At 62.1% G+C, this 228,451-nt stretch carries 214 protein-coding genes, 4 tRNA genes, 2 other RNA genes, 7 pseudogenes and 2 riboswitches (1 of these 229 cut by a window edge); of the genes and pseudogenes, 97 read left to right on the top strand and 130 right to left on the bottom strand.

The annotated features are described in order from the left end of the window. From FYB92_RS01135 to FYB92_RS01095, 9 genes are all read left to right on the top strand, one after another. Positions 1-414, top strand: the 3' portion of a protein-coding gene (locus tag FYB92_RS01135; RefSeq protein ID WP_003617049.1) for a MotA/TolQ/ExbB proton channel family protein. The gene continues 354 nt to the left of window position 1, outside the view; 414 of the gene's 768 nt are visible here — the last part of the coding sequence; the start codon falls outside the window, past its left edge; the stop codon is at positions 412-414. Positions 415-677: 263 nt separating this feature from the next. Continuing rightward, entirely contained in the window at positions 678-1,892 is a 1,215-nt protein-coding gene (locus tag FYB92_RS01130; protein ID WP_332828953.1) for a tetratricopeptide repeat protein, read from the top strand. A gap of 42 nt (positions 1,893-1,934) precedes the next feature. Next, on the top strand, positions 1,935-2,105 hold the full coding sequence (locus FYB92_RS01125; RefSeq protein WP_332828046.1) for a hypothetical protein: 171 nt from the start codon (positions 1,935-1,937) through the stop codon (positions 2,103-2,105). A gap of 301 nt (positions 2,106-2,406) precedes the next feature. Then, complete coding sequence (locus tag FYB92_RS01120) at positions 2,407-3,183, top strand: response regulator (RefSeq protein ID WP_003617054.1); 777 nt, start codon at positions 2,407-2,409, stop codon at positions 3,181-3,183. Positions 3,184-3,531: 348 nt separating this feature from the next. Next, positions 3,532-4,923, top strand: a complete 1,392-nt coding sequence (locus tag FYB92_RS01115) for an ATP-binding protein (RefSeq protein WP_003617056.1) — start codon at positions 3,532-3,534, stop codon at positions 4,921-4,923. A gap of 180 nt (positions 4,924-5,103) precedes the next feature. Then, a complete protein-coding gene (locus tag FYB92_RS01110; protein ID WP_003617061.1) occupies positions 5,104-5,667 on the top strand; it encodes a NifU family protein in 564 nt (187 codons plus the stop codon). 22 nt (positions 5,668-5,689) lie between these two features. Further along, entirely contained in the window at positions 5,690-6,274 is a 585-nt protein-coding gene (locus tag FYB92_RS01105) for a malonic semialdehyde reductase (RefSeq protein ID WP_332828045.1), read from the top strand. Between the two features lie 3 nt (positions 6,275-6,277). Beyond that, complete coding sequence (gene tsaB / locus FYB92_RS01100) at positions 6,278-7,009, top strand: tRNA (adenosine(37)-N6)-threonylcarbamoyltransferase complex dimerization subunit type 1 TsaB (protein ID WP_332828044.1); 732 nt, start codon at positions 6,278-6,280, stop codon at positions 7,007-7,009. Next, entirely contained in the window at positions 7,006-7,557 is a 552-nt protein-coding gene (locus FYB92_RS01095; protein WP_247066944.1) for a GNAT family N-acetyltransferase, read from the top strand. The genes tsaB and FYB92_RS01095 overlap by 4 nt, the downstream gene beginning before the upstream one ends. Before the next feature lie 3 nt (positions 7,558-7,560). Here FYB92_RS01095 and FYB92_RS01090 read toward each other — a convergent pair whose 3' ends face one another. Further along, the gene (locus FYB92_RS01090) at positions 7,561-7,806 is read right to left on the bottom strand and encodes a sulfurtransferase TusA family protein (protein ID WP_003617068.1); all 246 of its coding nucleotides are present in this window, start codon (positions 7,804-7,806) and stop codon (positions 7,561-7,563) included. A 90-nt stretch (positions 7,807-7,896) separates the two neighbouring features. Between FYB92_RS01090 and FYB92_RS01085 the strand changes: the two genes are divergently transcribed. From FYB92_RS01085 to FYB92_RS01065, 5 genes are all read left to right on the top strand, one after another. Beyond that, positions 7,897-8,301 carry a MucR family transcriptional regulator gene (locus tag FYB92_RS01085; protein ID WP_003617070.1) on the top strand — a complete coding sequence of 135 codons (405 nt, stop codon included), beginning with the start codon at positions 7,897-7,899 and terminating at the stop codon, positions 8,299-8,301. Positions 8,302-8,368: 67 nt separating this feature from the next. Next, a complete protein-coding gene (locus tag FYB92_RS01080) occupies positions 8,369-8,839 on the top strand; it encodes a Fur family transcriptional regulator (protein WP_003617071.1) in 471 nt (156 codons plus the stop codon). After that, positions 8,836-9,681 (top strand): GNAT family N-acetyltransferase, encoded by an 846-nt coding sequence (locus FYB92_RS01075; RefSeq protein WP_003617073.1) that lies wholly within the window; start codon positions 8,836-8,838, stop codon positions 9,679-9,681. The genes FYB92_RS01080 and FYB92_RS01075 overlap by 4 nt, the downstream gene beginning before the upstream one ends. A gap of 42 nt (positions 9,682-9,723) precedes the next feature. Further along, positions 9,724-11,304, top strand: a complete 1,581-nt coding sequence (gene lnt, locus FYB92_RS01070; RefSeq protein WP_332828043.1) for an apolipoprotein N-acyltransferase — start codon at positions 9,724-9,726, stop codon at positions 11,302-11,304. Positions 11,305-11,656: 352 nt separating this feature from the next. After that, complete coding sequence (locus FYB92_RS01065; protein ID WP_231105716.1) at positions 11,657-12,100, top strand: helix-turn-helix domain-containing protein; 444 nt, start codon at positions 11,657-11,659, stop codon at positions 12,098-12,100. Positions 12,101-12,106: 6 nt separating this feature from the next. Here FYB92_RS01065 and FYB92_RS01060 read toward each other — a convergent pair whose 3' ends face one another. The 6 genes from FYB92_RS01060 to FYB92_RS01035 all read right to left on the bottom strand — a co-directional run bounded on the left by FYB92_RS01060 (position 12,107) and on the right by FYB92_RS01035 (position 17,712). Continuing rightward, positions 12,107-12,769 carry a tyrosine-protein phosphatase gene (locus FYB92_RS01060; protein ID WP_003617078.1) on the bottom strand — a complete coding sequence of 221 codons (663 nt, stop codon included), beginning with the start codon at positions 12,767-12,769 and terminating at the stop codon, positions 12,107-12,109. Positions 12,770-12,885: 116 nt separating this feature from the next. Continuing rightward, on the bottom strand, positions 12,886-13,668 hold the full coding sequence (locus tag FYB92_RS01055; RefSeq protein WP_048858822.1) for a succinate dehydrogenase iron-sulfur subunit: 783 nt from the start codon (positions 13,666-13,668) through the stop codon (positions 12,886-12,888). Positions 13,669-13,694: 26 nt separating this feature from the next. Beyond that, the gene (gene sdhA, locus FYB92_RS01050) at positions 13,695-15,506 is read right to left on the bottom strand and encodes a succinate dehydrogenase flavoprotein subunit (protein WP_048858821.1); all 1,812 of its coding nucleotides are present in this window, start codon (positions 15,504-15,506) and stop codon (positions 13,695-13,697) included. 100 nt (positions 15,507-15,606) lie between these two features. After that, on the bottom strand, positions 15,607-16,035 hold the full coding sequence (gene sdhD / locus FYB92_RS01045) for a succinate dehydrogenase, hydrophobic membrane anchor protein (RefSeq protein WP_048858820.1): 429 nt from the start codon (positions 16,033-16,035) through the stop codon (positions 15,607-15,609). A 1-nt stretch (position 16,036) separates the two neighbouring features. Next, entirely contained in the window at positions 16,037-16,429 is a 393-nt protein-coding gene (sdhC, locus tag FYB92_RS01040; RefSeq protein WP_225578717.1) for a succinate dehydrogenase, cytochrome b556 subunit, read from the bottom strand. 251 nt (positions 16,430-16,680) lie between these two features. Further along, positions 16,681-17,712 carry an aspartate-semialdehyde dehydrogenase gene (locus tag FYB92_RS01035; protein ID WP_040511281.1) on the bottom strand — a complete coding sequence of 344 codons (1,032 nt, stop codon included), beginning with the start codon at positions 17,710-17,712 and terminating at the stop codon, positions 16,681-16,683. Positions 17,713-18,112: 400 nt separating this feature from the next. Between FYB92_RS01035 and zwf (FYB92_RS01030) the strand changes: the two genes are divergently transcribed. Then, on the top strand, positions 18,113-19,648 hold the full coding sequence (zwf, locus tag FYB92_RS01030; protein ID WP_075624869.1) for a glucose-6-phosphate dehydrogenase: 1,536 nt from the start codon (positions 18,113-18,115) through the stop codon (positions 19,646-19,648). Positions 19,649-19,860: 212 nt separating this feature from the next. Here the strand turns inward: zwf (FYB92_RS01030) and FYB92_RS01025 are convergent, their stop codons facing one another. From FYB92_RS01025 to FYB92_RS01015, 3 genes are all read right to left on the bottom strand, one after another. Next, entirely contained in the window at positions 19,861-20,397 is a 537-nt protein-coding gene (locus FYB92_RS01025) for a Spy/CpxP family protein refolding chaperone (protein ID WP_075624801.1), read from the bottom strand. Positions 20,398-20,457: 60 nt separating this feature from the next. Beyond that, a complete protein-coding gene (locus tag FYB92_RS01020) occupies positions 20,458-20,802 on the bottom strand; it encodes a hypothetical protein (RefSeq protein WP_003617089.1) in 345 nt (114 codons plus the stop codon). A gap of 109 nt (positions 20,803-20,911) precedes the next feature. Beyond that, a complete protein-coding gene (locus FYB92_RS01015) occupies positions 20,912-21,553 on the bottom strand; it encodes a 2OG-Fe(II) oxygenase (protein WP_332828952.1) in 642 nt (213 codons plus the stop codon). A 271-nt stretch (positions 21,554-21,824) separates the two neighbouring features. Between FYB92_RS01015 and zapE the strand changes: the two genes are divergently transcribed. From zapE to lpdA, 4 genes are all read left to right on the top strand, one after another. Continuing rightward, complete coding sequence (gene zapE / locus FYB92_RS01010) at positions 21,825-23,036, top strand: cell division protein ZapE (protein ID WP_075624799.1); 1,212 nt, start codon at positions 21,825-21,827, stop codon at positions 23,034-23,036. Between the two features lie 380 nt (positions 23,037-23,416). Continuing rightward, positions 23,417-26,281 carry a 2-oxoglutarate dehydrogenase E1 component gene (locus tag FYB92_RS01005; protein WP_075624797.1) on the top strand — a complete coding sequence of 955 codons (2,865 nt, stop codon included), beginning with the start codon at positions 23,417-23,419 and terminating at the stop codon, positions 26,279-26,281. A gap of 289 nt (positions 26,282-26,570) precedes the next feature. Continuing rightward, on the top strand, positions 26,571-27,821 hold the full coding sequence (gene odhB / locus FYB92_RS01000; RefSeq protein WP_003617100.1) for a 2-oxoglutarate dehydrogenase complex dihydrolipoyllysine-residue succinyltransferase: 1,251 nt from the start codon (positions 26,571-26,573) through the stop codon (positions 27,819-27,821). Between the two features lie 73 nt (positions 27,822-27,894). Continuing rightward, positions 27,895-29,652: a dihydrolipoyl dehydrogenase gene (gene lpdA / locus FYB92_RS00995; RefSeq protein ID WP_075624796.1), complete on the top strand. Its 1,758-nt coding sequence runs from the start codon at positions 27,895-27,897 to the stop codon at positions 29,650-29,652. A gap of 657 nt (positions 29,653-30,309) precedes the next feature. Here the strand turns inward: lpdA and FYB92_RS00990 are convergent. The 6 genes from FYB92_RS00990 to FYB92_RS00965 all read right to left on the bottom strand — a co-directional run bounded on the left by FYB92_RS00990 (position 30,310) and on the right by FYB92_RS00965 (position 39,126). Beyond that, positions 30,310-32,037 carry a bifunctional diguanylate cyclase/phosphodiesterase gene (locus tag FYB92_RS00990; RefSeq protein WP_048858875.1) on the bottom strand — a complete coding sequence of 576 codons (1,728 nt, stop codon included), beginning with the start codon at positions 32,035-32,037 and terminating at the stop codon, positions 30,310-30,312. 47 nt (positions 32,038-32,084) lie between these two features. Next, complete coding sequence (locus FYB92_RS00985; protein WP_003617106.1) at positions 32,085-34,307, bottom strand: EAL domain-containing protein; 2,223 nt, start codon at positions 34,305-34,307, stop codon at positions 32,085-32,087. Positions 34,308-34,859: 552 nt separating this feature from the next. Continuing rightward, complete coding sequence (locus FYB92_RS00980) at positions 34,860-35,123, bottom strand: DUF6587 family protein (RefSeq protein WP_332828042.1); 264 nt, start codon at positions 35,121-35,123, stop codon at positions 34,860-34,862. Between the two features lie 9 nt (positions 35,124-35,132). Further along, on the bottom strand, positions 35,133-36,977 hold the full coding sequence (locus FYB92_RS00975; protein WP_196758582.1) for a ferrous iron transporter B: 1,845 nt from the start codon (positions 36,975-36,977) through the stop codon (positions 35,133-35,135). Between the two features lie 2 nt (positions 36,978-36,979). Beyond that, positions 36,980-37,252 carry a FeoA family protein gene (locus FYB92_RS00970; protein ID WP_062809746.1) on the bottom strand — a complete coding sequence of 91 codons (273 nt, stop codon included), beginning with the start codon at positions 37,250-37,252 and terminating at the stop codon, positions 36,980-36,982. A gap of 572 nt (positions 37,253-37,824) precedes the next feature. Beyond that, complete coding sequence (locus FYB92_RS00965) at positions 37,825-39,126, bottom strand: cobyrinate a,c-diamide synthase (protein WP_081254551.1); 1,302 nt, start codon at positions 39,124-39,126, stop codon at positions 37,825-37,827. 104 nt (positions 39,127-39,230) lie between these two features. Here FYB92_RS00965 and FYB92_RS00960 point away from each other — a divergent pair, with 104 nt between their 5' ends. Beyond that, positions 39,231-40,337, top strand: coding sequence for a cobalt-precorrin-5B (C(1))-methyltransferase (locus FYB92_RS00960; protein ID WP_040511289.1), 1,107 nt, complete (start codon positions 39,231-39,233; stop codon positions 40,335-40,337). An 89-nt stretch (positions 40,338-40,426) separates the two neighbouring features. Here the strand turns inward: FYB92_RS00960 and cobM are convergent, their stop codons facing one another. The 3 genes from cobM to FYB92_RS00945 are packed head-to-tail and all read right to left on the bottom strand — an operon-like array spanning position 40,427 to position 42,849. Further along, a complete protein-coding gene (cobM, locus tag FYB92_RS00955; protein WP_003617118.1) occupies positions 40,427-41,179 on the bottom strand; it encodes a precorrin-4 C(11)-methyltransferase in 753 nt (250 codons plus the stop codon). Next, positions 41,176-41,565 carry a cobalamin biosynthesis protein gene (locus tag FYB92_RS00950; RefSeq protein WP_281650028.1) on the bottom strand — a complete coding sequence of 130 codons (390 nt, stop codon included), beginning with the start codon at positions 41,563-41,565 and terminating at the stop codon, positions 41,176-41,178. The genes cobM and FYB92_RS00950 overlap by 4 nt, the downstream gene beginning before the upstream one ends. A gap of 39 nt (positions 41,566-41,604) precedes the next feature. Next, on the bottom strand, positions 41,605-42,849 hold the full coding sequence (locus tag FYB92_RS00945; protein ID WP_075624792.1) for a bifunctional cobalt-precorrin-7 (C(5))-methyltransferase/cobalt-precorrin-6B (C(15))-methyltransferase: 1,245 nt from the start codon (positions 42,847-42,849) through the stop codon (positions 41,605-41,607). 26 nt (positions 42,850-42,875) lie between these two features. Here FYB92_RS00945 and FYB92_RS00940 point away from each other — a divergent pair, with 26 nt between their 5' ends. Next, positions 42,876-43,655, top strand: coding sequence for a cobalt-precorrin-6A reductase (locus FYB92_RS00940; RefSeq protein WP_332828951.1), 780 nt, complete (start codon positions 42,876-42,878; stop codon positions 43,653-43,655). On the opposite strand, the gene cobJ is transcribed toward FYB92_RS00940, so the two are convergent. The 8 genes and pseudogenes from cobJ to FYB92_RS00900 all read right to left on the bottom strand — a co-directional run bounded on the left by cobJ (position 43,625) and on the right by FYB92_RS00900 (position 53,228). Continuing rightward, positions 43,625-44,410 (bottom strand): precorrin-3B C(17)-methyltransferase, encoded by a 786-nt coding sequence (gene cobJ, locus FYB92_RS00935; protein ID WP_192265181.1) that lies wholly within the window; start codon positions 44,408-44,410, stop codon positions 43,625-43,627. The two genes, FYB92_RS00940 and cobJ, sit on opposite strands and share 31 nt — an antisense overlap. Then, positions 44,407-45,147: a precorrin-2 C(20)-methyltransferase gene (locus tag FYB92_RS00930; protein WP_332828041.1), complete on the bottom strand. Its 741-nt coding sequence runs from the start codon at positions 45,145-45,147 to the stop codon at positions 44,407-44,409. Before FYB92_RS00930 ends, cobJ begins: the two co-directional genes overlap by 4 nt. Then, entirely contained in the window at positions 45,144-45,785 is a 642-nt protein-coding gene (locus FYB92_RS00925; protein ID WP_332828040.1) for a precorrin-8X methylmutase, read from the bottom strand. Before FYB92_RS00925 ends, FYB92_RS00930 begins: the two co-directional genes overlap by 4 nt. Then, a complete protein-coding gene (gene cobG, locus FYB92_RS00920; protein ID WP_332828039.1) occupies positions 45,782-47,014 on the bottom strand; it encodes a precorrin-3B synthase in 1,233 nt (410 codons plus the stop codon). Before cobG ends, FYB92_RS00925 begins: the two co-directional genes overlap by 4 nt. Beyond that, positions 47,011-50,530: pseudogene (gene cobN, locus FYB92_RS00915) on the bottom strand (cobaltochelatase subunit CobN). The gene cobG and the pseudogene cobN overlap by 4 nt, the downstream one beginning before the upstream one ends. A gap of 209 nt (positions 50,531-50,739) precedes the next feature. Next, positions 50,740-51,813 carry a cobalamin biosynthesis protein CobW gene (gene cobW, locus FYB92_RS00910; RefSeq protein WP_062808474.1) on the bottom strand — a complete coding sequence of 358 codons (1,074 nt, stop codon included), beginning with the start codon at positions 51,811-51,813 and terminating at the stop codon, positions 50,740-50,742. After that, positions 51,810-52,382, bottom strand: a complete 573-nt coding sequence (locus FYB92_RS00905; protein WP_003617137.1) for a DUF1636 domain-containing protein — start codon at positions 52,380-52,382, stop codon at positions 51,810-51,812. Before FYB92_RS00905 ends, cobW begins: the two co-directional genes overlap by 4 nt. 30 nt (positions 52,383-52,412) lie before the next feature. Further along, a riboswitch (cobalamin riboswitch) is annotated at positions 52,413-52,670 on the bottom strand. Positions 52,671-52,688: 18 nt separating this feature from the next. Beyond that, complete coding sequence (locus tag FYB92_RS00900) at positions 52,689-53,228, bottom strand: histidine phosphatase family protein (RefSeq protein ID WP_332828038.1); 540 nt, start codon at positions 53,226-53,228, stop codon at positions 52,689-52,691. 1,060 nt (positions 53,229-54,288) lie between these two features. On the opposite strand from FYB92_RS00900, the gene FYB92_RS00895 reads away from it, so the two are divergent. After that, positions 54,289-54,513, top strand: a complete 225-nt coding sequence (locus FYB92_RS00895; protein ID WP_003617145.1) for a CbtB domain-containing protein — start codon at positions 54,289-54,291, stop codon at positions 54,511-54,513. Between the two features lie 144 nt (positions 54,514-54,657). Here the strand turns inward: FYB92_RS00895 and FYB92_RS00890 are convergent, their stop codons facing one another. Further along, on the bottom strand, positions 54,658-55,644 hold the full coding sequence (locus FYB92_RS00890) for an MDR family oxidoreductase (protein ID WP_075624787.1): 987 nt from the start codon (positions 55,642-55,644) through the stop codon (positions 54,658-54,660). Between the two features lie 290 nt (positions 55,645-55,934). Here FYB92_RS00890 and FYB92_RS00885 point away from each other — a divergent pair, with 290 nt between their 5' ends. The 4 genes from FYB92_RS00885 to FYB92_RS00870 all read left to right on the top strand — a co-directional run bounded on the left by FYB92_RS00885 (position 55,935) and on the right by FYB92_RS00870 (position 60,326). Further along, positions 55,935-57,419: an NAD-dependent succinate-semialdehyde dehydrogenase gene (locus FYB92_RS00885; RefSeq protein ID WP_239015811.1), complete on the top strand. Its 1,485-nt coding sequence runs from the start codon at positions 55,935-55,937 to the stop codon at positions 57,417-57,419. A 130-nt stretch (positions 57,420-57,549) separates the two neighbouring features. After that, entirely contained in the window at positions 57,550-58,383 is an 834-nt protein-coding gene (locus tag FYB92_RS00880; RefSeq protein WP_075595728.1) for a nitroreductase family protein, read from the top strand. A gap of 297 nt (positions 58,384-58,680) precedes the next feature. After that, complete coding sequence (locus tag FYB92_RS00875; protein WP_003617155.1) at positions 58,681-59,772, top strand: branched-chain amino acid aminotransferase; 1,092 nt, start codon at positions 58,681-58,683, stop codon at positions 59,770-59,772. A gap of 203 nt (positions 59,773-59,975) precedes the next feature. Continuing rightward, a complete protein-coding gene (locus FYB92_RS00870; RefSeq protein ID WP_332828037.1) occupies positions 59,976-60,326 on the top strand; it encodes a hypothetical protein in 351 nt (116 codons plus the stop codon). Between the two features lie 440 nt (positions 60,327-60,766). Here the strand turns inward: FYB92_RS00870 and thiC are convergent. Further along, positions 60,767-62,143: pseudogene (thiC, locus tag FYB92_RS00865) on the bottom strand (phosphomethylpyrimidine synthase ThiC); the annotation flags it as partial. A gap of 89 nt (positions 62,144-62,232) precedes the next feature. Further along, a riboswitch (TPP riboswitch) is annotated at positions 62,233-62,381 on the bottom strand. Positions 62,382-62,518: 137 nt separating this feature from the next. On the opposite strand from thiC, the gene ade reads away from it, so the two are divergent. The 10 genes from ade (at position 62,519) to FYB92_RS00815 (ending at position 75,771) form a co-directional block, all read left to right on the top strand. Beyond that, on the top strand, positions 62,519-64,234 hold the full coding sequence (gene ade, locus FYB92_RS00860; protein WP_332828036.1) for an adenine deaminase: 1,716 nt from the start codon (positions 62,519-62,521) through the stop codon (positions 64,232-64,234). Positions 64,235-64,250: 16 nt separating this feature from the next. Further along, a complete protein-coding gene (locus FYB92_RS00855) occupies positions 64,251-65,174 on the top strand; it encodes a site-specific integrase (RefSeq protein ID WP_143456071.1) in 924 nt (307 codons plus the stop codon). Continuing rightward, a complete protein-coding gene (locus tag FYB92_RS00850) occupies positions 65,171-65,884 on the top strand; it encodes a hypothetical protein (RefSeq protein WP_332828035.1) in 714 nt (237 codons plus the stop codon). The genes FYB92_RS00855 and FYB92_RS00850 overlap by 4 nt, the downstream gene beginning before the upstream one ends. Next, positions 65,884-66,687, top strand: a complete 804-nt coding sequence (locus tag FYB92_RS00845; protein ID WP_332828034.1) for a hypothetical protein — start codon at positions 65,884-65,886, stop codon at positions 66,685-66,687. The genes FYB92_RS00850 and FYB92_RS00845 overlap by 1 nt, the downstream gene beginning before the upstream one ends. Before the next feature lie 889 nt (positions 66,688-67,576). Beyond that, on the top strand, positions 67,577-68,254 hold the full coding sequence (locus tag FYB92_RS00840) for an energy transducer TonB (protein WP_040510363.1): 678 nt from the start codon (positions 67,577-67,579) through the stop codon (positions 68,252-68,254). Between the two features lie 93 nt (positions 68,255-68,347). After that, positions 68,348-69,445 carry a MotA/TolQ/ExbB proton channel family protein gene (locus tag FYB92_RS00835; protein ID WP_332828033.1) on the top strand — a complete coding sequence of 366 codons (1,098 nt, stop codon included), beginning with the start codon at positions 68,348-68,350 and terminating at the stop codon, positions 69,443-69,445. 2 nt (positions 69,446-69,447) lie between these two features. After that, positions 69,448-69,870: a biopolymer transporter ExbD gene (locus FYB92_RS00830; RefSeq protein ID WP_040510365.1), complete on the top strand. Its 423-nt coding sequence runs from the start codon at positions 69,448-69,450 to the stop codon at positions 69,868-69,870. A 60-nt stretch (positions 69,871-69,930) separates the two neighbouring features. Beyond that, positions 69,931-70,368 carry a biopolymer transporter ExbD gene (locus FYB92_RS00825; protein WP_003617173.1) on the top strand — a complete coding sequence of 146 codons (438 nt, stop codon included), beginning with the start codon at positions 69,931-69,933 and terminating at the stop codon, positions 70,366-70,368. 1,326 nt (positions 70,369-71,694) lie between these two features. Next, positions 71,695-74,139, top strand: coding sequence for a TonB-dependent receptor (locus tag FYB92_RS00820; protein ID WP_408902385.1), 2,445 nt, complete (start codon positions 71,695-71,697; stop codon positions 74,137-74,139). Positions 74,140-74,427: 288 nt separating this feature from the next. Beyond that, positions 74,428-75,771: a nucleobase:cation symporter-2 family protein gene (locus FYB92_RS00815; RefSeq protein WP_040511304.1), complete on the top strand. Its 1,344-nt coding sequence runs from the start codon at positions 74,428-74,430 to the stop codon at positions 75,769-75,771. A gap of 413 nt (positions 75,772-76,184) precedes the next feature. Here the strand turns inward: FYB92_RS00815 and FYB92_RS00810 are convergent, their stop codons facing one another. Beyond that, complete coding sequence (locus FYB92_RS00810) at positions 76,185-77,570, bottom strand: MFS transporter (protein WP_003617190.1); 1,386 nt, start codon at positions 77,568-77,570, stop codon at positions 76,185-76,187. 106 nt (positions 77,571-77,676) lie between these two features. Next, a complete protein-coding gene (purD, locus tag FYB92_RS00805; RefSeq protein WP_003617193.1) occupies positions 77,677-78,963 on the bottom strand; it encodes a phosphoribosylamine--glycine ligase in 1,287 nt (428 codons plus the stop codon). Between the two features lie 64 nt (positions 78,964-79,027). On the opposite strand from purD, the pseudogene xseA reads away from it, so the two are divergent. Both xseA and FYB92_RS00795 read left to right on the top strand, forming a co-directional pair. Next, a pseudogene (xseA, locus tag FYB92_RS00800) lies at positions 79,028-80,489 on the top strand (exodeoxyribonuclease VII large subunit). 2 nt (positions 80,490-80,491) lie between these two features. Next, the gene (locus tag FYB92_RS00795) at positions 80,492-80,872 is read left to right on the top strand and encodes a BA14K family protein (RefSeq protein WP_332828032.1); all 381 of its coding nucleotides are present in this window, start codon (positions 80,492-80,494) and stop codon (positions 80,870-80,872) included. Between the two features lie 328 nt (positions 80,873-81,200). On the opposite strand, the gene ettA is transcribed toward FYB92_RS00795, so the two are convergent. Both ettA and FYB92_RS00785 read right to left on the bottom strand, forming a co-directional pair. Then, positions 81,201-82,880 (bottom strand): energy-dependent translational throttle protein EttA, encoded by a 1,680-nt coding sequence (gene ettA, locus FYB92_RS00790; RefSeq protein ID WP_003617198.1) that lies wholly within the window; start codon positions 82,878-82,880, stop codon positions 81,201-81,203. A 97-nt stretch (positions 82,881-82,977) separates the two neighbouring features. Continuing rightward, positions 82,978-83,051: transfer RNA gene (locus FYB92_RS00785), tRNA-Ile, on the bottom strand. A 270-nt stretch (positions 83,052-83,321) separates the two neighbouring features. Here FYB92_RS00785 and ppa point away from each other — a divergent pair. Beyond that, positions 83,322-83,849, top strand: coding sequence for an inorganic diphosphatase (gene ppa, locus FYB92_RS00780; protein WP_003617200.1), 528 nt, complete (start codon positions 83,322-83,324; stop codon positions 83,847-83,849). Between the two features lie 72 nt (positions 83,850-83,921). On the opposite strand, the gene FYB92_RS00775 is transcribed toward ppa, so the two are convergent. From FYB92_RS00775 to FYB92_RS00750, 6 genes are all read right to left on the bottom strand, one after another. Beyond that, positions 83,922-85,238 (bottom strand): glycosyltransferase family 4 protein, encoded by a 1,317-nt coding sequence (locus tag FYB92_RS00775; RefSeq protein WP_332828031.1) that lies wholly within the window; start codon positions 85,236-85,238, stop codon positions 83,922-83,924. 77 nt (positions 85,239-85,315) lie between these two features. After that, a complete protein-coding gene (locus FYB92_RS00770) occupies positions 85,316-86,635 on the bottom strand; it encodes a hypothetical protein (RefSeq protein ID WP_332828030.1) in 1,320 nt (439 codons plus the stop codon). Positions 86,636-86,777: 142 nt separating this feature from the next. After that, a complete protein-coding gene (locus FYB92_RS00765; protein WP_332828029.1) occupies positions 86,778-91,796 on the bottom strand; it encodes a glycosyltransferase in 5,019 nt (1,672 codons plus the stop codon). Between the two features lie 12 nt (positions 91,797-91,808). Beyond that, complete coding sequence (locus FYB92_RS00760) at positions 91,809-93,299, bottom strand: HlyD family type I secretion periplasmic adaptor subunit (protein ID WP_062808486.1); 1,491 nt, start codon at positions 93,297-93,299, stop codon at positions 91,809-91,811. After that, a complete protein-coding gene (locus tag FYB92_RS00755) occupies positions 93,296-95,551 on the bottom strand; it encodes a peptidase domain-containing ABC transporter (protein WP_247066862.1) in 2,256 nt (751 codons plus the stop codon). The genes FYB92_RS00760 and FYB92_RS00755 overlap by 4 nt, the downstream gene beginning before the upstream one ends. 77 nt (positions 95,552-95,628) lie before the next feature. Next, the gene (locus tag FYB92_RS00750; protein WP_332828028.1) at positions 95,629-96,144 is read right to left on the bottom strand and encodes a hypothetical protein; all 516 of its coding nucleotides are present in this window, start codon (positions 96,142-96,144) and stop codon (positions 95,629-95,631) included. Between the two features lie 261 nt (positions 96,145-96,405). On the opposite strand from FYB92_RS00750, the gene metH reads away from it, so the two are divergent. From metH to ybaK, 6 genes are all read left to right on the top strand, one after another. Continuing rightward, positions 96,406-99,915 (top strand): methionine synthase, encoded by a 3,510-nt coding sequence (gene metH / locus FYB92_RS00745; protein WP_003617214.1) that lies wholly within the window; start codon positions 96,406-96,408, stop codon positions 99,913-99,915. A gap of 76 nt (positions 99,916-99,991) precedes the next feature. Further along, the gene (locus FYB92_RS00740) at positions 99,992-100,432 is read left to right on the top strand and encodes a hypothetical protein (RefSeq protein ID WP_075595685.1); all 441 of its coding nucleotides are present in this window, start codon (positions 99,992-99,994) and stop codon (positions 100,430-100,432) included. A gap of 232 nt (positions 100,433-100,664) precedes the next feature. After that, a complete protein-coding gene (locus FYB92_RS00735; RefSeq protein ID WP_231106309.1) occupies positions 100,665-101,330 on the top strand; it encodes a CvpA family protein in 666 nt (221 codons plus the stop codon). Between the two features lie 91 nt (positions 101,331-101,421). After that, positions 101,422-102,897 carry an amidophosphoribosyltransferase gene (purF, locus tag FYB92_RS00730; RefSeq protein ID WP_062809753.1) on the top strand — a complete coding sequence of 492 codons (1,476 nt, stop codon included), beginning with the start codon at positions 101,422-101,424 and terminating at the stop codon, positions 102,895-102,897. Further along, positions 102,897-103,661 carry an SDR family oxidoreductase gene (locus FYB92_RS00725; RefSeq protein WP_332828027.1) on the top strand — a complete coding sequence of 255 codons (765 nt, stop codon included), beginning with the start codon at positions 102,897-102,899 and terminating at the stop codon, positions 103,659-103,661. Before purF ends, FYB92_RS00725 begins: the two co-directional genes overlap by 1 nt. A gap of 378 nt (positions 103,662-104,039) precedes the next feature. Next, the gene (ybaK, locus tag FYB92_RS00720) at positions 104,040-104,513 is read left to right on the top strand and encodes a Cys-tRNA(Pro) deacylase (RefSeq protein ID WP_040510370.1); all 474 of its coding nucleotides are present in this window, start codon (positions 104,040-104,042) and stop codon (positions 104,511-104,513) included. Between the two features lie 300 nt (positions 104,514-104,813). Here the strand turns inward: ybaK and FYB92_RS00715 are convergent, their stop codons facing one another. The 3 genes from FYB92_RS00715 to FYB92_RS00705 are packed head-to-tail and all read right to left on the bottom strand — an operon-like array spanning position 104,814 to position 106,186. Continuing rightward, positions 104,814-105,569: an OmpH family outer membrane protein gene (locus FYB92_RS00715; RefSeq protein ID WP_048859121.1), complete on the bottom strand. Its 756-nt coding sequence runs from the start codon at positions 105,567-105,569 to the stop codon at positions 104,814-104,816. Next, entirely contained in the window at positions 105,559-105,729 is a 171-nt protein-coding gene (locus tag FYB92_RS00710) for a hypothetical protein (protein WP_159107960.1), read from the bottom strand. Before FYB92_RS00710 ends, FYB92_RS00715 begins: the two co-directional genes overlap by 11 nt. 4 nt (positions 105,730-105,733) lie before the next feature. Further along, positions 105,734-106,186, bottom strand: coding sequence for a hypothetical protein (locus tag FYB92_RS00705; protein WP_003617230.1), 453 nt, complete (start codon positions 106,184-106,186; stop codon positions 105,734-105,736). 372 nt (positions 106,187-106,558) lie between these two features. On the opposite strand from FYB92_RS00705, the gene FYB92_RS00700 reads away from it, so the two are divergent. Continuing rightward, a complete protein-coding gene (locus FYB92_RS00700) occupies positions 106,559-107,086 on the top strand; it encodes a GNAT family N-acetyltransferase (protein WP_062808491.1) in 528 nt (175 codons plus the stop codon). Between the two features lie 249 nt (positions 107,087-107,335). Here the strand turns inward: FYB92_RS00700 and FYB92_RS00695 are convergent, their stop codons facing one another. The 3 genes from FYB92_RS00695 to thyX all read right to left on the bottom strand — a co-directional run bounded on the left by FYB92_RS00695 (position 107,336) and on the right by thyX (position 110,137). Next, entirely contained in the window at positions 107,336-107,953 is a 618-nt protein-coding gene (locus FYB92_RS00695; RefSeq protein ID WP_192265140.1) for a phospholipid-binding protein MlaC, read from the bottom strand. 24 nt (positions 107,954-107,977) lie between these two features. Beyond that, entirely contained in the window at positions 107,978-108,796 is an 819-nt protein-coding gene (locus FYB92_RS00690) for a VacJ family lipoprotein (RefSeq protein WP_003617235.1), read from the bottom strand. Between the two features lie 387 nt (positions 108,797-109,183). Further along, the gene (gene thyX, locus FYB92_RS00685; protein ID WP_003617238.1) at positions 109,184-110,137 is read right to left on the bottom strand and encodes an FAD-dependent thymidylate synthase; all 954 of its coding nucleotides are present in this window, start codon (positions 110,135-110,137) and stop codon (positions 109,184-109,186) included. Between the two features lie 79 nt (positions 110,138-110,216). Here thyX and ssrA point away from each other — a divergent pair. The 4 genes from ssrA to FYB92_RS00665 all read left to right on the top strand — a co-directional run bounded on the left by ssrA (position 110,217) and on the right by FYB92_RS00665 (position 113,687). Then, positions 110,217-110,564, top strand: a transfer-messenger RNA (tmRNA) gene (gene ssrA / locus FYB92_RS00680). A gap of 287 nt (positions 110,565-110,851) precedes the next feature. After that, positions 110,852-111,469 carry an SspB family protein gene (locus FYB92_RS00675; RefSeq protein WP_003617242.1) on the top strand — a complete coding sequence of 206 codons (618 nt, stop codon included), beginning with the start codon at positions 110,852-110,854 and terminating at the stop codon, positions 111,467-111,469. A gap of 103 nt (positions 111,470-111,572) precedes the next feature. After that, positions 111,573-113,243, top strand: a complete 1,671-nt coding sequence (locus FYB92_RS00670; protein WP_003617245.1) for a fumarate hydratase — start codon at positions 111,573-111,575, stop codon at positions 113,241-113,243. 51 nt (positions 113,244-113,294) lie between these two features. Continuing rightward, on the top strand, positions 113,295-113,687 hold the full coding sequence (locus FYB92_RS00665; RefSeq protein ID WP_332828026.1) for a VOC family protein: 393 nt from the start codon (positions 113,295-113,297) through the stop codon (positions 113,685-113,687). Positions 113,688-114,213: 526 nt separating this feature from the next. Here the strand turns inward: FYB92_RS00665 and FYB92_RS00660 are convergent. Together FYB92_RS00660 and FYB92_RS00655 are read right to left on the bottom strand one after the other, a co-directional pair. Continuing rightward, a complete protein-coding gene (locus tag FYB92_RS00660) occupies positions 114,214-114,702 on the bottom strand; it encodes a kinase inhibitor (RefSeq protein WP_192265133.1) in 489 nt (162 codons plus the stop codon). Between the two features lie 122 nt (positions 114,703-114,824). Further along, the gene (locus FYB92_RS00655; RefSeq protein WP_003617252.1) at positions 114,825-115,046 is read right to left on the bottom strand and encodes a hypothetical protein; all 222 of its coding nucleotides are present in this window, start codon (positions 115,044-115,046) and stop codon (positions 114,825-114,827) included. Between the two features lie 242 nt (positions 115,047-115,288). On the opposite strand from FYB92_RS00655, the gene queA reads away from it, so the two are divergent. Genes queA through FYB92_RS00630 form a run of 5 tightly spaced genes read left to right on the top strand, consistent with a single transcriptional unit; the run spans position 115,289 to position 119,742 of the window. Further along, entirely contained in the window at positions 115,289-116,347 is a 1,059-nt protein-coding gene (gene queA / locus FYB92_RS00650) for a tRNA preQ1(34) S-adenosylmethionine ribosyltransferase-isomerase QueA (protein WP_332828025.1), read from the top strand. Next, complete coding sequence (tgt, locus tag FYB92_RS00645; RefSeq protein ID WP_332828024.1) at positions 116,344-117,504, top strand: tRNA guanosine(34) transglycosylase Tgt; 1,161 nt, start codon at positions 116,344-116,346, stop codon at positions 117,502-117,504. Before queA ends, tgt begins: the two co-directional genes overlap by 4 nt. Position 117,505: 1 nt before the next feature. Continuing rightward, entirely contained in the window at positions 117,506-118,606 is a 1,101-nt protein-coding gene (queG, locus tag FYB92_RS00640; protein ID WP_332828023.1) for a tRNA epoxyqueuosine(34) reductase QueG, read from the top strand. 5 nt (positions 118,607-118,611) lie between these two features. After that, positions 118,612-118,887, top strand: a complete 276-nt coding sequence (locus FYB92_RS00635) for a ribbon-helix-helix domain-containing protein (protein ID WP_003617259.1) — start codon at positions 118,612-118,614, stop codon at positions 118,885-118,887. 27 nt (positions 118,888-118,914) lie between these two features. Beyond that, entirely contained in the window at positions 118,915-119,742 is an 828-nt protein-coding gene (locus tag FYB92_RS00630) for a TerB family tellurite resistance protein (protein ID WP_062808496.1), read from the top strand. 13 nt (positions 119,743-119,755) lie between these two features. Here FYB92_RS00630 and FYB92_RS00625 read toward each other — a convergent pair whose 3' ends face one another. Both FYB92_RS00625 and FYB92_RS00620 read right to left on the bottom strand, forming a co-directional pair. Continuing rightward, the gene (locus FYB92_RS00625; RefSeq protein WP_332828022.1) at positions 119,756-120,076 is read right to left on the bottom strand and encodes a hypothetical protein; all 321 of its coding nucleotides are present in this window, start codon (positions 120,074-120,076) and stop codon (positions 119,756-119,758) included. After that, positions 120,073-121,200 (bottom strand): Mrp/NBP35 family ATP-binding protein, encoded by a 1,128-nt coding sequence (locus FYB92_RS00620; RefSeq protein ID WP_332828021.1) that lies wholly within the window; start codon positions 121,198-121,200, stop codon positions 120,073-120,075. The genes FYB92_RS00625 and FYB92_RS00620 overlap by 4 nt, the downstream gene beginning before the upstream one ends. 289 nt (positions 121,201-121,489) lie before the next feature. Between FYB92_RS00620 and FYB92_RS00615 the strand changes: the two genes are divergently transcribed. The 5 genes from FYB92_RS00615 to FYB92_RS00595 all read left to right on the top strand — a co-directional run bounded on the left by FYB92_RS00615 (position 121,490) and on the right by FYB92_RS00595 (position 128,508). Then, the gene (locus FYB92_RS00615) at positions 121,490-122,689 is read left to right on the top strand and encodes an OpgC family protein (RefSeq protein WP_408902384.1); all 1,200 of its coding nucleotides are present in this window, start codon (positions 121,490-121,492) and stop codon (positions 122,687-122,689) included. A 42-nt stretch (positions 122,690-122,731) separates the two neighbouring features. Then, entirely contained in the window at positions 122,732-123,409 is a 678-nt protein-coding gene (locus FYB92_RS00610; protein ID WP_003617267.1) for an SGNH/GDSL hydrolase family protein, read from the top strand. A gap of 110 nt (positions 123,410-123,519) precedes the next feature. Continuing rightward, positions 123,520-125,070 carry a DegQ family serine endoprotease gene (locus FYB92_RS00605; protein ID WP_408902383.1) on the top strand — a complete coding sequence of 517 codons (1,551 nt, stop codon included), beginning with the start codon at positions 123,520-123,522 and terminating at the stop codon, positions 125,068-125,070. Then, positions 125,070-126,158, top strand: a complete 1,089-nt coding sequence (locus tag FYB92_RS00600; protein WP_281650002.1) for an FUSC family protein — start codon at positions 125,070-125,072, stop codon at positions 126,156-126,158. The genes FYB92_RS00605 and FYB92_RS00600 overlap by 1 nt, the downstream gene beginning before the upstream one ends. An 886-nt stretch (positions 126,159-127,044) precedes the next feature. Then, positions 127,045-128,508 carry a mannitol dehydrogenase family protein gene (locus FYB92_RS00595; RefSeq protein WP_332828018.1) on the top strand — a complete coding sequence of 488 codons (1,464 nt, stop codon included), beginning with the start codon at positions 127,045-127,047 and terminating at the stop codon, positions 128,506-128,508. 137 nt (positions 128,509-128,645) lie between these two features. On the opposite strand, the gene FYB92_RS00590 is transcribed toward FYB92_RS00595, so the two are convergent. Continuing rightward, entirely contained in the window at positions 128,646-129,140 is a 495-nt protein-coding gene (locus tag FYB92_RS00590; protein ID WP_332828017.1) for a GNAT family N-acetyltransferase, read from the bottom strand. A 131-nt stretch (positions 129,141-129,271) separates the two neighbouring features. On the opposite strand from FYB92_RS00590, the gene FYB92_RS00585 reads away from it, so the two are divergent. From FYB92_RS00585 to mdoH, 3 genes and pseudogenes are all read left to right on the top strand, one after another. Further along, entirely contained in the window at positions 129,272-129,613 is a 342-nt protein-coding gene (locus tag FYB92_RS00585) for a winged helix-turn-helix domain-containing protein (RefSeq protein ID WP_003617275.1), read from the top strand. Between the two features lie 140 nt (positions 129,614-129,753). After that, positions 129,754-131,289: a glucan biosynthesis protein G gene (locus FYB92_RS00580; RefSeq protein ID WP_332828016.1), complete on the top strand. Its 1,536-nt coding sequence runs from the start codon at positions 129,754-129,756 to the stop codon at positions 131,287-131,289. Further along, positions 131,277-133,431 (top strand): annotated as a pseudogene (gene mdoH / locus FYB92_RS00575) (glucans biosynthesis glucosyltransferase MdoH). Before FYB92_RS00580 ends, mdoH begins: the two are co-directional and overlap by 13 nt. Positions 133,432-133,834: 403 nt before the next feature. Here mdoH and FYB92_RS00570 read toward each other — a convergent pair. Next, a complete protein-coding gene (locus FYB92_RS00570; protein WP_040511319.1) occupies positions 133,835-134,314 on the bottom strand; it encodes a hypothetical protein in 480 nt (159 codons plus the stop codon). 742 nt (positions 134,315-135,056) lie between these two features. Between FYB92_RS00570 and FYB92_RS00565 the strand changes: the two genes are divergently transcribed. After that, positions 135,057-136,376: an MFS transporter gene (locus FYB92_RS00565; protein WP_062808499.1), complete on the top strand. Its 1,320-nt coding sequence runs from the start codon at positions 135,057-135,059 to the stop codon at positions 136,374-136,376. Positions 136,377-136,605: 229 nt separating this feature from the next. Here the strand turns inward: FYB92_RS00565 and FYB92_RS00560 are convergent, their stop codons facing one another. The 3 genes from FYB92_RS00560 to FYB92_RS00550 all read right to left on the bottom strand — a co-directional run bounded on the left by FYB92_RS00560 (position 136,606) and on the right by FYB92_RS00550 (position 138,797). Then, positions 136,606-136,884 (bottom strand): hypothetical protein, encoded by a 279-nt coding sequence (locus FYB92_RS00560; protein ID WP_040511321.1) that lies wholly within the window; start codon positions 136,882-136,884, stop codon positions 136,606-136,608. 165 nt (positions 136,885-137,049) lie between these two features. Beyond that, on the bottom strand, positions 137,050-138,111 hold the full coding sequence (hisC, locus tag FYB92_RS00555; protein WP_075625240.1) for a histidinol-phosphate transaminase: 1,062 nt from the start codon (positions 138,109-138,111) through the stop codon (positions 137,050-137,052). A gap of 137 nt (positions 138,112-138,248) precedes the next feature. Beyond that, positions 138,249-138,797 carry an ankyrin repeat domain-containing protein gene (locus FYB92_RS00550; RefSeq protein WP_003617293.1) on the bottom strand — a complete coding sequence of 183 codons (549 nt, stop codon included), beginning with the start codon at positions 138,795-138,797 and terminating at the stop codon, positions 138,249-138,251. Between FYB92_RS00550 and FYB92_RS00545 the strand changes: the two genes are divergently transcribed. Then, positions 138,798-138,920 (top strand): hypothetical protein, encoded by a 123-nt coding sequence (locus tag FYB92_RS00545; protein WP_275399272.1) that lies wholly within the window; start codon positions 138,798-138,800, stop codon positions 138,918-138,920. It begins immediately after the preceding gene. 3 nt (positions 138,921-138,923) lie between these two features. Here the strand turns inward: FYB92_RS00545 and FYB92_RS00540 are convergent, their stop codons facing one another. Next, on the bottom strand, positions 138,924-139,133 hold the full coding sequence (locus FYB92_RS00540; RefSeq protein WP_139313018.1) for a hypothetical protein: 210 nt from the start codon (positions 139,131-139,133) through the stop codon (positions 138,924-138,926). A 294-nt stretch (positions 139,134-139,427) separates the two neighbouring features. Between FYB92_RS00540 and tkt the strand changes: the two genes are divergently transcribed. From tkt to FYB92_RS00490, 10 genes are all read left to right on the top strand, one after another. After that, positions 139,428-141,545, top strand: coding sequence for a transketolase (gene tkt / locus FYB92_RS00535; RefSeq protein WP_040510373.1), 2,118 nt, complete (start codon positions 139,428-139,430; stop codon positions 141,543-141,545). A 123-nt stretch (positions 141,546-141,668) separates the two neighbouring features. Continuing rightward, positions 141,669-144,536: a bifunctional transaldolase/phosoglucose isomerase gene (locus tag FYB92_RS00530; protein WP_003617298.1), complete on the top strand. Its 2,868-nt coding sequence runs from the start codon at positions 141,669-141,671 to the stop codon at positions 144,534-144,536. Between the two features lie 128 nt (positions 144,537-144,664). Further along, positions 144,665-145,666 carry a phosphogluconate dehydrogenase (NAD(+)-dependent, decarboxylating) gene (gene gnd / locus FYB92_RS00525; RefSeq protein WP_003617300.1) on the top strand — a complete coding sequence of 334 codons (1,002 nt, stop codon included), beginning with the start codon at positions 144,665-144,667 and terminating at the stop codon, positions 145,664-145,666. A gap of 110 nt (positions 145,667-145,776) precedes the next feature. Continuing rightward, positions 145,777-147,309: a glucose-6-phosphate dehydrogenase gene (zwf, locus tag FYB92_RS00520; RefSeq protein ID WP_003617301.1), complete on the top strand. Its 1,533-nt coding sequence runs from the start codon at positions 145,777-145,779 to the stop codon at positions 147,307-147,309. 19 nt (positions 147,310-147,328) lie between these two features. Next, positions 147,329-148,156 (top strand): Cof-type HAD-IIB family hydrolase, encoded by an 828-nt coding sequence (locus FYB92_RS00515; protein WP_062808501.1) that lies wholly within the window; start codon positions 147,329-147,331, stop codon positions 148,154-148,156. 27 nt (positions 148,157-148,183) lie between these two features. Next, on the top strand, positions 148,184-149,041 hold the full coding sequence (locus FYB92_RS00510; RefSeq protein WP_003617304.1) for a Cof-type HAD-IIB family hydrolase: 858 nt from the start codon (positions 148,184-148,186) through the stop codon (positions 149,039-149,041). Then, entirely contained in the window at positions 149,041-149,778 is a 738-nt protein-coding gene (pgl, locus tag FYB92_RS00505; RefSeq protein ID WP_332828015.1) for a 6-phosphogluconolactonase, read from the top strand. The genes FYB92_RS00510 and pgl overlap by 1 nt, the downstream gene beginning before the upstream one ends. A 111-nt stretch (positions 149,779-149,889) precedes the next feature. Further along, positions 149,890-150,594, top strand: a complete 705-nt coding sequence (gene rpiA / locus FYB92_RS00500; RefSeq protein WP_003617308.1) for a ribose-5-phosphate isomerase RpiA — start codon at positions 149,890-149,892, stop codon at positions 150,592-150,594. Then, complete coding sequence (locus FYB92_RS00495; RefSeq protein ID WP_003617310.1) at positions 150,591-151,157, top strand: gluconokinase; 567 nt, start codon at positions 150,591-150,593, stop codon at positions 151,155-151,157. The genes rpiA and FYB92_RS00495 overlap by 4 nt, the downstream gene beginning before the upstream one ends. Before the next feature lie 135 nt (positions 151,158-151,292). Beyond that, positions 151,293-151,769: a low molecular weight protein-tyrosine-phosphatase gene (locus FYB92_RS00490; RefSeq protein ID WP_247066879.1), complete on the top strand. Its 477-nt coding sequence runs from the start codon at positions 151,293-151,295 to the stop codon at positions 151,767-151,769. Positions 151,770-152,066: 297 nt separating this feature from the next. Here FYB92_RS00490 and FYB92_RS00485 read toward each other — a convergent pair whose 3' ends face one another. The 4 genes from FYB92_RS00485 to FYB92_RS00470 form a co-directional block, all read right to left on the bottom strand. Beyond that, a complete protein-coding gene (locus tag FYB92_RS00485) occupies positions 152,067-153,164 on the bottom strand; it encodes an NADH:flavin oxidoreductase/NADH oxidase (protein ID WP_332828949.1) in 1,098 nt (365 codons plus the stop codon). Between the two features lie 143 nt (positions 153,165-153,307). After that, positions 153,308-153,384, bottom strand: a tRNA-Asp gene (locus FYB92_RS00480). Between the two features lie 132 nt (positions 153,385-153,516). After that, on the bottom strand, positions 153,517-154,050 hold the full coding sequence (locus tag FYB92_RS00475) for a carboxymuconolactone decarboxylase family protein (RefSeq protein WP_040511325.1): 534 nt from the start codon (positions 154,048-154,050) through the stop codon (positions 153,517-153,519). Between the two features lie 411 nt (positions 154,051-154,461). Beyond that, positions 154,462-155,004 carry a peroxiredoxin gene (locus FYB92_RS00470; RefSeq protein WP_003617318.1) on the bottom strand — a complete coding sequence of 181 codons (543 nt, stop codon included), beginning with the start codon at positions 155,002-155,004 and terminating at the stop codon, positions 154,462-154,464. A gap of 134 nt (positions 155,005-155,138) precedes the next feature. Between FYB92_RS00470 and FYB92_RS00465 the strand changes: the two genes are divergently transcribed. From FYB92_RS00465 to FYB92_RS00455, 3 genes are all read left to right on the top strand, one after another. Further along, positions 155,139-156,107 (top strand): hydrogen peroxide-inducible genes activator, encoded by a 969-nt coding sequence (locus FYB92_RS00465; RefSeq protein ID WP_062808507.1) that lies wholly within the window; start codon positions 155,139-155,141, stop codon positions 156,105-156,107. Between the two features lie 91 nt (positions 156,108-156,198). After that, positions 156,199-156,324 (top strand): type B 50S ribosomal protein L36, encoded by a 126-nt coding sequence (ykgO, locus tag FYB92_RS00460; RefSeq protein WP_003617324.1) that lies wholly within the window; start codon positions 156,199-156,201, stop codon positions 156,322-156,324. A 13-nt stretch (positions 156,325-156,337) separates the two neighbouring features. Next, positions 156,338-157,036, top strand: coding sequence for a M48 family metallopeptidase (locus tag FYB92_RS00455; RefSeq protein WP_062808508.1), 699 nt, complete (start codon positions 156,338-156,340; stop codon positions 157,034-157,036). A 232-nt stretch (positions 157,037-157,268) separates the two neighbouring features. Here FYB92_RS00455 and FYB92_RS00450 read toward each other — a convergent pair whose 3' ends face one another. The 6 genes from FYB92_RS00450 to FYB92_RS00425 all read right to left on the bottom strand — a co-directional run bounded on the left by FYB92_RS00450 (position 157,269) and on the right by FYB92_RS00425 (position 162,912). Further along, the gene (locus FYB92_RS00450; RefSeq protein ID WP_003617327.1) at positions 157,269-158,234 is read right to left on the bottom strand and encodes a peptidoglycan -binding protein; all 966 of its coding nucleotides are present in this window, start codon (positions 158,232-158,234) and stop codon (positions 157,269-157,271) included. Between the two features lie 19 nt (positions 158,235-158,253). Beyond that, a complete protein-coding gene (locus tag FYB92_RS00445; RefSeq protein ID WP_003617329.1) occupies positions 158,254-159,300 on the bottom strand; it encodes a hypothetical protein in 1,047 nt (348 codons plus the stop codon). 14 nt (positions 159,301-159,314) lie between these two features. Next, entirely contained in the window at positions 159,315-160,055 is a 741-nt protein-coding gene (locus tag FYB92_RS00440) for an OmpA family protein (protein WP_141312665.1), read from the bottom strand. A 209-nt stretch (positions 160,056-160,264) separates the two neighbouring features. Next, a complete protein-coding gene (locus FYB92_RS00435; RefSeq protein ID WP_003617334.1) occupies positions 160,265-161,095 on the bottom strand; it encodes an inositol monophosphatase family protein in 831 nt (276 codons plus the stop codon). A 111-nt stretch (positions 161,096-161,206) separates the two neighbouring features. Next, on the bottom strand, positions 161,207-161,773 hold the full coding sequence (efp, locus tag FYB92_RS00430) for an elongation factor P (RefSeq protein WP_003617336.1): 567 nt from the start codon (positions 161,771-161,773) through the stop codon (positions 161,207-161,209). Positions 161,774-161,856: 83 nt separating this feature from the next. Then, on the bottom strand, positions 161,857-162,912 hold the full coding sequence (locus tag FYB92_RS00425) for a lysine-2,3-aminomutase-like protein (protein WP_075625243.1): 1,056 nt from the start codon (positions 162,910-162,912) through the stop codon (positions 161,857-161,859). A gap of 211 nt (positions 162,913-163,123) precedes the next feature. On the opposite strand from FYB92_RS00425, the gene epmA reads away from it, so the two are divergent. Both epmA and FYB92_RS00415 read left to right on the top strand, forming a co-directional pair. After that, positions 163,124-164,143, top strand: coding sequence for an EF-P lysine aminoacylase EpmA (epmA, locus tag FYB92_RS00420; protein WP_003617340.1), 1,020 nt, complete (start codon positions 163,124-163,126; stop codon positions 164,141-164,143). Beyond that, positions 164,140-164,331: a hypothetical protein gene (locus tag FYB92_RS00415; RefSeq protein WP_175575197.1), complete on the top strand. Its 192-nt coding sequence runs from the start codon at positions 164,140-164,142 to the stop codon at positions 164,329-164,331. Before epmA ends, FYB92_RS00415 begins: the two co-directional genes overlap by 4 nt. 261 nt (positions 164,332-164,592) lie before the next feature. Here the strand turns inward: FYB92_RS00415 and thiE are convergent, their stop codons facing one another. Both thiE and FYB92_RS00405 read right to left on the bottom strand, forming a co-directional pair. Continuing rightward, the gene (gene thiE / locus FYB92_RS00410; protein WP_075625244.1) at positions 164,593-165,234 is read right to left on the bottom strand and encodes a thiamine phosphate synthase; all 642 of its coding nucleotides are present in this window, start codon (positions 165,232-165,234) and stop codon (positions 164,593-164,595) included. Between the two features lie 183 nt (positions 165,235-165,417). After that, positions 165,418-165,870 (bottom strand): hypothetical protein, encoded by a 453-nt coding sequence (locus FYB92_RS00405; protein ID WP_062808509.1) that lies wholly within the window; start codon positions 165,868-165,870, stop codon positions 165,418-165,420. Positions 165,871-165,933: 63 nt separating this feature from the next. Between FYB92_RS00405 and FYB92_RS00400 the strand changes: the two genes are divergently transcribed. The 5 genes from FYB92_RS00400 (at position 165,934) to FYB92_RS00380 (ending at position 168,212) form a co-directional block, all read left to right on the top strand. Continuing rightward, positions 165,934-166,242 (top strand): hypothetical protein, encoded by a 309-nt coding sequence (locus FYB92_RS00400; protein WP_003617351.1) that lies wholly within the window; start codon positions 165,934-165,936, stop codon positions 166,240-166,242. A gap of 2 nt (positions 166,243-166,244) precedes the next feature. Beyond that, positions 166,245-166,586: a cell division protein ZapA gene (locus FYB92_RS00395; RefSeq protein ID WP_040511332.1), complete on the top strand. Its 342-nt coding sequence runs from the start codon at positions 166,245-166,247 to the stop codon at positions 166,584-166,586. A 9-nt stretch (positions 166,587-166,595) separates the two neighbouring features. Further along, positions 166,596-166,755, top strand: a non-coding RNA gene (ssrS, locus tag FYB92_RS00390) — 6S RNA. 6 nt (positions 166,756-166,761) lie between these two features. Further along, positions 166,762-167,376, top strand: coding sequence for a 5-formyltetrahydrofolate cyclo-ligase (locus tag FYB92_RS00385; protein ID WP_003617354.1), 615 nt, complete (start codon positions 166,762-166,764; stop codon positions 167,374-167,376). 20 nt (positions 167,377-167,396) lie between these two features. Beyond that, complete coding sequence (locus FYB92_RS00380; RefSeq protein ID WP_003617356.1) at positions 167,397-168,212, top strand: TIGR00282 family metallophosphoesterase; 816 nt, start codon at positions 167,397-167,399, stop codon at positions 168,210-168,212. A 389-nt stretch (positions 168,213-168,601) separates the two neighbouring features. Here FYB92_RS00380 and FYB92_RS00375 read toward each other — a convergent pair. From FYB92_RS00375 to FYB92_RS00350, 6 genes and pseudogenes are all read right to left on the bottom strand, one after another. Beyond that, a pseudogene (locus FYB92_RS00375) lies at positions 168,602-170,084 on the bottom strand (AMP nucleosidase). A gap of 499 nt (positions 170,085-170,583) precedes the next feature. Beyond that, positions 170,584-171,738, bottom strand: a complete 1,155-nt coding sequence (locus FYB92_RS00370; protein WP_003617360.1) for an energy transducer TonB — start codon at positions 171,736-171,738, stop codon at positions 170,584-170,586. Between the two features lie 160 nt (positions 171,739-171,898). Further along, complete coding sequence (locus FYB92_RS00365; protein ID WP_040511335.1) at positions 171,899-172,690, bottom strand: alpha/beta fold hydrolase; 792 nt, start codon at positions 172,688-172,690, stop codon at positions 171,899-171,901. A 20-nt stretch (positions 172,691-172,710) separates the two neighbouring features. Further along, positions 172,711-173,734, bottom strand: a pseudogene (locus FYB92_RS00360) (NAD(P)H-quinone oxidoreductase). Between the two features lie 812 nt (positions 173,735-174,546). Beyond that, positions 174,547-176,007 (bottom strand): type I glutamate--ammonia ligase, encoded by a 1,461-nt coding sequence (glnA, locus tag FYB92_RS00355; protein WP_003617364.1) that lies wholly within the window; start codon positions 176,005-176,007, stop codon positions 174,547-174,549. A 127-nt stretch (positions 176,008-176,134) separates the two neighbouring features. Beyond that, positions 176,135-176,473 carry a P-II family nitrogen regulator gene (locus FYB92_RS00350; RefSeq protein ID WP_003617366.1) on the bottom strand — a complete coding sequence of 113 codons (339 nt, stop codon included), beginning with the start codon at positions 176,471-176,473 and terminating at the stop codon, positions 176,135-176,137. 201 nt (positions 176,474-176,674) lie between these two features. Here FYB92_RS00350 and FYB92_RS00345 point away from each other — a divergent pair, with 201 nt between their 5' ends. Together FYB92_RS00345 and FYB92_RS00340 are read left to right on the top strand one after the other, a co-directional pair. After that, positions 176,675-177,850, top strand: coding sequence for an aminotransferase (locus FYB92_RS00345; RefSeq protein ID WP_075632558.1), 1,176 nt, complete (start codon positions 176,675-176,677; stop codon positions 177,848-177,850). A gap of 98 nt (positions 177,851-177,948) precedes the next feature. Continuing rightward, positions 177,949-178,024 (top strand) — tRNA-His (locus tag FYB92_RS00340). Between the two features lie 190 nt (positions 178,025-178,214). On the opposite strand, the gene FYB92_RS00335 is transcribed toward FYB92_RS00340, so the two are convergent. Both FYB92_RS00335 and FYB92_RS00330 read right to left on the bottom strand, forming a co-directional pair. Beyond that, positions 178,215-179,090 (bottom strand): NADH-ubiquinone oxidoreductase, encoded by an 876-nt coding sequence (locus FYB92_RS00335; RefSeq protein ID WP_332828013.1) that lies wholly within the window; start codon positions 179,088-179,090, stop codon positions 178,215-178,217. Between the two features lie 13 nt (positions 179,091-179,103). Next, positions 179,104-180,480: a hypothetical protein gene (locus FYB92_RS00330; RefSeq protein WP_003617372.1), complete on the bottom strand. Its 1,377-nt coding sequence runs from the start codon at positions 180,478-180,480 to the stop codon at positions 179,104-179,106. A 186-nt stretch (positions 180,481-180,666) separates the two neighbouring features. Here FYB92_RS00330 and rplM point away from each other — a divergent pair, with 186 nt between their 5' ends. Then, positions 180,667-181,149 carry a 50S ribosomal protein L13 gene (gene rplM, locus FYB92_RS00325; protein WP_003617376.1) on the top strand — a complete coding sequence of 161 codons (483 nt, stop codon included), beginning with the start codon at positions 180,667-180,669 and terminating at the stop codon, positions 181,147-181,149. A 5-nt stretch (positions 181,150-181,154) separates the two neighbouring features. Continuing rightward, positions 181,155-181,658 carry a 30S ribosomal protein S9 gene (gene rpsI, locus FYB92_RS00320; RefSeq protein WP_003617378.1) on the top strand — a complete coding sequence of 168 codons (504 nt, stop codon included), beginning with the start codon at positions 181,155-181,157 and terminating at the stop codon, positions 181,656-181,658. A gap of 336 nt (positions 181,659-181,994) precedes the next feature. Here the strand turns inward: rpsI and FYB92_RS00315 are convergent, their stop codons facing one another. Together FYB92_RS00315 and FYB92_RS00310 are read right to left on the bottom strand one after the other, a co-directional pair. After that, positions 181,995-182,267 carry a hypothetical protein gene (locus tag FYB92_RS00315; protein WP_003617379.1) on the bottom strand — a complete coding sequence of 91 codons (273 nt, stop codon included), beginning with the start codon at positions 182,265-182,267 and terminating at the stop codon, positions 181,995-181,997. Positions 182,268-182,300: 33 nt separating this feature from the next. Then, positions 182,301-183,158 carry a DNA/RNA non-specific endonuclease gene (locus FYB92_RS00310; protein WP_332828012.1) on the bottom strand — a complete coding sequence of 286 codons (858 nt, stop codon included), beginning with the start codon at positions 183,156-183,158 and terminating at the stop codon, positions 182,301-182,303. A gap of 64 nt (positions 183,159-183,222) precedes the next feature. On the opposite strand from FYB92_RS00310, the gene FYB92_RS00305 reads away from it, so the two are divergent. Further along, the gene (locus tag FYB92_RS00305) at positions 183,223-183,411 is read left to right on the top strand and encodes a hypothetical protein (protein ID WP_003617382.1); all 189 of its coding nucleotides are present in this window, start codon (positions 183,223-183,225) and stop codon (positions 183,409-183,411) included. Positions 183,412-183,881: 470 nt separating this feature from the next. Here the strand turns inward: FYB92_RS00305 and FYB92_RS00300 are convergent, their stop codons facing one another. Continuing rightward, positions 183,882-184,496 carry a hypothetical protein gene (locus tag FYB92_RS00300; protein WP_332828011.1) on the bottom strand — a complete coding sequence of 205 codons (615 nt, stop codon included), beginning with the start codon at positions 184,494-184,496 and terminating at the stop codon, positions 183,882-183,884. Positions 184,497-184,756: 260 nt separating this feature from the next. On the opposite strand from FYB92_RS00300, the gene FYB92_RS00295 reads away from it, so the two are divergent. Then, a complete protein-coding gene (locus FYB92_RS00295; RefSeq protein WP_281649291.1) occupies positions 184,757-186,145 on the top strand; it encodes an NAD-dependent succinate-semialdehyde dehydrogenase in 1,389 nt (462 codons plus the stop codon). 442 nt (positions 186,146-186,587) lie between these two features. Next, positions 186,588-186,821 (top strand): hypothetical protein, encoded by a 234-nt coding sequence (locus tag FYB92_RS00290; RefSeq protein WP_003617387.1) that lies wholly within the window; start codon positions 186,588-186,590, stop codon positions 186,819-186,821. A gap of 697 nt (positions 186,822-187,518) precedes the next feature. On the opposite strand, the gene FYB92_RS00285 is transcribed toward FYB92_RS00290, so the two are convergent. The 3 genes and pseudogenes from FYB92_RS00285 to ilvD form a co-directional block, all read right to left on the bottom strand. Continuing rightward, positions 187,519-188,664: an FkbM family methyltransferase gene (locus tag FYB92_RS00285; protein ID WP_332828010.1), complete on the bottom strand. Its 1,146-nt coding sequence runs from the start codon at positions 188,662-188,664 to the stop codon at positions 187,519-187,521. A gap of 144 nt (positions 188,665-188,808) precedes the next feature. Continuing rightward, positions 188,809-189,580: pseudogene (locus FYB92_RS00280) on the bottom strand (IS5 family transposase). 70 nt (positions 189,581-189,650) lie between these two features. After that, positions 189,651-191,513 carry a dihydroxy-acid dehydratase gene (gene ilvD, locus FYB92_RS00275; RefSeq protein ID WP_075594850.1) on the bottom strand — a complete coding sequence of 621 codons (1,863 nt, stop codon included), beginning with the start codon at positions 191,511-191,513 and terminating at the stop codon, positions 189,651-189,653. 211 nt (positions 191,514-191,724) lie between these two features. Here ilvD and FYB92_RS00270 point away from each other — a divergent pair, with 211 nt between their 5' ends. Together FYB92_RS00270 and FYB92_RS00265 are read left to right on the top strand one after the other, a co-directional pair. Continuing rightward, positions 191,725-194,070, top strand: a complete 2,346-nt coding sequence (locus FYB92_RS00270) for an AsmA family protein (RefSeq protein ID WP_332828009.1) — start codon at positions 191,725-191,727, stop codon at positions 194,068-194,070. A gap of 139 nt (positions 194,071-194,209) precedes the next feature. Next, positions 194,210-194,284: transfer RNA gene (locus FYB92_RS00265), tRNA-Thr, on the top strand. 131 nt (positions 194,285-194,415) lie between these two features. Here FYB92_RS00265 and FYB92_RS00260 read toward each other — a convergent pair. Next, positions 194,416-195,036, bottom strand: coding sequence for a hypothetical protein (locus FYB92_RS00260; RefSeq protein ID WP_332828008.1), 621 nt, complete (start codon positions 195,034-195,036; stop codon positions 194,416-194,418). Continuing rightward, positions 195,033-195,842, bottom strand: coding sequence for a hypothetical protein (locus tag FYB92_RS00255; protein ID WP_332828007.1), 810 nt, complete (start codon positions 195,840-195,842; stop codon positions 195,033-195,035). The genes FYB92_RS00260 and FYB92_RS00255 overlap by 4 nt, the downstream gene beginning before the upstream one ends. Positions 195,843-195,893: 51 nt before the next feature. Here FYB92_RS00255 and FYB92_RS00250 point away from each other — a divergent pair, with 51 nt between their 5' ends. Further along, positions 195,894-196,106 carry a type II toxin-antitoxin system HicA family toxin gene (locus FYB92_RS00250; protein ID WP_332828006.1) on the top strand — a complete coding sequence of 71 codons (213 nt, stop codon included), beginning with the start codon at positions 195,894-195,896 and terminating at the stop codon, positions 196,104-196,106. 2 nt (positions 196,107-196,108) lie between these two features. Next, complete coding sequence (locus tag FYB92_RS00245; RefSeq protein ID WP_332828005.1) at positions 196,109-196,534, top strand: type II toxin-antitoxin system HicB family antitoxin; 426 nt, start codon at positions 196,109-196,111, stop codon at positions 196,532-196,534. Between the two features lie 12 nt (positions 196,535-196,546). Here FYB92_RS00245 and FYB92_RS00240 read toward each other — a convergent pair whose 3' ends face one another. The 11 genes from FYB92_RS00240 to FYB92_RS00190 all read right to left on the bottom strand — a co-directional run bounded on the left by FYB92_RS00240 (position 196,547) and on the right by FYB92_RS00190 (position 202,889). After that, complete coding sequence (locus FYB92_RS00240; RefSeq protein ID WP_332828004.1) at positions 196,547-196,681, bottom strand: hypothetical protein; 135 nt, start codon at positions 196,679-196,681, stop codon at positions 196,547-196,549. A 7-nt stretch (positions 196,682-196,688) separates the two neighbouring features. Next, positions 196,689-197,297, bottom strand: a complete 609-nt coding sequence (locus FYB92_RS00235) for a hypothetical protein (protein WP_332828003.1) — start codon at positions 197,295-197,297, stop codon at positions 196,689-196,691. A 159-nt stretch (positions 197,298-197,456) separates the two neighbouring features. Then, a complete protein-coding gene (locus FYB92_RS00230) occupies positions 197,457-197,780 on the bottom strand; it encodes a hypothetical protein (RefSeq protein ID WP_332828002.1) in 324 nt (107 codons plus the stop codon). A gap of 75 nt (positions 197,781-197,855) precedes the next feature. Continuing rightward, positions 197,856-198,200: a hypothetical protein gene (locus FYB92_RS00225; protein ID WP_332828001.1), complete on the bottom strand. Its 345-nt coding sequence runs from the start codon at positions 198,198-198,200 to the stop codon at positions 197,856-197,858. Further along, positions 198,197-198,688, bottom strand: a complete 492-nt coding sequence (locus tag FYB92_RS00220) for a hypothetical protein (RefSeq protein ID WP_332828000.1) — start codon at positions 198,686-198,688, stop codon at positions 198,197-198,199. The genes FYB92_RS00225 and FYB92_RS00220 overlap by 4 nt, the downstream gene beginning before the upstream one ends. After that, positions 198,685-199,128 (bottom strand): hypothetical protein, encoded by a 444-nt coding sequence (locus FYB92_RS00215; protein WP_332827999.1) that lies wholly within the window; start codon positions 199,126-199,128, stop codon positions 198,685-198,687. The genes FYB92_RS00220 and FYB92_RS00215 overlap by 4 nt, the downstream gene beginning before the upstream one ends. A 96-nt stretch (positions 199,129-199,224) precedes the next feature. Next, positions 199,225-199,575 carry a hypothetical protein gene (locus tag FYB92_RS00210; protein ID WP_332827998.1) on the bottom strand — a complete coding sequence of 117 codons (351 nt, stop codon included), beginning with the start codon at positions 199,573-199,575 and terminating at the stop codon, positions 199,225-199,227. A 186-nt stretch (positions 199,576-199,761) separates the two neighbouring features. Next, positions 199,762-200,664 (bottom strand): hypothetical protein, encoded by a 903-nt coding sequence (locus FYB92_RS00205; RefSeq protein WP_332827997.1) that lies wholly within the window; start codon positions 200,662-200,664, stop codon positions 199,762-199,764. After that, a complete protein-coding gene (locus FYB92_RS00200) occupies positions 200,664-201,269 on the bottom strand; it encodes a putative phage tail protein (protein WP_332827996.1) in 606 nt (201 codons plus the stop codon). The genes FYB92_RS00205 and FYB92_RS00200 overlap by 1 nt, the downstream gene beginning before the upstream one ends. 3 nt (positions 201,270-201,272) lie before the next feature. Then, the gene (locus tag FYB92_RS00195) at positions 201,273-202,388 is read right to left on the bottom strand and encodes a baseplate J/gp47 family protein (RefSeq protein WP_332827995.1); all 1,116 of its coding nucleotides are present in this window, start codon (positions 202,386-202,388) and stop codon (positions 201,273-201,275) included. Then, on the bottom strand, positions 202,389-202,889 hold the full coding sequence (locus FYB92_RS00190) for a phage GP46 family protein (RefSeq protein WP_332827994.1): 501 nt from the start codon (positions 202,887-202,889) through the stop codon (positions 202,389-202,391). Between the two features lie 32 nt (positions 202,890-202,921). Between FYB92_RS00190 and FYB92_RS00185 the strand changes: the two genes are divergently transcribed. After that, complete coding sequence (locus FYB92_RS00185; RefSeq protein ID WP_332827993.1) at positions 202,922-203,161, top strand: hypothetical protein; 240 nt, start codon at positions 202,922-202,924, stop codon at positions 203,159-203,161. A 10-nt stretch (positions 203,162-203,171) separates the two neighbouring features. Here the strand turns inward: FYB92_RS00185 and FYB92_RS00180 are convergent, their stop codons facing one another. The 36 genes from FYB92_RS00180 to FYB92_RS00005 all read right to left on the bottom strand — a co-directional run. Next, entirely contained in the window at positions 203,172-203,675 is a 504-nt protein-coding gene (locus FYB92_RS00180; protein WP_332827992.1) for a phage baseplate assembly protein, read from the bottom strand. Next, complete coding sequence (locus FYB92_RS00175; protein WP_332827991.1) at positions 203,672-204,892, bottom strand: phage baseplate assembly protein; 1,221 nt, start codon at positions 204,890-204,892, stop codon at positions 203,672-203,674. The genes FYB92_RS00180 and FYB92_RS00175 overlap by 4 nt, the downstream gene beginning before the upstream one ends. Beyond that, a complete protein-coding gene (locus FYB92_RS00170; protein ID WP_332827990.1) occupies positions 204,889-206,187 on the bottom strand; it encodes a DNA circularization N-terminal domain-containing protein in 1,299 nt (432 codons plus the stop codon). Before FYB92_RS00170 ends, FYB92_RS00175 begins: the two co-directional genes overlap by 4 nt. 1 nt (position 206,188) lies before the next feature. Further along, entirely contained in the window at positions 206,189-208,414 is a 2,226-nt protein-coding gene (locus FYB92_RS00165; RefSeq protein ID WP_332827989.1) for a transglycosylase SLT domain-containing protein, read from the bottom strand. Positions 208,415-208,543: 129 nt separating this feature from the next. Next, positions 208,544-209,218 (bottom strand): phage tail assembly protein, encoded by a 675-nt coding sequence (locus tag FYB92_RS00160; protein ID WP_332827988.1) that lies wholly within the window; start codon positions 209,216-209,218, stop codon positions 208,544-208,546. Continuing rightward, the gene (locus tag FYB92_RS00155) at positions 209,215-209,598 is read right to left on the bottom strand and encodes a phage tail tube protein (protein WP_332827987.1); all 384 of its coding nucleotides are present in this window, start codon (positions 209,596-209,598) and stop codon (positions 209,215-209,217) included. Before FYB92_RS00155 ends, FYB92_RS00160 begins: the two co-directional genes overlap by 4 nt. 10 nt (positions 209,599-209,608) lie before the next feature. Next, on the bottom strand, positions 209,609-211,096 hold the full coding sequence (locus FYB92_RS00150; RefSeq protein WP_332827986.1) for a phage tail sheath subtilisin-like domain-containing protein: 1,488 nt from the start codon (positions 211,094-211,096) through the stop codon (positions 209,609-209,611). Next, positions 211,093-211,332, bottom strand: coding sequence for a DUF2635 domain-containing protein (locus FYB92_RS00145; RefSeq protein WP_332827985.1), 240 nt, complete (start codon positions 211,330-211,332; stop codon positions 211,093-211,095). Before FYB92_RS00145 ends, FYB92_RS00150 begins: the two co-directional genes overlap by 4 nt. Positions 211,333-211,342: 10 nt before the next feature. Further along, entirely contained in the window at positions 211,343-211,867 is a 525-nt protein-coding gene (locus FYB92_RS00140; protein WP_332827984.1) for a hypothetical protein, read from the bottom strand. After that, positions 211,864-212,211, bottom strand: coding sequence for a hypothetical protein (locus tag FYB92_RS00135; protein WP_110912871.1), 348 nt, complete (start codon positions 212,209-212,211; stop codon positions 211,864-211,866). Before FYB92_RS00135 ends, FYB92_RS00140 begins: the two co-directional genes overlap by 4 nt. Beyond that, positions 212,208-212,501, bottom strand: a complete 294-nt coding sequence (locus FYB92_RS00130; RefSeq protein WP_048852363.1) for a hypothetical protein — start codon at positions 212,499-212,501, stop codon at positions 212,208-212,210. The genes FYB92_RS00135 and FYB92_RS00130 overlap by 4 nt, the downstream gene beginning before the upstream one ends. 9 nt (positions 212,502-212,510) lie before the next feature. Continuing rightward, on the bottom strand, positions 212,511-213,623 hold the full coding sequence (locus tag FYB92_RS00125; protein ID WP_332827983.1) for a major capsid protein: 1,113 nt from the start codon (positions 213,621-213,623) through the stop codon (positions 212,511-212,513). 35 nt (positions 213,624-213,658) lie between these two features. After that, on the bottom strand, positions 213,659-214,066 hold the full coding sequence (locus tag FYB92_RS00120) for a head decoration protein (RefSeq protein ID WP_332827982.1): 408 nt from the start codon (positions 214,064-214,066) through the stop codon (positions 213,659-213,661). Positions 214,067-214,078: 12 nt separating this feature from the next. Then, a complete protein-coding gene (locus FYB92_RS00115) occupies positions 214,079-214,666 on the bottom strand; it encodes a hypothetical protein (RefSeq protein WP_332827981.1) in 588 nt (195 codons plus the stop codon). A 23-nt stretch (positions 214,667-214,689) separates the two neighbouring features. Further along, positions 214,690-215,517 carry a S49 family peptidase gene (locus FYB92_RS00110; protein ID WP_332827980.1) on the bottom strand — a complete coding sequence of 276 codons (828 nt, stop codon included), beginning with the start codon at positions 215,515-215,517 and terminating at the stop codon, positions 214,690-214,692. Then, complete coding sequence (locus tag FYB92_RS00105; protein ID WP_332827979.1) at positions 215,514-217,163, bottom strand: phage portal protein; 1,650 nt, start codon at positions 217,161-217,163, stop codon at positions 215,514-215,516. Before FYB92_RS00105 ends, FYB92_RS00110 begins: the two co-directional genes overlap by 4 nt. Continuing rightward, entirely contained in the window at positions 217,163-217,459 is a 297-nt protein-coding gene (gene gpW, locus FYB92_RS00100) for a gpW family head-tail joining protein (RefSeq protein ID WP_332827978.1), read from the bottom strand. Before gpW ends, FYB92_RS00105 begins: the two co-directional genes overlap by 1 nt. A gap of 26 nt (positions 217,460-217,485) precedes the next feature. Further along, entirely contained in the window at positions 217,486-219,504 is a 2,019-nt protein-coding gene (locus tag FYB92_RS00095) for a phage terminase large subunit family protein (protein WP_332827977.1), read from the bottom strand. Next, positions 219,482-220,042: a hypothetical protein gene (locus FYB92_RS00090; RefSeq protein WP_332827976.1), complete on the bottom strand. Its 561-nt coding sequence runs from the start codon at positions 220,040-220,042 to the stop codon at positions 219,482-219,484. Before FYB92_RS00090 ends, FYB92_RS00095 begins: the two co-directional genes overlap by 23 nt. A 154-nt stretch (positions 220,043-220,196) precedes the next feature. Continuing rightward, entirely contained in the window at positions 220,197-220,826 is a 630-nt protein-coding gene (locus FYB92_RS00085) for a hypothetical protein (protein ID WP_332827975.1), read from the bottom strand. 2 nt (positions 220,827-220,828) lie between these two features. Continuing rightward, positions 220,829-221,416 carry a hypothetical protein gene (locus FYB92_RS00080; RefSeq protein ID WP_332827974.1) on the bottom strand — a complete coding sequence of 196 codons (588 nt, stop codon included), beginning with the start codon at positions 221,414-221,416 and terminating at the stop codon, positions 220,829-220,831. Between the two features lie 67 nt (positions 221,417-221,483). Continuing rightward, on the bottom strand, positions 221,484-221,696 hold the full coding sequence (locus FYB92_RS00075; protein ID WP_332827973.1) for a hypothetical protein: 213 nt from the start codon (positions 221,694-221,696) through the stop codon (positions 221,484-221,486). Positions 221,697-221,853: 157 nt separating this feature from the next. Next, positions 221,854-222,459 carry a DUF3164 family protein gene (locus FYB92_RS00070; RefSeq protein ID WP_332828948.1) on the bottom strand — a complete coding sequence of 202 codons (606 nt, stop codon included), beginning with the start codon at positions 222,457-222,459 and terminating at the stop codon, positions 221,854-221,856. Further along, entirely contained in the window at positions 222,459-222,638 is a 180-nt protein-coding gene (locus FYB92_RS00065) for a hypothetical protein (RefSeq protein ID WP_110095746.1), read from the bottom strand. The genes FYB92_RS00070 and FYB92_RS00065 overlap by 1 nt, the downstream gene beginning before the upstream one ends. 44 nt (positions 222,639-222,682) lie before the next feature. Then, entirely contained in the window at positions 222,683-223,558 is an 876-nt protein-coding gene (locus tag FYB92_RS00060) for a tyrosine-type recombinase/integrase (protein WP_332827972.1), read from the bottom strand. 157 nt (positions 223,559-223,715) lie between these two features. Then, positions 223,716-224,120 (bottom strand): hypothetical protein, encoded by a 405-nt coding sequence (locus FYB92_RS00055; protein ID WP_332827971.1) that lies wholly within the window; start codon positions 224,118-224,120, stop codon positions 223,716-223,718. A 113-nt stretch (positions 224,121-224,233) separates the two neighbouring features. Further along, complete coding sequence (locus tag FYB92_RS00050; protein ID WP_332827970.1) at positions 224,234-224,668, bottom strand: hypothetical protein; 435 nt, start codon at positions 224,666-224,668, stop codon at positions 224,234-224,236. A gap of 295 nt (positions 224,669-224,963) precedes the next feature. Then, the gene (locus tag FYB92_RS00045; RefSeq protein WP_332827969.1) at positions 224,964-225,188 is read right to left on the bottom strand and encodes a hypothetical protein; all 225 of its coding nucleotides are present in this window, start codon (positions 225,186-225,188) and stop codon (positions 224,964-224,966) included. Continuing rightward, positions 225,188-225,826, bottom strand: coding sequence for a hypothetical protein (locus FYB92_RS00040; protein WP_332827968.1), 639 nt, complete (start codon positions 225,824-225,826; stop codon positions 225,188-225,190). Before FYB92_RS00040 ends, FYB92_RS00045 begins: the two co-directional genes overlap by 1 nt. Then, positions 225,823-226,026: a hypothetical protein gene (locus FYB92_RS00035; RefSeq protein WP_332827967.1), complete on the bottom strand. Its 204-nt coding sequence runs from the start codon at positions 226,024-226,026 to the stop codon at positions 225,823-225,825. The genes FYB92_RS00040 and FYB92_RS00035 overlap by 4 nt, the downstream gene beginning before the upstream one ends. After that, positions 226,023-227,234 carry a hypothetical protein gene (locus FYB92_RS00030; RefSeq protein WP_332827966.1) on the bottom strand — a complete coding sequence of 404 codons (1,212 nt, stop codon included), beginning with the start codon at positions 227,232-227,234 and terminating at the stop codon, positions 226,023-226,025. Before FYB92_RS00030 ends, FYB92_RS00035 begins: the two co-directional genes overlap by 4 nt. Next, positions 227,231-227,500, bottom strand: coding sequence for a hypothetical protein (locus FYB92_RS00025; RefSeq protein WP_332827965.1), 270 nt, complete (start codon positions 227,498-227,500; stop codon positions 227,231-227,233). The genes FYB92_RS00030 and FYB92_RS00025 overlap by 4 nt, the downstream gene beginning before the upstream one ends. Beyond that, positions 227,485-227,772 carry a hypothetical protein gene (locus FYB92_RS00020; RefSeq protein ID WP_265145689.1) on the bottom strand — a complete coding sequence of 96 codons (288 nt, stop codon included), beginning with the start codon at positions 227,770-227,772 and terminating at the stop codon, positions 227,485-227,487. Before FYB92_RS00020 ends, FYB92_RS00025 begins: the two co-directional genes overlap by 16 nt. Positions 227,773-227,914: 142 nt before the next feature. Continuing rightward, complete coding sequence (locus FYB92_RS00015) at positions 227,915-228,121, bottom strand: hypothetical protein (RefSeq protein ID WP_332827964.1); 207 nt, start codon at positions 228,119-228,121, stop codon at positions 227,915-227,917. Next, positions 228,121-228,270 (bottom strand): hypothetical protein, encoded by a 150-nt coding sequence (locus tag FYB92_RS00010; RefSeq protein WP_332827963.1) that lies wholly within the window; start codon positions 228,268-228,270, stop codon positions 228,121-228,123. Before FYB92_RS00010 ends, FYB92_RS00015 begins: the two co-directional genes overlap by 1 nt. Continuing rightward, positions 228,254-228,451, bottom strand: a 198-nt coding sequence (locus tag FYB92_RS00005; protein WP_332827962.1) for a hypothetical protein, incomplete at its 5' end; no start/stop codon positions are given. The genes FYB92_RS00010 and FYB92_RS00005, both read right to left, overlap by 17 nt.

The following is a 228,451-nucleotide window of genomic DNA, read 5'->3' as shown; positions in this document are numbered from 1 at the left end:
GAACACCACGAAGGCACGATGCAGGAGGCGATCGACCTGCATTCATGGACGACGATGTCGATCCTGCGTTCGGTCGAACTGGTGCAGACGCGCCTTCAGGGCGGGCTTGCGTTCCTTGGGACCGTGGGTTCGACCTCTCCGTTCGTTGGCCTGTTCGGCACGGTCTGGGGCATCTATCACGCGCTGACGGCCATCGGTATCGCGGGCAATGCCTCGATCGACAAGGTTGCAGGCCCGGTTGGTGAATCGCTCATCATGACGGCCATCGGCCTTGGCACCGCGGTTCCGGCGGTTCTTGGCTACAACCTGCTGGTGCGCCGTAACAAGGGCGCGATGGACGAGGTCCGCAATTTCGCGGCCGATGTGCAGTCCGTGCTGCTTGGCGGTTATCGCCACATTGATCCCAACGGCTGAGTACTGACGTGCGCGGCGGGGATCGGTCGCGTGTCGTGCATCCGTACTGGCAAGGCCGGCGTTGGTCATGACGCCGGCCCGTGCCATTTTACGGGCATGGCGCACGCAGATACCCGCGCGCCCCTCCTTGCGGGGTGGTGAAGATTGCGCTGTCATTCATGCAATGCGCGGCACGGTCCGCGATTACGGGTCATGACCGAATTCATGGAAAGGACAATAAGTTGAAAAGCAGTAAGTTGAAATCGTCGTTCCGGGTGCGTGGCATGCTGTTGGCCGGTGCGGTGACGGCGTTGCCGCTGTCCGTGTTCCTGATGGTGCAGCCCGCGCAGGCCGCAGACGAACTGGGCGAGAAGGTGGGCAAGAACCTCCAGACCGCGCAGACGGCGCTTGCCGCCCACAAATACCCGCAGGCGATGGCAGCCGTGGACGCGGCCGAGGCCGTGTCTGGCAAGACCGAATATGAATCCTATACCATTGACCAGATGCGTGCAGCCGTCGCGGCGCAGTCGGGTGATGTCAACGCGGCGATCTCAGCCTATGACAAGCTGATCGCATCAGGCCGTACACCCGCGGCCACCAAGGAACAGATGGCGCTGGCCGAAGCCTCCATGGCCTATACCGCCAAGGATTATCCCCGCGCTGCGCAGGTCGCGGAGAAATATATCAAGGCGGGTGGCGCAAATCCGCAGATGTACACCATCCTGATCCAGGCCTATTACCTGCAGAAGGATTACACCAACGCCGCACGCGCGCAGCAGGCGCAGATCAACGTGCAGGCGAAGGCGGGCACGAAGCCCACCGAAAACCAGCTTCAGCTTCTGGCGGCCTGTCAGGCGCAGACGCATGACCAGGCGGCGCTGATGCAGACCTATGTCGCGCTGGCAACCTATTATCCCAAGCCTGATTACTGGGCGCAGGTTGTGCATTCGGTGCTGAGCAACCAGCATATGGCGCCTGCGCTGCGTCTGGACATTGACCGCGTGCGTCTGGCGGCAGGTCTGGTGAAGACGCCGGCGGAATATATCGACATCGCCGAACTCGCGATGCAGGCGGGCCTGCCCCAGGTCGCGCTTGACGTGATGAACGAAGGGTATGGCGCGAACGTGCTGGGTCATGATGCGGGCGCCGCGCGTGAAGACCGCCTGAAGCAGATGATCACCCAGACGGTGGCGGACCGCAAGGCGAACATCGCCACGGCGGAAACGCAGGCCCAGCAGTCCCCCAATGGCAACGCGCTGGTGACGACGGGTTATAACTATGTGACGTTTGGTCAGGCGGACAAAGGCCTGCAGGTGATGAATGCGGGCATTGCGAAAGGCCCGACCGACATCAACATCGCAAAGCTGCACCTTGGCCTGGCGCAGGCTGCCGCAGGGCAGAAGGCTGCCGCGATCGCCACGCTGAAGGGCGTCGGCGGCGACAATGGCGCGCGTGATATCGCACAGTTCTGGGTGCTCAAGCTGGGTGCGCCGTCCTGAAGGGACTTTTGTAGAGTCCCCGTTTGATAAGACAGAAAAATCATGGATGCCGACTTCTCACGGGAAGGCGGCATCCCCCTGAAATTTTCTGAGAGAGTGTTTGAAAACAAACCTTTGATAAAAACAGGAAAAGTTTTTGGGTGCCGCCTTTTGATCGAAAAGGCGGTGTCTTCTGAAGCTTTTTGGAAAAAGCTTCACCAAAAACCTTTGTAATTTCAGTATGTTATCGAGGCTGACTTTTCAAACAATCTCTGGGTTTTCTGCAATAAGCCCTGCTGGGCATTTATGATTATTTTCATGATGCCGGCTGCATGATGTCTGTCAGGCAGGGCTTCTTGCATGACGCGACAGGCGTGCCCATGCCCCTCCCGCCGTGGTAATTTGCGGGCGCGTTGCGCCACCCCCTGACATTTTATGACATATGACGCACCCTTTTGCCCGTTCCACACGTTGGATAAGGTGAAAGCTGCACGTTCAGCGATCAGTCTTGAATTTCAGGGAAATACTGCCAGGCATGACCACACATCCATCTGTTGAACCTGATCTTCCCGCCCGTATCGTTGTTGTCGAGGACGATGCAGGCGTCCGTACCCTGATCGTACGGGCGTTGCAGGGTGATGGCTATCGCGTGCGTGGGGTGCAGGACGCATCGGAAATGTGGGATGCGCTGGCGGCGCAGCCTGCTGACCTGATCATCCTTGACGTCATGCTGCCGGGGACGAATGGCCTTGATTTGTGCCGTGCCCTGCGTTCGGGCGAGGGCGCGCTTCCCGCAGGTGGCACGGATGTCAGCGAGGTGCCGATCATCATGGTGTCCGCACGGGGGGAAGAACTCGATCGTGTGCTGGGGCTGGAACTTGGCGCCGATGATTATGTGCCCAAGCCATTCGGGCAGAAGGAACTGCTGGCGCGTGTGCGTGCGGTCCTGCGACGGCGTGGTGGTGGCATCACCACACCAAGTGCCGGGCGCCCCCGCAAGGAGACGTTGCGTTTTTCCGGCTGGACGCTGGACCTGCGCCGACGCGAACTGACGGACCCGTCAGGTGCCGCGGTGGAGATTTCCGGTGCGGAACATGACCTGCTGACCAGTTTCCTTGACAATCCGCAGCGCGTGATCGGGCGGGACCGGCTTTTGGAACTGTCACGCACGCGTCTGGGTGATGTGTCTGACCGCAGCGTGGATGTGCTGGTCAGCCGCCTGCGCCGCAAGCTGGGCGCGGATGCGGACAACCTGATCCGCACCGTGCGCGGCATGGGATATATTTTCACATCCGAGGTGGAGCGCGTCTGAGAAGACGGTGTCCAATCGTCAGTTGATAAGAGACTATTTGAAAATAAATCATTGATAAAAACAAGAAAAATTTTTGGGTGCTGCCTTTTGATCGAAAAAGGCGGCGTCTTCTGAAGCTTTTTAGAAAAAGCTTCATCAAAAACCTTTATAATTTCAGAGTTCTATCGATCCTGACTTTTCAAACAGTCTCTAAAATCCATGGAAGTTTCTGGCGGTTGCCTTTTTTCAGAAGGGCCGCCCTCTTTCAGGGTGGTTTGAAAAAGGCTTCACCAGAAACTTCCGGAAATTCGCGCGGTGTTCCTTGGGTGTGTTTGTAAAACGGTCTTCAGGCAATAACGGCAGGCAGGCATGAAGGACGTCCTGTCTGACGCGCCCGCATCACGTCGCATCACGCTGTGGCCACGTGGGCTGGTGGGGCGGGTGATGTTCGTCCTGCTGGCGGCGGTTGCCCTCGTATTCGTGGGCAGCTCGGTTTTTTATGAAGAGGCCGAGACCTATACCATTGATGATGCGCAGCTTGATCAGGTCAGTGAACGGCTGGTGATTGACGCGCGCGTGCTTGCGGCGACGCCCACATCCCAACGCATGGTGCTGGCGGCGATGCTGTCCACCCCCGACCTGGCCATCGACTGGCGCACCAGTGCGCAGGAAGGCATGCTCCGCCCCGAACCCGGTGCGTTACGGGGCCTGCATGACCGGGTGGCGGGCAGCGTTGCGGCGTTGCAGGGGGATGTGCTGAACCTGTCTGGCACGGTAACGGCCACGTCCGACATTCGTGGTGTCCTGCGCCTGCCCGATGGCAGCTTCATGGGATTCAGTGCGCCGGACCTGCTGCAACCGCACCATATGCGCCGGGGTATCGTCTCTGCCGCCGTGCTGGCGGGTGCGGTACTGCTGGCGGCCGGCATGCTGGTGCGTGCGCTCAGCATGCCGCTGCGGGCGCTGGCGCAGGTGGCCGACACGGTGGGGTCCACGCGCTGGGTGCCGCTGGAGGATAAGGGACCGAGGGAAGTCCGCTACCTTGCACGGGCCATCAATGCGATGCAGGAACGCATCGGCCGCCTGATTGCCGACCGGACTGAGGCGCTGGCCGCCGTGTCGCATGACCTGCGCACGCCGCTGGCGCGGCTGCGGCTGCGGGCCGGGTTCTTGGAGGACGCGGCGGCACAGGCGGAAATTGAGGCCGACGTGACCGAGATGGAAGCCATGATCGCGGGGGTCCTTGCCTATCTGGCGGGGGAGAATGATCCCGAACCTGCGCGTTCGGTCAACCTTGCCTCCATCATCGCCACGCGGGTGGATGACGATGCGGACCAGGGGAAACCCGTCACGTATGAGGGACCGCATCAGGTGCTGGCGGTGGTGCGGCCGCTGGCGATGAAGCGTGTGATTGGCAACCTGATCGACAATGCCCTGAATTACGGGGGCAATGCGCATGTCGTGTTGCAGGTCGGGGCGCACAGCATCCGCATCAGGGTGGAAGATGACGGGCCGGGCCTGCCAGAGGCGGAATTGTCGCGGGTCGCCACCCCGTTTTATCGGGTGGAAGGATCACGTTCGCGCGCGACCGGTGGCATGGGGCTGGGCCTTGCGATCGTCACGCGTGAAATCATGCGCGAGGGGGCAAGCCTTCGGCTGTATAATCGCGACAGTGGTGGCCTGTGCGCGGAAATTGTTCTGCCGCGCACGGCGCCCGGTGTGTCCCCCGTGACGGAGCGCAGGGGGGTGGTGTCTTCCTGATGGTGGCGATGCGCATGCCCGCAGATGCCGCCGCTGGGGATGCCACACGGGATGCTACAGGGGATATGGAGGGCCTTTATCCCGTGACGGGGGCTTGTGCGGGCGTGGACCACGGCACATGTGGATGCTAACAGGACCGGAGATATCCGCCTTCCTCTATCTGTCGGGAAAGACCGCAGCATGTTCATAGAAACCGAAGATACCCCCAACCCCGCCACCCTGAAGTTCCTGCCCGGGCGTGAACTGATGCCCAATGGTGCGACGGCGGACTTCATCGACGCGGATTCCGTGGCGGGCCGTTCACGCCTGGCAGAGGTCCTGTTCGACCTTGAAGGCGTGTCCAGGGTGTTCTTCGGCGGCGATTTCGTGGCCGTGACCAAGGCGGATACCGTGGCGTGGGACGAACTGAAACCACAGGTTCTGTCGGTCGTGGCCGATTACCTTGCCACCGGACAGGCTCCGGTCGAGCACGAGGCCGTGGTGATCGAGGATGCGATCGCGCCGGGGGATGAGGAGATCGTCAAGCAGATCAAGGAACTGCTTGATACGCGTGTTCGTCCCGCCGTGGCGGGTGATGGCGGGGATATCGTCTTTCGCGGCTATCGCGACGGGATCGTGCGCCTGACGATGCAGGGCGCGTGTTCAGGCTGCCCCTCTTCGCGCGCGACGCTGAAGCATGGGGTGGAAAACATGCTGCGCCATTATGTCCCCGAAGTGGTATCGGTCGAACAGGTCGAAGCCTGATACGACGGGGTGGGAAAGTTTCATGGTTCTTGATGATGCCGGGCTGGACATCCTGTTCCGTGCCGCGCGGACGCCCGCGGCATGGAACGAAAGTCCCGTCACAGAAGACACGCTGCATCGCCTGTATGACCTGGTGCGGCTGGGTCCGACATCGGGTAACTGCTGTCCTGCGCGTTTCGTTTTCCTGCGTACGCACGACAGCCGCGAACGCCTGCGCCCCGCCTTGTCGGATGGGAATGTCGCACGGGTGATGAGCGCACCGGTGACGGTGATCGTGGCGTGGGACCCGCTGTTTTTTGAACGCATAGATGCCCTGAATCCCGAACCGGGTGTGCGGTCGTGGTTCGCCGCCGACGTGGGCCTGGCGGAGGAGACGGCCATGCGCAACAGCACGTTGCAGGGGGCATACCTGATTATGGCCGCCCGTGCGCTGGGGCTTGATGCGTTGCCGATGTCGGGGTTCGACGCCATGATGGTCGAGGATACGTTCCTGCATGCCCATGGCTGGCGGGCCAATTTCCTCGTCAGTCTTGGTTATGCCGACCACGCGTTCGATACGCCGCGTGCGCCCCGCCTGGACTTTGACGATGCCTGTGTGATGGCCTGACGCATGCGGGTTCTGGTTCTCGATGGGGCGCAGGCCGGTGCGCAGGCCCGCGCGCTGGTGGCATGCGTCAGTGTCACGCCAGAAGGCTGTGTCGTCGCACGTGCGCACGAGGTCGAAGGGCGTGGCGGTTCGGAGGGGTTTCCGCTTCTGGCGCGTGATCTGCTGGCGTCGTGTGGGTGGTCCATGCCGATGCTGGACATGGTGGCTGTTGTCGTCGGGCCGGGATCGTTTACCGGCCTGCGTGCCTCTGTCGCTTTTGCGCAGGGGCTTGCGCTGGGGCTGGGATGTGATGTCATAGGGGTCACAACGGGCGAGGCGCTGGCCGATGCCCTGCGCGCGCACGTCGTATCGGCGGACATGCGGGTCCTGTGTTGTTCGGTCGCGCGGCGCGGGCGTGTCTTTGTCGAATCCATCCCTGCGCGCAACGGGGCTGAGATCGGGGAGGTCCGTGCGGTAATGCTCGATGATCCCACCGCCCTGCCGTCTGGGCCGCTGCTGCTGGCCGGGAATGCCGCGGCCGATCTGGCGGCTGCCTGCGCGCAGGGGCGCGATGACGTGCATGTCCTTGCGCTGTCGCGGCCCGATGCCTGTGCCATCGCACGGGTTGCCATGCTGCGTCGTGAGGGTGTGCTGGCGCTGCGTGCGGTCCTGCCGCTGTATGTTGACCCACCCGAAGCGAAGCTGCCTGCGGCGGGGTTGCGCCCGCCGCCGCGAAAGGCCGATGGCGGGACATGAACGCCAGCATGGGGACGGGTGCTGATCCAGGGCCGGTTTGCGGGCCGGTCATCGCCGTGCCTGCCACGATGGCGGATGTGCCAGCGCTGGCGCGGGTCCATGCGGCGTGTTTTGCCCCGGACCAGCAATGGGATGTCCCGGCGTTCGATACGCTGCTTATGATGCCCGGCGTGGCGCTTGGCGTGGTGATGGCGCAGATGCAGGCCGCAGGGCCGCCTGTGGTGGCGGGTTTTATCATGGTCCGCCATGTCGTTGATGAGGCGGAGATCCTGACGCTTGCAGTGGACCCCGCATTCCGGCGGCGCGGGCTGGCGCGGGCGCTGCTGTCATGGATGGGGGACATGGCCGCGCGGCAGGGAATATCACGCCTGTTCCTGGAGGTCGGGGTGGGCAATAGCGCAGCCCAGGCCGCGTATCATAACGCGGGCTTTGGCGAGGTGGGGCGCCGCCGGGGATATTATCCCGACGGGTCCGATGCGCGGGTCATGGCACGTGATGTGATGCCTGCCATGGAGACGGGGGCCGCAGATACGGAGTTGGCGTCATAGAGATCATGACATTTTTTTGATGATCAGCAGGACATGGACCTGCCCATCCGCCTGCGTATCCTGCCGGGCGATTTCATGACCCAGAAGTCTTACGCTGCGGCTGACATTGTCGAGCGGTTCATCCCCCCGCAGGCGTACCTGTAATTGTCCCCCCGGTGGCAAGCGGTCGAGTGCAAGTCGGGTGCGCACAAATGTCATGGGACAGACTTCATGGGTGATATCTATTTCCTTAACATCAATACCGGGCATGTTACCTGACATTCTTTCATGGATATGGTTGCGGTCTTGTCTGGATTATTTATATAAGACACATGTATTTCTACTGACAGGATCAAGTTGATGGCTGACGAAACAGCGGATATCGAATTGCGGGAACTGACCGCAGAGATCGTATCCGCGTATGTTGCACGTAATACGCTGGATGCTGAGACCTTGCCGGATCTGATTCATCAGGTATATGAAACGATCTCCTCGCTTGGTAAGGTCGAGGCCGCGCCTGAGAAGCCGGTACCGGCGGTTCCGCTGAAAAAATCGGTGTTCCCCGATTACATTGTCTGTCTTGAAGACGGCAAGAAGCTCAAGATGCTCAAGCGTCACCTCAAGACAGCGTATAACATGACGCCGGAAGAATACCGCGAACGCTGGGGCCTGCCGCATGACTATCCGATGGTTGCGCCCAGCTATGCCAGCCACCGTTCCTCGCTTGCGCGCAAGATCGGGCTGGGGACCAAGCGTGAAGAATGACGGTGTCGTTGGACAACCGATCTGATGATGGGCTACGCCTGTAACCATGGCAGCAGGTAGTGATGTAATGGAATCGCGCATCGGGCGCATGTGTATCGAACGGGGCCTGAAGATGACGGGGCAACGGCGCGTCATCGCCCGTGTCCTGTCCGAGGCGCAGGACCACCCCGACGTGGAGGAGCTGTACCGTCGTGCGGCGACCCTTGATTCCCGTATTTCGGTGGCCACGGTCTATCGCACCGTGCGCCTCCTTGAGGAAAAGGGCATCCTTGAACGTCGCGACTTTGGTGGCGGGCGTGCCCGTTATGAGGCCACCGAAGAAGGCGACCATTATCACCTGATCGATGTTGAGACGGGGAAGGTGATCGAGTTCGAGGATGAGGAACATGCCGAACTGATCCGCCGTATTGCGCGTGACCTTGGTTTCGACCTCGTGTCGCATCGCCTGGAACTGTTTGCACGCAAACGCCCTGCCGAGACGAAGGAAGCCCCCCCCGCGACCCCGACCGCACGGACGGGAAGCAGGTCAAAGCGATGAGTGTCGAGAAAATCATGCAGTCCCTGTCCACGCTGGACCTGGAACGCAACGGCTTTCCCGAACTGCGTGGCGGCAATCTCGGGGTGCGGATTGCCTGCACGGACGAAGAACGCGATGCCGCACAGGCCCTGCGCTATCGTGTTTTTTACGAGGAAATGGGCGCGAAGCCGGACGAACGTACCCGGCGGCTGCGTCGTGATATCGATGATTTTGATGAATATGCCGATCATCTGCTGGTGATCGACCATGCGATTTCCTCTGGTGCAAAAGGGGTCGTGGGCACCTATCGCCTGATGCAGGGCGATGCGGCGGAAAAGCTGGGGCGTTTCTATTCCTCCAGCGAGTATGACATTTCGCTGCTGACGGAATTCCCCGGGCGGTTGCTGGAGGTCGGGCGCTCCTGTGTGGATCAGGCCTATCGCGGGCGTGCGGCGATGCAATTGCTGTGGCGCGGTATCGCGTCCTATATCTTCCTGCACCGCATTGACGTGCTGTTCGGTTGCGCCAGCCTGCCGGGCACGGATCCCGAACCGTTAAGTAACGAACTGACCTATTTGTATCATAACCACCTCGCGCCGCCTGCACTGCGTGTGCGGGCGTTGCCCGAACGGCGGGTGGAGATGCTGCGCCGTGATCCGCAACTGCTGGACCATCGCCGCTGCCTTGCGGGGCTGCCGCCGCTGATCAAGGGATATCTGCGCTTGGGTGGATATGTGGGCGATGGTGCGGTGATTGATACACAGTTCAACACCACCGATGTCGCGGTACTGGTCAAGAGCGAGCTGCTGGCGGACAAATATTATCGCCATTATGAACGCCGCCTGCGTGACGCCCTTGACTGAGGCGTGGGGCTGGGGTGATTTCACACGCTTCCCTGCGCTGCAATGACTTTTCTCGCGGCTTTACGTTCACGGCGTGATGCGGTGCTGGCCCTGACGGGCTGGCGTGCGGATATTGCGATGTTGCTGGTCGGTGCCGTGGCGGCGCTGGCGTTGCCGCCGGTCCACCTTGTTGTGGTGCTGGTGGTGTGTTTCCCAATCCTGATGGGCATGATTGACGCTGCGCCCGACTGGCGCGGGGCCGCGCGACGTGGGGTCATGTTCGGGCTGGGCCTGCATACGGCGGGTCTGTACTGGCTGACTGATGCGATCATGTTGCGTGCCGATGCGTTCTGGTGGCTGGTGCCGCTGGCTTCGCCGGGATGCGCGCTGATCCTGACCCCGACAACCGCCATACCTGCCGCCCTGTCGCGGGGTGTCCCCGCTGGCGTGGCGCGCGGCCTTGTGCTGGCGGGGGCGTGGACGCTTGCAGACATGATGCGCGTCTTCATCTTCAGCGGTTTTCCATGGAACCCGCCGGGCAGTGTCTGGGAATTTCCCGGCCTGTTCGGTGATGTGATGATCCAGCCCGCCGCATGGGTCGGGGTGGATGGACTGACCTTGCTGACGATGGTGGTGGCGCTGGCCCCTGCATGTGGACGGCGGGGATGGGCCTGTGTCGCTACGATCCTTGTATTGTGGGTGGGGGCAGGTGGTGCGCGCCTTTTCCTTGGCCCGCAGGTGCACGATGCGCAACGCAATCCGGTGGTTGTACTGGTGCAGGGGAATGTCCCCGAATCGGAAAAGATGGCGGGGAATGATGATATCGCGATTTTCCGCCGCTACCTTGCCCTGACGCATGATGGGGTGGGGCAGGCCCTGTCGCGCGATATTCAGGGGCGCCCCGTTGTCTTCGCATGGCCGGAATCCGCATTTCCCGGCCTGTTGCTGGAGGATGCGATTGCACGGCGCATGATCATGCAGGCCGGGCAGGGCGCGCGGGCCGGGATAATCGGCACCCTGCGCCAGGATGAGCAGGACCACTGGCGCAACAGCATGGCCGTGCTGTTACCCCCGGATGGGCAGGTTGGTGGGCTGTATGATAAATCCCACCTGGTACCGTTCGGGGAGTACCAGCCTGCATTACTTCCATTTCATGTGGTGCCGGGCGATGGCATGGCGGCGGGGGACGGGGTGCGGACATGGCATGTGCCGGGAATCGCCCCTGTTGGTCCTCTGATCTGTTATGAAGTTATTTTTTCAGGCCAGACGGTGGATGCGCATGATCGGCCCACATGGCTGATCAACAGTACGAATGATGGCTGGTACGGAAACAGCGCCGGCCCACGCCAGCATCTGGCAGCGGTCAGGATGCGCGCGGTGGAAGAGGGGCTGCCCATCGCACGGGCGGCGAATACTGGTATTTCCGCCATATTTGATGGTTATGGGCATGAGGTGGCGCGGTTGGGGTGGGATCGTACGGGCGTGATTGTCCGGCAGATGCCCGATGCCCTGCCGCCGCCATTGTTCGCGCGGTGGGGACGCTTGGTGCCGGTGGTGCTGGCGGCTGTACTGTTGGTGTCGGGGTTTGTCGTGGCCGTCATGGCCGCCGGACGTCGCAACGCGGTGATATCCGCGCGTTCCTGACATACCTGTTTGCATATGCGCCCAGGAACGATTCGTGAAGCACATCGTTAGGATCGCCACGCCGGACAATCTGTAAAAATCCGATCTATTGCGTCACAGGGAACCTGTTGTAATAAAAAGGTACAAAAAATGTACTTTTTGAGGACTGTCCCATAATGCGTTGAATAATAATGGATTTATCCCATTGCTTTCAATGACAGTAGAATTTTACTCTTTACAAAAGGTTAATAATGAATCCTATAACTGTTTTGTTTAATATATAACTAAGTGATGATTTATCAGAAAATAGTATTTCTGGCATAGGGCGTCTGTAGTGAATAACAAGCTGTCTAGTACTCCCAGTCCTGTTGACGTGTATGTGGGTAGTCGGATTCGGCTACGCCGCACGTTGCTTGGCATGTCGCAAGAGCGTCTGGGAACGGCGCTGGGGCTGACATTTCAGCAGGTGCAGAAATATGAACGTGGCGCCAATCGTGTTGGTGCGTCGCGCCTGTATGACCTGGCGCGGGTTCTGGATGTGCCGATTGCGTTTTTCTTTGACGGTATGCCTGACGAAGCGGCCATCGCGCCGGTGGCGTCGATGCCCGCCGAATCGTTTGCCGAGGCACGCGGCGCCTTTGGTGGTGTTCCCGCGCCCGGACAGGTCGAAGGGGGGGACGACCGCTTCGCCAGCAGCGAACTGGCATTACTGTCCCGGCGGGAAACCATCGACCTTGTGCGGTCCTATTACCGTATCAGCGATCCCGCCGTGCGCAGACGCGTGCTGGACCTTGTGCGTTCTATGGCAACGGTCTGAGGCCCATCATTCACGGCGCAGCACTCGATCATTGAGGAAGGCTGCGATCTTGCCCGCACGGAAATCGTGGCGCAGCCTGTCCTCGTCATATTCGGTACGCACCCATTGCATGAACGGGATGCGGCCTTCGGCCTCGGCCTGATAACGCAGGAAGAAGGCGTCGAGCACACCGGTGCGCGACCTGTTGAAATGCCCGTTCTTCCATGAAAGCTGCCGCAGCGCATCATCCGCCGTCCCCCCTTCGAACAGGAGTACAAGACCTGCGGCAAGGCCGGTGCGGTCCGCCCCCGACTTGCAATGCATCAGCATGGGGAACGTCAGTGTGCGGTAGATCTTTTCGAACCGTTCGATCCGGTCGCGGTGTGGGGCGTTGCGGCTTTCGAACGCCATGTCGATATGCTTCAGGCCAAGACGATGCGCGGCCTCACGCGACAGGGCATCCGAACCGCATTGCCGATGACCACGCAGGTTAACCAGTGTTTTCAGGTGCAGCCGCCGCGTCGCCATGGCCAGACGCCATGGTGTCGGGTGGTTGCAGCGATAGACCCGGCCGGGAATGACAGTGCGAAAGTTCGTCCATGTCATGCGCAGGACCGCATGATCGACGAACAGACTGTCGATCCAGGCGCGTCCACGTCCTGACGTGCTGGACAGGGTTCCATCGAACACGGGCGCATCCTTTCATGGGTGCAGATACGAAAAAAGCGCCGGATATGTCCCATCCGGCGCTTCGTTCGTCAATCCGTCACGGTATGATGCACCGTGCGATCACCCTTTTGGGGGGATCAGCCCTTGCGTTCCATCTGAAGTTCCTTCAGACGCCCGATGGCCTTGGCCGGGTTCAGACCCTTGGGGCAGGTCTGGGTGCAGTTCATGATCGTGCGGCAGGCAAACAGCTTCATCGGATCTTCCAGCGCATCGAGGCGTTCCCCCGCATGTTCATCGCGGCTGTCTGCGATCCAGCGATAGGCGGCAAGCAGCGTTGCCGGGCCGAGATAGCGATCCCCGTTCCACCAGTAAGACGGGCACGAGGTGGAGCAGCAGAAGCACAGGATGCATTCCCACATGCCATCAAGTTCGGCACGTTCCTCGATGCTTTGCAGCCGTTCGCCATCGGGCGGCGGCAGCGTATCGGATTTCAGCCATGGATCAATGGAGCGCAACTGCGCATAAGCCCCATCAAGGTTGGGCACCAGATCCTTGACAACCGGCATGTGCGGCAGCGGGTAGATCGGCACATCGCCCTGCAGGTCGCGGATCGGCTTGAGACAGGCAAGCGTGTTTTCGCCTGCGATGTTCATCGCGCATGACCCGCAGATCCCCTCGCGGCAGGACCGCCGGAAGGTCAGGGTCGGGTCGATGTCGTTCTTGATGTGAATCAGCGCATCAAGGACCATCGGACCGATCCGGTCCAGATCGATCTCGTATGTATCGATCACGGGATTGTCGTTGTTATCCGGGCTCCAGCGATAGATCCGGAATGACTTGACGTTTGTGGCGCCGGGGGGGGCGGTGAATGTCCGCCCTTTGCCCACCGTGCTGTTTCTTGGCAGTTTGAATTCGACCATCGTCTCGTTCCCTTTCCGCCGCGCGCTCAGTAGACGCGTTTCTTGGGGGGGAAGACCTGAACGTCATCGGTCAGTGTCTTCATATGCACGGGGCGGTAGGTCAGCGTGACCTCACCCTTGTCGTCCATGTGGGCGACGGTGTGCTTCATCCAGTTCTTGTCGTCACGATCGGGATAGTCGTCATGCGCCTGCGCGCCGCGGCTTTCGTGGCGTGCTTCCGCCCCGGCCATCGTGACGGTGGCATTGGCGAGCAGGTTTTCGAACTCCAGCGCTTCCATCAGGTCGCTGTTCCAGATCAGCGAACGGTCGGAGATGGAGATATCGCCCACTTCCTTCCAGATTTCCGCGATCTTTTCCACGCCTTCGGCCAGGCTCTTGGTGTTGCGGAACACGGCGGCGTGCTTTTGCATCGTGCGCTGCAGGTTCGAACGCATTGCGGCGACGTGGGTCTTGCCCTTGGCATTGCGCAGGCGGTCAAAACGCTCGATCGCCTTGTCACCCGCACCTGCGGGCAGCGGCGGGATGGTTTCCGCGCTTTTGACGATCTGTGCCGCGCGCTGTGCCGCGGCGCGACCGAACACCACCAGATCCAGAAGCGAGTTCGTGCCCAGCCGGTTCGCGCCATGCACGGACACGCATGCGGCCTCGCCCACGGCCATCAGGCCAGGCACCACGGCATCGACATCATCGGCGGTGGGGCGGATGACCTCTCCATGGTAATTGGTGGGGATACCGCCCATATTGTAATGCACTGTCGGCAGAACCGGCACCGGTTCCTTCGTCACGTCCACACCGGCAAAGATGCGCGCCGTTTCCGAAATGCCCGGCAGGCGTTCATGCAGCAGGTCCGCGCCGAGATGTTCAAGGTGCAGCAGCATGTAGTCCTTGTTCGGACCACAGCCACGGCCTTCGTTGATCTCGATCGTCATGGCGCGCGACACCACATCGCGCGAGGCGAGGTCCTTCGCTGTCGGCGCATAGCGTTCCATGAAGCGCTCGCCTTCGGAATTGGTCAGGTATCCACCCTCGCCACGGCACCCTTCGGTCAGCAGGCAGCCGGCGGGGAAGATGCCGGTGGGATGGAACTGCACGAATTCCATGTCCTGCAGCGGGATGCCCGCGCGCACCGCCATGCCACCGCCGTCACCGGTGCAGGTATGGGCGGAGGTGCAGGAATGATAGGCACGGCCATAGCCACCGGTCGCAAGCACGACCATCTGCGCACGGAAACGGTGCAGCGTGCCATCGTCCAGGCACCAGGCGACGACGCCCTTGCACGCGCCGTTGTCGTCCATGATCAGGTCGATGGCGAAATATTCGACGAAGAATTCGACGTTATGCTTCAGGCACTGCTGGTACAGCGTGTGCAGGATGGCATGGCCCGTGCGGTCGGCGGCGGCGCAGGCGCGGGGCACCGGGGCCTCGCCATAATTGCGCATGTGCCCGCCAAAGGGGCGCTGGTAGATCTTGCCCTCTTCGGTGCGCGAGAACGGAACACCCATGTGTTCGAGTTCCTGCACGGCGGGCACCGCCTCGCGGCACATATATTCGATGGCGTCCTGATCACCCAGCCAGTCCGACCCCTTGACGGTGTCGTACATGTGCCAGCGCCAGTTGTCCTCGGCCATGTTGCCAAGCGATGCGCCGATGCCGCCCTGTGCGGCGACGGTATGGCTGCGTGTGGGGAAAACCTTGGTGATGCAGGCGGTCTTCAGGCCGGCCGCACCCATGCCAAGCGTGGCCCGCAGGCCGGAACCACCGGCACCGACCACGACCACGTCATAGGCGTGATCGACGATCTTGTAATTGCCGGGGATTGGGGATGTGATCGCATTCATTGTTTGGACGTGTCCCGATGCTCGTTCGGACTGTCGGGCGGGTTTGTCCGGGCCGCCAGTCCGCGAATGTCTCTGTCTTGCCGGTGGCGTGGCGCGCGCGTCAGTTCGCGGCGATTCGCCCGCGCGTCGCGACAAGCGCCAGCTTCAGAACCGAAATCGCGCCGAACACGCCCAGCAGGAAAATCACGCTTTTCATCAGCAGGCTTGCCGGGACATGCGCCTTGCCATGCACATAATCATCAATGATGACCTGTAGGCCCAGTTGCGTGTGGTAGAAGGTCAGGATCACCAGCGCCATCATCATGGTGGCGTTGACGGGCCGACCGCCCCACTGCGCGACTTCGGGTTGTGACGCACCCGCAAGGCGGAAGACCTGGATGACGAACCATCCCGACAGCGGCACCAGTGCGACGGCCGACATGCGTTCGGCCCACCAGTGGGCGACGCCGCTCTTGCCCGAACCCAGGCCACGTGCCCGCGAAAGCTGCGAACGCATGACGGTGATATGCGGTTTGTGCGAAGTACTCATGTCAGGAGGCCCTCTTCTTGGAACGACAGGCTGCGACGCCAAGGATGCTGAGCACGAGTGCCAGCGTGACGCCGACGGTCACGCCTGCGGCGATGGGGCCGTCCTCGTTGATTTTCTTCTTGTCGAAGCGGGCGCCGCTGTCCCATATCAGGTGGCGAATCCCCGCCACAAAGTGATAGACCAGAGCCAGCGCCCAGCCTGCGAGGGCGATCTTGCCCAGCGGATGGCCAGTCACTTTCTGGACCTTGGCAAATGATTTCGGTCCCTTTGCGGCAGCGCTGATCCAGCAGATGCCAAGCGCGGAACCGACGGTGGCGGCAACGCCGGCCGCACGGTTCGCGATCGAAAGGAACATGGAAAGACGGAAGCGGTAGACCTGGAGGTGCGGGGACATTGGCCGCCTGGTCAGAGTTCCGTCGCTTCGGTGCCCTACATAGAGCGCATCACGGACATCCTGCATGGTCGTCTCGTCAATTTCCCTGTTATGGCTTCGGTTTGTTCCGTCGCCTTGTATCATTCGGTCCTACGCCCCCCGATGGGTGTGGTCAACGCAGGCCCGGAACACGAGGTTGAGAGACGCCCCGAATGTATTGATCCAAGCATTGGCGCGGACGCATGGCTGCTCCGCGCCAAAAACGCATGTATTCAGCCGCGTCGGTCCGGTCCCAGCAGGTCAAGTGCGATCATTGTTTCCGCGATCTGAACCGCGTTCAGCGCCGCCCCCTTGCGCAGGTTGTCCGATACGCACCAGAAGCCGAGTCCGTTGGGCACGGTCGGGTCAATACGCAGGCGCGAGACATAGGTCGCGTCCTCGCCCACGGCTTCGATGGGGGTGACGTAACCGCCATCCTCGCGCTTGTCATGCAGTACGACTCCGGGGGCTTCACGCAGGGCGGCGCGGGCACGTTCGAGGTCTACCGGTTCCTCGAACTCCACACTGACGGCTTCGGCATGGCCGATGAAGACCGGCACGCGCACGCATGTGGCAAAGACGGAGATGTCGGGATCAAGGATCTTGCGGGTTTCCACCGCCATCTTCCACTCTTCCTTGGTCGCGCCATCATCCATGAAACGGTCGATATGGGGGATGCAGTTAAAGGCAATCTGCTTGGTGAACTGCTGCGCTTCCGCCGGGTCCCCCACAAAGCTGCCGCGCGTCTGGGTGAACAGTTCGTCCATCCCGTTCTTGCCCGCGCCCGCGACGGCCTGGTACGTCGCCACGACCACACGCCGGATCGTAAACAGGTCATGCAGGGGCTTGAGCGCCACGACCATCTGGATGGTGGAGCAGTTGGGGTTGGCGATGATGTTGCGCCTGGCCTTTTTCACATCATTGGGATTGACCTCAGGCACCACAAGCGGAACGTCGGGTTCCATCCGAAAGTGCGAGGTATTGTCGATCACCACGCACCCGGCCTTTGCCGCGCGTGGGGCATATAGTGCGGACACGGACCCACCGGGCGAGAACAGCGCGACGTCCCAGCCGGTGAAATCGAAATGTTCGAGGTTGCGGACCTTCAGCACCCGCTTGTCCCCGAACGACACTTCCTGTCCCGCCGACCGGGCGGAGGCCAGCGCCACGATGTCATCCACCGGGAACTGGCGTTCGGCCAGTGTCTTGAGTATTTCACGCCCGACGGCACCGGTGGCACCCACCACCGCAACGCGGTAACCCATTGGATAATCCCCTGATGTGATGCGCCGGGCCCGGATCAGGGACATACCGGCGCGGATTGGCAGACAGTCTGCATAAGCGTCCCGACACGTAGAGCCTGTGTGCGGGTGGTGCAAGCAACACGATATTTTTCCCCGATGTTTTTATCTGTTGCCCGCAAGGCCCCATCTGCTTTGCATATATGGCGGCATGACAGCAGGGGCTGACGATTTCGGCCGCGTGGATATGCCCGCCGTGCTGTACACCATTTGAGCAGGCGCAAAGCATCATGCCCATATATGGTGCTATGGCATACAGCATGCCCGGCGGCGTGCGCGCAGGCCGGGGCGGATTTTTGCGCGCATGGGCGCTCTGGCGTTTGTGTTCGCGCGCAAAAGCACAGCCAAAGGACTGTCACGGATCATGTCATTACCTGATGCCAACCCTGTCCCACCGACGTCGCGTGCGCCCGCGGGTGCGCGCCCGGCGCCTGCCTGCACGCTGGTGATTTTCGGCGCGCATGGCGACCTTACGAAACGTCTGCTGATGCCCGCGCTGTACAACCTTGCCGGCAGCGGCCTGCTGGACCCCGGCTTTCGCATCATCGGCATTGACCGGGTCGCCAGCACCACCGCGCAGTGGCGCGATGGCCTGACGGAGATGATGCAGTCCTTCACCCATGACCCCAATGCCGAATTCCATGCGCCCAGCATCGATTCGGCCCAGTGGGGATGGGTGTGCGAACGGCTGGAATATGTACAGGCCGATTTCGGTGACATCGCGCAGGTCCGTGCGCTGGGCGCAAAAATACCGGGCAATGCTATCTTCTACCTTGCCGTGTCGTCGCGTTTCTTTGCCCCCGTGGTGGAAATGCTGGGCCAGGCGGGACTGGTGACGCAGGAGGACGGGCGTTTCCGGCGCGTGGTCGTTGAAAAGCCGTTTGGCGCGGACCTTGCCAGTGCGCGTGAACTTAACCGCCGCATCCTTGCCGTGCTGGATGAAAGCCAAGTTTATCGCATCGACCATTTCCTTGGAAAGGAAACGGTGCAGAACATCCTGGCCATGCGTTTTGGCAACCTGTTGTTCGAACCGCTGTGGCGTAACGAGTTCATCGACCATGTGCAGATTACCGCGGCCGAGACGATCGGCGTGGAACAGCGTGGTGCGTTTTACGAACCCACTGGCGCGTTGCGTGACATGATCCCCAACCACCTGTTCCAGTTGTTTGGCATGGTGGCGATGGAGCCGCCGAATTCGTTTTCCGCCGATACCGTGCGCACCAGCAAGGAACAGTTGTTCGAGGCGGTGCGCCCCATCCCCCCCACCGACGCAGTGCGCGGACAGTATGGCGCGGGCACGGTGGATGGCGCCGCCGTCACGGCCTATCGTGAAAGTCCGGGCGTCGCCCCCGACAGCCATACCGAAACCTATGTCGCGCTGAAACTGCATGTCGATAACTGGCGCTGGGCCGGGGTGCCGTTTTACCTGCGCACCGGAAAGTCACTGGGTGGCCGCCGGACGGAGGTGGTGGTGCAGTTCAAGAAGCCGCCGATGATGATGTTCCGCGATACCGAAACGCAGGACCTGCCACCTAACCGCATCATCCTCAACATCCAGCCCGCGCAGGGGCTGACGGTGGAAATGGGGGCCAAGAAGCCGGGTCCGAAGATGGACCTTGCGGAGGTTCAGGTGCGGTTCCGTTATGAGGACGTTTTCGCGCAGACACCCAATGTGGGGTACGAAACACTGCTGTATGACTGCCTGACGGGGGATGCGACACTGTTCCAGCGTGCCGATAATATCGAGGCGGCATGGCGTGCGGTCGATCCGGTGTTGCAGGCATGGGCGGATAACGCGGACGGGCTGGAACTATATCCCGCCGGTGCGACCGGGCCAAAGGGGGCGGATGACCTGCTCGCCCGTGACGGGCGGGCCTGGTACCCGCTTGATGGCGTCTGATGAAGGCGGGACGACGGTGGGGGGCCTTTTTTCAGGAAGGCGGTGCCCCGTGATGTTTGCTGGCAAGGCCCACCAGAAACCTGTGTGCTGAATCTCAGGGTCGTGGATGAAAAAAGGGGCGCGGTCCTGCATGGATCGCGCCCCCGCCGGGTCATGTGCCTCGGGCCATGGTTCCTGCCGCCCCGGACGGGCACGGCAGGAAGGTCATCGGCTTATTTCGTGGCCGTGCTGTCGGATGCGGCGGCCTGACCCGCATCGGCCTGACGTTCGGCATGTTCCTCGTCACCCTGACGGAACAGGGCATCGGCATTCTTCTTCTGCTTCTTGGAGAATGTGGCATATAGCGGCACGAAGGCCTGATTCAGCGTCTGCATGTCCTGCGCGCGCTGTGCGACCAGCGTGGCATAGGACTGCATATTGTCGGTCGCGTTCATGGTGGGCAGATCGGCGCGACGCTTTTCGATCGCATCATGCAGGCGGCTGGCATTGTCGCGCATGTCCTGCGCAAACGGCGCCCACAGCTTTTCCTGCCCCTTGGTGATGTGCAGCTGCGTGTGCAGGGCGGTGATGTGTTCTTCCAGCTGTTCGGGAGAGGGATCATGCGGCGTATGCGCAAGTGGCGCTGTCGCAGCCGGAGTTGTCGCAGGGGACGCGGCAGGGGACGCAGCCTGTGTCGGGGGAACGGCGGCCATGGCCATGCCCGGCAGCATGAGGAGGGCGGCGGCAGGAAGGATGCGGCGAAGATTCATGACGGGATACCTTCAGATCTGTTCGGGCGGGGTGCAAACGCGGTCCTTGATGACCGGGTTTCAGTACCCGTAACCATAAGGGGAATAATAGGATGGCGGCGGCGGCGGGGGCACCGGCTGCGGCGGGTAATAGGCAGGGGGCGGGGCCACGGCACGGTCTGACATCGCACTGCCCAGCATGGTGCCGATCGCAAGGCCCGCGATGCCGCTGCCGACCGCAAGGCCCACGCCGCCGCCGCCACGTCTGCCGCGATTGTCATGCCACCCGCCATGCGGCGGTGGTGGACCGCCCCGCCCGTGCCACGGCTGCGCCAGCGCGGAGGCGGCGGGCAGGGTGGCGGCCGCCAGTGTCAGTGCCGCGCCCGCGACGGCAAGAAACTTGGGGAATCGTAAAAACCGCTTCAATGCGAGGGCCCTTGTCCAATGGTGTGTGAAAAGGAAATGGCGGGTAATGTCTTAACCATCTGTGATCATACCCTGCGTCATGTCGAAATGATGGCTGAGATGGCCTCCGTTATGCCGCGATCCGCAGGCGCTTGGTCAGGGCCGAAAGCCGGTGGCGACGCAGCTCGCCCCGTGCGCGCGAATCATTGGTCATATAGTTGAGCTGTATGGTGTTGCGCACGCCGACATACCGGCGATGTCCATGCCATGTGTTCATGCCATTGGGGAAAACCAGCAGCGTTCCGTTCACCGGGGCGACTTCGGTGGTATAGTCCTCAATGTCATGTTCCCCGCGCAACAGGCGCAGGCAACCTTCGTGCCGGGTCCATGCGGTATCGTCCACATTAAGATAAAGCAGCACCGTCACCCGCTTGCATGCCGAGTCGCGGTGAATGCGCCCGTCCTGCGCCCGCGTGCGTCCGCGCAGGGTCAGCATCGTCGGTGCGTCGTGCAGGTCCAGCCCGAACTTCGCCGCGATGATGTCACGCAGCCGTGGCCCCTGCAGTTCCGCCACAAGGTCGCGGATCAGCGGTGAAAGTTTCAGCGCGCTTGGCGGGTAGGATCCCCCCGCGCCAAAGACCGGCAGGGACGCGACCGCCGCGCGCAGATCCTGCGTCCCGATGAAATGGGGCACGATGGTGTGGGGAAACGGGTCGGTGGCGACGACGGCGTTTTCCAGCGCGGCATAATCGGGGATGATGGGTATGGTCATGCGATCCTGTGGGGCCACGACAAGGGGGACGCGCCCAAGATTAAGGGGCCATGCCGTACGTCGCAAGGCCATCGTCAGGCGCATGCCGCTGGGGGTGGGGCGGAGGTGATGCATGGTGTCTGATGAACGTTGCGCGGCCGGGATGGGTCCATCACAAATGCTCCATTTCCCCGCCTTTGTGTTCACCAGATGGAGAGAACGCCCCTAACGGCCATATATGGCGGTTTCGTGCCCTTGCCCATGCGGCGGGGAGGGATTATCGGCGTTGGGTATGGACACCGAAATTCGCACCGCCTCCGCCCCCCCACAGCCGGTTCCGCAAGACGGTGCCGGCCCCTTTGCGACCTATGAGGCCCGCGTGGCTTCGGGGAAGCTTGACCGCGACCCGGAGCAGGAAAAGGCGGCCCGTCGCCTTGACCGGCTCTGGCGCGAACTGCGTGATTACCACCCGATGGTCATGCAGCGTCAGGCCACCGCGCGGCATGGCCTGTTCGGGGGGCTGCGCGCGCGCCTCGGGCTTGGTGGGCGTGGCGCACAGGCCGCTCCCTCCCGCCCGCGTGGCGTTTACATGGTCGGGCAGGTCGGGCGCGGCAAGACGATGCTGATGGACCTGTTCTTTGACCTCGCCCCGGTGGAGCACAAGCGCAGGGTGCATTTCCACCGTTTCATGCAGGACGTGCACCAGCGCATCCATGACATGAAGGTGGCGGACCCCGCCCTGTCCGACCCGATCCCGCCGCTGGCCCGCCAGATCGCGCAGGAAGCGTGGTTGCTGTGCTTTGACGAATTCCAGGTCAACGACATTGCCGATGCGATGATCCTTGGCCGTCTGTTCGATTTCCTGTTCGCTGACGGGGTGGTGGTGGTCGCGACGTCGAACACCAAGCCCGAGGACCTGTTTCAGGACCGCCCCGGCGCGGATGCGTTCAAACCCTTCATCGACATCATCATGCGTGAGGTTGATACCGTCATCCTCGATTCCCCGCGTGATTACCGCCGGGGCTGCGTGCGCGGCATGCGTACATGGATCGTGCCCGCCGATGCGGCGGCGAAGGCGGAACTCGACACCATCTTCACCCACCTGGCCGCCGGCGCGCCGGTACAGGCGGTTGACCTTGACATCATGGGCCGCACCCTGCGGGTCGAACGCGCGGCGGGGCCGGTCGCGCGCTTTACATTTTCCGAACTGTGCGGGCGGTTCCTCGGGGCGGGGGATTACCTTGCGCTTGCGACGCGCTTTGCCAGCCTCGTCATCGACGATGTGCCGCGCATGGGACCGGATAATTTTGACGAGGCCCGACGCTTCATCGTCCTGATCGACGCGTTGTACGAACAGAACGTCAAGCTGTTCGCCTCCGCCGGGGACCAGCCCGATTCCCTGTATGAACGCGGGCAGGGGGCGACGGCGTTCGAACGTACTGCATCGCGCCTTGAGGAGATGCAAAGCGCATCCTACGCCCAGTTGCCCCACCTGTCGGCATAGCTGTTGTGACAACGCCGCGCCCCCTGTGCGCAGGGTCACGCCATCGTGACGCCCATGGCGTGGCTGTGACTGGTGCGGCGGTAGGCAAAGGGGCCGGTCTTTGCTTGGGTAGTCGAGGAAGTTCCCAGGGCCGGAATTGTGCCACGCAGGGCGGTATTTTCATCGCGTTTTCCCCGTTTGCGGGGGGTGCATACGAAAATGTCAGCATGCGTCCACAGCAATCCTGACCTTGATGAATGATGGCGGTACCCATGGCCGGGTGCCGTTAGGGTAAGGGCCATAAGCCGGCCTGCGGGCAGGGGCCATCACATGGCGCCATGGATGCGGGACCGGACAAATAACGCGGCCGACAAGGTCGTCAGTGAGGAGATGTCTTCAAGATGGCGGGCGTAGATATTCTTTCGACCGCATTCAGCGGCGCCAATACGGCCTATCTGGCCGAGTTGTATGCACGCTGGGCGGTGGACCCCAAAAGTGTCGATCCCTCTTTCGCGTCCCTGTTCGCCGAAATGGATGAACAGAGCACGGAAATCGAGCACGATGCCGAAGGCGCGTCGTGGGCGCCACGCGCACCCATGATCACCGGCGAGGAAAGCGTGGCCGCCCCGGCGGGCGGCACGGTTTCCGCCGAAAGCCTGCATGCGGCGGCGGATGACAGTCTGCGTGCGACGCAACTGATCCGGGCGTATCGTGTGCGCGGCCATCTCGAGGCGCGGCTGGACCCGCTGGGGCTGCAGGTGCCCAAGCCCCATGCCGACCTTGATCCCGCGACCTATGGCTTTGGCCCTAATGACCGTGACCGTCCGATCTATCTTGGCCGCATCGTCGCCAGCCTGATCGGGTCGGAAACCGCGACCATCAATCAGGTGCTCGATGCATTGCGCGCGGTCTATTGTGGTCCGATCGGCATGGAATACATGCATATCCAGGATCCCGAACAGCGGATGTGGGTGCAGGCCCGCCTTGAGGGCGACAACTGGCGGCAGGGCGCCAGCGCGCAGGAAAAGAAGGTCATCCTTGAACACCTGACACAGGCCGAAGGTTTCGAATCTTTCTGCCAGAAACGCTATGTCGGCACCAAGCGCTTCGGGCTTGAGGGCGAGGACGTCACCATCCCCGCGCTGCATGCCCTGATTGATCAGGCCGCAAGCGGTGGCGTGCGTTCGGTTGCGATCGGCATGCCGCATCGCGGGCGCCTCAACACGCTCGTCAACATCGTGCGCAAGCCCTATACCGCGATCTTCAGCGAATTCGCCGGTGCATCGTTCAAGCCGGACGACGTGCAGGGGTCGGGCGATGTGAAATACCATCTCGGCACTTCCACCGATGTGGAGATCGCGGGCACGCCGGTCCATATCTCGCTCCAGCCCAACCCCTCGCACCTTGAAGCGGTCGATCCCGTGGTGATCGGCAAGGTGCGGGCGACGCAGGACGATGACGACCCGCACCAGCGTGGCCGCCATATGGGCATCCTGCTGCATGGCGATGCGGCATTCGCGGGGCAGGGGATCGTTTACGAAACTCTGGCGATGTCGCAGTTGATCGGATACCGCACCGGCGGCACCGTGCATGTTGTGGTCAACAACCAGATCGGCTTTACCACCGTTTCGATCCACGCGTTTTCCGGGCTTTACTGCACGGATATCGCCAAGGCGGTGCAGGCCCCGATCTTCCACGTCAACGGGGACGAGCCCGAGGCCGTTGTCTACTGCGCGCGCCTTGCCGCAGAATTCCGCCAGAAATTCGCCTCTGACGTTGTTATCGACATCGTGGGCTATCGCCGCCACGGCCATAATGAATCGGACGAGCCGTCCTTTACGCAGCCGATCATGTACAAGGCCATTGCGGCGCGCCCGACCATCCGCACCCTGTATTCCGAACGCCTGGTGCGCGAAGGCGTGCTGAGCGAGGCGGAGGTCGAGGGCGAATGGAATGCGTTCCATGAAAAGCTCGAAGCGGCGTACCAGGCGGCGCAGGGCTATAAGCCGAACAAGGCCGACTGGCTGGAAGGCGCGTGGCAGGGGCTGAAGCCGCCGCCGATCGATGCGGTCGTGACCATGCCCAAGACGGGTATCGCCATTGACCGGTTGCGCGAAATCGGCGCGGCCCTGTCCAAGGTGCCTGACGATTTCACCGCCAATCCCAAGATCATCCGCCAGCTTAAGGCCAAGGCGAAGATGTTCGAGACGGGCGAGGGAATCGACTGGGCCACGGGCGAGGCGCTGGGCTTTGGCGCGCTGCTTCAGGACAAGCATCATGTCCGCCTGTCGGGCGAGGACTGTCAGCGCGGCACCTTCAGCCAGCGTCACGCCGTCCTGATCGACCAGGTGAACCAGAACACCTATGTGCCGCTGAACAACATCAACACCCAGCAGGCGCATATCGAGATCTATAACTCGCTGCTGTCGGAATTCGGGGTGCTGGGCTTCGAATACGGCTATTCGCTGGCCGATCCGAATGCGCTGGTCCTGTGGGAAGCACAGTTTGGTGACTTCGCCAACGGCGCACAGGTCATCATCGACCAGTTCATTGCCTCGGGCGAGACGAAGTGGCTGCGTATGTCCGGCCTCGTGATGCTGCTGCCGCATGGGTATGAGGGACAGGGGCCGGAACATTCCTCCGCCCGTCTGGAACGTTATCTGCAGCTCTGCGCCGAAGATAACCTGCGTGTGTGTAACCTGACCACGCCCGCCAACTACTATCACGCGCTGCGTCGGCAGTTGTTCCTTGATTACCGCAAGCCGCTGATCATCATGACGCCAAAGTCGCTGTTGCGGAACAAGCTGGCGGTCTCTGACCTGAAGGATTTCGGGCCGGAGACGACCTTCCTGCCGGTGATCGGGGAAATAGATCCCATCGCCGATCCCAAGAAGGTGGAGCGTGTCGTGATCTGTTCTGGCAAGGTCTATTACGACCTGTTGACCGAACGGCGGGAACGCAAGCTCGATACCGTTGCGATCGTGCGTCTGGAACAGTTCTATCCGTTCCCGGCGAAGCTGCTGGGCGACGAACTGTCACGCTATCCCGGCGCGAAGGTCATCTGGTGCCAGGAAGAACCTGCCAACATGGGTGGCTGGGACTTTGTGGATCGCCGGATCGAGGGCGTCCTGGGCAGCATCAAGCACAAGAGCCCGCGTCCCGAGTATGTGGGTCGTATCGCCGCCGCCAGCCCGGCAACGGGTCTTGCGAAGGTGCATCTTGCGGAGCAGGCCGCGCTGGTCAACAAGGCGCTCGGCGTTGCGTAACAGGGCAGGCGGCGGGATGCATGCCCGTCGCCGCCCGGTCATTTCGCCATGCGCCGTTGCATGGATATCGCCCATGAGGCTGCCCATGGACGCAGCCCATGGACATTGCGGCATGTGGCATTGAACAGGGTCCGGTCCGTCATCGGCGGCCGGGCAGGGTTAACAGGCCGGATGGTGGTCGTGCCGCCATATGAACAAGGCCTGAGGTCAGGAACTGTCACGCTGTCCCGTCACGCGCGCGGATAACCGCGATACGGGATTGGGACGGCAAAGGGATTGGAAAATAGGAATGTCTGCCGAGATCAAGGTGCCGACGCTGGGTGAAAGCGTAACTACCGCAACCGTTGCAAAGTGGCTGAAGCAGCCCGGTGATACCGTGTCCGCCGATGACCCGGTGGCCGAACTGGAAACCGACAAGGTCAGCGTGGAAGTCCCCGCGCCGCAGGCCGGTGTGCTGGGTCCGCTGCTGGTGGCCGAAGGGGCGGAGGTCGAGGTCGGCACCGTCCTGTCCACGGTCGAGGCCGGCACGGGCAAGCCCGCCGCCCCCGTGGCGAAGCCCGCCCCGGCACCTGCCGCCGGCGTGCAGGCCCAGCCGCTGAGCACCGGTCCCGTCGCGCGTCCCGCGACGCCTGCGTCCGATGTCGCCGCGCAGGGCGCAGCCCATGCGCCGTTCCCCGCCGCGCAGAAAGCCATGACCGAACAGGGCGTGTCCGCAGCACAGGTCGGCACCGGTTCCGGCAAGGATGGACGTATCACGAAGGGTGACGTGCAGGCATTCCTTGCACAGCCCCGCGCGGCAACCCCGGCCGCCGCCCCGCGTCCGCCGCGCCAGGACGACCCGCGTGAGGAACGCGTGAAGATGACGCGCCTGCGCCGCACCATTGCGCGCCGCCTCAAGGATGCGCAGAACACGGCCGCCCTGCTGACCACCTTCAACGAGGTGGACATGTCGGCAGTCAAGGCGATGCGCGCCGAATACAAGGATGCGTTCGCCAAGAAGCATAACGGCGCAAAGCTGGGCTTCATGTCGATCTTCAGCCGTGCAGTCATTGCCGCATTGCAGGAATTCCCCGCGATCAACGCCGAAATTGACGGCGATGACGTGATCTATCGTGAATTCGTCAATCTTGGCATCGCGGTGGGCGGTCCCAACGGGCTGGTGGTGCCGGTGATCCGTGACGCCGACCAGAAGAACTTTGCCGAAATCGAAAATGCGATCGCAGGCTTTGGCAAGAAAGCACGCGAAGGCACGCTGAAGATTGATGAACTGTCGGGTGGCACGTTCTCCATCACCAATGGCGGCATCTATGGCTCCCTGATGTCCACCCCCATCATCAATGCGCCGCAGTCGGCCATTCTGGGCATGCATTCCATCCAGGATCGTCCCGTGGCCGTGGACGGGCAGGTCGTGATCCGTCCGATGATGTATATCGCGCTGACCTATGACCACCGCATCGTCGATGGTAAGGAAGCCGTCAGCTTCCTCGTCCGGGTCAAGCAGAACGTGGAAGATCCGCGTCGTCTGCTGCTGCAGGTCTGATGCGGCGGGCGGGGGGCCGATCCATGGCCTTCCCGCCTGATCCTCCACGATACCGCAAGCAGGACAGAATAGAATGACCATTGAAATCAAGGTTCCGACGCTGGGTGAAAGCGTCACCACCGCCACGATCGGCAAATGGCTGAAGCAGCCGGGCGAGACGGTTTCCGCCGATGACCCGATTGTGGAGCTGGAAACGGACAAGGTCAGTGTCGAAGTCCCGGCCCCGCAGGCTGGTGTGCTTGGCGCGCACAAGGTGGCCGAAGGTGATGAAGTCGAGGTCGGTGCGATCCTGACTACGCTGGAGGCCGGTGGCGCCGGTGCCGCGGCAAAGCCTGCCGCCCCCGCCAAGGCCGCTGCACCCGCGGCTGCCCCTGTTTCGGCCCCTGCTGCCTCCGCCCCTGTTGCCTCTACCCCGGCGGCCCCCGTTGCGGCCCCGCCGGCAGAGACGGATTACGATGTCATCGTGATCGGTGCTGGTCCCGGCGGTTATGTCTGCGCCATCCGCGCGGCACAGCTTGGCTTCAAGGTGGCCTGCGTCGAAAAGCGTGCGACCCTTGGGGGCACCTGCCTCAATGTCGGGTGTATCCCGTCCAAGGCGCTGTTGCAGCAGTCCGAGAATTTCCATGCTGCCAAGGATGAATATGCCGACATGGGCATCATCATCGACAGTGTGAAGCTTGACCTCAACCGCATGATGGCGCGCAAGCAGTCGGTGGTGGACGCCAACGTCAAGGGTGTCGAGTTCCTGTTCAAGAAGAACAAGGTCACCTGGCTGAAGGGTGAAGGCCGCGTCGAGGGCACCGGTCGCATCACCGTCAATGGCAAGCCCGTGACGGCGAAGCACATCATCATCGCCAGCGGCAGCGACAGCGCAGTACTGCCGGGTGTCGATGTCGATGAAAAGCAGATCGTGACTTCGACCGGCGCACTCGAACTGTCCGCCGTGCCGAAGAAGATGGTGGTGATCGGTGGTGGTGTGATCGGCCTCGAACTCGGCAGTGTATGGCATCGCCTGGGGGCCGAGGTGACGGTGATTGAATATCTCGACCGTCTGGTGCCGGGCACGGATAATGAAATCGCCAAGCAGTTCCAGCGTATCCTGACCAAGCAGGGGCTGGAAATGAAGCTGGGTCACAAGGTGACCAAGGCCGTCAAGGGACCAAAGGGCGTGACCCTGACGGTGGAACCGTCGGCGGGTGGCACGGCGGAAACGATCGACGCGGACATCGTGCTGGTGGCGATCGGGCGTTCTGCAGCCAGCAAGAACATGGGTCTGGAAGAAGCGGGGATTGCGCTGGACAAGCGTGGCCGCATCGTGACCGATGCCCATTATGCGACGAACGTGCCGGGGATCTATGCCATTGGTGACGTGATTGCAGGCCCGATGCTGGCGCACAAGGCCGAAGAGGAAGGTGTCGCCATTGCGGAACTGCTGGCCGGTCAGGCCGGGCACGTCAATTACGGCGCCATTCCCGCCGTTGTCTATACATGGCCGGAAGTCGCGACCGTGGGCAAGACCGAGGAAGTGTTGAAGGAAGAAGGCGTCGCCTACAAGGTTGGCAAATTCCCCTTCACCGCCAATGGTCGTGCGCGTGCGATCGGGATGACCGATGGGTTCGTCAAGGTTCTGGCTGACGCCAAGACGGATGCGGTGCTTGGTGTGCATATCATTGGCCCGATGGCGGGCGAACTGATTGCCGAATGCACCATGGCGATCGAATTCGGGGCATCGTCCGAAGATATCGCCCGCACCTGCCATGCGCATCCCACACTGAGCGAAGCCGTCAAGGAAGCCGCTCTGGACGTGGACAAGCGCGCCATTCACATCTGAACCGCCGTTCGGGGTGGGGTGTTATGTCCCACCCCATCAGAATGTGGGGTCACGTAAAAAGCCTTTCGCACGGTCTGGGGCATCCCGTCCGTGTGGAAGGTTTTTTTCGATAAGACGTTGTGTGAAAATTCGTAATAATACTGCACTGAAATCATGAAGCTTCCTGATAGAGATTTTCCGAAAAATCTTTAAGAGGCATCGCATTTTCAGAAGATTACAGTAGCGTCTGCAATTTCCCATTCCTTATGGATTGCCTGAAAACAAATCATTGATAAAAAAAGAAAAGTTTTTGGGTGCCGCCTTTTTTCAAAAAGGCGTCGTCTTCTGAAGCTTTTTAGAAAAAGCTTCACCAAAAACTTTATCATTTCAGGATATTATTGAGCCTGATTTTTCAAATAGTGCCTAACAGGGCTGTCGGATGGGAATTTTTACGTAACAATATTGCTGGAATTATGGAAATCATAGAATTTCGAGACAGAAAACAGAAATATGTTTTCATGAGTGACGAATGATGTCCATTGTAACGCACAGCCCGACAACCTGCCCCAAACGCTTTTGGTAAAGCTGCTTTTGCAAATTTCGACAGATGGCGTCGCATATGTGCAAAAGCTGATAGCCAGAAAACAGCTTACTTTATCGGTCAGTTGTCTGGGGGGATCAGCCCAGATCATGCTCCCACGCATGTTCGCGGGTGATTTTTACCAGGTCAGTGGCAGAAACCGCGCGCGAGATGAAAAAGCCCTGAATGTAATCCACGCCAAGCTCTGCCGCGATATCGAACTGCTTGCGCGTTTCCACCCCCTCGACCGTGACGGACAGGCCAAATCCGTGGCCCAGCTTGATGAGGGAGGCAAGGATATCGCGGTCCTGTTCGCGTGTGTCGATATAGCGCACGAGGCTGCGGTCGATTTTCAGTGACTTCAGCGGCAGGTTCTTCAGTGTGGACAGCCGCACGCTGCCATGGCCAAAATTGTCGAGCGCCAGACCAAACCCGTCTTCGGCCAGGGATTTAAGGCGCATCTGGCTTTTTTCGGCGCGTCGCCCCTGCAACATATGTTCCGTCACCTCCAGCATGAAGGTGTTGGGGTCCATCTTCAGGTGCTTGATCTCACTCAGCAGGTCGACCTGCTGGTCAAGGCTGAGTAGGTCAAGGTGTGACAGGTTCACCGCCAGACGCAGGTTCGGCAGGCCCGCCTTTTTCCACATGGCGATGTCATCATGAAATGACTGCACCAGATGGGTTTCCATTTCCTGCGCCAGCCCGGAATCGGCAAAAACATCGGTAAATGCCCCGGCCGACAGTAACCCGCGTTGCGGATGGTGCCAGCGCATCAGGGCCTCGGCCTGTTCAATCTGTCCGGTGTGGCAGTTCAGAATGGGCTGGTAATAAACCTCGAACTGGTTCTGTTTTACACCCGCGCGGGCTTCCTTCAGGATCTTGGCACGCTCCAGCGCGGTCTTGTGCAGGCTGGCGCTGAACATGCGCGCCTGCTTGCCCCCGGCCTGCTTGGCGGCATAAAGCGCCACGTCGGCATTTTTCTGCACATCTTCCAGCGTATCGGTTGCCGTCAGCGGCGTCGCCCCGATACTGCCGGAGACGCGCACGATGGCCGATTCCAGGTCGATCGGTTCCTCAAGCAGCGCCTGAAGCCGCGTCAGAAGGGTTTCGAGGGAATGTTCACGCAGGCTTTTGTGCAGGATGATCGCGAATTCGTCGCCACCCAATCGGCTTGTCGCTTCCTCTGACCCGACCAGTTCGACAATGCGGCGCCCGATCGTGCGCAACACGGTGTCACCCGCATGATGGCCGTGGATGTCGTTGATCTGCTTGAACCCATCCAGGTCGAACATCACCAGCACGCGTTCGTCCGTATCGCACTGCTTGCATTGCTCCAGTGTCGCGATCAGGCTGGCATTGAACCCGCCACGGTTCAGCAGCCCGGTCATCGTATCTGTTGCGGCCTGTATCTTCAGCCGTTCCTTGGTGTTCATCAGTTCGGTGATTTCGAACCGCGCGGCAACGAAACCGATGATGTTCCCATCCGAACCATGATGCGGGATGATCGTGGTCGCCACCCAGTAATGGCTGCCATCCTTGGTGCGGTTGCAGATGTTCCCGTGCCATGTCTGCCCCGAATAGATGGTGCGGTACATGTCGCGGAAAAAAGCGGGCGTATGCGTGCCGGAATTCAGGATTCGATGCGTCTGCCCCAGAAGTTCCGCAGCCGAGTACTGGCTGACGTCGCAGAACTTCTGGTTGACATAGGTTATGATGCCATTTCTGTCGGTAACGGCGACGATCAGGACATTATCGACGACATCAGCCCAGAAATCTGCATCTTCGTGTGTAAGGGCCCTGAGTCGGTCGTCGTGTCTGGCGGACATATAAAACCTCGGAACAAAGCGATACGCTGGAATGTTGCCTTAGACTTTTAATTCGGTTTGTTTTTTTCCGATACCGTCTTTGGTTTCTTTGTCGGGTCCGCCAGGTCCTTGATGGTGCGGCGCTGGCGCACCCACTGTTCCAGATCCTTTGGCGCCAGGGGCTTGGCGAACAGGTAGCCCTGCATCACGTCGCATTTCAGTTCTTCCAGAAGGCGGCGCTGCTGCTCGGTCTCCACCCCTTCGGTCACGACGGTCATGCCCAGGCGCGACCCGATGCCGATCACTGCCATGGTCACGGCCTGCGCATTGGTATCATGCTCGAAATCATTGATGAAGCTGCGGTCGATCTTGATTTCCGTCAGCGGCAGGCGCGTCAGGCGCGACAGCGAGGAATAGCCCGTGCCGAAATCGTCCATCGACAGACCTGCCCCAAGGGTGCGGATGGCCTGCAGCACCTCTTCGGTGTCGCTGCTGCTGTCCATCATCACGCTTTCGGTGATTTCCACCGTCAGGCGGTCAGGCGTCAGGTTGAAATGGTCCAGCAGGTTGGAAATATATTCCGGCAGGGCGCGATTGCGGAAATGCACCGCCGACAGGTTCACCGCAACGGTGGGCACATGGATGCCATCCTTGTCCCACTGCACCATCTGGCGACAGGATTCCTGCAACGACCACCGGCCGATGGCCTCGATCTGTCCCGTTTCTTCCGCCACCGCGATAAAGCGCGAGGGGAAGATGTTGCCAAGGTGGGGATGATGCCACCGCGACAGGGCCTCCACCCCGCACAGTTCCAGTGTGTGGGTGCGCACCTGCGGCTGATAATGCAGGTTCAGCGCCCCGCGCGCCAGAGAGTCCCGCAGAGCGGAACCAAGCACCAGCCGGTCCTGCGCCACCTGATTCTTTTCAGAATTGGCAAAGCGGTAGGTCCCGCGCCCGTCGAGCTTGGATTGCCGCATCGCCACGTCGGCATTGCTGAGCAGGGATTCGCTGTCAGGACCGTTATCGGGGAAGGTGCTGATGCCGACACTGCACGAGATGGTCAGCGTGTTCTGCCCGATCTGCATCGGCTTTGCGATTGTGGAGATCAGCATTTCCGCGAACTTGATCGCATCGTCATTGCGGCAGTTGGGCACCGCCACCACGAATTCATCCCCGCCGGAGCGGCTGACGATATAATCGTCCTTTGCGATGGAGCGGATGCGATGCGCGATCTCGACCAGGAACTGATCGGCATAGACATGGCCCAGCGCATCGTTGATGTCGCGGAAGCGGTCGATGTCGAGCATGAAAATCGCGAAATGATGGTTGCCTTCCTGCTTGGCGATCATGCCTTCGAGCACCTTGTGCACGGAAGAACGGTTGAGCAGGCCGGTCAGGGAGTCGAAGTTCGACAGGTGGGAGATGTGCTGCTTGGTCGCATTCTGTTCAAAGGCGAGGGCACAGAACGGGATGCACGAATCCACGATGCGCTGCGGCCATGAATTGCGGCGTGCGTCGTCGCGTGAATACAGCGCGAAAATGCCAGAGACCTCGCCCGTCTGGGTCTTGACCGGGGTGGAAAAGCACTGTTGCAGCCCAAGCGAAATCCCCAGCGAACGATAGCTGTCCCACACCAGACGGTTGGCCTGTGACGGGTCCACACGCAGCTTTTCCATGGCGGATGGGGAAAGCTGCACCGTTTCAAGGGCGGCACGGTATCGTTTGGGCAGGGTGGGGGACGACAGTACGCGCAACTGCCCGTCGGGCATGATCAGCATCAGGACCGCCACAGCCCCCGGCACGAACCCTTCGACACGGCGGCACAGCAGGTCGGCCACGTCCTGGATCAGCATGTCGCTGGCCAGTGCCTGAAGCACGTCGTTCTGCAGGATCAGGATCTTGCGCTGCTGGCTTTCGTTGGTGACGTTTTTCATCACCCCCATGTAGTAAATGCGGTCTTCGCCGGTCAGGACCTTGGAAAGCGACAGTTCCCCGCAGATATATTCCCCATCCGTCCGGGCGAACTCCACCTCGCGCGAGGTGCCGACGATCTTGCTGATGCCTGTGCGGCGGTTGGTGTCGATGAAGCTGTCATGGTCCGCGCGATGTTGCAGCGGGACAAGCGCACTGACATTCTTGCCGATCACGTTCTGCCGCGGAATCCCCCACAGGTTCTCGGCGGCCTTGTTGAAAAAGATGACGTTGTTTTTGTCATCAATAATTACTGTCGCATCAATGGCCTGCTCAAGTGCCGATAAAAGGACTTCAGCGCTTAGATGGGACTTGCTCATCATCAACCTCAGGGGGAGAAAGGAAAAAGGATCATAGGGCCTGCAGGTCCGAAAGTCATGCCTGATGGCCACGAAGGGGGGGGGCGCGTGGTGTCGGGCGGGCTGTTATCGGTAATGCAGGGTGCCTGTCTGTTTCATCTTTGAAATAAATAAGAGGAACGACCGAGTAATTTTTCTGAAATAAAGATGCATTTACAGTCTATGTTTATGAAATAAGATAATAAAATTTCAACCGTTTCTATCAATTCGTACCATGATGTGCATAGGGATGTTTCCTGTAAAAAGACAAATAAATCTTATGCCACCCAACGATATTGGGTACAGGGCCGTGTCTTCTATGCGTCATGTCAGGGCCGATTGCGGTCCGAGCGTATCCAGCAAAGCCTAACGAAAGGTTAGAGGCCACCTGAAAAGGTAGTCTGTGAAATTTTGTATTAAATGCCGTGTGACATTGCCGGGGCGTTGCTGGTGCGGCGTCTGCTCCCGCAACCGTTGCAAGGCACCGGCATCCGGGGGATGGCGGCCCCCTTGGGGGGTATTGTCACAAATGGCTTATTTCTGTCCGGGTGTCTGTTTTGTGTCCGGTGGGCATGCGCGGCGTGTTTCGGCGCAGGCGCTGCATCCCCCACATCCCCCGCCGGTCCGTGGGATTGCGCGTTGCATCGCCAGATCACGCAGGTGCCGGGGCGCGCCCAGATGGCGCAGCGCGGTCGCGGTCATGCGCCATCCCGCCAGACGCACGCGTGGAAACAGGCGGCCCGTCCAGTACAGCGCGCATGCCATGACGACACCGGTGACAAGGAGTGATTGGATCACGTCCCGCCCTCAGAACAGCAGCGCAAGGCGGTAGGTCAGCAGTGCCGTCACATAGGCAAGGGCAAACAGATACCCCGCCGTTATGGCGACGACACGCCACGACGCAGTTTCACGCCGGATGACCGCAAGGGTCGCGACGCATTGCGGGGCATAGACATACCATGCCAGCAGCGACAGCGCGGTCGCGACACTCCAGTGCGCGGGCAGCAGGTGCCCCAGCATCGCGGCCTGGTCCGTATCGGCCCCTGCATCACCGATGGCATAGACGGTCGCAAGGGCCCCGACCGCGACCTCCCGTGCCGCAAGGCCGGGGATCAGGGCAACGCAGATCTGCCAGTTGAAACCAAGCGGCGCAAAGATGGGCAGCATGAGATGCCCGATCCGTCCAGCAAGGCTCCAGTCGATGGCGGGGCCGGTGGCGCCCGCCGGCGGTGCGGGAAAGCTGGAAAGCGCCCATAGCAGCACCGTCAGCGAGACGATGGTCGTGCCCACGCGTCGCAGGAAGATCCGCGCCCGTTCGGTCAGCCCCAGCAGCAGGTCACGCGGGTTGGGCAGGCGATAGGCCGGAAGTTCCATCAGCAACGCCGCCTCCTGCCCGCGGCCGCCGCGCCGCGCGATGCGCGCGACAAGCAGGGCGGAGAGGATGCCCGCCGCATATAGCCCGAACAGAACCAGCCCCTGCATGTTGAGGACGCCCCACACTGCGCGCTGGGGCACGAATGCCCCGATCAGCAGCGTATAGACCGGCAGCCGCGCCGAACATGTCATCAGCGGTGCGATCAGGATGGTGACCAACCGGTCGCGCGGGTTCTGGATGGTGCGTGTCGCCATGATGCCCGGCACCGCGCAGGCGAAGCTTGACAGCAAGGGAATGAAGGACCGCCCGCTCAGCCCCGCCAGCGACATGACCGGGTCCAGCAGGAAGGCCGCGCGCGGCAGGTATCCCGATTCCTCCAGCACCAGTATCCACAGGAACAGGATCAGGATCTGCGGCAGGAAGGTGACGACGCTGCCTGCGCCGGCAATGATGCCATTGACCAGCAGGCTGCGCAGTGCGCCATCGGGCAGCAGGTGGCCCACCTGTTCGCCGATCCAGCCCATGCCGGCGTCGATCCCGTCCATCAGCGGTTGCGCCCAGGCAAAGACCGCCTGAAACATCACGAACAGCAGCACCGTCAGGATGACCGGTCCCCACACCGGGTGCAGCACCCAGCGGTCCAGACGGTCCTCAATCGCGCCGGACACCGGATGGGTGCGGGTGACACACTCCCCAAGGATACGCCGTACGATGGCATGCAGGTCCGTATCCGGGGGCAGGGGTGTCGGCGCGGGCGGCGGCGGCGCGTCAAGCTGCGCCAGCAGGTCGCGCGCGCCATTGCGCCGGATGCCCACGGTTGCGACCACCGGTGCGCCAAGTTCGGCCGCAAGGCGGGGCAGGTCGATGTCCATTCCCTTGCGCCGCGCGGCGTCGATCATGTTGAGCGCCAGCACCATGGGCCGGCCAAGCTGGCGCATTTCCAGGACGAAACGCAGGTGCAGCCGCAGGTTTGTCGCGTCCGCCACACAGACCAGCAGGTCGGGTGCGGCCTCCCCGCGGTAGGTTCCGGCACAGATGTCGCGTGTTACCGCCTCGTCCGGGCTGGTGGCGACAAGGCTGTAGGCACCGGGCAGGTCCAGCACCTGTATGGCGTGCCCCTGTGGTGTGGTAAAGCGGCCTTCCTTGCGTTCCACAGTGGCGCCGGCATAATTGGCAACCTTCTGCCGACTGCCGGTCAGCAGGTTGAACAGGGCCGTCTTGCCACAGTTCGGGTTGCCCACCAGTGCGATGCGCAGGGCGCGTGTCGGGGGGATCATGTTCATGGATGTGGCCGGGCCTGCGGGTCGGGGCGGGACAGGTCGGTCCGCACGATGACGCGCGCGGCTTCCTCGCGGCGCAGGGCGAAGCGGGTAAAGCCGATGCGTACCGCGATCGGGTCGCCGCCCATGGGGGCTGTGGCCACGATGCGCACCGCCTCGTCCGGGACGAAGCCGAGTTCGCGCAGCCGCCTGGCCACCGGGTCAGGATGGCGGGCGTCTTCCACCCGTTCGATGATGGCCTCCACCCCGCGTGGAAGTTCACTCAGTCGCATCTGTATCTCGCACACACGCCCATACGGCATGGCGCGCCCAAAATGAAACAGGTCAGGGCATGTGGCCCGGAACCTGACAGGTTGAAGGGGCTGTTTCAGAAAACCCCGCCCGGACGGACGCCCTGACCGGAAACGGTTTCCTGAATGACGCCCTGAATGACGCCCAGAATGGCCCCGTGGATATGCCGGGGGGCTGTGGCCCCATCCGGTATCCCTGCGGGCCAGGTCCCCGCCATGCGGGGCGCTGGCGCAGCGTTATGCGCCGGGTGCGGGGTTTTTGAAACAGCCTCTAAGAATTAATCCTAATTTCCGGCATGATCCTTGTCCATCGCGTCCCGCAACGTGGCGCATCAGGGTATATTGGGGATTTTTCACTTCCACGACAGGACGGAAAAATAACTTATTGATAATAAATGGTAAAATTATAAAAACTACTTTTCTCCGGCACTGCAACCCCTTATGGGGATGTGGGAAATCCATACAGGAATATTTTATATTTCAGTTGGTTATGATGTTTCCTCGTATATGGGGATATTCAATGGTCGCCGGGCATGCTGATACGGTTTCGCACCTCAGCCATGTCGTGCCAGCACATGAAAGAACGTGCCGCTGACATTGCCCCGCATCCCCCCCGCCATGCCGCGATCTTCCCCATTTCCATCGCGCAGGTCGGCAAGTGGCAGGTCGGTGCCGGGGTTGGTGATGGTGGCGTAGTGGAATTCATGCCCGCGCAGATGCGTCCCCACGGTTCCCAGCGCACAGCCATGGCGCAGCCGTGCCGCGCGATAGCCAAGGTTCATGCGCCGACGTGCGAACGAGGTTTCGTGGTCCAGCAATCCCACCATGGCGTGGGTATGTCCGTCACGGTCGGTCAGGCTGGCGCCCAGTGTCATGAAGCCACCGCATTCCCCATGCACCGGCCGTGTCTGGGCGAAATGGCGCAATCTGGCGTGAAATCGCGTGGCGGCGGACAGGCGGGCGGCATGCAGTTCGGGATACCCACCCGGTAGCCAGCAGGCGTCGCATGTATCGTCCGGGCCCTCGTCCGCAAGGGGGGAGAAGAACGAAATCTCCGCTCCCATATCACGCCATCCCATCAGCATATGGGCATAGACGAAGGAAAATGCAGCATCATTGGCCACCGCGATCCGCTGCCCCGGTGGTGGCAGGGCGATGGCGCGGCTGGCCGGTGGTGTGTGCCGCCCCCCGTCCGCCAGCGCCAGCAGGGCGTCAAGGTCGAGGTCGCGTTCCGCCTGTGCCGCCAGTTGCGCCAGCAGCCCCGCCAGCCCGTCATGTTCGCGCGCCTGCACCAGCCCGAGGTGTCGTTCGGGCATGCACAGGTCGGGATTGCGCATGAACGCGCCCAGTACCGGCAGGCCGATGGCCGTGATTGCACGGGTCGCCATGGTGCGGTGCCGTTCGGAACCGACACGGTTGAGGATCACCCCCGCGACGCGCACCGTGGGGTCCAGCCGGGCAAAGCCCAGTGCGGTCGCCGCGGCTGATTGTCCCTGTCCCGACACGTCAAGGACAAGGATAACCGGCAGGTCGAACCGTGCCGCGATGTCCGATGGCGCGCCACGTGCGCCATCGGGTGTGTCCAGCCCGTCGAACAGGCCCATCGACGCCTCCACCACCACCATCCCGGCCGCCTGTCGCGCCTGCGTCATGATCGTGTCCAACAGGGCCGGCGCCATGGTCCAGCTATCGAGGTTGAGGCCGGGGCGGCCTGTCGCGGCCTCGTGGAACGCCGGGTCGATATAATCCGGGCCGGTCTTGGCGCCGCCGACCTCCACCCCGCGTGCGCGCAGGGCCGCCATGATCGCCAGTGTCAGTGTCGTCTTTCCCCCGCCCGAACGGGGGGCTGCGATCATCAGCCCGCGTGCCATCATATGTCCCTACCTGCTACATGCTGTTCCATCATGTTTTCTTCCCCGCCGCCAATGGCGGGGATGCCTGCCCACACTGGAATGCCGCGATGACACATACCCGCAACACCCCCGATCAGGCCAGCCTGCGCCGGGGCTGGACCACCGGAAGCTGTGCCACGGCGGCGGCAAGGGCCGCGTGGGTTGCGATGCGGTATGGCGATTTTCCCGATCCCGTCACCATTACATTGCCCGCCGGGCAGGAGGTGGCCTTCAGCCTTGCCGCGCATGGCCATGACGGGGCAGGGGGCGCATGGGCGTGCGTTATCAAGGATGCAGGCGATGATCCTGACGTCACGCATGGTGCGCTGATCCGTGTCGACCTGCATCCCGGCATGGCGGGGGCGGGGATTACCTTTCATGCCGGGCGCGGTGTGGGGACCGTGACATTGCCGGGCCTGCCGGTTGCGGTCGGGGAACCTGCGATCAACCCCGTCCCGCGTCGCATGATCCGCGCCGCCCTCGCGACGGGGGACGATCATGACCCCGATGTGCGGGTCACGGTGTCCGTGGCGGACGGCGAAACCCTGGCGCGACGGACGCTTAATGCGCGGCTTGGGATTATCGGTGGCCTGTCGATTCTGGGGACGACCGGCATCGTCGTGCCATTTTCATGCGCGGCGTGGATCGACAGCATCCATCGTGGCGTGGACGTGGCGCGCGCCATGGGGCTTGCGCATGTGGTGGGGTCCACCGGCGATGTGTCCGAACGTGCCGCGCGTGCGCTTTATGCCCTGCCGGAGGAGGCGATGGTCGAAATGGGCGATTTTGCGGGCGGCCTGCTGAAATATCTGCGTCGCCATCCCGTGCGTCGCGTCACCGTGGCCGGGGGCGTTGCAAAGATCAGCAAGTTGGCACAGGGGTTTTTGGACCTGCATTCGCGGCGTGGGCAGGCGGATATGGCCGAACTGGCCCGCGATGCCGCGCGTGCGGGCGCGGGGGCGGACCTTGTCGCACAAATTGCGTCCACCCATACGGTCGCGGCGGCCTTTGCGCTTGCTACGGCGGCAGGGATCGACCTTGGCGCTGTCATCACATGCCGGGCGTGGGGTGTTGGGCGTACCGTGCTGGCGGGCAGTGGATGTGCGCTGGATATCCTGATGTTTGACCGCGCCGGCGCGCTGGTGGCGCGCCATGGCCCACATGATGTGGATTAGGGGGCGGCGCATCCGGCCGGGGCGTTCGGATGCCCCCGGCCGAGGATTTTTTGGAAAACTGTTTCCCGGATAAAGATGCTTTATATTTTTTACGTGCGGAAGCGGCGATGGTAGTCGGGGTTATAAAGCGCGCTTTCACGGAAATCATGCTGCCCCAGTGCGCGTCCCACCAGTACAAGTGCCGTGCGTTCGATGGGATGTTCCGCAAGTTGCGTGGTAATGTTGCCCAATGTCCCGCGCAGTACCACCTGATCGGGCCATGTGGCGCGCGCGACGATCGCCACGGGACAGTCCGCACCATAAAGCGGCGTCAGGTCCGCCACAATCCGGTCCAGCGCATGGATCGCAAGGTGGATCGCAAGTGTCGCGCCCGTTGCGCCAAAGGCCTTCAGCGTTTCGGTGTCCGGCATGGCGGATGCGCGTCCGCTGACACGGGTCAGCACGACGCTCTGCGCGACTTCGGGCATCGTCAGTTCACGGCCCAGCACCGATGCCGCGGCGGCAAAGGCGGGTACGCCCGGCGTCATGGTCCATGGGATGGCATGCCGCTCCAGCCTGCGGATCTGTTCCGCCACGGCGCTATAGACCGACAGGTCCCCCGAATGCAGGCGTGCGACATCGTGTCCCGCCGCATGTGCGGTGACATATTCCGCCTCGATCATGTCAAGTGTCATGGGCGCGGTATCCACCAGTCGCGCATCGGGCGGGCAGTGCGACAGCATGTCGCGCGGGACGATGGACCCGGCATAAAGGCAGACCGGGCACCGCGCCAGCAGGTCGCGTCCGCGCAGGGTCAGCAGGTCGGCGGCCCCGGGGCCTGCGCCGATGAAATGTACGGTCATGTGTACTCCGTTCGTGCAATGGCGCATGTCATACGCCGGTAGGCAATGCGCGGCAGGATCAGGCGTGCGCCGTCGCCCGTCATGGCGATGGCGCAGCCCTCCGCCACTGACGCGACGCCACATGCCGCCAGCGCCCGCGCCGACCGGGTGACGCAACGTGGCTGTGCCGCCAGCAGGTCGCGATATGGCACGACATGTAACGGCAGGCCCGCTTGTTGTGCCGCTGCATGCAGGGCCGTGCAATCCGCACGGAAATCGGGGATGGCGATCAGGCCGGGCCGACACCGCGCGCGGGTGGCCGCATCGTGCAGAAGGGCAAGGAGATCGTGCATGTCGCATCTGCTGCCGCACCCGATGCCCGCCACATACAGGCCCGTTATGTTCACGTTCCCCCCCCCCTTTCGTGTCCGTCGGTGCCGTAGCACTCATGCAAAGGGGCGGGTGGCTGCGTACTGGGTCACTGTCATCGCCGGTCGGAACGCCGATTGCGTACCGACCGGTTCCACACGCTCTATGCGCATGCGCAGCAGGTTACCGCCCCATTGTGCATGTTTGGCAAGCAGCACGGCCTCACCTTGCAGCGTGACGGCATTGGCCACCAGCCGTCCGCCGGGGCGCAGGGCGTTCCATGCGCCTTCCACCAGTCCCGGATTGCTGACCCCGCCGCCCACGAACACCGCATCGGGGCGTGGCGTGTTCGCGTCATGCAGTGCGCCAAGGGTTTCCAATGCACCGCCTTCCACGATGCGCAGGGCGGGCGTGCCCAGCGCCAGCGCATTGGCCGCGATGCGTGCGGCGCGGTCATGGTTGCGTTCGATGGTGATGGCGCGGTTGGCGGGATGGCGCAGCATCCATTCGATGGCCACCGACCCCGCACCCCCGCCGATATCCCACAGCATCTCGCCCTGGCGCGGGGCAAGGGCGGACAGGGTGGCGGCGCGGATCTCGCGCTTGGTGATCTGCCCGTCATGGGCGAACATGTCATCGGGTAATCCCGCCGACAGCGGTAAAACCATCGCGTCCGGTTCTGCCACGACCTCTATGCCCATCAGGTTCAGCGGGTTGATGGCATCCCCCATGCCCGCCGCCAGCATGTCCGCACGCATATGCCGATGGTGTTCGTAAGGGCCGCCCAGCGCCTCAAGCACATGAATGACGGAGGGGCCAAAGCCGCGCGACGTCATCCATTTGGCCAGCGTCATGGGCGAACATGCGTCCGCCGACAGTACGATCAGGTGCGCGCCGGGCTGCAATGCGGGGGCCACCACTTCCATCGGGCGGCCACAGATCGACAGCACCGCCGTGTCCTGCCGCGCCCATCCCATCCGCGCACAGGCCAGTGCGATCGACGAGGGGGCGGGGATGCAGGTCATTTCCGCCACCGGCATGTGACGGCACAATGTGACGCCGATGCCAAAGCTGAACGGGTCGCCCGACGCCAGAACCACCACGCGCCGGCCGCGCCAGCGTAACATGCGTTCGATCCCTTCGGACATGCTGGCGGGCCACATCAGGCGTTCGCCACGCATCAGCCCTTCCACCAGCAGCAGGTGCCGACGTCCCCCCGCCACCAGCTCGGCCGAGGCAATCAGCGCCTGCGCCACTTCCGACAGACCCTCGACACCGTCTTCGCCAATGCCGATAACATGCAGCCAGGCTGGATGGGTCATTTCAGTCTCCTCGGGGGTGGGCAATGATGCGGGTACTGGTTCTGGGTGGCACGACGGAGGCGCGGTTGCTGTGCCACGCGCTGGAGGCGCGGGCATCCGGTTTTACGGCCATCCTTTCCCTTGCCGGGGTGACACGCGCACCTGTCCTGCCCCGGCTGGAGGTGCGTATCGGTGGCTTTGGCGGGGCGCAGGGGATGGCGCAATGGCTGTCGCACAACCGGATCGCGGCCGTCGTGGATGCAACGCATCCCTTTGCCGCGCGCATCAGCGCCAACGCGGTCGCGGCCTGCGCACAGGCGGGCGTGGCCCTTGTGCGGGTGGAACGCCCCGCATGGGCGCCCGGGCCGGACGATCGCTGGGACATGGTGCCTGACATGGCGGCGGCCGCGCGCGCCATCGGGCCTGCGCCACGGCGTGTCCTGCTGACGATCGGGCGCAAGGACCTGCTGGCGTTCCGTGACCTCGCCCCCTGTGGGCATGTGTGGCTGGTGCGCAGTGTCGATGCCCCGGACCCGGCGCTGTTGCCCGTGGGCGCGCGCACCGTGCTGGCGCGTGGCCCGTTCGATGTGACGGCGGAGGAGGCCTTGCTGCGGCACGAGGGGACCGACCTGATCGTGACGAAGAATTCCGGTGGTGCGGCCACCGTGGCCAAGCTTGCCGCCGCGCGTGCGCTGGGGATTGCGGTCATCATGGTGGAAAGGCCCGTCCTGCCCCACGCGACGGTGGTGGGGGATGCGGACCATGCCATGGCATGGCTGCATTCGCGGGCCATCATTCAAGAGGGGTCAACCCTGCGGGAGGTATAGAGCCATGGTTGGCCGTGCGGACGGTCAATCAGGTGGGTGCGTTCGCAGCCGATCAGGACCAGTGTGCTCATGTCCACCTGTTCGGGGTCAGCATGGGCCAGGTCGTGCAGGATCACGCGTTCATCGGGGCGGCCGATGGCCCGGGCGAAGGCAACCGGGACCGTTCCGGGAAGCACGGCGCGCAGGACGTCGAATGCCTCGGCCAGTTGGCCGGGGCGCGCCTTGGAACGCGGGTTGTAAAGGGCGATGACGAATCCCGCCCCTGCGGCGGCACGCAGGCGGTCATGCACCACGGCGCGTGGCTTGAGGTTATCCGACAGCGACATGACACAGAAATCCCCGCCCAGCGGCGCACCAAGGCGGGCTGCGGCGGCCAGAACGGCGGAAACGCCGGGGATGACGCGCACGTCGATGTCGCGCCAGGCGACGGGACCATGGTCGATGGCCTCGAACACGGCGCTTGCCATGGCGAACACGCCCGCATCCCCGCCGGAGACAACAGCCACCCGCCGTCCTGCCTGCGCCAGTTCCAGCGCATGGCGCGCGCGCTCAAGCTCGACACGGTTGTCGGTGGCATGGCGTACCACATCCGGCCCCGCCACCGCACGTGCGACATACGGGCCATAACCGATCAGGTCGGTCGCCTGCGCCAGGGCGGCGGTGGCCTGTGGCGTTATCTGGTCCGCCGCGCCGGGACCAAGCCCGACGATATACAGGCAGGGCAGGGGAGATGGGGTTGGGGGTGTATCTGTCATCTTACGCCTGTGCGTCCGGGCACGAGGATGATCGAAAAATAGGGTGCGCGTTCCCCCGCATCCGCCAGTTTCATGCAACGCTGCTGCGCCTGGGTCGCGCGTTCGACATACATCGCACGGCCATCATCGCGCCCCGCGCGGCGCAGGGCGTTGCGCACCTTGGCCATGTTGCGGCCCAGCTTCATGATGACGGCGGCGTTCGCGCGTTCCAGCCACGCGCACAGGCTGTCTTCATCCAGCGTCGCGGGAATGACGCACAGTACGTCATCGCCATGGACCATCGGCATCTGGGCCTGTGACCAGCACCCGGCCATGCCGGTGATCCCGGGCACGACCTCGCATCGAAAGCGCTGGTGCAGCCGGTCGAATACATACATCGCCGAGCCGAACAGGAACGGGTCCCCCTCGCACAGAAGCGCCACGTCACGCCCTGCGTCGAGGTGGGCTGCGATGTCTTCGGCGCATCTGTCGTAAAATTCGGCCATTCGTGCGGGATAGCGCGGGTCGCTGACGGGGATTTCCACGGTGAAGGGATAGGCGAAGCGCAGCGCGATGACATCCGTCGACAGCAGGTCGCCCGCGATTTCGCGCGCATGCCCTGTCCGGTCGTGGCGGGCGAACCAGGCGGCGACCGGGCTTTCACGCAGGATCCGCGCGGCCTTGAGCGTCAGCAGTTCCGGGTCCCCCGGTCCCATGCCGACAATGGACAGGCAGCCGCGTGGGGGGGATGTGTTCATTCCGCCTCGCATGCCAGGGCGTTGACGCTTGCCGCCGCCATTGCACTGCCACCCAGTCGCCCGCGTACGATGATGAAGGGCAGGTCCCCGAATTCAGCCAGCGCCTCTTTCGATTCGGCGGCGCCGACGAAACCGACCGGCATGCCGATGACCGCTGCCGGACGTGGTGCGCCCGCTGCGATCAGTTCCAGCAGGTGGAACAGCGCGGTCGGCGCGTTGCCGATGGCCACCACAGCGCCTGCCATGTCCTCCCCCCACAGGTCGAGTGCCGCGGCGGAGCGCGTATTGCCGATGCGACGCGCGATTTCGGGCGTGCGCGGGTCACGCAGCGTGCAGATGACGGCGTTGTCCGCGGGCAGGCGGGTGCGTGTCACGCCACGGGCCACCATTTCCGCATCGCACAGGATGGGTCGCCCCGCCCGCAGCGCAGCTTGTGCGGCTGTGGTGAAATCGGGTGACATGCGGATTTCGTGCGCGACGTCCACCATGCCGCAGGCATGGATGATACGCACCGCCACGCGGGCCTCGTCCGGTGTGAAACCGCTCAGGTCGGCTTCAGCGCGGATGGTGGCAAAGGAACGGGCATAGATCGCCGCCCCGTCATGGATATAGTCGTAAGACCGCGTGGTGCCGGTCATGCCGGTGTCTTCTCCCCGTTCTGATGTTGTGGTGTATCGGCCGAGGCGTGCCCTTCATGCAAGAGGGTGCGTACCCCCACCATGTCCAGGCCCCGCAATGTCGGCGTATCGGCTGCGCGCGCGTTGCGACACAGGTCATACCCCGTTGCAGCGGCAACAAGCGTGAGGTCGCAACGCCCGGGATTGGCGCATCCCTTGGGGCATCCCGACACATGCAACCGCACGCCCACAGGCACGTCCGGGGCCAGCGCCAGCGCGTCCGCGCCGACGTCAGCCCCCGTACAGGCGCAACCCTGCCGCCCGATGCACGCGACAACACGCAGGCGTGGATCATGCGGGTCCGTCACGAATCCCGTCACATCCGGTGCGCGCACCTGCCCGGGCAGTATGATGGTGCGCCCCGGTGTCATCCGCAGCAGGCCCGCGCCATGGATGGCGCACCAGCGCGCCAGCCGCGACAGGTCCGCCGCCGCCATCCGGCCCAGTGGCGGGACCACGGCGTAACATCGCCCCGGCAAGGTGCCGACCAGTGTGGGACAGGCAGGTGCGGGGCCATCATCGTCACGTGAACGCGCGACAATGCCAAGATGCGCGAACATGGCCATGCCGATGCCACGGTGATGCAGGGGGCGCGAATTTCCCCCGACCTGCATGAAGGCTTCGGCAAGGCGAAGCATCAGGGCGGGGACCGCATCGGGCGCGCAGTCCGACCGTGCATCGCCGCAGGCCACCTGCCATTTCCCGTCATGGGCGCGCGCGGTGATGTCGGCGCGGATCGTGCCTGTGGGCACATATCCGCCACCATCAACCCCCATGACGAATTTCGCAGGCAGCGCGGACAGGTGGTCCGCCGTGGCCAGATGCGCATCAAGCGCGCGGGCGATCGGCAGCGTATGGGAATCGCAGGCCGGGTCCAGTCCCGCCAGCGGTGACAGCAATATCGCGCGACGGCGTTCCGATGCGTCCTCTCCCCCCAGGCCGCAGGCGTGCAGGGCCTGTGCGAAATGTGGCGCCGTTTCGGGCGACAGGCCGCGCAGTTGCAGGTTGCCACGACTGGTCAGCTCGATGCGCCCGTTGCCAAAATGTGTCGCGGCGCGGGCGATCATGTCGGCCTGTGTCGCCGTCAGTTGCCCCAGCGGGGGACGGACACGCACCAGCCAGCCGTCGGCGGCCTCCATCGGGGTATGAAGTCCGGGGCACCAGCCGCGCACGGTGGGGGGGGTAGTCATGTGTCGGGGTCCAGCAGCATCGCCGCACTATTGGCGCGCGGCCGCCACAGTCCCTGCCGCTGTGCCTGCGCCAGGCGGTGATGGATGGCGGCACGGGCGTCGGGGTTTGCCGTTGCAAGGAAGCGGTCCATGTCCGCATCATTGACAATGGCGGCGAAGGCAAGGTCGAACTGCCGGTCGAAGCGGGCGGGTACTGTCGCGGCGAATGCATGCAGTGCTGCGACCCCGCGCGCGATTTCCGCCGCCCCGCGATAACCATGGCGGCGCATCCCCGCAAGCCATGCCGGATTGGTCAGGCGCCCGCGCACGATGCGCGCCACCTCCTGCGCCGTGGCGCGCAGGCGTGGCGTTTCGGGGTGCGACGTGTCGCCATGCAGCACGCGCGGTGTCCGGCCAAGGGCGGCGGCGGCGGCGGCCATCCCGCCCGCATGCGCCGCGATATCCGCGCTTTCGAGGATGTCGGTCTCCGCATGGTCCTGCACATGCAGCATGACGTCCGCCGCCGCGATGCGCCGTTGCAGGGCCGCGTCATCGCGCATGCCCTCACGCCGCCCGCCATAGGTCCATGCCGAACCCGCCAGCCATGCATGGCCAAGGTCATCGCGCCCGTCCCATCCGTCACGTGCCAGCATGTCCTCGATCCCGGTGCCATAGCATCCGGGGGCGGCGCCAAAGATACGTGCCGTCGCCCGCAGCCGTGCCGCACCCGACAGGTCGCGCACGCCGTGGGCCAGCGGGTTGAGGTCCGGGGCCTCCTCACGCTCCGCGATGGCCTGCACCGCCTGTTCGAACAGGGCGATCTGCCCTGCGAACGCATCGCGGAACAGCCCCGAAATCCGCAGTGTCACGTCCACGCGCGGCCGGTCCAGCACCGCCATGGGAATGACCTCGATCCCGCGCACACGGCCCGATCCGCTGTCCCAGACCGGGCGCACGCCCATCAGCAGCAGGGCCAGGGCCAGGTCCTCGCCCCCCGTGCGCAGGCTTGATGAGCCCCACAGGTCGATGACGATGCACGACAGGTGCTCGCCTTCATCCTGAAGGTGCCCCTCCAGCAGCAGGTCGGCGCTGCGCTGCGCCAGCACCACAGCAGACCGGGTGGGGATGGCGCGCGGGTCCATTGAAAACAGGTTGCGCCCGGTGGGCAGCACGTCGGCGCGTCCCCGCGTGGGCGCGCCCGACGGGCCGGGGGGCAGCATGTGTCCGTCCAGCGCGCGCAGCAGGCCCCCGGCCTCTGCCGCGCCGCACCCATGCAGGAGCCCTTCGAGGTCGGGTGGCGTATCCGCCCCGCAGGCCCGTGCGATGGTGGCGGCGAGTGCGCGCGCATGCGGCGGTGGGCGGCCAAAGACATGCAGCCCGTCACGGATCTGCAGATCTTTTACATCGCACAGATAGGCATCCAGACGTGCCAGCGCCTCATCCTCATCCCCGGTTTCCTCCGCGCCCGGACGCTGGCTGCTTTCCTCCAGCAGGCCGAGGTCGCCCGCGCGTTGCAGGATCTCCCCGCGCAGGATCGCGCCACGCCTGCGGTCCAGCCCGTCGGCGGCGGCATATTCATCAATCAGCCGTTCCAGTTCGGTGGTGCGGCCATCGCCGTGGCCTGCCGCCATGACAGGGGGGGGTCATGTGGCCGATGGTCACGGCCCCAAGCCGCCGCCGCGCGGTCGCGGCCTCGCCGGGGTTGTTGACGATGAAGGGATATATGACCGGCATGCCACCGGCCAGCAATGTGGGCCAGCAGTGCGCAGACGGGGCCGCAGCCTTGCCCGGCAGCCATTCCAGAGTGCCATGCGTGCCAAGGTGAACCATGGCATCGGCCCGTACCTCATGTCGCAGCCACAGGTAGAACGCGACATAGGCATGGCGCGGCGGCGTATCGGGGTCGTGATATCCCCCCTTGCGGTCCAGCCGTGACCCGCGATCGGGTTGCAGCGCCATCGTGACATGGCCCAGCGTCAGGTGACGCAGGCACAATGCCCCATCCATAACCGCCGGGTCATCGGCGGGCGCGCCCCAGCACTCGTAAAGGGCATCGCGCGCGTCCTGTGGCAGGGTGGCAAGCAGGGTTTCATACCGTGCCAGCGTCATGAACGCGGTGGCCGGCGCACGTGCCAGCAGGTGCGCCAGTGCCGCGCTGTCGGGCAGGGGGGCGTGGAGGGGGGGCTGGCCCGTGTCATATCCTTCGGCGTGCAGCAGTGTCAGCAGGACCGAAAGGCTGGCGAAACTGTCCAGTCCCACGGCATGTCCCGCCTGTCCGTCGCCATTGCCGCCGTCACGTTGTGCGCCGGGATAATCCGACAGAAGGATCGCCACCCGTCGCGCGGTGGGGGACAGGTGGGACAGCCGCGCCCAACCCCGGGCACGGGCGGCGACGATCTCCAGCCCCGGGGGGTAGGGGACATGGCGCGCGGGCAGCCCGGGGTCCGTTTCCTCCTTGAAGGAAATCGGCGCACCGGGCAGACGCCCGTCAAGTTCGGGCAGCACCACCTGCATCGCAAGGTCCGCCTGTGACAGGCCGCGCGTGCTGTCCCGCCATGCCGCCTGTGTCACGCCGGGTTGCAATGCCTGGATTACCGGCACGTTGGCGATATCAAGGGCGGATATGTCCGTCTCCTCCCCCCGGGCAGAGAAAAAGGTGACGTTGACGATGACATCGGGGGGCGCATCCGCCAGCCAGTCACGCACCATCGTCGCACATGCCGGGTCCTTGAGTGAGGTGACATAAAACAGGTCCGCCCCGATCCCGTGTCGTGCCAGCACGTCCGACAGGGCAAGAATGGGGGCGATGTCGCCTGCCAGCAGGTGACTGCGATAGAACACGACACCCGCGCGCAGCGGCAGCGCCGGGTCCGCCGTGCGCAGCAGGCCGGCGGGGGCCAGAGGCTCGACATGCAGAGGCTCGGCATGCAGGGGGGCGATGCCCGCTGTTGCGGCAGGCAGGGTGTCAGCAGGTGTGCTCCGGGATGAGGGCACTTCGGCGCGGTCGGTTGCGATGGGGTGCGCGCCCCTGTCCTGTCCCATGTCCTGCCCCCGCGCAAGGTCCGCCATCAGGCGTAAGGCGGCGGCCATGTTGCGTGGGCCGCCCGCGCGCAGCAGTGCGTCAAGATGGTCGAGCGTGGGGGCCGCGATGTTCGACAGTGCGGCCAGACGCGGGTCGGGGCGTGCGTCGCCCGCCACCAGCGCCAGGGGGATGCCGGCGTCGCGACATGCGCGCGAGACTTCTTCCCCCCCATAACGCCAGTATTCCATCCCGCCAAGCAGGCGCACCACGACGCAGCGTGACCGCAGGAGGGTGTCGCTTACATACAGGTCGATCGACATGGGATGCAGCAGGCGTGACAGGCTGGCGATCCGCACGCTGGCCCCTCCTGCCGCCCCGGCATCGACCGCCGCGCGCAGGGCGAGCAGGTCGCTGTCGGAAAATGACAGGAACACGATATCGGCGGGTGCGTGACCGAGGTCTTCGGCCACCGCGTCCTCGTCGAGGCTGCGGACTTCACGCGCCAGAAGATGCATGTGCGTTGCCTCTGTGTTTCGTGCCCGGTTTCGTGTTCATGGACATCGCCGCCAAGGACACCGCCGGGCGGCGGGGGTGCGGCATCAGGGGATATTCATAAAGGCATAAAGGCCTGTGGATGCCGCCTTTTTACAAATGAAGCGACATCCGTTCGAAGCTTTTATAACCCCGCGACTGTTTTTCGATGGTCCTGTTTTCGACCGTCCTGTCAGGTCCGTTGCAGGTCCGCCTCGATCGCCGCGCGCGGCAGGCCCTTTTGACCGATGATGACAAGGTTGCCCGTGCGTGGCGCATCCTGTGACAGGGGGCGGTCGAACTGGTGGCGGAACCGGCTGCCCACGCCCTGCACCGCCAGGCGCATCGGTTTGCCGCGTACGGCGGCGAATCCCTTCATGCGCAGGATGTCATATTTTTCCGCCACGTGGGCCAGATGCGTGACAAAGGCGTCCGCGCTGTCCTGTTCGGGAATGGGGGCGACGAAGCTTTCGAAATCGTCATGTTCATGCTCGCCCCCTTCCGCATCATGGTGGGAGGGGCGGGCCGCAAGGTCATCTTCGGCCGCCGCATCCATGCCCAGCAGGACAACGGGGTCCACCTGCCCGTCCACGGCATGGATGACCTTGACCGCGCGGGGGATTTCGGCGCGGATCTCACGCTCCACCATGGTGATCTGATCTGGTGTCATCAGGTCGGTCTTGTTGATGATCACCATGTCCGCCGAAAGGAGCTGGTCTTCGTAAACTTCCGCAAGCGGGTTGTCGTGGTCCAGTGACGGGTCGGCCTGGCGCTGGCGTGCGATTTCATCCGGGTCGTCGGCGAAACGCCCGGCCGCGACGGCGGGGCCATCAACCACGGTGACAACGCCATCGACGGTCATGCGCGTGCGCACCGTGGGCCAGCCGAATGCCTTGAGCAGTGGCTTGGGCAGGGCAAGGCCGGACGTCTCGATCACGATATGCTCCGGCGGGTCAGCCCGGTCGAGCAGCGCCTCCATCGTCGGCAGGAAATCATCCGCCACGGTGCAGCACAGGCAGCCATTGGTCAGTTCGACAATATCGTCATCCCGGCATCCTTCCACCCCGCAGGCACGCAGCGTTTCGCCATCAATGCCCAGCGTGCCGAATTCGTTGACGACAATCGCGATGCGCCGTCCGCGCGCCTGTGCCAGCACATGGCGCAGCAGCGTCGTCTTGCCCGCGCCAAGAAAGCCGGTGATGACGGTGACAGGTACCTTCGCGCGGGCGGCGCGGGTGGCGGGACGGGAGGAGGGGGATGCGGTCATGAAGAGTGCTCCGTCAGGAGGGCGGCGGGAAAACGGCCCAGCACCATGTCCGACAGAGAGGCCGGACGGCGCGAAGGCATGACACTGCCACTGTGCGAGGTGGCATAGGCGGCAAGGTAGATCATCAGGTCGTCGGCCTTTTCAGGACCAAGATGGCCAAGCAGCCATCCCCATTTCCCCGGCATGGCGACGACGGCGGTGCAGCCACGATCGCACGCGGCAAGGCATTTGACCTCATGCACCACGACATTGGTGTCGTGCGTGCGCGTCAGCATCTGTTCATACAGGGCGCGCCCGGGTGGTGCGGCGCCAACCGGCAGCCCGCGCAGGCACGTGACGCAGACATGGAGATGGATGGCGCGAAGGTCGGGGCGGGTGGTGGTATGGGGGGCGTCGGAAGGGGGGGCACCTGTGGTCATTGCACGTGTCGTCCTGCGCTGTCGCCGCGTCATCCCGATGGGATGGCGGCCATGGCCGGGGTGCATCGACCGTGCGGCATCGGGGCCGATGCATGGCACGGACATCAGGATACCGCCGCATTTCCAGGCACCCCGCCGGACCTGCGACATTCAGTGGTCGTGCCATGTCCCGGAACTGGTGTGGGACATGGCGATGATGGCAGGTCTCCTGACTTGTGGCCGGGGCATGGACAGTGTCCCTGCCGCCGCATCCGGCGCCTTCCCGGCCAGACTGGCCAGTGACGTGCCGCACCCTTTTGTAAAGGGACGGCCTGCTGGATGTTTGAGACCACCTACAGTTGCGGGGGCAGTGACGGCATTGCGGGCGGCAACCTGCCGCGCCACGCACCGTGCTTCCCTGTTTCTTCCCTTACGGGAACCATCATGCGGGCTTTTACACGCGCCCGCGATGTGGTGTCAAAACGTGATGGCCGCCCCTGCCTCACGCACACGCCACCTGTTATGGAATGTCACGAGGGTGCGGGTGCATGGTCCGATATCAAGGGCCGCGAACGCTTCTGCCCCTGTGCCAAGCGTCGCCAGTACAAGGGCGCGTATGACCATGGTGTCCGCGATGATCATCATGTTTGCATGTCCGGTAGGGCAGCGTAACAGCCAGTCCGCCACGCGCACCAGCACCGAGCGCAGGCTTTCACCGTCTGGCGGTGCGAAATCCGGGTCCGCGATCCAGCGTGCGACGTCGGGCGCCGGCAGGTCATGCAGGGCGCGGCCATGCCACGCGCCGTGGTCGCGCGCGCGCAGGGCGGCGTGCGCAATGGGCGTGCGCCCCGCCCATTGCGCAACAGGGATGGCGGTATCATCGCCACAGGCAACGGGTGCCGTGGCGCACAGATGCGCCGCCTGTCCGGGGGGCAGGGGGGGCAGGTCATCACGTGTGGGGATGATGGCGCGACGCAGGCAGTCAGGCGCGGGCAGGGACAGGCAGGTCAGGTGCATGGGGGCGGTGTGTCAAAGTTCCGGGGGAAATGGGGGATGTTGGAAATGGCTGGCGCAGTGTCTTTCAGGTCGTTTCATGCGAAAGTCTGTTCGAAACCAACGGATTGATGAAAATATGCGTTGTCGCCTTGGGCGGTGTGACAAGACAGGGCGCATCACCAACTGGAATAATAAATGTTTTGGGACAATTCCTTTCCAAAAGCCTTGAAGGATGTGGCCCTCATGAAAAAACGCAGTCATCATACCATGTCATTATTTTTTATCGGCGACCTATTTTCCGGGAATCTCATAATTTTTAGAGATTGTTTAAAAACAACGCGTTGATAAAAAAAGAAAAGTTTTTGGGTGCCGCCTTTTTTCAAAAAGGCGGCGTCTTCTGAAGCTTTTTAGAAAAAGCTTCACCAAAAACCTTTATAACTTTAGTATGTTATTCAGCCTGACTTTTCAAACAGTCTCTTAAAAATGTAATTTTTCACATGTTTTTTGAGAATATTTATCAAAAATTTTTATGATCTTTGCATGATACGGTCTCTTTAATAGAGACTGCATTTAAAATGCCCCATCAAGAGAAAACGGGAACATTTCAGGCGTTGCCCTATTTTTTGAAAAGTCAGATTCCATAATATCCTGAAATTATAAAAGTTTTTGGTGAAGCTTTTTCCAAAAAGCTTCAGAAGACACCGCCTTTTCAAAAAACGGCAACACTAAAAAACTGTTCCTGTTTTTATAAATGATTTGTTTTCAAACAGGCTTTCGGCGTCGTCATTGCGATCTTGGTGCCAGGATCTCTTGAGGTCGGGGATTTCTGTCGAAGCGTTGTGTTGGGACATCTTGTCGGGGCAGGATCACAAAGGCGACGGACGCCCCTGTGTCGTGACCCTGTGTCCCCGGCCGTTCGTAAACGGAGCGTTCATAAAAAACGGCGTCACTGTTTTTCATCGTCGGCGTTTTCCTCGCGTGCGCATGCCCGATGCCCACCGGCAAGGGGGCGGAAGCGTTTGCCGAGGGGTCCGAAATCGGTTAGTCGGGGATCACGACTGATCAGGGAGTGCATTTTGCCATGAACCACACATCTTCTGTCCTGCCTGCGGGTGGCCTGTCTTCCGCGCCTGTCGCGATTCCGGTTCGTGACCTGCTGCCGTGGGCGGTCTTCGGCCTCGTGATTGCTTCGCTGCTGCTGTATTTCGTGGGCGCGGAACAGGGTGCGACCTCGCTGGTGTCGGGGCATTATGTCCATGAATTCGTCCATGATGGACGTCACCTGCTCGGCTTCCCCTGCCACTGACGTTTCCTGTCGGCTGCTGTCCGGGCGGGTTCTCCGGGCGGCAGGTTGGCCATTGCGGTTGCTTTTGTGGCGGAGTGTTCGCGCGCCCAGTGGCGTGATGGCCCCACCTGTTGCGTGCCAGCATTATGGTTCGGGCATTGCGGCCTAGGCATCGTGGGTGTTGACGACGATGCGCCCACGCACATTGCCCGCCAGAAGCCGCGGTGACGTCGCGATCGCCTGTTTCAAGGGGATGTCTGCGCATATCGAATCGACCAGCGCGGGATCAAGGTCACGCTCCAGCCTGGCCCATGCCGCCATGCGCTGGTCACGTGGGCACGTGACGCTGTCGATTCCCTGCAGGGTAACGCCGCGCAGGATAAAGGGCGCAACCGTCAGCGGCAGGTCCATTCCCGCCGTCAGACCGCATGCGGCGATGACGCCCCCCGGTCGCATGCTGGCGCATAACGCCGCCAGCATTTTTCCCCCCGCCACATCTATGGCCCCGCGCCATCGGGCTGCCTGCAACGGGCGGGCGGTATGGGACAGGGCCGAACGCCCCACCACTTCTGCCGCGCCCAGCATGTGAAGGTAGCCCGTCAGGTCGTCGCGCCCGGTCACGGCCACCACCCGGTATCCCAGCCGCGCCAGCAGGGCGATGGCAATACCACCGACGCCGCCGCCTGCCCCGGTCACGGCGATTTCGCCATCACCGGGGGTGACGCCCCCTTTTTCCAGCGCCATGACGCACAGCATCGCGGTATAGCCCGCCGTGCCGATACCCATGCATTGACGTGCGGAAAAGTTGCGGGGGCGCGGCAGCAGCCATTTCCCATGTACGCGCGCTATCTGTGACAGGCCACCCCAGTGTTCCTCCCCCAATCCCCACCCGTTGGCGATCACCTGGTCGCCGGGGCGGTAGATGGGGTCATCCGATGCGATGATTTCCCCCGCAAGGTCGATGCCGGGGATCATCGGGAAACGCCGCACCACCGGGCCGCGCCCCGTGATGGCCAGTGCGTCCTTGTAATTGAGCGAGGAATAATCGACGCGTATCGTGATCTCGCCTTCGGGTAACGCTGCGCGCTCAAGGCTGCGTATGCTGGCCCGTGATCCCGTGCGGGTCTTGTCGATCATGATGGCGTTGAACATCGGCGCGCTCTCCGGGATATCATGGCAGGCAGGGGTACTCCCCTGTCCAGATTGCGGTCCGTAACCTGTGATGAATCAGGATAAGATGACCGGGTCTCGAAAACTTGTGCAATTTCCTGAACGGATTGCCCGCGTGCTCGACCCGCACGGGGATGTGCGCGGGCGCCGGGCATGCGGACGCGCGATAGGCGCAGGTTTTCGTGTGCCTGTGCAGCGACATCCGCGTGAACTGTCTGTTTTGTGATCTGGATATGTGCTGGGCTGGTGCGCTCATGCAAATATGGCGCGACATGTTCGCACATGATGGATCGGATAACGAAAGCAGGACGCCGATGACAGCCTATCGCAACACACAGCTTTATATCGACGGGACATGGACCGATGGCACGGGGGGGCGCACGATTGACGTGCTCAACCCCGCCACGGCGCAGGTCATCGGCCATGTCGCCCATGCCGCACCGCCCGACCTGCGTCGTGCGCTTGATGCGGCGGCACGCGGCTTTGTCACGTGGGGACGCATGTCCCCGCTGGAACGTTCCGGCATCCTGCGCCGCGCGGCGGCCCTTTTGCGTGAACGCAGTGGTGACATCGCGGCGCTGATGACGATGGAACAGGGCAAGCCCGTGGGCGAGGCACGGACCGAACTGCTCGCGGCTGCCGATGTCGTGGACTGGATGGCCGAAGAGGGGCGCCGCACCTATGGCCGTATCGTTCCCGCCCGTGCGCCGGGCATCATGCAGGAGGTAATCCGCAGCCCGGTCGGTCCCGTGGCCGCGTTCTGCCCATGGAATTTCCCTGTAAACCAGGTCGCGCGCAAGGTGGGGGCCGCATTGGCGGCGGGATGTTCGATCATCGTCAAGGCGGCGGAGGAAACCCCGGCATCACCTGCGGAGTTCATTCGCACGCTGGCGGATGCGGGTGTTCCGGCGGGTGTGCTGGGCCTTGTCTATGGCACCCCGGCGGAGATTTCGCAGACCCTGATCGCCGATCCCATCATCCGCAAGGTAACGTTCACAGGCTCCACGCCGGTGGGCAAGCACCTTGCCGCGCTTGCGGGCGCGCACATGAAGCGCGCGACGATGGAACTGGGCGGGCATGCGCCCGTGATCATCAGTGCCGATGCGGATATGGACCGCGCGGTATCGCTGCTGGCGGGGGCGAAGTTCCGCAATGCGGGGCAGGTGTGCATTGCCCCCACGCGGTTCCTGGTGGAACGCCCCGCCTATGACACGTTTGTCACGCGCTTCGCCGCCGCGGCGTCCGCGCTGCGGGTGGGCGATGGCCTTGTGGAGGGGACGCAGATGGGGCCGCTGGCCAATGTGCGGCGCGTGGACATGATGGAAACGCTGGTGGCCGATGCGGTGGGACAGGGCGCGCGCATTGCCGCAGGGGGCAAGCGCGTGGGCAATACGGGCTATTTCTTTGAACCCACGGTGCTGGCGGATGTCACGACCGGCATGCGCATCATGAATGACGAACCCTTTGGCCCGGTTGCGCTGATGACGCCGTACGACACGCTTGATGCCGCCGTGGCAGAGGCCAACCGGCTGAATTACGGGCTGGCGTCCTATGCCTTTACCGGGTCGGGTCGTACGGCGGCCATCCTGCGTGATCAGGTGCGTGCGGGCATGCTGACGATCAATCATATCGGCCTGGGCCTGCCGGAAATCCCGTTCGGGGGAATTGGCGATTCGGGCTATGGCTCCGAAGGTGGGACGGAGGCGTTGGAGGCCTATCTCGACACGCGGCTGGTGACGGTGCGCGCGTACGGCTGACGGAACGTTCCGGACAAGGCGTGCGCGTAAATGGGGGCAGGTGTGACATCGCGTGGCTACCGCCACGCGATGCGATCGTGATCTGGTAGCCTTATTCCTTTGTCCTTGGTACAAGTTAAGGGGTATCGCCATGACGGATGCACCGACCTCCTCTTCATCGCTGTCCGACCTGTGGAAGGCGCGTTACCGCCAGCCTCCGCCGGATGTGGGATTGCCGGAAAACACCGTTGTGCGTGGCCTGATGGCCCATCGTTCCGTACGTGCCTTTTCCGCGGCCGCAGTGCCGCACGGCGCGCTGGAGGTCGCGGTCGCGGCGGCGCAGTCTGCATCCAGTTCATGCAATTTCCAGGCGTGGAGCGTCATTGCCGTGACCGATGCGCAACGCCGCGCGCGCCTGGCAAAGCTGGCGGGCGATCAGGCCTTCATCGCGCAGGCGCCGCTGTTCCTGATATGGGTGGCCGACCTGTCGCGGCTGGAACATGCCGCCGATGCGCGCGCGCAACCGCATGTGGCGCTGGATTATCTTGAAAGCTTCACGATGGCGGTGGCCGATACCTCCTTTGCGGCACAGAACGCGGCGGCGGCATTCGAATCCTTCGGTCTTGGCATCGTCTATGTCGGTGGGGTGCGCAACCAGCCCGCCGAAATCGCATCGGAACTGGGCCTGCCGCCACGCACGGTTGCGATTTTCGGTATGTGCGTGGGGCATCCCGACCGTCAGCAGCCCACCACAATCAGGCCACGCCTGCCGCAGGCGGCGGTGCTGCATCATGAAAAATATGCGCAAGGTGCGGACCAGATCCCGGCCTATGACGCCACCATGCAGCGTTTTCGCGCCGAACAGGGCCTGTCCCGGCAGGACTGGTCCGCCACGGTGATCGCGCGTGTGCGCGATGCCGGGGCCATGCACGGTCGCGATCACCTGCGCGAGGAACTGGTGCGCCGGGGCTTCGAACTGCGCTAGGGCCGTGGGGCAGGGTTTGACGGTCGCGCTGTCTGGCGGGCCTGTTGTCATGCACATCTTCGGCAAGGTGGCATTTCGCAGGCTTTGCCCGGTTCTGGAGGATTCTGCGGTGCGTCGCCTTATGGCCTGCTGTCCGATCGGGCCGTTCCATCGGGCGGGGCGGGATGCGTCAATGGGGCCATGGGCTTGACCTGCGGGATATTCTGGGGAAGTTGTGTCTGTTTCCCGTCCGGATGCGCAAAAAACAGCCCGGCACGTCGCCGTGGCGGCCGCGCATGATGAAAGAGAACAATGGTCATGGACAGCGTCAGTACACACCGTTTCACGCTTTCACCGAATCCTTCTCCGGTTTCGCCGGAGCGTCGGGCGGAGGTATTGGCCAATCCCGGATTTGGCCGGATCTTTACCGACCACATGGCCGTCATCCGTTATACCGAGGGGCAGGGCTGGCACGATCCCGTGGTGCGCGCCTATGCGCCGATCACGCTCGACCCGGCGGCGGCCGTGCTGCACTATGCGCAGGAAATCTTTGAGGGGATGAAGGCCTATCGCACGGCGCAGGGGGGGATTTCCCTGTTCCGTCCCGACGCCAACGCCCGGCGTTTCCGCACGTCGGCCGAGCGTATGGCCATGGCCCAACTGCCCGAAGACCTGTTTGTCGAGGCGGTGTGCCAGCTTGTGACGGTGGATCGCGACTGGGTGCCCACCCGCCCCGATGAAAGCCTGTATATCCGTCCCTTCATGATCGCGAGCGAGGCTTTCCTTGGCGTCAAGCCGGCGTCCGAATATCTGTTCATGGTCATTGCCTCCCCCGTGGGGGCGTATTTCGGCGAACAGGCCGTCAGCGTCTGGGTGTCCGATTATTGCCGCGCGGCCCCCGGCGGCACGGGCGAGGCGAAATGCGGTGGCAATTACGCCGCAAGCCTGATGGCGCAGAAGGAAGCCAAGGGCCATGGCTGTGCGCAGGTGCTGTTCCTTGATGCGGTGGAACGCCGCTGGATCGAGGAAATGGGCGGGATGAATGTGTTTTTCGTCTTTGATGACGGATCTGTCGCCACACCGCCGCTGACGGGCACAATCCTGCGTGGCATCACGCGCGACTCCATTTTGCGCATCGCGCGCGACAGTGGCCTGACGGTGCGTGAAGAGCCTTATGCCATTGACCAGATGTATGCCGATGCCGCGAGTGGTCGCCTGCGGGAGGTGTTCGCCTGTGGTACGGCGGCGGTGATCTCCCCCATCGGGCGGTTCCGTGGGAAGCAGGGCGAGGTTGTGATCGGCGATGGCATCACTATCGGCCCGGTGACGGAAAAGCTGCGTACCAACCTGATCGCGATCCAGCGCGGCAATGCGCCCGACCCGTATGGCTGGGTGCATAAGGTCGTCTGAGAGAGTGTTTGAAAACAAACCCTTGATAAAAAATAAGAAAAGTTTTCGGGTGCCGCCTTTTTTCCAAAAAGGCGGCGTCTTCTGAAGCTTTTTAGAAAAATCTTCACCAAAAATCTTTATAATTTCAGGGTGTTATCGCGCCTGACTTTTTAAACAGTCTCTGAACCGTCTCCCCATGATGGGGTGACGCAAGATATGGTTTCATGAAAATGCGCGCCCATAAAAAGGGGCGCGCATTTTTGTTGGCACACCGGGCGGTCAGGGACACCGGGCAATCAGGGATGTCGGCAGGAGTGCAAGGGTCTGGTGAAGCCCTTTTGGAAAAGCAGCGCGGAACGCCGCCTTTATTGAAAAAGGCGGCACCCTGGAACTTCTGTTTCCCAATCCCCTCTTTATTCCGCCGCCGTTTCGGCCTCGGCTATGGGGACATACAGCCGGTTGCCACCTTCGCGGAATTCTTCCTTCTTCTGTGCCATTCCCGCTTCCCTCTGCCTTCTTCACTCTTATATTATAATCTCTTTACCCCATCATTTCTTTCCTCACCTCTAACATAAAATTCTTTTTAATATCAAACTCTCTCATTACATAAATTACTTCTCTTTAAACTTTTATCTATCCCTAATCCAATTACTAACTTTCCCATCCTATTTTCATCATTACCATTACTATATCCTCTTTCTTACAATTCCTTACTTTTCATTTATCCCACTTACTTATTCATCCTTACACCCACTAATCTTACTTCTCTCATAAATTTTCATCTACCCCCCTCAATCTTACTCCTCACATTTACATCTCATATCATAAAAAAAAAAAAAAAAAAAAAACACAAAACAAAACAAAAAAAAAAAAACAAAAAAAACACAAAAAAAAAAAAAAAAAAAAAAAAAAAAAAAACCCCAAAAACCCTAATTATATATATTATTATTTTCCCCCCCCCCCCCTAACCTATATATCCCCCCCCATCAGCTTACCCCTATTTCTATTATTTTTCCCCCTCATTTTTCTGGTCATATCCCGGTGCGATGTCCGTCGTCAGCGGCCCCAGCGTATAGAACGGGGCCTCACCACATTCGCGCAACTGCTTTTCCACATTGACCTTGATCTTGTGCATGGGCACATGGCCCGGCCCCTCGATCATCACCTGGCACCCCTTGGCCCATGCGATTTTTGTCAGTTCGCCCAGTGTCTCAAGTTCTGCGAACTGTGCCGCGTCATTGGCATCCGCGATGGAACCGGGGCGCAACCCGTCACCAAGCGAAAATGATACGTCATAACGACGCATGATGTCGCAGATTTCGGGGAAATGTTCGTACAGGAAGCTTTCGCGATGGTGGTGCAGGCACCACCCCGCCATGATCGACCCCCCGCGTGAGACGATGCCCGTGACGCGGTTGGCCGTCAGCGGCACATGGCGCAGGCGTACGCCCGCATGGATGGTGAAATAATCCACGCCCTGTTCGGCCTGTTCGATCAGGGTATCGCGGAAGATTTCCCATGTCAGGGCCTCTGGCACGCCGCCAACCTTTTCCAGCGCCTGGTACAGCGGCACCGTACCGATGGGCACCGGGGCATTGCGGATGATCCAGTCGCGGATATTGTGGATATTGCGCCCGGTGGACAGGTCCATCACCGTATCGGCGCCCCAGCGGATGGACCAGACCATCTTTTCCACTTCCTCCGCCACGGAGGAGGTGACGGCGGAATTGCCGATGTTCGCGTTGACCTTGACGAGGAAATTGCGCCCGATCAGCATCGGTTCAAGTTCGGGGTGGTTGATGTTGGCCGGCAGGATCGCCCGCCCCGCCGCGATTTCGGACCGCACGAATTCCGGGGTGATGAAGGCGGGGATGTCTGCCCCGAAATCCTCCCCGTCCGCGCGGCGGGCCTCTGCCCCGGGTACCATTTCCGTACGGCCAAGGTTTTCGCGATGCGCGGCATAGATCATCTCGTCCGTGATGATGCCTGCGCGGGCATATTCGAACTGCGTGACCCTGGCCCCACGTTTCCCCTCGCGCACGGTATGCGGCGCGGGACAGGGGGGGACAAGCTGTGCGCCGGCGGCAAAGCCGTTATCTTCGGGCCGGACGGCGCGGGGGGTGACGGTGATTGTGTCGCGTGCGGCGATCCATGCCTCGCGGATGCGCGGCAGCCCATGGCGCACGTCACTGTGGGCGGGGGATGCGGTATAGGGGCCTGACGTGTCATAGACGCGTACAGGGGGTTCATTGGCCGAGGGTTCGAGCGCGATTTCACGAAATGGCACGCGAATGTCCGGGCGGGAGGTGGGGGAAGACCATGCCTTGACCGACCCCTGGATCGGGCCGGTTGTGACATGGTCGGGAGAGGAAGGCGGGACACTCTTGGTCATGACAGGACACCTTATGTTTCTCTCCGACAGGGGAAGGGGAGAAACCGGAAGGTGGTCCCGCGGGCAGGGAATGCGGCGGGGGCCTGTTGTTTCCGATGTCACACCAGTCCCTCCGCCGGTATGAACCGGATCAGGTTCCCCGGATGCATCATGCACCCGGCAGGGTCCCCGCATCCACGCCAGGGCGGCGTGCCAGCGGTATCTCAGCCCCTTTGACGGGACTCCCCTTGGTATATGCAGGATCGGTAAACTGGCGATTGCTGTCAATCACCAAAGCCATGGGACAACAGGATGTGAAAAATATGTCCCCCCGGTATCAGCATTGGTGCGGAGTAGGGTAAAAGGACAAGGGAAATCAGAACGGAAGACAGGCCGATGAGCATCCGACCGATCCCCACCCGCCCGATTGCCACCCGTATCGCGCAGGGACGTGGCGGCGAACCCGCCGATATCGTCATCCGTGGCGCACGCCTGCTGGATCTTGTGACGGGGGAACTGCTTGATGGGGATATCGCCATCTGTGGCGACACCATTGTCGGCACGCTGGACCATTATGAGGGACGCCACATCATCGACGCGCAGGGCCGCATCGCGGTGCCGGGATTCATTGATACGCACCTGCATGTTGAATCCTCGCTGATTACGCCGTTCGAATTTGATCGCTGCGTCCTGCCGCACGGGGTGACGACCGCCATCTGTGACCCGCATGAAATGGCCAATGTGCTGGGCCGTGCGGCATTGGAATATTTCGTCGATGCCGCATCGCGCGTGGTGATGGACCTGCGTGTCAACCTGTCAAGCTGCGTGCCGTCGACCACGCTGGAAACATCGGGCGCGTGCCTGTCGGCTGACGATCTGATGGAATGGCGTGACCATCCCTGTGTCATCGGGCTTGCAGAATTCATGAACGTGCCCGGCGTGCTCAACGGTGATCCCGGTTGCATGGCAAAGCTTGCGGCATTTGCGGGGCGGCATATCGACGGCCATGCGCCATTGCTGCGTGGGCGGGCGCTGAACGGGTATCTGGCGGCGGGGATTTCCACCGATCATGAGGCCACGGCCGCAGCCGAGGCATTGGAAAAAGTGCGCAAAGGTATGACGGTCCTGATCCGTGAAGGGTCCGTGTGCAAGGACCTGCGCGCGCTTGTTCCGCTGCTGACGCCCGCGACCTCGCCATTTTTCGCGTTCTGTACCGATGACCGCAACCCGTTGGAAATCGCGCATGAAGGGCATCTGGATTACCTGATCCGTCTTGCGATCGCCGAAGGTGTCGAACCTCTCGCCGCGTATCGCAGCGCTTCGCTCAGCGCGGCGCAGGCTTTCGGGTTGCGGGATCGGGGAATGGTTGCGCCGGGATGGCGGGCCGATATCGTGCTGCTTGATGACCTGCGTGAATGCCGTGTCGCCGATGTGATCGCAGCAGGGCGGCTGGTGGATGACGCGCTGTTCGCCACGCGGGAGGTGATCGCGCCAGTGGGGCTGCACAGCGTCAGCCTGCCCGCCCCGGTCAGTGCCGCCGACATGGCGCAGGCCGGCAATGGCGTGCAGGCCCCGGTGATCGGCCTGATCCCCGGACAGATCATTACTGAATTCCTGCGTGCCGACATGATGGTGTGCGATGGCGTGATACAGGCCGATCCCGCCCGTGACATCGCGCGTGTCTGCGTGGTGGCGCGCCATGGGCACAACGACAATATCGGTCGCGGTCTGGTGAAGGGATTCGGGCTGAAGGCCGGAGCACTGGCGTCATCGGTCGGGCATGACAGCCACAATATATGTGTTGTCGGGCTTGAGGGTGCGGACATGGCCGTGGCCGTCAATCATCTGGAAACAACGGGGGGAGGATTCGTCGTCGTGCGTGATGGGCGCGTGCTTGCCGACCTGCCGCTGCCGATCGCGGGCCTGATGAGCGATGCGCCATTTGAACAGGTTGCCGCCCGGCTGGAGGTTCTGCGCGCCGCCGCGCGGGGGTTGGGCTGTGTGCTGGATGAACCGTTCCTGCAACTGGCGTTCCTGCCGTTGCCCGTGATACCGCACCTCAAGATCACGGATTTCGGGATGGTGGATGTCGATCGCATGGCCCTGTTGTAGGATACGCGGATAACTGATGGCACAGGACATGACGGCGCAGGCGGGGGGCGCGCCCACCATCCGGCCCCAGGCCACGGCGACGCTGCGTGCCTATCGCGCTGACTGGACGCATTTCGCCGCGTGGTGCGCCGATCACGGGATCAGGCCCATCCCCGCCACGGCAGGGGATGTCGCGGCGTATCTGGAGTCGCTGCATACCTATGCCCCGGCCACCATCCGTCGCCGCCTTGCCGCGATCGGCAAGATGCACCGTTTCAACAACCTGCCATGGAAGGTGGGGGAACCCGTCATCCGCGCCGCCCTGCATGCCGCGCTGGAGGCCGCCGCGCCACAGGTTACGTCCCCGCCCGAAATCCTGACGGTGGCGCAGTTGCGTGCCATGGTCGAACGTTGTGATGACAGTGCGCGCGGGCGCAGGGACCGGTGTCTGCTGATTTTCGGGTTTGCTGGTGCATTGCGGCGTTCGGAACTGGTGGGGCTGATGGTGGAGGATGTGCGCCTGACGCCTGGCGGTGTGGTCATGCGCATCCGCGACGGCGCCGCCCCCGATCCCGCAGCCGTGGCGGCCGCCCCGGTGGGGGAGGAGGTCACGATGCCACAACGGCCCGATGACCTGACGCTGTGTCCCGCCCATGCCTTCGCCGCGTGGCAGAAGGTGGCGCACCGCCAGACCGGGCCGCTGTTCCGTCCCATTTCCAAGGGCGGGCGGGCCGGGGGGCGGGCGCTGACGCCGTTTGCCGTGACACGTATCCTGCAACGCCGGGCGGCTCTGGCTGATCTCGACGCCGGATATGCCGCACGGCTCAGTGCGCATGCCCTGCGGGCGGGATATATCGCCGATGCCCTGTCGCGCGGGATTGATGTGGAAGAGGTGCGTCATCACACCCGCCACCGTGACCCGCGCGCGATGCTCGCCTATGTCCGGGCAAGCCTGCCATGACCGGAAACCTGCGTTTCCCATGGGCCGACCTGCCCCCTGTCAAGGGGGAGGAAACAGCACCCGACTCCGCACTGCCCGCCGCGCCTGCGCCACGGGGACGGCGGGGGCGCAGGCCGCTTGCGGCATGGCGTGATGCGACGGGGAATGGATACTGGCAATGGTGGCACCTGCTGGTGCATGGCCCGGTGGCCGTGGTGGAGGGATTCGCCGGTGCGGCGCGTGGACGCGGCCTGATCCCGTGGCCCTTTGACGGGGAACGGGTGGAAGAGGACATGTTCGCGCTGGCGATTGGCGATGGCGCGTCCGCGCATACCCGTCGTGGCCTGTCGGTGGAGGGATGCCGCATCCTTGCGCGGCAGTTCCGCAATGCGGCAGAGGTGCGCCATTCGCAGAACCTGATGCGTATGGACCATGCGTGCGTGCTGGATTTCCATGCACTGGTGCCCATCCCGCCCGACATCCTGCGGCTGGGTGCGACGCATCCTGACGCACTGTCATGGCTGCGGCGGCACTGGGGCACGGCGGAGGCCCCGCGCAATGTGCAGCGCCTGGTGGGACGCAAGGCGGGGCGGCGGTTGCCCAATGGGCACAAGCCGGTGGTCTATGGTTTCTTTACCCCGCGTGCGGAGGCCCCGGAACCGCTGGTGGTGGCGTTGCGCGCACGCTGGCCGGACCTGTCCTTCGCCCTGTCGCCACGGGACATGACGTAATGGCGCAGTATGACCTGTTCGAGGAAGATGGCCGCCCGGAACCCGTCATCCGCATGGAGGCGTATCAGGGGGGGCTGACACACCTGCTGGCGTTGGCGCAGGCGCGCAGGATTGATATCCGCGCCCTTGACCTTGTGGCCCTGGTGGACCAGTTGACGGTGGCCATCCGCGCGTCATCCTCCCTGCCACTGGGGCGTAAGGCGGAATGGGCGGTCATGGTGTCGGGGCTGCTGTTGCTGCGTTCACGCCTGATGCTGCCTGCGGATGACCCGCGGCAGCGCGAAGCCACCGACGAGGTGTCGCGCCTGCGCGCGCAGCTTCTGGCGGCGGAGGAAGCAGGCCGCCTGGCCGCCTGGCTGTCTGCCCGTCCGCAACTGGGGCAGGAGATCCATGTTTATGGCGGTGGGCCCGCCTGCGACCTTCTGGAGCAGCCGCCGGAATGGGAAACCGACCGGATCGAATTCCTGTGGGGATGCCTTGCGGTCTTTGACGGTAACTGGGGGGTGCCACCGCCTGAACCTGCTTATGCACCGGTGCAGCTCGACCTGTTCGATGTGGAGGATGCGCGCGTGCGTGTGCGCCATGCCCTGATGTTGGCCGACGGCCCGGTGACATTGGACCGGATGCTGCCAGACAGGATGCCATCCAGCGGGGGAGCGTCCGAAGCGCCCGCGGGGCCGCCCGTGCGTGCGCGGTCCGCATGGACCAGCACCTTCACCGCCTGCCTTGAGCTGGTGAAGCAGGGCGAGGCCCGCGCCACGCAGGCGGACCCGGACCCTCTGCCCGCATTTTGCCGCACGTAAGGGGATCGGCCCCGGATATGGCGGAATTATGGCCTTTGATGGCGTGGGCAGTAATATTTTGTTGGCCGTAAATATAACAGGTGGTGTATGATACCTTTCATTAGGATGCATCAATCGGGTCCACGGTTTGCATGAACAATGCGCCGGAATTGCGTGAATAAATCGTGTAATAACGAAAAGTGATGCGATGGGTGCAAACGTACTACCCGATATTGTTTCGATGTGTTAACTTAATGTCGCGTGCCTGTCATTCTGCGTAAGAAACATAATGCCATGTCCGCGTGCGCCGTGCCGCCGTGCCGCAGTGTCAGGTGAAAGGGGGGCGCAATCGTGCCGCCGGGATATGCGGGTAACGGACACAGGGATATCAACGATGTGCGAAAGTGAGTTCCGGGAAGCGTCTCTTGTGTGTTTTTTCCATTAATTGTTGTCCCTTAGCTTGACTGCGCCGGGTTTTTGCTCAAGCTGGCAAAATCAGTTTTTCATCGGTGGGGATGGCGTTTCTGGTTTGTTATTTTCGGTAATCGATTCACGAAGCATGACGCGTGTCCTCCCATGCCGTTTCGGCCACAAGAGGGTTGATTTCGGAGAGTTAATAATGTTTATGGACGTTTATGGATAAAGCATGATGGACAAGCGACTTTCCTTGCAGGGGAGGAACCGGTTACCGGCTTCGCGACTGTTTGCCAGTCCTTCTGACGCACTGTCGGTAGCAATGCGTGGTAATTGCGAAGGCGGCGTTATCCAGATGGGGGAATGTCAGGCTGGTACAGTCGGGTTCAACCAGGCGTTTCGTAGATATCTGGTCATACTCTCGTAGTATTCGGTCAAATCAGAACACCAGAAAACTTTCTATAAACTCCATTAACTATGCCGTTCTGAATGAGGTATGGGTATGACGTATGCGGAACAAAGTGACAATCGATTACAGAAAGCCATAATATTTGGCGTCGTTTTGCTTTTCGAGGGCGCTCTTGTCACGGCGCTGATGTATGGTCTTGGCGCGCCCAAGTCCTCGCCGCCGCCGCCGCCGCGTCCGCCGGTGCAGGCACGCGTCATCAAGGAGCCGCCGCCTCCTCCGCCACCGCCGCCGCCACCGCCGCCACCGCCGGTGATCACGCAGCCGCCGCCGCCGTACATCCCGCCGCCGAAGATCCAGGTGCAGGCGCCGCCGCCGCCGATCAAGCACGTGACGCACACGAAGCCGCCCAAGCCCATGCCGCCGGCAAAGGTTACGCCGCCGTCGTCGTCGGATGCGCCGGTGTCCAATGCGCCGCCCGTGCCCGATCATATGGCTGGTTCGTCGCCGCTGAACCATGTGGTGCCCGAATATCCCGAAGAAATGTCGGATGCGGGTCGCGAAGGCGTCGTGACGGTTGCCTGTGACGTCGAAACGACGGGCGCGACCAGCAACTGCCAGGTCATGAGCGTGAAGGGTGGGCAGCCGTTTGCCGATGCCGCGCTGCGTGCCGTGCGTCAGTCGCGTTATGCTCCGGCCGTAAAAAATGGTGTTCCGATCAAGGAATTTCATCACCTTTATACCATCACATTCAGCCTGAACGACTGAGTGTGGCGGTGTCAGCCCATGTTGCGATGCGGGGGCTCGCAGTCCCCCGCAGCTTCTAAAAACAACACGTCCTGTCTAGAGGATCCTGAGTAAATGATCAGACTGCATCGCAAACACGCTCTCATCACCTCGGCAGCTTTCGCCGCCATGCTGTGCGTTTCGTCTCCGCTTGCGGCGCTGGCGCAGGACGCGGCCCCGGCGGCCGATGGGGCCGCCCCGGCGGTTTCCGCGCCGCCGACCGATGGTGCGGGTGCCCCTGCGGCCGCCGCCCCGGCTGACGTGCCGGCGGCTTCCGCCCCTGCCACGGCTCCTGCCGATGCGGCCCCGGCGCCTGCCGCCGATGCCGGCGCGGCTGCCCCTGCTGCTGATGCCGGTGCGCCAGCGCCTGCCCCGGCCCCCGCTGCTGATGCCGCCCCCGCGCCCGATGCACCGCCGCCGCCGCCGCCTGCACCCGAAGGCAACCCGTACGGCCTGGGTGCCCTGTGGGCAAACGGTGACTTCATCGCCCGTGGCGTCCTGCTGATCATGGTGTTCATGTCGGTCGGCACCTGGGTCATCATGATCAAGAAGTTCTTTGAACAGGCAAGCCTGTTCAGCGCGGGCAAGGACGTGACGTCCAAGTTCTGGACCAAGCCGACGATCAAGCAGGGCGCGGACGCGCTGCCGGCGAACTCCCCGTTCCGCTATATCGCGGAAACCGGTGTGAAGGCTGCTGAACATCACGAAGGCACGATGCAGGAATCCATCGACCTGCATTCGTGGACGACGATGTCGATCCAGCGTTCGGTCGATCTGATCCAGACGCGCCTTCAGGGTGGGCTTGCGTTCCTTGGGACCGTGGGTTCGACCTCTCCGTTCGTTGGCCTGTTCGGCACGGTCTGGGGCATCTATCACGCGCTGACGGCCATCGGTATCGCGGGTAATGCCTCGATCGACAAGGTTGCCGGCCCGGTTGGTGAATCGCTCATCATGACGGCTATCGGCCTTGGCACCGCGGTTCCGGCGGTTCTTGGCTACAACCTGCTGGTGCGCCGTAACAAGGGCGCGATGGATCTGGTGCGTAACTTCGCCGCTGACTTGCAGTCCATCCTGATGGGCGGCTATCGTCATGGTTCCGATCCGCAGAACACGATTGCGGTTCGTCCGGACAATTCTCCTACAACCACGACTATTGACAATCGGGTGGCCTGATCATGGGAATGCAAGTTGGAGGTGGCGGCGATGAAGACGAGGTGGTGTCGGCCATCAACACCACACCGCTTGTCGACGTCATGCTGGTGCTGCTGATCATCTTTCTGATCACTATTCCAGTTGCGACGCACACCATCACGGTAAAGCTGCCGATGGATGCAAACCAGCCGACCCGCACCGCGATTGATAACGTCGTGATCGCGGTGACGTCCAAGGGGCAGGCATATTGGGGAGAAACCCCGCTGAATGGCTATGCCGACCTCGAATCGCATCTGGAACATGCGGCGGCACAGAAGCCGCAGCCGCAGATCCAGATCCGGGGCGACATGGCCGCCAAGTATGAGGCAGTCGGCAAGGTTGTTGCGGCCTGTCAGCAGGCGGGCATCATTCACATTGACTTTATTACCGAACAGCCCCACGGCTGATCCTCGGTATCCATTCCCGGCCGGGAGGCAATCCCGGCCACTTTTGGGAGAATACGCGCCATGGGCATGAATGTCGGGTCCAGCAGCACGACAGAGGACGAAGGTATTGTAGATATCAATACCACGCCCCTGATTGACGTCATGCTTGTGCTGCTGATCATGCTGATCATTACCATCCCGATGCAGACGCATTCGGTTTCAATGGACCTGCCGCAGGGGAATCCTCCCCCCTCGACAGAGCCGGACCCACAGATTGATACGGTGTCGATTGATTTCGACAATACGATCACCTGGAACGGTGACCCGGTACCTGATGAAGCCGCACTTCAGGCGCATTTTACAGAGGCGGCGTCGATGCCGGTGCAGCCTGAAATGCACATCCATCCGGATCGTCTTGCCAATTACAAGACCGTGGCCCACGTCCTTGCCGATGCGCAGCGTCTTGGTATCACGAAGCTGGGCATTATCGGTAATGACCAGTTCATGGATGCGCAGTAAGGCGGCATAGCCTGCTATTACTGTTGCCACCGGGTTTGGGAAACGGCCTTTCGCATATTGCGAAGGGCCGTTTTTTCGTACGGTTACTGTTCCATATGCTCTTTCTGCCTGCCTTGCTTATATGGGATGCGGGTGGTGTCGGTGCTGGTGTTCAATGTCGCGGAAGGGGCTTTGGTGACGCTGCTTCCCGGAATGCGTCGCAAGGCATCATCTTTTTGAAGCGGCGCAGGCCCTTAAATCTTTGAGATCTTGCTTGGAAAAGCATGACCAGTATTGCGCTGGAATTATAAAATATTTTGATGAAGTTTTAAAAAACCTAGAAATAACCAATATTTTTAGAAAAAGTAATGTTTAATAATATCCTGAAATTATAAAGGTTTTTGGTGAAGCTTTTTCCAAAAAGCTTCAGAAAACGCCGCCTTTTTGGAAAAAAGGCGGCACCCAAAAACTTTTCTTTTTTATCAATGAGTTGCTTTCAAACAATCTCTTGAAAAAACGATAGTGTCTGTAACTGCCGTTCTTTTTTTCAAACAGTTTTTTATAGAGATGTTTTTTCCCTCTGGTTCCATCTTCTGGCGTCCAGAAGGGCCTTTGCCGCCTTTGCCGCCTTTGCCGCCTTTGGGGACGGGGGCGACGACATGCCGTGTCACTGGATGGATCTGTGCGGTGCCTCGATTCAGGATGGCAAAACAGGGGTGGGGGTGTTCGCACCGTGGGGCCTGGGGTGTAACGGAAAAAGAAACGGCCTGTTGCCGGTTCTGCATCCGGTGTTCCGGGTCTGTCGGTCCCAGATGGGGAATGATCCCTGTATTTGTTGCGGGATCGTTTTGTAATTCTACAAACACAGTAAAAACAGTCCCGTAAAACCGTCATTTCCTGATCGGTTCGTTGCGTTGCCAACCGGCTTTGCCCCTTTGGTGGGGATGCGCGCACACGATGTGGCGTGCATGCAGGTACATAAACAGCCTGTTGCTTTTTTTGGCCTTTCCCCCGTCATCTTATTTCCTTTAGGTCAACAAGACGCCTGCTGGCATCTGACCCTTTTCCATGATCGCGTATGGCGCGATGGCCATGCGGCGCGGTCGCATGGAGAAGGGGAATGCCTGTGGGATGGGGATCTGGGTGGATGCCCTCGGGGGAGGTGCAGTCCTGTTATGCCGGATCGGAAGAGTAACAATGTTCGGGGGGACGGATGAACATCACGCTGAAATGCACTGCCCTGCCATCTGCGACCATGCTGTCAGCCGTTGACCTGCGCGTGCCATGCAACCGGGGATATGCGTCCCGGTACGGGAATGCATCGTGATGACTGGCGGATCGTCACGCATGCGCACGACAGGGGATGGGGGTATCATGGGAAAATATGCAATGGGCCTGCGCGCACGGCTATGTGCGGTTTCATGTCTTGCGGGGGCGGGGCTGGCGCTTGCGGGGACCATGGATCGGGCGCTTGCGGCAACGTCCGCACCCGCGGCGGCACATCGTGTCACGCATCGGGGGGCAGCAGCACGGCCGGCCGCCGCGCAGGGAACATCGGCGCATCCCGCGACGGTCATTCCCGCGACGGCCATCCCTGAGACGCCAGAGGTCATCCATGTTTCGCGCGCCCGGGACGCCCGTGATGGTGGTGGCGGGATGATGCGTCTGGAAACCGCGCCCCATGCGGTCCAGACGGTGGGCAAGCAGTATATCGAGATGCGCAGTCCCACCAGTACGGGACTGGATCTGGTGAAAAACCTGCCCAGCCTGAATGTCACGACCCCGGATTCATCGGGTATGGAAGGGGGGCAGATTCAGGTGCGTGGCCTGACGGACCTCGATATGGGGCTGATGCTTGATGGCGCACCGGCGGCGGCTGCGAAATATCTGGCGGAAAACATTGATTCCGAAAACCTTGAAAGTGTCGAGGTCACGCCAGGCAGCGCGGGCACCGATCTGCCGGTCATGTCGGCGGCGGGCGGTGTCATGAACGAACGTTCCCACACGGCATCGCACAAATTCGGGGGCATGACGGATTTTTCGTATGGCACGAACAACCTGTCACGCGAATTCATCCGCCTTGAATCCGGGGATATCGGCAATACGGGCGTACGCAGCTTCTTTTCATTCTCCAACTCGCACGCGCGATCATGGATGGGATCGGGTATCAACCAGCGCAGGCATATTGATTTCGGGTTGCAAAAGGATTGGAAAAACGGATCGACGGCGCGGCTGTTCCTGTCATGGAATGCCGAGGATTTCACAATCGATTCCTATCCTGATGCCACGGCATTCTATAACTACAAACATACTGGCGTCGGATATGGCCGTAATTCCGATCCTTCCAGCGATAATTACTGGAAGAACAATAACGATCACTGGAACCAGATCTTCCTGACCGCACCTGTGCATGTGGTGCTGCCGTCACGCTTCTCCCTTGACCTGCAACCTTATTTCAGCTTTGGGCAGGGATGGGATGGTTCCCCTGGCGGGACGACGGCGTCCGACGGGTCGTACAATACGCTGTTCGGGTCGTCGGTGGCCTATTATAACAACGGGCAGCTTGCGACAAACCAGAACCTGACCAATTACTTCCTTCAAAACGAAGTGCGTCAGGTCGGTGCGGTGGCAAAGCTGAATTACCAGATCGACACGCATAACCATTTCTCGGTCGGGTACTGGTATGAAAATGCCCAGACCATCCAGTCCTATCCGCTCAGCGCCACGATGGCCAATGGCGCGAACCCCAGCCCCAACTGGGCACAGTACCAGATCAACAGCAACGCGGTATTTGGGCAGACCGCAGGATATGAACTGCATTCGCTGTTCGTGCAGGACACGGCAAAATATTTCAATGACCGGCTGACGATCCATGCGGGCTTCAAATTCGTGATGTCCAATGCGTGGAACAAGCAGTGGATGAATCACAGTTCCAACTATACCGGCGCGCGTAGCGGGACCAACACGACTGAACCCCTGCCGCAGCTTTCGATCGGATATCAGTTCAATGATCATCACCAGATCTATGTGAACGCCGAAGGTGATTACCGTGAGCCAAGCGCTGTTGACCTTGGCTGGACCACGCCGGGAACGAAAATGCTCAAGAACCAGTATTCCATCAAGGAAGAGCTGGGCTATCGCTATCACGACAAATACGTGATGGTTGATCTTGCGCTGTTCAACTACAACGTGACGAACCGCATTCTCGACACCTATATCGGTGCGAACCAGTATGCCCCGATCGAGGGCGGGAACCAGACCATGCGTGGCTTTGACGTTATGGTGGCGGGCCGGTCATATTACGGGTTCAGCCCGTATGCCTCGTTCGAATATCTGCATGCGACGCAGGATTCCAACGTGACGGATGGCAATGGAAACCTGATCCGTGCCAAGGGCCAGCAGGCCATCATGGCGCCGCATGTCATGGCCAATTTCGGCCTGACCTATAAATACAAGGGCTTCTTCGCCAATGCGAGCGTCCATTACACCGGCCCGCAGTCGGTGGCGCTTGATAACAGTGAACGCATTCCCGGCTATGTCACCGATACGCTATCGCTTGGGTATCGTTTCAAGCCGTTCCTGTATGCCAAATCGCCAACCTTCCGCCTGAACTTCACCAACCTGACGGGATCGGTCGTGCGCACCGGGGCGATGGGGGCGATTTATTCCGCGGGCAATCAGGGGGGATATAACGTCTATTACGGCGCAAGTGGTGGACGCAGCGCGAATGGCAACTCCTTCATGGTGGAACCGCGCTTCACCATGACCGGCACGATCTCCACCGCGTTCTGAGGGCGATGGCCCGTCGCGTTGACGCAAGGATGCGGCAGGCTGTTCGTATTGTCCTGTCCGTTGCGGGGTGGAACATGCGTGATGAACGGGTCATCACGCATCGGGCCGCGCACGGGCATGGCCCATGAAACATACCGTTCATCATGAAAGGTTCATGGAAGGTATTATTTCCAAAAGAGTCTTAATATTTAAGTATTTTTTGGAATTTATGCCCCCGAACCTTTTCTTTGCATCCGCTGGCTGTTTTGGAACGGCCTTTTAATCGTGATGCCGAAGGCAACGACCACCATGCAGCACAGCAGACCCCACCCGATTGATGAAGTCCCCCCGCTTGGCATGCTGTTTACGTTCGGGCTGCAGCATGCGCTTGTGATGTATTCGGGCACCGTGGCCGTGCCCCTCATCCTTGCCGCGACACTGGGTCTGGACATGGGGCAGACGATTACCCTGATCAATTCCGGTTTGATGACAGCAGGGATCGCCACGATCATCCAGGCCGTGGGGATCGGGAAGATTGGCTCCCGCCTGCCGATCGTGCAGGGGGCGTCGTTCGTGACGCTGGCGCCCATGGTGATGATTGGCAAGATGTATGGAAACAGCGCCATCTTTGGCGCGATCATCGGGGCGGGGGGCTGCACGTTGGTGCTGGCCCCGGCGCTGGGGCGGCTGATGCGGTTTATCCCACCCGTTGCGACGGGTTGTTTGTTGACGGTCATCGGCCTGACACTGATTCCGGTGGCAGGCGTATGGCTGGGGGGGGGGACGCCATCGGATGCGGCGTTCGGTACGTCCCCGAACCTTGTTCTGGGGGGCGTGACAATGGCGGTCACGCTGGCGGTCTATGCCGCGGGATCGGGTTTTATCTCCAATATCAGCGTGCTGCTTGGCCTGATTATCGGCAGCATCATTGCGCTGGCTTGTGGCATGGGTCATTTTCAGGCCGTGCATGATGCACCGTGGTTCGCGCTCAGCATGCCCATGGCCTTTGGCGTGCCGACCTTTCATGTGGTGCCGGTGCTGATCATGACGCTGACGATGCTGGTGATCCTTGCGGAAACGACGGGCAACTGTATTGCTGTGGGGCGCATTACCGAACGCCCCATGGACGAGGAAACGCTGATCGCGGCGTTCCGTGCGGATGGCCTGTCCACCATGCTGGGGGGCCTGTTCAACAGCTTTCCCTATAACGCGTTTACGCAGAATACCGGCCTGATCGCGATGACCAACATCCGCAGCCGCTTTGTCGTCGCGGCGGCGGGGGTGGTGCTGATCGTGCTGGGCCTGTTCCCGAAACTTGGCGCGGTGATCGCGGCCATGCCCGCGCCGGTACTGGGGGGATGTGCGCTGGTGATGTTCGGGATGACGGCGGTGGGGGGTATCCGCGAACTGTTGCATGTCCGTTTCGAGGGCACGCGCAATGGCATGATTGCGGCGGTTTCCATGGGGTTGGGCATGTTGCCGATGTCATGTCCCATCCTGTTGGCGCATGTCAGCGGGATGGCACGGCTGTTTCTTGGTAACGGGGTGTTTTTGTGCGTGTGTTCGGCCGTGGTGCTTAACCTGCTGATCGGAGAGAAGATCCCCACGCTGGAGGAGGAACTCCATCCCGACACCGCGCGGCAGGTGCCCTGACCCCAAAGGATTGTAAAAGCGCGGCTTTGTCCCTTTGGCTGAGGGAGTGTTTGAAAACAAATCATTGATAAAAATAAGAAAAGTTTTTGGGTGCTGCCTTTTTTTAAAAAGGCGGCGTCTTCTGAAGCTTTTTGGAAAAAGCTTCACCAAAAACCTTTATGATTTCAGGATGTTATTAAGCCTGACTATTTCAAGCAGCCCCTTAAATAATTGGCTGTTTGAAAAGCGGGGGGCCGTGACCCGCCGGGGTGGTCAAAGCTTTTGGTGAATATTCAAAAGACACGCTAACGGCAGGAATTTTTAATTTCTTATCGACGTCCTGTTTTCAAACGATCTTCACCAGAAAATTTTAAGGGGCCGACAGGGTTTATGCCCAGGCAGCCTTGCAGGAGGGCCGGTTCCCCGCCGGTTGGTCAGGCCTGTTCCCGACCGCCCGAAAACAGCCGTGATGCGCTGAGCAGCATGCCAAGAAAGGCGATGACGGATGCGAATTCCAGGCAGCGTATCGACGGCCGCATGGCGATCAGCCCGAACGTCATCGCCACAAGCATCGCGCCCGTCGCCTGTCCGCACTGGCGCGAAACCTGGACCATTCCACTTGCACTGCCGGATCGTCCGGCGGGGGCTGTGACCATCATGATACGGTTGTTGGGGGGTTGGAATATGCCAAACCCCATTCCCGCCAGCCCGACGCGCCATACGATGTCATACCAGTGTGGCTCCGCAGGGAGCAGATAAAGGGCAAGGAATCCCATCGACGTAGTGAACAGCCCCACCGACGACAGGATCGTGGCCGGGACCCGGTCGCTCAGTCGGCTGATGACCGGCGCGACAAGCATGATTCCCACCGGCCACGGCGTCATCAGCAGCCCGACCACCGATGGCGGTGCATGGAACAGGTTCTGCAATGTGAAGGGAAAGGACACCATGAACAGGTTGGACGACACGAAAGCGAGGAACCCGATGCAGGCCCCGGTGCGGAATGCCGCGACCTGCAACATGTCGATCGGGAACATCGGGTGGGCGCGTCCCTTCTGCCGCCGCACCAGAAGCCAGCCCGATACGATGCCGGTTATCGCGAAGGCATAGACCTGCAGGCTGCTGGCATGGTGTGCGATGGAATCGCCTGCCATGATGAGCGCGCCAAACGCGAACGCATTGAGCAGCGCACTGAGCCCGTCGAATGCGCCATGTTGCAGCGGCGTGCGTGGCAGGGACATCAGCGCCAGCACCAGGGCCGCAAGGCCCAGCGGGATGTTGATGAAAAACAGCCACGGCCATGTGGCGACCGACAGGATGATGGATGCCACCGTTGGCCCCGCCCCCACGCCAAGTGCGACCATCACGCCATTGAGCGCGATGCCGCGCCCGATGATCGCATGGGGATAGATGAAGCGGATCAGCGCGATGCTGACGCTCATGATACATGCCCCGCCCACACCCTGCACCGCGCGCGCCAGCGACAGCGCCAGCAGCGAATGCGACAGCCCGCAGAACAGGGAGGAGACGATGAACAACACCAGCCCGATCTGGCACAGGCGTCCGAACCCGATCCGCGCGCCCAGTGCCGCCGTGGGCAGAAGGGCGATGACACTGGCGAGCTGGTAGGAATTGATGATCCATACCGCCGACGCGGCGGAAACATGCAGGTCCCCCCCGATGGTCGGCAGCGCGACGTTGGCGATCGCGTAATCCAGCAGCGCCAGCAGGACCGACAGTGCGACCGCACACATCGCCTGTATCCGGGCCGCACCGTGCAGGCCCTCTCCTTCGGTCAGTATCTTGGTGTCGCGGGGCATGGCATGTCGCTGTCTTGCGCGGTGTCCGGCGGGCCGGAACGTGCGTGGGGGGCGGGGGGACATCCCCGTCGCAGGCCCGTGTGGAATGCGGGCCGGGGGGCAATGTTCAGTCGCGTGCGGTGTGCTCCAGCGCGCGCATGCCGATATCGTGACGCCAGATGGCATCGTCCCAACGGATCGCACCCACCCCGGCATAGGCCCGGGTGCGGGCCTGTGCCAGCGTGTCGCCTGTGGCGCAGACTGCAAGCACGCGGCCACCCGCCGCGACCAGGTGATGATCGGCATCAAGCTTTGTGCCCGCCTGGAACACCTGCACACCGGGCAGGTCTTGTGCATCGTCGATGCCCGCGATCACGCCGCCGGTCACTGGCCTGCCGGGATAGCCGCGTGCGGCCATCACCACGCTGATGGAGGCCTGTCCCGAAAAGCGGATATCCGTGCCTGCAAGATCGCCCTTCGCCACGGCGGCAAGCGCGGCGAGCAGATCGCTTTGCAGCCGGATCAGAAGGGCCTGCGCCTCCGGGTCGCCAAGGCGGACATTATATTCGATCAGTTTCTCACCCTGCGGTGTCAGCATAAGCCCGGCGAAGATGATGCCGTGGAACGGTGTGCCACGTCGCGCCATCTCGCGCAGCATGGGACGCACCATCGTATCGAGTGCCGCTTCCTGTCGCGCGCGGTCGAATCCTGCGGGGGGGGAAACCGCGCCCATGCCGCCGGTGTTGGGGCCGGTATCGCCATCGCCAATGCGCTTGTGGTCCTGTGCCGCGCCGATCAGTACCGCCTGTTCCCCCGCGCAGAAGGCAAAGAGCGAGACCTCGTCGCCCACCAGGCATTCTTCGATCACCACCGTGCGCCCGGCGTCCCCCATTGTGGCGTCGGTCATCAGGTCTTTGATGGCGGTTTCGGCTTCTTCCACGTTCTGGGCCACGATCACGCCCTTGCCCGCCGCCAGGCCATCGGCCTTGACCACGATCGGTGCACCGGTGGCACGCACATGCGCCAGTGCGTCGGCCGCGGTATCAAACCGTGCCCAGCGCGCGGTGGGGATGGCCGCCGCGTCACAGATTTCCTTGGTAAAGGTCTTGCTGCCCTCAAGCTCCGCCGCCGCGCGCGATGGCCCGGCGCAGGCAATCCCGGCCTGTGCGCAGGCATCGGCCAATCCCGCCACCAGCGGGGCCTCCGGTCCGGGCACCACAAGGTCGATGCGTTCATCGCGCGCAAGTTTGATCAGGCCCGCCACATCATCGGCGCGGATGGCGCAATTGGTCCCCAGCGCGGCCGTGCCGGGGTTGCCCGGTGCAATGAACAGCGCCTCCAGCAGGGGCGAACGCGCGATCGCCGCCGCCATGGCATGTTCACGCCCCCCCGATCCGACCAGCAGCACCCGCATGAATCAATTCTCCTGTTTGCAATCCGCCCTTTCGGGACGCGCGTCTCTATCATAACTTCGGGTCATGCATGAACCCAGCTTCCCATCCGGCGCGCCGGGCGCCACGAATATCGCGGAATATTCCGTATCCGAAATTTCGGGCGCGATCCGCAGCACGCTTGAAGGTACGTTTGGACGTATCCGTGTGCGCGGCGAAATTACGGAATTCAAGCGATATTCATCCGGTCACCTTTATTTTTCCCTCAAGGATGAGAAAGGGAAGCTGTCTTCCGTCGTCTGGCGCGGCAGTGTTTCCCGCCTTGGGCTGAAGCCTGAAAATGGCGTGGAGGTCATCGCCACGGGCAAGATTTCCTCTTATGGCGAGCGTTCTTCCTACCAGATGGTGATTGACCGTCTGGAATATGCGGGGGAGGGCGCATTGCTGGCCCGGATCGAGAAGCTGCGCCTGCGCCTTGCGCAGGAAGGCGTGTTCGATGCGGAGCGCAAGCAGCGGATTCCGTTCCTGCCACGTGTCATAGGGGTCGTGACTTCGGCACAGGGGGCGGTGCTGCATGACATCCGCACCACGGTGGCCCGGCGTTTTCCGCGTGACCTGCTGGTCTGGCCTGTCCCGGTGCAGGGCGAGGGCGCGGCCGAACGCATTGCCGAAGCGGTGGCGGGGTTTGACCGGATCGACGGGCGCACGGGGATTGCGCGGCCCGATGTGCTGATCGTGGCGCGTGGTGGTGGTTCGCTGGAGGATCTGATGGCCTTCAATGACGAATCCGTGCTGCGTGCGGTGGCGGCCTGCACGATCCCGGTCATTTCCGCCGTGGGGCACGAGACGGATACGACCCTGATTGATTTTGTGTCAGATCGCCGCGCACCCACCCCCACGGCGGCGGCGGAAATGGCGGTGCCCGTGCGTGCGGAGCTGGAGGCGGACCTTGCCCACCGCATGGCGCGGCTGTCGAACGGGCTGGGGCGTGTGCTGCAGCTTGGGCGGGCGCGACTGGGGCGGGCGGCGGCGGGGCTGCCTGACCTGCCATCATTGCTGGAAACCGCGCGCATACGGCTTGACGACCGTGGGTATCGCCTCGACATGGCGTTGCCCGCACTGCTGGAACGTCGTCGCGCGCGCTTGCAGGCGGCATGTGACCGCTTGCCCACGCCCGGCACCATCATTGCGCTGAAACGTTCCGGCCTGACGCTGGCGTCGGCGGCACTGGCGCGTGGGGGGGCCGCAATATCTGCGCGACCGCCGGGGCCGGGTGACGGCGCTGCGTCCTTCGGCCCCCGCCCTGCTGGCGTTGCTGCGTGAACGGCGCGCACGTGTGCAGGGGGAGGGCGGGCGTCTGGAATCGCTGTCGCCGCGTGCGGTGCTGGAACGTGGCTATGTGCTGGTGCAGGACCGCGCGGGCCATCCGCTGACACTTGCCGCGGAGGTGAAAGCGGGCGCGCAGGTCATCATGACCTTTGCCGATGGGGACGTGGCGGCGCGGGTCGAACGTGCGGCCCACAGCGAACAGGGGCGGCTGGACCTGTAACAATGAAGGAAAAAACAGTGGCAAGGCATGGTGTGAATATGGAACGGCGCGTGATGTCGCGTGTGACAGTGGCAGTGGCAGTGCTGGTGGGGATGGCATCGGGTCTGTCGGCCTGTGCGCCACACCAGCGTGCGACACCTGTGGCCCTGCCACCGCCTGCGGTTGCCGCGACGGGGGCTGCGGAACCTGTGCTGGTGAACGACCCTTCCGCCCCTGCAGATACGCCGCTGTGCGGTCATGCCGCGCGGGAGGCCAACGCCATCGGGGCGACAATCCACCCTGACATCACCCCCGCACGCAGCAGTTGCGCCGCGAATGCGTGTTTTGATCCCCAGACGGGCACCTATATCGGGGCGGATGGTAACCGCCATGTGTGCCGATAGGGCGTAGCCCCACCCGTCATTGCCACGCGTATGGGGCCGCCATGGCAGGCAGGCCATGGCAGGAAGCGCGCTTCCTGCCCCTGATCTGCTGGGAGAGTGTTTGAAAACAAATCATTGATAAAAAACAGGAAAAGTTTTTGGGTGCCGCCTTTTTTTAAAAAGGCGGCGTCTTCTGAAGCTTTTTGGAAAAAGCTTCACCAAAAACCTTTATAATTTCAGTATGTTATCGAGCCTGAATTTTTAAACAGTCTCTTATGGGGCAAAACCCCATGAAAACCGCCCCACGCGCCCCATCCCGTAACATGGGGACAGCGCGCGTGCTCCGTAATCAGCGTTCGATCGGACGGTACTTGATGCGGCCCGGTTCGGTTGCATCCGGCCCGAGGCGACGGCGTTTGTCTTCTTCATAGGCCTGGAAGTTGCCTTCGAACCATTCGACGTGGCTGTCGCCCTCGAACGCAAGGATATGCGTTGCAAGACGGTCAAGGAACCAGCGGTCATGGCTGATGATCACCGCACAGCCCGCGAACTCCGCCAGTGCGTCTTCGAGGGCGCGCAGCGTATCGACGTCAAGGTCATTGGTCGGTTCGTCAAGCAGGATGACGTTGCTTTCCTGACGCAGCATCTTGGCAAGGTGGACGCGGTTGCGTTCACCACCCGACAGGACGCCAACCTTTTTCTGCTGGTCCGGTCCCTTGAAGTTGAAGGCCCCGACATAGGCGCGTGACGGCACCGCGCGCTTGCCAAGATAGATGACATCCGTCCCGCCGGAGATTTCTTCCCACACGGTCTTGTTGTCATCAAGGCTGAAGCGTGACTGGTCCACATAGCCCAGTTTGACGGTATCACCGATCTTCAGTTCGCCACTGTCGGGCTTTTCAAGGCCCATGATCATCTTGAACAGCGTGGACTTGCCCGCGCCGTTCGGCCCGATCACGCCAACGATGCCACCGGGCGGCAGCTTGAAGTTAAGGTCGTCGATCAGCAGGCGGTTGCCAAAGCCCTTGCGCAGGTCTTCGGCCTCGATCACCGTGCTGCCAAGGCGCGGGCCGGGCGGGATGACGATGTCGGCAACACCGGTCGCCTTTTCCCCGCTCTGGGCCAACATTTCCTCGTAACGTGCGATACGCGACTTGCTCTTGGCCTGACGCGCCTTGGGGGAGGAGCCGATCCATTCCTGCTCTGCCGCAAGGGCGCGCTGGCGTGCGCTTTCCTCTTTTTCTTCCTGTGCAAGGCGCTTGCGCTTTTGCGTCAGCCACGAGGAGTAGTTGCCCTCGAACGGGAAACCACGGCCACGTTCAAGTTCAAGGATCCAGTTCGTCACGTTATCAAGGAAGTACCGGTCATGGGTGATGACCATGACGGTGCCTTCGTAATCGCGCAGGGTCTTTTCCAGCCAGGAGACGCTTTCGGCATCAAGATGGTTGGTCGGTTCGTCAAGCAGCAGCAGGTCAGGCTTTTCAAGCAGCAGGCGGCACAGCGCCACGCGGCGGCGTTCACCACCGGACAGCTTCTCCACCGGGCTGTCAGCCGGGGGGCAGCGCAGCGCGTCGAGCGCGATCTCCAGCTTGCGGTCGAGTTCCCATCCGTCGCCCGCATCGATGACTTCCTGTAGTTCCGCCTGTTCGGCAAGCAGGGTGTTCATCTCTTCGTCGGACATGGGTTCGGCGAACTTCATCGAAATTTCGTTGAAGCGGTCCACAGCCTTTTTCAGCTTCCCGAAGCCAAGGGCGACGTTCTCGCCCACGGTCAGGCTCTCGTCGAGCTTGGGCTCCTGTTCGAGGTAGCCGATGGTCGCACCTTCGGCGGCCCAGGCCTCGCCACCGAATTCCTTTTCGATGCCGGCCATGATTTTCAGCAAGGTGGACTTGCCCGCGCCGTTGACACCAAGGACACCGATCTTGACGCCGGGCAGGAACGACAGGGTGATCCCCTTGAAGACCTCGCGCCCACCCGGATACGCCTTGGTCAGGTCCTTCATCACATAGACATATTGCGTGGCGGCCATGACGGTCAGGCTCCCGAAAGCTGAAGGATATAGGAATGTGCAAGGAACATGGTTGAAGGCCCCTACGGCGAAGGGCCGCGTTCGTGCAACATGGGCCTGCGCCCGGCAGGACTTGAACCCGCAACCAAGCCGTTATGAGCGGCCCGCTCTAACCAATTGAGCTACGGGCGCGCAGGCAGGCCTTGATTCGCGCATGTGCGCGCTTTTTGCAAGATGCGATAGGGCCCGGGAATGCCGAATTTAGATCTTTTTTCACCGACACCCCCCTCACGGCAAAGATGACATACGTGTAACGTCCATGATCTGGCTCATGTCCGTGGGGCGCGATTGACTGTATCGGGCATGGACAGGACACGCGTGATGGCGGGGTGTTGCCCCGCAGGATCAGGCGTGTGAATTCGAAAGCGACAGAATAACCCTTTGCATGGCAGGAGCCATAAAGTGGACGTATCCAAGATTTCCCCGGGCAAGGACGTGCCCAACGACATCAACGTGGTCATCGAGATCCCGCAGGGATCGGGCGTGAAGTACGAAATCGACAAGGACAGCGGCGCGGTCGTCGTTGACCGTATCCTGTTCACGCCCATGGTCTATCCCGCGGCGTATGGGTTCATCCCCAACACGCTGGCGGCTGATGGCGACCCGACCGATGCGCTGGTGCTGCTGCCGGCTGCCGTGGTGCCGGGTTGTGTGGTGCGTGCGCGTCCCATCGGCATGCTGAAGATGGAAGATGAAAGCGGCCAGGACGAAAAGATCATCTGCGTCCCCCACGACAAGGTGCATCCGTACTATTCCAAGGTCGAGAAGCTTGAAGACCTGCCCGAGATCACCCTGAAGGAGATCGAGCATTTCTTCACGCGCTACAAGGACCTTGAAAAGGGCAAGTGGGTGAAGGTGTCCGGCTGGGCCGACAAGGAAGAAGCCGGCAAGGCGATCCTGGATTCCATCAAGGCTGTCACCAAGAAATAATGCCATTACGGGGTGGCGGGCCGGTCGGTCCCACCGCCCCCGTGGTTGCGTCAGGTTGCGTGTGCGTGGGGGTCAGGCCACCACGGCGCGTGCCTTGCGTGTCGGGGTCCTGCGTGTCTGGGCCTTGTGTGCCGCAGTTTTTTGTGCCTCAGCCTTGTGTGCCGGGGCCTTGTGCCCCGTCAGGCGCTCAATCAACGCCATGTAACGGGCCATGTAATCGCCCATGTCCAGCGTGCGGACAGCTTCCGCACGGACCCTGCCCCGCAGTCGCCGTGACAGCGTCTGATCCTCCAGAAGTTCAAGGACACCATCCGCGATGCGCCCTGGCTCCAGGAATGGTACCAGACGCGCGGTCCTGGCGTCCTGTAGGAATTCCCGCACGGGTGGGGTGTCGCTGCCGACGATGGCGCATCCGCAGGCCATCGCCTCCCGCAGGGACCATGACACCACGAACGGATATGTCAGATAGACATGCGCGTCGGAGCGTTGCAGCAGGCCAATGAAACGGTCATAGGGCAGCCTGCCGACGAAATGTACCCGCGCAGGGTCGATCCATGCGCCCAGTTCCGACAGCATCCGCTCACGCCAGCACCCCTGGGGCGGCGGGGTGCCGTAACTGACGCCATCACCCCCCACCACGATCACCCGCACATCCGTCCGTGCGCGCAGGATGCGCGGCAGCGCACGCATGAAGACATGGAAACCGCGATAGGGTTCAAGGTCGCGCGCGACATAGGTCACAAGTTTTTCGCGGGGGGAGATGCGGACATCCTCCAGTGCGAAGGGACGGGTCGCGGCGCGTGGGTCGGGACGGCACTGCGTCAGGTCCACCCCTTCATGCAGCAGCGTAATGCGTGGGCGTGCCCAGTCGGGATAGGTGTCGCGTTGGAAGCGTGTGGGGCAATGGCCCCATCCCGGCTGTGCCAGTGCCTGCAGGTTGAGGGTGTTGCGCGCACGCACCATGGGCGCCGACGCCGCGGGGAAGGGGAATTCGGGGTCAAAGCCGACATCCAGCCCCGATGGATGATAGAAGAATTCATAATATCCCAGCATCGGCACACCGGGATATACATCGCCAAGGTCCAGCAGTTCGCCCCAGCCATGATGGCCAATGATGATATCGGGGACGAAGCCAAGGTCACGCAGCGTGCGCGCCGCCTGCGCCACCTGTGCGGCGCGTTGCATGGCATGGGCGATTTCACCCACGGGGGGTGGCCCGCCCACCTTTGCCGGTGGGGGCATGCGGTATCCCACCCGCCTGACCCCGGGAATCATGCCCTGCCCGGTCTCGCTTATGAAAACAAGTTCATTGCCCCCCTGCGCATGGAGATGGCGCAGGAGGTGCAGGAACTGTCCGGGGAAGTTCTGGTGGACGAACAGGTATTTCACCTGTCACGCCCCCCTGTGCCCGCCCATGGCGCGCGGCCGGGCCGGGGCAGGTGTGGGCATGGTGATGGCATGATGCGTCAGGTCCGGCGCCGGGTTGCGGCCTTCTTGCGTGCCTTGAGCAGCGCCACCCGCGAACCCGGCGCCTTGCGACCGCGACCGGGATGGATATCCCTGGGCAGTATGTCCGTGGCATCGACCTGCGTGTCCCTGACCTGTGTGTCCTTGGCCTGTGTATTCACGGCCTGTGCATCCATGGCCTGCGTGCGCGCCCTGGATGCGGTTTTCGCCTTTACTTTCGCCGGGCTTTTCTTGGTGCCACGCGTTGTGCCTGCGCGTGGGGCGGTGGCCGCAGCAATGGCGGAGGGAGCCTGTTCCCCCGCCATATCCCTGCGCGCGGGGCGGCGGCCGCGTCGTGTGCGTGTTGCCGCAGGTGCTGCTTGTGCCGCTGATACCTCATCAAGCAGGTCGAGTACCTGCGTATCATGCGCCATATCGGCCGCCATGTCGGCATTTTCCGGCATGATGCCCCCCGTCATGTCGTCCTGTGCCGTGCGCGGGGTGATTTCGATCCTGAACGCTTCGAGTGGCGACAGATCGTCGGACATGACGGCGATATCCTCCACCGGTCCGATATGGCTGCCATCGATAAAGGTGGCGCTGACGCGGCATATGAACTGTTCCGCGGCCTTGCCTGTCAGGCGCACGCGCAGTCCCAGCAGGGGCAGCGCCATGCCACGGCTGCCGCAATAGGTGCCCCCTTCCACCCAGGGGGAGAACCATCCCTGTCCGAGTACGGCCTGGTATTCGATCTGACCCGGTGTGACGGGATCGTCGGGCAGGATGGAGAAACCCTCGATCCACGCATGGCCACCGACCGTTCCCATCCATTCGTCACATGTGACATGCACATCCCCGCGCCGCTGGATATGGGCGACGATGCCGCTGCCACCGGTTTGGGGTGCGGCGATGGGGGGGGCGGTCGCGGGCCGGGGGGCAGCCTGTTGCATCGCGGTCGCCGGAGCGGCGAATGGCGCCGCCGCGGCGGCTGGTGTCGTGGGGGTATAAAGCCGGGCAACCTGCAGATTGGGCCGCACGTCGTCATGGGCGGGATCGTGATAGGTCGTGACCAGTATCCATGTGGGCCGGTTGTCCACCCGCACCAGCGCCGCACCACGATCGAGGCCAAGCCACCCGTCATCATCAAGGCCACGGATCGTGATCGCACCATCCGGGTCCGTGGGTGAAGGGGTCACGCGCACCCCCGGCAGGCCGCCAAGCCCCCCCATCCCGGGCGGGCGGGCGACGGGGGCGTGAAAGATGCAGAACGTCCCGGGTTCCAGCAGCATCAGTTGCGCGGAGACCCCGACATTGAGGATTCGGTCAGGCCGCCCGGTCATGCGGGGGCGTCCGGCTGGCGGGAATGTGCGCGGGTGGGCTGCACAGGACATGTCAAAGGCCGGGCATGGGCCGGATTACGGATCAAGGCCGGATTTCCCCCGTTGGCTGTATCGCGTGTCATGGTCGGGCATGCCCTGCCGGTCAGGGCGGCAGGGTGCGCGGCCCATAAGACATGAAAAACATGTTCAATTGGTGAACGCCCATCGACAGCGGCACGGTGGTCCCGCGCCGGGTTGCGCGGATGCGTTCAGCCACCGCCCCGATATCGAACGATACGCAGGGCAGCCCCGCCCGCCACAGCAGCCCCAGCGTAAAGCACCATGTTTCAGGACAGACGGAGGGGACGAACCCGATATCCGCCTGTTGCGCGCGGACAAGGGACAGGGCCTCGGCATCGCCATAACGTCCGGTGATGAAGACATGGCCCGTCGCCAGCAGTTGCGCGTCGTCGGCGGTGTATCCAGCAACGACATATTCCACCGGCAGGCCATGCGCGTGTGCATCGCGCGCCGCGTCACGCAGGATGTCATATCCTTTTTCCATCCCGATCGCGCCCGCCACAAGGACACGTACCCGGCCCGTGCGTGGGTGTGCGGCGATGGTGTGCATATCCTGCGGCACGGGGGTGGCCGCCACCAGTTCGGGGAGTGAAAGCGTGGGGCGGTCGTCTTCAGGCGGGCGGACATGTACGGCCTGCGCCGGGAAATGCCGCGCCAGTCGGCGCGCGACATCATGCGATGGCACGATGACCTGCCGTGCATGCGCCATGTCGTGCCCGAAACGGGTGCGCAGGGCCACGATGCCGCCGTCCCCTTCGTGTTCCCCTCCATCGGGGTCAAGCAGGCTGCCCAGTGCCGTCACGCAGCGGGTGCAGCCGTCGATGTCGGGTTCCCCGCAGTAACGGCCCGACGGCCCGACCATGGCGATGCGCGGGCACAGTCGCGCATAATCATGCACATACATTTCATAGGGGACGCCAAGCGCCATGCACAGTTCACGCAGGCGCGGCCCATGGCCCAGCGCATGGTGCCATTCCACGGCGCGCACGCCCTCTGTCCGCAGGAAGGCCAGCAGGGCATCGCGTTCCATTGGCCAGCGGAATGTCAGCACCGGCATTTTCAGCCCCTGCGTCCCGTCGCAATCTTCCTCAATGCAGAAGCCTGGGGTGTCATGGGGGGAGCTTTCATTGGCGGGACGCAGGATCAGCGGACGTATGCCCCGTGCCCGCCACATGCGTGCGCGTTCGGTGATGACACGGTCCACCCCGCCGCGCATGGAATGGGTGGCCAGCACCACGGCACGCGAAAACCCCTGCGCGCGTGACATGCGCCGCCATAGCACCACCCCCATGCGCCGTCGCGCGGGGGCCAGCGGGTCGCGCGTCACATGATCGCGGATCAGGGCGTCATATCCGGGGTAAAGGCGGTTGATTACCCACAGGTTGCGTTGCATCAGCGTATGGCGCGCCATTCCGAACGATGCGCCGCCCACATGCCCGACAAACGCGCCGGGGGCCGCGACATGACGCCAGCCCAGCCGTGTGGCCCGCATGCAGAAATCGTTTTCTTCTCCATATCCCTGCGCGAACAGCTCGGTCCGTAACGGGCCGGTCGCGTCCAGACAGTCATGGCGGATAAACATGCAAAAACCATGTGCGGTGGGGATATCCACCGCCCGTCCCGCATTGGCGGTGCGTGCGGCATCCATCAGCATATGCACCTGTCGTGCATCGGGGGGCGGGATATCGCCGGTATCGGCGTGCGGGTCGGGCCATGTCAGGATGCTGGCATCGTTGGAAAAGGGGGTGACGGTGCCGGTGTCGGGCCGCCCATATGCCACGATCGCCAGTTCCTCCAGCCAGCCCGGCGCAACCAGGGCATCGCTGTTGAGGAGGACGACATCATCCCCCCCCGCATGCGCCAGCCCCGTATTGACGGCATGGGGAAATCCCCTGTTGGTTGCATGGCGCAGCAGCGTGATCGCACCGGTTGTCCCAAGACGGTCAAGGTCTGCGGCCAGCGTGGGGTCCGGTGTGGCATCATCCACAACGATGACAGACATCACAAGGCCACTGGCGGATTGCGGGCGGGCGTGCAGGACACTGTCGATACAGGCCAGTGTCAGGTCGCGGTTGCCATGCGCGGGAATGATGACATGCACCCGCCCATTGCGTGATGGCATGTCGCGACGCCGTGCGCCTGCCTGCGTCGTTCCCGCGCGCCGTGGGGTGGGCAGGGGGCCAAGCAGGATCGGGCTGCCGGGCAGGTCGCATCCGCCGGGGGTCTGCACATGCACGCAGCCGGTGGCGGGCAGGGCGTTGCGTGTAATGTGGAACGCGCGTGGCCGTGCCAGTGGCGGCAGGCCGGGGCAGGGGGGCGTGGCCTGTGTGGCGTCGTGTGGGGGGACAAGTGTCGCGCCATGGGCGTCGCGTATCAGGATGCGCGGCGTATGCGCCGGGTCTGCCGGGTGCCATGCCCATCCCCGGATTCCACCCCGGTCAAGCCTGACCGCCCCGACGATACGGCGGATGGCGGCGGGGTGTAGCGGGCTGCCCAGCAGGTCGCGCCCATGGGGGGCCGTGGCCGTCATCGTCGCAGCCCGCGCGGCCCGGTCGGGCAGGGCGTACGATGTGGCCGATCCATGGCCATCACGCGGAACCCGCATGTCGGCCCTGACCTCGATATCCCCGGTCTTCATGTGTGGGGCCACGCCTGCGGGCAGGCCGCCCCAATGCACGGTCCCGTCGCCGGTCATGCCGATCCATCCCGGCAGGTCCAGCGCGGTGCAGACCCGTGTGGCGCAGCCCCCGATGGCATCATCGAACCCATGGCGTGACAGAACATGGGCGACGATCGTGCGGGCATCCGCCCATTGTGCAAGGGCGATATGCGCCAGCGCCAGCAGGGTCCACCCCTCGCGGAAGTCATGTCGGCGCATCAGGGGGTGCAACAGGCGTACGACACCCGCATGATCGCCCATGCCCATCCGGCCCACCGCCAGTGCGAATGCAATATCCGCATCCTGCGGCGCCAGACGCCACGCCCGTTCCAGCCATGGCCCGGCCATGGCGTCCTCCCCCCGTGCGATCAGTGATTGCGCATGGCGCATGGCGGCGTGGGCATCCCCACCGGTGAAAGAGTCGTGGGGGGGACTTTCCCCCGAACTTTTCCCCCTGGGGGCGTCCCCCGGTGGCAGGGGCGCAGCATTATCGCGTGGCACGTGCATCCCCCGATGCCTGCTTGCGTGCGGCTTCCCCCGGCATGGCCGTGGGGGGGGGGTGCGTATGGTATCAGGCGTTATGGCGTCATTTGCGGCGTTATTTGCGGCGTCAATGGTGGGGGCATGTGCGGCGCCATGCGAAATGTCGGGGGCAATGTCGGGCACGCAGGCAACGGACAGGCGCGCCAGTTCCCGTGTCGCCTGCGTCACGCCCTGTGCCTGCGCGCGGCGCAGCCATATGCGCGCGCGCGCCAGGTCGGTCGTGCCCGCCAGCCCCCGGGCGAAGTAGCGCCCCAGCATCAGTTGCGCCAGCGGGTTGCCCCTTTTTGCGGCTTCGGCGAACCAGTGCTGTGCCTGCGCGCGGTCGGGGGGGACGTCATGCCCGCCACCATACATCGCCCCCAGCGAAAACATGGCATCGGCCAGCCCCTGTCGCGCAGCTTCGTAATACAGCGCCAGCGCACCGGCATGGTCACGGGGGCCACCCTGTCCCGTCACGCGCATCTGTGCCGCCACGGCCTGTGCTTCCGCCATGCCGCTGCGTGCGGCCTGTTCGATCCAGTGGCGGCCCGCCACCGTGTCTGCCGTTACGCCCTGCCCACCCAGCAGCATGCGTCCGTACCAGTACTGCGCATTGACCACCCCTGCCTGTGCCGCCTGGCGCATCCATTGCGCCGCGTGGATGGGATCGGGGGCGTGGCCGAACCCTTCAAGAAGGCATTTGGCGTAATTGAAGGCCGCGACCGGATCACCCCGCGCCGCCGCCCGTGCGAACCCGTCCGTCAGCGTGCGGTGTTCATCCCCGTCGGCCTCGCCGTCCCTGCCGGATGGTGTGTGGCGCGCGGGCTGGTCCGCCATGTTGTCGAGTATGGCGGCAAGGTCCGCCGTCGCCGCGTCGTCCCCACATGCGACCGCACGGCGCAGCCAGTGGGCCGCCGCGCGTGGGTCGGGCATGGGCAGGCCCCGGCCGGACATGCACATCATCGCCATCATGCGGCACCCGTCGGCGCGTCCCCCCTCCGCCGCGCGCCGGTACCATGCAACCGCCTCATGGTCGCTGGCCATTTCGGCGATGCCGCGCGCATGCAGGTCCCCCACGACGATTGCCGCCTCCCGGTCGCCATGCAGGGCCGCGCGGCGCAACCATGTTTCCGCGTGCAGGACATCACGCGCCACCCCCCGCCCGCGCAGCAGCGCCATGCCATAACGCGCGCAGGCGGGACGGATATCCTGTTCGGCGGCCTGCTGGTACAGTTCCGCCGCCGCCCCAAGGTCCACCTTTCCCCCGCGCCCGGTTTCATGCAGCAGGCCCAGCACGTAACACGCACTGCCCAGCCCTCCTGCCGCCGCCCTTTGCAGGGCGTCCATCGCCGTTGCTGCATCCGCCTGCAACCGCGCAAGGCCCAGCCCCAGATATCCCTGCACGCATCCGGCTTCGGCCGCGAGGGTGCTCCAGCGTTCCGCCGCCGCGATGTCGCGTACTTCCTGTGGCCCGTTCGCCAGCAGGTGACCATACAGCGCCTGCGCATCAGGCAGCCCCATTTCCGCCGCGCGGCCGATCCATCGCGTGGCTTCCACCGGGTCGTGCTCAGGGACAGGCATTGCCTCCCCACCAGGCAGCAGCGTCTGCGCCTGATCCGTGCGCGGGATGTCCAGCAGCAGCAGCATGCCGAACGTAAAACATGACTCCGCATGTCCCGCCTGCGCCCCGCGCAGCAGCCACCGCGCGCCCTCGGGAACACTCAGCGGCGTGCCGGTCCCGTCGAGATAGGCTTGCGCCACGCGATACTGCGCCTGTGGCATCCCCTCGCGCGCCATCTGGCCCAGCAGGGCGAACCCGCGTGCCGCTTCCCCCCCTTCAAGCAGGCGGCAGGCGTGCTCATAGGCGGCCTTTGGTGCGATACCTGCAAAGAAACGGTCGAAAACGCGCGTGATTTTCATGGTGCCGGCAAATCAGGGTTCGCGCATGCCGTCAGTCATCGCAGGCACCAGCTTGTTCAGCAGGTACTGCATGATGGTGCGTCGCCCGACATGGATATCTGCCTCCACCGGCATGCCGGGCTGTGGGCGGAAGAAGGGTGGAACGCCATGCAGGGTATAACGGTCGATCGCCAGCCGCACGCGGTAATAGGCCGATTGTGGGTCGCCCGTCACATCCGGGGCGCCACCCTCCTGCGCCGTCATGCCGCCCGCACTGTTGCCCCCCCCGACAAAGGAGTCCGCGCTGATGACGCGCACCGTCGCGTCCGCCCCACCATATTGCGTATACGGGAAGGCAGAGAATTTCAGCAACGCCCTGTCGCCGGGCCGGACATAGCCGACATCCAGCCCCCGCATCACCGATTCCACCTCCAGCCGTCCGTCGACCGGCACAAGCGTCATCAGCGGTGATGCCGCCTGCAGCACCGATCCGGTGGACAGGCGCGCGATGCTGAGTACCACGGCATCTTTTTCCGCGCGCATCTGCACCAGCGTATGGTGCAGCATCGCCTTGCGATAGCTGCTGTCCGCATCGGCAAGGTGATGCTGCGCGACGCTGAGATCCTGATAGATCGTGGCCTGCCAGTTGCCGATATAGCCATCGCGCTGCGCCTTCATCGCGTCCAGGCGCGCGCGTGTGGCATCCGCGTCGTGGCGGGCGGTGATCTGTGAACGCACGACCTCCATCAGGCTGTCCTGCGAGGCAAGGGTGGACAGGCGGCTGCCGACCTGTTCGTGTTGCAGGCGTACGCGCATGTCGCGCACATCGCTTGCCACCTTCGCGCGCGCGGCATACATCGCCGTGCTGGCCTCATATCCCTGAAGGTCGCTTTGCAGCCCGACGATCTGGCGGTCGTAATTGGCCACCTTGGCCGAATATTCGGACCTGCGGCGCATGAAATCCGCCGCTTCCTGTATCGAGGCCGGGTCGGACATGTCCGGGGCGTAATCGTGGCCCGCCGCCTCCGCCGTCAGGCGCGCCACTTCCGCGCGATAGGACGCGGCCTGCTTGCGCATGTTTTCCACGTCGGCATCGCTGATGGTGGGATCAAGCTGCGCCAGTACGTCGCCCTTGTGGACAATATCCCCCTCATGCACGTCGATCGAACGGATGATCGACGTTTCCAGTGGCTGCACCACAAGGGTGCCATCCGCCGCGACCAGCCGCCCGTTGGTCATGACCACGCGATCCAGCGGCAGGAACGTCATCACCAGCAGGCCCGCAATGGCAAGCCCCCCGATCACCCAGATGATATACAGCGCCGCATCCTGTGGCGGCATGTCGATCAGCGCCGCGCTGGGGGAATAGAACTCCAGCAGGCCTGGCGGCATCGCCGGTGTCGTGTCGTTGTCGGCACGGGGGAGCAGGCGGGCGAGCCTGCGGCCGGTATCGGCACCTGTCGCGCCGTGTGTGCCGCCATCCGGGGCGCTGGCATCATGGGGGGTCATGTCGCGCTCGCTCATTCTTCGGGCTCATGAAGGTCGGGCAGCATGTCTTCGCCCGATGCAGCCGGGGGGGACGACTGGTGCCGGTTCTGCTGCTGCCACAGGGTGCGATAGATCTCGCATCGCCGGAGCAGGACCGAATGCGGGGCGATATCGACCACCTTGCCCTGATCCATCACGCAGATCTGGTCACATTCCATCAGCGATGACAGCCGGTGGGAGACGATGACCATCGTGCGCCCATGCGCCAGGCGTTGCAGGTTCGCGTTGACCAGGGCCTCGCTTTCGGGGTCAAGGGCGGATGTCGCCTCATCCAGGATCATCAGGCGCGGGTCTGAAATCACCGCCCGCGCGATGGCAAGGCGCTGGCGCTGCCCGCCGGAGATGTTGGTGGACCCTTCCTCGATCCATGTCTCATACCCTGCGGGCATGCGTTCGATGAACTCTTCCGCCCCTGCAAGGCGGGCCGCGCGGACCACGGCCTCCATCGTCAGGCCGGGCCGGCCGGCGACGATATTGTCGCGGATGGTGCCACGGAACAGGAAGTTGTCCTGCAACACCACCCCACACGACCGACGCAGGTAGGTCAGGTTGATTTCACGCAGGTCGATCCCGTCAAGCCGGAGATAGCCGGTATAGGACCGGCTGACGCCCTGCAGCAGGCGCGTGATCGTGGATTTGCCCGACCCGCTGCGTCCCACCAGTCCCAGCATGGTCCCCGCCGGGACATTGAATGTCACATCCGACAGCGCGGGTGTGGATGCGCCGGGATAGGTGAAGCAGACATCGGAAAAAGACAGCGCCCCGTGGATGGGCGGGCGCATGCCGGTGGTCAGGGCCTGCGTCTCGGTGGGGCGGTTCAGCACCGATCCCGCCTCGCCCAGGGAGGCGCGGACATCGTTGAGATCGTCGATCAGGCGCGCCAGCCCCACCAGGGGGGCCGCGACCCGGCCGCCAAGCATGCTGAAGGCCATCAGCGCCCCGGCTTCCAGCCCGGTGGAGGTGGAGCTGATGGCCAGATAAGCCCCGATCAGGATGATGCCGCGATTGATGAACAGGTCGAGCGGCATGACCATCATGTTGATCCAGTTGCCCATCCGCCCCGACGCCAGCGAGGTGCGCACGACATCGGCGGTGCGTTCGTCCCACAGGTGGCGACGGCTTGGTTCCAGCGCCAGCGTCTTGATGGTGCGGATGCCCGAGACGGTTTCATACATGACGGCGTTGCGCGCCATTTCCGCGTTGACCTGCCGTCCCACCAACCGGCCCATCGGGGCCATGCCGATGACGACCACCAGCCCGATTGCGCCGGCGGCGGCGATCGTCATCCATGCCAGCGTCGCGCTGAGCCAGAACAGCAGCGGCAGGATCACCACCAGTGTGAAAAGGTCAAGGAAGGTGGACAGCAGCCGCCCCGTCATGAACTGACGCACCTTGTAGATGGCGGACACGCGCCCGATGATGTTGCCCGCCTGCGCACGTTCGAAAAATTCCAGAGGCAGCGCCAGCAGCCTGTCGAAGACCGTGAGCGAGATTTTGGTATCAAGGCGCGTACTGATCACCAGCGTCAGTTCCCGCCGCCCGTAGGTCAGCAGGGTTTCATAGAAGCTCATGACGATCACAAGCCCGCTGATGGAAATCAGCGTCGCCATGGAGTGGTAGTTCACAACCCGGTCGATCACCTGCATGACGATCAGCGGCGGGAAGATCGCAAGGATGCTGATGACCATGGAGGCCAGGATGATATTGCGCAGCAGGGAACGTTCGCCCATCACCATGCGCGCCAGCCATGCGGCGTCGATCGGGGGTTCGGACTGGCGCGTCTCGCTGCGCGCACGCACCAGCAGGACGTCGCCTGTCCATGCCTGGTGCATGCGCAGTTCGTCCACCGCCACAGGTGCGCTGCCGTCCGGGGCGAACGGGTCCACCAGCCAGACGACGCCGTCACCGGCATCCGCGCCAACCATCAGCCCCGCCGAACCGTCGGTGAACATCAGCACGATGGGCGGGATGTCGCGCATCTGGACCAATGTGGCCCACGGCATGTGCATCCCGCGTGCGCTCAGGCCGTTTTCTTCCAGCCAGCGGGCAAGGGACGCGACGGAGGGAACCTCCTCGCCCGGTTCCGCCCGGTAATCGCGGACCTCCAGGTCGATACCATGAAATTTCGCCGCCCGAACCACCGCCTGCAACCGTACCGTGACGGGTGCGTGGGGGTCATCTTCCGGTGGGGGAAGGGCGGGATCTGTCTTCGGGTCCAGATAGCCCACGGCGATCCCCTGCTTGCAAGACTTTGGCCAGATGAAGCCTGCAAACTAGGTCCAGAAAGCAAAATGTTTCTTAACGCCTAGGCATTTTCGATATCCGTGGCGTCAACCACGCGATAACGCGCGCGGACAACGACGTCGGTCGTGACGTCGCGACGCAGCGCGGGCACGAAGGCGGCGTCGGCGATGACCACCACGCGCGTGAACCATGTGATCCCACCTGTCGCGCGCCTGCGGAACAATGCGCCCAGCAGCGTGCCGATTCCGCCGCGCCCGAGACAGCACCCACATCCCGCCCCATGCCCGAACGCGGTGGGCGAGGGCGTGGGCAGGATTTCCACCGCCGCCCACCCGTCCGCCATCTGTCGGTCCGGCGCCTGTCCGTCCGCCGCCTGTCCATCCGTCGTCAACGTCGCCAGGGGCATCGCGTGGGGCGGCACCGCGTGGGGCACAGGCCCGACGCGCACGAGTACGGTATGGGCATCAGGTGGGGGAAGGGCGGCGGTGGTGGCATGCAGTTCAAGGCGGATGCGTCCGTCATGTGCTCCATGCGCATCATGTACGTCCATATCGGGGCGTGGCGCGATGGTGTGCATGACGGGTATCCTTATGTGATATCGTATGGCCCGGCGCCCACCCTGTGTGCCGCCCGGCATCTGGCCGGAACGTCGCAGGCGGGCGGGGGTGCGGCGCGAAGTGCGTCACTCCCGCATGCCCGAACTGGACAGGCATGCGGGAGTGAGGGAATAAGTGGGCGTGGACCGGTATGTTTGCGATACCGTTTGCAATTCATCCTCCATGCGGCCCCGTTCGCGGCGCGGTAACATCTTTTGCGCATATGACAGATCAGGATACCCATGACCACTCGTCCCCATCTCCTTGACGCCCTTCGTGATCAGGTCCTGCTGTGTGATGGCGGGATGGGGTCGCGCGTCCAGCTTCTCGACCTGGAGGTGGAGCGTGATTACTGGGGGCAGGAAAACTGCACCGAAATCCTGAACCTGTCGCGGCCCGAACTGGTGCGTGAAATCCACCGTGGCTATTTCGAGGCCGGGGCCGACATGGTGGAAACCAACAGCTTTGGCGGCTCTCCCATCACGCTGGGGGAATTCGGGCTTTCCGATCGGGCGCGTGAGATCAACCGCACCGCCGCCCATCTTGCCCGTGAGGCGGCGGAGCAGTTTTCGGATGGCCGCCACCGCTATGTCGTGGGGTCGGTCGGGCCAGGGACAAAGCTGCCGTCGCTAGGCAATATTGATTATGATACGCTTGAATCCGGGCTTGCGGAACAGTGCCGTGGCCTGATCGAAGGTGGCGTGGACTGCCTGCTGATCGAGACGTGTCAGGATACGTTACAGATCAAGGCGGCGGTCAACGCGGGCAAGATCGCGCGCGCCGAACTGGGCACCGATACCCCCATTTTCGTGCAGGTCACGGTGGAAACCACCGGCACCTTGCTGGTCGGTCCCGATATCGGGGCGGCGGCAACGGTGGTCAATGCGCTCGATGTGCCGGTGATGGGCCTGAACTGCGCCACGGGGCCGCAGGAAATGGCCGAACATGTGCGCTGGCTGTCGGAAAACTGGCCGGGCATGATTTCGGTCCAGCCCAATGCCGGCCTGCCCGAACTGGTCAATGGCAAGACGCATTATCCCCTGACGCCACAGGATATGGCAACATGGGTCGAACGCTTCATTGTCGAGGACGGGCTGAACCTGATCGGGGGATGCTGCGGCACGTCCACGCCGCATACGCAGGCGCTTGACGCGATGCTGCGTCGCCGTGCGCAGGAGGCGGGCGGCAGCCTGCGTCCTGCCCCCGTGCCGCGCAGGCCGGTCTGGATCCCCTCTGTCGCCAGCCTGTATTCGCAGGTGCCGCTGCGCCAGGAAAACAGCTATTTCTCCATCGGGGAACGGTGCAACGCCAATGGGTCGAAGAAATGGCGGCAGTTGCAGGAAGCGGGCGACTGGGACGGCTGTGTCGCCGTCGGGCGCGAACAGGCGGCCGAAGGGTCCAACGCGCTTGATATCTGCACCGCGTTCGTCGGGCGCGATGAAATGCGCGAGATGAATGAGGTCATCACCCGCTTCACCTCCTCGGTCAATGCGCCGCTGGTGATCGATTCGACCGAAACCCCGGTCATCGAGGCCGCGTTGAAGCTGCATGGCGGCAAGCCGATCATCAATTCGATCAATTTCGAGGATGGCGAAGCTGCCGCCAATGACCGCCTGAAGCTGGCGCGTAAATTCGGTGCATCGGTCATCGCGCTGACCATTGACGAAGTGGGCATGGCCAAGACGGCCGAGGACAAGTTGCGCATCGCCACGCGCCTGGTTGATTATGCCTGCAACCAGCATGGCCTGCCGCAGGCCGACCTGATGATCGACCCGCTGACGTTCACCATCGGCACGGGGGTGGAGGACGACCGCAAGCTGGGCCTGTGGACGCTGGAGGGTATCCGCCTGATCCATGAGCGTTTCCCCGACATCCAGATCGTGCTGGGCCTGTCGAACATTTCCTTCGGGCTGAACCCGGCGGCGCGCGCGGTGCTCAATTCCGTCTTTCTTGACCATGCGGTGCGCGCAGGCATGACGGCGGCGATCGTGCATGTTTCGAAAATACGTCCGCTGCACCTGATCGCGGAGGAAGAGGTGAAGGTGGCCGAGGACCTGATCTTCGACCGCCGTGCGCCGGGATATGACCCGTTGCAGCGCATGCTTGAACTGTTCGCGGACCGCAAGGCCGCTGATGCGGTGAAAAAGGTGCGTGCCGAAACGGCGGCGGAACGCCTGAAGGACCGTATCGTCGATGGCGACCGCAAGGGGCTGGAGGATGACCTGGCAGAGGCGATGCGTGACATGGCCCCGCTGGATATCATCAATACCGTCCTGCTCGACGGGATGAAGGTGGTGGGCGAACTGTTCGGGTCGGGCAAGATGCAGCTTCCCTTCGTCCTGCAGTCCGCCGAGACGATGAAGGCCGCCGTCGCGTGGCTTGAACCGCACATGGAGCGCAAGGAAGGACAGGCGCGCGGCACGATGGTGCTGGCGACGGTCAAGGGCGATGTCCATGACATCGGCAAGAACCTGGTGGACATCATCCTGACCAACAACGGCTATCGCGTGATCAACCTTGGCATCAAGGTGCCGGTGGCGGACATGATCGCCGCCGTGCGCGAACATGGTGCCGATGCGATCGGGATGTCCGGGCTGTTGGTGAAATCGACCGTCATCATGCGCGAGAACCTGGAGGAAATGAACCGTCAGGGGATCGAAACGCCGATCCTGCTTGGGGGGGCCGCACTGACCCGCAATTATGTGGAAGAGGACTGCGTCGCCGCCTATGGCGAGGACGGGCGCGTGGCCTATGCCCGCGACGCGTTCGACGGGCTGTCGCTGATGGACAAGGTGGTGAAGGGCGAATTCGATGCCTATATCGCCGCCATCCAGTCGCGCCGCGCAACCAAGGCCGCACGCAGCACGCCACGTGATCTGGAACAGGCGGAAAATCGTGGCTTTGCCCCCGCCGACATTCCCGCCGCGCGTGCGCGGCGCGAACGCCTGACGCGTGATGAACCGGTGATTGCCCCCCCGTTCTGGGGCGCGCGCGTGCTGGAAGCGACGCCCGAAGCGGTGCTGCCGTTCCTCAATGAACGTTCGCTGTACCAGTTCCAGTGGGGGTTTCGTAAACAGGGGCGTTCCCTGGATGAATTCATGGTCTGGGCACGGCAGGAACTGCGCCCGGTCATGCGCCGCATGCTGGCGATGTGCGCGCAGGATGACATCCTGCGCCCGCAGGCGTCCTATGGTTACTGGAAGGCGGCGGGCGAGGGGAATGACCTGATCCTGTTCGATGCCGATGGCACGACGCCGGTGGCCCGTTTCACCCTGCCGCGCCAGCCGCGCGCGGATGGGGAATGTATCGCCGATTTCGTGCGTGACATCGACGATGCGCAGCGCGACGTCATCGGTCTGCAGGTCGTGACCGTGGGGCAGAAGGCGTCCGACATCGCACGCCAGTGGTTCGAGGCCGACCGGTATCAGGATTACCTTTACCTGCATGGCCTGTCGGTGGAGATGGCCGAGGCGATGGCCGAATATACCCATAAACGCATCCGTGCCGAACTCGGCTTCGCGGCAGAGGACGCGCGCGACATGAACAAACTGCTGCAGCAGGGCTATCGCGGGTCGCGTTATTCCTTCGGCTATCCCGCCTGTCCGCGTCTGGAGGAGCAGGAACCGATCCTGAAACTTCTGGATGCTGAAAAAATTGGCGTGACGCTGACGGATGGCTTTCAGCTTCACCCCGAACAGTCGACTTCCGCGCTGGTGATCCTCAACCCCCACGCCAAATATTTCTCCATCTGATGGGGCGCATCGCGCGCGCAGGTGATGCCGCGTGCGCGTTGTTGACCGCGGACCCGTTGGCCCCCATCATCGGTCCATGTCCCATCCCGTCCCCCCTGACCGTGCCGATCCGGATTCTGGCCTGCGGGCCGGGAAGGTGATGGCGCGGCTTTATGAACGCCTGCGCGCGCGGGCGGGCAATGACGGCGCGGCCCCTGCGGGGATCGCGCCCGATGCACGGGAACTGGCGCATATCCGCGCGGCGGCGCGGCAGTTCACCATCCATGCCGAACAGTGCCTGCTGGCGCTGATGACCGAGGAACATGGCGAACTGGTGCGCCACAGTGCCGATGCCCTGTCCGAACTGGTGCGGACATGGGTGGCGTGTGGCGTCAACCCCGAGGATGTCTGGATCGAACTGGACCGTCGTACGCGCATGGGCAACCTGTTGCTGGCGTTGAACACGGCCGAACGGCAGAACACGGCCCCCGTCCTGCGCCGTCGCCCGTGGAAGATCCGCACGACCAAACTGCCGTAAGGTCCATCCTGCGCCGCGCATGGAAAACAAAAGAATTTTCTGGCGAGTTTTGTGCCCCTCCCCAAAAGAAGTGCCGCATTTTAAAAGAGGCGACACCAGAGATTTCTATCTTTCCGCCAGCGGTTCTGCCTCTCATCCGCAATGTTGGTCATGCGGGGGATGAATTGATGGTTTTCCCCCTATGAACCGTAACAGGCAGATGGCATAAGCACCCCGGCGGCGGGGCATCGCCATGGGTGCGGACGCCCTGTATTCCCGCCGGAACAGAAGGAACAGCGCGATCCATGGATCGGGTCCATGCCCGCAGCGTGCCTGCCATTGGGGCACGCAGGATTTTTGCCCGGTTGATCCCTCCTCGCCTGTTTTGCGGCGGATGAACTGGATCGACATTGCCTGCCTGTCCATTGTCGGGCTGTCGGCGGTGGTTGGCGCCGTGCGTGGCTTTTCACGCGAAGTGCTGGGCATTGCCGCATGGGCCATGGCGGGCGTCCTGTCTTTAAGCTGGCACGGTTTCCTCATTCCCTATGCCGCGCAATGGATACATACGCCGCTGCTGGCGCGTGCGGCCGCGCTGGGGATAATGTTCATCGCGCTCCTTGTGGTTTTCACCACGACAGCCCATCTGTCGGGTCAGGCCGTGCGTGGTTCCGTCCTGGGTGGAATCGACAGGGCGCTGGGGCTGCTGTTCGGGGTGCTGCGCGGGTATGCGTGCCTGCTTGCACTGTATATGGCGGTGTCTTTTCTCATGCCGCAGGACGCATGGCCCGACGCCATGAATGACAGCCGGATTGTCCCCCTTATCGGCGACAGTACGACGTACCTGTCGCATTTTACGTCCGATTCCATCACACCACATCTTGCGCAACCGGCGCGAACGCGTCATGACGCGCCAATCTGAACCTTCCGCCGGTCCCCGCCGCCGCTGTCCGCCAAGGAAAGATCGCTGATCCATGTCCCGCATCCGCTTCTCCGCCTCGTCCGGTTCTCCCATGCAGGCATGCGCGCCGAACGATGACGTTCCGGCCCAATGGCATGATGATGACAAGCCGCATGAGGAATGTGGCGTCTTTGGTGTATGGAACACCAAGGGGGCGTCGGCGCTGACGGCGCTGGGCCTGCATGCGCTGCAACATCGTGGGCAGGAAGCCACCGGCATCGTGTCCTATGACGGTGAACGTTTCCACACGCACAAGGGCCTGGGCCTGGTGGGTGATGTCTTTGGCGATGCGCAGGTAATGGCAACCCTGCCGGGGCACAGCGCGGTCGGCCACAACCGTTACGCCACCACGGGTGCGACCCTGATCCGTAATGTGCAGCCCCTGTTCGCCGATTTTGAATTCGGTGGCCTGGCCGTGGCGCATAATGGCAACCTCACCAATGCCGAAACCCTGCGCAAGGCGCTGGTGCGCCGTGGCTGCATCTTTCAGTCCACCACCGACAGCGAGGTGTTCATCCACCTGATCGCCATTTCGCTGTATGCCAGCGTGGAAGATCGCCTGATCGACGCGCTCAAGCAGGTGCTGGGCGCGTATTCGCTGGTGGCGCTGTCGCGTGACGCGCTGATGGGTGTGCGCGACCCGCTGGGTGTGCGTCCGCTGATCCTTGGGCAAATCCCTGGTGAGGAGGGCGAAGGCCCGACCTGGGTGCTGGCGAGCGAGACCTGCGCACTTGATATCGTCGGTGCGGAGTTCGTGCGTGATGTGGAACCGGGCGAGATTGTCGTCATCAATGATGAGGGCATTCGCTCCATCCGGCCCTTCAACACCAAGCAATCGCGTTTCTGCGTCTTCGAATATATCTATTTCGCGCGTCCTGATTCCGTCATGGATGGCAAGGCGGTGTATGACACGCGCAAGCAGATCGGCGTCGAGCTGGCCCGCGAAAGCGCGGTGGAAGCGGATGTGATCGTGCCGGTGCCCGATTCCGGCGTGCCGTCGGCCATGGGCTATTCCGTCGCCAGCGGCATTCCCTTTGAACTGGGCATCATTCGTAACCATTATGTGGGCCGTACGTTCATCGAACCCACCGACCAGATCCGCAACCTTGGCGTAAAGCTGAAACATTCCACCAATCGCCCGGTACTGGATGGCAAGCGGGTGATCCTGGTGGATGATTCGATCGTGCGTGGCACCACCTCGCGCAAGATCGTGGACATGGTGCGCGCGGCAGGTGCAAAGGAAGTGCATATGCGCATCTCCTCGCCGCCGACAATGCATTCGTGCTTTTATGGCATCGACACGCCCGAACGTAGCAAGCTGCTGGCCGCACAGCACAACCTTCAGGAAATGGCTGAACTGATCGGCGTCGATTCGCTGGCGTTCATTTCCTTTGACGGGCTGTATCGTGCGCTGGGTTACAAGGACCGTGATGCGGCGTGCAACCGGTATTGCGATGCCTGTTTCACCGGCGATTATCCCATCGAACTGGTGGACTACAACGCTGAACATCCCAACGTCCCGGCGTGATGCCGCCCCTCGTGCGCCGATTGCCTGAAGGGTCGGTCGCACTTGTAACCGGCGCCAGCCGGGGGATCGGGCGCGCGATGGCCTGCGCCCTGGCCGAAGCCGGTGCGCACTGCATCCTTGTGGCGCGGACGGTGGGCGGGCTGGAACGCACGGATGACCTGATCGCTGCGCGCCATGGTGGCGCGGGGGACAGGACGGCGCGGCGGGCCACGCTGCTGCCGATGGACCTTACCGATGGCGCGGCGCTTGATCTGCTTGGCCCATCGGTCATGGCCCGGTTCGGGCGACTTGATATCCTTGTTCATTGTGCTGCGACGCTGGGTGTGCTGACACCTGTGACCCATATGGATGTGGCGGCATGGCAGGACTGCCTTGCCCTGAACACCACGGCGGCATGGCGGCTGATCCGCACGACGGCCCCCCTGCTTGAAGGGGCGGCACATGGGCGTGCCGTGTTCCTGATGGATGCGCATGCCTGTGTCCCCGCGCCCTTCTGGGGTATGGTGGCGGCGTCACGCGCGGCGCAGGATGCGCTGGTGCGGACATGGGCGTGTGAAATTCCGGCAACGTCCGGCCTGCGGGTCAATCTGTTCGATCCCGGAATTGTTGCGACACGGATGCGCAGGCAGGCCATGCCCGGTGGTGATCCCGCCCCCCTGCCGCGCCCGGAACAGGTGGCACGGCAGATCGTGCCCCTGTGCCTGCCCGGTGAAATGCGACACGGACAGCGTATTGTCGCCATGCCTGTTGTGCAGCAGGGCTGATTCCTGGGTTTTTGGGACAGGCCCTGCCATAAATTTCTTTAGAGATTATTTGAAAACAAACCATTGGTAAAAAACAGGAAAAGTTTTTGGGTGTCGCCTTTTTTCAAAAAGGCGACGTCTTCTGAAGCTTTTTGGAAAAAGCTTCACCAAAAACCTTTATAATTTCAGGATGTTATCGCGCCTGATTTTTTAAATTCAAGGCGGCTGTCCGGGGGGACAGGCATTGCAGGATGTGGCCTTGTGGCCTTGTGGTTTTGTGAGGTCATGCGCCCCAAAGGGGGATATTCCTTGGCGGGTTACAGGACAGCGTCCTGAGGAGTGTCACGGGCAAGCATTACGGTTGTGCATTTGGCCGTATCTGGCCCTATACTGCGCCACATGAGCAAGAGCACACCCGCGACGGCTGCCCTCGATGAGGCCGGTGTCGCCTATACGGTTATTCCGTATGAATATGATTCCAGTGCCGATCAGGTCGGCAATCATGCAGCCCAGGCAATCGGGGAACCGCCGGAACGGGTGTTCAAGACCTTGATGGTGGAGGTCGATGGCCGTGGTGCCTGCGTGGTCGTGCCGGTTGCACGCAGTATCAGCATGAAGAAGGTTGCCGCAGCATTCGGTGGCAAGTCCGCCCAGATGATGAAGCCACCCACGGCCGAACGCGCCACCGGGTTCAAGGTGGGCGGCATCAGTCCATTCGGGCAGAAGAAGCAGGCCCCGACCGCCATTGCGCAAGAAGCGCAGGACGAACCCTATATGGTCATCAATGGGGGAAAGCGTGGTCTTCTGGTGCGCCTGTCACCAGAAGACGCAATGCAGGCCAGTGGGGCATTCCCTGCCGACCTGCTGTCGTAACTGCCGCATGCCCGGACAGCAAGTGTGGGGTCATTTATGAAGGGGGCTGGTGACGCTTTTAAACACGCTGTAAAAAGATGTCGCCATTTTGGAAAAGGGCGACATCTGGCCGTTCTTGTGATCCGGTAGTGGATGCTTGGAGAGACTGTTTAAAACGTCAGGCTTGATACCATCCTGAAATCATAAAAGTTTTTGGTGAAGCTTTTTCCAAAAAGCTTCAGAAGACGCCGCCTTTTTCGATCGAAAGGCGGCACCCAAAAACTTTTCTTTTTTATCAATGGTTTGTTTTGAAGCAATCTCTTACTGCTGTTCGCCGCCCTGGTCGTTCATCTGGAACGGTGCGACGGGGTATTTGCCGGACTTTGCGATTTCCTCAGGGTCTTCGTTGGGGCCGGGGATATAGACCGATGGCAGCGTGGTGTTGAGGTGGGTCACGACCTCATTGCTGATATCGAGCGTATTGTCATGCAGCGCCGCAGTACCCGCCTGAAGCACCATCGTCATGCCGCGTGCGCGCGCAATGGCGGAGACGATCTGCTGGATTTCGCGCTGTACCTGGTTCAGGCCGACCTGCGCATCTTCTTCCAGGATACGGTTGCGATTACCGAACTTGGTCCGGTCATCCATGACACGCTTTTGCAGTTCCTGCTGCTGTGCGGGGGTGGGGGCTTTCCCGCTCTTGAGGATACCCTGACGGATGCCCTGCAACTGGGTTTCCTCGGCCCGGACGTCACTGACGAGGGATTCGCGACGGGTGCCAAGTTCCTTTTCGATCTTCTGCACCGCAACCGACTGTCCCATGATCATCTGGGTGTTGAACACACCGATCACGGGCGCCGTGGGACGCACGCCAGCGGGCAGCGGTTTGAATTCCGGCACCGCAGGCATCGGCAGGACCGGCGGCTGCTGGGGCTGGGCCTGTTCCGCGCCGGGGGCCACACCCTGCGCCATCGCCGCGACGGGCGTCACGCTCAGCGCAAGCGCCAGCGTGGCCCAGCGTCCGAACCCTGCCCGCTGACGGGTCGGGGCAAGCCCGGCATTGCGCTTAGCTGTCATAATCCATATCCATGATTGTTCCGCCATCGAATATCTTTGGGTAGCGGATCATATGGCGAATTAACAGCCCCGGCCCCATAAAAAAGCCCCTATAAAAAACATGTCGTTGCGCCATGCGCGGGGCCGACGCGACGGTGGCGGGGCACAGCATGCCCGCCATGGTGTCACAGGCGCCACAACAATGGTGTATGTGACAGGAAGATCACGAACAGCCCGCCGATGAAGGCGATGCGGAACCCACGGTTTGCCCCGGCCTCCAGCAACTGGTCGCGGGTCAGGACCTGCATGAAGGGGTCATACATCCGCCCACGCTGTGTTTCGGGCATGCCGGACAGACGACCGCGCCACTCGTTCCTGTGACGCAACTGCTCGGTGGTGGAAATGTTGACACGTTCATAGAGCGAGGAGACATAAGCATCCAGATCCTCGATTCGGAACATGATTTCACGGGCGTTTTTTACGGCGGCATGGGGACCGGTCCGCACCAGACGCAGGCAGCGCAGGCGAAACGGGGTGATTCCGATATGTTCGGCCGCCTCAGGCATTGAAAGCATGCGCTTGAGGGGAAACATATGAACCGTAGCCTGCGGATCGTCAGAAATGATGGGGCCGGTCATGATATGTGATAAAATCGACCATCATTCCTTGCGGTGTCAAACGGAATATGGCCGTGGCGTAAGGGCTGCGCACATACGACCCATGCAGTGCCCCCCATGGTCCTGCCCGCCTGACCGGACCTTCTGCGGCAGGCTTTGCGGGGCCACGGCGTCGTTCCCCGATGTGGCCCACGGGGCCTAGAACATGTCGGGGGCGATATAAAAACGCAGCCGATATAAAAAACAGGACAAATGCCTTGTATCGCAGATAACATGACATGGGGCTGATGCGGGTCGGCTGATACGGTATGGGGCGATCCTTCTCCGGCCCCTGATATCCAGGTCGTCCCCGATGCGTGCATCGGGGTACGTCATGCAAAGGTGAGGTTACACATGGAACGTCGCATTCGCACCGGACGACTGGAACTCAAACCTGTTTCATGGCGGGACATTGATGACGTGGCACGCCTGAAGGCGAATGCCGGTGCCGTGGGGGTACGCTGCTGCGGTATTCGTTCCCGTGGGCAGAGCGAGGCCGATGTGGCCGCAAGCATCTTCAGCTGGGGCCGCAATGGCGTGGGTATTTTCGCCGTGCGGGAAATGGGCCGTTTTGTCGGAATGGCGGGGGTGCGTCCCGGCGGGGAGGAAGGGGCCTATGAATTCGAATTCGCCCTGTGCCCCACGCGCGCGGGCCGGGGCCTGACGCGGGAGGCCGCGGGCGCCGCGCTGGCTTTTGCGCACGATGCGGGGGTGGAGCGCGTGATCGCCCACGTGCCTGATGGGGACATCATGGGACGTCAGATCATCGGGGGCAGCGGTATGGCCCTGTGCCAGCATTATGCCACGCCCGACGGGCGGCAGATGTTGCTGTATCACAGTGTCCGCCGCCCTGCCGTTATGCCGGGCGTGGCGATTCACTGACGCGACATGGGGGCCATCAACGGGGCTGTGCCGCATTGTTTCAGGAAGGGGCCGTGTCCGCCTGATGCCGCCTTGTGAACACGGCCTATGCCAAAGCTTTCTGGAATTCAGGGATATGTTTCGGGAACGGGGGCGGGTTTCAGGTCGTGGCCTGCCGATTCCATAAGATCCTGAGATGTCAGCCCTGAAACAGGAACGGGGCGGGACATGGTCCCACCCCGCACCAGCGCAGCGCACGATTGCGCGTATTCAGTGATGGTTGGCAAGCTGCTTGGTCAGGGCATGCAGCAGGGCATCGACATTGCCGCCATTGCGCGCGATGTAGGAACTGTAATCCTGCCGTTGCGTCAGGCGCAGGCTGGCGCCTTCGCCCACGACATCCACGACCTTTGGCGCACCGCTGCTTGAACTGATGACCCATTCCGTATTGGCGGCCGGTTGCCCGGGGCGGTTGATGACGGTGGACACCGCAATATCTTCGCCTGAAGGCGTGGCCGGTCCTACGGTAAAGGAAACGCCACGATAATCGCCGATCTTGTCCGTGATGGCGTTGACAAGAACCTGGTGGAACAGTTGCAGGTAATGGGTCTGCTGTTCCGGTGTGGCAATGCGCCAGTAACGCCCGATGCAGTAACGCCCGATTGCATCGACATCGACATTCTGTTCCAGCAGGGGTTCGATCTGCTGTTTCTTCTGCGGCAGGGAAATGTCGTTATTGACGATGGCCACCAGCTTGTTGCCAAAATCATGGACAAACGTGCGGGCCTGCGCACCGCTGTCAACGGCATGGACGGGGGCTGTTACCGACAGGGTGCCGGCTATTGTAAGAAGACCCAGTGCATGGCGACGGGTGAAAGATGTCTGCATCGCTGTGTCCCTGTATGGTTTTTTTTATCTGTTGCTGTACCAATCCGGCACCGTGGCCCGGTGGTCGGCCTTGATGGCCGCGGCCTGCGCCTTGCGCTGCTGCTGATAGGCGCTGCGGATCGTGGCGTAGGGATCAAGCGAATCCTTCAGGACCTGATCGAGCGCATCGACATTGGTGGCCATGCCGTTGATGGTGCCCATGATGCTGTAGGCCCAGTTGAATGTCACCAGCCCATAGCCACGTGGCACGTAGTTCCATGGCGCAAGCCCGACATCAATGCCATACCCGATGCCGTCACGGAAGGAAGATGGCCCCAGCGCGGGCAGGAACAGGTAGGGTCCCGACGGAACCCCCCATGTCGCCATCGTCAGGCCCGCATCATTGTCATGGTGCTTGTAACCGGCATAGGCGGCAACGTCGATCAGCCCGCCAAGGCCTGCCGTCATGTTGATGCACCAGCGCACGAAGGCATCGCCCGCGCGACGGGATTTGCCCGCGCCCACGTCGTTAAAGAACACGACCGGTTCATTCATGGTCTGGTACAGGTTGCCGAACGAATTGCGCAGCGGACGCGGCACGGCCCAGATATATGCCTTGGCAACAGGGCGAAGCGTGTATTTGTTCGCCCACATGGTAATGGCGAAAGCCTTGCGGTTCAGCTTTTCATACCGGTCGTTGGCTTCGTTATATTCCGCCAATGCGTCCGGGTCCTTGGGGGGGGGCGTCGCGCATCCGGCAAGGGCCAGCAGGCCCAGGAACGCACCAGCCACACGCAATGCCGGACGACAGGAAAGCGGGGACGGGCGGGGCGACGAAGAATTCGATCCTGTCTCTGCGCGCATGCTCGTTTCCGCTTCCCTCTGTCTTCTAGGTCCCGGCGGAAGAACGCCGGAGGCTATGTATTTATAAAACCTTGTATGGGCCATGCCCGCTTGCGTCCCTCTCTAGCATGGGATGGCCGTTGTGCAATCCGCAAGCGGGGGATCGAACGGATATTGTGCCTGCATTGCAATGACGACATGGGAGTAAACCGGGTTTTCGTGCCGCCATGCAATGACATCCTATCATGCGATTGTCGCCACGGGTGTGGCCGGGAATCCACATTCGCGCCCGCACCGCGTGATCGGCTCCCCCGCATCTTGGGCCATATTGCCATGCGAGGGGCGCGCGGGCATGGTCACGCGGTATTGAGGCGCCGGCGGCAATCCGCCCGCCCGTTCGGTTCCCGTTCAGCCCCCGTTCAGGCGCGGGGCGATTTCGGGGAACAGGGTGGCAAGTTCCGTGATCTCGCGCCGTGACAGGCCCTCTGCCTTCGGGTCAACCGGCGTCCCCGCCATGACCGCGCGCAACACCCGCAATGCCGGGCCGGACAGCAGGGTTGCATCGCGCATATAGTCGCGAAAGGCCCCGAAGGTCAGGGGCACCCATTTTTCCACCAGGCCAAGGATGGCATCGGCATAGGCGCGGATTTCGTACTGTGCGTGGCTGTCGGCGCGCAGGCGCAGGAAATGCAGCAGGTTCCACAGGTTAATCTGCCAATAGAACTGCGTCATGATATTGACCGGCAGGTTCATCCGCGCCAGTTCGCGCGCGATCGACGGCCGGGTGGGATCGACGGTGCCGCCCGCCGCATCTTCGTTAAGCAGGTCGAGATAATGGTCGTAACACCGCGCCGCGTCGTCACGCAGCAGGTCAAGCACCTGCTGCGCCTGTTCGGGGGGCAGGGTGGTGCCGCGTCCCTGCTTGTTGCTTGCGGACTGCACGGCGATATCCTCGGGGCGGGGGAAGTAGAATTCCTTCTCCAGCACGGAATAGCGCGCGGAATATTCGTTGATGCTTGCGGTGCGGTGGCGGAACCACTGCCGTGTGACGAAAATCGGCGCGCGGACATGCAGCTTGATGACCGCAAGTTCGAACGGGCTGGTATGGCGGTTGCGCATCAGGTAGCGGATCAGCCCCCGGTCGTCGGATGTGCTTTTCGTGCCCTTGCCATATGACACGCGCGCGCCCTGCACGATGCCGTCATCGCCGCCCATGTAATCAACCAGGCGGACGAATCCCGTGTCCAGCACGCTGACGGGTTCGTACATCGCCTCCTCAAGCGCCGGGACGACAAGGCGCCGGGTCGGGGTCCATGCGGCGCGTGCCGCCTCGATTGCCGATTTCTGGTCGTTGGAAAACATGGGCCACCATTCGTGTTCGGGATTTGAGCGTTGCCGCGCATACCATGCCCGGCGTTGTTTTTTCCACCCATCTCCGCATCATCTTGCGCCCGGGTCCCATCCTCCCTATATCTGTTGGTGCCGGAGGGGTTCGCCCCTTGGCTATGGCGATAAACGGCGCGTGGAATAAGTGTTGTGGACCCGGGGGCGGTACCCGGCGTTTCCACCAGTTTTTTCGTGATCGGCGGCCCATCGGGCCTTCGCATCCGAAAGATGGGAACGAAACAGGCTCGACACGCATGGTAAAGACCCGCCTTTTGCCCGGCATTGTACCGCCGTTATCGGGCTAAACATACAAGTGCCAATGATAACACTGAGGTGCTCGCTGTCGCTGCATAAGCGATAAGCGCGGTTCGGGGGGGCACCGGGCAACAGAAGCCCCCTCACTTTGCCGCTGTTCATTATACCCCTGCTTAACTTTACCCCTGTCCACACAGGTCGGCGCCGCCCTGGTGTCCCTGCCCATGGCCCTGTCAGGCCACGTGGTCGCCCTGACCCGCCTTGCAGCCCCGTTCGTGCGCCTATCTGCTTCGTGAAGGTGATCGCGCCGCATGCTCCCTTGTCTTGAGGCAGGGTTTGACGCACAGCTTGGTGCTGTGGCACGGCGTGGTCTGAACCCGCATGTCTGATAAGGTCGGCCCGCGAATCCGGGGCCGCCGTTACGGAGAAGCCCGAATGTCCGATGATCACGACGAGGAAAATGGTTTCGAGACCAGCATTCCCGACAGCCTCCTGCCCTATGACGACTGGATCGAGGACGCGTATCGCGATGTGATGCTGCGCGCCTTTGAATATGTCGTAACGGAAGGGGGCCTGCCTGGTGATCATCATTTCTATCTGACATTCCGCACCGACTGGCCCGGCGTGGAAATGCCCGAACGCGTGCGCGCGCAGTATCCGCACGAAATCACCATCGTCCTGCAGCACCAGTTCCATGGGCTGAAGGTCGATCGTGCGGCGGGCACGATTTCCGTCAGCCTTGCCTTTGGCGGAGTGCCTGCGACGCTGGTGATTCCGGTGGCGGCGATTTCTGCCTTTGCCGATCCGTCGGTCAAGCTGCCCCTGTCCTTCCGCGTGCCTGAACACCCGCCACAGCCCGCCCCTTCGGCCGAGATCCATAATGTTTTCGGACAGGGACAGGGACAGGGGCCGCGCGCGCCGCAACCCGAACAGGAGGCGCACGCCCCCGGTGCGCAGGACGCGACCCCCACATCGGCAGAGGAAACGCAGCCGTCCTCGCCACAGGTCGTAAGCCTTGCCGCATTCCGCAAGCGGGGTACCGAACCGGGCTGAGCCACATTTTCATCCGGGCGCCCGGATGGGGCCGGGCGCCCTTGCCATAAAACCGTCACCTGGAAGCAATCCGGGGGCATCCATAAAGGCAGGAGACCGTCCGTTGAACACCACTACACCCACCAGGGCCGCAAAACCGGCCGCCAAGCCCTTTGTCTATGGGCCGCTATTCCCGCTTCATGACGACGATACACCGTGGAAGAAGCTGGAGATCGAGGGGGTCACGACCTCCGTGCTTGGCGGGCGCACGGTCGTGCATGTCCGGCCCGAGGCGTTGCGCGAACTGGCCGCGCGCGCCTTCAATGACGTTGCCCACCTGCTGCGCCCGGCGCATCTGGCGCAGCTTGCCAAGATCCTGAAGGACCCTGAGGCGTCGGATAACGACCGTTTCGTCGCTCTCGACCTGCTCAAGAACGCCTGCATCGCCGCTGGTGGCGTGCTGCCGATGTGTCAGGATACCGGCACGGCCATCATCTATGGCAAGAAGGGGCAGCGCGTCTGGGTCGATGGTAACGAGGAGGAGGCGTTCTCCCACGGGGTGTACGACACCTATACCCGCACCAGCCTGCGCTATTCGCAGATGGCGCCGCTGTCGATGTTCCAGGAAGTCAATACCGGCACCAACCTGCCGGTGCAGTTCCATATCTCTGCCACGCCGGGTGATTACCATGCGGAACAGATGGACCTGATGTTCGTCGCAAAGGGGGGCGGGTCGGCCAACAAGTCATTCCTGTTCCAGGAAACCCGCGCCCTGCTGGCAAGCGAGGAACATTTGCTCACATGGCTTGATGGCAAGATCCGCGCGCTTGGCACCTCCGCCTGCCCGCCCTATCACCTTGCGGTGGTGATCGGTGGCATGTCCGCCGAACAGACGCTGGAGACGGTGAAGCTGGCGTCCACCAAGTGGCTTGATACACTCCCGACCGAAGGCAGCGCGCTTGGTCATGCGTTCCGTGATGTCGATATGGAGCAGAAGATCCATAAGCTGAGCCAGCGGCTGGGCATTGGTGCGCAGTTCGGGGGCAAGTATTTCTGCCATGACGTACGTGTCGTGCGCCTGCCGCGCCATGGGGCGTCGCTTCCGGTGGGAATCGGGGTTTCATGTTCTGCCGACCGGCAGGTCAAGGCCCGCATCACCGCCGATGGCGTGTTTCTGGAACAGCTTGAGACAGACCCCGCACGCTTCTTGCCTGAAACAACGGACGCGCATCTGGGCGGGGAGGAAGTCGCCATCGACCTGAACCAGCCGATGGACGAAATCCGCAAGAAGCTGTCGCAGTATCCGGTGCGCACGCGCCTGTCGCTGACGGGGACGATGGTGGTGGCGCGTGACATCGCGCATGCCAAGTTCCGCGAACGCCTGGAAAAGGGCGAGGGCCTGCCGCAGTACCTCAAGGACCATCCCGTTTATTACGCCGGTCCCGCCAAAACGCCGGAGGGCATGCCCACCGGGTCGTTCGGGCCGACCACGGCGGGGCGCATGGACAGTTATGTCGCCATGTTGCAAAAGGCGGGCGGGTCATATGTGATGCTGGCAAAGGGTAACCGGTCCAAGGCCGTGCGCGATGCGTGCAAGGAATATGGCGGGTTCTATCTCGGGTCTGTTGGTGGGCCTGCGGCGCGTCTGGCGCAGGACTGCATCCGCAAGGTCGAGGTGCTGGAATATCCCGAACTGGGCATGGAAGCGGTCTGGAAGATCGAGGTCGAGAATTTTCCGGCCTTTATCGTTATCGATGACAAGGGTAATGATTTCTACGATGGGCTGACGGGCTGAGGAATCGGTTCGTCATGACCTGTCGGGTTTGATAACCGGAGGCTGCGCGCCATGCGTTTTACCGTCGATCGACTGGACCATCTCGTTATCACTGTCCGGGATCTGGAAATCTCGTCCTCGTGGTATCAGCGTGTCCTGGGCATGGAACGGGAAGAGTATGGCCGCAACAACCGCACGGCCCTGAAATTCGGTGGGCAAAAGGTCAACCTGCGTCCCCATGGGACGCAGGGATGGACCACGGCGCAGGACGCGCTGCCGGGGACAAACGACCTGTGCTTCATCACTGCCGTCAGCAGTACTGATGTGGTGGAACACCTGGAACAGTGCGGTGTACGCGTGACGGAGGGACCGGTCGCGCGCCTTGGCGCCTTGGGGCCTGTGACCTCGGTTTATTGCGAAGACCCCGATGGGAACCTGATAGAGATCGCCTCCTATCAGGGCTGAGGCGTTTTGCGGCAGACGGTCTGCGCGCTGCGAAGTGTCTTGGGAACAGAGGTTTCTGGCGCGTGCATTATCCGGAACTGCCGTGCCTGTTGGGGTTTTTGATAAGAGATTGTCTGAAAACAAATCATTGATAAAAAACAGGAAAAGTTTTTTGGGTGCCGCCTTTCGATCGAAAAAGGCGGTGTCTTCTGAAGCTTTTTAGAAAAAGCTTCACCAAAAATCTTTATGATTTCAGGATGTTATTGATCCTGACATTTCAAACAGTCTCTATAATTGCGACCAGAACATCTGCACGGGGCTGTCTGGAATGCCAGGGCGAATGCTCTGCTGGAACATGACGGGCCGTTGGCAAGGATTGGTCAAAAAGCCTTGTCACGGATGCAGCCCTACAGACGCTGCCCTTTTGAAAAAGGCCAACATGCGCGAACCTGTGGCCATTCCCTGTCAGTGGGGTGTTTTCAAAGCAGTCGCTGGCGTTGCTGAAGCTGCCTTTGGCATCCCCGTGCCCGAAGGCACGGGAAGAGGCTCATTTCTTGCTATATACCGCTGTCAGCGTGGCGGACCCCAGGCTGTGCTGGCCCACGACAAAACCGACCATCGCGCCACTGGCGTCGGTGGGCAGGTCGAGGCGTTGCAGGTTCAGCGCATGGATCGTGAAGACATAATGATGTTCACGCCCTGCCGGGGGGGCGGCGCCGCCATAGACATTCCCGCCAAAGTCGGTGCGCGTCATCACGGCATGTTCCGGCAGGTTGGCATCCCCCGAACCCGCACCCGCCGGAAGTGACGAGATGTCGGCGGGAATGTTGATGACAACCCAGTGCCACCATCCCGACCCGGTCGGTGCATCGGGATCGAACATTGTGATGGCAAAGCTCTTGGTGCCTTCCGGCGGGTCGGTCCATGCCAGCGGGGGGGAAATGTTCCCGCCGCAATAGCCCATGCCATCGAACACCTGCGCCTCTGGCAGGCGGTCGCCCTCGTGGAAGGCGCGACTGGTCAGTGTAAAGGTCATGATACCGGTTTCCTGCATGCGTCCCCGATCGGGGGCTATGGCATGCGAATGGGGTGATGGGGCAGGCTGCCGCGGTGCGGCGGCGGTGTCATGCCCATGACCGCCGCACCCGTCGGGGCAGGTTACCAGTTCTGGCTGATCAGCCAGAATTCTTCCGACGTCAGGGTGATGACCGGCGTGCCGTGCTTGCATTCCGCGGCCGCCATCGCCAGCGCGCCCATGCGCTGGATCATCAGGGTCTTGCGCTGGTGGGCCTCGGACTTCTCATCAGAGGCTTCAAGCGTGATCAGTGCGTTCTTGCAGGCCTTGGCAAGGCGGGCGGCATCAAGTGCGGCATAGGACATGGGTGGGGTTCCTTGTGTTCAGGCATCGCATGCGGGACCTGTCCCACATACGAATCACGGGCCATGTGTGTTTCTGGCCATAGTGTTTACTGCGTTGCCGGTATGTGTCCAACCATTGCCCCACCCGTGAGCGGTGCAAGGGGCCGCATGCCTGCCTTTCGTCCATGGCGCGGCATGCCGATCCATGCCGGCCTGCGTGTTCGTGCTGGCAAGGGGGCTGCTGATTCCCTAAAGGAAGGGTCATGACGGATCTCGTTTCTGATTTCGACTTCGACCTGCCCGTGGCGCTGATCGCCGATCACCCGGCCCGGCCCCGTGACAGCGCGCGCATGCTGGAGGTCCCGCCACAGGGGGCCTTTTGCGACCGCCATGTGCGTGACCTGCCCGGATGCCTGCGCGCGGGCGACATCCTTGTGGCCAATGACACCGCCGTCATCCCGGCGCAGCTTGCGGCCATGCGTGGGGCGGCACGTATCGGGATTACGCTTGACCGTATCCTGCCTGATGGCACGTGGCACGCGCTTGCGCGCAATTCGCGTCGCTTGAAACCCGGCGATATCCTGACATTCGCGCCCAGCGCGGTCACGGCCGAGGTCGTGGTGTGCGAGGACGCGGGCGGTGTCGTCATGCGTTTCGATGTGGAGGGCGAGGCGTTTGACCAGTTCCTCCACGATACAGGCCATCTTGCCCTACCGCCCTATATCGCGCGTCCCGATGGCCCGACGGAAGAAGACCGCAAGGATTACAGCACCATCTTCGCACAGCATCGTGGCGCGGTTGCGGCCCCCACGGCGGGGCTGCATTTCACGCCTGCCCTGCTGTCGGGGCTGGAGGCGGCGGGTGTGCTGCGCCAGACGCTGACGCTGCATGTGGGGGCGGGGACGTTCCTGCCGATGCGCAGCGAACAGATTTCCGAACACCGGATGCATGCCGAACGTGGCACGATCACCGCGCATGCCGCGCACCGCATCAACGCGGCGCGTGCGGCGGGTGGGCGTGTCATCGCCGTCGGCACCACGTCGCTGCGGCTTTTGGAAAGTGCGACGGACGGGGACGGGGTGGTCCATCCCTTTCATGGCGAAACGGCGATTTTCATCCGGCCGGGATACCGTTTCCGCGCGGTGGACATGCTGCTGACGAATTTCCACCTGCCGCGTTCGACATTGTTCATGCTGGTCAGTGCCTTTGCCGGACAGGCGCGGATGCGGGCGGCCTATGAGCATGCAATGGCCGCGGGCTACCGGTTCTATTCCTATGGTGATGCGTGTCTGTTGCATCGTAATGACGGGGGTGCGGCATGACCGCGTTTCGCTGGCGGGCGCAGGCCCGTTCTGGTCAGGCCCGGGCCGGGTATCTGGAAACCGCGCACGGTACGGTGCCGACCCCCACCTTCATGCCGGTCGGCACGGTCGGCACGGTCAAGGCGATGACGATGGACGCCGTGCGTTCCACCGGCGCCGGGATCGTTCTGGGCAATACCTATCACTTGATGCTGCGTCCGGGGGCGGAGCGTGTGCGCGCACTGGGCGGGTTGCACCGGTTCATGGACTGGCCCGGGCCAATCCTGACGGATTCGGGCGGGTTCCAGGTCATGTCGCTTGGCCCGCTGCGCAAGCTTGATGCCGATGGCGTGACATTCCGTTCGCACATTGACGGGTCAAAGCATCGCCTGACGCCCGAACGTTCCACCGATATCCAGCATGCGCTGGATGCAACGATCAGCATGTGTTTCGACGAATGTCCCGCCCTGCCTGCCCCGCCCGAGACGATCGCGCAGTCCATGCGCATGTCCATGCGGTGGGCGGAACGCTGTCGCACGGCCTTTGTCGCGCGCCCCGGCTATGCCCAGTACGGAATCATTCAGGGTGGGACGGAACCTGAACTGCGTGTCGAAAGCGTGCGCGCCCTGACGGATATCGGGTTCGAGGGATACGCCATAGGCGGCCTTGCCGTGGGGGAGGGGCAGGAGCTGATGTTCTCCACCCTTGACGCCACGGTCGGGCTGATCCCGCAGGATGCACCGCGTTACCTGATGGGGGTGGGCACGCCAGACGACCTGCTTGGCGCGGTAGAACGCGGGGTGGACATGTTCGACTGTGTCATGCCCACGCGCGCGGGCCGCACGGCGCGGGCCTATACCGAACGTGGGACGCTGAACCTGCGCAATGCGCGCCATGCGGCCGACAGCCGCCCGATCTCTGCGCATTGTGACTGTCTTGCCTGTTCACGCCACAGCCGCGCCTACCTGCATCACCTGTTCCGTGCGAATGAGATCCTCGGCCCCATGCTGCTGACGTGGCATAATCTGGCCTATTACCAGCGTCTGATGCGGGGCATTCGCGCGGCCATCGTGGGGGATACATTGCCCGAACATGCCGCCCACCTGCGCGCGCAATGGGCGATGGAGGACTGGTCCCCCGACGAGATGCCCTTCCCCGACATTCCGCCCGTACCCTGATATGGCGGCGCGTGCGCAACCCGTGGCCTGCCCCCCCGGTGCGCCGGGGGGGCTTGCGCGCCGGATTCATGATCGCGCGGTGGCGATCGGGTTCGATGCGGTGGGTTTCGCGCCCGCCATGCTGGATGACGCGGCCCGTGCGCGATTGCATGAATTCGTGCGGACCGGCCGTCATGGCGCGATGGACTGGATGGCGCAGCGCATGGCGTGGCGTGGCGACCCGCGCGCCCTGTGGCCTGACGTGCGCAGTGTGATCTCGCTCGGCCTGTCCTATGCGCCTGATGGCGATGCGCTGGCGACATTACGCAATCCCATGGCGGGGAATATCTCGGTCTATGCCCGACATCGCGATTATCATGACGTGGTCAAGGGCATGCTCAAACAGGTGGCGCAGTTCATCGTGGCGCAGGGACGCCGCCAACCCGGTGGCGAGGCATCGCCACCTGGGGTGAAGGTGTTCGTTGATACCGCCCCGGTCATGGAAAAGCCGCTGGCCGCGAATGCGGGGCTGGGGTGGCAGGGCAAGCATACCAACCTCGTCTCGCGCACGCACGGAAGCTGGCTGTTCCTGGGCGAGATCTACACCACGCTGGACCTGCCGCATTCCGCGCCTTCGGGCGGGGGGTGCGGCACATGTACCCGCTGCCTTGACATATGCCCGACATCTGCCTTTCCCGCGCCGGGGCAGATTGATGCGCGGCGGTGCATTTCCTATCAGACGATCGAAAACCCCGACCCCATTCCCCATGAATTGCGGCCGCTGATAGGCAATCACATCTATGGCTGTGACGATTGCCTGGCGGTATGTCCATGGAACCGTTTCGCGCAGGTCACACGACAGATGAAGCTGCGGGCGCGGCCCGACCTTGTGGCGCCGGCGCTGCGTGACCTTGCGGTGCTGGACGATGCGGGATTCCGTACGCTGTTTTCCGGCTCCCCCATCAAACGGATCGGCCGTGCGCGGTTCGTGCGCAATGTGCTGATCGCCATTGGCAACAGCGCGCGCGCCGATCTGTGCGATGTGGCGCAGGGATTGTGCGATGACCCGGCCCCGGTGGTCGCGGATGCCGCGCGCTGGGCGGTGGAGCGCCTGATGTCATGAGGGGCATGCGTCCCGTCGCGCCGTCGCCCCTGTTGCACAAGCGCAGCATGATGCTGTCGGGCCATCGCACCAGTGTCGCGCTGGAACCTGAATTCTGGGGGGCGCTGGAACGCATGGCGCGCGCACGCGGGGTCGGGCTTACGATCCTGATCGCGCGCATCGATACCACGCGTGATCCCATGCGCACGCTGGCGTCCGCATTGCGGGTCGCGGCCCTGCTGGAATGGATGCCTGCCCTGCCGGCAGCAGGGGGGCAGGGCGGGGAAGAACAGTTGGGTTAGCACGCGCGTCGTGCTAGGTTCGCGGCCATGGCGATATGGGGAAAACTGTTTGGCGGTGTCGCGGGATTCGCTGTGGGCGGTCCTGTCGGTGCCCTTGTGGGAACCGCGCTCGGGCATGCTGCCGATAACGGTTCGTTGCTGGAAACACCGGCCGGTGGCTGGACCGACCGATGGGGTGGCCGCGCCAATGCCGACCCCAATGGTGCAGCCACCTTTGTCGCCGCCAAGCTTGCGGCGGCGATGGGCAAGCGCGACCAGATGTATGGCCTGGTCATCATTGTCCTGTCGGCCAAGCTTGCGAAGTGCGACGGGCCGGTCAACCGCGCGGAAATCGATGCGTTCAAGCGGCGTTTCAACGTCCCGGCCGAAAACATGAAGGAAGTCGGGCGCCTGTTCGACATGGCCCGGCAGCGCACCGACGATTACGAGAATTTTGCCCGTGAACTGGGCCGTGCATTTTCCAATCGCACGGAAATGCTGGAGGAGGGGCTGGCCTCCCTGTTCATCATCGCCCGCGCCGATGCCGGCCCCACGGGGGAGATCAATGCGCAGGAGGAAGAATTCCTGCGCCGTGTGCATAAGGCGTTCGGCCTGTCCCCCGGCGCGTGGGAGCGCGCGCAGGATGGCCGTGCCCGCCCCAGCGTGAGCGAGGTTGACGCCTATGCCGTTCTGGGCCTGTCACGCACCGCAAGTAATGAGGAAGTGCGCGTGACGTGGCGGCGTCTGGTGCGTGAACATCATCCCGATATCCTGTCAGCGCGTGGTGCCGATGAGGCCGAGATGGCAAGGGGTGCGGCCCGTATTGCGCAGATCAACGCCGCATGGGACCGGATCAAGCGCGACCGCCAGATCTGATATCCACGAAGCTTCAGGAAAGATCAGAGCCTGTTTGAAAAGTCAGGCTCGATAACATATTGAAATTATAAAAGTTTTTGGTGAAGCTTTTTCTAAAAAGCTTCAGAAGACGCCGCCTTTTTCGATCGAAAGGCGGCATCCAAAAACTTTTCCTGTTTTCTATCAATGATGTGTTTTCAAACAATCTCTCAGCGCCCGTTTTCCCGCACTGCTGGTCCAAAGACGTTCTTTTTTGGGGAAAACCCCGAAAAACGCTTGTTTTGATGAAAACCCCTGATCCGCCACCCGCTCTGGGTGCGTGTTCTTTTCCTTCAGGATAAAGCAGCGTCGTCACTTCGCCTGCTTCTTGTCCAGCAACCTGCGCAGCGCCCCGCCCACCGTATGCGCCAAGGTGCGGTAGGCCTTGCCCGCCGGGCTGTCGGGGGCGGAGATGACGATGGGCGCGCCGTTGTCGCCGCTGGCACGGATATCGGCCAATAGCGGGATTTCGCCAAGGAAGGGTACGCCGGTTTTTTCCGCTTCGGCCCGTGCGCCGCCATGGCCGAACAGTTCGGTGCGGTGGTTACAGTTGGGGCAGCAGAAATAGGACATGTTCTCCACAATGCCCAGGACGGGCACACGCATCTTCTCGAACATCGCAACACCGCGCCGGGCGTCCAGCAGCGCGATATCCTGTGGCGTGGAAACGATGACCGCCCCCGCCAGAGCCGTTTTCTGCGCCAGCGTCAATTGCGCATCCCCCGTTCCCGGCGGCATGTCCACCACCAGCACGTCGAGTTCGCCCCAGTCCACATCCGACAGCAGTTGCCCGATCGCCCCCATGACCATCGGACCGCGCCAGATCATCGCCTTCGTTTCCTCTACCAGCATGCCGATCGACATGGCGGTGATGCCGTGGCCATGCAGGGGTTGCAGGCGGCCGTCGCGCACTTCGGGCTGGCTGTCCATGCCCATCATGCGCGGCAGGGACGGGCCATGCACATCCGCGTCGAGCAATCCCACGCGCAGCCCCTCCAGCCCCAGCCCGACGGCAAGATTGACGGCCGTGGTCGATTTGCCCACCCCCCCCTTGCCCGATGCCACCGCGATCACCAATCCCACATTGGGGGGCAGCGGTCCGGTCGGCTGTGCGCTGTCGGGCTTTGCACCAAGGTTGAGCGGACGGTGGCCACCGCCCTGGGGGGATGGGGTTGCGGTTGCGGGCGCACGGTGGGACGTCAGGATGACGGAGGCGCCCTTTACCCCGGCGATGTCATGCGCCAGCCTTGCTTCGATATCGGCAATCATCGGGCGTATGTGTTCGGCGCGATCGCGATCGGTGGCGATGGCGACATGCACGACCCCGTCGCGTACGGTTGTGGCGTCAAGCGTGCCAAGGTCCAGCGCGCATGCCCCCGTGCGTGGGTCGCGCACATCGCGCAGCACCTGTTCGATTGCCGACTGCGTTATCTGTGCCATGCTGCCCCTGCGCTGAAAAAAACTGGTGAAGGCCGGATATAGGGGCCATGGCCTGATGACGGAAGGGGGCGCGGGACGGCGCCCGTGCAAAATGCGAATGGCCGTGGTTATAAATTGGCCTTGGTGGCGTATTTATCCCTGTCGTATCGGAAGTGTGAAATTCCGTGTCCCCTGTTATCCGGTCCCGTCCGGGATACGGGCGGGGCATGCCCATCGGCGGGGAATACGCAGTGCAGGGAAGAAGTAGTACGTTGTCATGACATCATGCGTGCAGGCAGGTGGCCCCCACATGGCCGCCACCACGCCGCCGGGTGGGCGCGACGCCCCCCGCGATGCGTCCCGCACCGCCGGGCCGGCCGCCGCATCCGGTGATGGTGCCGCCACGGCGGGACAGGGCGTGCCGCGGGTGCGCGATCACCGCGTGGACGCACTGCGGGGGGTGGCGTTGCTGATGATGTGCATCGACCATATCCCGCAGGATGTCCTTAACCGCTTTACCATGCGCAATGTCGGTTTTGCCGATGCGGCGGAGGTGTTCGTGCTGCTGGCGGGATATGCGTCGTGGCTGGCCTATGGCCGGGCATTTTCGCGGCAGCCATGGCAGGCTGTGGTCGAACGCATCGTGCGCCGGTGCGGGCGGCTTTATGTCTTTCAGACCCTGATGGCGGTGGTGACGATCGTCACCATCCGGGTCTGGCGGCATTACTGGCCCGTGCCGGTCGATTTCCTGGAACCCGAACTGGCCCATGGGCTGGATTCCCTGTGGCGGGTGATGCTGTTGCAGGCATTGCCGGGCAATCTCAATATCCTGCCGCTTTATATCGTGCTGCTGCTGGCCTTTGCGCCGTTGTGCTGGGTGCTGCGGCGGGTGGGGCCATGGCCCGTTCTGGTGGCAAGCGGTGCATTATGGGCGGTGGTCAATTTCGACCCGTCCCTCAATTTCCCCAACTGGCTGGACCCTGACGGGTGGTATTTCGACCCGCTGGCGTGGCAGTTCCTGTTCGTAATTGGCGCGTGCGCGTCCATACTGGCCGCACGACATGGCGGCAGCCTGCCGCTGTCGCGGCCGCTGGTGGTGGCATGTGGGGCGTATCTTGTCTTTTCGGCGGTGGAATCGTTCCCCTGGACCGGTTGGGGCCTGCCGGATATGCGCCCCATGGCCACGCCATGGACGGACAAGATGGTGCTCTCCCCGCTGCGGCTGCTGGACGTGCTGTGCCTGTTCTATCTTGTGCAGTCATCCACGCTGGCGACGCGCCTGTCACTGGGGCGGGCGGGACAGTTGATGGCGATGTTCGGTCGCCATTCGCTGGAGGTGTTCACCCTTGGCACCATCATCGACCTGTATGGGCGTCTGGTCTTTACCAACTTTGGCGTTGGCTGGGGCATGCAGGTCACGATCAATGTGGTGGGTTTCATAATGTTGTGGGGCATGACGCGCGAACTTGACCGCAGGCGTACGCTGGCCCGTGCCGCACGCAGGGTGTGAATGTCGTGTAGGATGGATATGACAGACAACAGAGGAGCGATCATGACGGATACGACTGTGGCGGGCGTACTGCCCCGCCTGACACGCCTTCTGCATGATGGAAAGGGTGTGCGTATCGCGCTGTTTGGGTCCTCCACCATCGAGGGGGTGGGGGCCAGCACGCCAGCGCACGCCCTGCCGGCCATCATGCAGGGCGTGCTGGCCCCGTTCGCACCCGGCGGGATAAAGGTCATCGGCCACGGTGTGGGCGGTGATGATGCAGAGGCGATGCATGCGCGCATGGGCGGCATGCTGGCGGACCGGCCGGACCTGATCGTGTGGCAGACCGGCAGTAATGACCCGCTCAGGGGTGGGGATGTCGCGGCTTTTGTCGCGCGCACCCGCGATGATCTTGCCGCCATGCGGGCATCGGGGGCGGATGTTGTGCTGATGGACCAGCAATATTGCCCGCTCCTTGAAACCTGTCCGGCGTTTCGTGCGTTTTACGACGCGGTGCATCATGTCGCGGCGCAGGATCATGTCCCGCTGTTCACGCGATATGTGCGGATGAAGTCATGGTGCGCGGAACTGGGGCTGGACCCGGTGGACCTGTCGCCGGACGGGCTGCACCTGAACGACCGGGGCTACCGCCTGCTGGGCGAGGCGCTGGCGGCGTGGCTTATTGAACTGACGGGGCTGCCGGGAGGTGTCGCGTCATGCTATCAGGGAAACGGGGCGTGACATTCGCCCTGTCCGCCGCAATGGTGTAAACGCTCAGGCCCCGTCCAGATCAGGAAGCAACCAGCCACATGCCCGATCACGTTTCCGCTTTTTCCAGATCCAGTGCCGCCATGGGCATGGGGGCCGCATTGCTGGCGATGGTGACGGCACGGGCACATGCGCTGCCGCCTGCCGCCGCTGTTGCGCCGGTGGCCGCGAACGTCACGGCGGTCAGCGACCCCGTGCGCCTGCCCGCGCCCGGCCATGACACGCCCGACAGCTTTGCAGACCTTGCGGCGCGCCTGCTGCCCGCGGTCGTCAATGTCTCCACCACCGAGATGGTGCGTCCCGGCGATGAAGATGATGATGGTGACGAGGGGGACAGCAGCCCGCAGATCCCCAATTTCCCCGAAGGTTCCCCGTTCGAGAAATTCTTTCACGACTTCATGAACCGTCAGAGCACCCCCAATGCGCCGCCGCGCAAGATGCAGGCGCTGGGTTCGGGCTTCATCATCGACCCTGCGGGCATCGTCGTGACCAACAACCATGTCGTGCGCAACGCCGAACAGATCACGGTGACGTTGCAGGATAATACGGTGCTCAAGGCGCACCTGCTTGGCCATGACGACCGCACCGACCTTGCCGTGCTGAAGGTGGACAGCCCCAAGCCGCTTCCTGCCGTGCCGTTTGGCGATAGCGACCATGCGCGCGTGGGGGACTGGGTGCTGGCGATCGGCAACCCGTTCGGCCTGTCGGGCACTGTTACGGCGGGGATCATCTCTTCACGCGGGCGTAATATCGAACAGGGGCCGTACGACGATTTCATCCAGACCGACGCCCCGATCAACAAGGGCAATTCGGGTGGGCCGCTGTTCAACCTGCATGGTGACGTGATCGGCATCAATACGGCCATCTTCTCGCCCTCTGGCGGGTCGATCGGGATCGGTTTCGCCATTCCCTCGGCCGAGGCACAGGGCATCATCGCGCAACTGCGTCAGCACGGGAAGGTATCGCGCGGGTGGATTGGCGTGCGCATTCAGGATGTGACGCAGGACATTGCCGACGGTCTTGGCCTGAAGAGCGCGCATGGCGCCCTGATCGCCGGGGTGGAGGCCAAGGGGCCTGCCGCCGTGGCGCACCTGCAGACCGGTGACGTGATCGTCACGCTGGATGGCAAGGATATTGACGGTCGCGCGCTGCCCCGTCTTGTCGCACAGCTTCCGGCGGGCAGCGTCGCCCACCTTGGCATCGTGCGTCATGACCATCCGATGAATGTTGCGATCACCATCGGCGCCCTGCCGGAAGAAAAGACCGACAAGGCCGATGGCAAGCCCGCGCAGAAAACCCCCGCAAGCGGTAGCGTGGCGGTCGCGGGCCTTGGCTTTACCGTGGGGGCGATCGACGATATCGCGCGCCAGAAATACAACATGCCCGAAGGCCAGAAGGGTGTTGTCGTAACCGGTGTGACCGATGACAGCCCCGCTGCCGAACGTGGCCTGCGCAATGGCGACATCATTACCGAGGTCCAGCAGACCGCCGTTAACACACCCGCAGAACTGAAACACCAGATTGATCTTGTCCGTGCGCAAAAACGCCGCACCGTGCTGTTCCTGGTGCAGAACAGCGATGGCCTGCGCTGGGTGCCGTTCCCCCTTGCCGAATCGGGTGCGCGTTCCGATTGATGGCGGTTTTCTCTTTTTCTTCTCTGCGGGATGCGTTTGTGGTGGCCGGTGGTGCATGGCGACAGGTCGTGCGCATGGTCGTCTCGCTTATCGGGTCGGGCTTCGTGGCCCATCTGGTCCACCTGCAGGAACCTGTATGGGCGCTGATCACCTCGGTCGTGGTGATTACGCAAAGCCGGATGACGCAGACGCTGTCCACCGGGCAGGACCAGATTGTCGGCACCCTGATCGGGGCCTGTGCCGGGATTTCCGCCATTGCGATGGAACAGTGGCTGTTCTGGCCCACTGACCTTGTCTTCTGGGTCATGCTGATGCCGGTGGCGGTGCTGGCGGCGGCACGGCCAAAGATGCGCGTTGCGGTCATTACGTTGATGGTGGTGCTGCTGTTTCCCGGCAATGGCGCGCCATTTGCGCGACCGTTTGACCGTATTGCCTCCATCATGATCGGGGTGGTGGTGTCGTTCGTGGTTTCCTTTTTCGTGCTGCGTAACGAGGCCCGGCGCGAGGTGCTGCGCAATTCGGCGCTGTTGCTGCGGCAGGTGTCGGATCTGCTGGAACTGGCGCTGCACCAACATCCGGACAGTAACGCGATCGCCGCGATTGATGACAGGTGCCGGGCATTGTTGCAGGACCTTAATGACGGGGTGAAGGAAGCAGAGGTTGAACATCCCGGTTCGCTGGCGCGGCATGACCCGCTGGTGATGCGCCTGCCGGGGCTTTTGCGGAAGCTGCGTGCGGATGCGATCTTTGTCGCACGTGCCGCAGTGGAGGGGCAGACCGCCAGCACCGGCGACATCCTGCGTAGCGAGCGCGAGATGCTGTGCCATGTGCTGGGGCAACTGGCGGACCGGTGTGAACTGGCCGCCACCCGCAGTCGGGGCAAGCCTCTGCCGGACGAGGGGGTGGGGGATGTGCTGTCGCAGATCCATCAACCCGCTTCGCACTGGACGTCGGTGATGTGCTTTGCCATTGGGCTGCTGCATACCGACATGACGGTCCTGATCCGTAATGTCTGGTCCGATGGGCGTACGGATGAAGGGGCACCCGCATTGGGTGCGCCCCATGACAAGGCGGTACATGTGGGCTGAATGCCTGCCTGGGAATATGGGACAGTCTCCCGGATGACAGGGTGAAAGCAGGCAGGGATCGGGCGAAGCTGTTTTCCGGCGGTTTTGTAAAATGTTGTTGTTTCGGTCTGTTTGAAAACACCCCGTTGGTCAGGAATGGCAAATTCAAGCCGTTACGTTATTTTTTGAATATTGCGATGTCTTGCAAGGTTTTTTGAAAAGATATTTGCCAAGGAATTGCATTATTCAGTGGGACATTGGTACAAATTCCCAAACAGCCGCTGGCAGGCTGTCGGGTTGGGATTTTTTTTGCGTAATAACATTGCTTGAATTGTGAAAATCATAGAATTTTCAATATAGAAAACAGAAAGATGTTTTTATAAAAATTGTTTTGGAACAAATCATTAATAAAAAATAAGAAAAGTTTTTGGGTGTCCCCTTTTCCAAAAAGGCGGCGTCTTCTGAAGCTTTTTAGAAAAATCTTCACCAAAAATCTTTATAATTTCAGGATGTTATTGAACCTGACTTTTCAAGCAGCCTCTTGGCTTCCGATCCGACAGCCTACTGAAAATTTTCGAATAATGTTGTGTTTTTTGCAAATGCAATATCAAGACAATTTCCACACATCCTTTCCGATGGGTTCTTTTCAGGCAGGGGCGAAGGAAAAGTCCCCGGAAATTTCCTGATTTATTCTCAAAGGCCGGTTGTCCCGGAAATTCCCCATGTCGTGGCATCAGGTGTCATTGGGGCATCGGTGGGGTATATGTCTGGTTTGTGTCATGATGCATGCCACCAACACCATGTTCGTGCGTTAGTACCGGCGGTGCCCCTGCGCGCGGGGGTGGGGCGTGACCGCATACGTGGGGTTGCGTGAGTGTCCATATCAAGCAGGAGTCTGGAAATAACCATGCTGAACAAAGCGATTCTTGGAAACCTTCCCAAAGGTGTACGCGGACCGGCCTATGACCCGGCAACGCTTGCGCCAGGAATCGTGCATTTTGGCGTTGGCAATTTCTTTCGCGCGCATGAGGCCTGGTACGTCGAACGCTGCCTGGATCAGGGGGATCCCGGACCATGGGGTATCGTGGGCGTCGGTCTGACGGCAGGTGCGCGCAGCGAACGCAAGGCCGCGACCTTTCGCGCGCAAGATGGGCTGTATTCCCTGACGGAGGTGGATGCGCATGGCGCGCGCACCGTCCGGGTCATCGGGGCATTACGCGGCTATCTGCTGGCCCCGGATGACCCGCAGGCCGTGCTGGCGCGCCTGTGTGATCCCGCGACCCGCATCGTCAGCATGACCATTACCGAAGGGGGATATAATATCGACGAGGAAACCGGCGAATTCCGTGTTGATAACGCGCTGGTGCAAGAAGACCTTGCCAATCCGCGGGCACCCGCCACGGTGTTCGGATATGTGGTGGAGGCCCTGCGTCATCGGCGTGATGCTGGTGTGGGGCCGTTTACGGTCATGTCGTGCGACAACCTGCGCCATAACGGGCAGGTGGCCCGTACCGCTTTTGTCGGTTATGCCCGGGCCTGCGATCCTGACCTTGCCACCTGGATCGAGGACCACGTGACCTTTCCGTGCAGCATGGTGGACCGTATTACCCCCAGCGTGGATGCCTCTACGCGCGACCTCCTGAACCGCGAAAGTGGGCTGGACGATGCGCTGCCGGTTCTGGCGGAGGATTTCAGCCAGTGGGTGCTGGAGGACAGTTTCTGTGCCGGGCGGCCCGCGCTGGAAACGGTGGGGGTGCAGTTCGTCAGTGACGTGACCGGTTATGAACAGGTCAAGGTCCGCATGCTCAACGCCGCGCATGTGACGCTGGGTGCGCTGGGGCTGTTGCTTGGACATCGCTATGTCCATGATGCCATCGCCGATGCGGACCTGCACCGTTTCATCAATGCCTATCTGCAAAAAGACGTCATGACGCAGATCCATGCGCCGCAGGGGATGGACCTTGATGCCTATCGCCGCAAGGTCATCAGCCGGTTTTCAAACCGGGCGGTGGCCGATACGCTGCTGCGGATCTGTAGCGACGGGGCATCAAAGTCGCAGGTATTCTGGACTGACACCGTGCGCCGGTCGCTACAGTCGGGGCATGACCTGTCGCGTATCGCCTTTGGCCTTGCCGCCTATCTCGAAATGCTGCGCGGCGTTGACGAGAAGGGGGAAACCTACACCCCGCTGGAACCTACCCTGACGGAAGGGCAGGTTGCGCTGGCCCGTGCGCCCGACCTTGCCGCCGCGCTGGCCCTGCCGGCATTTGACGGGTGGCGTGACCTCCAGACCCCGCAATTGACACAGGCGATCGTCACCGCGCGCAGGGCGATCCGTGAACATGGGGTGCGCGCCAGCCTGCCGGACTGACCCAAAGTCACAAAGCCGCAAGGTTAAAACTTTTTTCAGGACTCTGCGTAAGGTTTCGTCTTTTTGCGAAAGGACGAAACCTCGGAACCGTTGCGGTTTTTATCCGGCCTTTATGGCTCAACGGCTTGGGATCGGCCTCATGTCCTGCGGGACATGAGCATGGCCCCAGCGCCATAGGAGGCAGCCATCGCAGCACTGTCCGGCACAGGCGCAAAGCCCTGCCGTTCCCAAAATCCCACAGCCTGCCCCGTCGCCATCAGCCCGAGATGTGTCAGGCCTGCATGCCGTGCGGCGTGTCCCACCAGGTCCAGTGCACGGGTAGCCGCCCCCTGCCCACGCAGGGTGGGGGAGATGGCGATGTCATGGATGTACCAGCAATCAGGGGCCAGTGGCAGCCTGTGTAGCAGCGTGTTCAGCCGTGGTGGCGTGCGTAGCCGCCAGGGGTGGCTTAGTACATATCCCGCGATTGCCGCGCCATCTTCGGGGGCAAGGCCATGGCAACCCGCAGGGCAAAGGGCGAGGCGTTCTGTGAACACGGCCGCATCTTCGGGATAGGACGGATGAATCTGCCGTGCGAGGGCCTGTACATCTGGCAGGTCGGGATGGTACAGGGGGCGCCATTGTGCTGTCATTTTCACCATTGTGCGTATAGATGGGAAATATAATAAAACATTTCCCGGGCATTATTGGACGATATAGTCATATTCCGGTTATTCATGTCCCGACACCCACCCTTACCCCAAGTGCAGGAGCACCTGACAGAATGACGGATCTGCGTCTTACGCTACGTATTGATGCCAACGGCAAGCCCTTGCTGGGACATGGAAAGATCCGCCTTTTGGAACAGATCGAGGAAACGGGGTCCATCTCTGCTGCGGCCCGGGCGATGGGCATGTCCTATCGCCGGGCATGGCTGCTTGTGGAATCGATGAATTCGGTCTTCAGACAGCCACTTGTCGCCGCACGTCCGGGTGGTGGCGGTGGGGCCGGGCTGTCCGATGACGGGCGCAAGGTGCTGAAACTGTATAGGGAAATAGAAAAGATATCCCGTGATGCCGCCACAGGGCCGCTGTCGGACCTGTGTGGCATGTGCGAAGTGCCGTGAAAATGCCACGTCATGTGCATAGGGATCAAAGGTGACTGGACTGCCGCCGCGTGGGAATGACGCGGGTTCGATTGATAAAGAGGTTCACCGCAATCGCTGCGTGGTGGGCCGATAATGATAATGATCGGGGAATATTTTCAGTGTTGCGACGTGATATTGTAAAGGCTGGGGCAGGTTTGTCGGTTCTCTCCCTTTTCGGGGGGATTGATGCGCTTCGTGGCGCGCGTGCGGCGGATGCGCCGGATGTAGGCGTTTTTGATGACACCACCGTCAGGCAACTTGCGCACCGCCTGTCGCAACAGGCCTATCACCCACCCGAAGAAACGCTGCCCGCCGCGATCCGGGACATGAATTTCGATCAGTTCACCTCCATCGCCTATCGCCCGGAACAGGCCCTGTGGCATGGCGAGAATCTGGGGTTCGAGGTGGAGTTCTTTCCCCGTGGTTATCTTTATCGTCCCCGGATCGAGATGTATGAGGTGATCGACGGCAAGGCCGCGCCCGTGCCTTATTCCACGGACCTGTTCAGTTATGCCAATCCGGCGTTGCGGGTGGATGAAAATGTCGGGTTTTCGGGCCTGCGGATTCGTGCGCCGATCAACACGCCCGGCGTGATGGAGGAATTCTGCGTTTTCCTTGGGGCGTCGTATTTCCGGGCCGTGGCCAAGGGGCAGAGCTATGGCCTGTCCGCGCGTGGCTTCGCCGATGGTACGGGCGACCCAAAGGGTGAGGAATTTGCCCTGTTCCGTGCCTATTGGCTGGAAAAGCCACGCTCTGGTGTCGATAGCGTGGTGTTGCATGCGCTGCTCGACAGTCCGTCGCTGACGGGGGCGTTCCGCTTTACCATCCGCCCTGGGGAAACGACGGTCTTTGATGTGCAGACCTACCTCTATCCGCGCAAGGACATCGTGCAGTCGGGCATCGCGCCGCTGACGGGTATGTTCTATTTCGACGCGAACGACCGCAACCATGTCGATGACTGGCGTCCCGCCGCCCATGATAGCGAGGCCCTGTCGATGTGGACCGGGGGCGGCCAGCAACTATGGCGTCCGTTGCGCAATCCACAGGACCTGCAGTTTTCGGCCTTTGCCGATGTGCGTCCGCATGGTTTTGGCCTGATGCAGCGTAAGCGCAGCTTTGCTGATTTCGAGGATCTTGCCCTTAATTATGAAAAGCGGCCCTCACTGTGGATCGAACCGATCGGCGACTGGGGCGCGGGCAGCGTGGATCTGGTGGAAATTCCCACCCCGAACGAGGTCAATGACAACATCGTTTCGTTCTGGCGGCCGCGCGACACCATGACAGCGGGGCATGAATATGCCTTTACCTATCGCATGTACTGGGGATGGGACACGCCGTGGCCCACGCACCTTGCCCGGATTGCCGCGACACGTGTGGGGGCATCCACCGATGGGTCGCATACGCGCTTCTTTGACATAGATTTCACGGGGGAGCCGTTCGCAAACCTGCCCAGGGATGCGAAATTCCATCTCCAGACCCGGACATCGGCGGGGGAGATCCGCAATGTCGTGGTGGAACCCAATCCCGATATCCATGGCTGGCGCGCCACGTTTGAATTCGACCCCAAGGAAGCCAAGATCGCCGAACTTGGCTGCTCGCTTGCAAATGACCAGGCCACCGTATCAGAGGAATGGGTGTACCGATGGACGCCGTGACGCACGGCGAAGCACCCGCGCCAGGGGGCACGCCGGGGGGCATGCTGCCACCGTCGTCACCGCTCGACATGCCGGTCCATTCGCTGTCGCAACTGCCGCCGGGTGAACGTCCCGGGACGCCGGTGACGCAGTGGTCGGGCATCGTGGCGCGCCGGACCGTCGTGCTGGGTGGTGCGTTGGGGCTGACGGGGTGGGCGGCGTATGAAATGAACCTTGTGTTCAACGCCATCAGCGTTTCCATCGCCGGTGTCATCATGCTGGCGCTGTTTGTGGTGCTGTTCTTGTGGATTGCACTGGCTTTTACGTCCGCGCTGGCGGGGTTCTGCTCTTTGGTTTCGCGACGGGGGGGGCTTGGCCTTGGCATCCACCCTGACGGGCCGCTACCGACACTTGTTGCGCGTACGGCACTCCTGATGCCTACTTATAACGAGGACCCCGGCCGTGTGATGGCCGGGCTGCGCGCGATCTGTGACAGCCTTGCCGCCACGGGGCAGGCAGGGGCGTTCGACCTGTTCGTCCTGTCGGATACGACCGATCCCGATGTCTGGGTGGCGGAAGAAGAGGCGTATATGGCGCTGTGCCGCGCGACGGAGGGCACGATACGGGTCTATTACCGGCGGCGGCCGCATAATATCGACCGCAAGGCAGGCAATATCGCCGAATGGGTCCGCCGTTTCGGTGCCGCGTACCAGCAGATGATTACCCTGGATGCCGACAGCGTCATGTCCGGTGACACCATCGTGCGCCTGACCGCCGCGATGGAGGCCAATCCCGGCGTGGGCCTGATCCAGTCGCTGCCGGTGATCGTCAATGGCACGACCCTGTTCGCCCGCATGCAGCAGTTCGCGGGGCGGGTCTATGGCCCGCTGATCGCGCACGGTATTGCCTGGTGGCATGGGGCGGAGGGGAATTACTGGGGCCATAACGCGGTCATCCGCACCCGTGCCTTTGCCGAACAGGCCGCATTGCCGCACCTGCCGGGGCGCAAGCCCTTTGGTGGGGCGATCATGAGCCATGATTTTGTGGAGGCGGCGTTGATGCGCCGTGGCGGCTGGGCCATCCACATGGTGCCTGCCCTGATGGGATCGTATGAAGAAAGCCCGCCGTCGCTGACGGATATCGCCATTCGCGACCGGCGTTGGTGCCAGGGCAACCTGCAGCACGCCAAGGTGGTGTCGGCAAAGGGGCTGCACTGGATCAGCCGCCTGCATATGCTGATGGGGATCGGATCGTACGTCACCTCGCCCCTGTGGCTGGTGTTCCTGCTGGCGGGTATCCTTGTCTCGTTGCAGAGCCGGTTTTCACGACCGGAATATTTTGGCGATACCAAGCTGTTATACCCCCACTGGCCGCATGTTGATCCGGTGCAGGCGCGCTTTATGTTCTTGTGTACGATGCTGATCCTGCTGGCGCCAAAGATGCTGGCCTATGTCGCGCTGCTGTTTGACGGGCGGTTGCGACGCGGATGCGGGGGGGGCTGCGCGCGCTGCACTGTCGATCATGGTCGAAACGGTTCTTGGTGGTCTGGTGGCGCCGGTGGCGATGCTGATCCAGACGATGGGTGTCATGTCGATCCTGATGGGACGCGATTCAGGATGGAATGCGCAACGGCGCGATGACGGCGGGGTGTCCCCCCTGCAGAACGCACGGCTGTACCTTGGCTATACCATCTTTGGTGTCGTGCTTGGCGTGGCTGCGTGGGTCGTATCGCTGTCTCTGTTCTTGTGGATGCTGCCGGTCCTGCTGGGGCTGGTGCTGGCGATCCCGCTGGCGATCCTGACCGGCAGTCGTGTCGCGGGGCAGGACCTGCGGCGTGCGGGCCTGCTGCTGATCCCGGAGGAGACGTCCCCCCCCGATGTTCTGGCACGCGCGGTCCGTAACCTGAGCGATATGGCGGGGCGGCCGATTGGCGATGCATTGCTGGTGCTGCGGGCGCATCCGGCGCTGCTGGCGCTGCATTGCGCCATGCTGCCGCCACCGCGTCACAGGGGCGGCGCAATCGATGCCAACCTGCTTGTCGGTCTGGTCAAGCTTAGGGAAGTGCCAGACCTGCAGGCGGCGCGCACGACGCTGAGTGCGCGTGAAAAGGCCGCTGTCCTTGGCAATGCCGAGGGACTGCATCTGCTGGAGGCATTGTCCTGACGATGTGTTTCAGGACGCCGCCGTTTCTTTGAAACAGCGGCGTCCTTTGTGGCTTTGCAGAAAAACTGCACCTGGAATTCCTGCCCAGCGACTGCCTGAAGGCGCAACGTCAGTCACCCACTGGGATCATAAAAGTTTCTGGTGAAGCGTTCTCCAGAAACATTGGAAGACGCCGCCGTTAAGAGACTGTTTGAAAAGTCAGGCGCGATAACATCCTGAAATTATAAAGGTTTTTGGTGAAGCTTTTTCCAAAAAGCTTCGAAAGACGCCACCTTTTTCGATCGAAAGGCAGCACCCAAAAACTTTTCTTTTTTATCAAGGATTTGTTTTCAAACAATCTCTTATCCGGCCTTGCCACTGGTCCTGTCGTGCCAGGCGTTTTGCAGCACAGCGCGGGCTGGCGTCAGCCCCCGCCACCGTCGGAAGGCGAGGACCCTTCGGGTGGGGTGGCCATTTCCTCCCCTTCGCTGGAGCCATCTATGGACATCACCGCATCAAGGCTTTCGCAGGCCTGACGGAAATGGGCGTCCGACTGGAACTGCTTGCCATTGCAGAGCTTGGCCGCATCGGGGACGCAGCTTTCGGTTGCATCCTCGTAATCCGATTCCATGACATCATGGGCCAGGGACAGGTCGGGGTTGCGGGTGCCCTCGCTCGCCTTTTCGATCACGGCCTGGACCTTGTGGAGTTCCTGAAGCTTTTCAAGGCAGCTCTGGCTGGCGGCGTCCGGCTTGAAATGCAGCACGTCCATGGCGTGCTGCACCTTCTGTGTCGCAATGCTCTGGGCCAGTGCCGGGGTGCAGAAATACGCAGGCAGCGCCACAAGGGCTGGAAGCGTGAAAAAAAGGGGACGTGCGAAGGGGCTCACTGTGAAACGTTCCATGACCTGAATATCCCGGTGACCCGATATCCCGGCCCCGGACGCCGATGGCGACATAGGAAAACCTGACATTTGCCGCAACGCGCGGCCTATCGCCACGCAAGAAGGGCAGGCCGGATTATGACAGCATGCCATGGCGGGGAAAAGGTGCGTCAATGTCTTAATGTATGTCAAAAAAATCTTTGTGTTATCAGCAACAAATGACAATCGTGGCAAAAATCAGAAAATTTGCTTACATTCCGATGTCATTTTGAGTATAAAACCAGCCATCTGATATATTGTGCTGCATAAAACCGGGAGGTGCAGAGACATATGCCCCTGCAAAATCATTCGATATCGTAATGATTTTGTGTATCCTAAAAATTCATGGTCCATCCATCGCTGCGTAAAAGCGAATTTACGCCCCTGATACAGGTGATACGGGATATGATGACTGTCACATATATGGCTGATGCCGATATCGTGACCCATATTTCAGCCGTGGGTGGACGACATAACAAGAACGGTTGGTAACGATCCGCAGGTTATCACGGACATGTCGCGCCCATGCGGCAGGCTGTCGTGGTTGTGGCGTTATCCCGTGCGCGCGGCGCCGCATGTGTGACCGCGCTTTTCCGTACCTGAGGTTCCGCGATGGCATCCCGGCATGCCGGTACATCGTGGACGCAGCCTGCATCGACGCTCCGCAATGAGGCGGAGCCCCTCAATCTAGTGTTGGCTGCCTGTGAAAGAGGAGTATCTCCCCTTGAAACAGACAGACATTCTGTCCCAGCGAACTTCGTTTGCCGATAAGCTTGGCATACCCACCCCCCTGTTCTGGGGGTTTGTCGGCCTGCTGTTCTTCATGATCGGTGACGGTGTGGAGGCAGGTTATCTTGCGCCGTATCTTGAAGAGCAGGGCATCTCCGGCCGTGACACCGCGCTGCTCTTCACGATTTATGGAGTGACGGTTTCCATTTCCTCCTGGGTTTCCGGCCCGCTGTCCGATCTGTGGGGGCCCAAGCGGGTCATGTGGATCGGCCTTGCAATCTGGGCCGTGTTCGAGGTCGTGTTCCTGTCCATGGGGGTTGCGACCAACAGCTATTCCATGATGCTTGCGGCCTATACGATGCGTGGCTTCGGCTATCCGCTGTTTACGTATGGCTTTCTGGTGTGGATTGCGGCGGCGACCCCGCGTCACCAGCTTGGCTCGGCGGCGGGCTGGTTCTGGTTCGCATTTTCCGGCGGCCTGCCGACGCTTGGTTCCCTGTTCGCAAGTTTCGCCATCCCCGTGATTGGCGAGATGATGACGTTCTGGAGCTCGCTGGTGCTGGTGCTGTTCGGTGGCCTTCTGGCGCTGCTGATGACGCGTGAACCCACCGGCAGCAGGCGCCTTGCCGCGCCGGGTGCTTCGGCGGGGACGATCTTCTTCAGCTCTGTCAGTATCCTGTGGCGCGAACCCAAGACGTTTATCGCCATGATCGTGCGCATCATCGACACGGCATCGGAATATGCATTCCTGGTCATCATGCCGGCGTTCTTTACCAAGGTCATCGGCTTTTCACTGTCGCAGTGGCTACAGCTCCTGTCGATCATCTTCCTGGCGAATATCCTCGTGAACCTCGTATCGGGCATGATGGCGGACCGTCTGGGCCATCGTTCGGTCGTGGCCATTGGTGGTGGGGTCGGTGCCGCGGTTACGGTGCTGCTGTTCTATTATGTGCCGCTGATGTTCCCCGGTAATTTCGCCATCGCCGCCGCCATGGGGGCGTTGTATGGCGCGACGGTTGCCGCCTTTGTGCCGCTGTCGGGCCTGATGCCGCAGATCTGCCCCAAGGAAAAGGCGGCGGCGCTGTCCGCGCTGGGCCTTGGTGCGGGGGCGAGTACCTGGGTCGGGCCGGCGGTCGTGACGTGGTTTGAATCCTGGCACGGGATCGAGGGGATCATCTGGATCTTCTCCGGCCTGTACCTGGTTTCGGCCCTGCTGACGATCACGTTGACGATTTCGCCTGAGGCGCGTCGTTACATGGACGAAGCCGCCGCCCGTGGCGACATTGCCGGGGAACTGGCCGCAGCCGAACACTGATCGGCTTCCCCCTTTGCGTGCATCTTGCATGCGAAGGGGCAGCCCAGCAGTCGGGGTATTTATTTTCGCGGCATTTATGTCCTGACATGCCCGCAAAAAAAAGCGCGGACCCGCCCCGGCAGGTCCGCGCTTTTTTCATAAGGAGGGCGCGCTATGGGCGCACCCACGGCCGCATACCCGCAGGCGTTACCCATAGGCCGATACCCACGGGTGCATCATCCTTGCGGCCTCAGCCGCGTTCAGGGCGACGGCGGGGGGAGCGTGCGGGCGCGCGCTCTCCTGCTGCCGTGTCGCGCCCCCTGGCGGGGGGTGCCTTCATCGCGGGTGCGGCGGCGAGTTCGGCTTCCAACTGGCGGATGCGCTTTTGCACGCTATCGCGCAGAGCGGGTGCGGTGTGCGATTTCATGTTCGCAAGGGTTTCACGCAGGTCGCGCAACTGCTTCTGCTTTTCCGCCAGCGAACGGCGGATGGGCTGGTTGTCGGACATCTGTCCGTGGAATGCACGCATGATGATAATCCATTCGAATGGAAAACAAGACGTCTGTTGTTCAGGGTTGGGAAGAACGAACGCACGCCCCCACACCCATGAGAAGGATGTTCCCGTCATGGGGCATGGCGGCGATGGACCGGTCCGTATCAACCAGATGGCGCGTACGTGCGCCCGGGCGCGGTGTTATGTGGCCGTGATGTCAGCCAGTGCGTCACACAGCGCCTGACATTCGGCCTCGGTCCCGATGGTGATACGGAGCCATTGGGCGATTCGGGGTGTCCTGAAATGTCGCACGATGATTGCCCGTTCCCGCAGGGTCCGGGCAAGGGTCAGCGCGTCATGGCCAGGATGGTGCGCGAACACGAAATTCGCGCATGAGGGAAGAACCTCGAACCCCATTTCTCCCAGGCTGTGTGTCAGCCTGTCGCGTGATCTTATGATCCGTTCGCGTATGTTGGCAAGCCATTCCCGATCTTCGATCGCGGCGATCGCGCCCACCTGCGCCAGCCGGTCGAGCGGGTAGGAATTGAAGCTGTCCTTTACGCGGGTCAGGGCCTCGATCAGGTCGGGATGCCCCACGGCATAGCCCACCCGCAACCCCGCAAGCGCGCTGGATTTTGACAGGGTGCGCACCACCAGCAGGTTGTCATGGCGTGCGGTCAGGGGAATGGCGGTCTCGCCGCCGAAATCGACATAGGCTTCGTCCACCACGACCACCTGATCACGGTGATGGGTCAACAGTGTCTCGATATGCGTGAGGGAGAGCGCCATGCCGGTGGGGGCGTTCGGGTTGGGCACGATCACCCCGCCGCATGGGCGCAGGTAATCCGCCACATTGACGCGCATATCCGCATCAAGCGGCACCATCTGCGCCGTGATGCCGTAAAGCCCGCAATAAACCGGATAGAAGCTGTAGGAAATATCGGGAAACAGCAAGGGCCCATCATGTTTGAGCAGGGCCTGGAACGTATGGGCCAGAACCTCGTCCGATCCGTTGCCAACGAACACATGCCCGGCCGGGACATCATGGGTACGCCCGATCGCCTGACGCAGCGCCAGCGCCGACGGGTCGGGATACAGGCGCAGCGTGTCGTCCGTTGCTGCCCGGATGGCCGCAAGGGCCTTTGGCGACGGGCCATAGGGGGATTCGTTGGTATTGAGCTTGATCAGGTTGGTCATCCGCGGCTGCTCCCCAGGGACATAGGGGGTCAGGTTGTGGACGACGGGGCTCCAGAAACGGCTCATTGCATTTGGGTTCCACTGAAATGCGAATAACGAATGCGCATGATGCCGGCCCGCATGGCGCGTGCCGGTGGATGGTGTAAATGGCGGACGACTCTTAGGGCATATCAAACAGATGGATATGTGGGGTGCGACGGCCTTTATGCCTGCGTGGGCTTGGGACCCATCAACGCCAGCAGTTCGGCATTGTCCTGCCGTGTCGCCAGCATGCGTGCGCTGACGCCCTCGCCATCGCGCAGGTCGGGGTTGGCCCCATGTTCAAGCAGCAGCGCCACCATCGGGTCGCGGTTGAACATGACGGCAAAGATCAGCGGCGTGCGCCCGACCCCGTTGGGGACATCAATCCTTGCCCCGTGCGCGATCAGGGTGCGTGCGCTGGGCAGATCCCCCTTGAACGCCACGCCCGCCAGCGCGGTGGCGCCTTTCTGGTCCTGCAGGTCAGGCGACGCCCCCCCTTCAAGCAGCGCGCGCACCGTGTCCGCATGGCCGTTGTACCCCGCCAGGATCAGGGCGGTATATCCCTTGTCATTGCGGATGTCGGGGTCGATTCCCGCGCGCAGGAATTCCCTGACCAGGTCCGTTTCCCCATCCCGCGCGGCGGACAGGTACAGGTCCGCGATCTGCGTGGTTGTAAATGTCTGCTCGGATGCGGTGGCGGCGGGGTCGCCGCTGGCGATTGTCTGGGTCATGTGCCTGCCTCGCGTGCGGGTTGGATCAGGGTGGCGGTGGGGCGGGGGCCGCCTGCGGCGCGGGCCGTCATGGCGGGTGCGCCGTGGCGGGGCGGCCGGGATGCCGCGCGGCGCCTGCCGTGATGATTACGCAATGCCGCGCCCCTTCGCAAGAGACGCCACGGCGCGTTCCTTTGTCATGTGGCACGGGGTCATGTCATTTTCATGGCCGCGCCGATGTTGCACGAAATACATTGGAAGCAGGCCCATGGCTGCCCGGCCGTTACGCGGTCGTATCATGGGGTCGAGCAGTCGTGATTCCACGGGGCTGGCATCGCGGGCGGTTCGGGCCTTCAATACAGGTGCCGTCGCGCCGGATGAGGTGGCTTGTTCCCATAAGGTGGTCGTGAGATTGTGTGTAAAACGGTTGCCCCATCAACCGTTTCGGACAGGCTGCGGCGTAGTTGCAGATCCATGCCCCGGCCCCCCATGGGGTGTTCGGGGGCGTTATGGGGCGTCGGCGCCTGTCACGTGATGCGTATCCTGTCGGACGGGTCTTGCCGGGCCGGGGGATAGTGGCGGATTTTCCGCCGGCCCGGTGTTTCGGGCATGTTGCGGATCGGGGCAGTCAGGATGAAGGAGAGCGGTTTTATGCATTCATTGTTTCCCTGTCCCGCAAGGGCACCAGAAGGAGGCGGCAGCATGCCGGCCAACATCGACACGTTGTGCATCAACACGATCCGCACGCTGTCCATGGATGCGGTGCAGAAGGCCAATTCGGGCCATCCCGGCACGGCCATGGCGCTTGCCCCCCCGGCCTATACGCTGTGGCGCGATGTCCTGAACTATGACCCGGCCAACCCGCTGTGGCCCAACCGTGACCGCTTCGTCCTGTCGATCGGTCATGCGTCGATGCTGCTGTATTCGCTGATCTATCTTGCCGGGGTGCGTGAGCTCAGGGACGGCAAGGCGATCGACGCGCCGTCACTGACGATCAAGGATATCGAACAGTTCCGGCAGCTCGATTCCCGCACGCCGGGCCATCCCGAACACGGCCATACCGCAGGTGTGGAAACCACGACCGGCCCGCTGGGGCAGGGCTGTGGCAATTCCGTAGGCATGGCGATGGCGGAAAAATGGCTTGCCGCACGCTTCAACAAGCCGGAATTCAAGCTGTTTGACTATCACGTCTATACGTTCTGCGGTGATGGCGACAACATGGAAGGCGTCTCCAGCGAGGCCGCATCCATCGCGGGCCACCTCAAGCTGGGGAACCTGACGTGGATCTATGACAGCAACCGCATTTCCATTGAGGGCGATACCCACATCACCTTCACCGAAAATGTGCATAAGCGTTTCGAGGCCTATGGCTGGCATGTCCTTGAACTGCGTGACGCCAATGATACAGGTGATTTCAAGCGCCTGCTGGAAGAGGCCAAGGCCGAGACATCGCGCCCGACGCTGATTATCGTGCATTCGATCATTGGCTGGGGGTCGCCGCACAAGGCGGGCACGGCGGACGCGCATGGCTCGCCGCTGGGCGCGGAGGAAATCCGCGAGACCAAGAAATTCTATGGCTGGCCGGAGGACAAGAGCTTTTATGTCCCCGATGGCGTGCCGGAGCATTTCCAGGCCGGCATCGCAACGCGTGGCGCCGCGGCAAGCAAGGCATGGGATGCGCTGTTCGCAGCCTATCGCAAGGAATATCCCGAACTTGCGGCACAGCTTGACACTATCCTTGCCGGAAAGCTGCCCGAGGGATGGGACAAGGACATCTCCACGTTCCCCGCCGATGCCAAGGGCATCGCCTCGCGTGCCAGTTCGGCCAAGGTGCTGAACGAGGTTGCGGTGAATTTCCCGTGGATGATCGGCGGGTCGGCCGACCTGTCGCCGTCGACCAAAACCCATCTGACGTTTGATGGCGCGGGCGATTTCCAGCCGCCGCAGTGGGGCGCGACCTATGGCGGGCGCAACCTGCATTTCGGTGTGCGTGAACATGTCATGGGCTCGATCTGCAACGGCCTCGCGCTGGCGGGGCTGCGGCCGTACTGCTCGGGCTTCCTGATCTTCTCTGATTACATGAAGCCGCCGATCCGCCTGTCGGCGCTGATGAAGCTGCCGGTGCTGTATATCTTTACCCACGATTCCATTGGCGTGGGCGAAGACGGGCCGACCCACCAGCCGATCGAACAGCTGGCGCAGTTGCGCGCGACGCCGGGCGTCACCCTGATCCGTCCGTCCGACGCGAACGAGGTGGCCGAGGCGTGGCGCACGCTGATCCCGCTACAGGACCGGCCGTCCGTGCTGGTGCTGAGCCGGCAGAACCTGCCGACCATCTGCCGCAAGACCTATGCGCCTGCGTCGGGGCTGGCAAAAGGGGCCTATGTCCTTGCGGATGCCGATGGCACACCCGATGTCATCCTTATGGCGACAGGCAGCGAGGTCGGTCTGGTGGTGAAGGCGTACGAACAGCTCAAGGCCGAAGGCGTAAAGGCACGCGTCGTGTCGATGCCGTCGTGGGATCTGTTCGAAGCCCAGCCCAAATCCTATCGCGACAGTGTGCTGCCCCCCGGCATTACCGCCCGCGTGGCGGTGGAACAGGCGGCGCAGCTTGGCTGGGACCGTTATGTCGGGCTGGAGGGTGCGACCCTTGTCATGCATTCGTTCGGTGCGTCCGCCCCGGCGGAGGAGCTGGAGGTCAAGTTCGGATTCACCGTGGACGCCGTCGTGGCGGAGGCGCGCAAGCAGCTCGCCCGCAAGGCGTCATAAACCGTCATTCACAGCGCGACAGGGCCTGACGGTCCTGTTTCGCGTTTTTGTCAGGACCAAGGCGGATGGCCGCCGCGATGCAATATGCGCGCCATCCGTCCAAGATGAGGGGAATGCACAGAAATGAGTGTGCACGAAACAGGTAAGGACGGCGCGGCCAACCCGCTGAAGCAGCTTGCGAAATATGGGCAGTCGCCGTGGCTGGACTTCATCCAGCGCTCCTATACGGCGGATGGCAGCCTGAAGAAACTGGTGGATGAGGACGGGTTGAAGGGGGTGACCTCCAATCCCGCTATTTTCCAGAAGGCCATGGGGCAGGGCACGGATTACGACCCGCAGATCCGCTCCATCCTTGAACACCACATCGTCGATGCCGGAACCTTGTACGAGACGCTGGCCATCACGGATATCCGTGATGCGGCCAAGGTGCTGCATCCCGTCTATGAACAGACAAAGGGCGTTGACGGTTATGTCAGCCTGGAGGTCTCTCCCTATCTTGCCCGTGACACGCACGGCACCATTACGGAAGCGCGGCGCCTGTGGGCGGCGGTTGATGCCGCCAACCTGATGATCAAGATCCCCGGCACGGACGAGGGCACGCCCGCCGTGCGTACCGCCATTTCCGAAGGGATCAACGTCAACGTCACGCTGCTGTTCTCCAACGAGGCGTACAAGAAAGTCCTCGAAGCCTATATCGCAGGGCTTGAGGACCGTCTGGCCAAGGGGGAAAGCGTTGCGGGCATCGCCAGTGTCGCATCCTTCTTCGTCAGCCGCATCGATGTGAAGATTGATGGTGAAATCGACCGCCGCGTTGCCGCCGGCGACAAGGATGCCGCCGCCCTGAAGGCCCTGCGCGGCAAGGTCGCGATCGCCAATGCCAAGCTGGCCTATGAATACTGGCAGGGCGTGGTGAAAAGCGCACGCTGGCAGAAGCTGGCCGCGGCCGGCGCACGTCCGCAGCGCCTGTTGTGGGCCAGTACGGGTACGAAGGACAAATCCTTCAGCGACGTGCTGTATGTCGATGCCCTGATTGGCGAAGAAACGGTCAACACCATCCCGCCCAAGACGTTTGATGCCTTCCGCGACCATGGCACGGCTGCCCCCACGTTGACGGATGACGTCAAGGGCGCGCATGCCATCCTTGCCGAGGCAAAGCGCCTTGGTCTCGACCTCGACGGTGTAACCGGCGTTCTGGTCGATGAGGGGGTGAAGTCGTTCGAGGACGCATTCGACGACCTGCTTGGTTCCGTCGCGGCAAAGCAGGCGGCCTTTGTGGGCAAGAAAGTCACCACCACCACGCTGAACCTGCCCGCCGAGCTTGACACCGCCGTCAAGGCGGAGCTGGAGGCATGGCGCAAGGGGGGCAAGGTCCGTCGCCTGTGGGCGAAGGATGCCACCTTATGGACCGGCAAGGACGAAGCGAGCTGGCTGAAGTGGCTGACGATCGTTGACGATCAGGTGCAGGACCTGTCGAAGTTCGAGAAATTCCAGGCTGAGGTGAAGGCCCGCGGATTCCGCGACATCCTGCTGCTGGGCATGGGTGGATCGAGCCTTGGCCCCGAAGTCCTGTCGGAGACGTTTGGCAAGCATGAGGGCTTTGCGCACCTCTATATCCTCGACAGTACCGACCCGCAGCAGGTCAAGGCGTTCGAGGACAAGATCGACATTTCCAAGACGCTGTTCATCGTTTCGTCCAAGTCGGGCGGCACGCTGGAGCCGAACATCCTGAAGGCCTATTTCTTTGACGCGGCCAGGAAGGTGCTGGGTGAGAAGGCCGGGTCGCACTTCGTCGCCGTGACCGATCCCGGATCGCATATGGAAGCCGTGGCAAAGGCCGACGGGTTCTGGAAGATCTTCTATGGTGAAAAGCAGATCGGCGGGCGTTATTCCGTTCTGTCCGATTTCGGCATGGTGCCTGCCGCAGCAGCCGGCCTGCCGCTGAAGCTGCTGTTGGAATCGGCGCTGCGGGGCGAAAAATCCTGCGCGGCCTCTGTCCCCCCGGCGCAGAATCCCGGCGTCCTTCTCGGCAGTGTGCTGGGTGTCGCGGCAAGGTCGTTCGGACGTGACAAGGTGACGATCCTTGCCTCCCCCGCGATTTACGACATGGGCGCATGGCTGGAGCAGTTGCTGGCGGAATCCACCGGCAAGAACGGTCGCGGCCTGATCCCCATTGATGACGAGACGGCAGGCCCGGCCTCTGCCTATGGCAAGGACCGGCTGTTCGTCTATCTGCGCCTGGCGGAGAAGCCGTGCGCAAAGCAGGATGCGGCGTTCAAGGCGCTGGTGGCGGCGGGTGAGCCGGTCGTGACCATCGAACTGCATGACAGGCGCCAGATCGTCGAGGAGTTCTTCCGTTGGGAATTCGCGACAGCGGTGGCCGGGTCGATCATCGGCATCAACGCCTTTGACCAGCCGGATGTCGAGGCCTCGAAGATCGAGACCAAGAAAATCACCACCGCCTATAACGAGACCGGCAAGCTGCCGCCGTACGAACCCTTTGCCAAGGATGCAACGTTCTCTTTCTATGCCGATCCGAAAAATGCGGCGGCGCTGAAGGATGGCAAGACGGCCGAGGGTATCCTCAAGGCCCATTTCGCCCGTGCGAAGGCGGGGGATTATGTCGCGCTTCTGGCTTATATCGAGCGTGACACGGCAACGCGCGAATGGATCCAGACGGTACGTCTTGGCATCCGTGACACGCTGAAGCTGGCGACGGCTGCGGAATTCGGCCCGCGGTTCCAGCATTCCACCGGCCAGGCCTACAAGGGTGGGCCTGACACGGGCGTGTTCGTGCAGATCACGGCCGATGACGCGGTCAACCTGCCGGTTCCGGGGGAAAAATATACCTTCGGCATCGTGAAGGAAGCACAGGCCCGTGGCGATCTGGAGGTACTGGGCGAACGTGGCCGCCGCGCGGTGCGGGTGCATATCCATGGCGACCTGAAATCCGGCCTTGAAAAGCTGGGGCAGATCATCAAGGCGGCGGTCTGATCCACCGCAATGCGCTGTCGCGTCGCTGATTGTATCGGCGGTGCGGCAGATGCCCACGCCGTCGTTCGCGCCGCACATGCCGGCCGTGCGCGGTGGGGCGGGATTTTACATCAGGAGTATCAGTTATCATGCAAATCGGTATCGTCGGCCTGGGCAAGATGGGGGGGAACATCTCCGTCCGCCTGACGCGTCACGACCATGACGTGGTCCTTTTCGATCGTGACCCCGATGTGGTGTCCAAGGTGGGCGCCCGTGCCGAGGCGGGCAGGACCAAGCCCGCCACCGGCCTGAAGGACATGGTGGGAAAGCTGACGGCGGAACGCAGGATCATCTGGCTGATGCTGCCCGCCGGTGAGGTGACGGAGGCTGCGGTTACGGAGCTTTCGGGCCTGCTGGGCAAGGGTGACATCCTGATCGATGGCGGCAACTCGTTCTACAAGGATGATATCCGCAGGGCCGCGGAGCTGGCGAAAAAGGGCATCCATTATGTCGATGTCGGCACATCGGGTGGTGTCTGGGGGCTGGAGCGCGGGTACTGCATGATGTATGGCGGCACCAAGGATGCCACCGACCATATCGACCCGATCCTGCGGGCGCTGGCGCCGGGGCTGGGGGATGTCGTGCGCACGCCGGGCCGGGACAAGCCGGGCATGGACCCCCGTGCGGAACTTGGCTACCTGCATTGCGGTCCCGCCGGGTCGGGCCATTTCGTCAAGATGGTCCATAACGGCATCGAATACGGCATCATGCAGGCCTTTGCCGAAGGCTTTGACGTCATGAAGTCAAAGAACTCCACCGCCCTGCCTGAAGATCAGCGCTTTGAGCTGAACATGCCTGACATCGCCGAGGTCTGGCGTCGTGGCAGCGTGGTGTCGTCATGGCTGCTTGACCTGTCGGCGCAGGCGCTGGCGGGGAATCCCGACCTGTCGAACTATACCGGCGAAGTCGCGGATTCGGGCGAAGGACGCTGGACCATTGATGCCGCGATCGAGGAAGCGGTGCCTGTGCCTGTCATCACGGCGGCGCTGTTCACGCGCTTTCGCTCACGCACCGGCAACAACTATGCCGAGAAGATGCTCTCGGCCATGCGCTTCGGTTTTGGCGGCCACGTGGAGGGGACCAACAACTGACGCCTCGCGTCTGATCGCACGCCCGGCTGCCATGATCGAGACGGCAACAACAAGACCGCAGGCTGGCGGCCGGGTTTCTACTGGATGGAAACGGTTCATGGAGCAGCCTGATGGAAAATATCGTCGCATCGGCATCATCGCAGATTGCCGACGCGGGGCATGAAAATGCCCCGCGTCGCAGCCCCCCCGGAACATTTGTCATATTTGGCGGCGGCGGCGACCTGACACGCCGCCTGCTTGTCCCCGCGATCTACAACCTTGCCTGCGCGGGCCTTGTGGATGACCATTTCTCCATCGTGGCCGTTGACTGGACAGACATGTCCACCGGCCAGTTACAGCAGAATTTTCATGATGCGCTGAAGAACTTCGTCAACAGTCGCGGGACGGAGGCCGTAGCCCTGCGCGAGGACGTGTGGGCATGGATGAGTACGCGCATCCGCTATGTCCGTGGTTCGTTCGAGGACGAGGCGACCTATACCCAGCTTGCGGCGGAAGTGGGGGATGAAAACTGCATCTTCTACCTTGCGGTGGCGGCGCGTTTCTTTGGGGCCATCGTGGACCGGCTGGGCCATAGCGGCCTTGCACACGAGACGGATGGCATGTTCCGCCGCGTCATTATTGAAAAGCCCTTCGGCAGCGACCTGGCTTCCGCCGTGGCGTTGAATGCGCGCCTGCTCAGAAGCCTGCGTGAGCGCCAGATTTATCGTATCGACCATTATCTGGGCAAGGAAACGGTCCAGAACATTCTGGCGCTGCGGTTTTCGAACGGGTTCTTTGAACCGTTATGGAACCGTGACAATATCGACCACATCCAGATCACGGCGGCCGAGACGGTGGGCGTGGAACAGCGCGCCAAGTTTTATGAGGGCACGGGCGCGGTACGCGACATGGTGCCCAACCACGTCATGCAGCTTCTGGCGATGACGGCGATGGAGGCCCCGACATCCTTCGACGCCGACGCCGTGCGTGACGAGAAGACCAAGGTGCTCAAGGCCATTCATGCCGTCGGGCGCGAGGATGTGGTGCGCGGCCAGTATGGCGCAGGCACGATCAAGGGTGAACCGGTCGCCGGATACCGTGAAGAGCCGGGGATCAATCCGCAGTCACGCACCGAAACCTATGTCGCGATGAAGCTGCGGATTGATAACTGGCGCTGGGCCGGGGTGCCGTTTTATGTCCGCACGGGCAAGCGGCTGGCGGCGCGCAAGACGGAAATCGCCATCCATTTCAAATCCGCGCCCTATGCCCTGTTCCGCGATACGCCGGTGGAAAAGCTGACGCCGAACATCATGATGCTGCATATTCAGCCCACCGAAGGCGTGACGATGCAGTTTTCCGCGAAAATCCCCGGTCCCACGGTGCATCTGGGTGGGGTACGGATGAAGTTCGATTATTCCGAATGGTTCCGCGAGGGGCCAAGCACGGGGTATGAAACCCTGATCTATGACTGCATGATCGGGGATGCGACGCTGTTCCAGCGCGCTGACAATATCGAGGCCGGGTGGCAGGTGGTCCAGCCCGTTTTGGAATGGGAACGCGATCCGGGCTTCCTGCATTTCTATCCCGCCGGGTCGGAGGGACCAAAAGCCGCCGATGACCTGCTGGCCCGCGACCACCGGCACTGGCTCAAGATAGGGTCGTGACATACAGGATGACACACGCATGACAGTAAAACGCCCGCCGTCCGACAGGATACGTCTTGTGGTCTCGGATATCGACGGCACCCTCGTGCCCCAGGACAAGAGGGTGACGCCTGATGTGCTGGCGGCGGCGGCGGCCCTGCGCAAGGCGGGAATCGCGCTGTGCCTTGTCAGCAGCCGTGGCCCCGTGGGCATGCAGCCGTTCCTTGGCCCGCTGGGCATTGACCGCCCGATCGCGGCCCTGAATGGCGGGCTGATCTGCACCCCCGATGGCAAGATCATGTCGCGTCATTCGCTGGCGCCTGAGACCACGCGTGAAGCGGTGGAGGAACTGCTGTCGCGCGATGTCGATCCGTGGCTGTTCATTGATTATGACTGGCTGGTACGTGATGGCGATACTGCCCAGGTCCGGCACGAGGCAACGGTGGTCAAGACCGTCCCCGTCGTTGCCCCTGACCTGTCGCACCATTATGACGGCGTGGGCAAGATCATGGGCGTTTCCACCGATGTGGCGCAGTTGCGTACGGTGGAACGTGAACTGAGTGTGCAGCTTGCGGGGCGGGCGAATGTCCATCGTTCGTCTGAATGGCTGGTGGATGTTACCCATCCGCTGGCGAACAAGGGCCATGCCGCGCGGGAGCTTGCGGCCCTGATGGGGATTGAGATTCACGAAGTGGCCTGCATCGGGGACATGAACAATGATATCCCGATGCTGGATGTCGCCGGCGTGGCCATTGCGATGGGCAACGCCCCGGCAGAGGTGCAGAAACATGCCCATTTCGTGACGGATGCAAACACGCATGACGGCTGGGCGCGGGCGATGGAACGTTTCGTCCTGCCGCGTGCCTGACGCCTGATGATGCACAAGGAGAAGGTTATGCAACCAGTGGGGACACAGGCTGCGGGTTCGCAGGCGACACCGGCCACGGGCCAGCAGATACGCCTGGTACTGGCCGATGTCGATGGTACGCTGGTCACGAAGGACAAGATCCTGACACCGCGTGCGATCCGCGCGGTCGAACGCCTGCGTGAACGCGGGATCGTGTTTGCCATCACCAGCGGTCGCCCCCCCAAGGGGATGGAAATGCTGATCGGGCCGCTGAAGATTGACCAGCCGATCGCCGGTTTCAATGGCGGCATGATGGTTCGGCCCGATTTTTCGGTGATCGAGGCACGGACCCTGACGGCCGACGTCGCACGCACGGTGATCGGCATCATCCGCGATCACAAGGCCGACCCGTGGGTCTATAACGGCAATGACTGGATCGTTTCCGACATCAAGGCGCCGCATGTCGCGCGTGAACAGTGGACGGTGAAATTCCCGCCCAAGGTCGGCGTGATTGGCGAGGATCTGGACCAGGTGGTCAAGATTACCGGCGTCAGCGATGACCTCGACCTGATGAAGCGGCTGGAACATGACCTGCAGCAGGCGCTTGGCGATACCGCGTCCGCCGCGCTGTCACAGCCGTACTATGTCGATGTCACCAATCGCGATGCAAACAAGGGCGGCGTGGTCATGACGCTGGAGCGGTTGCTGGGCATCCCTGCGGCGCAGATGGTGACGTTGGGCGACCAGCCAAATGATGTGCTGATGTTCCGCAAGAGCGGGATGTCGATTGCGATGGGACAGGCTAGTCCCGAAGTGCAGAAACAGGCGACCCATGTCTCCACCTCGTGCGAGGAAGAGGGATTCGCCAACGGGATCGAGAAATTCGTGCTGGGGGATGCAGGCTGATGGTCGGACATGACGTCAAGACGGGCGAGATGATCGTCCTTGCCGATGGGGAAGCGATTGCCCAGTACATGGCGAAATGGCTGACGCAACAGGCGCTGGCGAAGAAGGACGGCCCGTTCGTCCTGGCCCTGTCGGGGGGATCGACGCCAAAGCGGCTGTACCAGATCCTGGCGTCGGAGGAATATGCCGAACGTTTTCCATGGGCGAACACGCAGTTCTTCTTTGGCGATGAACGTTTTGTCCCCGCCGATGACCCGGCCAGCAATTACAATATGGTCGAGACCGAAATGCTCGAACATGTGCCTGTGCCGATCCACAATATCCACCGCATGCCCACATCGGGTGATCCGGCGGCGGCTGCGGCGCAGTACCAGGCCGCATTGCAGAAGGTGTATGGCGCGGACACATTGCAGCCGGGGCGTCCGCTGTTTGATGTCGTGATGCTGGGGCTGGGCGATAATGGCCATACCGCCTCTTTGTTCCCGCGCCAGCCCGTGTTGCAGGAGCGTAAGCTGTGGGTTTCGCATTGCGTCCCTGATGATGCCCCACATACGCGCCTGACGCTGACCTATCCCGCCATCCATTCCAGCCGCCATGTTGTGTTCATGCTGGCAGGTGCGGGCAAGAAGGACGCCTTTGCAAAGGTGCGCGCGGGCGACCCGGCCGAACCGGCCAGCCATATCACCACAGAAGGCGCGCTCATCTGGCTTCTGGACAAGGCGGCCGCCGGGCAATAATCCAACCATGTCGTGCGTTCATGGATGCGTTCATTGGCGCACGGCACAACAATAACGAGGGGCCGCCGCACAGATGCGCAAACGGCCCACGCGGGGGGAGGAAACAGGGCAATGTCAAGCCAGAGTGGCGATCCGAGGGCGAAACTCAAGCGTCAGGCCGCGATTGAGGCCGCATCCATGGTACAGGAAGGTATGGTGGTTGGCCTGGGGTCAGGCAGCACGTCGGCCTATATGATCGAGGAACTTGGCCGTCGCTGGGCGGAGGGGCTGCGATTCTGCGCCATCCCCACCTCTGAACATTCCGCCGAGCAGGCCCGCGCGCATGGCATAAAGCTTGTCACGTTCGCCTCCCACCCGCAGATCGACATCGACATTGATGGCGCGGACGAGGTGGAACTCGGCACGCTCAACCTCATCAAGGGGCTGGGGGGGGCGCTGTTTCGTGAAAAGATCGTCGCCGCCGCATCGCGTCGCTTTGTCGTTGTGGTGGATGAAAGCAAGCTGGTCGAACATCTGGGTCATCACGTGCCCGTCCCGGTGGAGGTCACGACCTTTGGCTGGGAAAGCACGGCGCGCCAGATTGAAGCCCTCGGTGCGCGCATCACACAGCGTCTGGACCGCAGCGGCAACCTGTTTGTGACCGATGGCGGGAACATGATCCTGGATTGCCATTTTGGCGCCATCACCGATTCGGTGGCCCTGTCGCGGCGGTTGCGCGCCATTGTGGGCGTCATTGAAACCGGCCTGTTCATCGGCCGTACGTCCGAGGTGATCGTGGCCGCGCATGATGGCCTGAAACATCTGGAGCCGTCATGACCTCCACCATTCTTCAGGATCAGGGTATCCGTCCGCTTGTTCTGGTGGTCATGGGGGTGTCGGGGTGTGGCAAGACCACGCTGGCGGCGGGCCTGCATAACCTGCTGGGCTGGCCGTATCAGGAGGGCGACCTCCTGCATCCCAAGGCGAACGTGGACAAGATGGCGGCGGGCATTCCCCTGACCGATGCCGATCGCCTGCCATGGTTGCAACGCTGCCACGACTGGCTGAAACAGCGCGTGGAATCGGGGCAGGGGGGGATTCTGACCTGCTCGGCGCTGAAGCGTTCCTATCGCGATATCCTGCGTGCCGAGGCACCGGGGATCGTGTTCGTCTATCTCCAGATCCCGCCAGACATCCTGCGTGCGCGGCTGGAACGGCGGCGCGGTCATTACATGCCGCCAAGCCTGCTGCCAAGCCAGCTTGCCACGCTGGAGCCGCCGACACCTGACGAGCATCCGGTGATTGTCACGCTGGAGGAAACGCCAGCGGACATGATCGCAAAGACGATTGGCATCCTGGCCGAACGTTACCCCGAAAAAGGTGCGCCTGCATCCGCCTGAAAAGGGGCATTGAGAGGTTTGGGGGCGTAGTGTTCCCAAAAATATCGCGGGACGCCGGATTTTTGTAAAAAGTCAGCGTCCCGCGATGTTGGTGTTCATGAAACTGGCATCGCCATGTCGCGGGGCACGCAAAACATGGAACATGGGGTTTCGGTCCTGTTTGTCTGCATGGGAAATATCTGCCGCTCCCCTCTGGCGGAGGCCGCGTTCCGGCAGGCGGCGGCACGACATGGGCTGGAGGTGCGGGTAGAGTCGGCAGGCACCGGCAACTGGCATGTGGGCGAGGCGCCGGACCCGCGTGCCCGTGCCATTGCGGCCCGGCATGGGGTTGATCTGGACCAGTATCGTGCGCGCGTCGTGACCGGGCAGGATTTTTACCAGTTCACGCATATCATCGCCATGGATCACGCGAATATGGCGCACCTGTCGCGGATGCGTCCTATGGACGGTGTGTCGGAACTGTCGCTGTTGCTGGATTATGTGGCGCACCGGCATGGAACGGCGGTGGTTGATCCCTATTACGGCACGACAGAGGATTTTGCCGCCACCTGGCGTGATGTCAGCGAAGGGGCGGAGGCGCTGGCGTTGTATTTGAAGAAGCAGGCCCGCTGACCCCTGATCCAAAGAAAGCATTGGGTGTTTTGGTGGGGGCGCATCAGAAGCTTTTGGTAAAGGAGCTTCACCAGCAATACTTGCGACTATGTGAGAGATCGTCTGAAAACAACTCATTGATAAAAAAGGAAAAGTTTTTGGGTGCCGCCTTTTTTTAAAAGGCGGCGTCTTCTGAAGCTTTTTGTAAAAAGCTTCACCAAAAACCCTTTATAATTTCAGGATGTTATTGAGCCTGACTTTTTAAACAGCCTCTGAAGGAAGCTGTGCGGGGGCGGCCAGTGCCCCCCGTCATGATTGTTATTCTGAACGGTAACGCCCCAACCAGTGGGCATAGGGTTCAGGCAGCACATGGGCCGCGTCGGGCCGCCCCAGCGCCCGTGCGGCAGCATAGGGCCAGTGCAGGTTTTCAAGGAATGGCCGTCCCATCATCACAAGGTCCAGCGATTCATCGTGGATCAGGCCGTTGGCCTGGTCAGGCTTGCTGATGTACCAGCTTGTGGCTACGGGTAGGCCGCTTTCGTGGCGCACACGTGCGGCGATGGGGGCCATGAAGGCCGGACCCCAGGGAATCTTGGCCGTAGGTGTGGAAAAGCCGATGCTGACATCCAGGAAATCCAGCCCCAGCGTGCGGAAGTGACGCGCCAGCGTGATCGCATCCTCCAGCGTTTCCGTATCGCGGCCGTCGAATTCGATCATGCCCAGACGTGCGCTCAGCGGCCTGTCCTCAGGCCAGACAGCGCGGACATCGCTCAGGGTTTCCAGCAGGAAACGCGCCCGGTTTTCAAGGCTGCCGCCATACAGGTCGGTGCGCTGGTTGGAATAGGGGGAGAGGAAACTCTGTCCCAGATATCCGTGCGCGAAATGCAGCATCAACCATTCGAACCCTGCGTCGCGGGCGCGAATGGCACTGGCGACGAAATCCTGCCGCACGCGGGTAATGTCCTCCGGCGTCATGGCGCGCGGTACCTTGGGCAGGTTGGAGCCGAATGCGATGGCGGACGGTGCGATGGTTTCCCATCCACGCGGGTCATCGGGGGCGATATGGTCATCACCTTCCCACGGGCGGTTCGCGCTGGCCTTGCGCCCGGCATGGGCAATCTGGATGCCAGGCATCGCGCCTGCATCACGGATGGCGCGGGCGATGGGGCGCAGGGCATCGGCCTGGGCATCGTTCCACAGCCCCAGACACCCCGGCGTGATGCGTCCTTCGGGGGAGACGGCGGTCGCCTCCACCACTACCAGCGCGCTGCCCCCACGGGCGAGCGAGGCATAATGAACATTATGCCAGTCCCCCGCGACACCATCCACGGCAAGATACTGGCACATCGGGGAAACGGCGATGCGGTTGCGCAACGTGCGCCCCTTGAGGGTATAGGGCGTAAAGAGGTCAGGCATCCGGTCCTCTGGCGTATGGGAAAACAACAGAACACCATCCTGCCGCCGATGAGGGCACGATGCAATCAAAGCCATCCATCCGCCACGCATAACTGCGTATCCGGGATTGGCAGGTCATATATTTTCTGGAATGCACCGTAAAATGGCGCGAGTGACGGGGCTCGAACCCGCGACCTCCGGCGTGACAGGCCGGCGCTCTAACCAACTGAGCTACACCCGCATAAGCTGTCGGGAAGAAGAAACCCCGACAACCATTCGGTGGATGGGCAAATAACAGGGTTCGGCAGGTCTGGCAACGGCCATATGTAAAAAAACGGCATCTTTTTCATGAAGATGCCGTTTTCCGCCCGGATCAGGTGGCGGCAGGGGACTTGACCCCATCAAGGGCCACGGCCACGCCATGCACGGTCGCGGCGATGCGTATGGAGGTCTGGATCTGTTCTGTCGTCAGTCCCGCCTTGCGCAGGGCGTGTTCATGGCTTTCCATGCACATCCCGCATCCGTTGATGGCCGACACGGCAAGCGACCAGAGTTCGAAATCGACCTTTTCCACACCCGGCCGCCCGATCACGTTCATCCGCAACTGTGCCGGGATCTTGGCATAATCGCCGCCCACCATATGCACGAAGCGGTAATAGACATTGTTCATGCCCATGATGGCAGCAGCGGCCCGCGCGGCGTCAAGCGCCTCTGTCGACAGGGCATCGGCGAAATGCGTGCTTAGCAGTTCGGTGACAAGCGGGTTGCGCGATGCAATGGCGGAGGCCACGAATGTCCCTGCAAGCTGCTGCGGCGTCAGGGTAATGTCATGGGCAAGGGCGCCAAGGTTGAGCTTCAGGTCCTTGGCATAATCAGGCAGCAGGGATTTGAGTGTATCAAGCGACATGGACATATGCCTCAGCACGGGGAGACTGTTTGAAAACAACCCATTGGTACAGGAAGATGAAAGTTCCAGGGCGTCGCTTTTTCCCAAATCGGGACAACGTCATTTATGAAGCCCCCAGGCAAAAAATCGCCAAAAACTTTCGTAATTTCAAAAGGTTAATATACCGGGTTTTTCAAACGGCCTCAGGATGGGAAAAGCGGGTGAAATAATAGGGCACCCCATCCCGATACGGCTGTCCCCCATGTGGGGGCATCGCAGGATGGTGGGGTGGCCCGTATGCCGGGATGTCGCGGGGTTACAGGCAGGGGGCACGGCATCCGGGTATGCGGAAACGCCACCCCGCATGCCGACAGACATGCGGGGTGGTGCCCAAGGCTGGTCAGGGCCGCTCAGGCCCGGATCAGGGAAAGATCATGCCTTGATGAAGGCATCCCCTTTCTTCCAGTTGCACGGGCACAGCTCATCGCTTTGCAGTCCGTCGAGGATGCGCAGGATTTCCTGCGGGTTGCGACCGACCGACAGGTCGTTGACGCTGACATGGCGGATGACGCCATGGGGATCGACAAGGAAGGTTGCGCGATAGGCAGCACCCGCGCCCTGCGACATGACGCCCACGCCTTCGATCAGCTCACGCTTGATGTCGGAAAGCATCGGAATTTCGAGGTTCTTCAGATCCTCGTTGTTCAGGCGCCAGTTCAGGTGGACGAACGCGCTGTCGATCGACACGCCATACACGACGGCGTCGCGGTCCTTGAACTCTCCGGCCAGCTTGCCGAAGGCCACGATTTCGGTCGGGCAGACGAAGGTGAAGTCGAGCGGCCAGAAAAAGACGACCTTCCACTTGCCTTCGTTGCTTTCGTCCGAGATCTGGACGAACTCACCCTTCAGGCCCTCGGCCCCGCCGGGAACGGCCTGCAGGTTAAAGCTGGGGAACTTGTCACCGACTGTAAGCATTTGTGGAATCTCCCTTGATTCGGTTTGGGATCAGGCAGCCCGCCCGGTGGGGCGCGTCCGATGGGGTATATCTATGGTCCTGGTGCTGCTATCATGCCAGCGAATAATTTATATATTTATGATCGAATTAGTCGATGCTTCCCATGCCCTCCGCACAGCAGTTGCGCTATCTTGTGACCCTTGCGGAACTGCGTCATTTCGGCCGTGCCGCCAAAAGCTGCGCCGTCACGCAATCCACGCTTTCGGCCGGTATCCTCGCGCTGGAACGGCAGATGGACGTGCAGCTTCTTGATCGTGATGTCGGCAAGAAAGTGGTGTTTACCCCGCTGGGTAACGAAGTGGTCACGCGCGCGCGCCTTGCACTGGAATCGTTACAGTCGGTACTGGACGTGGCGGCGGCGTCGCATGAACCCATGAGCGGGCTTTTGCGGATCGGGGTCATCCCGACCATCGGCCCGTTTGTCGTGCCTGACCTGATCCGCAGGCTGCGACAGGGATTTCCGCGCATGCGCCTGTCGCTGAACGAGGATCTGACCCATCATGTGCTGGAGAAACTGGCGCTTGGGCGGTTGGATCTCGTGTTGCTGGCGATGCCGTGTGATTGCGCCGACAGCGAGACGTGGCCCCTGTGGCGTGATCCCTTCGTGCTGGTGATGCCGCAGATGCACCCGCTGTCAAAACTGTCCGCCGTGCCGGTTGAACGGATCGTGTCCCAGCGCATGATCCTGCTGGAGGACGGGCACTGCCTGCGGGACCAGACGCTGGCGCTATGCCGTCAGGTGCGGGGATGGTCCAGCCCGGAAGGGGCGGAGGAGGAATTTACCGTCACGTCCCTGCATACGCTGGTGGAAATGGTGGCTGCGGGACTCGGTGTGGCGTTGCTGCCGCAGATGGCGGTCCTGTCCGGCCTGCTGCGTGATCAGGCGGTTGTCGCGCGTCCGGTTACAGGGTGCCAGGCGTGGCGCACAATCGGGCTGGCATGGCGGCCGCGTTCCCCGCGGATGGGGGATTTCAGGACGTTGGCCCCATTTTTCATGCCGCCCGATGTCGGCCCGATGGCGGCGAATGCTCAGCAGGCCCCGGTTTTCGGGGATAAAAAGTAACGAAGATATATCGGCGGAGTTGACTCATCGCGCGGTCAGAGGTATTCGGGCGCCTCTTTGCGGTTATCAGCCGCCAGTCGAGGGTCGGATCATGAAAATCAGAAACAGCCTGAAGTCGGCCAAGGTTCGTGACAAGGACTGCCGTGTGGTCCGTCGTCGTGGCAAGGTCTATGTCATCAACAAGAAGAACCCGCGCATGAAGGCCCGTCAGGGCTGATTGCCGGACGGATTTGACCGTCAGGTTCCATATTGATGCGACACGGGGTCGCGTGACCGGTGGGGAAACCCTGCGGTTGCGCGGCCTTTTGTGTTTTTTCTGCCTTGTGGCCGCTCCTATTGTCCCGGCGATGCCCTGTGTCGCGGCGTCTGCCCCACCCCCCGTGCCCGTCGCGTCACCGGCCCATGGCGCATCTTCCCCCGCCCCGGCCGGCAAGGGCGGGGAGACGAAGGAGCCTGGCATCCCCGAACTGCAGGACGAACTGCTGCACGCAAAGTCGAAGCAGGCGGCAAGCGACCTGCTGGCCCGGATCGAGACGTTGCGCCAAAAGGATATCACCCCCACCACCCACCTGCTGGTCCGGCGTGCGCAGTCCGACCTGGCGCAGCAGAAGGTCGGTGATGCGCAGGAAGACCTGAACGACGCCCTTGTCTTGCAGCCGGACGTTGAAATCCTGTGGCGTTTACGTGCGCAGGCGCGGTTGGCGGGGGCAGATGCTGATGGGGCGGTGGCCGACCTTGGCATCGCCTTGCACCATGACGGGCGCGATGTGCTGGCGTGGCAGATCCTGAGTGAGGCGGAAGGCGTGCGCGGTGACTGGGGTGCCGCGTGGAAAGCGTGGCAGCATGTCGTGACGCTGTATCCCCTGTTCCCCGGTGCTGCGCACCAGACGGAAGACCTGCGGCTCAAGGCATTCGGGCGTCCCACCTGAACCCTCTCATTGCGATTCGATGAGGGGAAGGGACGATGTCCTGATTTTCTGGGCACTGCCGGGAAACAGCCCAGAAAATATATTGGGGAATAAAGGTTTCTGGTGAAGCTTTTTTTTAAAAGCCTTCAGAAGGCGCCGCCTTTTTTCAAAAAGACGACGCCTTTGAAACGGGGTGTGGGAAAGTGTTGCCCGAAATCCTGAATGTTTATTCCCGTAATTGCCGGTCAGTTCATTACCGGTCAGTCAGGCGGAATTCGATACGGCGGTTACGTGCGAAGGCTTCGGCTGTCGTGCCATTGTCCAGCGGTTGGAAATCGGCAAAGCCCGTGGCGGCAAGGTGACGCGGGCTGATCCCGTCGGCGATCAGCATCTTCACCACCGTTATCGCGCGTGCGGAGGACAGTTCCCAGTTGCTGGGGAAGGCTGTGTGGATCGGCAGGCGGTCGGCATGCCCATCCACGCGCAGTATCCACGGCACCGATGGTGGGATCTGCTGTGCCACCTGTTTCAGCGTCCGGCCCAGCACCTTGATTTCCTGTATGCCTTCTGGCGACAGGTCGGCACTGCCAACAGGGAACAGGACCTCGCTTTGGAATACGAACCGGTCGCCCACGACCTGTATCCCCTTGGTATCTTTCAGCACATCACGCAGGCGGCCAAAGAATTCGGAGCGATAGCGTTGCAACTGCTCCACCTTCTGCGCCAATGCGATATTAAGCTGCATGCCAAGGTTGTCGAGTTTGCGGTCGCGGTCATGCACCTCGTTCTGGCTGATCTCCAGCGCCGTGCTGACCGCGGCAAGCTGTGCGCTGAGCTGTGCAAGCTGGTTGTTAAGCTCGTCGGCCTGATGGCGTGCATCGTCGCGTTCAGCCGCCTGCTGGCTGACCTGCGCCGTAAGCGAGGTTGTCGTGGCCTCGTCGGCAGCATGTTCCTTCTGCAAGGTGGCTACCGACTGTTCGAGGGAGTGGTTATGACTTTGCTCCAAAGAGAGCATCTGGCTGAGATGCGCGACCTCGCGCTGAAGCTGGTCAAGGACCTGCTGGCGCTTGTTCAGCGCAACCGACAGGAATGCCTGCCCCAGCACGAAGACAAGCAGTACGAAGATGATGACCATCAGGAGTGTGGACAGCGCGTCCACATATCCCGGCCATGCATTCAGTTCAGAGGAGCGGGACTGGCGGCGGGATCGGCGGGCCATGACGGGAACTTTCTGTAGATCAGGAGGCCGGGCGTCCCGCACCCGGTGCGGCTGCGGCGATGGTGCGGGCCAGAAGGCGAAGGTCGCCACGGATTTCGCTGGAAATCTGCGTGCGTCCGGCTTCGGATTCCTGCACCAGGCGTGCCAGCAGGGCCTCGATATTCTGCAGGTGCTCGCTCCCGCGTGGGGCGGCCATCTGCGCCAGATGATCGTTCAGGGACGACAGCAGGTGCTGTTCATGCGCGCGCTGCTCCTCATTGCGTGACAGCAGGACCTGAAGTTTTTCAAGGTTTTCCGCCGTATGTTCCAAAAGCGCCTCGACATAGGCGGGGATCGTCGCTTCTTCACCGGTGGTGGAGATGTTGCCGCCCGACATCCGCGTGATGCTGGCCATCCATTCTTCAAGCTCGTTGAAGAAGCGGTTTTGCGCCTGTCCTGCCGTCAGGTCGAGGAACCCCAGCACCAGCGCGCCAGCCAGCCCGAACATGGAACCGGAAAACGCGGTGCCCATGCCATGCAGCGGCGCGGCCAGCCCGGCCTTGAGCTGATCGAACATGGCCGTCATGTCGCCCGATCCCACGGTCATGCTGCCGATAACATCCGCGACCGATCCCACCGTCAGCAGCAGCCCATAGAACGTGCCCAGCAGGCCAAGGAAGATCAGCAGCCCCGTAAGGTAGCGCGACAGTTCGCGCCCTTCGTCCAGTCGCGATGACAGGCTGTCGAGCAGCGATTGCGCCACGGGGGCCGACAGTGTCAGGCGCGTGCCACGTTCGCGCGTCGCCAGCATGGAGGCCATGGGGGCAAGCAGGCGCGGTGGCGGCGGTGTGGTCAGTCCTTCACGCGGGTGGCGGATGGTGTCGATCCAGCGCACCTCAGGGATCAGGCGCAGGACCATGGAGACATTCCACGCGATTCCCAGCGCCAGGATGCCCAGAATGAGGCCATCAAGGTAAGGATTATTGAAAAACGCCTGGTACAGCGTACTTCCCAGCATGGAGGCGACAATGCCCACAGCCAGAAGAAACAGGACGATTCGAAGGATATAGGTTGTCGGTCGCGTCACGCAGGGCTGCTCTTTTAGGAGGGAGAAGGACTCGACGCCACCACACCAGAGCGGGTCACGTCAATACAGTCCGGTGTTATTCCGATCTGATTTTCTGGTGGCTGCCCGATGGCACGTACGTAAATGCGTGTCGATGCGACCCCGGCATGGATCAGGACGGACCGTGCGGCAAGCCCGCGTGACAGCGCGATCCGGCGCGGGGTGGAGGCATCGTCGCCATTACCTTCGCCATATGCGGCAATCATCACATGCTGTTCCGGCAGGCGTTGCATTACGCCCGCCAATGTCTGCAATGCCGCAATCATGCGCGGGTTCATGTCCGCGCTCTGGTCCCCGAAATACAGGCGTGTGCCACCAGGGATGCGCGCGGCATGGCCCTTGGCCGCGGGGTCGGGCTTTACTTCCGGTGGGGGCGGGGCGGGATGCAGGGGCACATGCACTTCTGGTGGGCGCAGGACGGGATTGGCCGGTGGCGTCGTCGCCACCTGCGGTATGGCAGCCGCAGGGGGGGCGGCAGGAGTGGCGGCAGCCGGATTCGCGCCATCGGGTGGGGCGCTGGCATGTCGGCCCATTTCGTTGCTGCCGACGACGGGGCGCGTGGCCGGTCTTGCAACGGCCGGGGTGGGCGGTGGCGCGCCAAGCGTGTTGAGCGCATCGGGATGGGTAATGACCTGCGCATGTGCCGCGCGGATGCCCGCCGGTGCGGCAAGCCCCGTCACCAGCGCCAGCGCGATGCGCGCATGGATGGCCAACATGGCGCGGGGGTGTGGGGACGGATGCGATATGAAAGGCGCCCTGCGGGGCGTGGGGGTCGGTTCATCTGACATGGTGCCGACACGCTAGACGAGGGGCAGGGCGCACTCAACATCCACGTGCGCCGGCACGTGGATGGACCATGGTGCGGGACGCGCACCATGGTGGCGATGGTTACGACAATACGTGCGCCATCGGGGGCCGGAAGGGATCAGGAACGCGTGACGAGGCTGTTGGCGACAAGTTCGCGCAGGATGCCATGCATGTGCGCATTCCCCGCGACCGCATCCACCGAATCGGGGAAGTCATTGAGGTCCACGCCATTGGGGTCTGTGGCATAACCCCCGGCCTCACGCACCAGCAGCACACCGGCGGCGCAGTCCCATGGGCGAATGCCCAGTTCCCAATATCCCTCGTACCGGCCTGCCGCGACCCATGCAAGGTCGAGTGCCGCCGCGCCAAAACGCCGCACACCCGCGACCTGTGGCATCAGCGCGCCAAGCGTGCGGGCGAAGGACAGCCGGTTTTTGGCCGATACCTTTGCAAAGGGGATGCCTGTTGCGAACAGGGATTCATCCATGTTGCGCCGCGCCGACACGCGCAGGCGACGTTCGTTGAGGAACGCGCCAATGCCCTTTTCAGCCCAGAACATTTCGTTCCCGGCGGGATTATATACAAGGGCTGCGACCATTTCGATCGTACCGTCCGGCAGGCGGCGCTGCAGGCCGATGGAAATGGCCCAGTGCGGGATGCCATGCAGGAAGTTGGTCGTGCCGTCCAGCGGATCGACAATCCAGCGCCACGTCCATCCGTCGCCGCCAGATGCGCCGCTTTCCTCCATCAGGAAGGCATAGCCCGGACGCGCGCGGCCCAGTTCCTCGCGCAGGGTGGCTTCGGCGCGCAGGTCCGCCTGCGACACGAAATCGCCCGGTCCCTTGATGCTGACCTGAAGCTGTTCGACCTCATTGAAGTCACGCAGAAGCCGGCGCGCAGCTTTCTGCGCGGCGTTCTGCATGACCGTCATATGAGGGGAAAGTCGCATTGCCACGGTGATCGGTCCTGTCTGGTTCGGCGGTGAAGCGGGAATGATGGGGTGGGGACGGGAACGCGCCAGGCCGCCGACACCCGGGTGGGTGTCGCGGCGGCGCGGGGATCAGGACTTCGCCCGTTCGACGTAGGTGCTGTCCTCGGTGCGGACCACGATCTTTTCGCCCGCTTCGATGAAGGGGGGGACCATCGTCTTCACGCCGTTGGACAGGCGCGCGGGCTTGTACGACGAACTTGCCGTCTGGCCCTTGACGACGGGATCGGCCTCCACGACCTCAAGCGTCACCTGGCTGGGCAGGACAACGCCCACCGGATCGCCTTCGACAAGGTTGAGGATCAGCGTCATGTTGTCCTGCAGGAACGGCGCCTGATCGCCAAGCAGGTCAAGCGGCAGCAGCAACTGTTCGAACGTTTCCGGGTCCATCAGGACGATGTTGTCGCCGTCCATATAGGAATAGGTATATTCCTTTTCCTCGGTCATCAGGCGTTCGACGGTATCCGCCGTGCGCCAGCGTTCGTTCGTCTTGTTGCCGGTCTTGAGGTCGCGCATCTCAACCTGGATGAAGGCGCCGCCCTTGCCCGGAGTGATGATCTGCTGCTTCAGGACCGTCCAGCGACGGCCGTCATGCTCGATGACCTGTCCGGCACGGATCAGGTTCGCCTGCTGTTTCATTGGGGTCTCTGTCTGAACTTGTGGGAATGTCTTGCAAGGATGGGCTTCTACCTTCCCCGGCGCGGAAGGGCAAGGTTTGCGCGCTAACCTTCTTCCACGCGATGTGGCCTGCCCTGTGGATCGCGCACCTGCATGCCCATCCCCTCAACCGTGTCGAGATAGCCCGGGCCGATCGGCACCTTGCCATGCCCGCCGGGGATGTCGAGCACATAGGTCGGCCATGCCAGCCCCGTCACACGCCCGCGCAGGGCCGCCAGCAGGCGCTGTCCCTCGGCAATGGGCACGCGAAAGCGTGACGTGCCGGGCGCGGGGTCGAGCTGGTGCAGGTAATATGGCTTGACCCGTGCGGCGACGAGGGCGCGCAGCAGGTCCTCAAGCGCCTGTGGCGTGTCATTGACCCCGCGCAACAGGACGGATTGCGCGATGACGGGGATGGCCTGCGCCTGCATGCGGCGGATGGCCTTGCGTGCCTGGGGGGTCAGTTCGCGGGCATGGTTGGCATGTATGACCATCCACAGGCTGCATGTGGTGTCGAGGGCGGCCATCATGTCCGCCGTCACGCGTTCGGGGTCGGCCACGGGCACGCGGGTATGGATGCGGATGGTGTGGACGTGGGGCATCGCCTCCAGCGCGCGGATGATGTGGCCCATGCGTCGGGGCGACAGCATCATCGGGTCGCCCCCGCTCAGGATCACTTCGCCAATGGCCGGATGCGCGCGCAGCCAGTCCAGCGCACGTTCCAGCGCCGCATCGTCCAGCACGCCGCCATCAGGGCCGACATGTTCGCGCCGGAAGCAGAACCGGCAATAAAGCGGGCATATCAGCAGTGGTTTGAGCAGTGCGCGGTCGGCATAACGATGCACAATCCCCGGCACGGGTGACAGTGCGTCATCGCCGATCGGGTCGGAACGTTCCTCTGTCGTGGTATGCAGTTCCGCCGGGTCGGGAATGACCTGCAGCCCGATCGGGTCATCGGGATGTTCGATCAGTGCGGCAAAGGCGGGGGGGATCGCGGTGGCATAGTCACGCGCCACAGCCTCCAGCGCGGGTTGCGCGGCCTGCGACACCAGCCCTGCTTCCACCAGGTCGCGGACGGTGCGTAACGTGCGCGCAGGGGCGGGGCGTGTGGTGTCTGGCATGGAGGTGCCTCATAACGGATGGATCAGGGTTGGGAAAGTTTCCGGGGGGCGACTTTTTCAGGAATGCACCGCTTTTCGAAAGCGTCTTGGGAGAAAACTTCACCAAAAACGGCTTTGCGAGAGGCAGGGGCCATAAAGGGGTTGACCAGTGGGGAGACTGCCGCGCTGTACTGCGCGCCGCTTGTTCCTGCAACCGGAGTTTTGTGCCCCCATGTCCAGAAAGGGTATCGGATCTGGCGATCCTGACCGTATTGCCGAACGCCTTGCCCTGTTGCGGCGGCGTGGGTTGGTGGTGCGCGGTGTGCGTGCGTTTTTTGAGGGACGCGGGTATCTGGAGGTCGAAACCCCCTATGCCGTGCCGACGCCGGGGGAGGAAGTGCATCTTAAGGTATTTCGCACCGAGCAGCATCGCCCCGATGGGACGGTGCGTCCGCTGTTTTTGCACACCAGTCCCGAATTCGCGATGAAGCGTATCGTGGCCGCAACCCACCTGCCGGTGTTCCAGATGGCCCGGGTCTGGCGCAATGCGGAAGGCAGCCGCCTGCATGCGCATGAGTTCACGATGCTGGAATGGTATCGCCCCCATGCCAGCCTGTCGGACCTGATGGATGAGACCGAGGCCCTGTTGCGCGCCATTTTGCCGCCGGTCCTGCCGGGTGCGGCATCACGGGTTGCAATGACCCCCCCGTTCGAACGCCTGACGATGGCCGATGCCTTTGCACGGTATGCCGGGCTTGATCTGTTGGCGACGGGCGACGACGCGACTGCGCTTGCGCAGGCCGCGCGATGTGACCTGCGTGCGGGGGAAAGCTGGGAAGACCTGTTTTTCCGCCTGCTGATGGAACGTATCGAGCCGCATATCGGGCGCACATGTCCGACCTTCCTGACCCACTGGCCCGCCAGTCAGGCGGCCCTGGCGCGGCGTGATCCCGCGGACCCGCGCGTGGCGCTGCGTTTCGAACTGTATGCCGATGGGATCGAACTGGCCAATGCGTTCGAGGAGCTGACCGACCCGGTGGAGCAGGAGGCACGTTTTATGGCCGATCGCGCCCGGCGGGCCGACCTGTATGGCGATGACCCGCAGGCGACATGGCCAATGGACCATGCGTTCCTTGCGGCAGTGGGGAACATGCCATCCTGTGTGGGGATTGCGCTGGGGCTGGACCGTCTGGTGATGCTCGCGGCGGGGACGCGGCGGATTGAGGACGTGCTCTGGCTGTCGGGGGAGTGAAGGTAAAAGATTGTGGGAACTGGCCGAAATCTATGAAATTTTCGGTGAAGCCTTTTCCCGCAGGGATCAAGGTTCAGGTCATGGTGCTGACGCCAAGGGCAGCCTTTGCGGGCATCATGGGCATTTTTGATAACGAATTGAAAATAAGTGATTTTTCAAGAGGCTGTTTGAAAAGTCAGGCTCGATAACATCCTGAAATCATAAAGGTTTTTGGTGAAGCTTTTTCCAAAAAGCTTCAGAAGACGCCGCCTTTTTCGATCAAAAGGCGGCACCCAAATACTTTTCCTGTTTTTTATCCAATGAGTTGTTTTCAACCACTCTCCAAGCGCCAGTATCCTGAGGCAAGGCTTTTTGAAATTTCACTGAAAGTTATATTATTTCAGTGGGTTATTTACCCTGTCTGTACAAATGCGCTGTGGGCGTCGTGGCATGTCCCGTCACGACGCGCTTCAGTCGATCGCGTCGCTTGCCCTGTCCATTGCGGCGTTCATCGCCCGCACCCCTGCGTCGGGTCCATCGGGGTGGGACCAGACCGCACTGATGACCGCCAGGAAATCAGCGCCGGCATGTACCAGAGGCCCGCAATTTTCGGGGGTGATGCCCCCGATGGCGACAACAGGCAGTTCCATCATCGTACTCCACCATGCCAGCAGGTCGGTGCCTGCGCGCACGCTGGTTTCCTTGGAGGGGGAGGGAAAGAACGCGCCGAACGCGATGTAATCCGCCCCGCCTTCGCCTGCATGCATGGCCATGTCACGACTGTCATAGCACGAGACCCCAAGTTGCAGGTCATCGCCCAGCATGCGGCGTGCATCTTCCACCGACATGTCATCTATGCCGACATGCGCACCATCACAGCCGGTATCGCGGGCAAGGTCGGGCCGGTCATTGAGGATGAAGGCCACATCGCGTTCATGCGCCGTCGGGCGCAGCACGTCGATCGCGCGGCGGATCGTGTCGTCTGGCACGTCCTTCAGCCGTAGCTGCACCGCAGCCACAGGCCCGGCGTCCAGCGCGCGTGCGAGCAGGGGGGCGAATTGCGTGGGGTCGAGCGACTCGGGCGTCACAAGATAGAGCTGGCAATCGGTCATGGTGGCCCGATCATATGGCGCACATGCGCCGTGGGGAACAGTCCCCCTGTTTCTGGGCGCGCCTTGGCCGGGATATGAAAATCACATTCAGGCAAAGAATCGAAAGCTGCCATCGGTCCGGGGAAAAGATCAGGAGCCAGATTTTATCGTTTGATAGGAGCGTATTATAAAAATCCTGGCGATTTATGGCTTGTGGGGAAACCGGCTGTGCGGGGTGTGGCGCAGGTAGTTCCGTATGCCCCCCGCCGGGTCATCCCCCGTGATGACATGCGCGTCCGGCCGTCCACGCAGGCACCATCCCCCCGTCACCTGTGCCAGTATGCCGAGTGCCATATGCTGGGTGCAGGCATGGTCGATGATGACCCCCGCCAGTCCCGCACGCAGCCCTTCGGCTGCGCGCCCCGCCGACATGCCACAGTCCAGGAATGCAGGGACGGGCATGTGCGCCGTCAGCGCCCGCCACCATCCCACCCCCATGAAACACCCCGCATCGGGAGGGGACAGTAGCGCGCATGCCGGGAGGGGGGCGTGCATGTCGCTTTCGTTCAGGATGGCGCGCAGCAACGTGGCCTCGTCATGCGTGGACATGACGATGAAATGACGCGGATACGCAAAATTGTCATGATTAGCGATCATGCTTGACGTTCAGACGTCACCGGGCGATCTGTTGCAAGGGACCAGGGCAGGAAATTATGAAGGATGAACGTGTCCAATACTGACACAACGCAGGCGGGGCGGGAAGCATCCGTATCCGCGCATGACGGGGCGCGCGATCCCGCCGACCGGCTGGAACAGGCGCTGACGCGTATCGCCTTTGCCATTGAATGTCGCGAAGAAGGAACCTGGCCGCCGGCTGGTTCCGTGCCGTCCCCCACGACGCAGCCCACCGATCCGGGGATCGACCTGCAGGCGTTGGCCGCGAATATTGACGCCCTGATCGCACGGGTGCGCGACGCGCTGTCCGATGGGGGGGCGGCAACCGTGATTGCGGACATAAAGGGCAAATGACGATGGGACAGGTCACAGTACGCATCAACGGCTATTCCTACAGCGTCGGGTGTGAAGAGGGGCAGGAACAGCACCTGCAGGCCATGGCGCAGGAAGTGGAGCGTCGAATCGACCGTATCCGTGCGATTGGTGGGCATAGTGGCGAAGGACGGCTGCTTGCGCTGGCGGCGTTGCTGATGGCGGACGAGATCCATGACCTGACGGCGGAAAAGATGTCCGCCGATACCGCCCACCAGCTTGCGCAGGGACGTCAGGCCAGGATCGAGAACGAACGCCGTCGCGATCAGCTTGAACATCTCGTGGAACGTGCGGAAAATATTGCAGCCGCCCTCGAACATGACTAGATAGCAGGTGCGGGGCTGCCGGATGCGTCAGGCAAAAATCAACCCCTGGGCCGATAAGCACTTCCTAAGGGGGCTGGCACTGTCGTGATCGTGGTCACGTTACCTGGCACCCACCTGCACCTGCAGGTCCGGGAGGGCTGATAAGGCCAACGGTCATGGTGGCTCCGTAATTCTCATGACGATACCGCACGATACCGATCCCCCCGCACTTGCGGGGGCCAAGGCCCGGTTGCGCCAGCACTGCCGTGCGATGCGCGAAGGCGCATCCCCCACCATGGCGCAGGAACAGGCATTGCGGGCGGGGATCGCGGCACGGGTCGATACCCTGTCACCCGGCAGTGCTGTCGCGCTGGTCTGGCCCTTGCCCGGTGAACTTGACCTGCGTCCGCTGTTCGGCGTGTTGCATGGGCGGGGGTACCGCGTGCTTTTGCCCTTTACGCCGCCTCGGGGGCAGCCTCTTTCCTTTCATCACTGGCATCCGGGCGTGACGATGTGCAATGGCCGGTTTGCAACACGGCATCCCGATGGCCATGCCTATGTGCCCGACATGGTGTTTGTGCCGCTGCTGGCCTTTGACCGGCGGGGCGGGCGGCTGGGATATGGTGGGGGATATTATGATCGCACGCTGGCGCGCCTGCCCCATGCGGTTGCGATCGGTTATGGACTCGCCGCGCAGGAGGTCGCGCAGATCCCCATGGGCGTGCATGATGTGCCGCTGTCGGGCATTGTCACGGATCGTGAATGGATCAGGTGCATCGCGGGTCATGTGGATGGACCGGCGCGGGATTGAATGGAAGAAGGTCAGATTTTTTGAGGATACTGTTTCTGGGCGATATCGTGGGCCGCGTCGGGCGCGAAGCGGTCATCAGCCGCCTGCCGGGATTGCGTGCCGAACTGTCGCTGGACCTTGTGGTGGTCAACGGGGAAAACGCCAGCCATGGCTTCGGCCTGTCACCCGCCATCGGACAGGACCTGTTCAATGCCGGGGCGGATGTCATCACGTTGGGTAACCATAGTTGGGACCGGCGGGACATGATCGGTCATATCGACGCCGAACCGCGCATCATCCGTCCCGCCAACTATCCCCCCGGCACGCCGGGACAGGGCAGTGTGGTCGTTCCACTGGTCAACGGGCACAAGGCACTCGTCATCAGCGTCATGGGACGTCAGTTCATGGATGCGATGGATGACCCGTTCCGTGCCGTGTCGGACATCCTGTCGCGTCATCGCCTTGGCGTTACGGTGCAGGCCATCATTGTCGATGTCCATGCCGAGGCGACGAGCGAGAAATGGGCCATGGGGCATGTCTGTGACGGTCGCGTGTCGCTGGTGATCGGCACCCATACCCATACGCCCACGGCCGACCATCGTATCTTTCCCAAGGGCACGGCCTTTCAGACCGATGCGGGGATGTGCGGTGATTATGACAGTGTGATCGGCATGGGCAAGGATGCCGCCATCGCACGTTTCGTGCGTAAGATGCCCGGCGAACGCCTGCAACCGGCAGAAGGTGACGCCAGCATCGCGGGCATGATGGTGGAAACCGACGACGCCACCGGTCTGGCGCGGCGGATGGCCCCGGTGCGGTTGGGTGGTCATCTGGCGCAGACCATGCCGGATTTCTGATACGAAACAAAAATATTAGAGAGTGTTTGAAAACAACATACCGATTAAGGAATGGAAAAGTTTGGGGTGTGATTTTTCGCGGGGCTTTGAAAGCCGTTGCCTTTTCGACAAAAGATGCACCCCAAAACTTTATGAGGCTGTTTGAAAAGTCAGACTCGATAACATACGGAAATCATAAAGGTTTTTGGTGAAGCTTTTTCCAAAAAGCTTCGAAAGACGCCGCCTTTTTCGATCAAAAGGCGGCACCCAAAAACTTTTCCTGTTTTTCAAACACTCTCTATGAGTCCAGACGTTTGCGAACCCCATATTTCAGGCAGCCCCCTGACAGGGCGCGCAAGGGGCGGCGTCATTGCTGCCAAGGTGGTGCAGGATAACCGCACGGGGATCCATTAACGAAAGGCCGGTTCGTCAAAGCCACGCAGCTTGCGCGAATGCAGTCGGTCGACGCCCTGTGCGCGCAATTGCCGCATGGTTTCGATCCCCACGATCAGGTGCTGACGCACGCGTTCGCGGTAGAAGGCATTGGCCATGCCACGCAGCTTCACCTCCCCATGCAGGGGTTTGTCCGATACGCACAAAAGCGTGCCATAGGGGACGCGAAAACGGAAACCGTTGGCCGCGATGGTGGCTGATTCCATGTCCACCGCAATGGCCCGTGTCATGTTGATGCGCGTGAACAGTGCTTCGAGCCGGAGTTCCCAGTTGCGGTTGTCCGTGGTCATGACCGTGCCGGTGCGCAGCCGGGTCTTGAGTTCCGCATCATGCAGGCCCGTCACCCGTTCGGCCACGTCCTGCAACGCCATCTGGACTTCCGCTATGGGGGGGGACGGGCACCCATGGGGGCAGATCCTCGTCCAGTACATTGTCATCGCGCAGATAACCATGCGCCAGCACATAATCGCCCAACCGCTGTGTCCGGCGCAGCCCGGCGCAATGGCCCACCATCAGCCAGCAATGCGGGCGTAGTACGGCCAGATGGTCGGTAATCGTTTTCGCATTGGCCGGCCCGACCCCGATATTGACCAGCGTGATGCCATCGCCATCCGGGCGACACAGGTGATAGGCCGGCATCTGCGGCAGGCTGCCTGCGCCACCGGGGGCGTCAGGTGTGCCGCCCTTGTGATGGGTGACGCCGCCGGGTTCGACAAAGGCGTCATATTCCCCCCCTGAATCGACCTGTGCGTGTCCATAATCGCGAAAGGCGTCCACATAACGCTGGTAATTGGTCAGCAGGATGAAACGCTGGAAATGGCGGGGGGCGGTGCCGGTATAATGATGCAGCCGGGCCAGGGAATAATCGGTGCGTTCGGCGGTGAACAGCGCCAGCGGACGCGGTGTGCCCGGACGCGGCACCTGTTCACAGTTGGCGATCGAATCGTCCGTCATCCACAGGTCGGGCAGCGCGAAATGCTGTTGCAGCCAGGCCATGTCCCCTTCGGTCAGGGAGGTCACGGCATCTTCCATGACATAGGACAGGGGGATGGGCCGCCGTGAACGCCCCACCAGCACGGGCTGGTGATAATGGCGCAGCAGGATGTCGATCTGTTCGCGCCAGTATGCGCGGTACAGGTGGGGATGTGTCAGCGTCGTGCCATAAAAACCGCTTTCAAGCACGATATCAAAGGGCGGGCGCGGCATGTCGGCCGACAGCCCCCCTTCCTGCGCAAAGGCGAGATAGGGGTAAACCCCTTGCGCAAGGTGGCTGGTATCGCGCGCGGCAAAAGCATCGCGCAGCAATTGCGCCGCCGCATCATACAGTTCGGTAATCCGTGCAACGGCGGCGTCCGCGTTGTCAAAGCTTTCGAAATCGGTTCCGACTTCGTCAAGCAGGCGCATCGTCGTGGGCGTCATGGCGGCGTTTTTCCCTTCCATCTTATGGAAACTATGAAGAGGACGGAAAAAACAATCAACTAACGCGCAGGCATGCAGGCCGGAGGGGAACATGCCCTATTGGGTATCGCCGTTTTGAAAGGGGGGGGGGCGTGCTGGGGGCCGTTTCACCAAGGGCTTTTATCTTTGGCACGCTGTTCGGAAATGCCCGGTTGGGAAGGAATGGAAAAAACTCTTGGGATGTGTGCTTTTTAAAAAGATGCTGTCTTTCGAAATTCGGGGGGATAAAGCGTCGTCAGGAAATTTCATGAATCCAGCAGGTTGCCGGTTCTGTCCTTTCAAGACGTCCCCGATGAAATTATCCCTGAAAACAGTCGGTTAGAGAGTGTTTGAAAACAAGTTATTGATAAAAAAGAGAAGTTTTTGGGTGCCGCCTTTCGATCGAAAAAGGCGGCGTCTTCTGAAGCTTTTTGGAAAAAGCTTCACCAAAAAACCCTTATAATTTCAGTATGTTATCTATCCTGACTTTTCAAACAGTCTCTTAATGGCGAATCAGGATATAATTGATCGTCAGGTCGATATCGAAATGGTCGCCCGACATATCCGGTGGCACAGGGGGAAGCTGCGCATTGCGGAACATCCCCGTGGTTGCGGCATCAAGATAGTACGATCCTGACTGCCCCGTCAGGCGTACTTTCGCCACCTGTCCATTGCGATCCAGCACCACATGCACCGATGACGGCCCTTCCTCGCCCGCGCGGGCGGCGTCTTCGGGATAGTACATATGGCTGCGTATCCACTGGTCGAGTTCAGAGGCGTAATCGTCGCTTACGCCATGGATCTGCGTATTGGTGGAGTACGGGGCATTGATCCTTCCGTTGCTGACCAGTGGGCCGACGGACAGGTCGATGGGCGATCCCGAACCGCCCGCGCGGCCATGGCGGGTGCGGTGTGGCAATGGTGATGGTGCGAATGACAGGTCCATGGGCGAATGCAGCGATGAATGCGACTTGCTGGCGGACTGATGGCGTGGCTGCGGTGCCGGATGGCTGGAATGGCCAGGACTCTGCATGCCGGGATTGAACTGCTTTTGCTCCTGCGACTGGGGCACGGACAGGTCGGATGGCGCCTGCGTCAGCGGTGGCGAAGATGGGGTCTCTGGCGTCGGGATGTTTGGCGCGGGGGACGAATCCTCGCTCTGGTCCTTGGCGGCTGTGGCACTTTCGGATGCGCTGTGCTGGCTTTCCTGCTTTGGTGCGTCCGCACCCCCCGCCATGTCGGGCGAGGATTGTCCCTCCATCCCGCTGGAGGAAGGGGGGGAAAATACCATTTCCACCTGTGGGGATTCAGAGGAGGAGGACGGATCGCCATGCGGGTTGTGATGGGCTGAGCTGATGATGATTGCCGCCAGCAAGGCCGCATGCAGCATCGCGGATACGGCCGAGGCCTTGACCGCCCCCGGTTCTTCAAGCGTATCGGGGCGGATCAGGCCGGACGTGACAGGATGAAGGTTGCGATAGCCCGTCGGACGCGGGACGATCTCACGTGATTCAAGGCGTTCATTTTCGCGGCTGTTCGGACGGGACGGCGCGGCAGGCGGCGGGGCGGCAGGACGGTCCGATCCGTCCCCGCGCGGGATCAGTACGGGTTCCACGGCATGGCGGTACCGGGAAGAAGGACTGAGTGTCACCGTCATGAAAGGGCGCGTTTCTCCGCCTTGGGGATGTCATGGTCGCAACGACAGGTGGCCGTCACTATCGTGCCATGACCTGTCCCAGCTTGTCAGCATAACTGCGGGGACAGGTCACGATGTCAAGAGCGATGCCGCACATCGCGCGCCATTGGTGGCTTTTCAATCAATACGATCCGACAAAATTTTCGAGCAGTTCGGCAAAGCGTCCGGGATTTTCGACATGCAGCCAGTGTCCGGCTTTCTCAATCAGTTCCAGGCGGTAATTCGGGAACAGTCTGCGCATCGTCATGAAATGTTCTGGGCGGATATAGGGCGAATTCTCCCCCGCGAGGAACAGCGTCGGCCCAGGATAGCTGTAGCCTTCGGGGATATAGGGCCAGCTTTCGACATTGGGCATCGAGTCCACGATGTCACGCAGCCCGATAGACCAGCCCGGGTTTTCGCCCACGCGGATGTTTTGCAGCATCAGCGCACGGACATCGGCGTTGGGAATGTAATGCTGCAACAACAGGTCCGCCCCGGCACGATTCAGGAAGGGCGGGAAGGCGACATGCAGCATCTGTTCGCCAAGCCCGAACTGCCCATGGCCGGTACGCGCGGGTGGGATATCCGCGACAAGCAGGCTGTGGACCATTCCCGGCCGCATCAGCGCCAGCGTCATCGCGACCTTGCCCCCCATGGAATGACCCACCAGCGTCGCGGGCAGCGCATTATGATGGGCCAGTGTTTCCAGCAGGTCGGCCGACATCGTATTGTAATCCATCGCCCCGTGCGGGCTTTCGCCATGATTGCGCAGGTCGATCGCCAGCGTGCGGCGCGTGCGCGCCAGCCTGCGCTGGAAAAAACCAAGGTTGCGTGCCCGTCCGAACAGTCCGTGCAGCAGAACGACCGGCGGTCGCCCCGCATCCTGTCCCGATGCTTCCTCCGGACCGCGTTCAATCACATTCAGTAGCACCGCGATTACCTTGTCCTGGTTCAAGAGGTCTGGAGATTCAGGATGATTTTCCCGGAATGCGTTCCATTTTCCATCAGCTTATGGGCATCCACGACCTGCGCAAAGGGGAAGGTGGCGTGGATCAGCGGGCAGATGGTCTTTTTTTCCAGAAGTGGCCACGCATGCTGGTGCAATTGCCGTGCGATTTCCGCCTTATACGCCGTATCGCGTGGACGCAGTGTCGTGCCCGTCACCACCAGCCGCCGCGTCATGATACGGGCCAGCCCCACATTTTCCGCCCGTGCGCCGCCCTGTAACGCAATGATGACCAGTCGCCCATCCGGTGCAAGGCAGCGCAGGTTGCGTTCAAGATAGACGCCCCCGACCATATCAAGGATGATATCCACCCCACGCCCGTCAGTCAGTTCAGCGATACGGGCGACGAAATCGTCCTCATGATAATTTATGGCCGCCTCGGCCCCGATGGTGGTGCATAATTCGCACTTTGCCGCTGTGCCTGCCGTGACATAGGGAATGCCCCCCATCTGACGCACAAGCTGTATGGCCACGGTGCCGATGCCACTGCTGCCGCCATGGACCAGCACCCGATCGCCTGCGCGCAGATGCGCGGTCATGAACAGGTTGGACCAGACGGTGAAGAATGTTTCCGGCAGGGCGGCGGCGTGGAGTGCATCAAACCCCACCGGCCATGGCAGGCACTGTCCGGCTGGCACCACGCAGTACTGCGCGTACCCACCCCCGTTGGACAGGGCACAGACGCGTGCGCCAATGGCGGGAAAGGCGTCATCGGCAATGCCGGGGCCATGGGCGATGACTTCGCCCGCAATCTCCAGCCCCAGCAGCGGGCTTGCCCCTGGGGGTGGGGGATACAGCCCCTTGCGTTGCATGATGTCGGGACGGTTGACACCGGCGGCCATGACACGCACCAGCACTTCGCCCCTGCCGGGCGTAGGGGTGGGCACCTCGCTGATTGCCATGACATCGGGGGGGGCCGGGTTCGGCATAGGTGACGGCCTGCATCATGACCGGAAGGGTGGGGTTCATGGTCGTCCTTTCGTCCGTATCGTACGCATGGCAGGAAACGCACCCCGGTGACAGCCTGGTCTGAAACGGGCGCAACAGGGATGTGCATCCGCACGGCAGCCATCGGGGAATATCCCTGCGGGGGATAGCATATCGTGCGCCGGTATCATGCCCCGATCACGCCCCCGCCCGATGACATGTCCGCGTGCAGGGTGAATGCCCCCATTTTGGCCGTGTCGTTCTGTGTGACGCATAACGCTGTGTCCGCAGGTGGGTTCGTGCAGGGGTGCAGGGGGCAGCGATGTTCAGGATGGGGCCTTCGGCAAAGGGCGTGCTGATGGTGTGTCTCAGTGCTCTGCCCGGAAACCCGCCAGAGGATATTGCCCCTTGGGAACCATGATCTGTCCCTGACAACAGGGGGGCAGGATGTTATTTCAGATAACATACTGAAAATAATACAATTTCTGTGAAGATTTTTTCAAACAGCTTCGAGGAGCACCGGTTTTCCGAATACAGGCGAGCTGTGGCAAAGACGATATCTGGAAACCTCAGAGACTGTTTGAAAAGTCAGGCGCGATAACGCACTGAAATTATAAAGGTTTTTGGTGAAGCTTTTTCTAAAAAGCTTCAGAAGACGCCGCCTTTTTCGATCAAAAGGCGGCACCCGAAAACTTTTCCTGTTTTTTATCAAGGATTTGTTTTCAAACACTCTCTCAGTGTCGCATCCAGCGGTTCGCAGCGATTCCCAATGGTGCGCATGAAAAAAGGCGCCGGGATCGTGTGATCCCGACGCCTTTTGCATCACGTCGCGGCAGGTGCGCGCCGTATGGCCATCAGACCGAGTAGTACATCTCGAACTCGGCCGGGTGCGGGGTGTGTTCGAACTTGAACACTTCTTCCCACTTGATCGTGCAATAGCTTTCGATCTGGTCCTTGGTGAACACGCCACCGGCCAGAAGGAATTCGTGGTCTTCTTCCAGTGCCTTGAGCGCATCACGCAGCGAACCGGCAACAGTCGGGATCTGCTTCAGTTCCTCGGGGGGGAGGTCATACAGGTCCTTGTCCATCGCGTCGCCCGGATGGATCTTGTTCTTGATGCCGTCGATGCCCGCCATCAGCATGGCCGCGAACGCAAGATAGGGATTCGCGGTCGGATCGGGGAAGCGGACCTCGACGCGCTTGGCCTTCGGGCTGGTCGCATACGGGATGCGGCACGATGCCGAACGGTTACGCGCGGAATAGGCCAGCAGCACAGGGGCTTCGAAGCCGGGGATCAGGCGCTTGTAGGAATTGGTGGACGGGTTCGTGAACGCATTGAGCGCCTTGGCGTGCTTGATGATGCCGCCGATATAGTACAGCGCCTCGTCCGACAGGTCGGCATAACCATTGCCAGCAAAGGTCGGCTTGCCTGCTTTCCAGATCGACTGGTGGACATGCATGCCCGAACCGTTGTCGCCATAGATCGGCTTCGGCATGAATGTTGCCGTCTTGCCATAGGAATGGGCGACGTTATGCACGCAGTACTTGTAGATCTGCATGAAGTCGGCCGAACGGACCAGCGTGTCGAACTTGGTGCCCAGCTCATGCTGTGACTGTGCGACTTCGTGGTGGTGCTTTTCGATCGGCAGGCCCATTTCGCCCATCGTGGTCAGCATTTCGGCGCGCAGGTCGCCTTCGCTGTCCACCGGGGCAACCGGGAAATACCCGCCCTTGACACCCGGGCGGTGGCCCATGTTGCCTTCGGGATAGTCCTTGAGCGACGCGTCGGGGCCTTCGATGCTTTCAAGCTCGTACTTGCCATAGTTCGGGCCGGTGCCGAAGCGCACGCTGTCGAAGATGAAGAATTCGGCTTCGGGGCCGAAGAACGCCGTATCGCCCAGGCCGGTGGACTTCAGGTACTGTTCCGCCAGCTTTGCCGTCGCGCGCGGGTCGCGGTTATAGAACTGCCCGGTGGAGGGTTCCACGATGTCGCAGATCAGGATCAGTTGCGGCTTGGCCGAGAACGGGTCCATGACCGCCGTCGTCGGGTCGGGCAGCAGGATCATGTCGCTTTCGTTGATGGCCTTCCATCCCGCGATGGACGAACCGTCGAACATGAACCCTTCGCGGAAGGTATCTTCCTCGATGGTGGTGACATACTGGGTGGTGTGATGCCACTTGCCGCGCGGATCGGTGAAACGCAGGTCCACCATCTCGACAGCGTTTTCCTTGATCAGGCTGAAGACCTTGGCGACTGCTTCAGCCGAAACGTCGGAGGTCGGGGAAGAAGGGGTACCCGATGCTTTTTTTGGCATTGTTCTCTACCTGCCTATGGTGAACGGTCCCGCAAGAAATGATGCGGACACCGAAACGGTTACGAAAAAGGGATGCCTGTGTCGAGGGGGCCGTGCCGTTGCGCGTAACGGCACCGGCACGGACGTGTCAGACAGCATCCTCGCCATGTTCGCCTGTACGGATACGGATCACGTCCTCGACGGGGGAGACGAAAATCTTGCCATCGCCGATGCGGCCCGTGCGTGCCGCGGCGATGATGGCATCAATCGCGCGATCCGCCAGATCGTTCGAGCACACGATTTCCAGTTTCACTTTCGGAAGGAAATCGACGATGTATTCGGCACCACGATACAGTTCGGTATGACCTTTCTGCCGGCCGAAACCCTTGGCTTCGGTCACGGTGATCCCCATCAGGCCGATTTCGTGAAGGGCTTCCTTCACCTCATCAAGCTTGAAGGGTTTTATGATGGCCTCGATCTTTTTCATGCCGCGTCGTCAATCTCCAGTCTTGCGGACCGGCGGCATTCCGGTACCGGATCGTATTCCTGCGGGAACGGACGCAGATGCCGTGCCAGGTTCTTTTCGTCTACAGGTTTGCACGGGTTGGGATTTCAGGCAATCGGATGGTATTGCAAAAATCACAACCTTGGCGTCAGTCATTGCCGCATTATGGACAGGATGGCAGGTATGAAACCCGCAAATGCGATGCTGTCGGCGTTGCCGACGACTATTTTTTCCGTCATGTCGGCACTGGCTGTTGAACATGATGCCGTCAATCTCGGGCAGGGGTTCCCCGATACCGAGGGGCCGGCGGATCTGGTCGATGTCGCAGCCGCCGCCCTGCGCGATGGCCGCAACCAGTATCCGCCGCTGGCGGGGGTGCCGGAACTGCGCACGGCGGTGGCGTCTGCCAACCTGCGTTTTTGTGGAATCGAGGTCGATCCCGCGACCGAGGTTGTGGTGACATGTGGCGCGACGGAGGCGATCACCGCATCGCTGATGGCATTGGTCAATCCGGGTGACGAGGTCGTCGTCTTCGAACCGCTTTATGATACCTATCTGCCGGTGTTACGGATGCTGGGTGCGGTTGTGCGCCCCGTGCGCCTGCTGCCCCCGGACTGGTCCGTGCCGCGTGCGGAACTGGCGGCGGCGGTCGGCCCGCGTACCAAGGCCATCTTGCTCAACACCCCGATGAACCCGACCGGCAAGGTCTTTACGCGTGCGGAACTGGAATTCATTGCCGATCTTATGACGCGCCACGATGTCTATGCCGTGTGTGACGAGGTGTACGAACACCTGACCTTTGCACCGGTGCGTCATGTCGCGCTGATGTCCCTGCCGGGGATGAAGGCGCGGACCATCCGTATCGGCAGCGCGGGCAAGAGTTTTTCCATGACGGGATGGAAGGTCGGGTATGTGACCGCGCCCGCCCCGCTTGCGGCATTGGTGGCAAAGGCGCACCAGCTCCTGACCTTTACCGTTGCGCCGAACCTGCAACGTGCCGTGGCGGTCGGGCTGGAAAAGGATGGCGCATATTTCCTCCAGCTCTCTGAAAGCATGCGTCGGTCGCGCGATATGCTGGTCCGTGGCCTGCGGGATGCCGGATTCGATGTCCTGCCCTGCGATGGCAGCTATTTCGTGATTGCTGATTTCGCCCCGCTGGGCTTTGCCGGGGATGATGTCGCCTTCTGTCAGGCGATGACGCGCAGGCTGGGCGTGACGGGCATTCCCGTTTCCGCCTTTTATGATCCCGACAGCGCGCCGGGGCCGCGGACACTTGTGCGCTTTGCGTTCTGCAAGCGGCCCGAAGTCATCTCCGAAGCCGTGCGGCGGCTGCGTGGGGTGGGGGAATTGCAGGGATGAGGCGTAACCGGGGGGAGCAGCGCCCCCCGAAACGCAACATGGCGTAAAAAGGGTTATTGACGCGCCGCATCAGAGCCTCTAAATCACCCCTCGTTGCGGCGGATGTAGCTCAGTTGGTAGAGCGCCAGGTTGTGGTCTTGGATGTCGCGGGTTCGAGCCCCGTCATTCGCCCCATCATTTCCCTTAGAGACTGTTTGAAAATTCAGGCTTGATAGCATCCTGAAATCATAAAAGTTTTTGGTGAAGCTTTTTTCAAAAAGCTTCAGAAGACGCCGTCTTTGTGCAAAAAAAGGCGGCACCCAAAAACTTTTCCTGTTTTTTATCAATGAGTTGTTTTCAAACGCTCTCTTGAAATATTGCGTCCTCATGATGCGCCAAGAAACTGGCGCAATCCCTCGTCCAGGGTGCGTGGTGTAAAGCCCAGCGCCACACGCATGGGGGTGATGTCGAACGCCTTGTCCTCTGTCAGGCGACGGATTTCCGCCGGGGTGACATGCGGCAGGCCGGGCAGGCGCGCCGCCACGTGGCACATTCCCATCAGCACCGGTGCGGGTATGCCAAGGACAGGACGCCGCCGCAGGCCCGCATGGCGCGCCACCAGCGCGACAAGGTCGCGGTACGCAACGGCCTGCCCCCCCGCGATCACCAGCGCATGTCCCCCATGCCAGTCGCGCGCCAGCGCGGCCATGAGCGCGCGCGTCACGTCATCTTGGAAAATGGGTTGCACCAGTGCGCGACCGCCCGATGGCAGCGGCAGGACCGGCAGCCGCCGGATCAGTCCCAGCAGGCGGCGGATATTGTTTTCGCCCTGTGCCCCGTAAATCATCGTGGGGTGTAAAATCACGCCGTTACGGCCGGAAGACAGCAACGCCTGCTGCCCCCGTGCGACACCCATGCCATGTGCATCGGGCCAGCGTGTGAACATGCGCGTGCTGCCCAGGCAGACCAGGGATGCGGCTGGTGGGGCGGCGGCCAGGATGGCCCCGACATGTCGTGCATGCGCGGTTGATACGATACGCCGGGCATCGTGCAGTGCGCATGCAATGTCGGCGGCAGGGGATGTGAGGTCGATGCACCGCGCCACCCCCGGCAGGCCAGTTGCGCGCCACCGTGCGAGATCGCGCACCAGTGGCACATAGGCGATACCCGCCCGCACCAGTGCCGCGCACAGGGCGCGGCCCGAGCGGCCCGATGCCCCGATCACATGGACGGGGGTATCAGGTGCCGGGGGCGTGGGCATCAGGCAGGCGCGTTTATGGTGTGGAAATCGTCAGCCCCAGCGGGGCGGCGATGGATGGATCGCTGGCCATCGAGATGGCAATGCCGATCATCATCAGGTTCACCGGCTTCATCGGCCGCAGCGCAAGTTGCAGCGGATGGTCGGCAGGGGACTGCAAGAAGCGGCCCAGTGCGCGCATGGAGGCATCGTCCGACGCGGCCAGACCGGACAGCAGCGTCCGGCGGTACTCATCCACCGGCACGTTCCGGCTCCGCGCAAGGCTTTCGATCACATGCCCGGCAAGCGAACGGTCGTCCCACGTGATGGCGGCGGAGACGACGCGCGCCGTTTCCGGAATGACCGTCATGTCGTCAAAGGGGATCTGGTCCAGTTCCGCAATCACCGTCAGGTTGCCCATGTCCGGCGACTCCACCGACAGGGGTTCCAGCCGCAGATGCCCCGCCGTGCGGTCGCCCGCGCTGACGACATGGACATTCCCCATGAAATGGTCATAGCCGAACGCATTGAGCAGCGACGAACTGTCGGTGCCGGTGGACCAGACCGCAAGGTTGGTCAGGCGCGTATCCATCTTGTCCTCTACCTCGGTAGAGGTGCGCGAGGATACCAGCTTGTCCACCTGCAACAGGGGGTGGGAACTGTCGATCGCGCCTTTCGTCAGCGTCAGCGTATAGGGATGGGTTTCATGGATCAGGTGTCCCGACTGCGTCAGGCTTGCGACCTGTCCGGCGAAGTCCGGGCCATCAAGCTGCATGTGGTCCACCGTGATGCGTCGGGTGGGGGTCAGGTTGATCTGCGTCGCAAGGTGATCAAGGACAAGGTGCGATGCCAGCCCCAGCCCGTAATCGCTGACCCGCATGTGGGCAACCGTCATGTCCGTCTGTGTCGCAGGGGCGGCAATGTGCAGGTTGGTGAAGTCCCCTTCGCCCAGAACCAGCGAATCGAAGCCCAGTGACTGTGGTGTGTCACCGGCAGGTCGCGCACCGTTGGGCAGCGTCAGGTCCGACAGGTCCACTTCATCAAGGGAAAATGTGTTGCCCCATGCCATGACCTGCACCTTCTGCAGGATCACGCGGCCGATCTTTTCGCCTTGTACATTGTTCCCCTTCATCCCGCCGAGCCGCACGCTCGCGGCGGTAAGCGTCATGGCGGGATTGTGGTAGGTAACGGCGGTAAAACGGGCCCCGCGTGCAAGGGTGCGTGGCTTTGCCGTGGCATAGCTGAAGCTGGCGTCCGGTCCGATGGCGGCGCGGAAATCGGCGATGCCGGCCTCCAGCCTGCGCTGGGCAAAGTGATGGAGGCCCCAGCCACCCACCACAAGGACAAGTGCAACCATCGGTAAGGCGGGAAATATTTTCTTCACGAGTGCGGTGTCCACAGTGATCTCTTGCATGTCAGCTATATCATTCACAGGGGGCGGGGCAATCTTCTGGTGGCAAATATTGTGGTATCATATTACCACAAGGCGATTTTCTCCGGGAAAGTGCGGAAAAATGGCATTGTCCTCTTGACGTTCGCATCGCATCCGATGATAACGCGCCACCCGTTACCGCTCATATCAAGACGGAACACTGAATCCATGAAGACCACACTTTCCCTGAAACCTGCCGAGGTGACACGGGGCTGGACCCTGATCGACGCCGAAGGCCTGGTCCTGGGCCGGCTGGCCGCCATTGTCGCGCAGCGCCTGCGCGGCAAGCACAAGCCGCAGTTCACCCCGCATGTTGATTGTGGCGACAACATCGTCATCATCAACGCCGAGAAGGTTCGCCTGACTGGCAACAAGGTGGCGCAGAAGCTGTTCCATTATCACACCGGTTATCCGGGTGGGATCAAGCAGCGCACGATCACCCAGCGCCTTGAGGGCAAGAATCCCGGCCATGTCGTGCGCAAGGCTGTCGAGCGCATGATCACCCGTGGCCCGCTGCAGCGCGCGCAGATGAAGCATCTGTATGTCTATGCAGGCAGCGAGCATCCGCATGATGGCCAGAAGCCGCAGGTTCTCGACGTTGCGGCGCTGAACCGCAAGAATTCCGTCTCCAGCCACCAGAACGGGGCCTGATCACCATGTCTGAAACCCAAGAACGTACAGGCACGCTGGCCGACCTGCAGGGAGCAGTCGCGTCGGGTCAGATCGAAGCCTCGCAGAACGCTGCACCGGTTTACGAAGCCAAGCGCGATGCGCAGGGCCGTTCCTATGCCACGGGTCGTCGCAAGGACGCTGCCGCACGCGTGTGGATCAAGCCGGGCAAGGGTGACATCATTGTCAACGGACGTCCGGTCGGCACGTATTTTGCCCGCCCCGTCCTGCGCATGCTGATCACGCAGCCGTTCCTGGTTGCCGATCGCTATAACCAGTTCGACGTCTACTGCACCGTGACCGGTGGTGGCCTGTCGGGTCAGGCGGGTGCGGTCCGTCATGGCATCAGCCGTGCGCTGACGCATTATGAACCGGCCCTGCGTGGCATCCTGAAGGCTGCGGGCTTCCTGACGCGTGATCCGCGTGTTGTCGAACGCAAGAAGTACGGTCGCGCCAAGGCACGTCGTTCCTTCCAGTTCAGCAAGCGCTGAGTGCATTTCCTGTCGTCTTTCCCCGGCATCGGCTGGGGGAGGCGGTGGGTCAGGCGATTGTCGGAAAACGGGGTGGGCCAGTTATGGTCCGCCCCGTTTCTGCGTTTGGGGCGCGATGCGCGTGGTGTTTGTTCCGCCACTGCCCTTAAAGAGTGTTTGAAAACAACTCATTGGTAAGAGATTGTTTGCAAACAAATCCTTGATAAAAACAAGGAAAGTTTTTGGGTGCCGCCTTTTTTTAAAAAGGCGGCGTCTTCTGAAGCTCTTTAGAAAAAGCGTCACCAAAAACATTTGTAATTTCAGGATGTTATTGAGCCTGATTTTTCGAACAGCTTCTTACATGAACGGGTTATCCACCTTTCCGCCCTTGTGCGAAGGTGGCTTGATGGCGGCAGGCAGGTCCGGCGTCGATGCCAGGCAGTTCACAACCGATTGTAGAAATGCCAGCAGGTCCTGTGCCGTGCGCAATCCCGCACGGTCGCGGGTCAGGTTCGCCTGCCCATAGAACGCGATGCTGTCGGTACCATTTTCGATTGTGATCCCGCCAAGCGTGCAGGATGCGCTGTCATCAGCAAAGGGGATCATGGCCGGGGGGGCAGGCTGTTTCATGTCTCTCGGGTCCTTGGTTGGGGCGGGGGAGTGTCATTCCCGCCAGTAATGGCGGACGCGGTGTGTGCGATATCGTGACGTGGTGTGCCGGATGGTTCGCAGGGGCAGGGTAATGTATGTCTGTTTCAGCGCGGACGGTAGCGCGGGAAACGGATCGACGCCCACCGTGTGGATCAGGACATTGATCGTGACGCGGTTGCATCCTGGATTGCGCAATGCATTGCGACAGACATAAACGCCCGCAGCCTGCCTGCGTGGATCGTAAATGGCCTTCCATGTTGATGTCGGGACCAGCACCCTGTCATGCCCGATGCTGGAAAGGCGGCGGGCGTGAAATGCCGGGCCGGTAACGACATAAACTTCGCCATCCCGCAGGGCCAGACGTCGGACCGCGCTTTCTATTTCCTCCCACTTCCCCCGGTTGAGTGCAGCGCTTTGCGGCACGACATTCGACAGGCGGAAGCTTTCTGCCTGTGTGGCCTCATCAGGCATGTCGCCCGAAGGGGTCATATGACCCCGGTCATATCCCGAATGAACATAATCCGTCAGTTGCGCGCCTTCACCCGCGGGCAGGCGTTCATCGGGCTGGAATTCACCACGGCGCGGTGTGGCTTCGGCCTGGCGGATGGCTTGTGCCGTCAGGTGTTCGGCGGACCAGACGGGTTCATGCGCAAGACCTGAATGCAGGACGGCAAAGGCCGTATTGCATAACAGGCGCGCCTGTATGGAAAGTTTTTCATTGGTCAGGGCAGGCAGATGATCTTCCGGCCCCATGGAATCGCACGATGCGGCCCGTGCCCCTGATATCAGCGCCGCCATCATCAGCATCATGCATGCCAGAGGGAACAGGGCATCCAGAAGGGCGACCGTGTGCTGGCGACGGGTGAACATATGGTGGTGGAATCCTGTCATGTCTGTTAATCACGGCGGCAGAAATTAAGGGAGGGTGAGTGACATGACGGACGATTCCCCGCATGTACGTTACGTGCAGGCCCCCGACCCGAACAAGGTGATCCTGCGACGGCGTGAAAAGCCGCTGACCCCAATGCAGCGGAAATTATATGTCGGCATCCGTGTTGTGGTCGTGCTTCTGGCCTGCCTTGCGGTGGGTGACATGTTGCTTAACTGGTTACGTGGTGCCTGACGCAGGCGCTGTGATTTAGTGAATGGGCGTGTTTAAAGCAACGAATTGATAAAGATAGAAGTTTTTTGCAAAGAAGTGCGAAAGACACTGTTCTTCAGGCGGCAGGCACGCCCCGGAATATTGAGAGGGCACCTGGAAAGGCAGGAGCAGCCGCCGACTGGGATCATGAATTTCTTGGAAAATCTTTGACAGAAATTGCCTTTTTAAAAATAAAATAATATCCACAGGCTTCTGTTGTTCTTTTTTGATGAATTGCTTTCAAATTCTCTCTTTTTTTGCCGCCGTGATTTCCTTTTTAAATGATGCCCTGAGAGACCGTTTGAAAAGTAAGTCCAGATAACATGCTGAAATTATAAAGATTTTTGGTGAATCTTTTCCCAAAAAGCTTCAGAAGATACCGCCTTTTTCGATCGAAAGGCGGCACCCAGAAACTTTTTTATTTGTTTTCAAACACGCTCTGATACTGCGCTTCAGGGGGAGCCCGCATCGTTGTGGGCAAGCGCTATGGTAATGTCGAGTGTCTCTTCATTAACCTGTGCATCAAATAAGGGGTCCGTGCGTACGGCGTCCTCGCTTGCGATCATGTCCCCGAATCTGATTTGGGGCCAGTTGATCCGGTCATGCGCGGGACGTGTGAATTCAAATGACACCATGGGATGCGACACCAGTCCCCCCGATGGGCCGGGCGCGACATAATCCCACGTGAAACGGCATCGCGCTGGTGCGCCCGCCTGCATGAACAGGGCATGGACAAAGCCCGGGCTGATGTCCGTCTGCAACACATTCATCAGGTAATGCGGCGTCTGCTGGATCAGGTCGGATGTCAGGCGGGTGCTGAAGATACCAGCGGCGATCATTTGCGGCATCTGCGTGATGAAGCGTGTCTGGTCGATGGTGGCCTGCACGATGCAGCCATGTCCCGTTGTGTCGATCTGGGCGCTGACCCCCCAGGCCTGCGCGGTGGAATTGGGCGGCAACAGCGCAGCGGGATAGGGGGCGGCATGGGCCATCCCGGTGACAAGGAGCATGGACGCCGCAAGGCCGAGCCTGCGTGCAGACCCATCGAATCGGGCGGCAAAAGACATACGGAAATGTTCGGATAGGAACGAAAACGAGCAAATTCGCATTAAATTTTTTCTTAAACTTTCTGGTGGACCATTCTGGCCGGACCGATTGTTGCGTCATGCCATGATTAAAAGTCCAGCACCGTGCAGGCAAAATCACGCCTGTGGGACGTGGCGCGGTGCAGGGTTCGTAAAAAAGCCCCCGTCACCCTACCGCCCTGCCGCAGGCCATGGGGGGACACTCTCTTTTCTTGGCTGTTTTGATGTGCCAAAGCGAAGTCATGGCATATATTACCACAAACCCCTACACCAACGAAGTGGTCGCCCGCTTTGCTGACCTTGAGGACGCCCAGCTTGAGGCCCTTGTCACGCAGGCGGCCGATACTTTTGAAAAATGGTCACGCACCTCCTTTGCGGAACGCCGTGCCATCATGAAAAAGGCGGCTTCCCTGCTGCGTGCGCAGGCGGATGATTACGCTGCCCTGCTGACGCTGGAGATGGGCAAGCTTGCGCGCGAAGCACAGGGCGAGGTTAAGCTGTCGGCTGATATCCTCGATTACTATGCCGACAATGCGGAACGTTTCCTTGCCCCGGTCCCGCTGAAGGAAGCCGAGACCGAGAATATGCGCCCGATGATCGTCAGCGACCCTATCGGCGTTCTGCTGGCGGTGGAGCCGTGGAATTTTCCGTACTATCAGCTTGCGCGCGTCGCGGGGCCGCAACTGATGGCGGGCAATACCGTGGTTGTGAAACATTCGTCCATCGTGCCGCAATGCGCCGCCGCCTTTGATAAGCTGTTCCAGGATGCGGGGGCTCCGGCCGGTGCCTATACAAACCTGTTCGCCACGCGTGACCAGCTTAATCGCCTGATCGAGGACCCGCGCATTGCGGCGGTGTGCCTGACGGGCGGTGAACGTTCCGGCGGGTCGGTCGCATCCCGTGCGGGCAAGAGCCTGAAGAAGACGACGCTGGAACTTGGCGGGGCCGATGCATTCATCGTGCTTGATGATGCGGACCTCGACAAGACGGTCAAATGGGCCGTCTGGGGGCGCCTTAATAATGGCGGACAATGCTGTGTCGCGTCCAAGCGTTTCATTGTTGCCGATTCCATTGCCGATGCATTCATCGCAAAGTTCAAGGCGGCACTCGATGCGCTGGTCGCGGGCGATCCGCGCGATGCGGCCACCACCCTGCCGCCCATGTCTTCCCAAGGGGCTGCCGACGAACTGAACGAGCAGGTCCGTCAGGCCGTCGCCCATGGTGCCCGTCCGCTTTATTGCGGGGCGGAAGTGCCAAAGCAGGGCGCGTTCGTCCGTGCGACCATCCTGACGGATGTGGCACGTGATAACCCGGCTTATTTCCAGGAATTCTTTGGTCCGGTGGCCATGGTTTTCCGTGTGGGCAGTGATGAGGAAGCGATTGCGCTGGCGAACGATTCCGAATTCGGCCTGGGTGGTTCTGTCTTTACCCGTGACGAGGCGCGCGGCGTGGCCGTGGCCCGTCAGGTACGCACTGGCATGGTGTTCATCAACCACCCGACATGGACTGCCCCCGAACTGCCGTTCGGTGGGATCAAGAAATCGGGTTACGGGCGCGAGCTTTCGGGCCTTGGTATTGATGAATTCGTCAACAAGAAGCTGATTAACGTCGTGAATATCGACGCACCGTAATCAGGTTACATCACGGGTGGGGCCTGCTCCCGCCCGTGAGATACGGATGGTTGCACATGGCGGTCTGTTTCGTGGTCGTCATGAAGTAAAAGCAATAAAGAGACATAAAAAAGACATAATATTCCACTTTTGGCACATGTGTTTCAAAAGTATATCTTTAATGTTATTTAAAAATTCACATCAAAATATTGTTTTTCTGATTGAATGCAGCCCTGTGATAGGCAATATGCGTTGTCATGTCCGCAGGCAGGAAGGCGCAGAGGCGTTTGGCAGGTCGATGGATATGTAAATCAGGGGTATGCGGGCAACGATCCCGTAATGCCAATGACGACAATAAGAAAGATGTACCGGCAACCAATGCTGCGGCAGGTGAGTGGGACAGGGTGTTCCATCTTTTGGCCTGCCGGGTCAGGTCCAACCGGTTGCAAGAAGGCAGGATACCATGCTTGGTTCACAAATTATTGAAATAGATGGGATCTTCGTGGGCACGGCGATCCTGGTGGACAGGAACCAGACCCACCGTTTTTATGCCACCCACGACAATGTACGCTCACTTCACAACATGATCGTGCCCGACATGACGGCGCTGAAGCATCGTGTGGCGCAGACATTTCGCCGTATGGCGCGTTGTGATGTGGGCGCGCTTGGTCGTTTGCGCCCACAGGGGCAGGCATGAGAAAATGTCCCATATGAGTGAACGCCCTGTTTGCCACAAAGACATCGTTCTTGTGCAACAGGCGACACGCACAAACCATTAAGGAACTGTTAATCCCCCTTTGGTTGCTTGGAATCTTCCCCATATCACAAGGATATACCAAAGGGAGGGAGCGGGCATTTCCATAAATGACCTGCGCATCACGGATTGAAGCGGTTCGCCCAGAAGGGGGGGCGCCGCTGCATGCCCTGCGGCGCATGATAACAGCGACATTCTGGCGTCATGACATTGCGTCGTACGATGCCATGTTTCTATCCGTCAGGCGAAGTGTGACGTATGGGAGTGCCCTAGCAGGCTGTCGGATTGGGAATTTTTGCGTAACAGCATTGCTTAATATTATGAAAATCTAATAGACTTTTCGACACAAAGAACAGAAATATGTTTTCATACGTTATGAATGATGTCTATTTTAGCGCCCAATCCAACAGCCTGCTAGAAACTGTTTAAAAGTGCAGGCGCGATAACATCCTGAAATTATAAAGATTTTTGGTGAAGCTTTTTCTAAAAAGCTTCAGAAGATGCCGCCTTTTTTCGATGGAAAGGCGGCACCCAGAAACTTTTCTTATTTTTTAAATAATCTCTTGGTCTTTGGCAGGACGATCCTGATCTTGGCGTGGGTTTCTTCGTTTACTGCCATGAGTATTATTATATATATTTCTTAATGGAAGTTTGAATAATAATTGTCTACACCAACTGAATGGATACGACGGTATCCTAGTGACACAAGAAAAGCGTCGATCTGTGCATGTTTTTCGACATCATCATCATTGAATATCAGTGCTTCGATTTGCAAAACGCAATTATTATTACATAAAATGTTATGCATTCCACGCAGTACAGCGAACTCAGCGCCTTCTACGTCAATTTTAGCGAGTATTATATGGCCTGAGAGATCTAGGAGACTATCCAGTGCGCGTGTAGAAACCTTTACACAATTAGTATGATCTTGATTTTCAGGAACAATACCGACGCCCCCGCGATTTTTACCGGGATGCAGTTTTGAGGGGAAGAAAAAAGTTTCCCCATCTTTGTCTGAAAGAGCAAAGTTATGTGTCTTGATAAAAAATTCTGGATCATTGAGGAGTAGATTTGCCTGAAGTTGACGATGATTTATTTCGTCCACCTCAAATGCAATAATTTGATCAAAAACATTTATTCGGGACATATGAAGGGAATACAAACCGAAATAGGAACCAATATCAAGAAATACCTTTTTTGATGTATTTCCATGGAATCCGGATGCAATTTCTTTCATATAACTTAACTGTTTTTGTTCCCAAGCTCCATTATAAATAATCTCATGATCGACTAATGACTCTTCATCCAGCAGCAGATTCAGTCCGTCTCGCTGATAAATCTTAAAATTTCGACCTGTATTTGGAATGGATGTCGCTATAGCTGTTGTGTGCGCATAATTGGCTTGACGCTGTAGAGTGATACTGTCGATCCGAATGCGCGATCCTGCTGCGGTAGATACGCGAAATTCAACCTTGATATTTGTGGTGGGGTTTGAAAACTCGATCTCTGCAATTTTTCCTGTGCCTGGGCACAGGGCAGATGTCCCTAGGGTAAATAGGCCCATCTCTGTGGAGACATCACATGTAGATTCATTTTCTCCGGCTTCGAACATGCCATTGAACACAACTTTCCAAGATCCGGAAGGTATATCCACGTATGGTCCCCACAGTAACGTGGCGGACTGTTCGATGTTAGTACCGTTTTTTATTTTATCTATATCAATATATGAGTGAAAATCATCAGAAATATCGAAAGAAATAGTCGTTTTAATTTCAATAATATTCACATTATCCAGATGTTATCCAGATTTTATCTGGATCTGTGATTGTCTTGTAAATATTTATGGCTTTTTTTTTACAAAAAGCAACATTCGCCCGCCGTGCAGGTTGTGAACCTGCACGGCGGGTTGTGCCTTATGGGCTGTCTGCATTCAGCGTAGCCCAATCATAGCGCATGCGAGGTGGACGAAGCCCATGAAGCCCATGAAGGCTGTGAGTGTCTTTTCGCACCGCAGGGCGATTCTTCGGAAATGTTTGAGTTTATTGAAGAAGCACTCGATCTGATGGCGTTCTTTGTAGAGTCTCCACTCTATTGGCGGAACGATAGCGCGAGTGGGATTGGCCCTGATCTGAGCGGTTGCACCGAGTTCATCAGCAATGAAGGCGCGCAGAGGATCAGCCTCATATGCGGCGTCGGCGATGACGTGGCCGACGATGCCCTGCAAACCAGACAGGAGCGCCTCTGCCTGCGGTCGATCGCCATATTGTCCCATCGTCAGATGAATGCGTAGCGGCAGGCCGATCGCATCGACGACCGCGTGGAGTTTGGTCGTCAATCCGCCACGCGACCGACCGATGGCGGCAGCTTCAGCCCCCCCTTTTGCGCCCGTTGCATCAGCGTGGACTTTCTAAATCGTGCTATCGATCAGGACATATTCAAAGTCGGGCGTATCGGCCAGGGCATGAAACAGCCTCTCCCAGACGCCCGCATGCGACCAGCGCCGAAAACGGGAGTGGATTGTGGTCCATTCGCCAAAAACCTCCGGTAGATCGCGCCAGTGGGCCGCATTGCCGGCCATCCACAGGATCGCCATCTACGAACAGCCGATTATCGGCCCCGCTCCGCCCGGGCAGTCCGATCCGGCCGGGAAGATGGTTTTTGAGCCGACTCCATTGCTCGTCTGTCAGTGTCCGTCTGCTCAAGGCTAGCCCTCCATGGACAGCCTTGAATCAGAACTTCAATCCAAGTGGAATCCCTGAATGCAGACAGCCCCTAACGAATGATGCGACGGCGCAACTGCGCCACGTCGCGCACCGCACCATGCGATGCACTGGTGGTCAGTGCGGCATAGGCCTGCAACGCGGTGGACACGACACGGTCGCGGTTTGGCTGCCATGCCTGTTCGTCCCGCTCTTCCATGCGTTCGCGGCGTGCGGCCATTTCGGCGTCACCCACTGTGGTGCGCAGAACGCGTGCGGGGATGTCGATTTCGATGGTGTCGCCTTCCTCCAGCAGTCCGATCAGGCCACCTTCCGCCGCCTCGGGGGAGATGTGGCCGATCGACAGGCCCGAACTGCCGCCCGAAAACCGCCCGTCTGTAATCAGGGCGCATTTTTCAGCCAGCCCCTTGGACTTCAGATAGCTGGTGGGATACAGCATTTCCTGCATGCCCGGACCGCCCTTGGGCCCTTCGTAACGGATGACGACCACGTCGCCCGGCTTGATCCTGTCGCCAAGGATGGCGGAAACGGCGTCGTCCTGGCTTTCGAAAATACGTGCGGGACCGGTAAAGGTCAGCAGGTTCGCCGCAACGCCCGCTGTCTTCACGATGGCCCCGTCCTCGGCGATATTGCCGAACAGGACGGCAAGCCCGCCGTCACGGCTATAGGCATGTTCGCTGTCGCGGATCGCGCCTGTCGCGCGGTCGGTGTCCAGTTCGGTGTAGCGGCTTGCCTGTGAAAATGCCTGTGTCGTGCGGACACCGCCGGGGGCGGCGCGAAACAGGGTGCGCGCGGCATCGTCCACGTCCGGATTGCCAATGTCCCATTTCGACAGTGACGTGCGCAGGTTGGGGGCATGGACGCTTGGCACGTCATCATGAAGGAGGCCCATGCGCATCAATTCGCCCATGATGGCCGGAATGCCGCCTGCGCGATGCACGTCCTCCATATGGATGTCAGAGCGCGAGGGCGCGACCTTGCACAGGTTCGGCACCCGGCGCGACAGGCGGTCGATATCGGCCATGGTGAACGCGACTTTGCCTTCATGCGCGGCGGCAAGCAGATGCAGCACCGTATTGGTCGACCCCCCCATTGCGATATCGACGGACATGGCATTTTCAAAGGCAGCCAGGGTCGCAATCCCGCGTGGCAGGGCGGTGGCGTCATCATGTTCGTACCATTGCCGCGCCAGTTCGACGATGCGTCGCCCGGCCTGAAGGAACAGGTCGCGCCGGTCGGCATGTGTCGCAAGCAGGCTGCCATTGCCGGGCAGGGCAAGGCCGAGCGCCTCGGTCAGGCAGTTCATGGAATTGGCAGTGAACATGCCAGAGCACGATCCGCAGGTCGGACAGGCAGAGCGTTCGATCTGCTGTGACTGGTCATCGCTGATGCGGGTATCCGCCGCCGCGACCATGGAACTGATGAGGTCTACGCGCCGCTCGACGCCTTCGTTCAGGATCTTTCCTGCTTCCATCGGCCCGCCAGAAACGAAGATCGTGGGGATGTTCAGCCGCATCGCCGCCATCAGCATGCCCGGCGTGATCTTGTCGCAGTTGCTGATACAGACCAGTGCGTCGGCGCAATGCGCGTTGACCATATATTCCACCGCGTCCGCGATCAGTTCGCGCGACGGCAGGCTGTAGAGCATTCCGCCATGGCCCATGGCGATGCCGTCATCCACGGCGATGGTGTTGAATTCCCGTGCGACCCCCCCGGCTTCGGCCACTGCACCGGCGACAAGCTGGCCAAGATCCTTCAGATGGACATGACCGGGCACGAACTGCGTGAACGAATTGGCCACCGCGATGATCGGTTTGCCGAAATCCTGGTCCTGCATGCCGGTCGCACGCCACAGGCTGCGCGCACCGGCCATGTTGCGGCCATGTGTCGTGGTGCGGGAACGATAGGCAGGCATCGGTAAACCTTTCTGCGGTATGTGGGACAGCCAGTGACGATACAGCCAGTGACGATATGGATATGACTACACGGCAATTACAGGACCGCACAGTTCCACGCCACCCCGTTGTTTCACGCGGTGCGTGTGGTGCGAAAGGGGGTGGGGGGATGTGTCCCGCAACTCTGTGCAATGGCAGGCGTTTCGGATCAATCCGGAAGAAAGGGCAGGCATGACCGATACAGGCAATCGAATCGTACGCACACAGCCATCCCCCCCATCCCGCCAGGGGCGTGCGGTGCCCCCCGTGCGTGCGATCCTGGCCGGCAGCCTGTGTGTCGCGGTGCTTGCGTTGGTCATCTTGTGGTCATGGGACTGGTTCATCCCGCTGGTTGAACGCCGGGCGGGGGCTGCGATTCATCGCAAGGTCACGATCGCGCATCTGCATGTCCATCCCGGCCGGGTCATTCGGGTCGGGGCGGATGATGTGCGCATCGAACAGCCTGCGGGTTTTGACGACCTGCCGCCATTTGCCACGGCGCGGCGTCTGGATGTTTCCATCCGCTGGTGGCCGCTGTTGTGGGGGGGCGGTCTGGATCTGCCGCTGATTGCGCTGGATACCCCGGTGGTGGAAATCCGCGAACGCGCGGATGGCAGCACGAATTACGATTTTTCCGCCCCCGACACAAAACCCGATCCCGGCACAAAGGGGACGAAAACGCCAGATGCGGCATCAGCGGCAGTAAAGGCAACAGGGACAACGGGGACGTCAAAGGCGGATGGCGCCACATCAACCACCACCGCACAGCCGGACGCCATGACAGGAGGGGGCACGCCGTCAAAGGGGGCGTCGGCCACCACGGATGGCGACGCCACGACAATCCCGCGTATCGGCGCGATCCGTATTGCCAACGGGCAACTGCATGTCGTGCATGCCGGATTGCATACCGACATGCGGGGGGCGGTCCGCACGACCGACCCCGCCAATGGGCAGGATGCCCGCCTGCTGGTGGATGCGCAGGGTACCTATGTCCGGCAGGCGATAACCGGGCATTTTTCCGGCGGGACACTGGTATCGTTGCAAAATCGCACGCAGCCTTATCCGGTTGACCTCGATATACGCCATGGCGCGACCCGCCTGACCCTGCGTGGAACCATTGATGATCCGCTGACCCTTGCCGGGGCACGCCTGCGGCTGTCCCTCGCCGGACCGGATATGTCGCTCCTATATCCTCTGACGGGGGTGGTCATCCCGCAGACCCCGCCCTATCGCGTGGTGGGAAACCTTGATTACAGTGCCGCGCATATCCGTTTCCGCGACCTTGATGGGCATGTCGGCTCCAGCGATCTGGGCGGCAACCTGTCGATTGACCCGCACCAGGCGGTGCCGTTCGTGGATGCTGACCTGCATTCGCGACGTGTGGACCTTGCTGACCTTGGTGGTTTTTTCGGCGCGACGCCGGGGGACAAGCCTTCCACCGCGCAGCAGCAGGCAGAGGCCCGCGCCCATGCCAGCAGTAATGCCGTGTTGCCCAGCACGCCGATCAACATGCCAAGGCTGCGTGCGACGAATGTGCATTTCGCCTATCACGGGGATCATATCGAAAACCGGCATACGCCGTTGGACAATATCGATGTGCTGGCTGATATCCGTGACGGCGTCATTGATGTCCACCATCTGAATTTCGCGGTGGGGTCAGGCACTCTGGCCAGCAATGGCACCTTTACCCCACATGGTGACGCGGTGGAGGCACGGATCGGCATCGACCTTGTGCGTATCAACCTGTCGCGCCTGATGCAGGCTGCCGGGCGGTTCCAGGGGAGCGGCATCTTTGGTGGTCATCTTGCGATTCATGGGACGGGGACCTCGCTTGCGGGTATTGTCGCCAATGGCGATGGTGGCATGACGGTCGCGCTTGACCAGGGGGGAGATATTTCCGCCGTGCTGCCGGATCTGCTGGGACTGGAACTTGGCAAGGCGTTGCTGTCCATTCTTGGATTACCTGCCAAGACCGACCTCAAATGCATGGTCGCGGATATGCCGTTGCGGCAGGGGGTGCTTGATACGCGCACCTTCCTGATCGAGACGGGCGACACCCGCACGGTTGGCAAGGGAAGCCTCGATTTCCGCAACAATACGATTGATTATGCCCTCAGCACGGATTCACGCCATTTCGCGGTGGGCTCCTTTCCGGGGACCCTGCATATTACCGGTCTGTTGAAAAAACCTTCCATCGTGCCGGGCACGGAAACGATCGCCCGTGCGGTGGGGTCTGTCCTGCTTGGCGTGGTGACGCCGGTGGCGCTGCTGCCGACGATTGAGGCCGGGGTGGGCAAGCAGTCATTGTGCGCGCAGGCCATCCGGCAGATGCAGGACAATCCTGCGTCGGGCAAGGCGCCGGTTGCGGGGCGTCCGCAGGCCGCAAGACGCCATCAGGCCGCCGTGGGCCGACGTGGCACGGGTAAACAGGCGACAGCCACACGGGCAACAGGCATACGGGGGGCGGGGCAACTGAGTGCTGCCGAACGTGCCCGGATCCGGGCGGTCTGGGCCGCGCGCCTGAAGGCAGGGCATTGATCCATGATGGTATGGAATCCCTGCTTGACCATACGTGGCGATATAGGCAAAAAGAACGCCGTGGTCCCATCGCGGGCCGGACAATGGGGCGGCACATGGTCGTTCCCATCGTGACACTGCCCTGTCCCCAGGGTCAGTTGCCGGGTTAGCACAGCGGTAGTGCAGCGGTTTTGTAAACCGAAGGCCGGGGGTTCAAATCCCTCACCCGGCACCATAGTTTCAGTGAAAACAATGCATTAGGGATAGCGCACTAGGCGCATACAGCGCATGTGTCGCTTATAACCCCGGCAAAAAAGCCGTCATACCAGACAAGCTGAATCAGACAGTCGGTGTTCCGGATTCGTTTCAGCGGACGACATTCGGCGACCGCATCCCCACAAATGGGGTGACTGGCGCGTGCGGGGTACATTGCCCTACGCTCCAGTTCTCGACCAGTTTCCCCACCCGATCCCGCAACGCCCGCCGATCCGCGATCAGCCGCGCCGCCTCCTGATGCCGCGCGTCGTCATTCTGCGCCAGCAACTCCGTCTCGTAACCGACCTGCCGAGACATCTCCACGTCCGGCAGTGACGACAGCGGGGCATAGGCGACCGGCAGGCTGACCTGCTGCGTGCGCGTCCGGCTGGCCGATCCCTGCAGGCCAACGGTCGGAGCCGTGGTGATCGCGCCGACCGTGAACTGTCCGGACTGGGTAAACGACCCGGACAGCTCCAGCGTCACGTTGCCCGCAATCGTGCCGATGACCGGATCTGACGTGCGCTGGCTGCACTGGGCCGCACGCACGTCGCGCTCGAACCGCGCGGCCTGTCCCGGCGTCCAGTCGGCAGCGTGGGAGACGGACACTGCCCCGGCCTGCGCGAGACTGGACTGGATGCCCGCCATGGCCGCAGGGATCGTGGTCTGCACGCGTGGCTGACTGACGCAGGCGGACAGGGCCAGCAGTCCGGCCAGCAGTGCCGACCTCATGCCGCACCCCGCAGATACGCATCGTTGGCGGCGATCAGCGCTTGCCAGATGTCCTTGGTCGCGGGCATGAGCTGCCGCCATGCCAGTCCGTGTGCCTCCATGATTCGGGACCGCAGCCAGCGCCATGTGCCCCGCTGTTTCGCGCCCCACGTCAGTAGCGTAACAAGGTCGGTATCGTCCGTGCCGGTATAGTCCCAGCCCAGCAGGCAGTGACCGCCCGCACTGCCCGGTGTCGGATCGCCATGACCGGCAGGCGTGTCGGTGTCCCACACAGGGGCCAGCGCGCCGGTCTCGTCCTGCCACATGTCGGCCCTGGCCAGCCGTACGCCCAGATAGACCGCCGACAGATCTGCAATGATGTTACGCAGGCCATTTTCGTCGCCGGGATCGGCGCTGCCCCATATGGGAAACAGGGTCTGGTTGGTGACGGCGTACCCGGATCGCTGGGCTGTGGTCAGCACATCGACCTCCACGCCACCGTTGTCCGTGGCTGGATTGCCGGGCACATAGCCGGTGGACAGGGAATAGAACGCCTCGGCCTGCGCCGTGGTCACGTCCACCTGAAACCTATTGAGCGCCGCCGTGGCGCGGGCATGGTTGCCGATCCCGGCCGACGTGCAGTCCCCCAGCAAGTCATTTCCCAACATCAGCGGGGCAGGATCGATACCGGTGCGGATCAGGCGCGCCGGAGCCTGTCGGGCCAGAAAGCCACGCACGACGGAAAGCATGGGCTGTCCCGGACGGATTTCCGCCGGGCGACAGCCAAACTTGCGCAAGTTCGCAAGCCGGGGGCTTATTTCGTTCATTTATGACCGATTTATGTTGACATTCGCGCATATGTGCGCGATATTGTGGACATGAAAGCCGCTGACCTCCTCGCCCGTCTCCGCCGCCTCGCCAACAAGACTGGCTGGGACATGACCGAACGTAAGGGGAAGGGGTCGCACATCGTGGTGCGGCTGAACGGCAAGTCGACGGTGGTATCGAACCATCGCGGTGACATGGCCACCGGCACGTTCCGCAAGATCCTCAAGGATCTCGGGCTGACCGAAACCGATCTGGAGGTATGAGGATGCTTTACGCTTACCCGGTCGATCTGGAGACCAATCCAGACGGCACCATCACGGCTTCATTCGAGGGACTGCCCGGGGCGACCGATGGCGCAACCCGGGAGGAGGCACTGCGCGAGGCCCAGGACCTGCTGGTCACGTCACTGTCCATCTATGTGGACGATGGTGCGGCCGTGCCCGTGCCGCCAGCGGCCAACGGTCGCCCGTTGGTCTATGTGCCCATGCTGGAAGCGGCCAAGCTGGCGCTGCATACGGCCATGCTGGAGAACAAGATCAGCAACGTGGAACTGGCGCGCCGACTGGGCGTGGCGGAATCATCCGTGCGTCGCCTGCGCGATCTATTGCATGAAAGCAAGATCGGGCGCGTCGAGGCCGCCCTTCATGCGCTTGGACGGCAGGCGACAGTCGAGGTCCTGGAGGTTGCGTGATATGGCCCCGCATTACTCCAGCCCTCGGTCACGTAACTGCGCCGCCATATAAAGCGCATGCAGCTTGAGCGGGATCGTGACCAGCAGGCCGATGAGGACGATAACGCTGCCCGCACCGGCCATCACGCCCTGCACAAACGGCGTCATCCCGCCGTCATCCCGCCGTCACCCCCAGCACCTGGAGCGCCTGCTGCACCTGCGCCTTGGACGGCGGGACGGCAGTCGCAGCCATTGCCCCGACGTTCCGGCGCGTGGCCACACTGTCCAGCACGCCCTTGAACGCCGACACGACCGTGCCCAGCGCGGACAGGGCGGTATTGGCGTTGGACAGATCTGCGTTGGACACCTTCGTGGACGCCCCGGTGATTGCGGCGGTCAGGTCCGTCTGCAACGTGGTCAGGCCGGACAGGATACTGTCCACCCGGGTTTTCCAGTTCGTGTCGTCGTAGGTGATCGTCAGCGTGGATCCGGCCGCCGTGGAAAAACTGGTCAGGGCGGTGGATAGCGCCGTGTCCGCCAGGCTGATCACACCCACGGCAGGCGTGCCGATGGCGCTGGCCACGGCCGCGATGCTCAGGACGAGCGTGACCGCGTTCAGGCCCGCCTGTCCGTAGTCCTTGATCTCCGCCACGTTCAGGGTGACGGTCGTGACGTTGCCGGTCGTGCTGACGGTGCAGGCCCCGAGCGCGGCAGCGGCGGCGATACCGGCGCCAAGACCGAGGAAACCACGGCGGCCGGTGGCGAGGTTGACAGGGTTGTTCATGGGCGAGTTTTCCAGTCTGGAAACGCAAATAGCCCACCCGTCCCGGCAGGCCGCGCGAAACGGCCATTTCTGCGTGGAAACGGGTGGGCTATCTGTCAGGTGTCAGGACGTGCGTGGTCCGGCGTCCAGTTTACAGATCGGCCGGTTCCGGTTGACAGGTCAGCGCGCGGGCTGCCCCGGCACGGACGGATGCGGCACGCCGACCGTGGCGCTCGCCGCAGGCGTGGCCGTCGCCGCGGGCTTCGTCGCGATCGCGTCCTTCAGGTCCGTGATGCCCGTCAGAATCTTGGTCAGGGCGGCGTCGATGGCGGCCAGATCAAGGTTCGGCGCAGCACGGGCGATGATCGTCGGGACGATCGCCTGCAGCAGGTTGCCCGCCAGGGCGATATCGGCCTGAGTTGCGACCGTGTCGCCCTTGCCGAGCGCGGTCTCGATCAGGTTTTCGAGGGCGGGAATAGCGGTGGTGGTGTCGGTGTCGGCCATATCTGGCGTCTCCATATGAAAAAACCGCCTCTCGGGCGGTTGGGGGATGGTGATGATTGATCCGGGAGCGGCCAGTCAGCCGGGCGGCGACGCGCGCGCCGGCGGCCTGCCCGGGCGGGTCGAGCCCGGCGGGACGTCGAGCAGCTGCTCGACTGCCTGGCGCGGCACGGTGGCCGGGACCATCGCGGCTTTCTTGCCCGGCTGGTAGGCGGGCAGGTTCCAGCCACGCGCCTGGGCGATGGCGGTCACGATTGTCCAGACCACGACCCAGCGGGATGCGGGATCAGGTGGCCGCCAGAACCGTGCGATCAGGGCGCAGGTGGAGATCAGGAACGACACGATCACGGCGATATCGCGGGCGTATTGCGTCGGGAGCATCGACAGGACGTCTTGCAGAAGTGTGGGTGGATCCATGGTCATGCCTCGATCGCCTGCTGGAACAGGGCGATATGCGTGCTGTCCGCAGCGCCCGCGCCCAGCGACGTGTTGTAGTTGGATTTCCAGTACCGGCATTGCCCGGCCGCATCATCGGCCGCAGGCAGTGGCCCCGGCGCACGGTAATATTTCAGCCGCGCCATGGCGCAGGCATAGGGCAGGTTGCCCGGAAGCTGGGACACCCGCGCGGGCCATTGGGAGGCAAGGTCCAGCACCGCCCCGCGCAGGGAGGCCAGACGCGCATCCGACAGGAACGTGGCCCAGATATCGTCATGGGTGAAAGGTTCCATCTGCCACAGACCACGGGCCGGGCCGGTGCCCCCCGCCACGACCTGCGCGACGTAGGTCAGGCCGCTTTCTACCAGCGCCGTGCCGGTCATCAGGTTGACCGCCGCATCCCCGTCCAGCCCGATATGTGACAGGGCAGGGGACACGATCGTGCGCTTGAACTGCGCCACGCACAGGCCGGTCATTGCAGCGCCCCGATGACATGATGGTGGTGCAGGAACGGGACGTTGGCGAAGAAATAGTCGTCCCACGTCTGGCTCGACAGCAGGGTGCCCCCGACCATGGCCAGCAGCGTGAAGATGATCCCCAGGACGGCGGATCGCTTTTTCCAGCGGCTTTCGGCAATCCGCGCCTTTGTCAGCGCGTCCTGGTCCAGCCGGTTCCGCTCTTTCTGCGCGCCGGTATGTTCGGCAAGCTGGTGGGTCAGGCCCTGCATATCGCGTGACTGCCGATCCAGCGCCGATGACATGGCCGTATATTGGGCCTGCATTTCAGCCCGGAGGGCCCCGACCTCCCGACGGGTGTCGTCAATCTTGCCGTCAGCACTGTTGCGCCAGCGTTCGAGGAAGCCAATACGTTCCCCATGGTCATCAAGGATGTCTTGCACATCCGGATCTTCGGTCATCTTTGTTCCAGGCAATAAAAAACCGCCCCAAGGGACGGTGATGGCAGGCGCATATGGCGGGCGTATATGACAGGACATGATCCGTGCAGTGCGCCGTCAGGTCGTGGGGGTGCTCGCCGCAGCCGTGGTCGCCGCCTGTGTCGCGGTGGCTGTCGTGGCCGTTGTGTCCGTGGTCGTTGTTGTTGTCGTGGGCGTGGCCGTTGTCGTTGTCGTTGTCGTTGTGGACGTGGGCGTTGTGGTGGCCGCTGTCGTGGTGGCTGTGGACGCGCCATAGGTGCTGCCGATCGGGTATTTGCGATCGGGGTCAGCGATGGCGGTGGTCCCGGTTGGGGGCGTCCATGCGGATGCGCCGTCCCATTCGACGTTATCGACCACGTATCCGGTCGGATGCGCGCTGGTCGCGGCCGTCAGGTAAACGGCATAAGTCTGCACTGTTGTGGTTGTCATGAATGTTCCCCATCACGGCGGAAATGCGCCGGTGCTGTTGAGTTTGATTTTGCAGGCGATCCCGGATCACCCCCATCGCCGCCGCCAATCCTGTGCATCCGCACATCACCCGGCCGCATTATGTGGATCGCGCGCGGTGGGATGCCCCACACCCGCGCCCGGACAGGTCCGCGCCATGACATGCCGTTACGGCAGCCATTTGTAATAAAACTGGCCTGACGCACCGTTACCGCCCGCATACGAATTCCCGGTGAAGCCGGAGTCATACGCGCCCCCGCCACCCGCACCGGGGGCGGAACCGGATACACCGCCCAGATCCCCCGACCGTGCGCCGCCCACGCCCCCCGGCCCGACACCCCCGGAACCGGAGAGTTGCAGCGCCCCCGATTGCCCGTCCAGTCCGCAATTCCCGCAATCATTGCGAAACGTCCCGGACACGTCCGACGACCCGGCAGTTGCGCCACCACCGCCCGCAGTATTGGTGACGGACGCCACCTGACCGGGAAATCCGCTGGGCAGCGATTGCAGCGTCTGGCCTGCGCCATTCACGCACGATGTCTGGCCGCCGCGATATCCATTCCCCGAACTGGCATTGCCCGCACCACCAGACCCGATCGTGAAAACGAGGCGATCGCCGGGGGTTACGGTATAAATCCCCTCCATGATGCCGCCACTGCCGCCGCCTGCGCCGGAAAATGTCTGCGACGTGGTGGTGGCCGAACATCCCGTTGCGCCCGCACCCGAACCAATCCCCCGCAGGTAAACCCGCGTCACACCGTCCGGCACCACAACGGTGGTCGAGGCACTGACCTGAGAGAGCGCCGAGGACGCCAACGCCAGCGCGGAGAGCGGAGCAAACAGCGCCCGCAATGCGGCCAGGACCTGTGCGTTGTTGGTTTTGTCGGGTGTGAGCCCCCCAGCGGTCACGATCGAAATCAGCTCCTCTTGCTGGATGTTGAACGCATCAGCATCAATAATGCTGGGGTCCTGACCACCGACAACGCCGTTGGTCGCGTAACCGGGTGTGCCGCTGTCGGCCGCAGGGGCAGGAAGCGCGGCAACCTGTGTGCCGTTTGCTAATCTGTACATTATCTCTCACCTGAATAATTGAACAGGACTGTGGTATGGGCGGGCGCACGGGCCTTGATCTCGCATTCCAGGACCAGGTTGCCCCACGTGCGGTAACGGTCACCGAACTGTGCCGCGCCGAACCGGGCGGAACTGATGGTTACGGCCGGGGCGTTGACCTGCCAGACATAGGCCCACGGCGCGCCGTAATAACGGGTCCCGAACCGGGCCATGCCGAAGCGGGCCGGGGCGAATTGCGTGATCGTGATCACGTAGCCCAGCGCCGCCGCGAACTGGATGAAATAGGCGACCGACGCGCCGCCGTTATCGGTCAGGCGCGCGACCACCTGGTTGCGACGCAGTTCGATGGTGGGGCTTTCGCCCGCGCACGGATCGGGCAGGCCCAGCGTGGCCTCCCATTCCGGCAGCAGGTTGACCGTCGACGCCGGGAAGGCGTCCGCGATCAGGTTGCCCGCCGCCTGCGCCGCGCGCTGGAATGTCGGTGCCCAGACGGTTGCCAGCTGATAGGGCATGGCATCCGGGTCACGCGACCAGATCCGGCCACGCGGCAGCAGGCTGAGGAGTGCGCTGCGGAAATCCGCAACGCTGTAGACTGGTGCTGCCATGGATCACGCCGCGAATGTGATGGCGCCAAGCGTCGGCATGGCGCTGGCGGTGGCGCCCGTGACGGGGCCGGTGGGGGATGCGACCTCGAACGTGTCGAGGTCGAGGGCGGAAAGCGCTTCCTCCCAGTTGTTCGGGCTGATCGTGCCGCCGGGGGAGGACAGTCGGCGGAACATGTCGGCCAGGGCCGTAGTGATCGCCGCCTGATTCGCCGTCGTATTGCCGGTGCCCAGATCCGTGATCGCGAAATCCGTGGGCTGCGCGACCGGGGCCGAAGCAATGACCAGCGCCGTGACCGGCTGGTCGGGCAGGATCGCGTTGGCAACCGTCAACTGATCGCCCGTGGCCGTTGTGTATCGATTTTCACCCGTGGCGCAGCCGTCCGTGCCGACCGGGAATCCACCGGTCGCGGCGTTGGCTTCGTCCATCATGAAAAACACGATGACCGTGCCGTCGCCCATGCCGTTGGGCAGGCACCACGCACGGGTGACGCCCGACACGGCCTCGGCCCAGTCCACGTAATCCTGCCTTTTGCCGTCCTGCCCCTGCGCCTGGTAGGCGTCGATCACCCGGGTGCGGTAATCGTCCTCATCCTCGACGTCCGCGCCGCTCTGCGTAATGGCCGCGACCGTGCCGCTGGTCTGGATGCCTGCGACCGGGCTGGACAGGGTGACCGTCGTGCCCACCGCGACGTTGCCGCCGGCGCCGGTCGTGGATGCGGTCCAGCTGACGGTCGTGACGCCACCGGACGTCACGCTGTCGGCCGACGCTGTCGCGGTCGCACCGCCGAGCAGGATCAGTTCGGTCCCGGCCGGGATGACCGCCGTGCCGGTAGCAGGGAAAGTGGCCGTGCCGGATGCCGCCGATGCTCCCTTGCGGTACACGCCCTTGAGCGTGCCCCAGCCCGCAAGGAACTCGTCTGTCGCGGTCCACGGCACCGACTGCAGCGACACCCAGTCGATATAGCCGTACTGCAGCCACGTCAGCCCGGCGAGGACCATGGACAGTACATACAGCACGGAAAACCGCAGGACGGCCGTAACCCCGGGGATGCCGCCGCTGATGACGTCCTGCAGGGCCTGCTGGCGCAGTTGCGACAGGGTTGGACGCGGATACGCCATTCAGGTCAGCCCCTCCCAGGCCCATGAGAATTTGAAAACCCGTGGGCTGCTGTTGCCCGGTTCGGTGATGGTGACGCTGAATTCGGCCATGGTGCGCACGGTGGCGTTCCACCAGGCGGAGACGGTGACGGATGTCGCCACGCCGTCGGTGACCAGCCATTGCAGGGCCTCGCGGCAGATGTCCTCGATCTCACGCGGGATGGCCCGCGTGCCGACCTTGACCGCGCGCCGCAACTGCCACAGGCGTGATCCGATCGGCAGGTCCGCGAACGCATCGCCCCACCACCCGCGCCGGTCGGCCGAGGCGGTGCCGATCGGTCCGGACGGGGACGCGATGCCGGCCGCCGTGTCATCGGATGATGGCTGCTGCGGGGCCACGCGGTCTGTGAAAAGCGAGACCATGACCGCCGATTTTAGGGGGTTGTCGAGGGCCAGGTCGCTGGACACGATAGGCCAGTCGCCGCGCGCCGCGCGGACGTTCCAGGTGACGGCGATGTCCATTTGATATCCAACAACATTAATGGGAAAAGATAATGAGAAATAAAAAAATAAAAGAAGAAGGTAGATACACTTTACTTCTAAAAGGAACCGCATCCGGAAAAGGAACGTTAGATGAATTATTTGATGATGTTAAAATTATAATTCCAGAAGAAGGGAGAGTTAAGCGCGTATGGTCGGAATCGAACCCTAGAATATACTGCATTGATTGCTCAAAAGAAGAGTATATGAATCTTGTATTTGTATATGGAGAAGAGCCCGATAAATATAAATGATATCTATAATTCATAAAGGAGGGCCAGTATCCCCTCCATTGTCTCCATTTGAATGCACATGACTGGACAACTTGACGCCCTGAGCCACGACCTCATTGCCAGTGATCGTGCCCCCGGCCGTGAAATCGCCGGGGGTGGTGACCTTGTTGTTCGCCGGGTTCAGGGCGATCGATCCGTCCGCCTTCAGCCAGATCCGGCTGCCGGTGGACGGGTGAAACAGGCAGACCTCGCCCGGCTGCAAATCTTTCGGCCTGCCGCGCTGGTCACCGGTGGCGATGACCACGCCGCGCGTGCGGTCGCCGCCGATGAATGCGACAAGCAGGTCGGACCCGGGCACCGGGCGGCTGGCCAGCCCGTATTCCTGCATGACCGGCACGTCCGAGCGCAGTTCGCCCGCCGCCAGCGCCACCTGCACGGTGGGGGTGTTGGGAGCCTCGTTCGTATCGGCCGTCTGTCGCCCGATCCCGAGCGCCATCATCACGCGGCGCGCCGTGCGCAGCAGGGGGGCGGTCATTGGGCCGCACCGTCCAGCGGCGGCAGGTCCTCGGTCTGGATGGAATGGTCCACGTCCGCCTGCGCGCTGTTCAATGCCTGGATGAACCTGTCGGCCAGAACCGGGTTCAGCATGGGTTCAGGCATGTAGGCCTCGGCCGGGTTGAGCACGACGTCGGCGTGCGTTCCGTCCTCCACCGTCTGGCGCAGGGTAAGTTCGCCGACCAGCAGGTCGCGCCTGGCACCGCTGCTGCCGGTCGTGGGCACCAGCATGTTCGGCAGCCAGAGCTGCCCCGCCTGATCGCGCCAACTGTCAGCCGTCAGCGAAATGGTATAGGCGCGCCCGATGCGCCGATTGACCTCCCACTGCACGCGCTGGCGCGCCACAGCATAGTCCTGGTCGCCGTTTTCCACTGGCACGAACATGTTGCGCGTGCGCGGGACACCCGGGTCCGTGGCGTCCACACCGACGGTCAGGACGCCCATCTGACTTTCCAGCGCGTCCACATTCGGATCGGTGAACAGCGACACCGTGCCCATGCAGACCGCAGTAACCTTGGAATAACGACCGCCGAGGCTACGCACGGCCTGCATGCGTTCGATGTTCTGCCCCATTGTGAACCCGCTGGCGGCGCGCCGTGTGCCTACGCCTGACATGCAGATATTGCCATCGGGCTGGTCATAGAACAGAACCCCGGCCAGCCGGGACACACGCTCGATCACCTCATACGCGGTTTCCGTCAGGATGACGGAGAATGCAAGGATATCAGTATCGCCCGCGCCGTTGAGCGAAACCACGCTGATGCCAGACCTCTGTGCCACCTTTTGCGCGATCGCCAGCGCGTTGGTGCTGGTCATCTGGAATGTCGTGAAATCCGCCGCACACTCCACCAGATCGACACTTTTCGAAGCGATCTGCACCTCGAACATATGATCTTCCGGTCCGAGGTCCTCGACCACCGTGATCACATACCCGGTGAACACCAGGTCGGCCCCGATATAGACCTGACAGGTATCGCCGGGATTGATTGTATCGACCCCGGCGGCGGATGCACGCGCCGCGGTCATGCCCAGCGCTGCCGTCCAGGGCATGATCTCGATCCCCAGCCGCAGCACGGCGGACGTCCAGTTCGTGATCTGGCGCGACGTGCCGCCACTGGTCACGACAATCGAGACCTGATCGGACGGCGTGTTATTCCAGCCAAGGAAATCGGAGATTGCGGTCAGCGCACCACTCATGATGACAGGGCCTCAAACTCGGTCGGCATGAACGCCGGATGGATGGGATTGGCGCGGCGGATCAGGTCAGGTGCGCGCGCGCCGTTGGCATAGAGTTGCTGCCCCAGCACCAGCGCGGGCAGGGGGGCGTTGCGGGTGACCGTGATCACGTCCGGCAGGCGCGCGCCCCGGTTGGCAAGGTCCTGCAGCACCTGCGCGCGCAGGGACCGCAGCGCCTGGAACGTGGCGTCGCTGCCCGCGTCGGCCGCTGCCGTCGCCGCGTCGTCGAGCATGCCGCCGATGCGCGTACGCATCGCCTGTGCGTCATTGGACGACGAGGGCTGCCAGTCCGCGCAGGCATTGGCGAGCGACAGCAGGGCGGCCTGCCGGCACAGCGTTGCAGTTGCGGCCTGCGCCGTTGCAATCGCGCCGCCGATCGGGGCGTCGGACGCCACCACCGATGCGTCGTATGTCGCCAGCGGGGTGAGGACCGCGATCTGTCCCGCCGGATCCGCAATGGACGTGCGCACCGATTCCGGCACGGCAAGGATCGCGGTGGCCAGCACGGTCGCATCCGTCGCGTCCGCCAGCGCTGTGACGTTGGCGCTGACGACCTGCCGGTTCGCGGTCAGGGCGTCGAGCAGGGTGGATTCCGTCGCCGCGCGGTCAACGGTCGCACCGTTGCCGCCCACATATCGCCCCAGATTACCGGGCAGTGATCCCATGGCGGCCGCAACCGCAGCAGGGGAGCGGATGGCCGCAACCGCGCCCGCGCCCCAACTGGCGGCAACAGAACGTCCGGCCCCCAGCACCGATGCGCCGTAGCCGTAGGGCGTCAGCGTGTCGGACGTATAATCGGACGCCGACGCCGCGCCGAACGTCGCGGCCGCCAGCCCGATCGCGGCATCGAGGGCGAGCGTGATGGTCGAGCCGAGCCAGTTGACCGTCTCGACCAATTCCATCTCGATATCGACAATGCCCATCACCCCGTCGCGTTCGTACCAGTCGAACCGCGTCAGCGCCGCCTGCATCGCGCCGACGGTGGGATGGATCAGCGTGCCTGGACCTTGGGTTTCCGCAGCCATGACCAGCAGGTCGCGCTGCACCAGGCATTCCGGGCCGATCAGGAACCCCCGGATCCGGTAGGAACGCGGGGCGCGTCCCAGATCCTCGGCCCATACCTGGTCACGGAACGGGTAGCGGTGGATCTGGAAATTGCGCCCGTTGCTGCCACCGCTGCCGACCACCACGAACGGCACGCCACGGAACGACCCCTGCAGGTATTCCTCTGCAAGCGTTGTGATCGTGCCGGACATGTCAGTTTCCTGTTGATGTGAGTATCGGGTCCATCGCGCGCTGGACGGGGATCTGGTTGACGACGCGCGTCCCGGGCGTGGCATGCGTGACGCGTGCTTGCGTGCCGGGATCTGCCTTGACGTGGATTGTGGTGCTTTGTGGTGGCATGGCCGCTGCGGTGGACGATGTATTTGGCCCCGCCGCAGTGCCGGGAGGAACGGTCATGGGCGGCGCGGACATGTCGCGACGCATGCCTGCTATGGAGGCGACATACTCACGCGTCTCTTTCGGCAGGACCGACAGATCGTGCGACTGCGCGAACCGTCGCACGGCCGGACTGTTGGGACCCGCATTGTAAGAAGCGTCCGCCACAGCGTAATCGCCATGCGCCTGATCCAGCATCTGCCGGTAATAGCGCGCGCCGGCGTCAAGGTTTTTGCGCCAGTCGTACCCGGGCGCATTAACCGAATCGGCGACACCCAGCGATCGCGCCGTCGCAGGCATAAGCTGGGCCGGCCCGAATGCCCCCGCACCCGATACATTGTTGTATCCGCCGTGTTCAGCCCGGAGCAGGGCGAGGTAATGCGCCTGATCCAGCCCGTAACGCTGGGCTGCGGCAGCGCCGGCCGCCTGCACGGGCGCGTCCAGCTGAGGGCGCCTGTAGCCGGTCATGCGATCCGCATAATCGGCGTACCAGTCCAGTCCCTGCCGGGCATATCTGCCAACGGCGCTGGCGCCGGCAGAGACGCCGCTTTCCGCAGCACTGGCCATGGAGGCCAGCTTCTTTCCGACCCAGCTATTGGCGACGAAATCGATCGCGGATGTCATCTTGTCCACGATCGGGGAAATATACCCCCACGCCGACGAAAACGCAGTCTTGATGCCGCCCCAGAGGGACGAGAAGAATTTACCCAGCCCATCCCAGTGATTGATGATCGCAGCGGGCAGCGGAAAGAGGGTTTCCGTTATCGTGCGCAGATAACCGGTGTTATTCTGGAAAGCCCCCTTGAGCCCATCCCACATGCCGGAAAACCGCTTGCTGATGCCGCCCCAATGGGACCACAGTTCGTACCCGGCGGCCCCAAGCGCGGCGACGGCGGCGATCGCGGCCGCCACCGGCAGGCTGATGGCTGCAAGTGATGTGCCAATGGTAACGGCCGCCGTTGCGATGGATGCGAGGCCGGACAGAACCGGCATGGCATACAGCGCGCCGATTGCGATCAGCGCATCCCTGCCTGCCGTTTTCCAGCCACCAAGCCGATCCACGACCGTCGCAATCGCCTTATAGGTGCCGGTGATGTCACTCTTGATCTGTTTCCAGCCAGCCGTGCGCATCCATGTAACGAACTGCCCGACATATTTTCCGATGTCTTGTGCGATCCACTTCCGGTTGGCTGCGATGAGATCTGCCATTGCTGTAATGGCGGGCCGGAGTGCAGGCTCAATGGATTCGGCGACACTATTACCGAACCCCCTGACTGCCAGTTCAAGCTGCTGTTGGGCTTGCCGCAGACGGTTCGCGGCATCCACGCCCTTTTCATTCATCACGCCGTAGCGTTCTGCCAGTTGCAGGTTTCGCTCGAACTCGCGTCCCGTCTGCTGGAACACCGGCATGAGTCCCTGTGCTGCTCCGCCGAACAGGGTTGTGGCAGCCACTGCCTGGGCAGCAGGATTACGTATCTGGCGCAAGCTGGCTGCAACACGCAAAAAAAGCTTGTCGGGGCTAAGTTTTTGCAAGTCTTCCGCATGAACACCGATTGCCTTGAACTGAGCAACGGCCGCAGGGTCCTGGTTATTCAGCGCAGCCCAACTTGTCTGCGACAACTGCTGTAACGCACCCGTCATGGATTCGGCGGAGCCGCCCGCCAGCTTTGCTGCGTTCTGCATGGCCTGCAGCCGCTGCGGCGCCATGCCCATGGTCCGCGACGTGGTGCGCAGGTCTGTCCCGACCCGCGCCCAGGCGCTGGCAAGACGGTACACGCCTGCTACACTGGCGGCACCGGTCAGTGTGCCCAGGACAGGAACGATCTGGCCCAGCGACTGGAATGCGCCCACGGCCGACCGGCCAACACCGACGATTCCGCTGTTCAACCGTGACAGGCCAGACAGACTGGCGAAGCGACCAAAGGACGCCTGCACGCGACGGACAGGGGCCTGCATGCGGGCGATACGGGTATTGATTCGCTCGATTGTCTGGCTGGCCCGATCGGCCGCGCTGATGACAAACTTAACGCCGGCGTTGGGCACGTTCGGCCTCCCGTTTCTTTTCCGCCGCGATCACGTTGGCCTTTTCGATCTCGTCGACCATTACTGTCCCGGGGAGGTTTTCAACGTCGTGCCGTGACCATCCGGTGAAGAAACCACAGAGATCAGCGCCTAGGCGTTCCCAGTTACTCGGCCAGAATAAAAAAAACCGGTCAGGTAATCCGCAGCTTTTGCGAATTTGCTGATCGGCATTTTCAGCACGGCGGCCTTGGGCCATTCGCTGACGGCCTCGACCAGGGCGATTTCGGCCTGAAGGAACGCCTCGGGCGTGCCCTTGGCCTCTGCCGCCTTCATGATGCGGCGCTCTCGTACCGTCGGCTCGCGCAGCATCATATCGCTAAATGTGCGATTGACGGCCTCGATCGGATCAGAGAACAGCAGGGTCAGGGAGGGGGAAGTGTCCGGCTCTTCGTCGGGTTTGCGGCGTGCGCTTTCCTCGAAGCTGCTGACGAACGCGACGGCGCGGTCCAGGACCGTGGTGGGCAGTTCGATGACTGCGCGTTCCAGCACACCGGAAATCCGCGCCACCAGACCGATCTGGGAATTATAGATCGATTCCGGTGTGATCTGGCGCCCCATTGCCTGCGCCGCGCACAAGGTCTGGAACACGTTGGGCTCATGCAGGCGCAGTTCCTCGAACCTCCCGGCCTTCGGAACCTCCAGCGGGGGATCAAGATCGATGATGAGGGTGCGACCATCGTCATCTTCCGGTGCGGCGGCATCATCGGCCGGGATCATGACGGCGAGAACTTCCTCATCGCTGGGCTGGACATGATGATGGGTCACGAGACGGTATCCTCGGTCACGGTGTCGCTCTCCACGTGGAGCTCGAATGTGCCTTCCTGCGTGTTGATGTTGAGGTTTTCGGTCTGCCAGCCATCCACGGCCGTGATGACCTTGCCATTGGCACAGGCCAGTATCACGGTCAGGCCGGATGCGCCTTGCAGGGAGCTTATGGAGAAATCCCTACGGTCACGGCAGGTGGCCTGAATGAAGCCCTGACCCGGCATCTGGGTGAAACCCTCGACCGCAGACTGGCCTTTGGCCGTCTCGTTGACGGCACCTGCGGCCTGCCACTGGCCCTCGCCCACGACATTGAACGGTATCCCGTTGACGGTGAGGGTCGCGGTGCCGCCAAGCGGCCCGCGATATACGGTTCCGGACATTGGCTGCTCCTTACGATTTCACGAACTGGCAGTTGCCAGCGATGACCCACAACTGGTTGGCGAAGTCATAGGGCATGAGCAGCGCCACGACGCCGCCACCCTGATTCTGCGCCTGTATGTTGGCCGCGAAGGTGGCCGCGTTCTGCGCCCAGAATTGCGAACACTGCCAGTTGTAACGGGCCGCACAGGATTTCCCGATCAGTTGCGCCGTGGTGGCCTTGGCCCCCGCCGGGATCTTGGTCCCGTCGGCCACGAGGATGCAGCCGCCGAACTGTGACGCCAGATAGACGCGCATGTCCTGCAGGCAGATCATGGCCGTCATCAGCGTCTCGATATCGAGGTAGCTGTCGTCGGGCACGCCCTCGGCATTTTCCTGGTAGGTCGTGACCAGGCGTTCGATGTTGACCGTGCCGCTGTCGTCCACCGTGAAGGTGGACATGCCGTCGTGCAGCAGGCTGTTGCGCTGGTCCAGGGTGAATCGGCCCGCATCCGTCGGCGGCATGACCGTTAGCGCCACGCCCGTGATCGGGATCGCGGGGTTGGTGCGGATGCTGGCCGCGACCTGCGCACCGACCTGCGCCGCCCAGACCATGGGGGGTGAGGGGCTGTCGGATGTCGGCATGACCGTGGTGTGCGGGTCGTTCTGGGTCAGGCCGAACGTGGTGGCGTCCCCATACGTGCCGCGAAACGCCGTGATGCCGTGGCCGTAAAGCTGGTTCATCGGCGCCCAGCGGCCATCGGTGTTGTTGAACAAGGTTTTGAACGACGTCAGGCTGGCCGCGTCGGTATAGGGGTGGATGAACAGGTCATAGACACGGTCACCCAGCGTGGCGAGCGCGGTGGCCAGCGTCGTGGGGTTCTGCGTGCCGCCCGACATCGCGGCGATGGTGACGGCCACACCCGACGGCGTGGACTGCCCGCCAGCCGTGCCCAGCAGGTTGATGCCCAGCGGGATGTCGTTCCCGCACAGCCCCTTGTTCAGGGCCGTGACATTGACCTGTCCCGCCGTGGTCGCATCCACCGCCAGCGTGGCATACAGCCCGGTGACGGACGCCGCCGCCGTGACGATGTTTTCGGCGATGGTCGCAGCCGTATCGCCCGCCGTCACCAGTGTGGGGATGAGCAGGTCACCCACATACAGGCACAGCGTGCCGGACGCGGTGGCAGGGCCGGTGATCGTGAACGAGCCCTTGGCCGCGACGGATGCGGCGTCATCGGCCAGCGGCAGCACCCAGACCTCGCCCATGGGGTCGAGGGCGAAATACTGCGCCACCATGGTCGCGGCCTGCGATCCCACGCCATACAGCCCCTGAGCATCGGTGACGCCAGCGGACAGGCGCGCAGTGCCCGCAAGGGCCGCGCCGGTCGTGGTCTGCGCGATGATCAGGACGCGGCGGCCATAGGACGCGGTGTTCGCCCGGGAATTGTCCAGGGCAAAATAAAAGCCGGGCACCCGGTTGTTGGTCGGGTAACCCGGCACGGTGATCGAGCCGCTCATGCGTGGGCCTCGGCAGGTTCAGGGGTGGCCGCCGCGCCGCCACTGGCGGGCGTGGGCGAGGGGGCAGGCGTTGCCGGTGCGGCGGATGCAGCCGGGGGCGTGGCCTTCACCACGTCGCCGTTGTGCAGGCACAGCAGCCAGAAGCCCGTTTCGGGCACGGTTTCACCCTGCGCCTTGAGCAGCCGCATGGTGCCGGGCCAGCGCACATTGCGGCCCGGGGCGGGTTTTACAAACATGTGGGGGACCTCAATGGAGGGTAAGCGGCACCTGCATGTCGGCAAGGTCAGCATTGCCGTTTGCCTGCATCTGGCCGGTGATCTCGGTCAGCGGCGTACCAGCCGGGGGGTAGTATTCGATGTATTCCAGACCGAACAGCATCCGAACTTCGCCGGTATGTTCGCGGCTCTCACTGTTCACGATCAACTCGGTATTCAGCGAGGCGACCTGGGTGATCATCGCCTGCAGCTCGGCATCGAGCATGATGGCCAGTTCAATCTGTTCTGCCAGCTGGTCCAGATCCGTGACGACCTGTTCAGGGGATGGACCACACAGCTGACCCCGGATGGCCAGCGTGGTGACCCGGGTGAAGCCAGGCTGGTTGCGCCCGGTCGTGGTGCCCTGATCACGCGGGGCCGTGACGAGGATGGCAGGCAGTTTTGCGATCGGTAGTGGCAGGCTGCGGTTGACCAGCACATTCGCGCCGACCAGTGTCTTGGCTGCGATCAGCGTCTGCACGGCAGCATCGCGCAGTTGCACGCGGTAAAGCGTCATGTCGTATTGATGTCCACAAGGTTCAGTTCCAGACACGCGCCGCCGTGACTATCCGGCTGGACCTCGCGGATGCTGTATGTCTGGCCATTGATGACGAACTCATCGCCCTGGTCAGGGGGCACCGGGAAGTCCGACAGCCTGACCCCAAGGCGGGGCAGGCTGGTCGTGATGTCCACTGGGGTCGCGCCCGGGAACTCTCCCAGCGGATCCATACCCTTGAAGCCATCATCGAATATGCCGTTGATGGTTACCGGATCGGATAACGACTGGGACTGCCACTGGTAGGGATTGGCAAAGGCGTCCAGGCACGGCCCGAGGACAAGCTGCCCGAAATCGATGCTCACGCAGCCGGGGGCGTGAAGCCCTGCTGCATCGATGCAGGCGGCGGGGTCATGACGGGTGCGGGCGGCAGCGGCGCATTCTTGACCCGGTCGGCAATGCCAGCGGAAACGGTTGCAGCGTTTTCACGCGGGTCGTTGGCAAAACGGGCGATGCCGCGCCCCTTCCAGAACGCGGCCGTCTCAAGGGCGACCTTGAGGCGGGTGCCGATCGGGTAGGGAGCCTTGCCCGCTTCGGGATAAACCGGGATCAGAGTGACAACCTCGATCCCGTCGGTCTTCTTTGCATCAGCCATCTGTCAACCTCACAGGGTTGGGGAGGGAACGTCAGCGCCAGCAGCCATGACGGTGGCCGCCATGCAGGCGTTGACTCGCGACGGGATGACAAGGGGGGCCGACTGCATCAGCAGGTTGATGGTCGCCGGGTTTTCCTTGTACCAAAGCTTGGGGGCGTAGGCGAGCGGACCATAATTGAAGGCCGGATCCATGATCAGGCCATAGGCGCGCGTGCCTTCCACACCGGGACCGCCGAGGATGACGGTGCCATCCGCGATCATGGGTTCCTCGACATCCGTCACCGGATCGACATACCAGTCGTTGTAGAGGTAGAGGTCGAACTGACCCCAGCGGCCCATATACATGGCCCCCTTCACGACGCGGCCACCCAGATCCGCGCTGGAATCACCGGTGCGGCCGGGCCACACGATGGCGTTCAGCACCTTCGGGTCGTTCTTGAACGCGTTCCAGGTGGAATTCGTGAAGATGACCTCGGTGGGCGCAGCACCGGATTTCTGCAGGACCAGCGCGGCCCATGCGGTGATGTAGTCCGACGGGTAAACGCCGGTCTGACCCCACTGCGCGGTGCCGGTCAGGGCCACGGTCAGGGCCGGGTCACGCTGGAAATCCACCACGATCGGATCGGGATAGCCTTCGCCGACGACGGTGATCTTGCCGCTGACCAGCGCATTGGCCGCCATCCATTCCTGGCGGCGCAGGATCATGTCCACCTGGTCGGCCATTTCCCATGCGAGATTGGCTTCCAGCCGTTCTGCCGGCGACATGCCGCCCATCAGGCGCTCGCCGATCGCACGCCGCACGGGCTTGAGCAGATCGGGATTGCGCCAGTCCTTGATGTAGGCGGGCTTGAACAGGTTGGTCTGCCACTGGCGGCTTTCCACCAGCTTGCCTTCGACCAGTGGGGAGCAGAAGGGAGCCAGACGCCGCTTACCGACATCGACGTCGATCGCAACTTCCGGAGCGTCCGATTCAACCATGTTGGGGAACATGTGGTCGAGCAAGAAGCTCTGCGCCGTCTTGAGGTTGCGCACGAAGTAAACCAGCTCAGCGATATCGTACGCGCCAAGCATGGCGTTCAGGGAACCCTGAACGCCAGCACTACCGGTAACAGAACCTGCCACGGTGTAATCCTTGATTTCTATGGAAGAGCGAACGATCAGACGATGTCGTTCGAGAGGCCCGTCTTGATGAAGATGGCCCACTGGCGCAGCGCCTGCGTCAGGGTATCGAGCGTCCAGGTCGCATCGAACGTCATGTAGTTCGAGTTGAACTCGCCCATCTCGTAGATGGCCCCGGTCTGGGTCGCGCCTGCCGCCGTTTCCACGGCATCGACCACGATACCGCAGGGCGTCTCGCTGCCGTCGGTGGCAGTGGCTACGGACAGGATGTATTCACCGGTGGCGGTCACGCGGCCGACCACCGCGCCGCGGGGCAGGGTCTGGCTGGCACCGAAGGTGACGGTGCGCGTGACCAGCTTCATGTTGCCCGCGACTAGCTGGTCGGGGACGAACAGGGTCGAGCGGGCCTGCGGATAGAAGCCGTAGCTGTTGAGGGAACCGGACATCAGCCGTTCTCCTTATCGATCGCCGCGCACATGGCGCAGGGATGCGCCGAGGCGTGCGCCGGGGCGGTTCTGGTTTTCCGATGCATCCTGCGTGGCGGGCGCCACGGCATTGCCGCGCATGCGGTTGCGCAGTGACGGCTCACGCTGTTCGGTTGCCTGCGGCGCAGGCGCAGGCATTGATGCGACGGTGGCGTCGAGGATGCCGATGGCTTTGCTGCGCGGCAGGCTCGTGCCGAACGCCAGTTCAGCAGCGGCCGCCGGGTTCATGGCAGCTGAGGGGGACATGAAGATCGCGGCGCAGCGGCCACGCTCACGCGCGCGGGCGGATGCCTTGGCGTCGTCCTTCTCATCGTCCTTGTCGCTGTCGTCGTCACCATCTTCGCAGCAGGGTTCTTCTTCCTTGTCGTCGGCTTTTTTTCCGGCTTTCTTGCCTGCCTTTTTGCCGTTGGTGCCCTCGTCGTCCTCGGGGTCTTCGTCGGGGTCGCCGCCTTCGGCCTTCTTGCCGTTGGTGTTCGTCTTGTTGTCGTCTTTGTCGTCACCCTCGGCACGGGGCTTGAGGTGTGCAAATGCGCTGGCGCCGGGTTTGCGCGGTGCGGACATGTAATGGCTCCAGAAGGGAGAAATCAGCCGATCGTGTCGAGCAGTTCGCGGAATGCCGCCTCTGCCCCCATCACGGTATCGGCCAGACCGGCATCGACGCCGGTCTGGCCGAGGAAGGTTCCGGCCTGTGTGGCGCGCACACGGTCGGCCGGAATGTCGCGGTTGCGTGCAACCGTGGCGACAAACAGTTCACCCATCGCATCGATGTCGGCCTGAAACCGCTTGGCGGCCTCTTCCGACATGGTGGTCGTAGGATAGGAATCTGTTTTCTGGTCGCCGAACTGGAAGGTCGTGATCTTGATGCCTGCCTGTTCCAGCGCCCCGGTAATGTCGACATGCATGCCGACGACACCGATCGAACCGACCCCGCCCGTACGCGGCACGACAATCGTGTCGGCCGAACTGGCGAGGGCATAGGCGGCGGAATAGGCGCTTTCGTTTACGATCGCGACGATGGGCTTTGCCCCGCGTCCTTCGTAAATGCGGTCGGCCAGGTCGAAGCATCCGGCGACCGTTCCGCCGGGACTGTCGACCAGAAGGACAACGACCTTGATGGACGGATCATCGATAGCCTGCTGGAAGGCGACATTGATGTCCTCGTAGAACGTCGCCCCGCTCCACCACCAGCCGGGACTTTCACCCGGCAGCAGCACGCCGGAAACGGGGATGACGGCCACATCGGAGATCACGGTGCCCAGCACGGGGTCACGGTCCGCCTTTTCCTGAATGGGGCCGAACATGGCCATATCGTCCGAACCATGCGCCAGCAGGTGCCGCACGACCTCCATGCGGTCAGGCGTGAGGGCGAGCGGGCGGCCCAGCATCCGCTGGGCAAGCGCGAGGCTCTTCATTCTGCTTCCGGTTTCCTGTCGGTTTTCGATGCAAGGTTCTGCCCGGCCCATTCCGGGGTCGGCAGGTTTCGGTCCTTGAACGCCTGCACTTCGATGGCGCGCTGATCGAGAGTTTCTTCCCAATCTGCGCCTTCGTTCTCCGCGCATTCGGTCTCAAGGGTGGAGAGGCCGGCATCCATGCCCAGCACGGCACCCTGTTTCTCCGCCACCGGATCGATCCAGCCACGGCCGGGACCAAGCCAGATGGCACGGGCGTAGGCTGCGCGCGCCTGGATGAAAGGGGGCGCGCCGCGCGGCAGTGGCAGGGCATCCTCTTCCATGGACTCTTCCAGCCAGGCCAGGCGGATCAGGGTCGGAAAGCCGATGCTGAAATCATCGCGCCTGCGCTTCATGGTCTTCCATGCTTCCAGCAGTGACCCACGGGCGGACGAATAGTTCACGTCCGACCAGTCATTGCTGACCTGCATGGGCGAAAGGCCCGCGCCACTGGCGACGTTGTTCAGCACCGCGCGCTCGAAGTCGCGGAAGTTGCTGGCCGGTCGGGCAGCCGAGACGGTGTTGATCTTCTCGCCCGGAAACAGGATCGGCATGCGGGATCCCGCAAGCGAGATGTTCCGATGCTGGTGGAAGGCGATGCGCTGGTCCTGGTAATAGGCGAGTTGCTCGTCGCCACCCTCCATACCCTCGGCCGTCATGGCGGGATCGAACGGACTTTCGATGTAGGCCGCGAACGTCGCGTTGATGATCGCGGCATCCAGTTCGGTCCCGTCATATTTGATCAGCATTTTCAGGCGCTGCAGGACGGGTGTGAGGATGCCCGCACCGCCGCGATGCTGGGAGCCGCGATGGTGCTCGAACATGTGCACCACGTTGGGGCGGCCCCATTTCGTCTCCCGCTCGTAGCGGTCCCATACGACCGTGTCGGCCGCGCTGTACCAGTCGGCCTGATGGGCCTTACGGATCCAGTAGGCGATGGGCGCGCCACTGGCGGGATCGATCTCGACGCCGTTACGCATGTTCTTGAGGTCGAAGGTCTGCTGCGGATTGCTCAGGCGGTCCGGATCGATGATCTGGACGGTCGTGGCATATTGCGCAGCACCGAGGCCGACCCGGTCCTCCATCCACGGCAGCAGCGCCAGGGCATCTCCGTCCACGATGAGGTGGCGGAAGGCCAGATGCATCTGCTGGCCAAAGGTCAGCATGCGCTCGGTGTCATTGTAGCGCAGCGGATCATCCGCCCATGTGCGCCAGTGGGCATCCACGGCCTGCGCATACTCTTTGGCCCAGACCGCATCGAAAGCGGTGTTTCCGCTCAGGCGGGCAAGGGCACGGTAATCAGGCTTCGATATGGGGCGAAGCTTGACGCCGATGGCATTGTCCAGTGTCCGTGTAACCGCCCCCGATGCCCAGCCGTCATTGCGGACCAGGTCGCGCACGCGGCTGACGATCCGGTCACGATACGGGTTCAGTTCCGTATCGGCGGACCCTAGGTAGGGCTGCCATCCCTGCATGCGCTGGCCATACATGTCGGCCGCGTCATACGGTGTTCCGAAAGGCGAGGTCAGCGCGTTGATGATGCGCCGACCGGGGCCGGATTTTGGAACCAGAGGCGATGCCATCCTACGGATGAAATCACCGACGCCCATCAGAATACAGGCCTCAGTGCCCTACGGCGCACGCCGGGGATACCCAACTGGCGCTGCAGTTGCTGGATCAGCATGGTCAGGTTGGAAATGGAGGCCTGATTGTAGGTGACAGACCGGCTGCCATCGCCCTGTGCGTAGCTGACCGATACCACCTTCTGACCGGACTGGAGTGCAATGAGGGTCTGCTGCGCGGTGCTCAGTGCCGTCCGCAACTGGTCCTGCGACATGCCTGCCAGAATGCTGGTGGCAGGATTGTAGGTGGCCTGCGGCAGGAAGGGATAGGGACTGCCCATCATAAGGGGGCATCTCCTTTTTGACCGGATCAGGGCAGGCGTTCTGCCCATGATCGTTTGCGTTTGGATCTGTCAGTTGACTGCGGATCCCGGCGCGTGACGGTGAGCGACTGTACCGCCATGCCGTCATGCAGCGGGCTACCGTCCTCCTGCACCGGTTCGGCAGGTGGCGGCGGGTGCTCTACCTTCTCAGCCGCGATATCATCGGCCTTTTTGTTCAGTCGTAGGCCGAGATACAGAAGGCCACACAGGGCGGCATAGCTGTAGACTGCGAGATCAAGCGCCTCGTTCGCGCGGCCGGGGATCTTCTCCCAGACGCGGTATGTCTGGCCGCCCTTATTCTTCCTGACAGACCGTTCCGCCACCAGCTGAGCGAAGTAGTTGATGTCGCGGTCGGCCGGGAAATGCATGTATCCGGGTGCTGGCTCACCGGGTTCCGGCTGGGGCAGATGCAGGCGGCTGCGGATTACGTCCTTTGCCGCGTTGACTCCGATGATGACAGGACGGAAAGCCGCCTTGTTGCGCGCGCTGGGGCGCTTTGTTGGCCAGACCGGGGATCTGGCACCACCACGCGCGGACTCGCCCTTTACGGCCCATATCCTGCGGCCCAGGCGGGCACGGCAGAACTCATAGACCTTCTGCGTATGATGGCCGCCTGAATCGATGCAGGCAGCTGCCAGGGTGAACGGACGGCCATCGGCGCGATACCACTGCCGCTTGAGAACCGCATCCACCCGCTCCCACAGTTCGGGGCCGTCTGGATCGCCTTCGATCACGATATGAGCAATGGACCAGCGTTCCTCATTCCGGCCCCAGCCCACGATCTCCAGTTCGACGCGGTCGTCCTGGGTGTCCCCACCGGCTGTGAGTATGGCTACACCGTCCGGCACTTCTCCTGGCCAGGTCTCCACGCGGGCGGCCAGACTGATTTCGTTCAGGGCGCCGTCACCGCGATCCTCATAGGCTTCTCCCAGCACCAGATTGATGAAGGTCTGGCGCTTGAGCGGATCGCTTTTGACATCCAGCCATTCCGCGACCAGCTTCGACCAGCTGGCATTCGGGAACAGGGAATAACCGGCCCAGATATGGAAGGAGGCGATGCCCTTGAAGGGGGCATGCGCTACCCATTCCCCGGCATCGATCATGCCGGGCTTGTCTGCTTCCTCGATAATGCAGCCATTGTGCCGACACACGTAATGTGCGGTTTCCGGCAGATGGTTGCCGTCCTTGTCCTTGTCCCACTTGATGCCATGGGCCGTGTCTGGTCCGCCCCATTCCAGAGGCTGCTTTTCTCCGCAGTGCGGGCAGGGCACGTAGTAACGCCGCTGGTCGCCGCGCTCGTAAAGATCCTCGATCCGGCTCAGACCGGCGATGGTCGGGGTGGAACCTGCCGCGATCTTGCGGTTCCAGAATGTCTCTGATCGCTTGGCACCCAGCGCGATCTGGTCGCCTTCGCTGCCCGCGCCGTTGACCGGGTAACCGTCCACCTCGTCGAACAGCACGATGCGGGCCGTGATGCGACGGAAGCCGCCCGGGCTGTTCGCCCCCACCAGCGTCAGCGATGACCCGTTCAGAAGAGTCTTCTTGAGCAACGTCTGGGACGACGAACGCGACTTGGAATCGCCTGTCAGGGCTGCCAGGACTGGCGTGTCCCGTAGCATGGGAGCGATTTCGCTCTTGCTGTAGTCTTCGGCGTCCGTTTCGCGCGGCTGCACCAGCAGGATGGGGCAGGGGTCCTGCTGCAGGTAATAGCCGACAGCGTGGTCGAGGATCTTCGTGTAGCCGACGCGGGCGGATTTCTTGACATAGATCCGCTCGATGACCGGATCCGTGAAAGCATCCATGATGCCGTTCTGGTAGGCGAAAGCCTCGAACCGTCCCGTCTCGGCACTGGATTCCCGCGAGAGAACAGCATATCTAGCCGCCCACTGGCTCAGGGTCAGGCGCGGCGGCGGCTTGAGCGTTTCCCGGCGAACACGCGCCAGTTCGGACCGGAACAGTTGCAGCCCGCGTGCATACAGGCTGTTACCCGGCGGCAGGATCTCCATCCGCAGTCAGTTCTTCCAGGACGCGTGTCACGAGTGTGGTTAGGCGGTCTTGCACTTCGGCTACAGTCTTGCAGCGGTGCAGGGATGGGGCTTTCTCGGCCGCCATGGCGAGCAGCTTGGTACGCACGCGGGCGTATTCCTCGCCGACGGTCTCGACCACCTTGGCGCTTTCAACGACCGTCCCGGCCTTGAGGTCGTAATCGAGCTTGCGCGAGAGAGCCGCATAATTTTTCTCAATGCGGATGGCTTCCTTCGTTGAATAGGGAGCCATCCCAGCTTCAATCTGCTGGCGCGCATCGTCCGGTATCAGGTCCGGCCGTAACTCGTTGATGGGTGCAACCCCATCTGCAACCTGCAACCCGGGTTGCACCTCTGGTTGCAGGTCTGTGCGCTCGGCAAGCCATTCCTCGAAAGACGTGATATCCACGCGTGAGCCATCGGAAACAATCCTGCCAGACGCCAGATGTTTTTGAATTGCCGCTCGGCTTACGCCTGCGCGGCGCGCGGCCTCACTCTGGCTGATTGAGGATTTTTTCACGGAATGTGCAACTGCAACTGCAACCTGAAAATTTTATCTCAGCTAGAGACCGTACGGGCTCGCGCAACCCCGCGATGCGAAAAGTCGCAGGAAGGACCCAAGGCATTCCCTACGCGGGGAGGGCGACCCTCCTGTGCATCAGGCTGCCCGTGGATCAGCGGGCCGTCCGAATGGTTTTCAGGATCGCCGCCTCGATGACCTTCGGGCCTTCACGCTGGACCATCTCCGTCGCGCGCTGCTCGAAGTCGAGATGCTTGTCCACTGCCTTGTTGGCCCTGAACATGTAAAGCAGCTTCAGCTTTGCGGGTGCGGCGTTGCGACGTGTGCCCCGTGCCGTCGAACGTTGCCAGATGCCACGGATGCCGCGGACGGTGCCCGCGAATACGTCGGGCCGCGCGAGCAACCGCTTGATCAGCCCGCGCGGGATCTGGCCATATGCATCCGTCCTGCCATCCACCGGCACCAGAAGGTCACCAGCGCCATCCCTGGCACCGACCCAGTGGTCGCCGCCGGTTTCATACGGGGTCAGGTATTTCGCCTGCTGGTCCCGCAGCGATACGACTGCCGTCGGGTCGCTTTTCGTCGCCTTGTCCACCTGCGTGGCGCGTGTGGTGAAGGGGCGCGGATGGTCGAAGATTTCCGACATCGCGCTGTTCTCCAGCCGCATGGCATCGAAGGCCAGGCTGTTTACGGCGACGGACGTGGCATACGGGATCTGCTTCTGCATGTCCGACAGCTCGCGCTGGATACGTGACGTATCCAGTTTGATGCTGAAATCACCCATGGTCAGAAGTCGCAGCCGCCACCATCGGAACCGCCGCTGCTACCGCAGTCGAAGCCACCACCGCCGCAGTCAAAGCCGCCGCTTCCGGCGAATGGATCCAGCGCGGGCGCAGGCGTACTGACCGTGCGCTCGATCACCGTGTCATGTCCACGGTCGGAACCCATCACCGATCCGGCGATGCCGCCCAGCAGCGCACCTTCCAGAAACCCATTATCGCTGCCGCGCGATGCTCCGGCATTGACGATGACCGGGGCGGGGGCAACTGCCGGGACCGCCGCGCTGTCATATACATCCGACGCTGGACGCGGATACATGGTCGGACGCAGGGGCACGGCACCGCCCGTGCCAAAAACCGGCACCGACGGACGCGACGCCACATTCGCGGTAACCCGGCGTGCGACCTGCTCATCCTGAAGGTGCCGGATCCGCTCCATCCGTTCCTCGTGTTCCTGGTCAATCAGCTTCTGCCGGATGCTGTCCTGGCGCTTGGACCAGGACAGCCACACGAACAGCGCGACGACACAAAGGATGAACAACAGGCACACGAGCATAAATTCCGTGCTGATGTGCGCATGGTGCGTGGGGTGCATTAAGGATTTCCTGAATACTGTAAGGGTAAACAGATGCGCTCATGGAAGCGGAGTAAGCCTTGGTCGCTTAGCGTGCGCGGTGATTACGCGACCTGCGGCGACCACGAGGTGCGCCCGACTGGGGACGAAATGCCATCGCGATGATGGAAGCAAGACGAACAAAACCCCACACAGACACGCCATAAAACGCGAACATCAGTGTCGGATAAAAATGCGCGTCGGACATTACGGCCAATCCTTGTACAAGCCCGATAATTTCGGTAAGATTCTGCAAGTTCATCCTCTGCTTCCATCAGTGGTTGAATCAGAAGGCCGTCAGCGCTGCACTCGCTGGCGGCCTTCGTTTAGGGTGTCGTCACGATATTGCGGGCACGAGAAAAAACTTTCGGAACACTCCGATTCCCGCCTGCATCACGATCGATGACCGTCAAGCGTAATCACGCCCGCGCGATATCGAGCGGGACCTGGCGGAAATCATCTTCCGACCGGTCACGCTCATGGAAGCGGATGTATGCCTTGGTCGCATCAATGCGGATGCTGTCAGAGATGGCCAGCATCGCGCGCTGCCATTCCTCATCCTCGATATTAAGGCGGCGCAGCCCCAAAATCTTGTCCGTGCGGATCTTGCCCTCCTTGCCGACCTCGAACGCGTCCGTGACGATGACCTTGAGGTTCGCATCAGCGCCTTCCGACCAGCGCTCCAGACAGCTATCGATCAGCGACTTGGCAGCCTGCAGTTCCGGCCCGAACGAAATGGAATCACCCATTGCGATGGTGATCCGCTTTCGGCCATCGAAACTGGTCAGGGTGATGTTCCCCTTCTGGCCGCCATACGTGGTCCCGTACTGTTCGGTGATGAGCGCCAGTGCGGTATAGATCAGTTCGAAGGTCTCATCACGAAATCCCTTCAGGTCCACGCGTAAAGTGCGGGCTTTATCAAACCGCTCCTCCACCAGGTCATTCACCATCAACTCCTGCGGCTTGACCTTGTCACGCGGCACCAGGCGGCCGGCGGAATCCTGCATATAGCCTTCGGGTACCATCACGCGGCCTCCCGCTGTGCCGCGCGCATATTCGCCGCGCATTCCTGCGCGCGACCCGCCGCCCAGATCTTCACGCCAGGGCGGCGGTCACGCTGGGTGATGCGACGGTAATGCGCGGCGGCACGTTCCCACACGGTGACGTCCGTGGCGGGTTTGCGGGGCCTGTGGCTGGGCTTCATGGGGCTTCCTTGTTTCACGGGTGAGGGGACCTGCGCGCCGTGCGCTACGGGTCCAGATATTTGCCAGCGCCGTCACCCTCGCGGACGTGGCTGTATCGTGTCGTGGTGGCGAGCGAGGCATGTCCCAGCGTGGCCTGGACAACATGGGGCGGTGCGCCCCGGTCCTGCGCGTGAGATGCGCAGGCATGTCGCAGCCAGTGTGCCGATACGGAAGGGGACAGCCCCGCTCGCTTCGCGGCCCTCTTCACGATGCGGTCACCCGCTTTGGCATGAAGAGGGCCGCCATCGTGGCCGGGGACCACCGGCCCATCAGGCCGGTTATCAACACGCAGCGCCACGAGCTCTTTCCACAGCTTGGCAGGCACCAGGACCGAACGGGTCTTGCCCCCCTTGCCGTGGACAGTGGCAATGCCGCCCTGCTGGCGACGGGTCATGCTCCGCCACGTGAGGCCACACGCCTCACGAAGACGGAGCCCCATGACATACAGGACACGCAGGAACGCCCGCTTGCGGGGATCATCTTCCCCGTCGATCATGCGGGCGACGTCCTCCTGCGTCAGGATGCGCTCATGCAGCGTGTCGCGCCCACGCTCCATGCGGAAAGCCGCGCCCACGTCAGAGGGCAGCATCCCCAGCCGTGCGCCAAACGACAGCAGCGATTTGACTGCAGCCAACTTCCGCCGACGCGTGGCGTCCGCGCATTCCAGGCTGTCGAACCACAGTTGCAGGTCCGCCAGCACGACCTCGCCCAGCGTCTTGCCGGTGAAGGCGAGGAAGGCGCGGGCATCCCGCCCATAGGCATCGCGGGTGTTGTCACTCCGGTTGTGGAGCCATGACCGGATGAGCATTTCATCCGCCGAGATATTGCGGGCAGATGGGGCCATCGTGGCGGGCGATCGGGCACGATCTCCACTAACCATTTGAAACGCCTAGATTATTGACCCAAAAACGACCGTCGAAAAACGGGGCATAACTACAGTTATGTCCCTGATTTCCGGGGTCTGTAGGAGTTATGTCCCGCCCTGCCGCCGCAGGGCTGTCACATAAGACCGGGTTATGATCCCGGTTGGCGCTCCGTCATCCGAGCGACGGCGCGCCGACGCGACGCCCGCGACTACCCATCATCGGGCCGAACGCCAGCGTCGAACGGACCAGCCCGGCGGGCAGGCGTTCGGTCTGGCGTGCCTCGGCCTCACGCCGCATCGCGGCAATAACCGCCCGCATCGTCTGCACGCACACCTGGCCGACACGTTTCTGCCGACCGGCATCAGCCCACGCCCACTGGCCGCAATGGATGATCGCACCGCGCAGGGAGAACGTCGCCTCCCATGCGATCGGCATGACGTCTGCCCGGTGAAGGCACGCCGTGCCCCAGACGATAGGCACGACCAGGACGCGTGTTTCCGCCACGGTCACGACGATGCCACGTGCATTTCCACGCACGACAACGTCGCCGCGCATCAGCATCGGCGATGGTTTCATCAGATGACTCGATTTTGGGAGCGCCCGTCCGGGCATAAAAAAAGCGTGGCGTCCATTCTCTGGACCCACGCATAACGATAGTTTGTCACCTTTGACTCAAAAACGGTGGCACGTCAACCCTTCCATAATGGCCCCGGCATCCCGTCGTAATGCTCCTCCAGTTGCTCTAGCAGGAAACACAATGCGCCCGACGCATTGCGCTTATCGGTCTGCATGCGCGATGCCATGTCGTTCAACGACAGCCCATCGATCATCAGCAGCACCAGCAGCTGCTCGCCGCGCGCGCCGATGCGCTGGCGGATATAGTCCCGGCGCGCGGCAGATCCCATGCGCCCGATCATGGCGTCATGAATGTCGCCCCGTTTTGCACCGCGCTCCATTTCCGGGTCGCTGCCGCCCAGGACGCCGATCTCGTAATCGACTGCCCACATCTGGGCATAACCGACCTGGCCCTCGGTAATTTTTCCGGAACGACGCAGGCCGTACAGGCCCGCGCACGTGCGCAGCACCTCGGTCGACGGACCGTTCGGTTTGAGTTTGACAGACACATCCGCCAGATCGCCATGAGCCAGGCGTTCGGGCGAGGGGGCAACACCGCGATCGCGCGGCGCCGGACGAGAATGTGCGGACTGACGGGTCCGACGGCCGGAAAGCGCTGCGACTGACACGCGGGGCCTTTCAGTTTGGTAGATCCCGACATGTCCGCCCCTTTGCGATGCCGCCCAGTCGGCGGAAGGGATACGAACAGCGGCCGGGAATTGGGAAACAGTATAGACCCGTTTTGCAGCCAAAACAGCCTGCAACACGCTGAAAATTGCGATTTTTCGATAAAACGACCGGGAATCAAAGCAGGATTTTGTGCTCGGTCAGGCGCGCACCCTGCGCAGCAAACCTGCCGTGCCGATCCCGACGTTCCGACATTTTCAACGCGTCGTCGCGCTGCACCCGCATCATGGCAAGCGCCAACTGCATGCCCGCCAGTTCGCGCCCCAGATCCCGGTTTTCTTGCCGCAGTCGCGTGACCTCCTCACGATCCGGTTGAAATCTCCTGAACAACCAACCGAACATCACAGCACCTCCTCTGCGCCGGAAATGGAAATTGTCTCACGATCGGGACTACGACTGCGCCGCCGCCGCGCCGGTCGGCCGACATCCGGCAGCCAGCCGACAATCGGGGAGCCGCGATATCCACGCTCGAACACGAACCAGGCGTAATCGACCGTACCGCCTTTCCCCGGCACGGTGCGGTCGCCCGGTGGCATGTTCATGCGCACGCTTGACACCCACAGCCGCGCGAAACAGGTCTGGGGCCACCACATGCGGCGTTTCTGTCCCGCCAGAAACCCCAGCCGCAGCACGACGCACACACGATCCCATGTGTGCAGCAGCGCGACCTCGATAAACTCCTGCGCCTGGTTGTAGGGGGGATTGGACACGACACTGTCGGGGCGGAACTGGCGCAGGCTGTCGCGAAAATCCATCGTCGCGATGTCCGGCCTGCGCGGTCGCAGGTCGGTCCCGATGGGGACGATGCCGTCAACGGCCGCCAGCTGCGTCGGCACGTTCCCCGCGCCGCAGCACGGATCCAGCACCCGGCCGCGCAGGGGACGTACCGTCGCCTCGGCCGCGATCAGGGCATCCACGGCCCACGGCGGCTCGATATACCAGTCGTCGTCCACCCGGTCGTAGCCGGAATGCGCGTTCACGACGCCAGCGCCCGGCGCAGTTCCGCGCGCAGGTTTTTCAGGCCACGCGGATCGCCGGTCTGGGATGATCCGAAAACCGGTTTCGGCACTGATGGATGACAGAACCGCAGGGTGGTGTGCCCGGTGATCGAGCAGATATAGCCCAGCGCCTCGGCATACAGGATGATTTCCCGCGCCCCTTTGCGAAACCGCCGCTTCATGCTGCCTGCTCCACCGGGCGATAGGCTGCCAGATACGCGTCCAGTTTCAGGTCCGTCGTCGGACGTCCCAGCCGCGCCGCTTCCTCGGCCCAGCGTCGCCGCGCCTGTCCGTAATCGCGGTTTTCCTCGAACATCACGGCAAACGCCCTCTGGTCTGCCGCCAGATCGGCGCGGGCCTGCGCCTCCCATGCCGGGATTTCCCGCTGGGGTGCGGGCTCCGGTGCGTTGATGAGGGATTGTTCCCATGCCGCCCGGATCGCCGCCTGGAACGCGCCCATATGCTCCGGTGCGCCGTCCATCGTGGCCCGGTGCGCCCGCACCGCCTCGATCAGCAGGTCAGGCGGGCATCCCTGCTCCAGCCATTTGCGCACCGCCGGATACTGGTTACGTTTCCCGCGCGTAAATCCCGCGACCTCGATCACACGCTCGACCGTGGTGGCGATGACCTTGGGCGGAACCGTCACGGCCTGCACCGGCTGTTCGGTTTGGGCCGCCGGGTTTTCCGGTTCGTCAGGTGTAGATGTAGGTTTTAGATTAATATCTCTATCTATACCTATATCTAACGGAACCGAAAAACCCGATCCGGAAACCGAAACCCCGGAAACCGAAACCGATTTCGGTTTTTGGTTTGGGTTTTGGGTTTCGATGGTTTCCGCACCCGGCAGCGACCGCATCAGGGGCATGTGCCGCTGGCGCTGGGTGGCCTCGGCCTCCTGCGCACGCCGGATCCGGGCCTGTTCACGCGTCTCGCCCTTGCGCGGCCGGCCGCCTGCGCTGCCATTGATTTTGGCCGCCATGCCCCGCAGCGTCGCATCTGGCGCAATCTCGCCCGCCGCCTGGGCGTCCTCGAACCGGCGCAGCGCCTCGTCCCGTTCCGCCCGCCGCCGCGCACGGTCCTGCCGCCGCAGTTCACGCGCCAGCAGGTGGGGGCTATACAGCGCCCCGTCATCGTCACGGGCGGCGAACCCCCACTGCTCAATCACCGGCAGGGTGCGCGCCAGCACGTCCGGCTGTTCACAGATGAACGCAGCCACCTCCTGATCCGATAGCATATGCCCGCCACTGCGCAGCACGATCATGCGGTGGGACCGCAACGTATCGACCAGCGAATGCGCCACGCCGCGTGCCTCGGCAGGCAGCGACCGGATCAGGTTCCACGCAGGCACGCCCGCCAGGTCAAATTCGGTAATCGTCGGCAGCAGCGTCATGACGGGTCCTGCCTTCCCGGTAGCAGCGGGCAGTCCCGGCACTGGTCCACGCATTTGTGTTTCAGGCGCGCGATCTCGTCGCGGGCCTCGCGCAGCTGCTGGCGGTCACCGACGAAACGCAGCACGATGCCCGCTATCCCGTCACGCAGCGCATAGACGCGCACCACAAACAGGCTGATCGATGGCACGTCGCCCCGGTCGTAGCGCAGGCCGAAATTGCGGCCATACTCGATGGCAATACCGCGCGGGATTATTCGTCCGGGCATCGCTTGCCTTCCTCTACCAAGCGGAAAATCTCATCCCGCAGTTCGTCGCATTCGGACATCAGTTTCAGCAGCTCCTCCCCGCGCGGCGCGGCGGTCCCGGCAATCCATTTCTGGACGGTGCGCGGGCTGGCCTCGATACTGCGCGCGAGGGTTTTTGCGCCGTTCCTGACGCGCCCATATTTGCGCTGCAGGACAGCGCAGAGGGTGTCGCGATAGGCTGCGGCGATCATAAAACGACTCTTCTGGGTACTTTGCGCACGAGCCTTTTCCACGAAAATCCTCCATGATCCCGATTATTCGGAGTCGAGATAAGGGTTTTTCTGGAAAGGAGACGGCACAATGAAGCGGCGCATGCCCCATCCATCGTGGGTGACAGACGGGGCATGCGCCGCAAACCAACAGATGGGGACATCATCATGATGCAACTCCATCTTTCTCGGTTTCGGTACGCTCATCCGCACGCGGCTGGCGGAAAACACGCACCGCATGCTCACCACACCACACACGACGCACGCACGCAGGCCTGCCGCAGAACGCAGGACGCGCGTCACGCCGCACGTCCCCATCGATCCACTGGCAGGTTGCGCCCGCAGTCATGGCGGTGGGTGAGGGGGCAGACATCAGGCGGCCGCGTCGAACAGCGCCGCAGTCTTGATCACGGAATCCACATCGTCATCGATGCAGGCGGCGCCAGTGTGCACGATGGCCATCGACAGGCATTGTGCGCGCCTGTTCTGCGCAGTACCCCAGAAGTTAAATCCCTTCGGCATGAGGGCGATTTCCTATTCCAAAAGTTGAGGGAAACGGGTCACGCACCGGCTCGACCGCGCAGGCGGGAGCACGCGGTGCGTATGTCTGTCGCGCGGGCGCACGAGCGCCCTTGCGGACCAGTCGATTGCCCGACCGGTCCGCTTGGCCCACCATGGTTGTTGCAACACCACCCATGGAGGA

It is taken from the genome of Novacetimonas sp. GS1 (assembly GCF_036686925.1).
GTDB classification, from domain to species: Bacteria; Pseudomonadota; Alphaproteobacteria; order Acetobacterales; family Acetobacteraceae; genus Novacetimonas; species Novacetimonas hansenii.
The sequence above is the reverse complement of the archived record's forward strand: the minus strand, read 5'-3'. Positions and strand labels throughout refer to the sequence as shown.

Excerpts from the sequence above, each read along its gene's own strand:
- FYB92_RS01130 (WP_332828953.1), top strand. The coding sequence starts at position 678 with ATGCTGTTGGCCGGTGCGGTGACGGCGTTGCCGCTGTCCGTGTTCCTG.
- FYB92_RS01125 (WP_332828046.1), top strand. The coding sequence starts at position 1,935 with ATGGATGCCGACTTCTCACGGGAAGGCGGCATCCCCCTGAAATTTTCT.
- FYB92_RS01120 (WP_003617054.1), top strand. The coding sequence starts at position 2,407 with ATGACCACACATCCATCTGTTGAACCTGATCTTCCCGCCCGTATCGTT.
- FYB92_RS01115 (WP_003617056.1), top strand. The coding sequence starts at position 3,532 with ATGAAGGACGTCCTGTCTGACGCGCCCGCATCACGTCGCATCACGCTG.
- FYB92_RS01110 (WP_003617061.1), top strand. The coding sequence starts at position 5,104 with ATGTTCATAGAAACCGAAGATACCCCCAACCCCGCCACCCTGAAGTTC.
- FYB92_RS01105 (WP_332828045.1), top strand. The coding sequence starts at position 5,690 with ATGGTTCTTGATGATGCCGGGCTGGACATCCTGTTCCGTGCCGCGCGG.
- tsaB (WP_332828044.1), top strand. The coding sequence starts at position 6,278 with ATGCGGGTTCTGGTTCTCGATGGGGCGCAGGCCGGTGCGCAGGCCCGC.
- FYB92_RS01095 (WP_247066944.1), top strand. The coding sequence starts at position 7,006 with ATGAACGCCAGCATGGGGACGGGTGCTGATCCAGGGCCGGTTTGCGGG.
- FYB92_RS01090 (WP_003617068.1), bottom strand. The coding sequence starts at position 7,806 with ATGCCCGGTATTGATGTTAAGGAAATAGATATCACCCATGAAGTCTGT.
- FYB92_RS01085 (WP_003617070.1), top strand. The coding sequence starts at position 7,897 with ATGGCTGACGAAACAGCGGATATCGAATTGCGGGAACTGACCGCAGAG.
- FYB92_RS01080 (WP_003617071.1), top strand. The coding sequence starts at position 8,369 with ATGGAATCGCGCATCGGGCGCATGTGTATCGAACGGGGCCTGAAGATG.
- FYB92_RS01075 (WP_003617073.1), top strand. The coding sequence starts at position 8,836 with ATGAGTGTCGAGAAAATCATGCAGTCCCTGTCCACGCTGGACCTGGAA.
- lnt (WP_332828043.1), top strand. The coding sequence starts at position 9,724 with ATGACTTTTCTCGCGGCTTTACGTTCACGGCGTGATGCGGTGCTGGCC.
- FYB92_RS01055 (WP_048858822.1), bottom strand. The coding sequence starts at position 13,668 with ATGGTCGAATTCAAACTGCCAAGAAACAGCACGGTGGGCAAAGGGCGG.
- sdhA (WP_048858821.1), bottom strand. The coding sequence starts at position 15,506 with ATGAATGCGATCACATCCCCAATCCCCGGCAATTACAAGATCGTCGAT.
- sdhD (WP_048858820.1), bottom strand. The coding sequence starts at position 16,035 with ATGAGTACTTCGCACAAACCGCATATCACCGTCATGCGTTCGCAGCTT.
- sdhC (WP_225578717.1), bottom strand. The coding sequence starts at position 16,429 with ATGTCCCCGCACCTCCAGGTCTACCGCTTCCGTCTTTCCATGTTCCTT.
- FYB92_RS01035 (WP_040511281.1), bottom strand. The coding sequence starts at position 17,712 with ATGGGTTACCGCGTTGCGGTGGTGGGTGCCACCGGTGCCGTCGGGCGT.
- zwf (WP_075624869.1), top strand. The coding sequence starts at position 18,113 with ATGTCATTACCTGATGCCAACCCTGTCCCACCGACGTCGCGTGCGCCC.
- FYB92_RS01025 (WP_075624801.1), bottom strand. The coding sequence starts at position 20,397 with ATGAATCTTCGCCGCATCCTTCCTGCCGCCGCCCTCCTCATGCTGCCG.
- FYB92_RS01015 (WP_332828952.1), bottom strand. The coding sequence starts at position 21,553 with ATGACCATACCCATCATCCCCGATTATGCCGCGCTGGAAAACGCCGTC.
- zapE (WP_075624799.1), top strand. The coding sequence starts at position 21,825 with ATGGACACCGAAATTCGCACCGCCTCCGCCCCCCCACAGCCGGTTCCG.
- FYB92_RS01005 (WP_075624797.1), top strand. The coding sequence starts at position 23,417 with ATGGCGGGCGTAGATATTCTTTCGACCGCATTCAGCGGCGCCAATACG.
- odhB (WP_003617100.1), top strand. The coding sequence starts at position 26,571 with ATGTCTGCCGAGATCAAGGTGCCGACGCTGGGTGAAAGCGTAACTACC.
- lpdA (WP_075624796.1), top strand. The coding sequence starts at position 27,895 with ATGACCATTGAAATCAAGGTTCCGACGCTGGGTGAAAGCGTCACCACC.
- FYB92_RS00990 (WP_048858875.1), bottom strand. The coding sequence starts at position 32,037 with ATGTCCGCCAGACACGACGACCGACTCAGGGCCCTTACACACGAAGAT.
- FYB92_RS00985 (WP_003617106.1), bottom strand. The coding sequence starts at position 34,307 with ATGAGCAAGTCCCATCTAAGCGCTGAAGTCCTTTTATCGGCACTTGAG.
- FYB92_RS00975 (WP_196758582.1), bottom strand. The coding sequence starts at position 36,977 with ATGATCCCCCCGACACGCGCCCTGCGCATCGCACTGGTGGGCAACCCG.
- FYB92_RS00970 (WP_062809746.1), bottom strand. The coding sequence starts at position 37,252 with ATGCGACTGAGTGAACTTCCACGCGGGGTGGAGGCCATCATCGAACGG.
- FYB92_RS00965 (WP_081254551.1), bottom strand. The coding sequence starts at position 39,126 with ATGATCGCAGCCCCCCGTTCGGGCGGGGGAAAGACGACACTGACACTG.
- FYB92_RS00960 (WP_040511289.1), top strand. The coding sequence starts at position 39,231 with ATGACACATACCCGCAACACCCCCGATCAGGCCAGCCTGCGCCGGGGC.
- cobM (WP_003617118.1), bottom strand. The coding sequence starts at position 41,179 with ATGACCGTACATTTCATCGGCGCAGGCCCCGGGGCCGCCGACCTGCTG.
- FYB92_RS00945 (WP_075624792.1), bottom strand. The coding sequence starts at position 42,849 with ATGACCCATCCAGCCTGGCTGCATGTTATCGGCATTGGCGAAGACGGT.
- FYB92_RS00940 (WP_332828951.1), top strand. The coding sequence starts at position 42,876 with ATGCGGGTACTGGTTCTGGGTGGCACGACGGAGGCGCGGTTGCTGTGC.
- cobJ (WP_192265181.1), bottom strand. The coding sequence starts at position 44,410 with ATGACAGATACACCCCCAACCCCATCTCCCCTGCCCTGCCTGTATATC.
- FYB92_RS00930 (WP_332828041.1), bottom strand. The coding sequence starts at position 45,147 with ATGAACACATCCCCCCCACGCGGCTGCCTGTCCATTGTCGGCATGGGA.
- FYB92_RS00925 (WP_332828040.1), bottom strand. The coding sequence starts at position 45,785 with ATGACCGGCACCACGCGGTCTTACGACTATATCCATGACGGGGCGGCG.
- cobG (WP_332828039.1), bottom strand. The coding sequence starts at position 47,014 with ATGACTACCCCCCCCACCGTGCGCGGCTGGTGCCCCGGACTTCATACC.
- cobW (WP_062808474.1), bottom strand. The coding sequence starts at position 51,813 with ATGACCGCATCCCCCTCCTCCCGTCCCGCCACCCGCGCCGCCCGCGCG.
- FYB92_RS00905 (WP_003617137.1), bottom strand. The coding sequence starts at position 52,382 with ATGTCGCAGGTCCGGCGGGGTGCCTGGAAATGCGGCGGTATCCTGATG.
- FYB92_RS00900 (WP_332828038.1), bottom strand. The coding sequence starts at position 53,228 with ATGCACCTGACCTGCCTGTCCCTGCCCGCGCCTGACTGCCTGCGTCGC.
- FYB92_RS00895 (WP_003617145.1), top strand. The coding sequence starts at position 54,289 with ATGAACCACACATCTTCTGTCCTGCCTGCGGGTGGCCTGTCTTCCGCG.
- FYB92_RS00890 (WP_075624787.1), bottom strand. The coding sequence starts at position 55,644 with ATGTTCAACGCCATCATGATCGACAAGACCCGCACGGGATCACGGGCC.
- FYB92_RS00885 (WP_239015811.1), top strand. The coding sequence starts at position 55,935 with ATGTTCGCACATGATGGATCGGATAACGAAAGCAGGACGCCGATGACA.
- FYB92_RS00880 (WP_075595728.1), top strand. The coding sequence starts at position 57,550 with ATGACGGATGCACCGACCTCCTCTTCATCGCTGTCCGACCTGTGGAAG.
- FYB92_RS00875 (WP_003617155.1), top strand. The coding sequence starts at position 58,681 with ATGGACAGCGTCAGTACACACCGTTTCACGCTTTCACCGAATCCTTCT.
- FYB92_RS00870 (WP_332828037.1), top strand. The coding sequence starts at position 59,976 with ATGAAAATGCGCGCCCATAAAAAGGGGCGCGCATTTTTGTTGGCACAC.
- ade (WP_332828036.1), top strand. The coding sequence starts at position 62,519 with ATGAGCATCCGACCGATCCCCACCCGCCCGATTGCCACCCGTATCGCG.
- FYB92_RS00855 (WP_143456071.1), top strand. The coding sequence starts at position 64,251 with ATGGCACAGGACATGACGGCGCAGGCGGGGGGCGCGCCCACCATCCGG.
- FYB92_RS00850 (WP_332828035.1), top strand. The coding sequence starts at position 65,171 with ATGACCGGAAACCTGCGTTTCCCATGGGCCGACCTGCCCCCTGTCAAG.
- FYB92_RS00845 (WP_332828034.1), top strand. The coding sequence starts at position 65,884 with ATGGCGCAGTATGACCTGTTCGAGGAAGATGGCCGCCCGGAACCCGTC.
- FYB92_RS00840 (WP_040510363.1), top strand. The coding sequence starts at position 67,577 with ATGGGTATGACGTATGCGGAACAAAGTGACAATCGATTACAGAAAGCC.
- FYB92_RS00835 (WP_332828033.1), top strand. The coding sequence starts at position 68,348 with ATGATCAGACTGCATCGCAAACACGCTCTCATCACCTCGGCAGCTTTC.
- FYB92_RS00830 (WP_040510365.1), top strand. The coding sequence starts at position 69,448 with ATGGGAATGCAAGTTGGAGGTGGCGGCGATGAAGACGAGGTGGTGTCG.
- FYB92_RS00825 (WP_003617173.1), top strand. The coding sequence starts at position 69,931 with ATGGGCATGAATGTCGGGTCCAGCAGCACGACAGAGGACGAAGGTATT.
- FYB92_RS00820 (WP_408902385.1), top strand. The coding sequence starts at position 71,695 with ATGCGCACGACAGGGGATGGGGGTATCATGGGAAAATATGCAATGGGC.
- FYB92_RS00815 (WP_040511304.1), top strand. The coding sequence starts at position 74,428 with ATGCAGCACAGCAGACCCCACCCGATTGATGAAGTCCCCCCGCTTGGC.
- FYB92_RS00810 (WP_003617190.1), bottom strand. The coding sequence starts at position 77,570 with ATGCCCCGCGACACCAAGATACTGACCGAAGGAGAGGGCCTGCACGGT.
- purD (WP_003617193.1), bottom strand. The coding sequence starts at position 78,963 with ATGCGGGTGCTGCTGGTCGGATCGGGGGGGCGTGAACATGCCATGGCG.
- FYB92_RS00795 (WP_332828032.1), top strand. The coding sequence starts at position 80,492 with ATGAAGGAAAAAACAGTGGCAAGGCATGGTGTGAATATGGAACGGCGC.
- ettA (WP_003617198.1), bottom strand. The coding sequence starts at position 82,880 with ATGGCCGCCACGCAATATGTCTATGTGATGAAGGACCTGACCAAGGCG.
- FYB92_RS00770 (WP_332828030.1), bottom strand. The coding sequence starts at position 86,635 with ATGACCGGGCGGCCTGACCGAATCCTCAATGTCGGGGTCTCCGCGCAA.
- FYB92_RS00765 (WP_332828029.1), bottom strand. The coding sequence starts at position 91,796 with ATGAAAATCACGCGCGTTTTCGACCGTTTCTTTGCAGGTATCGCACCA.
- FYB92_RS00760 (WP_062808486.1), bottom strand. The coding sequence starts at position 93,299 with ATGAGCGAGCGCGACATGACCCCCCATGATGCCAGCGCCCCGGATGGC.
- FYB92_RS00750 (WP_332828028.1), bottom strand. The coding sequence starts at position 96,144 with ATGCACACCATCGCGCCACGCCCCGATATGGACGTACATGATGCGCAT.
- metH (WP_003617214.1), top strand. The coding sequence starts at position 96,406 with ATGACCACTCGTCCCCATCTCCTTGACGCCCTTCGTGATCAGGTCCTG.
- FYB92_RS00740 (WP_075595685.1), top strand. The coding sequence starts at position 99,992 with ATGTCCCATCCCGTCCCCCCTGACCGTGCCGATCCGGATTCTGGCCTG.
- FYB92_RS00735 (WP_231106309.1), top strand. The coding sequence starts at position 100,665 with ATGGGTGCGGACGCCCTGTATTCCCGCCGGAACAGAAGGAACAGCGCG.
- purF (WP_062809753.1), top strand. The coding sequence starts at position 101,422 with ATGCAGGCATGCGCGCCGAACGATGACGTTCCGGCCCAATGGCATGAT.
- FYB92_RS00725 (WP_332828027.1), top strand. The coding sequence starts at position 102,897 with ATGCCGCCCCTCGTGCGCCGATTGCCTGAAGGGTCGGTCGCACTTGTA.
- ybaK (WP_040510370.1), top strand. The coding sequence starts at position 104,040 with ATGAGCAAGAGCACACCCGCGACGGCTGCCCTCGATGAGGCCGGTGTC.
- FYB92_RS00715 (WP_048859121.1), bottom strand. The coding sequence starts at position 105,569 with ATGACAGCTAAGCGCAATGCCGGGCTTGCCCCGACCCGTCAGCGGGCA.
- FYB92_RS00710 (WP_159107960.1), bottom strand. The coding sequence starts at position 105,729 with ATGGCGGGCATGCTGTGCCCCGCCACCGTCGCGTCGGCCCCGCGCATG.
- FYB92_RS00705 (WP_003617230.1), bottom strand. The coding sequence starts at position 106,186 with ATGACCGGCCCCATCATTTCTGACGATCCGCAGGCTACGGTTCATATG.
- FYB92_RS00700 (WP_062808491.1), top strand. The coding sequence starts at position 106,559 with ATGGAACGTCGCATTCGCACCGGACGACTGGAACTCAAACCTGTTTCA.
- FYB92_RS00695 (WP_192265140.1), bottom strand. The coding sequence starts at position 107,953 with ATGCAGACATCTTTCACCCGTCGCCATGCACTGGGTCTTCTTACAATA.
- FYB92_RS00690 (WP_003617235.1), bottom strand. The coding sequence starts at position 108,796 with ATGCGCGCAGAGACAGGATCGAATTCTTCGTCGCCCCGCCCGTCCCCG.
- thyX (WP_003617238.1), bottom strand. The coding sequence starts at position 110,137 with ATGTTTTCCAACGACCAGAAATCGGCAATCGAGGCGGCACGCGCCGCA.
- FYB92_RS00675 (WP_003617242.1), top strand. The coding sequence starts at position 110,852 with ATGTCCGATGATCACGACGAGGAAAATGGTTTCGAGACCAGCATTCCC.
- FYB92_RS00665 (WP_332828026.1), top strand. The coding sequence starts at position 113,295 with ATGCGTTTTACCGTCGATCGACTGGACCATCTCGTTATCACTGTCCGG.
- FYB92_RS00660 (WP_192265133.1), bottom strand. The coding sequence starts at position 114,702 with ATGACCTTTACACTGACCAGTCGCGCCTTCCACGAGGGCGACCGCCTG.
- FYB92_RS00655 (WP_003617252.1), bottom strand. The coding sequence starts at position 115,046 with ATGTCCTATGCCGCACTTGATGCCGCCCGCCTTGCCAAGGCCTGCAAG.
- queA (WP_332828025.1), top strand. The coding sequence starts at position 115,289 with ATGACGGATCTCGTTTCTGATTTCGACTTCGACCTGCCCGTGGCGCTG.
- tgt (WP_332828024.1), top strand. The coding sequence starts at position 116,344 with ATGACCGCGTTTCGCTGGCGGGCGCAGGCCCGTTCTGGTCAGGCCCGG.
- queG (WP_332828023.1), top strand. The coding sequence starts at position 117,506 with ATGGCGGCGCGTGCGCAACCCGTGGCCTGCCCCCCCGGTGCGCCGGGG.
- FYB92_RS00635 (WP_003617259.1), top strand. The coding sequence starts at position 118,612 with ATGCGTCCCGTCGCGCCGTCGCCCCTGTTGCACAAGCGCAGCATGATG.
- FYB92_RS00630 (WP_062808496.1), top strand. The coding sequence starts at position 118,915 with ATGGCGATATGGGGAAAACTGTTTGGCGGTGTCGCGGGATTCGCTGTG.
- FYB92_RS00620 (WP_332828021.1), bottom strand. The coding sequence starts at position 121,200 with ATGGCACAGATAACGCAGTCGGCAATCGAACAGGTGCTGCGCGATGTG.
- FYB92_RS00615 (WP_408902384.1), top strand. The coding sequence starts at position 121,490 with ATGGCCGCCACCACGCCGCCGGGTGGGCGCGACGCCCCCCGCGATGCG.
- FYB92_RS00610 (WP_003617267.1), top strand. The coding sequence starts at position 122,732 with ATGACGGATACGACTGTGGCGGGCGTACTGCCCCGCCTGACACGCCTT.
- FYB92_RS00605 (WP_408902383.1), top strand. The coding sequence starts at position 123,520 with ATGGGCATGGGGGCCGCATTGCTGGCGATGGTGACGGCACGGGCACAT.
- FYB92_RS00600 (WP_281650002.1), top strand. The coding sequence starts at position 125,070 with ATGGCGGTTTTCTCTTTTTCTTCTCTGCGGGATGCGTTTGTGGTGGCC.
- FYB92_RS00595 (WP_332828018.1), top strand. The coding sequence starts at position 127,045 with ATGCTGAACAAAGCGATTCTTGGAAACCTTCCCAAAGGTGTACGCGGA.
- FYB92_RS00590 (WP_332828017.1), bottom strand. The coding sequence starts at position 129,140 with ATGACAGCACAATGGCGCCCCCTGTACCATCCCGACCTGCCAGATGTA.
- FYB92_RS00585 (WP_003617275.1), top strand. The coding sequence starts at position 129,272 with ATGACGGATCTGCGTCTTACGCTACGTATTGATGCCAACGGCAAGCCC.
- FYB92_RS00570 (WP_040511319.1), bottom strand. The coding sequence starts at position 134,314 with ATGGAACGTTTCACAGTGAGCCCCTTCGCACGTCCCCTTTTTTTCACG.
- FYB92_RS00560 (WP_040511321.1), bottom strand. The coding sequence starts at position 136,884 with ATGCGTGCATTCCACGGACAGATGTCCGACAACCAGCCCATCCGCCGT.
- hisC (WP_075625240.1), bottom strand. The coding sequence starts at position 138,111 with ATGAGCCGTTTCTGGAGCCCCGTCGTCCACAACCTGACCCCCTATGTC.
- FYB92_RS00550 (WP_003617293.1), bottom strand. The coding sequence starts at position 138,797 with ATGACCCAGACAATCGCCAGCGGCGACCCCGCCGCCACCGCATCCGAG.
- tkt (WP_040510373.1), top strand. The coding sequence starts at position 139,428 with ATGCATTCATTGTTTCCCTGTCCCGCAAGGGCACCAGAAGGAGGCGGC.
- FYB92_RS00530 (WP_003617298.1), top strand. The coding sequence starts at position 141,669 with ATGAGTGTGCACGAAACAGGTAAGGACGGCGCGGCCAACCCGCTGAAG.
- gnd (WP_003617300.1), top strand. The coding sequence starts at position 144,665 with ATGCAAATCGGTATCGTCGGCCTGGGCAAGATGGGGGGGAACATCTCC.
- zwf (WP_003617301.1), top strand. The coding sequence starts at position 145,777 with ATGGAAAATATCGTCGCATCGGCATCATCGCAGATTGCCGACGCGGGG.
- FYB92_RS00515 (WP_062808501.1), top strand. The coding sequence starts at position 147,329 with ATGACAGTAAAACGCCCGCCGTCCGACAGGATACGTCTTGTGGTCTCG.
- FYB92_RS00510 (WP_003617304.1), top strand. The coding sequence starts at position 148,184 with ATGCAACCAGTGGGGACACAGGCTGCGGGTTCGCAGGCGACACCGGCC.
- pgl (WP_332828015.1), top strand. The coding sequence starts at position 149,041 with ATGGTCGGACATGACGTCAAGACGGGCGAGATGATCGTCCTTGCCGAT.
- rpiA (WP_003617308.1), top strand. The coding sequence starts at position 149,890 with ATGTCAAGCCAGAGTGGCGATCCGAGGGCGAAACTCAAGCGTCAGGCC.
- FYB92_RS00495 (WP_003617310.1), top strand. The coding sequence starts at position 150,591 with ATGACCTCCACCATTCTTCAGGATCAGGGTATCCGTCCGCTTGTTCTG.
- FYB92_RS00490 (WP_247066879.1), top strand. The coding sequence starts at position 151,293 with ATGGAACATGGGGTTTCGGTCCTGTTTGTCTGCATGGGAAATATCTGC.
- FYB92_RS00485 (WP_332828949.1), bottom strand. The coding sequence starts at position 153,164 with ATGCCTGACCTCTTTACGCCCTATACCCTCAAGGGGCGCACGTTGCGC.
- FYB92_RS00475 (WP_040511325.1), bottom strand. The coding sequence starts at position 154,050 with ATGTCGCTTGATACACTCAAATCCCTGCTGCCTGATTATGCCAAGGAC.
- FYB92_RS00470 (WP_003617318.1), bottom strand. The coding sequence starts at position 155,004 with ATGCTTACAGTCGGTGACAAGTTCCCCAGCTTTAACCTGCAGGCCGTT.
- FYB92_RS00465 (WP_062808507.1), top strand. The coding sequence starts at position 155,139 with ATGCTTCCCATGCCCTCCGCACAGCAGTTGCGCTATCTTGTGACCCTT.
- ykgO (WP_003617324.1), top strand. The coding sequence starts at position 156,199 with ATGAAAATCAGAAACAGCCTGAAGTCGGCCAAGGTTCGTGACAAGGAC.
- FYB92_RS00450 (WP_003617327.1), bottom strand. The coding sequence starts at position 158,234 with ATGGCCCGCCGATCCCGCCGCCAGTCCCGCTCCTCTGAACTGAATGCA.
- FYB92_RS00440 (WP_141312665.1), bottom strand. The coding sequence starts at position 160,055 with ATGTTGGCCATCCATGCGCGCATCGCGCTGGCGCTGGTGACGGGGCTT.
- FYB92_RS00435 (WP_003617334.1), bottom strand. The coding sequence starts at position 161,095 with ATGCGACTTTCCCCTCATATGACGGTCATGCAGAACGCCGCGCAGAAA.
- efp (WP_003617336.1), bottom strand. The coding sequence starts at position 161,773 with ATGAAACAGCAGGCGAACCTGATCCGTGCCGGACAGGTCATCGAGCAT.
- FYB92_RS00425 (WP_075625243.1), bottom strand. The coding sequence starts at position 162,912 with ATGCCAGACACCACACGCCCCGCCCCTGCGCGCACGTTACGCACCGTC.
- epmA (WP_003617340.1), top strand. The coding sequence starts at position 163,124 with ATGTCCAGAAAGGGTATCGGATCTGGCGATCCTGACCGTATTGCCGAA.
- thiE (WP_075625244.1), bottom strand. The coding sequence starts at position 165,234 with ATGACCGATTGCCAGCTCTATCTTGTGACGCCCGAGTCGCTCGACCCC.
- FYB92_RS00405 (WP_062808509.1), bottom strand. The coding sequence starts at position 165,870 with ATGATCGCTAATCATGACAATTTTGCGTATCCGCGTCATTTCATCGTC.
- FYB92_RS00400 (WP_003617351.1), top strand. The coding sequence starts at position 165,934 with ATGAACGTGTCCAATACTGACACAACGCAGGCGGGGCGGGAAGCATCC.
- FYB92_RS00395 (WP_040511332.1), top strand. The coding sequence starts at position 166,245 with ATGGGACAGGTCACAGTACGCATCAACGGCTATTCCTACAGCGTCGGG.
- FYB92_RS00385 (WP_003617354.1), top strand. The coding sequence starts at position 166,762 with ATGACGATACCGCACGATACCGATCCCCCCGCACTTGCGGGGGCCAAG.
- FYB92_RS00370 (WP_003617360.1), bottom strand. The coding sequence starts at position 171,738 with ATGACGGTGACACTCAGTCCTTCTTCCCGGTACCGCCATGCCGTGGAA.
- glnA (WP_003617364.1), bottom strand. The coding sequence starts at position 176,007 with ATGCCAAAAAAAGCATCGGGTACCCCTTCTTCCCCGACCTCCGACGTT.
- FYB92_RS00350 (WP_003617366.1), bottom strand. The coding sequence starts at position 176,473 with ATGAAAAAGATCGAGGCCATCATAAAACCCTTCAAGCTTGATGAGGTG.
- FYB92_RS00345 (WP_075632558.1), top strand. The coding sequence starts at position 176,675 with ATGAAACCCGCAAATGCGATGCTGTCGGCGTTGCCGACGACTATTTTT.
- FYB92_RS00335 (WP_332828013.1), bottom strand. The coding sequence starts at position 179,090 with ATGCCCACGCCCCCGGCACCTGATACCCCCGTCCATGTGATCGGGGCA.
- FYB92_RS00330 (WP_003617372.1), bottom strand. The coding sequence starts at position 180,480 with ATGCAAGAGATCACTGTGGACACCGCACTCGTGAAGAAAATATTTCCC.
- rplM (WP_003617376.1), top strand. The coding sequence starts at position 180,667 with ATGAAGACCACACTTTCCCTGAAACCTGCCGAGGTGACACGGGGCTGG.
- rpsI (WP_003617378.1), top strand. The coding sequence starts at position 181,155 with ATGTCTGAAACCCAAGAACGTACAGGCACGCTGGCCGACCTGCAGGGA.
- FYB92_RS00315 (WP_003617379.1), bottom strand. The coding sequence starts at position 182,267 with ATGAAACAGCCTGCCCCCCCGGCCATGATCCCCTTTGCTGATGACAGC.
- FYB92_RS00310 (WP_332828012.1), bottom strand. The coding sequence starts at position 183,158 with ATGTTCACCCGTCGCCAGCACACGGTCGCCCTTCTGGATGCCCTGTTC.
- FYB92_RS00305 (WP_003617382.1), top strand. The coding sequence starts at position 183,223 with ATGACGGACGATTCCCCGCATGTACGTTACGTGCAGGCCCCCGACCCG.
- FYB92_RS00300 (WP_332828011.1), bottom strand. The coding sequence starts at position 184,496 with ATGTCTTTTGCCGCCCGATTCGATGGGTCTGCACGCAGGCTCGGCCTT.
- FYB92_RS00295 (WP_281649291.1), top strand. The coding sequence starts at position 184,757 with ATGGCATATATTACCACAAACCCCTACACCAACGAAGTGGTCGCCCGC.
- FYB92_RS00290 (WP_003617387.1), top strand. The coding sequence starts at position 186,588 with ATGCTTGGTTCACAAATTATTGAAATAGATGGGATCTTCGTGGGCACG.
- ilvD (WP_075594850.1), bottom strand. The coding sequence starts at position 191,513 with ATGCCTGCCTATCGTTCCCGCACCACGACACATGGCCGCAACATGGCC.
- FYB92_RS00270 (WP_332828009.1), top strand. The coding sequence starts at position 191,725 with ATGACCGATACAGGCAATCGAATCGTACGCACACAGCCATCCCCCCCA.
- FYB92_RS00260 (WP_332828008.1), bottom strand. The coding sequence starts at position 195,036 with ATGAGGTCGGCACTGCTGGCCGGACTGCTGGCCCTGTCCGCCTGCGTC.
- FYB92_RS00255 (WP_332828007.1), bottom strand. The coding sequence starts at position 195,842 with ATGAACGAAATAAGCCCCCGGCTTGCGAACTTGCGCAAGTTTGGCTGT.
- FYB92_RS00250 (WP_332828006.1), top strand. The coding sequence starts at position 195,894 with ATGAAAGCCGCTGACCTCCTCGCCCGTCTCCGCCGCCTCGCCAACAAG.
- FYB92_RS00245 (WP_332828005.1), top strand. The coding sequence starts at position 196,109 with ATGCTTTACGCTTACCCGGTCGATCTGGAGACCAATCCAGACGGCACC.
- FYB92_RS00240 (WP_332828004.1), bottom strand. The coding sequence starts at position 196,681 with ATGACGCCGTTTGTGCAGGGCGTGATGGCCGGTGCGGGCAGCGTTATC.
- FYB92_RS00235 (WP_332828003.1), bottom strand. The coding sequence starts at position 197,297 with ATGAACAACCCTGTCAACCTCGCCACCGGCCGCCGTGGTTTCCTCGGT.
- FYB92_RS00230 (WP_332828002.1), bottom strand. The coding sequence starts at position 197,780 with ATGGCCGACACCGACACCACCACCGCTATTCCCGCCCTCGAAAACCTG.
- FYB92_RS00225 (WP_332828001.1), bottom strand. The coding sequence starts at position 198,200 with ATGACCATGGATCCACCCACACTTCTGCAAGACGTCCTGTCGATGCTC.
- FYB92_RS00220 (WP_332828000.1), bottom strand. The coding sequence starts at position 198,688 with ATGACCGGCCTGTGCGTGGCGCAGTTCAAGCGCACGATCGTGTCCCCT.
- FYB92_RS00215 (WP_332827999.1), bottom strand. The coding sequence starts at position 199,128 with ATGACCGAAGATCCGGATGTGCAAGACATCCTTGATGACCATGGGGAA.
- FYB92_RS00210 (WP_332827998.1), bottom strand. The coding sequence starts at position 199,575 with ATGACAACCACAACAGTGCAGACTTATGCCGTTTACCTGACGGCCGCG.
- FYB92_RS00205 (WP_332827997.1), bottom strand. The coding sequence starts at position 200,664 with ATGTACAGATTAGCAAACGGCACACAGGTTGCCGCGCTTCCTGCCCCT.
- FYB92_RS00200 (WP_332827996.1), bottom strand. The coding sequence starts at position 201,269 with ATGGCAGCACCAGTCTACAGCGTTGCGGATTTCCGCAGCGCACTCCTC.
- FYB92_RS00195 (WP_332827995.1), bottom strand. The coding sequence starts at position 202,388 with ATGGCGTATCCGCGTCCAACCCTGTCGCAACTGCGCCAGCAGGCCCTG.
- FYB92_RS00190 (WP_332827994.1), bottom strand. The coding sequence starts at position 202,889 with ATGGACATCGCCGTCACCTGGAACGTCCGCGCGGCGCGCGGCGACTGG.
- FYB92_RS00185 (WP_332827993.1), top strand. The coding sequence starts at position 202,922 with ATGAGAAATAAAAAAATAAAAGAAGAAGGTAGATACACTTTACTTCTA.
- FYB92_RS00180 (WP_332827992.1), bottom strand. The coding sequence starts at position 203,675 with ATGACCGCCCCCCTGCTGCGCACGGCGCGCCGCGTGATGATGGCGCTC.
- FYB92_RS00175 (WP_332827991.1), bottom strand. The coding sequence starts at position 204,892 with ATGAGTGGTGCGCTGACCGCAATCTCCGATTTCCTTGGCTGGAATAAC.
- FYB92_RS00170 (WP_332827990.1), bottom strand. The coding sequence starts at position 206,187 with ATGTCCGGCACGATCACAACGCTTGCAGAGGAATACCTGCAGGGGTCG.
- FYB92_RS00155 (WP_332827987.1), bottom strand. The coding sequence starts at position 209,598 with ATGTCCGGAACCGTATATCGCGGGCCGCTTGGCGGCACCGCGACCCTC.
- FYB92_RS00150 (WP_332827986.1), bottom strand. The coding sequence starts at position 211,096 with ATGAGCGGCTCGATCACCGTGCCGGGTTACCCGACCAACAACCGGGTG.
- FYB92_RS00145 (WP_332827985.1), bottom strand. The coding sequence starts at position 211,332 with ATGTTTGTAAAACCCGCCCCGGGCCGCAATGTGCGCTGGCCCGGCACC.
- FYB92_RS00140 (WP_332827984.1), bottom strand. The coding sequence starts at position 211,867 with ATGACGCTTTACCGCGTGCAACTGCGCGATGCTGCCGTGCAGACGCTG.
- FYB92_RS00130 (WP_048852363.1), bottom strand. The coding sequence starts at position 212,501 with ATGGCTGATGCAAAGAAGACCGACGGGATCGAGGTTGTCACTCTGATC.
- FYB92_RS00120 (WP_332827982.1), bottom strand. The coding sequence starts at position 214,066 with ATGTCCGGTTCCCTCAACAGCTACGGCTTCTATCCGCAGGCCCGCTCG.
- FYB92_RS00115 (WP_332827981.1), bottom strand. The coding sequence starts at position 214,666 with ATGTCCGCACCGCGCAAACCCGGCGCCAGCGCATTTGCACACCTCAAG.
- FYB92_RS00110 (WP_332827980.1), bottom strand. The coding sequence starts at position 215,517 with ATGAAGAGCCTCGCGCTTGCCCAGCGGATGCTGGGCCGCCCGCTCGCC.
- FYB92_RS00105 (WP_332827979.1), bottom strand. The coding sequence starts at position 217,163 with ATGGGCGTCGGTGATTTCATCCGTAGGATGGCATCGCCTCTGGTTCCA.
- gpW (WP_332827978.1), bottom strand. The coding sequence starts at position 217,459 with ATGATGGGCAGTCCCTATCCCTTCCTGCCGCAGGCCACCTACAATCCT.
- FYB92_RS00095 (WP_332827977.1), bottom strand. The coding sequence starts at position 219,504 with ATGGAGATCCTGCCGCCGGGTAACAGCCTGTATGCACGCGGGCTGCAA.
- FYB92_RS00085 (WP_332827975.1), bottom strand. The coding sequence starts at position 220,826 with ATGGGTGATTTCAGCATCAAACTGGATACGTCACGTATCCAGCGCGAG.
- FYB92_RS00080 (WP_332827974.1), bottom strand. The coding sequence starts at position 221,416 with ATGCACCCCACGCACCATGCGCACATCAGCACGGAATTTATGCTCGTG.
- FYB92_RS00075 (WP_332827973.1), bottom strand. The coding sequence starts at position 221,696 with ATGAACTTGCAGAATCTTACCGAAATTATCGGGCTTGTACAAGGATTG.
- FYB92_RS00070 (WP_332828948.1), bottom strand. The coding sequence starts at position 222,459 with ATGGTACCCGAAGGCTATATGCAGGATTCCGCCGGCCGCCTGGTGCCG.
- FYB92_RS00065 (WP_110095746.1), bottom strand. The coding sequence starts at position 222,638 with ATGAAGCCCAGCCACAGGCCCCGCAAACCCGCCACGGACGTCACCGTG.
- FYB92_RS00060 (WP_332827972.1), bottom strand. The coding sequence starts at position 223,558 with ATGGTTAGTGGAGATCGTGCCCGATCGCCCGCCACGATGGCCCCATCT.
- FYB92_RS00055 (WP_332827971.1), bottom strand. The coding sequence starts at position 224,120 with ATGAAACCATCGCCGATGCTGATGCGCGGCGACGTTGTCGTGCGTGGA.
- FYB92_RS00045 (WP_332827969.1), bottom strand. The coding sequence starts at position 225,188 with ATGTTCGGTTGGTTGTTCAGGAGATTTCAACCGGATCGTGAGGAGGTC.
- FYB92_RS00035 (WP_332827967.1), bottom strand. The coding sequence starts at position 226,026 with ATGAAGCGGCGGTTTCGCAAAGGGGCGCGGGAAATCATCCTGTATGCC.
- FYB92_RS00030 (WP_332827966.1), bottom strand. The coding sequence starts at position 227,234 with ATGACGCTGCTGCCGACGATTACCGAATTTGACCTGGCGGGCGTGCCT.
- FYB92_RS00025 (WP_332827965.1), bottom strand. The coding sequence starts at position 227,500 with ATGCCCGGACGAATAATCCCGCGCGGTATTGCCATCGAGTATGGCCGC.
- FYB92_RS00015 (WP_332827964.1), bottom strand. The coding sequence starts at position 228,121 with ATGTCTGCCCCCTCACCCACCGCCATGACTGCGGGCGCAACCTGCCAG.
- FYB92_RS00010 (WP_332827963.1), bottom strand. The coding sequence starts at position 228,270 with ATGCCGAAGGGATTTAACTTCTGGGGTACTGCGCAGAACAGGCGCGCA.